The following is a 224,972-nucleotide window of genomic DNA, read 5'->3' on the forward strand; positions in this document are numbered from 1 at the left end:
GGGTCGGTGCCGGAACCGGCACCGACCCCCTCGTGGTCTGCCTGGGGCAGTGTCGCTCACGCCTCGCCGTAGTAGCGCATCAGCATGTCGGCGGCACACGCCGGACGGGCGAAGCCATCGCCCTCGACCACACACCGCCATACGGCGTCGACCGCGTCCGCCGTCGGCTCCCGCAGCTCCGCGAGGTCGACGACGAGGCGTAGCTTCGACCCGGACGGCACTGCCTCGGGGAAGCGGACCTTCTCGAAGCCGTAGGCGAGGATCAGTCGGGTCCGGTCCACCCGGAAGATCTGCTGCAGCAACCCGCCGATGATGGCCAGCGAGTGGCCCCCGTGAGCGATCGTGCTGCCGAACGGCGAGCTCGCCGCACGCTCGGGATCGGTGTGGACCCAGTTGTGGTCGTAGCTGAGGTCAGCGAAAGTGTTGATCGCAGCCTGGTCGATCGTGACCCAGGCACTCTCGCCGATTCGCTCCCCGACGAGGGAGCGCAGTCCATCAAGGCCGTCGATGTGTCGCATCCGTGTGTCCTTGTCAGAAGCGGGAGCGCTGGCTGACGGGTGCGGTCGGGCCCATCGGGGCACGGTCCAGCCACCTGCCGGCGCGCTCGTAATGCGGTGCGATGAGAGCGGCCATCCGCTGCTTGGTGCGGTTCCAGAGGCCGCGGCCTTCCATGTGGACCAGGGCGGCCGCGGCCGCATCGCGGTTGGCAAAGCCGGCGTCTCGTCGCTCGGTCGCGATGGCGTCGATGATCTCGGCGGACTTTGCCGTGTCGCCAGCCGCCAGGGCATCGGCGATCGCCTCGATCTCGAAGATGGCGTCCGGGATGCCCGAGTTCAGGCCCCGACCGCCGCCGAATGGCGGGAAGAGGTGCGCCGCTTCCCCCGCGAGCAGCACCCGCGAGTTGGCGTCGGTGAAGGCCGAGGCCACCGAGTGGTTGAAGCGGTAGGTCGAGGACCACATCTGGCCGTCGGCGTACCCGGGCCCGGCGACCGCGGTGATCCACTGACTCAAGCCCGGTTCGGACGAGAATGCCTCGACGTTGTCCCCGGGGTTGCACTCAAGATCAAAGCGCCAGCCACCGCCGAAGGGGACCACGAGGACGTTGCGTCCGCCGACTGCGGGGTGGCGGTAGTGGAAGGTGCGGGTCAGCGACATCGGGTTGTCCGGGACATCCCTGACGTCGACGATGATGAAGCTCGATTCCGAGCGTCCGCCGTCCATGGTGATGCCGAGTGCCTTGCGGACGGTCGATCGGGCTCCGTCCGCAGCCAGGACGTAGGAGGCGCGGACCAGCGATCCATCCGCGAGGGTCAGGGTGACGCCTTCGGTATCCGTGGCCAGATCCGTGAGGCCGTTGCCCCAGCGGAACTCGACGCCTTCGCGTCGGCAGCGGTCCAGGAGCACGACCTCCTGGTCCTTCTGCGAAAGGCTGATGCCGAAGCGTCCCGGTTTCGCCGCCGGGAAGCGGCGGTAATAAACCTCGCGACCGGCGTAGGTGGTCCGCAGGTCCAGCCATGAGCGGCTCTGCTGGATGAGGGGCTCGGTCACACCGGGCGCGATCTGCTCGAGCAGGTCCAGGGACTCACGGAAGATGAACGTGGCTCGGCTTCCGGGTCGGATGCGGTCCTCGGGCTCCGCTTCGACCACTACCACCGGGAGGTCGTGATGGCGGGCGGCGAGCGCGGCGACCAGGCCCACTGGGCCGGCTCCCACCACGACGAGCGGAAGGACCTCAGGTACAGCAGCGGGTGAGGTGGCGTCATTCATACCCCAACCTTGCGGCCTCGAGGCCCGACCGCACTATGTTCGATCCGACCGGCAAATGAGCCGATCCTCGTGTGTTTCGTCCGACGCCCAGTCGGTCAAACAGCGCGCGATTCCCCACTCGCGGCTACTGCCTCACCGAGCGCCTGCCCACGCCGAGCTGCATGTGGTCCCGCACGCCGGGCACCGGATCCAAGCCGCGAAGGCGGAGCGGTCCGCCGAGCTGGCGCCGGCGGTTCCCGGCCCAGTAGGCCAACACGGAGCAGGCATCCGGGATTCGGATCTCCCGCTTCGGTTGGTTCAGACCAAGGATCTGCACCTTGTCGTATTCTCCATACATGCCGACATCTGAGTTGTCCGCGGCCGATGTCCTCATCGCTGTACGCGATATCGCCGAGACGACGACCGCCCGGGAAGTGCCCGCGTCCGCTCTCGTTGCGGCTCGCTCCATGCTCGGCGTCGACGCTGCAGTCTGGATGGATGTCGAGGGCGACGAAGTCACCATCCAGGCCGTCTCCGGTTTCCTTCAGCCCGAGACCCACCGAAGTCTGCGGATGAGTGCCCACGAGGGACTCATCGGCATGGTGCTCACACAGGGCGAGCCCGTGGCCCTGCTGGACTACCTCCGCGAGACGTCCACTCCTCCTTCCCGGCGTGAGCTCCTCAGGCGCGAAGGCGTCGTCTCGGCAGCCGGCGTACCTATCCCCGGCGAGGGCAGCCGCGGTGTCGTGGTCCTCATTTCCCGCACGGCACGCGAGTTCGCGGAGGCGGAGTTGCGGATGGCCATCGGCGTTGCCGGCATCGCCCAGCAGCTCAGGGACCTGCGCGCCGAGGCTGAGCGAGCTGCGGCGGCAACTCGGTTCCACCGGGCGGTCGACGCACTCTCGTTGGCCCTCCTGCGCGGCCAGTCTGCTGACGTCGCATTGGAGGGTACTTCGGACATCCTCGGCCCGCGCGTGCGGGTGGCCGGGCTTCCGACACCCGGGCCGGCGAAACACGCTTCCGACATCTCCGAGGACGCCACGAAACCTCCCCTCCTGCATGTTCCCATCCCCGGCGCTGAACAGGCGCAGCTCGCCGCAGAAGGCGGGCTCCCCGAGTCGGCGCTGCGGACCCTTGCACAGGTCGTCGGTCTCGACTTCGCCCGTCAGCGCGCCTCGATGGAGACCGAGATCCGGCTCACCGACCAGTTCGTCCACAGCCTCCTCACCGCAGACACCGACGAGCTCAGCCGGCTTTGGAGCCGCTCCGCACTGTTGGGTATGGACATGAAGGTCCCTCGGGCGGTGATCAGCATCAGCGCCAAGGAGCCCATCGGTCGCCCCTTGCTGGACCGGATCGTGCGCGAGATGCGGTCGCGGACCTTCAGTGGGCAGGCGACGACGTACAAGGGCGCGGCGTTCCTGCTCTGGCCGGTGTCCGATCAGGACGCGGAAAGGAAGCTTCCTGCGCAGATCAACGAGTTGCTGGTCGCATGTCGACCCAACCAGGTGAAGGCAGGACTTGGTCCCGTCTGCCGGGGCGCGGACGACTACCCGGCGGCCGTGAAGGAGGCGATCTTCGCCCGGCAAGTGGCTGCGTTCTCGAGCAGCGGTCGCAACCTGGTCGCCAGCAAGGATCTGGGCATGTACCGCCTGTTCGCCCACATAGGCGGCGTCGAGGCACTTCGCGGCACGGTGCGCGAGACCCTCGGCCCGTTGCTCGAAGCCGATGCAGCCAGCGGGTCGGACCTGACCCACACCCTTCGCGTCTACCTGGAGCGTGACCGACGCATCGCCGATACCGCGCGGGCGCTCCAGGTCCACGTGAATACGCTGCGCTACCGCATCGAGCGGATCGGTAAGCTGCTCAAGGTCGACCTCGACGATCCCGAGGCGCGCTTCTTCGTCACTCTGGCCCTGCGGCTCTTCCCTGTCGTGGAGGAGGACGCAGCCCGCGCCCACCTCCTCGACAAGGGATGAACCAACGGAGGGACCGACGATGCCCGCGGCCTCAGACGGTGAACTTGACGTTGATCCGCTTGGTCTGGGTGAAGCCTTCGATGGCGCCCTCGATCGCGAACACCCGTCCGATGCCAGAGTCCTTGCACTCGCCCCAGGGCTGGCCAACGACCTGCCCGCCGCCCTGGGTGACCTGGACCCAACCGGACTCGACGCGGCGTGCGGTGGTGATGGCCTCGTGCTTCTCACGCCGCGGGATGACCGCAAGCACCGAAGCGAAGACCCCACGCGCAACGCGCCAGGAATTCTCCACGCCGGCGAGGATCGTGGGCGCCTGGAAGAAGCCCTCAAGGCCTCTGGTCCCACTCGTACACCTCGCCGAGGTGCGCACGAGACCGGCCGGTATGCCGACCTGCTCAAAGAACTCGAGCCAGTGCGCGGGCGGCGCTTCACGAAGCTTGGGCGTTGAGCAGCTTGATGATCTGGGCACGGTGAGTGACGCGGTCACAGTTGGTGACGAAGTGGGGATCCTGCGCGTCGGTCCCAACCACCTCGCACAGACAGTGCCACAGCGAGTCGTTGCCGCACGCGATCTGCAGCAGTGAGTCACCGTTCTCGAAGAGCCATAGGGCGCAATCGACGGATGGCGATTGCCCTCGCCTACCGGGACCTGCCCGGCCACGGTGTAATGAGCGCCTGGTAGGAGTGGACGCCGACGATGCTGGCCTGCAGGCTCGCGCGCACTGTCCGGGCCCGACCGTTCGAGCTCGTTCGAAGAGCGCGGCGAGGATGCCGAGGGCTCCGTTCATGTCGATGAACAGGTCGCTGATCGAGACGCGGAGCTTGGTCGGCTCACCGCGGGGGCCGGTGATGCTCACCAGCCCGGTCTCGTCCTGGGCGCTCTGGTCGTAGCCGACCCGCTGGCTCTCCGGACCGTCGTGCCCGAATCCGGTGAGCGAGCAGTCATCAGCTCGGGGTTGAGCGCACGCAACCGCTCCTCACTGAATCCGAGCTGAGGGAGGACCCCTGGACGGAAGTTCTCGATGAGAAGATCTGCGACGCGAACCAGCGCCTCCAGGAAATGTCTCCCGTCTTCGCTCTTGAGGTCGGCGGTGACCGACTCCTGTTGCGGTTGCACGACAGGTAGTGGGCGGCGATCGGGTCATCGGCGTTGCCGATGAAGGGTGGGCCTCAACGCCGGGAGTCGTCGCCCTCGGGGCGTTCGACCTTGATCACGCGTGCCCCGAGGTCGGCAAGTATCACCATCGCCTGCGGCCCGGCCAGGCCCGGCTCAGGTCGACGACGACCCCCTCAAGCGGCACCGCATGCGCGGTCACGTCATTCGTTGACCCACGTGACGACTTCGGAGAGGTCGGCGCGGTCGGTGCGGAACGAGTTGGCCGGATGGTCCCGGTCGGGGTAGCCGAACGAGATGCCGCAAACAACCTGGCGGGTGTCTGGGATGCCCAAGTGGTCGTGGATGAAGTCGGCGTATTCCCCCAACGCCCCCTGGGCGATCGACGCGACACCGAGGGAAGCCGCGGCGGTCATGAAGTTGGCGACATACCCTCCGCAGTCGACAGCACTGTAGGGACCGAGCGCTTCCTCGCAGGTAATGACCGCGAGGTGCGGAGCGTCGAAGAAGACGAAGTTGCGTCCGGTCTGACGGGCGTAGCCCACTTTGTCGCCGCGCTCTACGCCGACGGCGTTGTAGAGGCCGAAGCCGCAGGCGCGGCGACGCTCCAGATAGACACCGGCATACTCACGGGGGCCCGGGATGTCGCGGCGGTGCTCGGCGCCGGTGGCGGCGTGCTCCGATAGTGCTTTACGGAAGCGCTCGGTACCTTCGCCGGAGGTGAGATGTACCCCCCACGACTGCATGTTGTTCCACGAGGCGGTCTTCTGGGCGGTAGTCAGGATCTTCCGGATCGTCTCCTCGGGTACTGGCTGAGGCAGGAAAGCCCGGCAGCTGTACCGCTCCGACATGAGTCGATCGAGGGCCTGGTGGTCAAGGGTGTCCGCAATGACAGGGCTCTGGTTTGGCACCTCTCGACTATGCGATACCGATCACAACCGAAACGACGGCTGGAACGTACGAAACTCAATCGAACTGTTGGACAGGGCATCCAGGGTGGAGCGCTGCGGCATTGTCAGGTTGATTGCGGGCTTGCCGGTACGGTGATCTTCGGGTTGGCCCGCCGGGTCCGGGGAGGGGCCGTATGGAGGCCGCGCCGCCGTCGTACAAGGGCTTCCGGTACCCGGCGGAGATCATCGCGCACGCGGTGTGGCTGTACCACCGCTTCCCACTCTCCTTCCGCGAGGTCGAGGAGCTGCTGCTCGCCCGCGGCGTGATCGTCTCCCACGAGACGGTCCGGCAATGGTGCGCCCGGTTCGGGCCCGAGTACGCCGCCGGGCTGCGCTGCCGCCGGCCGCGGGCCGACGACGAGCGGCACCTCGACGAGGTCTTCGCGAAGATCAACGGGGTGCGGCACTACCTGTGGCGCGCGGTCGATCAGGACGGAAACGTGCTGGACATCCTCGTGCGGTTCCGGCGCGACGCGGCGGCCGCGAGGCGGTTCCCGGCCAAGCCGATGAAGAAGCAATGCCGGGGGATCAGGCGCAAATTCCGTGAGGACGCCTGTCAGGAGGGCGAGGGCTCAGAGTCGTCCCCTTTCCATCCGGTTTCGGGGAACTGCTCAAGCAGGGCAGAGAGGGAAGTTGCCTGGTGGATGGCGGACGACCAGTCCTGAGCGGAGACGTCGAGCAGGACCAGAAGCGGGGGTTCCTGCCGAAAGTCGTAGGTGAGCATTTCGCGGCTTCCGTCCCCGCCGACGACGACGCTCCCGGGGAAGCGTTTCTGGAAGTCGCCGGCCTCATTGACTTCGATGAGCTCCGCAATGGCATTGATCATCAGGAAGTCGTCCGCAGGGGGAACGAACCGGGCCATGCTCCCCTCCGTGGCCAGGAAGCGGCGGTAGTCCTCGGGAAATCGGACTCCGAAGCGGCGCTCCGCCTGCGCGATCTGGGCGTCGTTCGAACTCATGAGGCCGTTCTCTCAAGGCCGGTCATGCCTGGTGGCGGTGGCTGCCTCGAGCTGCGGTGCACAGGACCCGCTTCCGGGGGAGGGGAAGTTTCGCTCGTCCGAAAATCTGGCGTTTGATCATCTTGATGTGGTTGACCCGTCCTTCCACCGGACCGGAGTTCCAGCAAGTGGTCAGGCTCTGGACGACGGCCTCCCAGTCCTTTCCATTCGGTGAGGCACTCATCGGGGCCCGAGGACCATTCGCCAAGACGGACGACCGGCCTGGTCGAGGTAGGAGAATGATGCGGAGTATCGCCGGTTTGGCTGACCGGGGAACTCCGGCTATGTTCCGCGCCGCCTCGTGATGTGACATCTTCGACGGGGGGTGCTCGGGGGCCCCGTCGGACTTGGCTGTGAGCCCCTAGGGGCCTCCACTCCGAGCCGTGAGGGATGGGCTCGGTGTGACTCCTGTGGGGCGCTTCTTGCCTGGCGGGGCGTCAGGAAAGTCGGCAATGGGTCAGCATGAGTCCTGCCAGAGGCTCGAAGATCTGGCAAAACATGCAAGTGGTTGAATCGATCAACGATCGACGGTCGGCTCGGTAACGCACATGTTGCTTACGCAAAATTCTTCAGGTTTCTCTTGCGCTGCCCGGCTCCTGGTGTGTGGTCCTACCAGTCCCGTCGCGCCTGGCGGCCGAAGAGGATGCCGCCCGGTTCGGGCGGTGGGGGAGTGCCCGGCTTGAGGGGCCAGGCGAGCAGCATGCCCACGACGAAGCCGACCACGTGGGCCGCGTACGCCACCGCCCCGGCGCTGGAGACACCTCCGCCCGAGGAGTACACCGCCTGCAGCACGAACCACAGGCCCAGCACGGTCCAGGCCGGCAGCCGCAGCGGCAGGAAGATCAGGAAGGGGACGAGGACCCAGACCCGGGCCCTCGGGTAGAGGACCAGGTAGGCGCCGAGGACGCCGGCGATGGCGCCCGAGGCGCCGATCAGGGGAGTGGTGGCGTTGGGGTTCGTGAGTGCGAATCCGTATGCGGCCGCGTACCCGCAGACCAGGTAGAACAGCAGGTACCGCACATGTCCCATCCGGTCCTCGACGTTGTTGCCGAAGATCTAAAGGATGGACATCAGTGCAGGTCATGGGCATGATTGCTGAGCCCCAGGTCAGCAAATAGCCAGCAAGCGGCGAGCGGGAGACCCCGCCATGCCGACCGCGGGGCGCGTCAGCAGGACCAGGTCCGCTGGTCCACCCGTCCTCCGGAAGGCGTCACTCCTTGGCTCGTCAGCTCGCCCGCGGCATGGGCTCCTTCTCCAAGCCCTGTGACTGCCCCAAGCCCAGCCGTTGCCCGCACGCCTACACCATCCGGTTTCGCGACGCTCGGGGAAAACAGCGAGAGGAAACCGGGTACCGGACCCAGGACGCGGCGGTCGAAAGGCTGACGGAGCTGTACGCCGACCGGAAGAAGATGTCTCCCTCGGTGGCGGAGGCGCGACGGGAACTGGGGCATCAGACGATAGAGGAGTACGCCCGGACGTGGTTGCCCCGGCAGCGCCAGATGACCGAGTACTCGACCGCGAAAAACCTGGCGAGCCATTTCAAGGTACAGATCAACCCGGTGATCGGATCGCGGAAGCTGAATGCGGTGACACCGACCGTGGTGGAGGATTTTCTCGATCACTTGGAGGCGGAGGGGGTGGGCCGTGGACACCAGTTGAACGTCTACCGGGCCCTGTCGGCTCTCCTCCGGGATGCGTTTGAGAAGGGGGCCATTGCTGATAACCCTCTGCGCGGAGTGCAGAAACCCGAGTACGCCCCACAGCGGGTAGCCATCCCTGACGTCGAGTACATCGCCAGAGCGATCCAGGTGGCGGACTACAAGTTGGCGCTGGAGATAGTCCTGATGGTCGGCTGCGGGCTCCGCAACGGCGAGGCGCGTGCGGTGAACGCGAACAACATCGTCGCGGACGACGTGTACCGGGTGACCGAGCAGGTGCACTCCAGCACACACCAGTTGGCGAAGCTCAAACACCGCAAGGAAGGCGAGTTCCGGGAGGTGCCCCTGCCGCGTACGGTCAAGGACGCCATCGAACGATTCGCGGAAGAGCACGGGACCACGGAGGACGGTTACCTCTTGAGGGGGCCGAAAGGGCCCTTCAGCGAACCGAACGAGCGATACCGGGTGTCGAAGCTGTTCAAGGCCCTCCCGCCGGCGGAAGGCGTCGGAATGTACAGCTTCCGGCACTTCTTTGCGTCCAACTCGCTGAGCCACGGCATTCCCATCACGGACGTGGCGGAGTGGATGGGGCACACGTCGATCCAGGTCACCTACCGCACGTACAGGCACCTCATGCCCGGAAGCATCACCAAGGCGGCGACGATCTTGGACGAACAGTTGCGAGCTGTCGTGTGAGGGTTGGAAGCCGGCGCCCGAAGCGGTAGCGGGATACCGGCAGGACCGACGGCCCGCCCCCAGCCCCTCCCTGCCAGCCTTGGGTGAGATATCCCGTGTCGGCGGGGAGGGCGAGTGGGAAAGAGCCGCACCCTGATCCATCGGCGGAACACCCTGCGTCGGTGGGGAGGACCTCGCTCAGCTCCTCGACCTTGACGTCGAGGACGGATCACCCCCGCGTCGGCGGGGAGGACTTCGAAACGGGCGTGTCCAGCACCGGCGACTACGGAACACCCCGCGTCGGCGGGGAGGACAGCGCGGCGGCCAGGGGCACGAACGCGAACACCGGAACACCCCCGCGTCGGCGGGGAAGACCTCGCGCACACGGCGCCAACTTTTGTACGGTGCGGAACACCCCCGCGTCGGCGGGGAAGACGTCACGCCCGTACGACGCGGTACAGGTCGGGGACGGATCACCCCCGCGTCGGCGGGGAGGACGACGGCAGCGACTTCACGCTCACGATCAGCGACGGAACACCCCCGCGTCGGCCGGGAGGACCGGACGCCCGTCATGAAGCCGTCGACCATGGGCGGAACACCCCCGCGTCGGCGGGGAGGACCTGGCCGGGCTGGTGTCGAACGGGCAGGCCGACGGAACACTCCTGCGTCGGCGGGGAGGACGGGACGTCGAGCTGCATCCCCTTCATCATCATCGGAACACCCCCGCCTCGGCGGGGAGGACTGCTGCCACTGTTCAGCGAGCAGGGCGCGCAGCGGAGCACCCCCGCGTCGGCGGGGAAGACTCATCCGTCTCCGCCCCGAACAGCAGCCCCATCGGAACACCCCCGCGTCGGCGGGGAGGACAGAAGAAGGCATGGGCCTGTTTCCTCCGTGGGCGGAGCACCCCCGCGTCGGCGGGGAAGACGTCCTGGAGTGGACCCTGCCCCACCCGATCAACGGAACACCCCCGCGTCAGCGGGGAAGACCACAGCACCGCGGCGGTCACGGAGTGCTCGGGCGGAACACCCCCGCGTCGGCGGGGAAGACCACACCCTCACCCAGGCCGGCATCCAGATGAGCGGAACACCCCCGCGTCGGCGGGGAGGAGCTGTGGTTCCACCGCGACGGCGGACGCATCACCGGAATACCCCCGCGTCGGCGGGGAAGGCCTTCGTCAACACGATCGACCCGCAGGGCGCGCCCGGAACGCCCCCGCGTCGGCGGGGAAGACTCACGGCGTGTCCAAGGCGAGTTGGCCGGCCGCGGAACACCCCCGCGTCGGCGGGGAGGACGGCGGGCTCAGCCTGGACCCGAAGCGCACCGTCGGAACACCCCCGCATCGGCGGGGAGGACCCAAGAAGGGAGCTGGCGACCATCGTCTGCCCCGGAACACCCCCGCGTCGGCGGGGAGGACTTGATCACGACGGAACTCGGGTTACCGATCACCGGAACACCCCCGCATCGGCGGGGAGGACGATGCCTGGTACCTGCTCACCGACGACCCGGCCGGAACACCCCCGCGTCGGCGGGGAAGACGAGCGGACGCTGAACCTGGACCTGATCGGGGACGGAACACCCCCGCGTTGGCGGGGAGGACGTCGGCGGGGTGTACTTCGGCTTGGGCGCCGGCGGAACACCCCCGCGTCGGCGGGGAGGACGGCCTGTCGTTCTCCTCGGGCAGCAGGCCCGGCGGAGCACCCCCGCGTCGGCGGGGAGGACGCGGACGGCAGAGCCGGGAAGTAGGCGGCCCACGGAACACCCCCGCGTCGGTGGGGAAGACAAAGCCGAGGTGCTTCGCCGCGGTCGAGGACGTCGGAGCACCCCCGCGTCGGCGGGGAGGACCTGGCCGGGCTGGTGTCGAACGGGCAGGCCGACGGAGCACACCCGCGTCGGCGGGGAGGACTGCCGCCACGCCCGCTCCCACTCGGTGCGCTGCGGAGCACCCCCGCGTCGGCGGGGAGAACTGGACGAACCGGGAAGGGTGGGCGGTGAGCGTCGGAGCACCCCCGCGTCGGCGGAGAGGACACGCCCTCGACCATGCGGCCGTTGATGAACGTCGGAACACCCCCGCGTCGGCGGGGAAGACACCGAAACCCTCACCCGCTACATGGACTCAGGCGGAACACCCCCGCGTCGGCGGGGAGGACTCGACAAAGCCGCCCCGGTTCCGGCCACGTCACCGGAACACCCCCGCGTCGGCGAGGAGGACACGTTGTTGCTCCCGTCCCAGTCGTACTCGTTCGGAACACCCCCACGTCGGTGGGTAGGACGCGGCCGCCCCCGCCGCCGCGAGCTTGACGGCCGGAACACCCCCGCGTCGGCGGGGAGGACGTCGAGCACATGCTGACGACCGCTGAGCCGGGCGGAACATACCCGCGTCGGCGGGGAGAACCTCGAGGTCCGCCAGGTCGGCGGTGGTGCCGAGGGAACACCCCCACGTCGGCGGGGAGAACTCCGGCTTCACGATGCAGCCGCTGACCAAGGGCGGAACACCCCCGCGTCGGCGGGGAGGACGCTCACCCCCGCGGTTCGGGCAGCTGGCCGGGCGGAACACCCCCACGTCGGTGGGGAGGACCTGATGCTGGGCGGGATGGCGCGACAGGTCGGCGGAGCACCCCCACGTCGGTGGGGAGGACTGGAGCGCAAACACCCCGTCCGGCTTGGCGTTCGGAGCACCCCCGCATCGGCGGGGAGGACCTGACCGACACGGCGGAGAACCGGGTCCTCGACGGAGCACCCCCGCATCGGCGGGGAGGACTTCTGCGTCCTCGCCTACACCATCACCGGCCACGGAACACCCCCGCGTCGGCGGGAGGAAGCGGCCTGGTTGTTGTCGTAGGAGGCTAGGAGCTTGTAGGCGGCGAGGCGGCGAGGCGGCGAGGCGGCGTTCGTCCGAGGCCGGGACCCAGGAGGCTTTGGCCTCGGGGAAGGCGCGGCGGTGGCGCATGCCGCGGGGGTCGGCGTAGATCGGTTTGTAGTTGAGCCAGGACCACGCGTCGATGACCACGGCCTTGGCGCGGGACATGAGGCCCACCGGTCACACCCTTCACCCTCGACAGCCCCACGCCTGTGATCAGGGTACGGGCGTCGGAAGGGGTGGGTTCCCCCCCCGGCCTGGCGCTGAAGGTCGGCAGTATGCGCGGGAATTCACCCGTTGGGATGAGTCCGGACCGATCACGGAAGTCCCAATTGCCCTTATGTGAGGGGGGAGATGTGGTCCGGAGTACTCCCCCGGAGGCCGTAAACTCAGCAGTGGGTGTTCGTTCACTCGCTGTTGCTTCTCCGCCTCCGTGTTCCCGCGGGACGGAGGACGGCGGAACTCCGGTCCCTTCGGAACCGATCCGCTACACGAGGTGACATGTGAACAACAACGAACAGCCGGACTGGAGCTTCTGGTGCTTCGTCATCGCGGTCTTGGAGGTGGCTCTCCAGGTGATGTCGAAGCAGTAGCTCCGCGTCCGGCGCCCGTGTGAGAAACCAGGACCGCTCCCCTGACGAGGGGGGCGGTTCTGCGTTGTCCGCCAACTTTCACGGTCGGCTGTTGCCAGCATACCTAGAAAAGTCGGAGTACCGAAAATCTCCAAAGTGGCGAGACTGATTTCCTTCCTGCAACCTCCAACGCGTCTACGGGCCGTTCAGGCGTTTTCTCGGGCCTGGCAACTTTCCGGATCAGTGATTTCACTCGACTGGGCGGGGTGTCTCTGTGTAGGTCTGTCATGGTTCGTGAATCGCTGTGCAGCGCTGTGCGGCTACTTGATCACCGCAAGCGACGGCCCAGCGACGGCCTAGCGACGGCCCCTGAGTCGCTGATCGCTGTATTGCCCGACGCCTAGGCCGGACTGTGACGGGTTGGCGAGCTCGGTCAGCGCGTGCACTGCGGCATCCATTCGGTCGGGGCTGTCCATCCCTGGGAGCCAGGTGACCATCTGGCCCTCGAGTTCGGTGTGCTCGCCGACGTGATGGACCTTGCCCTGCTTGTACAGCTGGGCGATGGGCTCGGCGCGCAGGCGTTTGCCCTGCTTGGCGTGGACTTCGACGATGGCCGGTATGAGGAGGCCCTTCGTCTCGCCTTGCCGTTCGAACTCGGACCAGGCTTGGGTGACGATCTGGCGGGCCATGTCGCCGCCGAAGTTGTTCTCCACCAGGATCGCGTCCGCCTGCCGGTCGATGGCGAGCTGGCAAACCTCGGTGCCCCAGGTGTCGGCGCCCATGGTGCGGGAGCGGTCGTCGAGGGCGTACATGTATCCCTCGCTGTCACGAGCCGCGGAGGCAAGGCCGACTTCATCGTTGCGGAGGCTGTCGCCGCCGGCGTGGTCGGCGGCGACGACGACGCGGGTGGGGGTGATGCCGGGCCACGTGGCGGGGGTGATGCGGTTGCTGGTGATCCATGCCCACGGAGCACCCCCGCGTCGGCGGGGAGGATCCGGTCAGGTCGGTCGCGTCGAGCTGTCCGAACGGAACACCCCCACGTCGGCGGGGAGGACCTTGAGCAGGTACTCGTAGGCGGAGATCAGCGCGGAACACCCCCGCGCGTTGGCGGGGAGGACATCACCTGCGACGGCGACTTGATCCCGAGCGCCGGAACACCCCCGCGTCGGCGGGGAGGACGGCCTGACCGGCCCGAAGACCTGGCAGTACGCCGGAACACCCCCACGTCGGTGGGGAGGACAGCGCGGCGACGGTGAGCGGCTCCAGGACGTGCGGAACACCCCCACGTCGGTGGGGAGGACTGGGCACCGAGCTGCTGCTGAGTTCCACGAACCGGAACACCCCCGCGTCGGCGGGGAGGACGCTCGGTAGTCTCCTGCATGTGTCGTGCGCTCCGGAGCACCCCCACGTCGGCGGGGAGGACCCGTACTCCCAGCGGCAGTCGCGCCGGCTGTTCGGAGCACCCCCACGTCGGCGGGGAGGACCGAGGCGGGGGCTTTGTCGTCCCGTCAGGCGGCGGAACACCCCCACGTCGGTGGGGAGGACTACTGCGCGTCGGCCGTCCGGGGCAGTTTCAGCGGAACACCCCCACGTCGGTGGGGAGGACTGTGTGAAAGTGTCGGCATTGCAGTACCGAACCGGATCACCCCCGCGTCGGCGGGGAGGACGGCACCCTCGCGGTGCTGTGCATCGTCGGTGACGGATCACCCCCGCGTCGGCGGGGAGGACGATGAGTCGGAACAGGCCCACCAGTCGCTCCCCGGAACACCCCCGCATCGGCGGGGAGAACTCCCCCGCGTCCAGCGTGCAGTACCCGAACATCGGAACACCCCCACATCGGCGGGGAGGACGTCGTCGTCTTCGGGCCGGCCGTGGCCAGCAGCGGAACACCCCCGCGTCGGCGGGGAAGACGCCGCGTCTTGCCGTTCCTTGCTGCGCCCGGACGGAACACCCCCGCGTCGGCGGGGAAGACGAGGCCAGGGCCGTCTCCACACCGCCCACCCGCGGAACACCCCCGCGTCGGCGGGGAAGACACCAGCGGGGTGTCGGGGGTGAGGTCCATGACCGGAACACCCCCGCGTCGGCGGGGAGGACAGCCGGGACAGGATGCGGTCCGCGCGCTGCCGCGGAACACCCCCGCGTCGGCGGGGAGGACGGCCGCGCCGGTCAGCTCGACCTCCAAGTGATTGGAACACCCCCGCGTAGGCGGGGAGGGCAAGTCTCGGAGGGGCGGGCCACCTGGCCAGCTTGTTGAGGTAGGACACGAGCGTGCTGTTGGGGCCCTGCTGCACGCCCAGGCCCTCATACGTCGACACGCTCGAGGCGACGCGTGCCGTCCGGCGCAGCAGTGAGGGCGGGGTCACCTCCGCTCGCGTGGAGTCGGCATCATCCGCTTGTAGCCGGATATCTCGTCCTGCGGCGTAACCCGGCTGCGCAGAACGTGTTCGGCCAGCGGGGATCGTTTGCACACAAGAGGTGACGGACCCCTGGGGTCCGTCACCGTTGGCTCAGAAGAGCCAGCTGACGAGTTCGCTGATCAGAGCACGGATCACCGCGCTGACCACTACGCGTGAGGTACCGAGAAGTACCTCGCGGCGCAGGACGAACCTGTGCAGGAACCGGGACACTGCATCTCCAGAGCGCAGACTGGGCCGAGGTTGCGCCACATCCCTCGGGAGGGTCGTGCGTTCGTCTCGGCGTTGTCGTCGCCTGGAGAGTCAATGAGGTTCCGCGCACCTCCCAGGGAGGCGTGCAGCGGTATGTACTCTACGGCGGAGACACGTTGGTGTGGCAATGCTTGAGGGAATTTCCCCCCTCCGGTCTTCAAAGAGGTGCAGCAGGATGAAGGGGGAGTTGCGGTCGAGTCTTTCTGCCGCGACCTTTTGAGGCACACCTGCACTGCATCCGCGACAAGGAGCACCCCATGTCCCTGGACTCCCGCCTGTGGGGCAAGGCTGCCGGGCTGGGCAAGAACGCCCGCGGGGCTCACCGCACGCACCCTTTGATCTGTCATCTGCTGGATACGGCAGCCGTCGCGGAGGTCGTCTGGGATGAACTGCTGACCTCGCACCAGCGGAGCATGGTGGTCGGGGCACTGCAGGTTCCGGACGAGGAGGTGCGGGCGCTCGCGGCGTTCTGGGCGGGACTGCACGACATCGGGAAGATCAGCGTGCCGTTCCAACTCCACCGGAGCGGCCCGAAGAACGCGGATGGAGAGCTGCTGGCACAGGAGCTGGGCGGTGAGCAGGGGTACGGATTCGCGGCTGGCGCCACGCAGGACAGGCAGTCGCACGAGGCGGCAGCGCACTGGTGGCTGGCGGGGATCTTCGAGGAGATCGGCTATCCGTCGTCGAAGCGGCGTCCGCAGTCCCAGCTCAGTCACGCGGTGGCCCAGATGCTCGGTGGGCACGGCGGTCGCTACCACCCGGCCGTCCACGGCAAGGACTATAGGTGCCCTGTCGCCCGTCACCCCGGTCTGGGCACGGGTAGTTGGGAGGAGCAGCGGCGGGTCCACTTTGACGAGGTGCGCAGAGTGACAGGGGCGACCTCGGTTCCGCAAGGGCGGATGACGCCGGGAGCGGCTGTCGTTCTGACGGGGCTGGTGACCCTGTCGGACTGGCTGGCCAGCATCGAAGTAGAGATTCGGGCCAGACTCAAGGAGGAGGGATGGGCTGGGGCTCCTGAAGACCTGGACGCTTACTGGAAGATCACCCGCGAAGCGGCTCTCCGTCTGGTGCAGAAGACCGACCTGCTCGGGACGGGTTTCGCCCGGCCAGACCCGGTTCAATGTGCGGGTGAGACCAGCCTTCTGGCCAGCATGGAGGGCCAGCTGCCTGATTTGGTGACCGAACACGGGCCGGGCCTGGTGGTGGTGACGTCTTCGCCGTCGGAGGAGCGTACGGAAGCGGCTCTTCGCGCAGCGGCGGTCCTCGGGCATGCAGCGGACGCGCGCGGTCTTTTCTATGCGCTGCCGACCGGTTCATCGGCCGACAGCCACATGGCGCAGGTGCATGCTTTCGCTGAGCAGGCCCTGACGGGCCCCTGGCGGTCGCTCCTGCTCCACAGCTCTTCGCGGTTGAAGCCGGCGGAAGCCGCGAAGCAGTGGGCGCAAGCCCATGCGCCCGGTGATGTCAGCGCGGAGCCTGGTGAGGAGTGGGCCCCGGCAGCGAACAGCTGGCTCAACTCCCATCACCGCGCGCTGCTTGCTGCGCTGGGCACGGGGACGGTGGACGAACTTCTCCAGGCGGTCATGCCGGTGAAGTTCAACGTGATGCGACTCTTTGCTTTCTCCGGCAAGGTCGTCGTGGTGGACGAGGCCCATGCCCGCGGTGCCTGGGGGCAGAAGCTGATGCTCCGGTTTCTGGAGTGGGCCGCTGCGCTGCGGATTCCAGTTGTCCTGGCCGCGATGTCTGCGGACAAGTCGGTTGATGCGATGCTGGCGGCCTATCGCCGTGGCGCTGGAGGGGGCAAGGAGCCGATGGTGCAGCCTCGCCGGCTGCCGGCGTGGTCGTTCGTGGATGCTCAGTCCGGAGGCGGGCACCTGCCTCGGCAGCCTGCGGGAGCCGTCCGCGCCAGCACGCTCAGCATCAAGGTCCTTGATGGTGCACCGTACGACGAGATCCAGGCGGCTCTTGTACCCCTGGTCGAGGCCGGCAACGGCAGGGCCGTCGTCTACCGGTCGACGCCTGCGGAAGCCATCCGTACGTTCCGTCAGCTCTCGCAGGACCTGTCCGGCCTCGATGTGACCCTGGTTCATGAACAGATGCGCAACAAGGACCGATGGCGGCGTCTCGCGGCCTGCCGGAACACCTTCTCTCCCGACGGCGGCATCAGCGGCCCTTCCGCGCTGGTGACGACGCCAATGCTGGAACACGTCAGAGGTCTGCGATTCGACCTCGTCGTATCGGGGCCGGCGCCGCTCGCGGACCTGCTGGCCCGTGCGGCACAGGGCGCGGGTGACCAGCCGCGGCTCGTGGTGCTCCGAGCGGACAACAAGTCTGAACTGGACGACGTCGCGCTGGTGCGGCGTACTGACATAGTCCTGGGGGCCGGCAGGACGATTTCCATGCCGGAGGAAGTGCCCCTGCTGTTGGACGAGGTGTACGCCGACGAACTCGTCGACAGGATGGGGAAGGCTGCGGCGCGTGAGCTTCAGCAGCTGGACAACCGGCGGACGGTCCGAGAACGAAGAGCCACCGGTACTGCAGGTTGGCTGCAGGTGCCAGGGCCGCGCGAGCTTGATGGCGACCTCGGCCTACTGAGCCGCGACCACCCCGGTATGGAGCCCGAACTGCTCTCCTCCGTGCTCGGCGAGGAGATGGTGCATGTGGTGTGCCTGTACCCAGGGTCTCTCCTTGAGGACGGGGTCCTCAAGGAGAAGCTTGCACTCGATTCCAAGCGCAAGCGCAGACCGAAGCCGGGCCAGCTTGTCCCCTACCTGATCCCAGTACCGCAGCGACTCGTCGACGGCGTGGCGGGCGATGCAAACAGCGTCTGGCGCGACATGGCCGCCCTCAAGACTGTCCTCCGGCTGAACATGACCCGGGAAGACGGTACGTGGGTGCGAACCGGCGAGAGGCACCGATTCCGCTTAAGCGAACTGGGCTTGACTGTCGATCAGTTGCCGTAACGGCCCACATCCTCCCCGCTTGTCCTTCTAGTATTCCGTGACGTGCAACGATGCGGGGGGAGGGGGCGTGATCACGTCTGCGTCCAATCTGATCGACCAGCCATGGATCCCGGTCGCGTGGGGGAAGGGGCAGTCGGGTCCACCTGAAGTGGGGCTCAGGGACCTGTTTGTGCACGCCCGAGAGATCCGCACTCTGCTGATCCCGGAAGCTCCGGCTCACTCGGCGCTGCTGCGCTTGCTGTACGCGCTGACCGCCCGGATCACCGCTCTAGACGAGGCGGGGCCTGGAAGCTGGGGTGACCGGCGGGAACAGGTCAGGGAACAGGGGTTTCCCGAGCAGAGCATCGACCTGTCTGACGGCCGCAAGGCCGGCATCGAAGGCTATTTCGGTCAGTGGAGCCACCGCTTCGACCTGTTCGACGGTGATCGTCCGTGGCTCCAGGACCCCCGCCTCCCTGACCAGTGCGACAGGAACAACACGGCCGGTGTCCACAAGCTGGTCATGAGCCGGGCAGCGGGCAACAACCACTCCTGGTTCGAGCACTGGAGCCACGACAGTCCCGTACCTCTCGATCTTTCGCAGGCGGCATTATCGCTGCTGACCTGGCATTATTGGGGAGACCCCGGTGCCCTTTCGAGACGTGCGGTCGGGCAAGTGAGAAGCCACTATGCGAAAGCGTCACCCCTGCGGGCCGCGCTGTCGTACCACCCGCAGTGCGACAACCTGCTCCTGACGTTGCTGGCCGGTCTCACACCGCCGGACGGCGGCGTCAGCCGGCACACGGACCTGTGCCCGTGGGAGCGTGAAGACCTCCCGGACCCGCTCAAGCCGATGCCCGAGCCGCAGGGCCCCTGCTCACGGCTCACCGCCTGTTCACAGCACGCGCTCTGTCTCGTCCCCGCCCCGGACGGCGAGCATACGGCCGACGCGTACATCACCTGGGCTTATGACGCCGAGCGGATTCGGCCGGAAGACGACTACCTGATCTGGGACATCACCAAGGACGGGAAGACATCCCCCCGGCTCGCATACTCCTCCCGTTCTCTGTGGCGCGACATCGACGCCCTCCTGCTCAAGCAACTGGACGACGCACACCCCATCCAGCCGAAGGTCATGGATCATGCCTTCGACGTCAGTGAGTACTTACGGGTACGCGCCCTCGGCTTCGAACAGGACGCCAGCCAGGCAGCCAACCACCAGTACGTCGACTCCGTGACCCCGGTGCTCCTGTCCCGAGTGGAAGAGGATGCGGCGAGCACCGAGCGGCCCGTACGCCAGCTCCGCGAACTCGGCGAGCTCTTCGGGCACCGGCTGGAGCAGGCCACCAAGGAAGCCTGGCTGAAGTACACGGATGACAAGAAGAACGATCCGGGGGCCTGGCTGGACGCGGTCGCGGCACGGTACTGGCCGTCGGCGGAGGACGAGTTCTGGTCACGGTTTAGGCAGTTGACACGCTCTGACGGCGCCACGGACACCGGATTCGACTTCGAGGCCGCATGCCGAGCCTTCGGGCGGCACGCGCTCGACGCCTACGAGGCGGTGACCGACTCCGTGACGCGCACACCACGAGGCGCGAAGGCCGTCACCAAGGCGAAGGCCGTCATCCTCGCCGCCCTGAAAGACCCGTACAAGGCGATGGAGCAACCGGTGACGAAAAGCGCAGCCAAGAAGTCGTGACCGTCGCCCGCCGACCCGAGGACAAGCTGTGACCTTCCAAGCTTCTGAACCGAGCAAGCGGCAGAGAAACCGCGCCACGTACGCCGCATTCACCGCACACATCGAACATCTGTGCCGCACAGATCCCGGTGCCCGTGCGGCGCTGCGCGCGGGCCTGCGCCGCGATCTGGACCACCCGCGCACACGTCCCATGCATCGGCTGCTGACGCCGCGACTGCCGGAAGGGTGCGACGACAAGACAGCGCAGGCTTACTACACGGTGGCCTCGCTGATCGCGGCTCAGCCCCGACACGCCTTCTCACCCGACCAGGGAGACGACGAAGACACCGCAGCCGAATACGGGACGGCAAAGAAGCAGGCTCCTCGGGAGGAGGGACAACCGGACGAGAGGCAGACCCCGCCCGGGCCGATCCCGTATGGCTCCTCGTTCGGTGCCACCCTGGGCCAAGCCGTCACCGCAAAGGGCACCTCGATGCGGATGAGCGCCGCGGAGAGCCGTATCAACCTCCTGACGCGGCAGAGCCTGCGCGGTATCCACCTGCACCTTCCTGCTGCGGTGAATCAGGTACGCACCACCGACACCTCCATCGACTGGCAACAACTGCTGGCAGACCTGGTCGACTGGCAGTACCAGTCGGGGCGTATCAGCCGCCGCTGGCTGCAGGACTTCTACCGGATCACGGCCGGCGCCGACCAGGACTGACCCTCACCCACAGGAGATCCCCGATGAACCTCAAGCCACGCTTCATCGACATCCACGTCGTCCAACCCGTTCCCTACGCGAACCTGAACCGGGACGACACCAATTCGGTGAAAAGCATGCTCTACGGCGACGTCCTGCGTACCCGCATCTCCAGCCAGTCCTGGAAGCGGGCCACCCGCAAGCACTTCCAGGACACGCTCGGCGAGAACGCGCTGCGCACACGCCGTATCGGCGAGCGGGTCGCCGAGGTGCTTCGCGAGCGTGGGTGGGACAAGGCGCTTGCCGAACGCGCGGGCGCGCATGTCGCGGCAGGGAGCAGCATCAAGTGGGAGGTGGCCAAGGGTAAGGACAAGCAGCCCATCACGAACAAGGTCCTGACCAACGCGCTCGTCTATCTTCCCGAAGACGCTGTCGAGGACTTGGCCGACATCGCCGAAGCCAACAAGGACGCGCTCACGACAGACTTCACCGGCAAAGGAAAGAACAAGCCCGAAAGCGCCCTGAAAGGGAAGATCGACAAGATCCTTGTCAAAAAGAACGGGGTCATCAACCTCTTCGGTCGCATGCTCACCGAGGTCGACCAGGCCAATGTCGACGGTGCCGTCCAGGTCGCGCACGCCTTCACCACGCACACCACTGAGGTCGAACTCGACTACTTCGCAGCTGTCGACGATGTCACCGAGGCGAAGGGCGATGAAACGGGCAGTGGCCACATGGGCACTGCCGAGTTCAGCACCGGCACCTTCTACCGGTTCGCCACCGTCGATCTCAAGGAACTCATCAAGAATCTGAGCGATGACAGCGACATCGCACTCGATGCCGCCCGCGAGCTCGTCGGCCAGTTCCTGCTCTCCTTCATCGAGTCCCTGCCGCAGGCGAAGAAGAACTCCACCGCCCCGCACACCATCCCGCATCTGGTCCACGTGGCGGTCCGCTCCGACCGGCCGCTGTCGTTCGCCGCAGCCTTCGAGGAACCCGTACGATCAGCCGGACACGGCGGCTTCGTCGGGCGCTCCGTGGAAGGCATCGATGCGTACGCCAAGGCCGCGAACACTCTCCTCGGCCCCGACCGCGTTCTGCACGCGGCACATGCTTCCCTCCAGTTCGACAAGCTCGAGCACCTCGGCGAGCGTCACTCGTCCTTCGAGGCTCTCGTCACCGCCGCTGTCGACTTCGCTCTCGCCGAGGCCCCGCAGTGACCGACCGTCCCTCCCGAGGGCTGCTGTTGCGTCTGGCAGGCCCACTCCAGTCCTGGGGCACGCACAGCAAGTACGCGCGGCGTGACACAGCCCGATTCCCCACTCGGTCCGGCATCGTGGGCATGCTAGCCGCAGGACTCGGGCGAGTGCGCCAGGCGTCCTTGGACGACCTCACGGAGCTGTCGATGACGGTACGTGTCGACCGACCCGGTGTCGTGCTGTCCGACTTCCACACCGTTGGCGGTGGACTGCCCGCCGATGAGACGGTGATCACCGTCGATGGAAAACACCGCCCCGAGGGTAAGGGCACTCTGGTATCCAGGCGCCAGTACCTGGCCGACGCTGCTTTCACGCTCGCGCTGACGTCCGATGATGAAGCGCTGCTGCACGCGTGCGCCGCTGCCCTGCGTGACCCGTACTGGCCGCTCTTTCTCGGCCGCCGGTCATGCCCGCCGGAAGGCCCGATCCTGCTGGGCTGCGGGGAAGATCCGCTGCGCCACCTGGTACAGCTGCCCTTGGCGGCCAAGAGGCCGCGCAGCGGCCGGCAGCCGATTGAGTTCTACGGCGACAGACCGCTCGGTGCGCTCCCCGTGAACTCCGACGCCCCGGATAAGGGCGACGGGGATCACCACAGCGGCGAGGTCACCGACGAGCCGATGTCGTTCACACCACTGGCGCGCCAGTACCGGCCTCGGCCGCTGTACCGGCGTGCCGTGCACCTGCCGGACGCCGCCTACAAAGGCTTCGGCACCGGCTACCTGGAGACGCTCCAGAGCTACATCGACACCCACTTCGCGACGGCGGAAAGGAGCACCCGGTGACTGTATGGCCGGCCCCCATCGTGCCCTGCTCTCGCGAGGCCCGCCGAACTGAGCGGCAATGTGCAAGGCATCCGACTGTGCCAGCGCATGGTGCAGATGTTCCCCGACGCGCTCGAAGCGGCTTACGACTCCTGCTACACCCTCATCGACGCTGCCTGCTCCGCCAGGGCGCGGGCGTGAACGGGCTCGTGCTCCGGCTGGCCGGCCCGATGCAGTCCGGGGGCGAACGCTCGGCGTTCACCCCCGACGGGGACACCGTCCCGTTCCCCAGGCGCACCGCGCTGCTTGGCGCGCTTGCCGCGGCGCAGGGCATCACCCGCCAGGACACGGGCGCACTCGACCGGTACGCGGCTCTGGAGTTCACCGTCCGGGTGGACCGGCCCGGCGGCCGGCGAAGCAGACGTGCTCACTGTGTACGACATGCCCCTCTGCTTCGCCCTGCACGGCCGCAATTACGGACGACGCCAGCTCCACCGCACCGGGGAACGCTACTCCCTGCACCTGGTTACCGGCCCCACACCTTGCCCACGAAGCTGATCCACTACGCCATGAAGGAGGCCGCCGCATGAGCCCCAGCGCGGCCCTCGCCCGCATCCGCCTCAATCCCCACAGCCGCGCCGTCCAGCGCGACCTGCGCAACGCTACCGACATGCACCGCACCCTTATGCGTCTGGTACCCGACGGCCTGGGCGGCAGTCCCCGGCAGGCGGCCGGGCTCCTGTACCGCCTCGACGTAACCGACACCTTCAGCACGCTCCTGGTCCAGGCCACCGCCCTCGACCCGACACGCCTGCCCGACGACTACGGCCACGCCGACGTCAAAGACCTCACCCCGGTGTTCAACGCCCTTCAGAAGGGCCTCGCCGTCCGCTACCGCATCGTCGTCAACCCGGTCAAAACCGAACGCCTGTCACTGGAGAACAAGGGCCGACGTGGCAAACGCATCGCGCTCACCGGACCGGATGCCGACCAGTGGTGGGCACGCCGCGCCCACGAGGCCGGACTGCACCTGACCACAGCGCTGCCCACCCTGATCGCTGCCGTGCACGGCAGCAGCGACAGCGCCGCCGCCGTGCGGCATCACCTGGTGCGCTATGACGGCACCGCCACCGTCACCGACCCTGACGCCCTGGCCGAGGCCGTACTGGTCGGCATCGGACGGGCCAAGTCTTACGGCGCTGGCCTGCTCAGCCTTGCCCGCGCAGCCGCATGAGCCCACCTTCGACGGCGGCCAGGCCCATAAGCGCCTTGCCGTGACCGTCCTGGCCTTGCTCCCCCCGGCGTCGCCGACTCCCTGTACTTCTTGTACCTCGACGTCCTCCTCGCCGAAGGGAGGATGTCCGGACCCCGCGTATGGATCGCTCAGCCGGTTCGCCGTCCTCCCCGCCGACGCCGGGGGCGACCCGTGGGAAAGAGACACCCCCACGTCGGTGAGGAGGACCCCACGGCGCGAACGCGTACGAGTGGGACGCCGGAACACCCCGCGTCAGAGGGGAGGACCGCAGGGCCGAGGGGACGGCGTCGCCGGTCGGCAGAGCACCCCAGTGGGCGGGGAGGACTCGGCCCTCCAGCTCACGGACGAGCAGAACGACGGCACACCCCACGGCGGCGGGGAAGACATGGGCATTCGAACCGCAGTGCTGGAAGGAACCGGAACACCCTCGCGTCGGCGGGGAGGACGTCAGTTCCGCGATCCTCGCCTGCGCCTGGCGCAGCCACACCGGCCGCCGCCTCCACCGCACCCCGGTACCGGTGCTCCGCGCCCTGGCAGGCCCCCCACAGACCCTGATGCAGCGCCTGATCGACTACGCCCACCTCGAGGAAAGCGCATGAACGACCATCCGGTGATCGCACGCATCCGCCTCAACCCGCACAGCCGCGACGTGCAGCGGGACCTGCGCGACGCCACCCAGATGCACCGCACCGTCATGCGGATGGTCCCCGACGGCCTCGGCGACGCCCCCCGTCACCAGGCCGGGCTGCTGTACCGCCTGGACGAGACCGACACCTCCAGCACCCTCCTCGTCCAGGCCGCCAGGCTCGACCCGGCACACCTGCCCACCGGATACGGCCAGGCCGACGTCAAGAGCCTCGCCCCGATGTTCACCGCACTGCGCAAGGGAATCGGCGTCCGCTACCGCATCGTCCTCAACCCCGCCAAACGGGAGCGGCTCTCCCTGGAGGAGAAGGGGACGCGAGGACGGATCGTGCCGCTCTCCGGCACCGACGCCGACCAGTGGTGGCTCCGCCGGGCCGCCGAAGCTGGCCTCGACCTTCACGTCCTGACCCCCACCAGCATGGAGCCGGCCCGACCCCGCGGCCGAGAAGCCCCCCGCATGCGGCACAGCCTGCTCCGTTACGACGGTACCGCCGCCGTCACCGACCCCGACGCTCTCCGAGACGCCGTCATCCACGGCATCGGACGTGGCAAACCGTACGGCGCGGGACTGCTCAGCCTCGCACCCGTGAGAACCACGTGAGCGCGCCACGACGGGGCGGCGACGCGCGCAGACGCCTCGCCGCCCCCACCCTGGCCATGCTCCCCCGCGTCGCGGACTCCCTGTCCTTCCTCTACCTGGACATGGTCCGCGTGGTGCAGGACGACACCGGAGTGTGCGCGCAGATCCAGATCGACGAACACCGCACCGACCTCGTCTACATCCCCACCGCCGCCCTGTCCTGCCTGCTCCTCGGCCCGGGCGTATCCATCACCACCCCGGCCCTGACCACCCTCGCCCGGCACGGCACCAGCGTCGTCTGCGTCGGAGCGGGCGGCGTCCGTGCCTACGCGGGCGTCCTCCCGGACTCCCTCACCACCCACTGGCTCGAACAACAGGTCGCGACGTGGGCCGACCCGGCGCGGCGTCTTGAGGTCGCCGTTCGCATGTACCGGATGCGCTTCAAGGACGCCGACGTACCGGAATCCGTCACCCTGGACCAACTCCGCGGTATGGAAGGCCAGCGTATGAAGGCGTTCTACAAGATCCTCGCGCAGCAGCACGGCATCGGACGCTTCCGCCGCAACTACCGGCCCGACCAATGGGACACCCAGGACCCCGTCAACCTCGCCCTGTCCGCCGCCAACACCTGCCTGTACGGCGTCGTCCACGCCGCCCTGCTCGCTCTCGGACTCTCCCCGGCCCTCGGCTACGTCCACGCCGGCACCCAGCACGCCTTCATCTACGACATCGCCGACCTTTACAAAGCCGACATCACACTCCCCCTCGCCTTCGCCCTCCACAGCTCCGACAACCCCGAACAGGAAGCCCGCCGCCGCTTCCGCGAAGACCTCCGACTCCTGCGTCTCCTGCCCCGCATCGTCCAGGACGTCCAGTCCCTGCTGACCCCGCCCCACACCCACACGACCACAGCCGACGATGACATTGACGAGGAACGCTCCGAACGGCGTGACGTGCGGATGGTCCACCTCTGGGACCCCAAAGCCGGAGTCCTCCCAGCAGGCGTCAACTACGCCGAAGGAGGCGGCTGATGCCCTCCATGGTCGTCATCGCCACCACCGCGGTCCCCGACCACCTGCGCGGCGCCCTCAGCCGATGGACCAGCGAAGTAGTGCCCGGCATCTTCGTCGGCAGCGTCTCGGCCCGCGTCCGTGATGAACTCTGGAACGCCGTCACCGAAGTCGTGGGCAACGGCGCCGCCGTTCTTGTCCACCCCGCCGCCACGGAACAGGGCTACACCATCCGCACCGCAGGAACCCGCCGCCGGGTCCCTGTCGACTTCGACGGCCTTACTCTGATCCGCATGACCGCCGCACCAAAGGTAAAGGAAATGCAATCCCCCTCTTAAGGTGCAGGTCAGGAAGGGTCCTCCCCGCCGACGTGGGGGTGTTTCGGTCAGCTGCACGATCCCGGTCGTGTTGATGATGTCCTCCCCGCCGACGTGGGGGTGTTTCGAGCTCACGAACACGGTCCTGCATGATGCCGGTGTCCTCCCCGCCGACGTGGGGGTGTTTCGCGGGACCAACCCACGCCGTCCGCCAGCATCTCGTCCTCCCCGCCGACGTGGGGGTGTTTCGCGTTACAGGCCGGGGCGCGGCCGCGGGGGCGTGTCCTCCCCGCCGACGTGGGGGTGTTTCGCGGAACGAGGAACGCCCATGACACGGCAAGCCGTCCTCCCCGCCGACGTGGGGGTGTTTCGGCTTCTGCGAGCTCGGGTAGGCCGGTGACCTGGTCCTCCCCGCCGACGTGGGGGTGTTTCGCCGTGCAAGAGCCGCTCGCGCTCATCCCCACCGTCCTCCCCGCCGACGTGGGGGTGTTTCGTTCGCTGACCGGGGTGTGACGGGGTTCGTGGAGTCCTCCCCGCCGACGTGGGGGTGTTTCGCCCGAGCCGGCCCGTCTCGCCGCGGTCCCGGAGTCCTCCCCGCCGACGTGGGGGTGTTTCGATCACCGTCCGTGCGGACACGGTCGGCGGCTCGTCCTCCCCGCCGACGTGGGGGTGTTTCGGCGATGCCGGCGGCGAGAATGCCCGCGCTGATGTCCTCCCCGCCGACGTGGGGGTGTTTCGACACAGCGGCTCGGCACCGCGGGCGAGACCGGGTCCTCCCCGCCGACGTGGGGGTGTTTCGAAGTGGGTGACGATCAAGCGCGGTGACAACCTGTCCTCCCCGCCGACGTGGGGGTGTTTCGCTGTGCAAGGACCGCGTCGTCAACATCCGCGCGTCCTCCCCGCCGACGTGGGGGTGTTCCGGCGCGGGATGCCGTCGCCTCCGTCCACCCCGCGTCCTCCCCGCCGACGTGGGGGTGTTCCGATGAACCGCACCCGGGCCGCAACGTGGGGCCTGTCCTCCCCGCCGACGTGGGGGTGTTCCGGTCCCCAAGCGGGTGTGGGGGAGCGGGGCGTAGTCCTCCCCGCCGACGTGGGGGTGTTCCGCTCCCGAGCGCCCGCCGCGGCGCGACGACACCGTCCTCCCCGCCGACGTGGGGGTGTTCCACGCCGAACCGCAACGTGCGGGTGCCAGACGCCGTCCTCCCCGCCGACGTGGGGGTGTTCCGACCGCCGGGGAGTCGAGGCCGAAGCGGGCCGGGTCCTCCCCGCCGACGTGGGGGTGTTCCGGCCTGGCCGGTGGCCATGCGCCACATCCACTCGTCCTCCCCGCCGACGTGGGGGTGTTCCGATCATGCCGACCACCACCGGGTCGGCGTTGCCGTCCTCCCCGCCGACGTGGGGGTGTTCCGGTCGACGGCCTGTACGACGCGATCTTCGGGGCGTCCTCCCCGCCGACGTGGGGGTGTTCCGGACGGTCCGGCCGCGGCGCCGATCTGCCCCAGGTCCTCCCCGCCGACGTGGGGGTGTTCCGACCAGGCCGAGGTGCCAGCTACGGATGCGCTGGTCTTCCCCGCCGACGTGGGGGTGTTCCGGCGTACCCCGACGCGTACTTCGCCGCCGAGGCGTCCTCCCCGCCGACGCGGGGGTGGTCCGCTGGGCACGCCTTGTCCGCGAACTTCGAAAGGTTTTTCACCTACCTGGACCTATGCCTTCGGTCTACCGGACTGCCTGAAACAGCATGTCGACCTTCGGACATGCGGTGCAGGGACCGACGTGCGTTCGGGCTCGGGGGCGTACCTACGGCAGCGGTCGTCCGAGGGTGACGCTTCGCTTATGTCATGGCGCGGAAAGAGAGTTGAGTCGTCACAGGTTCCGGTTGGCGGCGTGCGGGGTGGTGGCCTGCGGGAGGCCGAGTGGAGTGGCCTTGAGCTGTGCGGGTTTGTGGGGCACTGTCGGCTTCGTGCGGGTGCCGGTGCCGTGGGCGAGTTCCTCGGTGAGACTGGCCAGGAGCGGGGCGGGTGTGTAGGAGGAGGCGTGGAGGGCCCAGGTGGGGCGGTCGATGCTGGGGCCTGCCCAGAGGGTCCAGGTTGGCAGGGTGCTGGGGTTCTGGGCGGCGAAGGCGTCGAACTGGACGCCAGCGTCGCCTGGGGTGGTCTCCCAGCGGATCCATCGGCCCTCGATGGTGTGCTTCCAGCCGGCGTCGGTGAGAGGGCGGGTGGCTTCGGTGACGGTCTTCTCGGTGGTGGGGCTGCCGATGGCGGTCTCCCAGGCGTCTCCTTCCGCGAGCCTGTTCAGGAGGGTCTTCAGCAGAGGGGCGGGGGTGGCGCCAGTCAGGGTGAGGTGCCACATGCGGTCGGAGACGGGTGTCTCGTAGGCGGCGACAGTCCAGGTGGTCTCGCGGGGATTCGTTTCGTGGACGAGTTCGGCCCGCAGGGTCTGTGTCTCGTGGATGAGGTGGGTGGTGTCGTCCGACCAGGTGCGCCATTTCTCCCAGTCGTCGTGTTCGGTGACGAACTCGTCGAGGGCGGCGTTGTGGTCCGCCGGGTCGGCGGCGTAGGCGGGAACCATCTCGGTCCGCTGGACGGCCGGTTCAGGTTTCAGCGGGTTTGGCGAGTGCAGTGTGCTGCGGGCTTCGGCGGCCTGGCGCTCGACGTCGGTCATGGGCGCGGGCCCGGGGCGCTTCGTGTCGCTGTGGAGGCGTTCGAAGGCGGCGAGAGCATCGGCAGGTGAATCGAAGGTTTCCGCGATCGTGCGCAGGTGGTTCTCGCCGTGGAGGGTGACGCTGCTGCCGTCGCGGTAGGAGCCGACGGCGACCATGGTCCATCCGTCGTCGGCGTGGGCGTGGATGGCGAGGCGACCGTGGCGGATGTCGTCGTAGATCTTCTGGGCTTCGTCGGAGACCTCACGGATCTCCTGGCGGGTGCACCAGGGCATGGGGTAGTTGGCCCAGGTCCACTCCTCGTCAATGGCTTCACGCAGCCCGGACGTGATCTCGGTGCTGATGCCTTCGGCGGTGAGCGCCTGGGCGGTCCGTTCCGCCCAGTAGGGCTCCTCGTGGTCGATGCGGGCCATGACCAGCGTGTGCTCGTCCACGCTCTCGAAGCCGCGGACGCTCAGGTGGGCGTGGGCGATGTGTCGTGCGGTGCCGGCGACGGTGGCGACGACGGCGCTGCGATGGGAGGGGTGGGTCTTGAGGCGGACGTGCGCGTCGATGGACGGTGTCGTCAAGGCGAGTTGCTCGATTCGGCCTGGGGTCGGGTCATGGGGAGCCGGGCCCTGGGCGGGTAGACGTCAGCGGGAGATGCGGGGGGAGGGCGGGGTCGTCACCGACGGGGGGCTCGCCCGTGGCGGGGGTGAGGTTCGGGAGTAGGCGGGCATGGTTGGTGGCGTGGGATGGTTGGCCCGCTCCCAGCGGGTGCGCAGCGAGGTGAGGTCTGCCAGTGCGCGACGGCTGCCGACGACGAGCTGGTACGGGGTGGTCGCCGGATCGTCGGTGAACGCTGCGATGCGCGCGCCTACGCGTTGTGCGGTCGCGAGGACGCCGCGTTTGAGGATGCGTTCGCCCCAGTAGGGGGGCGAGCCGCCGGGCGGCGTCTCGAGGAGGTCGAGCAGCTCCCGGGGCGTGATCTCCGCGGTGAGCAGGCCCTTGTGCTGGGCCTCCCACAGGACGGTGACCGGGTCGACGGGAGCACCGCGACGGGTCAGGGCGGTCAGGCACTGCCACAGGCCGGCGTGAAGCGGGTGGGTGATGTCCTGGGCGGTCAGCCAGCGCATCTGCTCGGCTTCCGCGGGGTGCGCGATCGCGGTCGCCAGCAGTGACCGCTCCTCGTCGAGTGCTTCCTCGTCGTGGCCGCTGAGCGTGCCGCCGGGTGGTGGCGCCGGCGTGCGGGGCAGGGAACCGGGGTGCGCCCGAAAGCGGGCCGCGAGGTCGTCGGCGCAGCGGGCGAGGGCATCGGCTTCGGCGAGGGCCGCGGAGACGGGCTGGGGGAGCGTGGTGTCTGTCGCGGTTTGCTTGAGGCGGTGGGCGAGCAAGCGCAGGGTGCGGCGGGCGTGGTCGGTCTCGACCATCCGCGCGTAGGCGGGTGCGTGCTTGGGCCATGGGCAGACCTGGACCAGCGTGTGCAGGTAGGAGGCGGTCAGTCCGCGGGTGTGCTTTCGGGCGGTGGTCAGGACCGCGGTCAGCCAGCTGGCGTCCTTGGCGTGTCGGCCGGGATCGGGGGTCGGCAGTGAGCGGATCGCGGCGAACAGGGCGCCATGGGCGTGCTGGGCGAAGGAGTCGGGTTCGACTCCGGTGATGTCGGGGAGACGGTGGGGTTCAAGGAGGAGGGCGCCGAGGAGGGCCTGCTCGGCGTAGTACACCGGCCGCGGTTCAGGCAGCGTGTCGAGGCCCTCGTCCTTGTCGGGAGCGTGGTCGGGGAGCATCAGGCGGCGAGGGTGAAGTCGTCGGGGTTGAGCGGCACTCGGAGGTGCGGGGCGAGGAGGTGGGCGGCGAGTAGCGGGGGCACGGCGTTACCGATCTGGGAGAACTGCTGGCCCTTGTTTCCTTGCCAGGGGTAGTCGGCGGGGAAGGTCTGCAGGACGCCGGCCTCCCGGGCAGTGATCCGGATCGGCTCCGGGGCCGCAGGGGGCTCGCCCTCGGACGGGACACCGACGGGCTCGGCGACCCAGGTGCACTCGTTCGCGCGGTGCCCGAAGAACAGGGTCCCGGCGGGCTCGTCCAGCGGCCGGACGGTGGCGTTGGCCTGGTTGTTGCTGCGCAGTGCCCACTTCCAGTGGGTGGCCTTGCTGGTGAACATGGGCGCCGGGCTTCCCGCGGGGGTAGCCGATCGGGTGCCGTGCCGCGCGGTCCAGCCTGCTCCGCGGGTCTGCGGTTCGAGCACCACCTCCGTGGGAGCCGCCTGCGGGCGCCACAGACCTCGCTTACGGGCGTTGGCGAGACTCTGGCGTGAGCCGGAAGGGAAGGGTTCGGGGCCGCCGCCCGGTCCGCCCCCGGCGCACACGGTGGGGACGGGCCGCTCGGTGGCGCCCCAGCCGAGGGCCTCCGCCATGCTGACCCACCGGGCGCGGCCCGGCCCGAACAGCGACTCGGGCTCGGCGGCCTGGGCGTGGGTGGGCGCGGGCGGCTCGGCTGTACGGATACGGGAGGCGAGCAGGATCGCCCGCCGCCGTGTCTGGGGGACGCCGTAGTCGGCGGCGTTGAGGATGCCCGTCCAGACGGAGAAGCCCCAACGGCGCAGAACGGTCGCGTACTGCCGCCACAAGGGCAGAACGTCAGGAACCTCCTCCATGGCGACCCACTCGGGTTCGCCGACCGCATTCAGGGCATGGAGGTAGCGCATCGGTTCGGCGGCCAGCATGCTGCGTTCGTCCCGGCAGGCGGCCAGCAGCTTCTCGCGGGTATCCCGCCCGGCAGCCAGGTCTGAGACGGCCTGGTGTACCAGCGGCTGGTCCACCAGACCCAGGCGCTTGCCGGCCATCGACCATGCCTGGCACGGCGGGCTCGCGATCAGCCCCCACGTTCGGCCGACCCACGGCCACGTCGGGTACAGCGCCACGTCCGTCCGGATGGTCAACTGGCCCGCGACGGCGCGGGTCTTGCAGGCCCACTTGTCCCACTCCAGGCCGACGTCCCGAGCACCCAGCACGGTCAGGGCGTGGCTCCAGCCGCCCGGACCCGCGAAGAGGTCAAGGATCAAGAGGCCAGCCCGAAGTCGTCCTGCGCCGGCGCGTCCGCATCTCCCCGGCATGCCCAGGGCGAGCACCCGTCGGCCACGCCGTGCTCCAGCTCGTACACGTCCGCCGGCTCGCTCTGGAGAGCTGCTCGTTCGGCGGCGGTGACGTGGTCGATCGGTGCCTCACTGAGGGGCACGCGCGAGCGGTGGAGGAACGCCTGGCCGAGCAGCTTGTTGCCGGCGGCGTTGGCCCGGGCGTTGCCCTTTCGGATCGCGGCGTCGAATGCGACGACGTCCTGCCATTCTTCGGGGCTCGTGTCGCGGATGCGGCGCCATTGCGCGTTGCCGTGGAAGGGGCATCCCAGGCACGACGATTTCGGTGTGTCCGCGAGGCCGAGCGACGCCAGGTAACGGACACAGTCGCTACGGGACAAACCCATCTCGATCAACGGATGGACGTTCTTCATGTAGCGGACGTCGGCGTCCTTGGCGCGATGGAATTCGTCCGTCGAAATGCCGATCCACTGCTCGACGAACACGTCCTTCGGGATGCGCTGCGGATAGGGGTATCCAAGGAGTTCGCGGACCTTCTTCTTGATCGGCTTGATTTTGTACTCACCAGTGCACTGGCGCCTGGTCATGCCCTGCTTCCCGTCCTGGTTCAGGATGTAGAGAGGCATGGAGGCGAATCGGTGATCCGGGTCGAGGGCGTCGTCGCGAATGCTTCCGGCGGAGACACGCAGCACCGGGATTCCGGCGGGCATGGCTATCTCTGTCTCCAGGCGGCCGAGGTGCTCATATACAGCAGCCGGTTCCCAACCTGTGTCGGCGAAGATGGCGTAATCGACCTTCGGGAGGACGCCTTCGGCAGAAAGAGCGAGCATGGCGCTGGACTGGACTCCCGCGCCGAGTGATATGGCGCGGAACTGCGGAATGGCGGAAATGGTAAGTCCTGACGGTGAGATGGCGGGGAGAGTGGGCCGGCGCTCAGCGCTGCGTATGGAGTGCGTGGGAGATGACGGCGACAAGAGCGCCCGCTTCATCCGGGCGCAGGCTGCTCATCGGCGCCTCCCGCTCGGCTTGCTGGGTGCGGGTGCCTTGCCCGGTGATGCTGAGGGCGTCGGTCCGGGCCGCTGGGTGTCCAGCACCAGCTTTCCGGCGGCCGTGACCGTGATGTCCTGGCCGGCGATGGCGGAGTGCTGTGTGTCGATCCGGATCAGGCGGTGCTTCTCCAGCACGGCGAAGGGTGTGGCGTGGATGCTGCTGCCGTCGCCGGCCATGACGCTTCTGCTTCCGCCTCGACGCTCGTAGCGGCGGGCGCCGCCTTGGGCGATCTTGTCGAGCGCCGTGTACTGGGCGTTGGTCAACTGCGGCAGTGACGAGCGGTGTTCTGGGTGGTCCTTCAGATCGCGGGCGATCCCGGCCGCCGTGTACTGGCAGCACGTCGCGCACAGGTCGAGGTGGTGGGCGGCCGTGGTCAGGCTCTCGGCCAGGAGGGGCCTGGCCTCGGCGTGCCGGGCTTGGTGCACGACAGCGTCGTCGATCGGTGGGCTTCCGGCGAAGGCAGCGGCTTCGAGCGGGTTGTCGGCCACGGCTCTCGCCAGCTGCGAAGCGGCGAGAGAGCCGGAGGCGATGACCTCACTGAGCGTCTCCAGGGAGGAACGACTGCCGGGCACGGCCGTGTACTGGCTGCCATCGAGCACGGACAGGCGGACCAAGGCGCGGCCGACGAGCTCGTGGATGGCGAGGATTTTGGGACCGACCTGCTGCAGTATCTCGCTGCCCGGTTGGGCGTTCAGGGCGGTGACGGTGGTGTGCAGGGCGGCGAAGTCGGCGCCGAGCTTGCGGAGATGGTCGATCTGCGCGGGCAGGTCAATTTGGCGCATGACGATGGTGGGGCTCCGGTGGAGTGGCGAGGCGCTGTGATCAGGTCGCAGGGCCGAAGTCGTCCTGTATGAGAGCGTGCTTGGCGACGGCGCGGGTGGTGATGGCCTTCGAAGCACGGGCGGAGGCGGCGGACAGTTCGTCGGCGCCGGGCTCCAGGTACCAGGGGCGCAGGTCGAGCATGGCGGCGCGCATGCCGGTGGCGAAGCACAGGGCGGTGCCCTTGGGCAGGGCGCGGATGGCGTCGGCGGGCAGGATCCGCTCCTGGCGCATCGACACCGAGGTGGACTTGCCGGACTCGGAATGGGAGGTGGAGGTGGTCTCGACGTCGTGGTCGCCGATCAGCCGGGATAGCTTGTCGGCGAAGTCCGGGTCGTCGATGCCGGAGCCGATGACCTTCACGGTGGAGGCGGACCACATGGCGTCCATGCCCGCGTCGCCCCAGACCTTCTGGCCCTGACGGTAGGACTGCAGGATCGTGATCGGGATGATCCCGCGGCTGCCAAGGTGGGAGTACAGGTCCGGCAAGTCAGAGATCTTGCAGACGTTGGCGGCCTCGTCGAGGGTCGCGAGCATCGGCGGGTCGAGGCGTCCGCCGGCGCGCTCGGCCTGCGCAGTCGCGGCCCGCATCACGGAGTCCGCGCACGCCGCGATCAGCGCACTCGCGCCGCCTCCGCCGTCCTTGCTCAGCAGGTAGAGCGTGTCGGTGGAGGTGACGAACTGCGACGGGCGGAACTCGGGGACGTCCCTCTGCGGGGTGACCCAGGCGGCGATCTCGGAGTTCAGTAGGGCGGCGGCGTACTGGCGGGCGGTCTCGTAGATGCCGTCGCGGGTCTCGGGCGGGCCTTCGACGGTGCCCTTGAGCTGGGCGGCGACGGCGGTGAAGCCGTGGTCGCGGAGGATGTCCAGCGGGGTGCGGTCGGCGGGGAAGGCGAGCCACTGCATGACGTCGGTGATCGGCCGCTCGTCGAGGGCGGCGGCGAGGAAGAGCTGCGACAAGATGTTGGACCCGGCCTTGGACCAGAAGTCGCCCTGCTGGGAGGCATCCACGCTCGCGGCGAGGAAGTGCCCGGCCAGGCGGCCGGCACCGTCCAGCGTCTTGGCGTCCGCGAGGGGGTTCCACCACATCTCGCGGGACACGTGGGCGATCTGCTGTGGGTCCATCGACCACACCCGCCCCACCGCGGCTCGGGCGTCGATGGTCGCGGTGTACGCGTCGCCCGCCGCCTTGTTTGAGGTCAGCAGGACCGGGCCGGGCGCGTTGAGGATCGAGGGGATTGCCAGCGACGTGGTCTTGCCGGAGCGCGGGGCCATGATCGCAACGGCGACGTCCTCGTACCCCATGCGGACCTCGTGCTTGGTGCCCTGCAGGTTGCCGAGGAGGATGCCGGTGTCCTTGGCATCGATGCGCTTGGCGGTCTTCAGGCTCGGCCGCAGGGAGCGGGCCTTGTCGGTGATGGCCTTGGCCATCAGGGGCTCGATGTCCTCGGGCTTGGCCATGCCGGCGATCTTCTTCTTCCGTCCCCCACTGGTCTTGTGGCGCGACCACAGGACGACGGCTGCGGTGGCGAGCGCGAGCAGCGCGGCGGCGGGGACGATGCGGGCCCCGATGAGCAGGGATGGTTCTCCGGTGTGGGGCCAGAGCTGGTCGGGGTGGAGCAGCGCAGTGGTGGGCGCGTATGTGGCCCAGGGCCGGCCGGCCAGCCAGGCGGTGATGTTGCCGGACAGCCAGACGAGGTGGGACAGGGGGACGACGATGGCGGCCACGCCCAGGAGGAGGCGGAAGGCGATGTCGTAGCCGTCGGAGGGCTTGCTGGTGGAAGGGGGCAAGGGCGATGTGCTTCCGGGCGGAGGGCAGAGGGCGGGAGGCGTGGGTGGGCAGGCGGGCATCGTGGGGCGCTCGGGGCCGCTGGAGGTACGCCACGGCGGGTGGCGAGTGTGCGGATGCGGTTCTCCAGGGCGAAGGCGATCAGGCCGACGGGCACGTTCGCCTCGGTCCGTGTGATGCGGTTCGGATCGACGGCCTCGGGAGGCGGGGGCACCACTACCTCCGTACCGGGGTGGTCCGGTCGGCCACGAGCGTCGGCTTCGCTGTCGGGGCCAGGGGCGACGGGGTGCTGCGGGCAGTGGTGGTGATGTCGATGACGGCGTGGCCGTGGGTGGCCCAGTCGTCGAGGTAGCTCCATGCCTCGGCGTCGTGGTCGGCGAGCGCGTCGTCGTACGTCGGCGTGCCGGGCAGGGCGGTGAGGGGGAGGTCGGCGCAGGTCTGCTGCCACTCCTGGTGCAGGGTGTCCAGGCGGTCGAGCGCGTCGCGCAGGGTGCCGAGCTGCCAGGCCCAGCGGGGCTGGAGCGCACGGGCGGGCAGTTGGGCGAGTTGTTCTTCTGCGGTGGCGAGGAGTTGCCGTGCGGTGGGGCGGACGGCCTCGAATGCTTCGGCGGTCTCGCGGTCGCGCTGGCGCTGTCGGAGGCCGTAGGCGTGCTCGTCGAACGGCCAGCCGTCGAGGTCGGTGTTCTCTTCGGAGTAGTAGTCCCAGTGGGCCAGGATGCAGGTGCTCTCGCGCAGGAAGGCGGAGAGCTGCTTCAGCGCGGCGCGGTGGGAGGCGGGGATGGCGGAAATGACGGGTCCTTGAGGGGCGGTGATGTTCGGAGTCCCGCGTTCGGTGGTCATCGCCGCAGGGAGGCAGGCGGGGATGGCGGTAGAGCGGGGGCCTTGGCCGTCTCGGGCTGGGGGCGCCGCCGGGCCGCACGGGTCCGGGCACGAAGGGCGCGGAGTCGCTCGGTGTGTGCGTCGACCACGTGCTGCGGGGACAGGGGGCTCGGCTCCTGCACGGCGCCGTGCGCGGTGCGGTCGAACATGCCGCGCTGGAGCGGGGCGGGGTCGGCGAGTGCGGTGACGAAGGCGTCCACCAGGCGGGTGGGCGTCCGGGCATCGAACCAGGCGTGCCACAGCCGGGGGCCGCGGGGACTGTGTTCGGGCTCGTGCGCCTCCACGTGCCAGGACACGGCGGCGTTCCGTTCGGGGCGCCGTTCGACGCGGCACGCAGCGTCCGGCGAACTGGCCGCACCGCGCGCACCGATGAGCCAGCCTGCGGCGGCCGCCGCGTCCAGGAGAGTTCGTGGCTCGGCGGTCGAGGGGGTGACGAGGGCATCGGTGACAGCGCCCAGGACCTCGGCGGGGACGAGTTCGCCGAACTCTGCGTACCAGCCGGGCTCGGTGTCGGTGGGATCGGCCCGCAGCCGCCACCGAGCGGCGGTGGCGGACTGCGGGTCGAACTGCAGGCTGTGCCGGTGATCCGGGCTCGTCAGCACGATCTCGGGACTCAGCGGCTCGGACGTGCGCTTCCATCCGGCCGCGGCCAGGCCGTGGGTGACGTGCCGGCCGTCGCCGGGGCCGGCCAGGTGGCGCGGACTGGTGTCGAACGGGATGCGCCAGGCGTGTGTGTCGGCGAAGGCGGCGAGCTGCCGTTCGCTCACGGGCACGGGCCGCACTCCGGCATGGTCTCGAGCGCCTTCCGGTACAGGCCGCGCAGGTCGTCCAAGACGTAGTGGAGGGTGTGCTGGTCGGCCTGCTCCCACGCGGCGGTGCGCAACTCCTGGATCAGGAGGTCGGTTTCGATGGTGTGAGGGATGGCGGGGTGCTCCTGAATGGCTCGGGCCAGGGCGCGCAGGGCGTCGGCGAGCTGGACGGGGACACCGGTGTATTCGTCCAGCAGCGGCTCGATGAGTCTGAGTGCCTCGGCGGGCTCGGGGTTCTCGCGCAGGTACTCGGTGAGCCGGGCCAGGGTCTGGGTGGCGGCGTGGATGTCGCCAGGGGCGGGTGCGGGCACGGGACTCCTTGGGGGTGAGGGGTGGAGGGATCAGCGGTGGGCGCGGGCGCCGCGCTGGGTGGCGCGGGGGCGCGCGGTGGTGGGGGGCCGGTTGGTCTGCCAGGAGGTGCGGGCCCAGGCGGTGGCGCGGGCGGCGGTGATGCGGGCTTGCTGCCAGGCGCTGAGCTGCGAGGGGAGGACCGAGACGGAGGTGGTGCGGATCTGGGCGCTGTGGGGGACGCGTCCGCGGGGGCGCATGACGGGCTCGGGGCTGGCGAGGGCGGCGGCGTAGCTCTGCACGAGGTGCATCGGGGTGGTGGCGGTGAACTGGGCTGTCCAGCCGTTGCCTTGGTGGTCCTGGGCTCCGGACCACCACATGGCGTGGCCGTCGGGGGCTTGGTGGAACTGCATCCAGGCCGAGCGGTCGGGGCTCACCGCGGTGATGTGGCCGTCGCCGGGTGGGATGTGCCAGCGCTGTTCCTGGAGCGGGGCCCAGACGTTGGGGGCGTGTGCGGAGCGGGGGCGCGTGAGCGTGTCGGTGAGTCCGGCGACGATTTCGGCCGGTGCTTGGCGGCCCAGGATCGCTGTCCATTCCTCCTGGTGGGCGGTGGCCTTGCCGTGGATGGTCCATCCGCCGGGTTGGACGAAGGGGTCGTACCCGATGCGGATGCCGCGGTCGGGGCTGTCCATGAGCAGGGGCCCGTCGGGTTTTGACCGGTCCCGCCACCCGCAGGCGCGCAGGAACTCGGAGACGTGGCGGATGTCTCCGCCGCCTGCGAGGGCACGGGGCTTGATCAGGTAGTGCTGCTCGGCCTGCTCGCCCGGACTCCAGCCTTGCCATTGCTTTTTCTTCACCGGCGGCGCCGGACGACGAGTGGTGCGGCGTTCGGGGGCGGTGCGGGAATGGGGGCAGGGCGGGTGGTCAGTTCGGTGAGCGCGTCGGTGTGCTCGTCGAGGTCGAGCGCGATGTCGTGCAGTTCGTTCGCGGCCCGGCCGAGGGCGAGCCAGGCCTCGGCCGGCAGGATGCCGCGTTCGGCCTGGTCCTTGGCGAAGTGGGAGCCGGTGACGACCAGGTGGGTGACGCGGCCGAGGACACCGTCCTGCGGTTCGAGGACCCGTGCGATGACCTGGGCGGCCTCAGGGGCGGGGAGTTGGGAGAGATGGTCGGTGAGCCGGCCGAGCTGGCGCGCGATCTCGTCGGCCAGCCGGATCGGGTAGGGGGCGGTGCGGGGCATGGTCCTCCCGAGCGAGGGGCGAGGTCAGTGGTGGTGGCGGTGGCAGATCCGCATGGGCCGGGGAGTCTCGTGCCGGGGTTCGGCCGGCGGACCGGTGTGCTCGCCGATGTTTTGCGTCACCGTCTCCTCCCGGTGGAGGCCCTGGTGGCAGCAGGGACTGGCGAAGGCGTCGGCGGGGTGGCGGTGGGCGGGATCCGGCCCGAGGGGTGCTGGAGCGCGACGGCGATGCCGTGCGCGTCGAGCTGCGGACCGATCGCCCGCACGGCGCGTGCCTGACTGGTGGTGTCGTCGCCGCTGAGACGGTAGGTGCCGCTCTCGTCACGGACGAACCCGTTGGCGTCCAGGACTTCGGCAGCCTTCTCGCTGACAGGGGCGGCGGCGAGGCTGCCGTCCGGCTGCCAGGTCAGGACGACCCGGTCCGGCTGGGACGGCTGGATGCCTGCCGCGTTGCAGCGGACCTGGGCGAGGGCCGTGTCGAAGCGGGCCAGTAGGTCGCCGGCGACCAGCTCCGCGCTGTGGAACGGGTCGTCCGTCAGGACGATCCCGTCCGGTTCACGCAGGCCCCGGAACGCCTCCGCGGGGAGGTTGCTGGGGGCGACGGCGGCGATGAGGAATCCGTCCCGTCCGGGCCGGTCGAGGACAACGAGCTGCGCACCGTCCTGGCGGGTGAGGACCGCCGCTTGCTGGAGCGGGTTCTTGACGAGGGTTTGGGCGACGAGGTCCATGTCCCAGATACGGTCGGTGAGATCGGCGAAGTCGTCCTTGTCCTCGGCCGGGTGGTGACTGCTGGTCCAGGCATCGGGCAGTTCACCGGCGAGGACATCGGCGAACGAGACAAGGCGTCCGAAGTCGTGGTCGTGCATGTCTTCCTTGAGTAGATGGGATGGCGTCAGCTGCGAAGTCCGACGACGGTGGGCGGAGGCGGTACTGGCACGGCACGTGGCGGGTCGGCAGGCGCAGACGGTGGAGTGTTCGCGCTCTGTGGCGGGGATCTCTTCCGCGTAGGTGCTGTGGCCGGGGTGCTGGGTGTGCCGGTCTGCGAGGTAGCGCAAGCGACATGAGGGTCGGCAGCCTCGTCCATGCCGTCGTGGAAGTCCGCAGTGGCCTGCAGGATTTCCTCAAGGGCGGTGAGGGTCCCGTCGTAAGAGGCGGTCAGCTCGGTGAGAACCTCGGCACCCTCGTCAGTGGTGGCCTTGCGGATGCACTCGGCGACCTGGGCGCCCAGCGGCAGATAGCGAGGCGGGACACCGGGCGGTGTGGAAGTCCTTGTCGCAGTCGACGTGGTAGCCGACGGCCCGCAGCCGGGCTACGGCTTTGGTGGCGAGGCGGGTCTCCTCGTCCACCGTGAGATCGATGGGTACGCGGTGACAGGTCTAGTGGAGCTGGACGACAGGGACGAACCCTGCGCGCTGAAGAATGCTGTGGGCCTCGGGGGCGCCGCCCCGGGCGAGGACCTCACGTCGGAGTGAGGGGCGCGGCGGACGGCCAGGAATCGGTCGGCCAGAGGCAACGGGACGAATCTTCTACGGTGATCGTCGTGGGGTATTTCGTACCGTGGGTGGGGCGGTGGCAACACCGGTTCTCCCCAGGGCCTCGCAGAGCGGGCCGTGCGGAGTGTGGGTGCGGGCGCTGACTCGGGGGATCACGTCGGTGTTACTCCGATGGCCTTGGCGACCTGGGTGGCGGAGGTCGCGGGCGGAGCGCGGTGATCAGGGAGTGCTCGCGCGCCGGGGCGGCGGACGGGCAGGCTCACTGGCCGCTCCTGATGTCGGCGATGTGCACAAGCTGGCCGAGGGCTGTGGTGGTGTACCAGCCGCAGTCGATCAGTGCGTCCTGCCCTGCGTACTTCGGCAGAAGGTGGTCTTCCATGGCGCGCAGGTGGATCAGGCAGTCCGGGCAGCGACGCGAGAGGTGCACGAGGTAGCGCGGGTGGCCGGTGATGTAGGTCTGGGCTCCGCCGGTGGCGTCGCGCAGCCGCCACCCGTCCTCGTCGGTCGGCGTGTGCCAGGAGGGGGCGACGACACGCATGGCGTCTCCCCACAGCTCTCCGCCGGCGATTCCCTTGAGGACGATGATCTGGTCGCCGGCCTCGAAGTGGGCGTGGGTGACGTCCCGGGAGGGGGTGAGCGGGTCGGGGGTGGGCGCGAAGGCCGGAGGGGGCGGGGGCGGGCAGGGCTCGGTCACGGAAGGTCCTATCCACGCAGGGGGGTGGCGGCGGGAGGATCAATGGTCCGGAGGATCGCCGGTTTGGCCAACCGGCGATCCTCGGCTACGTTCCGGGCCGTCCTTACCGGTAGGGGTTCTCGGTTCCGCGGTCCGACTCGGTGGCGGCGTCGAGGAGTTCGAGCAGGTCAGAGCCTTCCGCGTCGCGCTGGTCGATCCACCAGCCGGCCCTGGTGATCGCGCGGGCCCTCTCTTCCAGCTCCGCCCAGTCGGCCTCGTCCCAGGCGCCCTCGACGACCAGCGCGGTGTGCGCAGCAATCATCAACTGGTGGCGGGAGCGCTCACCCCAGTCGAGGGCTTTCTCGGGGCCTTCCAGCGGCAGCATGTCGAATCGTTCGGTCCACTCGGCGGCGGCCTGCCGTTCCTCGGCCCGCTTGGTGGCGAGCCACTGCTCCTTGGATTCGGTGTCGGCGTCGCGGGCGGCCTTCCAGCAGTCGGTGCAGTCCTTGGTCGCAAGCCAGCGGGCGAATCCGGCCCGCTTGTCGGCGGGCCGGTCGGACAGGTCGTGGACGACTTCGTGGCCGCAGTCGTGCATGATCGTCCACTGTGTGCGGACAGCCATGAAGAGATCTCCTAGGTTCGGGGGTGCTACGGGCCGCGTGCGGGCGCCGGGGCCCGGTGCGGCGGGGCCCAAGGGGGGAGTGGTATTCGAGGCAGGGTCTTCCTGGTGGTCGGTGTCAGCGGCGCGGCCGTCGCCCAGGCGGAGCCTGCGCCGTCATGGCCGGTGTGTGTGGCGTCGACGACTTGGGGGTGCCTGGACGCAGGTCGCGGGCGAGAAGTACGGGGTAGCGGGCGGCGGTGAGCATCTCCGCGGCCCAGGTCGCCTGCTGGTTCTCCCAGTCGCCTCCCATGTCGAAGGGGAGCCGGATCCAGTGGCCGTGCAGGGCTGGCTCGAAGAGAAAGCCGGCGTGGCGCAGGATTTCCGCGGCGAGGGAGTCGAAGCGGCCTTCGGCTTCGACTTCGCCCCCTGGCCCGCGGGTGATGCGGATCGGCTTGGTGTCGGGGGTCACCGGGACCGTCCGGGGACGGAAGCGGTCAGGTGAACGGTCGGCGCGTAGGCGGGCTTCGGCGGGATCGAACGTGCGGACGGCGGCGAGGTCGTCGGCACCGCACGGCGCTGCGATGACTGGCTGGCGGCGGCCCGGGCGATGCGGCTGCGACGTTCGGTGAGTCCGTTCGGCCGGAGCGGGCGTGGCGGGTCGGCCGATGCAAGGGCGACGTCGGCGTCGACGTGCACGGCGTAGCCGTGACGGCGCAGATCTTGGGCGGCCTGCCGGGTGCGGCGCGGCCCGTCACGCTCGGAGGCGGTGAGCCGGTACAGGCCCGGCGAGCCGGGTACGGGCTCGAACTGCTCCCGCACCAGGAACCAGTGGGCCAGATGGGCGGGCATCAAGGCGGTGGTGGAGACGACGAAACCATGATCTTTGTGGGTGCCGAAGACGAAGTGCGTGCCAGGATCCAAAGAGGAGATCTCCTTACGGTGGGCAGTGGGAGGAGTCAGCGGCCGGGCGCGTGTGGGCCGCGTGGGAGGGCTTGGTGGGGTAGGGCGGCGGCCGGGACTGTGTGCTGCCGAGGAGGAGTTGCCGCGCGAGCCTGGCGAAGGAACGGCTCGCTGTGGGTGAGCCAGGTGCCCAGGACAGCCCGGAGCCGGGCGTCCCGCTCCGTTCGTGTGAGCGACGCATCCCCGTCCAGGTCCTCGGCATCGGTGAGAGCGTCGACCAGCTCGGCGAGCACACGGGCGTCCCCGGGCCAGTTGGTGGCAGCAGGACGGCACCGGTCGAGGAGGACGGGAGCATGCTGAACGACGGCGAGGAACTCGGCCCAGGCCCGGTTCAGGAACGTCTCGGCCGCCTCGCCGAGTGCGGTGTCGCCAAGTGGGGACGCGTTCCTGTGCCGGCTCGAGGCAATGATGGCGGCCCAGGCGTCTTGCTCGGCGTGAATGCGGTCGAGGGCCTCGGCGACGGTTGCGATCCGGCGGGCGTGGACGGCGCGTTCGTAGGCGGGCAGGAAACGGTCCGCGATGCCTCGGGCCGCGCGGCCGGCGAACGGTGGCAGGGCGATGCTGTGCGGAGCGTGTGGGTCGCCGTACCCCTCCTCGAACGGTTCGGGTGCGAAGGCACCGACCAGGTAGCCGAGTTGGTGGTCGGGACGTTCGACGAGCAGCAGGGTCGTCTCGGATGTGTCGGTGAGGGTGGCGGCGTAGGGGATCCGTTGGGTTTGGACGGCGAGGACGAGTTCGCCGCTGTCCCACAGCCACGGCACCAGGTCCTGTTGCCATACGGGATGGGAGTAGAGCTCGATGCGTACGTCCCACTGGCCGGGCAGTAGGCGGGCGATATCTCGGGCGGTGTCGCCGATGAACCGCTGGCTGCTGGTCACCACTTCCGCCCCGTGCGCTGTGGCGTGGCGGACCAGATTGGCCACGGTGGCACGCGAGGCGTCCTCGTCCACGCCCGGCAGGTGGAACACCCAGTCGTCGCCACGGCGGAAGCCGGCTGCGGCGAGAGCCTCGTGCGCGGCCTTGTACCTCTCGCCGTGGCCGATGGCGACGATTCCGGTATCGCGGCCGTAGGCGAGAATGATCTGCGCGTCAGCCATGGTCCGGCACTCGGCGGTGGAGGGCGGAGTGCAGGGCACGCCGGTACTGCCAGGTGTGTGGCCGGGCCGCGGTCTCCAGCTGGTTGTCTCTGTGCTGGGCGGTCATCTGCTCGGAGTGCTTGCGGGAGCGGTGGGCCGGCAGCGGTCGCAGGACTTTGGGGGCGGGGCTGGTGATGGTGACGGCCGCCACCAAGTAGTCCTTGCCGTGGACGAGGCCGCCCATCGGGGCCGCGCGCACCAGCTCGGTGTGGGCGATGGACGATCGGGTCGACAGGGTGGGCCTCCCAGGGGGTCAAGCGGCTACCGGCCGGGCGCGGAGCCGGTGCGCGGTGTGGGCGGTGGATTCGGAGGCAGACCAGACGGCGCCTGGCGGCGGCCGGAGGCGGGTGCCTTCGGCGGCGCCGGTGCGGGGTCGTACTTGGCGCGCAGGACTGCCAGGTCGGCTTCGTCGGCGACGGCCAGTACGGACAGGCTGCGGCCGGCGGCTTCCAGCAGCAGCTTGGGCGGAGACCCCTGCTCCGCGAACCGGTGGCGGCCACCCCACCGAGCAATGGCCACGAGGAGGTCGCTCATCGCGCTCAGAGCGGGTTGGGCGATGTCCAGGAGGCGCTGGGTGACGGCGCTGACCTCGGCGGGGAGCGGGTGCTGGGTGAGGAACGGCTCGGCGTCCCGGCGTGCCCAGCGCAGCAGGTCGTCGCGGGTGGCGATGCCGAAGTGGGCGGCGGCGATCTGGTCGCCGTCGCGGCCCGCGTTGTCGTACAGCTCGAAGTCGGGATGCTGCATACGGTCCTACCTTTCTTGATGTGGGTCTGAACTGGTCATTCGTAAGATCGGTGGGGCCCAGGGGCTTTGGGTATGGCTGGCATGCGGCCGCCGTTGGATGGCTCAGGAGACTTGGCCGCCCAGAGCCCCGCGACGACTCGACCGCTAATTGGGAGACGCGACGCGATCGCTGTGTAGGACAACGTCGGCGAGGTCGTCTGCTGGGTTCATGTACGACGAGCTGGCGGAGGTGGCCGTGCCCGAGATCTGGGCCGGAGTGGACATCGGCAAGGAACATCACCACTGCGTGGTGATCGACGCCCAGGGCAAGCGACTGCTGTCGCGACGCGTGCTGAACGACGAGAGCGAACTGCTCAAGCTCGTGGCGAACGTCCTGGACCTGTCGCGCGACGTGCTGTGGGCGGTCGACATCAACCACGGCGGGGCCGCGTTGCTGCTCGGTCTGCTGGTCGGCCACGACCAGCACATCACCTACATCACCGGCCTGGCCGTCCACCGCGCATCGGCCGGCTACCGCAGCCAGGCCAAGACCGACGCGAAGGACGCCTTCGTCATCGCCGACCAGGCCCGCATGCGCACCGACCTCGGTGTCCTTCGGCCCGGCGACGAGATATCGGTCGACCTGCGCACCCTGGTCACCCGCCGCACCGATCTGGTCTGTGACCGAACCCGGCAGATCAATCGCCTTCGCGCTCAACTTCTGGAGATTTTCCCCGCGTTGGAACGCTCGCTGGATCTGACCAGGAAAGGGCCGGTCATGCTGCTGACCGGCTACCAGACTCCGGCTTCGATCCGCCGTGCCGGCACCTCGCGCATCACCACCTGGCTGAAGAACCGCAAGGTCTACGGCAGTGCGGCCCTGGCCAAGGCCGTCGTGGAGGCGGCCGAGGCCCAGATCACTGCCCTGCCCGGCGAGAAGCTCGCGGCCACCATGGTGGCCCGGCTGGCGAAGGGGGTGATGGCCCTCGATGAGGAGATCACCGAAGTGGAAGCCCTGATCGAGGCCCGGTTTCGCGAGCATCCCAGCGCCGAGGTGATCCAGAGCCTGCCGGGTATGGGCACCATGCTGAGCGCGGAGTTCCTTGCCGCGACCGGCGGTGACATGGCCGCTTTCGCTACCGCCGACCGCCTGGCCGGCTACGCCGGTCTCGCCCCCGTCCCCCGCGACTCCGGGCGCGTCAGCGGCAACCTTCACCGCCCGCGCCGCTACCACCGCGGCCTGCTCCGTGCCTTCTACCTCTCCGCCTTTGCCAGTCTCCGAAGCTGCCCTGCATCGAAACGGTTCTACGAGCGCAGGCGGGCCGAAGGCAAGGGGCACAAACAGGCGCTGCTGGCACTCGCCCGGCGCCGGGCCAACGTCCTGTGGGCCATGATCCGCGACGGAGCGCGCTACCAAGCCACACCACCAGTCACGGCAGCAGCTTGACAACGTCATTGGGAAGTCTCCTAGACGGCGGCGCCGGGTCCGCTCGCCTCGGCGTCCGTGCGGCGGCATCCGTAGCCCAGCAGGCTGGACGGCTCGGGCGCAGTCGGGACGGCGGCGACGTCCGAGCAGGTGAAGGTGTAGGTGAAGGCAGGGCGGGGTGTGGTGCCGAGCCAGGCGCGGTCCTGCTTCTCCGGCACGATCTCCAGACCCGGCGCGGCGACGGCGTCGTGCTGGGTGTGGTTGTGGGAGAAGACGACGAGCGCGCCCGTGGAGGTCTTCAACGCGTAGCCGGCGGGGAACTCCGCGGCCGCTGACGCGAACTGGGTGGTGCCTCGGGTCCCGAACTTGTGGATCGTGTCGTGGTGGACCTTGACCTGCCGTTTGGCAGCCTCGGTGGGGGCCAGCACTTTGCGTCCGGTGAGGTCGCCTCCGGTGGCGAAATTGTCGATCACGGCCGAGCGCAGCAGGTCGACGGGAGCGGCCAGGGACTTGGAAGCGGGGTCGACCGCCGTGGCGTAGCCGTCCTTGTCCAGCATGATCTTCGGGAGCTGGAAGGGGGTGTCCAGGTCGACGGTGGCGACCATCTCCCATCGCTTCGACTTCGCGTTCTCGGCCAGGACCAGGACGCGGGTGTACTGCTTCTTGCTGCCGGCCCGGGTGACGGCGGCGAACCACCGCTGCTGCCCATCCTTCAGGCGCGGGATGTAGAGGTCGGTTGCGGCGAGGTCGTACGACCACGGCCGGTACGGCTCTTGGTTTGCCTTCGGTAGGGCGTCGTCTTCCTTGAGGTCGGCCAGCGACATCGCATGCCGGGGGCCGCCCTCGACGGAGTCGAGGAGTGCGCGGTCACGCTTGATGTACGCGAGGTTGTTCGTCTTCGAGTAGGCGGCGATGGCGCTACGGGCCTTGGCCGGGGTGAGCGCGGGGGCCGGCTTCGGTGTGGCGCTGGGTGACTTCGTCTGGTCTGCGGCGGTCGGGGTGGTGCCGTCCGTGTCGCTGGAGCAGGCAGTCGTGGTGAGAGCGAGGCAGACAGCGGCGGTGACCAGGGGAAGAGTACGGCGGGCGGGGCGGATGGGGGCTCCTCTTTGCTGGGGATGGGAAAGGGCGCGGCGAGCGGTCGGCTCACCGGCGGTGGGCAGTCACCGAGGAGCTGGTCGGTACCGGGACGGCCGGACGCGTTGCGGCGATGGCGGGAGTGGGGGCGTGGCGAAGGTTCACGCCGATGCCCTTCCGGGCGAGCTGGTGAACCAGCGCTCGCAAGCGCAGGTCACGGCCGTCCTCGCCGTACGCGGCAGGGAGCAGGAACGCTGCCTGGTGGGGGTGGTACTGGAAGCCGAGCACATACAGGTCCGTGCGGGCGTCCTCGGGGACGCTCTTGAACGGCGTGCCGAGGGCGCCGTCCTCGTACCAGGTCAGGGTGACGACGCACGCCACCTGCGGCGGCTCAGGCCGGTGGGGAGGCTCGGGCTGAACGGTTGCGTTGTGCCGTACGGCTGCCAGGGCGATTCGGAGGCGGGGCAGGACCCGTCGGTTGACGGCGGCTGCGGCACGGACCGGATCGTCGGGGACCGCGATTCCGGTGGGCTCGTCGACGCCCCTGAAGTGGTGTGGCAAGAACCCTTCGGGCTGCAAGGGAGCCACCAGGTACTGACGGGGGTGGCGGGGGCGCTCCAGCACACAGAGCTCCTCGCCGTCTGGTCCTCCGACGAAGCCCGTACGGGTGTCGGGCCAGTCGAGCAGGGACGAATGGGTCGGGCCGCGGTCCCAGAGCTGGTCGGCTATATGAGGGTCGCTGGGGAGCCGGAACCCGATGTACTTGCGGCACCACCCTTCGGGCAGATGCGGTGCGAGTGCTGTGGCGAAGGCACTGGCGCGGCTCGGATACAGGTGGGCCTCCTGGATGTAGAGGGGGAGTGATTGGCCAGGGCAGGGACCGTCGGCGGTGATAGGCGGATGAGCGGCCGAGAGCGCGGATCGGTGTCCGTGAAAGCCCTGGCGTTTCAGTGCATGCGGGCGTCCGTGTCGAAGAGGGCCAGTTCGTGGGCATGGAGGAGGTGTTGGACGATGAAGCTCCTGCCGGCGACCTTCCACAGACCGCGCCCGCGGTTGAGGTGGGCGATGGCTTCGGATTCGACGGAGGTGAGGCCGAGGAGGGTGGCTGCGGCGTGGAGTTGGTCGGTCTCCTGGCGGTAGATGATCCGGGTGGAGCAGTCGGCGAGGAGTCCCTCCGCCAGGGCGCGGCCCTGTGATCCGGCGTCGCCGGCGGTGAGCAGGTCGGACAGCCGGTGGATGACCATCAGGTTGGCGATGCCGAGTCCGCGGGAGAGTTTCCACTGGGCCTGCATGCGCTGGAGGAGACCCGGGTGCCGCATCAGGCGCCAGGCTTCGTCGTAGACGATCCAGCGCCGGCCGCCGCGCGGGTCGGTGAGAGCGGATTCCATCCAGGCGGAGGCGCAGGTCATGGCGAGGACGAGGGCGGTGTCGTCGCCGGATCCGCCCAGCCGCGAGAGGTCGATGGTGAGCATCGGGCTGTCGGGGTCGAAGGCGACCGTACTGGGGGCGTCGAACATGCCCGCCAGGTCGCCGTGGACGAGTCGGCGCATGGCGTGGGCGAGGTCGCGTGCGGCGTCTCCGAGCCGTCCGGACATGAGGCCGGCGGCCTCGTCGAGTTGGTCGGGGTTGTTGAGGGTGGCGGCGACGTCGCCGAGGAGTGGCGTCCGGCCTGAGTCGGCAGCCCGGGTGACGACGGCGTCGAGGGCGATGTCGAGGGCGGTGTGCTCCATCGGGAGCAGGTCCCGGCCGAGGACGGTACGGGCCAGGGAAGCGAGCAGGAGCAGCCGGCGCTTGCGGGTCTCTCCTGCCCAGTCGGTCTCCGAGATGGAGGCGGGGCGGGGCGCGGCGTCCAGCGGGTTCAGCCTGCCGGGAAGTCCGGGGCCGAGCGCGACGGACGTGCCGCCGAGCGCGGCGGCCACGGGCGTCCACTCGCCCTTGGGATCGCAGGGCACGTAGACGCGGTAGCCGAAGGCGACGGAGCGGAGCGCGAAGCTCTTGGCCAGCGCGCTCTTGCCCTGTCCGATCACCCCGGCCAGCAGCACGTTCGGGTTGGTGAAGCCCTCGACCTTCCCGTACAGGGCGAACGGGTCGAAGACGAAGCTTGCTTCGGCGTGGACGTCGCGGCCGATGTAGAGGCCCTCGGCGCCGAGTCCGCCTTCGGCGAGGAAGGGGTACGCCCCGGCCGCGATGGCGGTGGTCATGCGGTGCGTGGGGAGCCTGAGCCGGTTTCCGCGGGCCGATGCGGGGCCGGGCCGTCCGCTGGGCGGGTAGAGGGGGGCGGGGATCTTGTGCTCGGTGGGGGCCGTGCCTGCCGCATGACCGGCGGCTTCGGAACGGGCCTTGGCGGCGGCCTCGGCGAGTTGGCGGCGGGCTGCCTTGCGGCCGGCCCGGTCAGTGCCGTGCGGGGTGAACAGGGGAGAGGCCGAGGCGCGCCGGGTTCGGTGGGCGGGCCGGAGGCTCATCAGGGGCTCTCGATTCGGCGGGTGAGTAGTGCTCATCGGATGCATGCGGTGGTGTGCGGCGGGTGGTTGAGGTCGGTGGGTGTGTTCTTGCGGCGGGCGATGTGTCCGGCGGCCAGGTGGCGCTGGCAGATGGTCAGCACCGGTGGTCCCTCGGGGAGCCGGTCGGGACGGCACTCGGTGGCCTGGGTGCTGGTCGGGAAGAGGGGCGCCGGCAGGAGGTGGAAGGCGGAGTGAACCTCTGCGGTGGCCTGCCAGAGCCGGGTTTGGGCGGTGGCGAGATGCCGGCCTGCGGTGGGGTGGGAGGGCCGGGCTGTGTCGGCGAGCTGGTCGAGGAGCTGGTGTACGGCGGTGAGGTGGGCGTGGAGCACGTCGAGGTGTGTGCGGTCGACCGCCGTGCGCTCGGCCTGTGCGATCTTTCGGTGGTGGCGGATTCCGGCGCTCGCAGCGCGGAGGTAGGGGTGTGCGTCGTCGGGAGAGGTGGTGGTGGTCAAAGAGGGCGGTCCTTCCTGCCACCGGCCGGTGGGCAGGGTGGGCGAATGGTCTCGGCGGGGGGGCGGCGTCGTTCAGAGGGCGGTGCGGGCGAGGGGGAGTGCGCCGAGGGTGAAGGCGTCGGGCTGCTGGTAGTTGAGGCGGCGCAGGTCGACGCCGGCGGTGACGGCGGCGGTCTCGATCTGTGCGCAAGCCGCGTCGAGCAGGGCGTCGGTCTCGGCGGTGACGGTGACCAGGCCGGTCAGGGCGACGTCGGCGTGCCCGGCGATGAGCTGCCGTTCACGGGCCTTGACGTCGGCGTATTCGACGGAGTCCTCCTCGCTGTCGACCTGGCCGCGGCGGGCGCGTTCGTTGGCGTCGGCGATGATCGCCGCCTTGCGGCGCTGTACGTCGCGGAGCGCGGACTCGAGCCCCTGCGGGGCGTAGATGAGGGAGAGGCTGCGGCGGACGCCTGTGGTGAACATCAGCCCGTGCAGGAACCCGGCATGCGACTCCGTCCGGGGCCAGTTCTCCACCCAGTACGTGGCGTGGCGCGCGGTGTCGGTGGCGAGCCGGTCGTATTCCTCGACTTGGACGACGGGGCCGGCGGCGGCCGGATCGGCCTCCGCCCGGCCGGTGTCCGACCACTGTTGCAGGGCGGCGAGGGCTTTGGGGTCGTAGGCGGTGCGGATGACGGCGGCGATCTCCCGGGCTGACAGCCAGCCGGTGACCATGAGGCCGGCGTTGCGGGCGGCCTGGGCGATGGAGGAGGTGGTCTGTTGCAGGACCGTGAAAGCGCCCGGCAGTCCGCCGCCCGCCTGCGAGATGAGCCGCTTGGCGGCCTTCAGATCGAGGGAGATGGCGAGGTAGGTCTCGTGCGGGGCGGCTGCCGGTCCGGCGGAAGCGACGAGCTCGGAGTAGATCTGTCCGGCGACCGGGGCCTCGGGCCGACCGTGTTGGGCCCAGTGCCGGGAGAGGGTGTCACCGGAGTCGGGGACGGTGCGTTCCAGGACCTGCACGGTGGCGACGTGTCCGGTGCGGGCGGTGCCGGCTAGTGCACGGCCCCAGCCGTTGACGTTCGCGTTCTGGGTGGCCGGGTCGAGCAGGGCGAACGCGCGGGAGGAGGCGCGGGCGACGGCGGTGAGGGTCTGCTGGTGCGGGTCGTGGACGGCTGCGGCGCCGTTGGCGGAGTCGCCGGGGGTGACGACCTTCAGGGAGGCGGCGGTGCCGGGCAGGTGCAGGATGCCGTCTCGCCGCGGGCGGGTGACCGGCCGGGCGAGCCAGAGGGTGTGCCCGGTGCGGCGACGGATCGCGTAGCGGGTGACGATCGGTGCCCAGTCGATCAGGGACCGGCCGTGGCGGCGGATCGTGGCCAGCGCGGCGACGGCTGCCCACAGCGGGGCCAGTGCCACGGCGCCGAGCAGCCCGGTGGAGATCACTGTCATCAGCAGCAGCGCCAGCGCGCAGGAGACGAGGACGAGTTGGGGGAGGGAAAGACCGAGGAGGATACCGCGGCGGGACCGGTGTGGGAACTTCACCGTGACCGGGGCGACGGACACATCAGACAAGGGGTTGGTCCAAGGGACGCTGGCGGGGCTCGGGGGCGGGGAGCGAAGTACCCGTCCCGCCCCCGGGCATGGCCAGGGCGATCAGAGGCTGGTCGGGGGAGGCGGAGGGAATGCCGCGCCGCTGCCGGCACTGGCCGCCTGGGAGCCGGAGGGCGGCGGGGCGCCCTGCGGCGGAGGCGTGGTGGTCGGTGGCGTGGAGATCCAGCCACCGACCTGACCGGACGCGGCACCGGAGCCGGATCCTGAGCCGCCACCGGCGGGGTCGCCGCCGACCTGGCCGTTCGTATCGTCGGTGACGCTGGTCGGCGCAGGCTGCACGGCCTTTTCCAGGCCGGACTTGACGGCGTCTCCGCCAGGTGGGGCGCTCGAGCCGCCGGACTGCCCGCTTTCCTGATCGGTGCCTCCGCCGCTCGGACTGGAGGCGATGTCGCCGGGAAACCCGCCACTCCCTGGGATCGAGTCCGGCCCTTGCGGAGCGGCCCCGGCTCCCGCGCCCGCTCCGGCTGCCGCGCCGCCGGTTCCGGCGGTGGCCGCCATCGCGGCCGCCTTTCTCCCGGCGCGCTCGGCGTGCTGCTTGGCGAGCTGCGCTCCGGCGCCACCGGCGCGGTGCAGGGTCTCGCCGTCGGAGCCTTCGGCTGCCCAGTGCACGAACTTGAAGGTCGCGTAGGGGCAGAGCAGTACCAGGATCATGATCACGATGCCCGCAAGAACGTCGGCGAGTGCGGCCAGGCCGTCTGTGGCCTCGGTCTTGCCCATGGCTGCGACGCCGAGGACGAAGATGATCGTCATCAGCAGCTTGGAGACGACAAGGGTGGCGGTGGCCTCGATCCAGCCCTTGCGCCAGCGGCGTGCGACTTCCCAGCCTCCGCCGGCCCCGGCGAACACGGCCAGTGTGACCATGACCAGGATGCCCACCTTGCGGACCATCATCACGCACCAGTAGAGAACGGCGCCGATGCCGGCTCCCAGACCGGCGAAGACGGCGACAAGCCATCCGAGCCCGGCGAGCGCGGGTATCTGATTGACCTTCACGATGCGGCGGACCGCGGAGGCGGTGTCCATGTTCGCGGCTCTGAACAGTCCGGCGGACAGGGCGTCGACGACTTCGATCGCTACGGTGGTCAGGGCGATGGCGGCGAACGCGAAGAACACTCCGGAGGCGGTGCCGGTGAACGCCTGCGTCAGGGCTTGCCCGTCGCGTCTGACCGCGGCGCGCACGAGCTGGGCGCAGAAGGTGGCCACGAGGACCACTAGGCCGATGGGCAGGATCGTCTCGTAATTGTCGCGGAACCAGCCCGCGTTGAGATCGACCTTGGTCGTGCTGTCGATGGCCTTGGACGCGAGGTCGGCGGCAGCGGCGGCGAGTTCGCCGGCGCTCTTGGCCATCCAGTCGCCGATCGCCTTGCCCGGGTTGGAGGCGAAATCCACGGCTTCGCCGACCGTGCAGAGCGTGTCCGCGAGGGGGAGATCACAAAACCCCATGGGGACTCCTTTCGGTCAGGGCGCGACGGTCGGGGCGATGGCGACGAGTGAGCAGCCGGCCGAGGGTCGGCACTGCACGGCGAGGGTGATGGACCGGTCCTCCGCCCCGCCGCCGCCCTTGGCCCAGGCGATGGTCTGCTTGCCGGTGACGGTCACGGCGTAGATGTATGCCTCGGTGATCGCGGAAGGGTCTTCGGCCAGGGCCTGCTTGAAGGCGGCCGGGTAGTGAGCTTCGGCGACGGCGACAGTGGCATGCTGCCTCTGGTCGGCCATACGCGACCACAGGGTCGGGTCGGGCATCTGCGCGGAGACCGAGGACCAGTCGCCGTACTCGCTCTCCTTCGTCATCCACGCCTCCATACCGGCAAGCTGCTGCTCGTGGCTGGTGTCGCGGGTGTCGTAGGACCACAGCATCTCGGCTGCGGCCCGAGCGAAGGCGAGGGGGTCGGATACCCGCGGAGGCCGGGGCACCGACCCCGCCTCGGCTCTTGGTTGCGTGGAAGCGGCGCTCGACGGCGCCGAGTTGGGCGGTGTTGACGGCGCCGGGCCGGCAGACGCGTCGTGCTGCCCGTGGCGGCCGGTGACATAGGCGGTGACGCCGGCCAGGGCCAGCAACGACGCCAGAACCACGGAGATCACGAGGATGCGGCGGTTCGCCGACCAGCCGACGCCGTAGGCCGACAGAGAGAATCGGTTTTTCATCACTGGACCTGCGACCCCAGCGCCGAGAAGAAGGCGACAATGCCGTTCGCGGCGCCAAGGCCGAGGGCGGCGCCCGCGGCTACAGTCGCCCCCTTCTTGCCGTTCGCCTCGGCCTGGTGGCCACCGGTGTGGTGGCCCCAGGCCCACACTGCCAGGCTGACGGCGAGCGCGCCGACGACGGCGATGATGCCGAACATGTTGATGGAGCTGACGACGCTCTTCAGGACGGAGAGCCCCGGCAGGCCACCGCCCTTGGGAGTGATCCCGGGGTCGAAGGCGAGATAGAGCCGGTCGGCGAGAGATGTCATGGGTGCGGCAAGGCTCCTTGCGTACGCAAGCCAGAGGGTAGAAGTGGGGAACGGAAAGGGTGGGCCGGGCGGAGGCCGGCGTCACAGGACGCGGCGCACGGCGAGGACATTCCAGTCCTTGAGCGGGGTGATGCGTACGGGCCTGCCCGTGCGCGGGGCCTCGATGACGAGCCCCTCGCCCAGGTACATGCCGACGTGCTCGGGGCGAGCGGCGCTGCCGCGGCTGAAGATCAGGTCACCGGGCTTCATGGCCTTGACAGAGGCTGCCTTGCCTTCGTTGACCTGCGTGTACGTGGTACGGGTGAGCTGGATGCCGGCCTGGGCGTACGCCTGCTGCATCAGCGAGCTGCAGTCACAGCGGCCCATCGGGTCGGGGCCGTGCGGCGCGGTACAGGTGCCGCCCCACTGGTACATCGTGCCGAGCTGATGCATCGCCCAGACGATCGCCTTGCGGGCACGTGGGTCGGCGTTCTTGGGGATCTTGTAACCCTTCGGGACGGCGCCTTCCGGGATCTTCCCGAAGGACGAGCCGTCTTCCGTGGTGCAGTCGGACAGCGAGGGTGCGTCGTCAGCCTCCTGGCCGGCATCGTCACCGGCGCCGGGGAAGGTGGCGGCGATGGCCTTCTGCAGCGCGGTCGCCAGCGGCTCCCACTGGGCATAGGCGTCCGGGTAGCCGGATTTCTGTACGGCTTGGGCGGCCTGTGTCACGGTCAGCTGCTGCCAGCCACTCACCTGCAGAAGCGCCTTGTAGAACCTCTCGGACGTGTAGACGGGATCGCGGATCTGCTCGGCTGTGCCCCAGCCCTGGCTGGGCCGCTGCTGAAACAGGCCGAGGGAGTCGCGGTCCCCGTAGGCAAGGTTGCGCAGCCGGGATTCCTGCATGGCGGTGGCGAGAGCGACGATCTGCCCGCGCTTGGGCACGTGGAGACTGATCCCGGCGGCAACGACGGTCTGTGCGTTCGGGATCTGCTCACCGGGCAGGTCCAGGCCCTCGATGGAGATACCGGAGGCGTCCGCGCCGTCGAGGATCTTGGTGACCTGTTCGGTGACCTTGTCGGTGTCCAGGTTGGGCAGACACTGAAGGGACGCGCTGCTCTGTGCGGCGGCTTCGCTGGACGTGGCCATCATCATGGCCGCCCCGCCAAGGAGAAAGGGGGAGAGGACGACGACGCCGCCGATGCCGGCGGCGAGCGCCTTCAACCTGCCCGGCTCCCTTGCACAGCGGAGGGCGCGGGCAGGGACGGGTAACGAGACGTCACGAAGGTCTCCTTCGGAGATGATGTCCGGCGTGCCGCGTATGCGTGGGGACGGGTGGAAGGGGCGCGGCGGCCGGGGTGGGCGATCGAGAGGCGCCGGCCTGCGGGTGAGTTGCCGCTCGGTCCGCGGGCCGGGGTAGCTACGTGTGCCGGGGCATGGGGTGCCTCCGCGAGGCGTGGTGGGAAGGCGCCGGCGGCGGTGTGTGTTGGGCGGTTCCAAAACAGTAGGCCCGGATCGGCGGTTGACCAAAAAGTCGTCCTGAGGGATCGGAATCCGTACCCCTGGCAGGGCACTTCTTGGTGAGCGGCCAATTCGCCCCTAAAGTTTTGGGACTTCCTTCGCTCTCCGGTTCGCGGGTTTCCGGGCTTCTGCATGCCCGATTTTCAGCCCGCCCGGATTCTCCTGAGCGAGGGGTGCCCTCTCGAATCCCTCACGTTCGAACCCGAATCGGGGTATCTCTTTGCCTTTTTCCCTTCATCAGGGCGACGCCCTGCGCGTGCTGTCCACGCTGCCGGACGACTGCGTCGACTCCGTGATCACCGATCCGCCGTACAACTCCGGCGGCAGGACCGCCAAGGAGCGAACGTCCCGCTCGGCGAAGCAGAAGTACACCTCCGCCGACGCCAAGCACACCCTGCCGGACTTCACCGGCGAGAACATGGACCAGCGCAGCTACGGATTCTGGCTGACCCAGATCATGACCGAAGCCCACCGGCTGACGAAGACTGGCGGAACGGCCCTGCTGTTCACCGACTGGCGCCAACTCCCCATCACCACGGACGCGATCCAGGCCGCCGGATGGCTGTGGCGCGGGGTGCTGGCCTGGCACAAGCCGCAGGCCAGGCCGCAAAAGGGCCGCTTCACCCAGAACTGCGAGTTCATCGTCTGGGCATCGAAGGGCCCGATCGACGGCTCCCACAACCCGGTCTACCTGCCCGGCCTGTACTCCGCTTCCCAGCCATCGGGCTCGAAGCGGCAGCACATCACGCAGAAGCCGGTCGAGGTGATGCGCGAACTGGTCAAGATCAGCCCCGAAGGCGGCACGGTGCTCGACTTCTGCGCCGGCTCCGGCTCCACAGGCGTCGCCGCCCTGATGGAGGGACGCGACTTCATCGGTGTGGAGAAGACCGAGCACTACGCCGGCATCGCGGCCGACCGGCTGACCGAGACCGTCCGTCAGACCCTGACCCAGGACGATGTCGTCCTGACCGTCTGACACCACCGCAGCCCACCAGCCGGTGCCGGTTCATTGGTGCCGCGTCCCCCGACAGCCACGGCGCAAGGAGGCCCTGCCTCGTCATGTCTGAACCCGTAAACCCGCCTGATGAGGGCGAGCTGGAGCCGGTGCGTATTCCCGATCCCCACCTCGAAGAGATCGAGGCCAGCGTCCGGAAACTGATGGAGCAGTCCGCCCAGCAGACCCAGCAGCTCGACCACCTTGCCTCCGCCCCCGCACCGCCCACGGGTGCCTCTCCGTTCGCCGCCTTCGGCATGCCGGGCCTCGGCGGACCACCGGCGGCGCCGCCGGAGCCTCGGCCGATCCTGGAGCTGGAGGGTGAGGAGTACGAGGACGAACTGGACGCCCTGTCGGACTGGGTGGACGATTTCCTGCTGCCCGTCTACGGGACCGAGGTCACCACGGCCGCCCCGTGGTGCCTGCGGTGGCAGGAACACAGCGACGTCGTGGCCTGGCTGCACGCGCTCTGGCTCGCCTACCAGCAGCACAAGGACCCCGAGGCCGGACTGAGCGGTCTGCTCGTGTGGCACCGCGACTTCCTCACCCACACCATGGTCGCCGTCAGAGGGCCGGGTGGTCCGTTGTCGGCGTGCATGACCTCACCGGACCGACCCGCGCACCGCCTCTTGCCCGGCCCACCGCCCTCGGCCCGCACGGAGAAGGCGAACGCGTCGGATGCCGGCGTGTCGGGCGAGTCGACGTCATGAGCGGCGGGCGGCAGCCGGCCTTCGGGCTCAGCTTCGACCCACGCGCTCTGACCGACCTCGTCCAGGCCCCCAGCGACATCCGCGACCTCACCCTCGTCTACCTGCAAGAGGTCGTGAACACCGAGCGCTTCGGGACGAGACTGACCGGCGACCTGGAGGGCTACCGGAAGCTGTTCGTGGACTCCCGCAAGGAGTGGCGCGTCGTCTACGGCATCCGCCCGGCACCCGAGACGTCCGCGCACCGACGGGAGATCCACGTCGTCGCGGTACGGCCCCGGGCCGACAACGACGTCTACGACACCGTCGGCAAGCGCCTGGGGATGAACCGCCGGCCGCTCAGCGCCCGGACTCACGCAGCCCGCTCCCGTTCTCCGCAGCTCACCACTCGCGGGCCCCTTGCGAAGCCCGGACCGCTGCCCTCCGCGATGCCTGGCCCTCCCCGTCCGGCTCAGGCGCCCACGTACCGCCAGGCCCGTTGACCTGAAGAGGTACCCCACGCAGCCCCACAGCCCCAGCCCCGCCCACCGAAAGGGCGCCTATGTACCCACCCGAACTCGACCTTCGTCTGGACGGCTTCGAAGCCGCCGACGAGCAGACCCAGGAAGCGTTCTGGCGTGCGATCCAGATCGAGCAGACCGAACTCACCCCGCTGGCCGAGCATCACACACCCGACGGCACGAGCTACCACGTCCTCCACAATGGTGCCGTCACCTGGGGCATCCCTGGGGAGCCGCAGCTCGTTGCCCTGCACCTGCAGCGCGACCTTGCAACGAAGACGTTCCGTTTCGCTCACGCGACACTGCCTCTGACGGCAATGGCACAGTCCTGGCTCATTCACCGAGGCTGCCCGCCCAAGGAGATCAGCCTGGCGCCCGGCACGGGAACCACCCCGGCGGACGAGACGACCCGTGCGCTGGAACAGCGGCTCATGAGCGACGGCGACCACTTCGCCCTCCTGCACAGCTACACCGATGACGACCCTGAGAACTCCGCAATCGTCGTGGTCCTGCGCTCCCTGGACGAGCTCAGTCCTTCTCCGTTTCGGGTGCTCCACGAGGACGTGGACACCGACTCCTGGACCCACACCCTGCGCGAGGGCGGCTTTGCCACCTATGCAGAAGCCCTGCAGTGGTGCGGCGACGCCCTCAGCGGCGAGGCTCCTCCTCTGCCACCGGTCCAGCTCACGGTCCGGTCCGCCCAGAAGCCGGCCAATTCCCTTCCGGCCCCCGCACAACGCTCCGCGGGCCGCAGCCGCTGAACTCAAGTCTGTGAAGCGGCCGGAAATATAGACGACGATCGCCGGTTAGCCAAACCGCCGAATCCATGGACTCTAGTAGCGGCCGAGAGGGCGAACGCCCGGTCCGCTTCCCTCTGCATTCCCCTTTTCCCGTACGAAGGTTACTTCCGCATGCGCTCATCGCGAATGGCGCTGTCCGCCGCAGTGTTCGGCGCGCTCGCCCTGCCGCTGGTGTCCGCGACGGCGGCCACGGCAGCTCCGGCTTCCGTGCCGAGCACGATGCCGGCCGTCCGGGCATGCGAGTGGCCCGGCCCCTGGGGCATCAGCACGCAGGCCGTCGACATCCGCTCCAAGGCATCGGTCAAGTCCACCCGGCTCGGCATTCTCCACCGCGGCCACCGCTTTACCGTCCACAAGACCAGCGGGAACTGGCACCACATCACGGGCACGACCACCGGCGTGAGGGGCTGGGTCTCTGGCCCCTATGTCTACCGCGACGTCCGTATGTGTCTCGGCTGACAGGGGGTTCGAACTCCGCCTACCTGTATCCCGTGTGCCTCCCAGGAAGGAAAGCCCTGTGTCCGACGACGCAGACGATGTCATGGGCGTGCTCACCGAGCAGATCGAGCAACGCTTCGGCATGAACATTGGAACGCTGAAGGCCGCCGTCACAGCCGCCCCGGACGCTAACCGACAGGCCACCGACATCGTGCGCTGGCACGGTCTGCTCACCGAATCCCAGACCGTACTGGAGCGCGCGGAGGACGACCTCCTACGCGCTCTGGAAACGCAGCCCAGCGAGGTCGACGACCCCACCATGGACCTCGCCCACCGCGTCAACGCCGCCGTCTCCACCCGCGACGGGCGTGCCATGGTCGTGCGGTGGCTGCTCGACCCTGACGCGCCAGGCAAACGGGGCCCCGCCGCAGACCGGCTGGCCCGCCTCAACCGCAGTCGGCGACAGGGCCCGGCCGTGCCCACCAGCGCACCGGCCCGGCCCGCGACGGCGCCGGTCATCGGCCAAGGAGCCCTGCGATGAGCGTCCGAGACAAGCCCTGCACCCAGGACACCCGACTCCACGAGGTCTTCGGCGTCCCGGTCACCGACCTGTACGCGCAGGCCGCTGACCCGAACGCCTCCGAGGCCGTCACCCGGGCCCTGGAACTGCGCAGCTTCCTTGCCCTGGCCGAGGAACAGGTTGCCCGGATCCGTGACCGCGTGCACGAGGCAATGGCGCCCGAGCGCGACATGGACGAGCTGTCCGCGGCCGATCTGCGGATGGACACGCAGTGGCTGGAGGCAGCGCTGTCAGCCCGTGACGGCTACCGCGCCGCGCTGGACGACCTGCTGCACACCATGCCCCCGCTCCACGCGCAGGCCCGCCCCGTCCGATTCGCCCAGCAGACGGTCACCACCACCCTGCCCCCGGCCTCCGCCGCCCCGGCACCCGCGCATGTCGGGGCGGCCCGCAGCCGACGACGATGAGAGGCCCTGCCGATTGCCCCATCCCACCGCCGCTGAGATCGCCGCACGGATCGAGGGCCTGTACGGCGCCGAACTGCCCGGCCTCGAAGCACACGCTCAGGGCCAGGCCCCCGGCATGCTGGCCGCTCTCCTCGGCAGCCACCACATTCTGGCGTTTGCCGAGCAGAGCATCACCGCGCACCGAGAGCGGCTGCAGCACCTGACCCAACCTGATCGGCAGATCGGCGCCCACGAGGTCTCCCACATCCTCGACTGCGCCCGCCGCCTCGCCGAAGCCGTGGCCGTCCGCGACACGCAGGCCGCAACCGCCGACGCGGTTCTGCGCAGCCTCGGTCGCGCGCCGGCACCGGAGCTGCCCACCACCTCTGCGGCAGCACCCGTTGCCGCTCTGCCCGTACCGGCCGCGAGCCCCGCCCCGAGCCGCTGACCCGACAACGTCCGGCCTTCCGCCTCCCAGGAGTTCACCCCCTTGGCCATCACCGGTCTGCCGCCCGCCGACGACGCCGACGTCGCCCGGGTCACCGAAGCCCTCCAGATGATCACCCCGCGTTGGAACGTGCGGATCCTCCTGGCCCTGAACCAGCCGCCCCAGCGCTACACGGAGATCGCGGCCAAGCTGCCGTACCTCCAGAGCGGCCAGCTGCATCCCAAGATCCGCTCGCTGTGCGACGCTGGCCTCGCCGAGCGCACCGAACACTCCACGCGTCACGTCACTTACGGCCTCACCACCCGGGGCCGACAACTCCTGCCGGTGCTCCCCGTGATGGCTGCCTGGGCCGAGGAACACCTGGAGAAGCCGGAGCAGCCGCTGTCCGTGATCGAACAGGTCGAGGACAGTCTCACCCTCCTCGCCCGCCGACAGGCTGCCGCGATCCTCTGGGTGCTCAAGTCACGGCAGGAGGTGACTGCTCGGGCCCTGGCCCGCATCGTCATCCCCGACGGCTACTGGACCAACATCTACCCGCCGCTTCGCCAACTCATCGATGACGGCCTGGTGATGACCGCGGGCAACGGGCAGCCCTACCGCCTCTCGCGGGCCGGTGACGCTCTGGGGCCCGTTTTCGGAGCCCTTTCCCTATGGTCCGCCGGACGACCACTCGACCACGCCGCCCGGCATCCGCTCTGGGGGCGACCCGCCCCCGGACCTGCGAGTCCTGCTCCCGCCTGGACCAGCCACCAGCCCACGATCCCCGCCCCCGCCGTACCGACGCAGCCCGCACGCCGCCCCGGCTGGCAGCCCAGCGAGTTGTTCTCCCATGCCATCCCCGCCCGAGTGAAGGCTGTCCTGCCGACCGGGGGAGCCCGCCGGTGATTCCCGCTCTCTCCCACCAGCAGCTCCACGACATGTGCACGGTGCTGTCCTCCGCGAGCCTGATTCGCCTGGTCAGCGAGATCGACGACCACGGAGCGATACCGGTGCGCGGCCTGGCACGCACCCTCGCGGACCTCTCCACCCGCCAGATCCGCCAAGCCATCGAGCAGGCAGATGCCCTCGGACTCCTCACCCGCACCCCCGGCAGCGTGGGCCTCTCGGCGGCCGGCCGGGATCTCGCCGACCTCTATGACGCGACCGCGCGGTGGGCCCGGCGGTACAACTACCCCGCTCCGCTGTGCGACTTCGCCGGACGGATCCAGCACACCTTCGCTCTTCTGGGAATGCCGACAGAAGGCACGCAGGATCCCGACGGTGAGCACGTTGCCGAACTCGGCCGCATCCACCGGCTGATGGCCGAGTGGGTCCACACCCATCAGCGAAACCGCAGCACCCATGGCGTCGCCGCGTGACGTCTACCCCCGGCCTCCTGCGCGGGATCTACCTGCCGCGCAGCGCCGACGGTGCCACCTTCGCGATGGCCACCTACGGCATCCCCCTTCTCGTCCTCGCCGCGACCGGCTCGGCCGCGCTGACCGGCCTCGCCTTCGCACTGGAATGGATTCCGCGCATCGCGGCCTTCACCGTGGTGGGCACCATCGTCGACCGTCACGGCACGGCCCGTGTCTTCCGGGCAGCCTGCCTCGCGCGGGCCCTGGCCGTGCTCGCCGCCGCCGGCGTCCTGACCGCGCTCGACGCCGGGTCACCGGCGATGACCGCCACGGTCATGCTGCTGGCCGCGTCCACCGGCATCCTCACCGAGTTCAGCTACGTGGCCGCCGAGACCGTCGGCGGCGCAGCGAGCCGGAGCGCGGGCGCTCAGGCCCACCGAGTGCAGTCCGTGCTGCTGGGCATCGACCAGACCGCCATGCTCGCCGGACCGCTGGTTGCCGGCCTGCTGCTGGAGCACGGCGGGCCGGCAACCATGCTCGGCACGCTCGCGGCCTTCTCCCTGCTCGCCGCCGCCCTCGGATCCGGGGAACGGAACACGCCGCCGAGCGCGGCATTGGCCAAGGGAGGACTGCGGACGGGATGGGCGACGCTGTGTTCGCTGCCTGCCCTGGCCTGGCTGGTCGGCGGCCTCGTGGTCTCCAACACGGCCATCGCCGTCCTGCAGGCGGCCATGCCGGTGATCGTGATCACCGAACTGCGGCGCTCCAGCGCGGACGCCGGACTCATCTGGTCTGCCGCCGCCGTTGCCGCCCTGCTCGCCATCACCGCCGGCCGCCGGGCGATCGACCGCTGGGGCCTGTGGCCGGTCGGCGCCGCAGCCGCCGTGCTCGCTGCCGGAGCAACCCTCGCCGTCTCCCAGGCCGATACCTACCGCAGCTACCTGCTGTTGATCGCCGTCCTGATGGCCGGCGAAGGCGGCCTCACCGTCGTCTTGCGCACCCTGCGCTCCCACCTGATCCCAGCCGACGTCTTCGGCAGCACCCTCAGCCTGACGATCCTGCTGCTCCTGCTGCCGTTCCCCGCCGCCGGACTGCTCGTCGCGGTCATCCCACCCTCCCAGCTCGGGCACGCCGTCACCGCCGCCGCGCTACTCCAAGCAGCCGGTCTCGCAACCGCCTTCATCCGGCTGCGCACCCTGCCAGCCCCACCGAAACCGGTGCCCTGACCCTCTGCACGGCAGGGTCCCTGTCCTCTCATGCCCACCATCAGCCAGGACGGGCCGCCCGACCTTCGCCTCCCCAGGGTGCCGACCATCACCGAGCAGTTCCACGCCTTCGACTCCCAGCACTCATGGGTCTACCGGGTCCTGAAACAGCTCGTCGAGCACAACTACACAGCCCTGTACGCACGCAGGCTGCTCGCCGCCCACCCCGAGTGGGCCTCCGCCATCCATCGAGGCCCGCCGCCGGCGCAGCCCGTGAACGGCAGCACGCAGCCATCTTCCACCCCTGAACTCTCAAGGAGCCTGTTCTTGTCCGACCGTCCCGTCGTCCTGGTCGTCGCTGCCGCCGACATGGAAGCCGAAGGCTACCGGGGCTACTGCCTCGAAAGCGTCGCTGCCGACTACGACGTCGTCCTCATCACCGACGAGGAGCCGTCGTGGGAGGTCCCGTACATCCGGGACTGCATGGTCGTGCCCGACCCGACCGATCAGGCGGCACTGTCCGCCGCAGGCCGATACCTGGCCGAACGCCACGATCTCACCGGGGTGTTCACGTGGACCGAGTGGTACCTCGTTCCCGTCGCCCGCCTCGCCCGCCAACTTGGCCTGCCGACCACCGCCCCGGAGGCGATGCAGGCATGCCGCAACAAGGCGACCGCGAGGAGCCTGTTCGCCCGTCACGGTGTCCCGTCGGCCGCATCGGTGGGCGTCCGCACTCTCCATGAGGCACGGGCCGCGGCCGAGCGGATCGGCTACCCGGTCGTCCTGAAGCCGGCCGCCCACGCGGCCAGCATCGGCGTGATCCGCGTCGACAACCCCGACGAGCTCACCGCCGCCTACCCGTTCGCCGACCGGGCCGCTGGCCTGGGCCTGGAGAGCACCGACGTGCTGGTCGAGGAGTACCTCGACGGGCCCGAGATCTCCGCCGAGTGTGTCACCTACCGCGGCGAGACCGCCGTCGTCGCCGTCACCCGCAAGACCGTCAGCGACCCGCCGTACTTCGAGGAACTCGCGCACTCCGTCGATGCCGCGGACCCACTCCTCGCCCAGGTCGCCCCCGCCGCGCGGGCCGCGATCCGTGCCCTGGGGATCACCGACGGCGTCAGCCACGTCGAGATGCGCCTCGTCGGCGGACAGCCCCGGCTCGTCGAGGTCAACGGCCGACTGGCCGGGGACATGATCGGCCACCTGGTCCGCATCGCCACCGGCATCGACCTGCCGCGCGCCGCAGCCGACATCGCCTGCGACCGTGCCCCCGACCTCACCCCGACCAGGTCCTCCGCCGCCGCGATCCGCCTGATCTACCCCGACACCTCGGGCATCCTCACCCGCCTCCGCCTCGACGGGCCCCGCCCGCAGTGGCTGGAGCGCGCCCACTTCCAGCACCGTCCGGGCGACGAGCTGGTCCTGCCCGGCGACGGCGGCGACATGTTCACCGCGCGCATCGGCTACGTGATCACCACAGCGCCCACGGCAGACCTCGCCCAGTCCCGTGCCGAACAGGCCGTTGGTGCCCTCGGCATCCAGATCTCTCCCCGCGCCGTGGGTGAGACCTCCCGCAGCGGTCCGAACGCATGACCCGGGCCACCGACTCCGTCCGCCGCAGCCGCGGCCTGCTGACGGGTTACTTCTTCGGCCTCGGGGCGATCATGGCCGTCTGGGGCGCCCGGATGCCGGCCGTCCAGCAGGCTGCCCACCTGAGCACCGCGCAACTGTCCCTGGTCCTGCTGGCCGCCGCGCTCGGCATGGTGGCAGGGCTGCAGGCCGGGGGCCGGCTCACCCGCCCCGATCGCTTGCCCGCGCTGCTCACCTGCGGCGCAGCCGGCCTCGCCGGCTGCCTGGCCCTCCTCGGCCGCTGCGACAACCTCCCCTCGCTGCTCGTGGCCGCGCTCGCCTTCGGGATCACCCATGGCGTGCTGGACGTCGCCGCCAACTCCGCAGCGGTGCGCTGCCAGAACGCCTACGGCAGACCGATCATGTCGTCCCTGCACGCCGCCTACTCCCTCGGCGCCCTCGCCGGTGCCGCCCTGGCCGCGATCACCGCCCACACCACACACCGCACCCTCTTCCTGACGACCGGCCTGATCCTGGCCGGTGCCGCGCTGGCCGCCGCCCCGGCAACCCGGACGCTGACAGGCACCGACCAACCACCGGCGCCCACGGGGCAGGGCGAGACCGGAGTGTCGCTGCCGTCCGCCAGGCTGTGGCTGCTGGGGGCGCTGGCTGCCGCCAGCCTGCTGGGCGAGGGAGCAGCCGCCGACTGGGCGGCCGTCCATCTGCACAGCCTGGATGCATCCGCCGCGGTGAGCGCCGCCGCCTTCGCCCTCTACAGCGCGGCCATGGCCATCGGACGGCTGACCGGCGACCGGCTCACCGCCACCTTCGGGCCCGCTGCCGTGGTGCGGGCCGGCGCCGTCCTCGCGGCGGCCGGGCTCACCACCGGCGTCCTCGCCTCCACCACCTCCGTGGCCCTGGCCGGCTGGGCCCTCTTCGGACTCGGCCTGTCCACCACGGTTCCCTGCCTGATCAGCGCCGCCGGCGTCGGCGGCCCGGGCGCCGTCGCCACGGTCGCCGTCACCGGCTACCTGGGCCTGCTCGCCGGGCCCGCCCTCATCGGCGCCATCGCCAGCATCACCACCCTGCCCACGGCACTGCTGCTGCCCGCCCTGCTCGCAGCCACCGTTGCCGCCCTCGCCCACCGAGCCCTGGAGAAACCCACCCCGTGATACCGGACACCGCCACCGCCCCCGACGCCGTCATCCTCGACTACAACGGCGTCATCGGCCTCCAGCCCACCCCCAGCCAGTGGCTCCGCCTCGCGCGCACCGCATCCTGGCCCGAGGACGACCTCACCGGCTTCCAGCGCGCCTTTTGGAGCGCACGCGAGCCCTACGACGCCGGTCAGCTCAGCGACACGGCGTACTGGACCAAGGTCCTCGGCGCCCACCCCGGCCCCCGCCTGCTGCGCGAACTGCGCACTGTGGACACCGACATGTGGACCACCACCGACGACCGCGTCCTGGACGTCCTGCACCGCGCCCATCAGACGGGGCTGCCGATGGTGCTCTTGTCCAACGCACCGCACTACCTCAGCGACGTCCTTGACACCACCGACTGGTGCCGCCACCTGATCACCCGTGCCTTCTACTCGGCCCGGCTTGAGATCTGCAAGCCCGCCCCGGACGCCTACCGGCACGCCCTGGCCGCCACCGGCGTCAGCAACCCGCAGCGCGTGCTGTTCATCGACGACCGCGCTGACAACTGCCATGCCGCCCGGCGCCTGGGGCTGCGCGCCCTGCACTACACCGGCCGGCCCGAGGCCCTCGAGGCAGCCCTGCTGCATACCACTGGCTGACCCATCGCCGTTCACCCTCAGGAGCCGCGTGCCACCCCACGACGACCTTCACCCCATCGACGGGGACGTCTACGTCTCCCCGCGCTACCTCGCTGGCAGCACCGTGATAGGTGACCCCGGCTTCGCCCCGCTCCGGGACCTCGGCTGGGAACTGGCAAACGACGACCTTGGCAACGCCTACCTGAACGCTCCCGACCGCAAGGTCCGCCTCGGCTACCTCCCGGAAGGCGAGGACGACGGTCTGTGGCGCATCAACGCCTACAAGGACCCGTTTGGACCGCCGGTCTGGGGCGTCTGCTTCAACGACTCCTGTCCGACGGAGTTCGTCACCGCCTTCACCACCGCGCTTGCCGCGGCGTACGAGCAGGGCCCCGACGCCTACCTCGCTGCCCCCGATGCCAGGAGCAAGGACCGCGACCCGTTCCTCGCGGTCGTACCGCTCATCAACCGCGGCTGGCAGATCGACCGCCCCCGCTGGGGAGTATTCGCCGTCCGGTCCGCCGACGGACTCGCCGGGCTGGAGTTCACCACCGGAGACCTCGACCCGGAAGCCGAGCTGACCACCCGCGACGCCCGCTGGCAACTGTGGGCCGGCACCTCACTCGCCCGCCCCGCCTGGTACGCCACCGCCAGCACCGACACCCCCGTCGCCCTCGTCCGGGCCGTCACCGAGTGCGTCTCCGATCCCGCCCCGCTGCCCCGATGGCGCGAGGACACCCACAGCTACGTCGAAGGCATGGCCCGCCTCACTCCGATCCTCCCGCCGCACGCACCGGCCCCGACGCCGCTCGACGTTCAGCGCGCTGTTTCATCCCGCCGCCCGGCCGCCCTCCCTACGGCCAGCGTCCCGCGCTGGAGCACCACCAGCCGACCGGCTCTACCGGGCCCCCGCCGGTAACGCCGGCACGACCTCGACCGGAGACCCCTCTTGTCCCTGCAGGCTCCCGAGTTTTTCGCCGAGCTGTGCCTCCCCTTCATCGACAGCACCGTCGTGGGCAACACCTACTACGCCACCCCCGTCGCGGGCGCACCGCTGCGGCTGCGCATCGGCTTCACCGGCACCATCCACGCGGACACCTACGGCGGCCTGCGCCTGGCGGTCGTCCACGCGGACCGGGGCGAGATCGATGCGGTGGCTCTCAGCTTCGTGGACCACGGCACCTTTCACCGCCGCGACGAAGCCCACCACACCTCCGCGAACAGCAAGCAGTACGGCACGTTCGACAAGTACCACCGCCCCGGCCGGCCGCCGTGGGAGGGCGTCGTCACCACCGGGCTGCGCGATGCCATCGAGCAGTACACCGCCGTCTGGTTCCCCGGCGCGTGGCAGGAGTCCGCGCCGAGCCGCGCTGCGGGCCGTACCGCTCACAAGAGCGTCCCGCCTCCTCCGGGGCCAGGTCCTGGCCGGACCCGATGACCTCCCACCACCTGATCAAGGAGCCCTTCTTCTCGTGCACGCTCGTATCGTCCGTGGCGCCGTCCGATCCGCTGCCCTCGCCACCGCGGTGACCGGCACCCTCACCTGGGCGCCAACCGCGACTGCTCAGTCGGCCGAGCCGACGCCCTCCACCTCCAGCGCCCCCACGAAGAGCCCCGCACCGGACGCTGGCAGCGTCGCCATCACCAAGACGGACCCGGCCGGCGATCCCCTCGCAGGGGCCTCGTTCCTTCTTTTGGACACCGCCGGTCAGGAAGTCGGACGTGGGAAGACCGACGCCCGGGGAAGCTGACCTTTTCCGACCTTGCCCCGGGCGTGTACCGGCTCAAGGAAACTTCCAGCGGCAGCCCGCTCCACGACGTCGTCGCCGACCAGGACGTCATCGTCACCCCGGCGCCACCGCCCACCTGACGATCACCGACCCGTTCAAGGCCGCGCAGGTCGTCCTGAAGGCCAAGGACGACAAGACAGGCAAGCTCCTGCCCGGTTCCTCCGTGAACATCGGCAGCGGCGACAAGACCCTGCTCACCCTCACGACCGGTCCCAAGGGAACGGCGTCCGGCGAACTCCCCGTCTCCAGCCGGAAGACGGAGTTCTGGGTCAAGCAGATCAAGGCCCCCGAGGGCTACGACCTCTACAAGCCGTCGAAGACGTTCACCGCTGGCCCCGGCGCCCCGGTCACCGTGACCGTCACCAACGCCAAGACCGCGACCACCCCGAAGCCCGACCCGTCGGGGACAGCGACGGACAAGCCCACCGCCACCCCCTCCGCCCCACATCGCGGGACGCCATCCGCTATCTGGGAGCAGATCACCGGCGTCACCGGCCGGCCTGCCGCGGCCGGCACCCGGCCCCACCACACCTCGACACACCGTCAGACACCCGCACACCCAGCAACGTGACAACGCTCTAGAGGGCCATCGGCCGGAGCTTCGGTTCCAGACCACAGATCCGGCGTTCTTGGCCGTCGTCACCGGCACTGCGGGCTGGTTTCAGGAATCCTCGGAGTTGATGCGCACCGCTCCAGCGGCTACGGCTTCGACGAGGCTGCGACGCAGTGACGCTGCGCCGTTCAGTGCCTGGTGGGCTGCGGCCTCCAGTTCCCGAACTTCTTTGAGCCGGGATACAAGAAGGGACTGCTCTGAGCGTGGCAGGAGCGGGATTTTCAGGTCGTCGGCTCGGACGCGTTTGACTGTGCTGCCTACTGCTGTGCCGACGTTCTGCTCCGTCGTCAGGAGTTCGGCGACGTAGTACGGGTCGAACATGTCGTTCAACGGGCGCAAGATCAAGAGGAGAGGGCTGAGCAGCACCCTTCCGCCTTCCTCGTCCACGCGAGCTGCCAGGTTCCCGGTGGTTTGCAGGACGATGTCGCCGGGCTGGGTGATGACCGGCTCACGCTCCAGAAGACTCAAGTCGAACTTCTGAGAGTCATCTCCACTGCGGATCCAGGCAGTGGTGACCACCGGGGTGCCCTCGCTGCCAAGGTCCTTCGTTTGAATCCGTTCGATGGCCCTGAGCAACCGGACACTGTCGGCCTTTGCCATGCCACTCACAGTGACCATGCGGACCGCTCCCCGGCCCCGCGCCAGTGAAGATGAGGTCAGATCGCTCACAGACCGGACTTGATCGGCCGCTTGACGGCAGGCCTCGACCTTGCTGAGGACTTCCTCGAGGTCTGGTGCGTCATTGATGAGGGTCAACCACCTGGCGGGGGAGAGATTTCCGTCCTGGGCGAGCAGTTGAGCTACAGAGACGGCATCCGCAGTGAGGTTCTTAGGAACGGTGCGATGCTCACGCCACTGCCGCAGTGCATCGCCGACGGCTTGGACGTCAATGTCCTTGGACTGGCTGTGGTCGATCAGGAGGACCTTGTCGGGATCGGCCGTCTCGCCCGGGCGGGCCAGGACCCACAGGGAAAGAGGGATCATGGTGTTCGACGCCAGACCTCCAGGCAGGGAGATGACGGCTTCGATCGTGCCGCGACGCAGCATCTCGATCCGTGCCTTGCCGGTGGCTCCGGAAGCGAACAGGGTGTGCGGCGGCTGGTACACGAACGCGCGCCCTTGAGGGGCGACGTGCCAGAGGGCGACCTGAAGCCATGCCACGTCCATACTGTTCTTGGGCGGCATGCCGTAGGGGAAACGCTGGTCCAGGTACAGGGCATCGTGGTGTGGGTACCGGAGGCTGTAGGCGGGATCCAGTACGACTACCTGTGCGTTTCCGCCATCGAAGGCGTCCTTGGTGAACACGTCACCACGGCGAATGATTACGTTATTGTGCCCGGTGACCAGGGCTCGCTGGTTCGCCTGGGCCCAGGCGCTGTAGTTGATCTCCTGTCCCGTGAGTGCGGTACGCGCTTCGCCACTGCGTCCGACGGCAAGCAACATGCGCCCGGATCCGGCCGCAGGGTCATGAACGGAGCCGGGCACGCTCGAGGCCACCGCTGCCATCAGCTCCACCAGGACGGCACTGCTTGCGTGCTCGTCATAGCCACGGCGAGCGGTGTTGGTCAGACGGTCCTGGAAGGCTTCGTAGGCCTCCCCCAACTGCAAGACCTCAAGCGAGCTCAGCGTCTCAACGAATAGGTGCAGAAGCCCTGCCTGCTCTGACAAGGCAGAGAGCAGGCGGTGAGAATACCCCGCGGTGAAGATCGGCCCTAGTTCCGGATGGGACTCCTCATAGATTTTCATCCCCCGACTGATGATTTCGGCGAGACGGCCGCCAGCTTCCGGATGCCGCAGACGGGGCCACTGAAGCTCTTCGGGCAGTGACCCGTCGAACCCGGATGATTCAGGATCAGAGACGTAACGCCAGGTGATCAAAGCGCTGGCGGTATCACCCAGCTCCTCAGGAGAGCCAAGCCCCCGCCAGGCGTCCAGCCCACTCCACAGGACCGCGTCAGCCGACAGGGCAGCGATCTCCTTACCCTTGGCTTTCAGCCACGCACGCACCTCAGCGGCATCGAAGCGGGGACTGGCCGCGCTCCCCGCCACAGGCTTGGGGAAGTCCTCATAACGACTGCGCCAGTTACTCACCGTGGACCGCCTCACCCCGGCCAGCTGGGCGATGTCACTGGCCGAGATCGTGAGGCTGGCGGTGGGGCTGCTCATACAGCGTCCTTGTCGTTTCGACGGAACAGGGAAATGACGTTATCGGGCATGGCCGGGCCGAGCCGGACAAGGCCGGGGCCGGCGACCAGACGCATCTGAGGCGAGAAGCCGGTGTCCGGGGGAATCACGATGACCTCGCACCCCGCGACCTTGAGACCGGCAACGGCATAAGCGAAAGCGTGATCGCCAGAGGCGATGACCACACGGGCATACCGGGCGGCGGTCCAAGCAGTGTCCTCGACGACCTCCAAAAGCGCAGCGTCAGCACCGTCCTTGCCGCTGCGCGCCAGCCGCTGCACCCCTCCCTTCCACCCGAAGAAGGCTGCCGAGGCGTTGTAATGGCTGGCTGCGATGACCGTGTGGTCGCCGGGCACGGGCTCGATGGCCGCGCGGATGCGAGCGCAGATCTGGGCCACCCGGGAGACGGTGAGGTCGCAGCTGCAGGCCATGTTCTCGATGTCGATCAGGTAGAGCGTCCGGTCGGGCACCTTGTCGGCCTTGGCCTTGCGCGAGATGTTCTGCCGCTTCATGTCTTGCCCCTCCTCAAGACAGGGCGGCCTTCCTCGCCGCCACCCTCAGTGTGCATCTCGATCATAGAGGTCACATCCCGCCCCGCACAAGATGCAATGTCAGTTCACAAAATTTCAGAAGGCGGTGTGACCAATCAGATCTTTCATCTCGTGAGCTCAAAACGTAGGAGCCGCTCAGCTGCGACCATGGGCCTCACCTCAGGTAATGAGCGAAGGGCTCGTGGTCGCGCAGAGTACGTACGCAGTCGGCTTAGCGGGTGGCCGGCCAGCACTCCATCCCTTCGCGCCACGTCACCAGTACGCGCTCACGCAGCGCAGTCAGTACGGGGTACGGAAGCTCGTCGTCCTACTGCGGCTGGGGAGCACCGCGGCTGCGGGGACAGGCCAACGAGATACAGCAGATCGCGTACGTGCAGAGACCATCCCCGCGGGTGCGGGAGCAGCGCACTCGCGCACGGAGACGGGATGGTTCCATCACCGGCACTCAGTGGGCCTGATCAACCTCTGCTCCCCGCACCGCGGGGATGGTCCGGTTCGCTGCGGCGGCTGGCGCCTCGGTCGTCCCTGCTCCCCGCACCCGCAGGGGTGTTCCGGCGTCGACCAGTTCGGTGTAGCGGGGATCGGTGTCCTCCCCGCCGACGCGGGGGTGTTCCGCTCCGCCCGCCGTCCCCACCGTTCCGGTCCCGGTCTCTCCCGGCACGGTGTGCGTCGACGGCTGGATCTCCGGCTCCACCGGGCGGGGCACCTGCTCCCACCATGGCGGCATCGCTCCCTGACCCCTCGGGCAGCGCCGGCAACCAGGAGCTGGCAAGCGCCCCAAGCACCAGGTGCTCTCCCTGGGAAACCGGGGTCCGCCCCGGAAGAATCTCCGCAATGCTCGTTTCCCCTGCCTTGACGTCCGGCCCGGCGGCACCGCGGCCTCGGGGGCGAGCGGGTCCGCGGCCCCGCAGCGACGGACGGGTCAGGTGATCTTGCGGGCGGACAGCGGGCTGGAGCCGGGGACGGCCCGGATGCCGGGAACGTTGTCGGTGTGGAGCCTGGCGGCCACCGCGCCGGCGCTGATTTCACCGGTCTCGTACTGGCTGGTGCGGGCTGCCACCATCTGCGCGACCGTCAGGACGCTCCCGGCCGGGAGACTCGCGAAGGCCTCGCGTATGTGGCGGGCGACGTCACGGCGGGCTCTGGGCACCTTGACCGTCGCCGGCCTGCCGACGGGCGTGATCTTCTGTGCCTCCAGCCCGGGGGCCGGGAGGTCTGCGACCGAGAGGGCCGGTGCCCCTCCCTCCGGGCGCTGCCAGCGTCGGCAGAACGCCTCCGCCAGATGGTCCGCCCGGGCCAGGACGGCCTCCTCGTCCCACTGCGCGGGCAGGGAACGGTTCAACGACAGCGCACTGTGCAAGAGGATTTCGGAGCGCTTGCGCTCCCAGGGGCCGTTGGAGACTGCCGGGTTGAGCCTGCGGGTGAGCAGGGTCAGGTTCCCCAGGGTATGGACGAGTACCTGCCGGCGCTGATGAGCTTCAACACTGCCGCGGTCCCCGTTATCGGGAAGCGGCCAGTGTTCCTCCCAGGCCTGGGGCAGCAGGTGCTCGATCGTCAGTTCCCCCTCGTGGACGATCCGCTCGGTCTTGCCCGAATACAGCGTGGCCTCCAACTCGGCCAGCAGCAGCCGCAACCGGGTGCGGGTGAGATGCTTGTACAACGGATGCGAACGGAAGACGTAGCGGATGTCGTGATCGCGGGGCCAGAAGCCAGAGTCGGCGTCCTGCCGGAGCAGGAAGTCGGTCACCACCGCCGGATCGTCCTTGGCCTTCAGCTCCTTGAGCAGTTCCAGAAAGAGCCGGTTGTAGTTCTTCGTCGTCAGACGGCAGACCGTGCGGCGCATCAGGTAGGAGTCCAGGGCCATCACCGCGCCGGCCCGGTCGTCCTCGTCGAAGCGGGTGACCAGCCACAGCAGCACGGGCACAACGGTGTTGGCGTCCAGGACACCGACGGTGTGCAGGAACCGGCCCCCCGGGGTGGCCGGCTGTTCCTCGGCCGTCAGCCGCCGGTAGGCGCCCGCCCGGTCCACCATGCGCCCCATCAAGTCGACCAGGGGCATCTCGGAGTCCGCGAGGTACCTGCGGAAGGTCAAGAAGAGCTCGGGAGCCAGTACCTCAGCGGCGAGTTCGCAGGTCAGGTACTGCGTGAGGAAGACGTCCAGCCGAGGGCGCTTCAGCCTTCCCTGCCGTATCTCCTTGCGCCAGTCCGGCGTCTCCAGCTGCGCCCACACGTCCCGGTAAAGCTCCTCCACCAACAGCCCCTGTTCCTCCGCCTTCTGGAAGACAAGGTTCTTGACGAGATCGGAGGCCTGCAGCGGGGTGCCGCGGTCGTTGAGCGCTTCGAAGATGACCTGGGCGTTGTCCTCGGGCTTGAGATCGATCACGACGAGCTCGAACTTGTCCCGCAGCACACGCACCAAGGCGTCGAAACCCTCGTCCACTGTGCTCTCGTACAGCAGCTCTTGTGCCCACTCGACGGTGCGGTCGCGGAAGAACCAGTACGCCTGAACGATCGCCGAGGCACCCGAAGCAGCAGGGGCGGCGACGTCGACGGCCCGCCGCAGCCCACCGTCCACGACTGCGCAGAAGGGCACCCGGTCGATGTTGGTGGGCCACACCTTGTAGACCGCGTGCGGGTCGTCCGTCATGTCGTCGTCGTTGGCGGTGAGCTTGGCAAGCGCGCGCACGTACCTGTCCTGGACGTCGAGCTCCCGTGCCACGTCGCGTACCGCCGCGAGGAGGACCTGCAGCGTCGTCAGCCGCTGCTGGCCGTCGATGACCTGCCGGGCAGGCATCGACCCCGTGGGGGTCGGCATCTGATCCAGCACCACGGCACCCAGGAAGTGCGGATGGACCTCCTCACCCGCCAGCCTCCGACGGACCAGAGCAGTGACGTCCTCCCACAGCGGACGCCAATTCCTGTCCTCGGTCCAGACGTACGGCCGCTGGAAGACCGGGACGACAAGACGCTGATCCGGTCCGAACAGCCCGTGTAGCGTCCTCGCTCTGGCTTCCACCGCTGCTCCTCGTCTTCCGTGTCCCCGCCTGCCTCGCCGACCGGGTTCAAGCCCTCACCGGCGACCGGCCGGATGCCGCCTCCGCCCGGCTTCAGCTACCCCATTCAAGGCTTGAGGCGCCGTCAAGATTTTACCGAGCGATGCCTTTTACCGTGGGGGTGTCCCCTTTCCGTCACGGTGTCTCCACGTTATGAGGGGAGGCTCACCGGCAGCCCTCGGCCGGAAACCCGAAGCTGGTCTTCGCCGATGACTTGGCTCGGCCTCCGGCGGGGCGCGGCGGAGTATCCAATGGGATGACGTGCTCGTCCTACGGCGTCCGCGCGATGCCGGGTCCGAGGGTCCGCCGGCCTTTCCGCTCGGCCACGTCCGGGCGCTCGCCGTCGTCCAGGAGTGCAGCGGGCTCGATCCGCTCGACGGGCAGAAGCCGCAGGGCCGTGTCCGTCGTCGGCGTGTTCCTGGTGGCGCTCGGGCCGGTGCCGAGAGGGCGTCGAAGGGTGCTCACCGGAGGAGCCTCCCACGCGCGCGTGGGAGGCGTCGCGACCGGTCCGCCAGTCGCATCCTGGGGCGCGCTCCGGGTCACTTCCTGAGTCGTGCCCTGGGTCACCTCGGGGTTCGTCGGCGCGGGCCGTGGAGGTATACCCCGACCCGGGAGACAAGGGATGCCCCGCCGGGCGGCCGGTACGCCGACTCCTTGTCCGGGGAGCCCTCAGTTCTCCGACGGGATGCGCGCGGCGATCTCCTTCGCCAGCCGGTCCGCCTCCGGCGACATCGGCCCCTCCTGCTGCGCCACCGTCAGCAGCAGCCGCAGCAGATCGTGTGCCTCCTCCAGGGGCAGCAGCGCCAGCCGCTGGGCCGTGTGATCCACCGGCGTGTACTCGCTCTCATCCGGGCCGAGGTGCTCGTCGTCATCCATGACCAGCGCAACGACTCCCCGGGCGCCACGGTCACGTCCGGGTTCTGGGGCGGCCCCACCGGGGCATGGAGCATGCGGGCCGCCCGGACGGGTGCGGCTCGGGCGGCGGCACAGTTCTGGTAGTAGACACTGCCCCCCGCTACTGCCGCTGCCTCCACTGCTGTTTCCTCCGCTGCCGGAGCCGGCGGCGGGCCTCGCGGTAACCGTCTCGTTTACCTCAACCTCCACGGTCTTGGTCACGGTCGGCACGGGCTCGGGCTTTGCGGTCGGCGTGGCGGTCATGGTCGCGGTGACGGTGGCCGCAGCTGTCTACACACCGGCCCACCAGCAAGATCACGATCTACAGCTGGAGTATTACTGATCTCGGCTCTTTGGGGTTATGGCGGTGGGAGTCCGGTCTCGGTCATGAAGCCGTCGAGCGCGGTGGGCCGGTACTGCAGGCTCTTGAGCCGGTTGCGGACCAGGGCCTCGAGCCGGCCGACCGTCCCGGCGGTGAGGTTGGCCAGAGTCCGCTTGCACTGCGACCAGACACCCTCCACCGGGTTCAACTCCGGCGCGTATGCCGGCAACAGGAAGACCGTCAGCCAGGAACGGGCGGCGACCAACTGCTGCATCGCCCGGGAGACATGGGTGCCCAGCCGATCCCAGACCAAGACGATCGGAGCCCTCAGCAACCGGTGGGCGCCGTCGATCAGGTGGATGTAGTCGACCTCCGACAGGCTGCGCCGCTCGCCCCGGCGACCGCGGTGGACCCGAATGCGGTAGCACAGCCGGGTCCGCGCACCGGGCCGCAGCGCGATCAGCCCCGCCATGGACACCCGGCCCGAGCCACGACCGCCGGACACTCTCACCAGCGGGGTGCGTCCGCGCCGGCCCCAGGTCCGTCCCCGGGGCGGCCGCAGGTGCTGGCCGGCCTCGTCCTCGAAGCACAGCCAGCCCCCGACGGCCGCCCGCGCCCTTTTACCTCCGGCCAGATGTTCTTCTTCCACGCGGCTACCGCCACCTCGTCGCGCTCGGCCGCCCGATGCGCGGGCATCTGCGGGGTGAACCCGAGCCGGCGCATCAGCCGGGTCGCGCCGGAGACGCTGTAGGAGACGTGGAAGCGGCGGCCGATCAAGGTGGCGACCCGGGCGCCGGTCCACACCTGGTCCTCATCCCAGCCGTGCGCGGCCGGTCCCTGCTCCAGCATCGCGGCCAGCTTCTCGCACAGTGCCGGGCGGAGCTTGCAGCGCTGCCCGCCCGGTCCCCGAGAGACCAGCGACGCGGTGCCGCCGGCGCTCCAGGACCGCCGCCACTGGTAGGCGGACTTCGGTGTCACTCGCAGCAGCTCGGCGACCTCCGGCGCGGTGCTCCCGGCCGCGAACAGCTCCGCGGCCCGCATCCGCAGTGCCTCACGTCGCGCGCGTTCCCTGGCGGTCATCCCGCCACCGTCTGCGTACCTCATACCTTCCGGTGTAGCGCGGCCACCGCACACCGCCACCCAGTCTGACCGTCAACAGTGAGACCCCAAAGAGCCGAGATCAGTAAGCCCATACCGCATGGCGGTACGCTGCTGCTGCCAGGGGCAGACCATGAGGTGAGCAGGGGGCCGAGGTTAGTGGAACGAGACGTGCAGGCAGGCCGGTTAGTTAGCTCGCGGTACCGGCTGCTCGACAAGCTCGGGTCCGGTGGTTTCGGACAGGTGTGGAAGGCGCACGACGAGAAACTGCAGGTCGACGTAGCGCTCAAGGAACTCCGGCTGCCACCTTTGGCCACCGACGCTGATCGGACCGAGTGGACGGTCCGTGCCAACCGGGAGGCCCGCAAGGCTGCTGCCTTGCGGGATCACCCGCACATCGTTGCGGTCCACGACGTGGTTGTCGAGGACGGAATTTCGTGGACCGTGATGCAGCTGATCGTCGGGCATTCGTTGCAGGACCACCTCCACACGCGGGGGGCGCTCTCAGTCACCGAGGCAGGGCACATTGCCACAGCAGTCCTCAAGGCTCTAGGTGCAGCGCATGACGCCGGGATTGTGCACCGGGACGTCAAACCCGCCAATGTGATGATTGCCGATAGCGGCCAGGTACTGCTCACCGACTTCGGCATTGCCGTCCACCCAAACGAGACCGCCCTGACGAGTCCGGGGGCGCTCGTCGGCTCACTCGACTACATTGCCCCAGAACGCATCAAGGGACAGGACGGCCAGCCAGCTGGTGACCTGTTCTCCCTCGGTGTGACCTTGTACCGAGCCATCGAGGGCGTCTCCCCATTCAATCGGGAGAATACGCAGACCACGTTGGCGGCCGTGCTGGCCTACGACCCACCGCCGGCTCAGCGTGCCGGGCGGCTAGCCCCGCTGATCACCCGGCTGCTGGAGAAGGACCCAGATCGGCGGCCGACCATCGCCGAGGCGCTGGCGCTCATCAGCAGGCCGTTCCCTGCTCCGGCACCACCCGCGCCTGCGCCATCACCATCGGTACCACGCGCGCCTGTGTCGCCCGTTTACGAGCCCACCGAGATCGTCGGCGCGCCCGCACAAGTCACGGCCGTCGCCCCACCCCCGGGACCGCACGCAGGAGTAAGCCTGTCCCGGGGACAGACGATCAAGCTCGTACGCCCCGACGGCCGCGCCCTCACCACGGTCCGAATCGGTTTCCGTTGGCAGGCCACCCCGCAAAGTTGGCCATACGGCAACCACACCCCGACGATCGACCTCGACGCGTTGGCGCTGCTGTTCGCCGACCGGCAGCCATGCGACCTCGTCTTCTTCCGCCATCAAACCAGCGACGACGGCTCGGTCCGGCATACTGGCGACAGCCTGGTGAACTCCCCTGAAGGAACCGACCACGAAGCCATCCTGGTCGACCTGTCCCGCGTCCCAAGGCACATCAACCAGATCATCTTCATTCTGAACTCCTTCATCGGGCAGACCTTCGAAGCTGTCCAGAGCACCTTCTGCCGGGTAATCGACGAGACCGTCGGCCATGAGCTTGTCCACTTTGCCGTCACCGACCACATGGGTCAACACACCGGCCAAATCGTGGCCAAAGTGAATCGGGATAGCGACAGCTGGCGGATGACCACCATCGGCGCCCCGGCTCACGGCCGCAACATCCAGGAATTGATGCCAGCGATCCTGCCGCACCTGTGACGCCCAAGCCGATCCAGCAGCAACGGTTCTCGGCAACCGTCATGGCTTCTTGCAGCGGCAGCACGCCCTACAGGCCTCGACCTACTTTGACAGGGAGGGATGACGCGAATCTGGTCTCGTGTGCCGGGCTGGTCCCGGTGATGCGGCTGGCCGAGCTGTGCGGGCTCGCCCGTCTGACGGCGGACAAGGTGAAGTTGGGCAGGGCGAAGAACGGTGCGGGTGCCGCGGCGGACGCCAAGGTCACCAGCATGGTGGCCGGGATGGTGGCGGGCGCCGACAGCATCGATAACCTGGACGTGCTGCGGCACGGCGCCATGCCGACCCTGTTCGGCGGATCCGCGCCCCGTCTACGCTCGGCACCTTCCTGCGCGCGTTCACCCACGGCCACGCCCTCCACTTCACGCCGCGCACCGGAAGTTCCTGGGCGTCCTGGCCCGGCACACTTCGCTGCTGCCCTGCTCGGGCGAGAAATCATTCATCGACGTCGACTCCACCCATAAACGGGTCTACGGCCACGCCAAGCAGGGCGCGGAGTACGGCCGGTTCAAGGGCCTCCGCACCCTGTCAATCCCCTCGGACTGTGGGCTTTGCTCAGTACCCTCTGAACGGAAAATCCCAGGTCAGCCGGGCAGGCGGCAGCGTCAGTTCGGCGTCAGCCGGGTGGACGGACTTGGAGCGGTTGTGGTGCTCAGACCGCAGTTTCCACGGGGGTGAGGGTGACCTGGTGGCCGAGGGCCTGGAGCTGGCGGACGAGAGCCTGGGGCTTGCGGACGGGGTTGACCAGGCGTTGGTGGTGGTCGGGCCCGAGGTCTTCGAAGCGGGCGGCGGGATCGTTGATGATGTGCCAGACGATCACCAGCATCGACCGGGCCACCGCGACGAGGGCCTTCTTGCGTCCCCGGTGTTTGACGAGTCTGCGGTAGCGGGCTCCGAGGAAGGTCTCGGTCCGGGCCGCGGCCATCGCCGCTTCCCCGATCATCCCCTTGAGCCACGGGTTGCCGTGCCCGGTGGGCCCCGAGGTGTTCTTACCGCCGGACTGGATCGTGCGAGGCGCGAGCCTGGCCCACGAGACCAGGTGGCCGGAGGTCGGGAAGACCCGCATGTCCGGGCCGAGTTCGGCAACGATCACCTCGGCAGCGGTCCGGCCGATCCCGGGGATCTCGTCCAGACGCTCGACCAGCGACAGCAGTCCCGCCTCGCCGGTCCCGCCCGGGGCGCCGCGCGGCCGGCCTGTGTCCCCCTCCGCCTCCGGCAGACGGATCCCGGCAAGCTGGGCGGTGATCCGCTGCGACAGTTCGTCCACCTGGACGGTCAGCGCCTCCACCAGCGCATCGCGCTTGGAGACCAGCCGGCCACGGGCCAGACCAGCCAGTGCCTGCGGACTTCGCTCCCCACCGATCAGCGCCTCCAGCATGGCGCGTCCCGAGACGTCGAAGAGGTTGGTGGCCACCGACGAGAGTTTGATCTGCGCGTCCTCCAGCACCTTCTCGATGCGCTGCCTGTTACGGCTGCGCTCGCCGATGAAGACCGAGCGGAGCCGGGTCAGGTCGCGCAGTTCCCGGATCGGCTTGGGCGGCACGAAGGAAGGCCGGAGCATGCCCCGTTCGGCGAGCTTGCACAGCCACACCGCGTCGAGCTTGTCGGTCTTGGGGCGGCCCGGGACGTTCTTGACGTCGCGGGCGTTGACCAGCCAGCACTCCAGACCTCGGGCTTCGAGGAGGTAGAACCACGGCTTCCAGTAGCTGCCCGTCGCCTCCATGACCACCCGGGTGACGCCCTGGCAGAGCAGGTGATCGCCCAGTTCCAGAATGGCGTTCGTGGTCGCCCCCACATTCCACACCCGCTGGGTGCGGCGTCCCTCGATCCTTTCGTGCGGCAGACGCAGGCACAGCATCCCGGATGCCTTGGCCACATCGATCGCGGCGACTCGCTCCACCAGTTCCGCTGTCTGGTCGACCGCCTCGGACTCATCCATCCACGTCCCCTCCCTCACACGGACCTGCCGGCCGGCAGCCACCCGCAGGGCCGTGAGGGGAAACGAGAATCTGAACGGCGTGCTCGAAGGCGATAGTGCGCGGCCCCTCCGGCCGGCCCCGGCGCCAGACTCTGTCCCGGGCTCACTGTCCCAAAGAGGGAGCGACGTCGACGGGCGGCTACCACGGCCCATTTTCACGCCTGTGAGGCGTCCCCGCAGGGGATATGGGGGACTCTGTCAAAGTGGGTCGAGTCAGGCATACTGGATGATTCATTGAGTCGAGGGCGGAGAAGGAGTAGTGCCCGGGTGGCCAGCAGGGATGACCACGGGACCCCTGATCCGCAGGCAGCAGCCCGTTCGACCGGTCCGCGCCGGTACACCGCGGAGTACAAGGAGAGGATCCTCGCCGAGCACGAGACGCTGGACAAGAAGGGCAAGGGTGCCCTGCTGCGGCGGGAGGGCCTGTACTCGTCGCTGATCACGACGTGGCGGCAGCAACGCGACAAGGGCGCCCAGACCGCTCTCGCCGCCCCGGCCGGACGCCCGAAGGCGGACCCGCGGGACCGGGAGATCGCGAAGCTGCAGGCGGAGAAGGCCCGCCTTCAGGCCGAGCCGGCCAGGGCCCGCACCGTCATCGCAGTCCAGGGAAAACTCTCCGCGCTGCTCGACCAGCTCGCCACGGACAGCGCCCCGAACCAGAACGGCGAGAAGAACCAGTGACCACGGCCCCGTTCCCGGCCGTGTTCGAGGCCGCCCGCGACCAGGCCCTGGAGAAACTCACCTCGGTCGTTGGACGGGTCCAGGCCTGTGCGGCACTCGGCGTGAGCCGGGCCACCTACTACCGCCACCACCGCCGCAGCCCCGCACCCGACCGGCCGCGACGCCAGCGCCGCCGGCACCCACGCGCCCTCACCCCCGAGGAGGAGAGACGGCTCCTCGACGTGTTCCATTCCCCAAAGTTCGCCGACATGGCGCCCGCCGAGATCTACGCCGTCCTTCTCGACCGGGGCGTCTACCTGTGCTCGAGCCGACGATGTACCGGATCCTGCGCAAGCACGGTGCGGCGAGAGAACGCCGCCGCCGGGCCGTCCACCCGCCCCGGACCGTCCCCGAGCTGGTCGCCGACGGCCCGAACCGGGTCCGGAGCTGGGACATCACGAAGCTGAAGGGGCCGGTCAAGGGCGTCTACTGCTGCCTCTACACGGTCATCGACCTCTTCAGCCGCTACACGGTGGGCTGGATGATCGCCGACCAGGAGAACCAGGACCTCGCCGAGCGGTTCCTGTCCGAGACCATCACCAAGTACGGCATCGCACCAGGCCGGTTGACCGTCCACTCGGACCGCGGGTCCCCGATGGTCGCGCAGAACGTCGCCCGGATGATGGCCCATCTCGGCGTCACCACGTCGCATTCGCGGCCGAAGACGTCCAACGACAACCCGTACAGCGAGAGCCGGTACAAGACCCTGAAATACCGGCACGACTTTCCCGAGCGTTTCGGCTCCCGCGAGGACGCCCGGGCGTGGTGCACCCGCTTCTTCACCTGGTACACCGAGGAGCACCGCCACTCCGGGATCGGCTTGCACACCCCCTGTGACGTGCACTTCGGCCTCGCCGGACAGCTCCGCGAGATGCGCGCCGACGTCCTTCGGGCGGTCTGTGCGAAGCACCCCGAGCGCTTCGTCTGCAAGCCGCCGGAGCCTCCGAAGGTCCCCGCAGCGGCCTGGATCAACAAGCCGGCACCGGACGGCCCACTGATCTCGGCACAGCGTTAGAACGATCTACCTGCCTTGATCGCTTTGACAGGTTCCGCCCAGTCTGGCCGTCAACGGTGAGACCCCAAAGAGCCAAGATCAGTAAAGGGCGCAAGCTCAGTGGGCGCGTCCGGTGGAAGGCTGGGTCGGCTTAGTGCGGGCAGGGGAGCTCAGTTCCTCGACCGTAGCCGCAAGTGCGGCCCTCCGCGGCTCGATCTCCGCGTACACCACCCGCCGGAGCCAACGCTGATGTCGGTAGAGCGTCTCCACAGTGGCCAACGCGACGAGTGGGCTCGTCAGCGTCGCGGCCAGCCCAAGCACGGTCACCGCGCCGGCTGGCCAGGCGAGGGCCAGCACTGTGTTCGCTGCGATCCACACCGCGTACACGCTGAAGGGCCCCGGCATGTCCTCGGTCAGCCAACGCAGCCGGGACCGTTCCGTCTCCCCCCTCAGCCTGTACAGCGCATGCTCGATCTCCTCAAGCTCCACACTCGCCTTGCCGCGCTGCTCTCGCGTGAGCCGGCTCGTCCACGCGGCAACCCGTTCTTCCAGCCGGGCCACCGTCCGGCGCAGCAGTCGGCGGGGCACTCGTCGAGGCAGCTTGGTCGGCCACCGGTTCCACTGTTCCCGCTCCCTCGCGTCTGCCTGAACGATGCGCATCGCCATCCAGAACAGGACGAAAGCAAATACCACTGCGAAGAGCACGGCCCCGGGCTCGACTTCTCCGGTCCACAGGCGAACGGCGATGGCCAACCCCAGGAGGAACAACACGATCAGAGGACCGGACGTCAGAAGGAGGTACGTCCGCTCAGACACACCGTGCAGCCAGTGCTCGAAACGATTGAAGACACCCCGCAGGGGGACGCACAAAGTGAAGACCAGGAGCAGACCGAAGGACATCGCCCCGATCGACACCGGGGCGAGCCAGGGCTCGCTGCGAGGGTCACCTGCGACGGCCCAGGCAAGGCCAGTGACCACCACCGCAGCCAGGATCGTCCGGACGGTCAGCCAACACCCGCTGACGGTGCTTCGATCCGGCTTCGAAGGCTGATAGATCTCCCACAACGGGGCTACGTGGTCTCTTTCGAGCAAGGCGACCAGCGCTTCCCGCCCGGGAACCCACATGTCGCTGGCCAAGGAGCTGAGGAAATGCGCGTTCTTGAGGGCGAACTCACTCAAGTTTTCCGGCAGTTCATCAGCCGACGGCGGTTCTGCTCCCGCCAGCACTACTGGGATGACGGCCTTGCCGGTTCGCAGCGCTGTTTCGATCTCCATCCGGACCCAGTCGTCCTCGCGGAACAGCCGGCGAACACCGTCCTCGTCCCTCTCGGCCGCCCAGCCCTCGTGGATCACCGCCAGCAGGACCTCAGCGTCGGCCAAGCGCTTGCGCAGCTCGTCCGGGTACCGCCGACCGGGAGAAATCGACTCCACGTCCAAAAACACCTGATCGGCACCGAAGTGCTCGGCGAGCCGGTCTCGCACCGCGCGGACCGTACCCCTGTGCTGCTCGCTTCTGCGGTAGTTGATGAAGATCCCACCCATGGCACGGTCCTATCAGAGAGGGCCGCGCGACACGCAAGGAATGATGACAGACCACCTGATGGAAACTTGCGCCTTCTGCGACATCGTCGCGAATCCCACTCGCGCGCGTGTCGTCCACGAAGACGACCACGCGGTCGCCTTCTTTCCGCTGACCCCGGCCACCTGGGGCCACACCCTCGTCGCACCGAGGGCCCATGCCGCGGACCTCTGGGAGATGACCGACGTGGAAGTGCAGCACCTGATGCGCACGGTAGTGGCGGTCGGCAGAGCGCTGCGCGCTGTTCTCGAACCCGCCGGCATGAATGTCATCCACTCGGCAGGACGGGCTGCCTCGCAGACCGTATTCCATGCGCACGTGCACTTGGTGCCACGTCTGCCGGGGGACGCCATGGGCGAGATCTGGCCCCCGCGAGAGCCGCCCCGGAACGAAACCGAGCTGGACGAACTGGCACGGCGGATCAGATCCAGAGGGCGATGAGCACGAGATCCGCCGCCACCAGAGCCCCGTAGAGGAGGACGAGGGTCTGCGACAGGACGGCACAGCGCTCGCGTCGACGAACAGATGAAGACCACAACTGCAAGCGAACGCAAAGAAGCTGGTTGAGCATATGGCAATGGCGGTTGCCGACAGCTGGGAACAGGCCGACACCCTCTCTCTCACAGAAAACTCTTCAACAGTCGCCTCAGCGGTAGAGCAGCCAGACAGCCACACCCAGCCCGGCCAGCAGCAAGGGGCCGTACACGGGAGCGACCGCCCACGAGCGCACATCTGGCCAATCAGGCCAATAGTTCATCCTGGTGCCCGCTGGTGACGCCAGAGCCGGGTTCATAGAGAATGCTGGGATGGGGCGGCCTGCTGCTACCTCGTCGTAAAGCTTACGAAAAGCACGCTCCTGCTTGAGGTAGTTGGCATCGAGAACACCGAAGACAAGTACCGCTAGACAGCCAAGAAGTGCCACCAAAATTGATTTATTGGTGACCGCGTAGCCGTAAGTCACGGTTACTATCGGAAGCAGCCATGCCTTGGAGGATGACGACGCCTGCGACATGCGGGTAATTACGGCTTGGATGAACGACAGGTGCTGCCGGCGATCCTCGGTCGAGACGGCGCCTGCCTCGTTGGGCAGTGCGGCCTGGATCGCGGCAAGGGTCTGGCTTTGAGCTCGGTCGTCTTCGGCCGCACCTGTCGGCCAGCGAAGGGTCATGCGGTCGTCGGACCAGCGAGGCACCAGGTGGAAATGCACATGGGGCACGGTTTGGGTGGCGGCCGCTCCAGTTGACTGGATCACGTTCAACCCGTCAGGCGATAGGGCTGCGCGGATCGCACGTGCTGTCCGGAGGAGCGCTTCGCTCAAGTCGCGACCCTCAACAGCAGTTAGGTCGGCGAGGTCCGAAACATGTCGGTTTGGCACAATCAGGGTGTGGCCGCGGGTGGCAGGTTCCAAAGGGAAGAACGCAGCGATCTCTTGACTGCGATACACCATCCTAGCGCTGGTGTCGTCCCCTGCGGCGATCGCACAGAACGGGCATGTGGAAGGGCTTACCACGATCGCTTAGTCACCCCTTGACTCGACCAAGTCTCAAGGTTGTCAAGCAGTTTGTTGTAGGTCGCCTTGCTATCGATCTTCCCAGACCAATCCCGAGTCGTGGGGTCAAAGATCGGCACCGAGCCCACACCATCGGCCTTTGCGAAGGGATCGGAGCCAGCGCCGTCGACACTTCCCAGGGACGAGAGCCCATGGATTCGGATTCCCAGCAGTGGCTTCTTGTCAGCCCACGCTTTCTCGATCTCGTAGGTCACCCACGGCCGACTCGCCGTGTACTTGCCGATCAGAACGATGACAGCCTTCTTGTAGGCCATCTGGTTGTGGATCCAGTTCTTGATTGCCTGTTCTCCGCCCCTGCGTATCTGCTCCCACTCCTGAGGGTTCAGCAGTGGTTGACCCGCAAGCGCGTTCATATTGCGTATCAGCTGTACGCGGTGGACGTCTTGTTCGTAGTGGAAGCTGTAGAAGACCGACTTGGCCATATGATCCCGATCTGAGAGTGCCGACGTAGTTGGCTGCGACTCTAGGGCGTGTATCGAAAGTGGATCAAGCCGTAGTGGCGAGTTCGACGAGGTGCCGGGCTGTGCCAGCGGGATCGATGATCTGATGGAGGTGCGCGCCGGGCAGGTGTGCCACGCGCCAGCCGCGTTCACGCGCCTTGGCGGCAAGGCCGTCATACGGAGGGCCGAACAGCAAGTAGGAACAGGGATGGTCGTCCCAGCCGCCGGGGGCCGGGATGTGCTGCTCGTAGTAGGACAGCGGCAGGGTGGGCTGCTCCTCGATGACGGTCCGCCGCACCAGCGGATCGGAGAACATGGGTGCGACGTCTGCCTCGTCCCACCAGTCGGTCCAGCGGGGCAGCCTGCCGTTCACAGCCATCGCGCGGAGGAACTCCAGCACCTCGGGTGAGGCGACAGGGGTCGGTCCGATCCGGGCCGGCAGGGCAGCATCGACGAAGATCGAGCTGGTCACCGGATGGTCGAGGCCCGAGCGAATCACCGGGAGAAACAGGCCTGCGTTGCTGTGTACCACCAACGTGACGGGACTGCCGACCGGGACCTGCCGCAGGTCGTCGCGGACGGCGTCCACAATGCGGGGCCAGAAGGGCGGAGCACCGGCGCCGATGTGCAGCAGGGACGGCACCCGCACCTGGTGTCCCGCCGCCGTCAGGTGTTCGGCCGCCGGGTGCCAGGTCGAGGGGCCCACGGACGGACTGTGCACGAGAACGAAGAGCGGCTGCATGTGACGATCCTGTCGCTCATGCCAGGGGAGGCGGGGCAGTATGGGCTGACAGCAGCACGCTTCGTTCCGAACAAGCCCGTGTCCCAGCACGGCCGTTCACGAGGCCCCCTCAGTCAGTGCGGAGGCCTCAGTTCAGTCCTGCGTGGGAGCGGCGGCATGGTGGACGTGAAAGGTGAGTGGACTTTCCCCGTGACGTTGGACACTCGATGCTTACGCCGCGAGGGCATGTCCTTGCTCGTGCCGCTGCCGGATCTCCAGCGGGGTCAGGTAGCCCCAGTGCGGGTGCTTCCGTAGCCGCTTGCGGTTGTAGAAGGTCTCGATAAAGGTGAAGATCTCGGCGCGGGCGGTGGCTCGGTCGGGCCAGCGGCGGGTGCCGATCTCTTCCTTCAGTACTGCGAAGAACGACTCGGCGACGGCATTATCGAAGCACGAGCCGGTCCGGCCCATGCTCTGCCGCAGCTTCAACCGGCCTATCTCCCGCCGGAGTTCCTCGGACGTGTACTCACTGCCGCGATCCGAGTGCACGATGCAGCCCGGCTGGAGCCGACCGCGGCCGGCGGCCATCGCCAGCGCGTCGACGACCAGGGACGCCCGGTGGTGGCCGGCCATCGAGTAGCCGACGATCTCGCGGGTCGCCAGGTCCAGCCAGGTCGCCAGGTAGAGCCAGCCCTCCTCGGTGGCGATGAAGGTGATGTCGCCGACCAGCTTCTCGCCCGGCGCGCTCGCCGTGAAGTCGCGGCCGATCAGATCCGCAGCGGGCACCGCCTTCTTCGCCGGGCGGGTCAGTGAACGGCGTTTGCGCCGGGTGATCCCGGCGATGTCGCGCTCACGCATGATCCGCTCCACGCGCTTGCGGTTGATCCGCCTGCCCGACCTGCGCAGTGCGGCGTGGATGCGCGGCACTCCGTATGCGTGTCTGGAGGCGATGTGCAGCACGGTGATCTCGTGGGCCAGGGCGTCGTCGGCGGCCTGGCGGGCGGCGCGGGCCTGCTCGCCGGCCCGCCAGGCGTAGAACGAGGACCGGGCAACCTTCAGCAGCCGGCACAAGAGAGCAACACCATGGGTGGTCTTCTCCGCTTCGATGAACACGTACACGTCGTTCACCGATCGCTCTCCTTCGCGAAGAAGACCGCCGCTTTTCGCAGCACCTCGATCGTCTCGGCCTGCTCACGGGCCAACTTGCGCAGCCGACGCAGCTCCTCCCGCTCGGCCGTCGTCAGCTCGCCCGGTGCCCCCTGGCCCTGGTCGACCTGGTCCTGCCTGACCCAGTTGCGCAGCCCCTCGGCGCTGACGCCGAGTTCCCGGGCCACCTCGGTGACGGTCCTGCCGGAGGAGCGGACCAGAGCGACCGCGTCCCGCTTGAACTCCTCCGTGTACCGCCTACTGCGGTTGCTCTTGTTTCCCACCTGGCACTACTTCCTCTGGAACCTCACGTCCCAGTCTCCAGGTGTCCAACATCAAGGGGAAGCTTCAGAGTCCGGCAATCCGACCCGATTGGATGACAGGACCATGCTGGACTCCGCCACTGATGTCGTTGCGCACGGTGCTCGGTTGCGGATCTGAGTTGTCCGCGATCCGCTGCAAGGAGGTGAGCAGGTCGCGCAGGTCGTCGCCAGTGGCAGAGCCTGCCTGCAGAAGGCGTTGCAGGCAGGCGTGCCACTGTTCCGTGATGTCACAGGCGGTTTGCGTGTCCTCTGCCGCCTCGGCGGCGAGCAGCTGGGTCCGGGCGGTGTCCAGGTCGGTGATCGCGGTGCCGTCTGCGCCGCTGCGTGAGAAGAATCGTCCGACGAGGTCATGGGCGTGTGTCCAGGAGTCGGTGACCATGAGCGAGACCAGGGTGGTTGCTCCGGATGCGGCGAGGGCGGCCAGCTCACTGTCCATTGTTCTTCTCCTCAGAAAGTTAGATCGCGGGCGTCTCATTGGTCGTATCGTCTGCGGAAGCCGGCGGCTCACCGTCATCCGGTGTGAAACTCGCCGGCGGGTCGAACCTGCGCAGTAGGTCCTCGGCTGTCTCGTGCTGGTCCTGTGTCCTGATGACGTCAGCGATCTGTTTGGCCAGCATCGTCCGCCGGACGTCTCCGTCCGTGAACCCCATGCTGTTGAGGAAGGTCTCGAAGTGGTCTGCGGCCGTCGGCTGTGGTTCGAAGGGAGCGGGTTGCCCCTGCAGGAGATCCGGGCCAGGGCGCTCGCCGTGCGGTCGGGGTATGAGATCACGCAGACGTTCGGGCACGTCGGTGTCGTTGGCGGCGGAGGTGAGCTGGGCCAGCAGACCGATGTCCGCCACGGTCTTTTCCACATGGTCGTCGTTCTTGGCGAGCCACCAGACGACCGCGCTGCCGGTGTCCTTGAGTACGTCTTCGCTCAGGTATTCGCGCTTGCTCTGTTCGTACTTGCGCTGGTGCTCCCAGACCGCCTTGTCCTTGCGCACCTGGGCGAGTCTGTCCAACCGCTCTTGATCGTGTTCGCGCAGGACGAGTGTGATGTCCTCCGCCATGACCTGAAGGCGCCCGGTGGGGTCCGGGCGCATCCTGCTGAGTGCACCGCTCAGTTCGTGCTGGACGAGCGTGGGCCGGCCGGGTTCCCGTTGTTCGGTGATCGCGCGGGCACGGTTCAGGACCGCTTCTACGGCAAGACCCGCTGGGTTGAGGATGGGATCGTCGCCGGGCGCTTCAAGGGGGTACCACCGTACGGTGGCCGAGAACAAGAAGTCGTAATCGGCCCAGTAGCTGGGCAGGGCTACGCGGCTGACGTGGTGTTCCCTGCGTTCGACGGGCGGCGCCGTGCGTTGTTCCTCGACGTCGACGGGCAAGGAGCCACGGCGCGCTGCGGCGATTTTGAAGGCTGCCGCGGGAACTGCGACGAGGAGGACGGTCAGTGTGGGCCATGCGTATGCGGGCCATTTTTGTGTCAGGCCGAGGATGGTCAGCAGCAGGCCGCACAGGATGGTGAGGAAGATGGTCGTCGTCTTGGAGCCGGTCGTCACGGTGTAATCCCCCCAGATGATGCCGTTGGCGGTGGCGCGGCGGGCTGGAGGCCCTGAGCCGCGGAGATTTCCTGCAGCAGCCGGTCCGTGGTTGCGGCAGCCTGAGCGGCCCCGTGAGGAGCTGTGCGCTCGGCGGCGCGGGCGCTTGCGTACAGCGCGGCGAAGGCCGTGCCGCGCTGGTCGTCACACCGGCCGGCCGCTGCGACGAGGAGGTCGAGCAGCAGGTCGCCGCGGTGTCCGGCGTCGGTCGCCGTGTGCAGCCAGCGTTCCGCGTACGGGTGCCACTCCGCATGGGGCAGCTCTTTGAGTACCGCCCGCCAGCCGCTGGTCAAGGACTCGCGTGCACCGTTCTCCTCGATCAAGGCGTGTCCGTTGTCGTGCGGGGCGCTCAGCGGCTCGGGATCGCAGACCGGGAAGAAGATGCGGAGTTCAGCGGGCGAGAGGGGGGAGCGTGCAAGGCGGTCGAGTAGGCGCCGGCGCAACCGGCCGCTCGTTGCCACCAGGTCGCACAGCGCTTGCAGGGCACGGGTGGTGCCCCGCTCACGGCGGGCCAGGTGGTAGAGCCGGAACAGGGCCTGGTCGGGGTGGCTGGCGGCGATGACATCCGCGCAGACCTGGACGAGGACCTGCGCGAACTCCCCCTTGAGCTGCCGATGAGCACACCACTGGTAGATCCATTGGCGAAAACTCCTGCCATGTGCAGGATCGTTGAGGCCGCAGGTGAGCGCGTGCACCGCGGCCTCCAGCCGGGCCCGGCTCGCGGTCGTGGTGCTCCAGTCCTCGGCCAGGGAGGCCAGGTCTTCCCTGCGCCCGGTCCGCAGATACTGCTCGGCCAGCCGTGCCACCAGGCTGGCACGGAGCTCCCGGGTGACGTACGGGTCGCTTGACTCCACGCTGCGCGCGACCCAGGTGCCCCAGGGTTGTCGCAGGTCGGGCATGTGGTCCCAGAAGTGGGCGCAGACCGCGGCGTCGTAGTCCAGCTCCGTGAAGCGTACGTGGCCGTCCGGTCCGGTGCTGGCGGATATCTCCGTCAGCCGCTCGGCGAGGTCTTTGCGCTGGAGCAAGGGTTGTTCATCGGGCGGGGACTTGAGCGTGTGCAGCAGGAGTTGGGCTGCCTGGTGGATGACGTCGGCGTGAGCGCCGTGCAGCATGGCCACGGTGATGAGCAGGGCCCGCTGCGGGCCCTCACGTAGTTTGGCGACGAGCGTGGCGATCTCTGCGCGGCGGTCGTCCCGCGCTTTGCGGGCCGTTGCGCACCACTGCGCGAAACCCTCATCGGTGCTGGCGACTTCGCGGGCCCGCCGCACCAGGTCGGCGAAGTCGGCGATCTCTCGCATCGGCCGGGACTCGGCCAGAAATGCTGTGACGGCCGGGGCGGGCTCGTAGGGCACCCCGTGCATACGGAGGTGTCGCCGGAAGACCTGCAAGCCGTCCGGGGAGTCGATCTTGATGCGGTAGTGCTGCAGGTCGGGGTCGAGGGGATGCCCATAGGGCATGACGACGACCAGGTGCGCGTGCTGTTCGTGTACGGCCTTGCGGAGGGCGGAGAGGTCCGTCCGGGCTGCGGCCCACTGGACGGCGGTGGCCGCCGACAGATCGAGCAGCAGCCGGTCGCCGGTCCCTACCAGAGCCGGGTTGCTGAGGGACAGCTCGTCTTCCTCGTCCGGCAGTAGTTCGTGGAAGACACCGGTGCCCAGGTCGTACTCGCGTAGGAGTACCCGGGCCACCGAGGTGCGGCCGCTGCCCGGAGGGCCGTCCAGGATCACGGTGCCGGTGTCGGTCAGCTTGTGGCGGGCCGCTCCCATGCCGGCCGGGTCGACCAGCACTTTTTTGAGCCAGGCAAGGTGGTCGTCGGCGAGGCGGCGGAAGGTGGGTCTGTCTGGGTCCTGCAGCTGAGTGCCGATGGTGACGTAGAGGTCGCCGCTGCCGGTGTGCATGGGGGCGTGTGGGTTTTCGACCCGCGTGCTGATGTGCTCGCTCACCGGTCGTCGTCCTCGCGTCGGTCCGGCCTGCCGAACCGGTGCCGGATGTCGCCGTGATGGTCGCCCTCGAAGTACGTCATCCCGTTGCCGGAGAAGTGCCGGCCGCCCGACACGTGACGTGAGTTTTGGTAGATGTTGCCCTGGCCCGTGTGCACAGGCCCGTGGGAGTCCTTGATGACGGTGCCGCCGACGTCTCCGGTGAAGTCCCGGCTCTGTACGGCCGTCCCGCTCACGTCCCTGATCGAGTTCCTCACCGCGGCGGGGGCGGGCGACGAAGCAGCATCCCGGTCCAGGTCGTGCAGCCCGGAAACTAGCTCGGCCACCAGGTCGCCGAGGCGTTTCAGGCCCGTCTCGGTGTCGTGCGTATCGAACGGTATGGACTGGAGGTCGGCCAGCTGCGCCAGCTCGTCCGGCAGGTCCGCCTTGTTCAGCCGGTCCGTCTTCCGGCCGTCCAGCACGGGAACAATCGGTATGCCACAGGCGAACGCCTCCAGGATCTCCTTGCGTACCCAGTCCTCTGGGTCGCGCAGCCGGGCCTGGAAGTTCGTCCAGTCCGGCCCGATGACAGCCAGCAGCACGGAGCTGCGCCGCACACCGGTCAGCAGGGCGTCGGGGTAGGCGTGGCCAGGGGCGATGGACTTTGAGGCGCGGAAGATGCGCTTTCGGCCGAAGCGGCGCGACAGCTCCTGGTCGATCAGAGCGGCGGTCTTGTCGCCGTCCCCGGTGCGGTAGTTGATGAATACATCGGTCATGACCAGGCCTTTCTTCTTCAGGACGTCGGGAAGCGCGTTAACGTGCCAAGCTGTGGGGCCAGTTGGCGTACTGAGGCGTGATCGGAGTGGCGGGCCAGGACGCGGGCGAGTCGCCGGAGATCGATCGTGACGGTCGCGGACCGGACCGCCGCCGCTCCGTCGAGGAGCGGCGCGGTCAGCGCACAGGCCTGGTCGATCTGGCCGTCCGACGCATGAGCGAGTGCGCGGCGTACGCCGTAGCGCACCTGCGTGCGTACCGCCTCGGGCGAGACCCGTGCCAGTTGCCGGTCCAGTTCCTTCGCCGCCTCCCGTGGTCGGCCGAGGTCGAGCAGGCACCAGCCGGTGACCATGCCGACCGAGTCGGGCAGGTGCATGCTGCCGATCACCGGTGCGTCGGCATCGCCGTCCTGGCGGGCCAGCAGTGCCCGGGCCCGGTCCAGGGCACGCAGGCATGCGTCGCGGTCGCCCGCGAGTGCGTGCCCCTGTGCCTCACGCTGTGCGGCCAGCCCGCGGATCCGCGGCGGGAGCGTGCCGCTCTGCGCGCGTTGCGCCAGGGCGACGGTCTGTTCCGCGTCGTCCTGGTACAGCGTGACCAGCGCCCGGCGGACCAGCGCATACCCGGCCAGTGCCCGGTCACCACCGGCGGCCGCGAGATCCACCGCGCGCTGCGTCCACCACAGCGCCGCCTGTTCGTCTCCGGTCTCCTGCATCAGCCAGCCGACGTACTCGGCGTACCGGGCGCCGAGCGCCAGCAGCTCCTGACGGGTATGGGAGTCGGTGTGCGCGGACAGCTCCCGCAGCGTGTGCGTCTGCGCGATCAAGCCCGGCAGCAGGAAGCCGGGCTCGACGCTCTGGCCGAGCCGCCGGTAGTGCGTGAACAGGGAGCGGGACGCTTCCAGCATGCCTCCCCCGGCAGCCGAGGAGACGGCTCCCTGACCCCCCGTGCTCCACCTCATCAGCGATGCGGCGCCGGCGCCTACGACCTGCCGCCGGCCCACGGGCTGGAACCAGCTCGGGCCGTCCGGTGACAACTGCATCATCCACTCCTCCTCGTCGATCCCGCCCGGCACCGGCCCGTCCGGCGCGTCAGCGGCGGGCGGGGCGACCAGGGCGATGAGTGCTCCGTCGGCCCGCAGGGCGGCGTCGCACAGTCGGGCAAGATCGCGGCTGGGCGCCTTGAGGCCCCGTTCGACCTTGCTCAGCTGCGCCTTGCTGTAGTGCACGGCGGCAGACAGTGCGGTGAGACTGAGACCAGCCTCCAACCGCCGCCTTCTCAGCTCCTCGCCGAACACGGTGGACGGCTGCGGCACGGAAACCTCCATAACCATCCATCCAGGTGGACGGGGTTGCCACACGAAAGACTGCGACAACCCCGGCCGGACGGACAAGACGAGCAGTGCTGTTTCCCGTTTCCTTCCCACGGACCGCCGCTCTGCTGCAGCGGCTGCCGCGAGATGTGCTGCGCAGGCTGCGGCTGCCGGTGCGGCCGGACGCGGAGACGGCCAGCATCTGCGGGGGCGGTCGTTCGCGAATGCTTCCGCTTTTCCTGCATCCACGCATTCGCCCCGGACCGCCAGGCGTTCGCCAGCGGCACACGTGGTCGATATCTGCGGCCTCACCGCCGGGAGCGGCTGCGGATGCAGAGGCGGCGAGCGACGCCTCAGCCTTGGACGACGCCTGGGCCGAGCAGATCATCGTTGCGCGCTGGCGGGGGCGGTGACGCTGCCATCCCGGCGCCGCGGCGTGGCATCACGACCGCATCCAGGTGGCGAAGGCATCGATGAGACCGGTGTAGAACTGCTCGCCTGGCACAGATCCGGGGTTCTTGCTGACGTCGTAGAAGGCGACGTTGGTGAAGGTGGCTGACGCGGAGGCGTTGAGGTTCTTGTAGAAGGCGAGCTTGCCGCGGCCGAATCCGACGAACAGCCAGAACACGCCGAGGGAGGCGGTGTTCTGCAGGAGGGAGCGGACTTCGGCTTTGTCCCAGGGCTCGTCACCGACCTGGGTCACGATGAAAGCCGGGTCAGTGGCACCTGATTCCTGGTAGTGGCCGACGGCGCGGCGCATCGCGTCGGCGACGTTGCCCCAGCCCCAGTCGACCTGGGTGTGCAGCTGCCCGATGCGGCCGCGGTAGTTGTCCAGACGGATCTCTTCCAGGAACGGCTCGTTGCCGCTGGAGAAGACCAGGGGCACGGTGCCGTCATCATCAAGGTTGGCCGACAGGGCCAGGACTCTTTCGGCGAAGGACTGGACCGCGAACGACTCGTACAGCTCCTCCATGTGCCAGTCATGGTCCAGGATCAGGTACACCGCAGCCCGTCGGCCGGAGATCCCTCGGCCCACGAGAGCCTGGCCGGCCTGTCGTGCGGGAGCCAGCAGGCCCGGGGCCTGCCGCTCCACCTTCGTCAGATCCACCACCGACCGCCCAGGACCATTACGCGTCTGTGCCGGTAGCGGTGCTGGGGGCACGGCAGCCGGTTCGGGGTCGACCTCGACGCCGTAGTCGGTGGCCAAGCCGGCCAGGCCGGAGGCGTATCCCTGTCCCACGGCGCGGACCTTCCAGCCCTCGCCGCGCCGGTACAGCTCCGCCAGGACCACGACCGTCTCCCCCGAAGCAAAGTCCGGTGCGGTGAACGACAATGGCGACGCGCTGTTCTGGCTGACCGTCAACTTGGGTGCACGAGCGAAGACTGCACCCGGCTGCAGCGGATCGACGCTAGCTACGACCACTACTCGGTCCACGCCCGCCGGCACGCGCACCAGATCGGCGGTGACCGCCGAGCCGGAGATCGTCACGCCGTCCTGGGTCGGATGGTTGTAGAAGACGAGGTCGTTGTCACCACGGACCTTGCCGTCCGGTCCGAGCAGCAACGCGGACACGTCCACCGCAGGGCCTTGCACTGCTACCGACAGGACCACCGGCGCCGCCAGCAGTGCCGTGTTCTCGCCCTTGCGCAGCGATGTCGTCTGCATTCCGCCTCCTTGATCGCCGAAGTAGGAAACGGTAGACCGCTCAGCACGAGTTGTGACCGCTTTTGGGCAGAAAACCTACCGCTGGTCCCGACCGCGCTTGCCTGACCGGCGGCGAAGACCAGGCGTGCCGGGCTGTGCGCCGCCGTAACCGCTGCCAGCCGGCTGTCTCTCTGCGGCGAGGCCTCACGGGGTGCATCACGACAAGGCGTGGAGGGTCCAGTGCAGGTCTTCCGAATCCGGGCAGACCTGCCAGGATTTCAGCAGCCCCGTTGCTGCCAGCTGGTCCAAGGTGCCGGTCAGTACAGCAGGCGGGATACCGCAGGCGCGTGCCATCTGGTGGGGGAGTGTCATGAATCAGGCTCTGTCCCGTAATCGGTGGTGACGAAGGGTGACGGCCGTCGTTGTTTCTGGTGTGCGTAATGTCAACGAGCTTGTGAGTGTGGTGTTTTCGGGGCTGTCAGCCCTCGCCATCGAGGGTGTACAGGACGAGGGCGAGGTCATCCGGGTGTCTGCGCGGACCCGGGACGATCCGGTGCCGTGCCCGGCATGCGGGGCGCCGACGGCCAAGGTGCACGGCCTGTACGGCCGGACGCTCGTGGACGTGCCGGTGGACGGGCGGCGGGTCGTGGTGTCGGTGCGGGTTCGGTGTCTGGTCTGCCCGGTGCCGGGATGTCCGCGGCAGACCTTCCGCGAACAGGTGCCGGGCCTGGTGGAGCGCTACCAGCGCCGTACCCCACGCCTGGCCCGCCGACTCGGCTTCGTGGTCAAGGAGTCAGTGGGCCGGGCGGGCGCCCGCCTGTCCCGTGCCTGGGGCTGCGGCATCTCTCCTTCGACGGCTCTGCGCCTGCTCACGCGCCTGCGGACACCACCGCCACGTGTGCCGCGGGTGATCGGCGTCGACGACTTCGCCCTCAAGCGCCGGCACCGCTACGCCACCGTGATCATCGACGCCGAGACCGGCGAGCGGATCGACGTCCTGCCCGACCGCACCGCCCCGACCCTGGTCACCTGGCTGCGCGAGCATCCCGGGGTCGAGTACGTGTGCCGGGACGGCTCCGCCACCTACGCCGAGGCGATCCGCCAGGCTCTGCCCGAAGCGGTGCAGGTCAGCGACCGGTGGCACCTCTGGTCCAACCTGTGCGGCAAGGTCCTGGCCGAAGTCCGCTCCCACGCGGCCTGCTGGGCAACCGCCGTGAACCCCGCCCGGCCCGGAGGCGTACGCGAACAGACCACCCGCGAGCGGTGGCAGCGCGTCCACGACCTGCTCGGCCAAGGCGTCGGCCTCCTCGAATGCGCACGCCGCCTCGATGTCGCCCTGAACACCGTCAAGCGGTACTCCCGCATGAAGGAGCCCACCGCCGAGCGCCGCGCACCCCGCTACAAGCCCACGCTCGTCGACCCCTACCGCGACCACCTGCGCACCCGCCGCACCGCGGACCCGGCCGTCCCCGTCCTCCAGCTCTTCCGGGAGATCAAGGAGTTGGGCTACACCGGCAGCCTCAACCTGCTCTACCGCTACATCACCCAGGGCCGCGCCGAGGGCGACAAGCCGGTCACCACCCCGCAGCGCTTCGCCCGTCTCCTGCTCACCCGCCCGGAGAACCTGCGCGACAAGGACACCGCGCTACTACGAGAACTCACCGGAACCTGCCCCGAAATGACCGAACTCGCCTCTCTCGCCGGCACGTTCGCCCAGCTACTGGCCCCGGCGGAGGGCAACGACGCCAAGCTCACCAATTGGATCACCACGGTTCGCACCGCTGACCTGCCCCACCTGCACTCCTTCGCGAACGGCCTCGAGCTCGACCGCGCCGCCGTCGACGCCGGCCTCACCCTCCCGTACCACAACGGCCGCACCGAGGGCGTCAACACACGAACCAAACGGATCATGAGGCAGATGCATGGCCGAGCCGGGTTCCCCCTGCTCCGCCACCGCATCCTCCTCCAGTGATCACTACACAGCGCTACCACCGATTACGGGACAGAGCCTAATTCCTGATAGACCCATGGAGGAGGGGTACGCGTCAGGCACTCCCAGCGATGTGTCAGGCGAGCCGGAGTGAGAGGGGCTGACGGAAGATGAGTACGCGGCGGCCGTCGGGGACGTACTGAAGGGTCACGTGGACGACATCATGGCCGACGCCGCCGACGAGGCCATGTACGACGAGGTGTGGGACACGTTGGACGTGGAGAACCAGCAGATGCTGTGTGACACGATGACCGACTCCAGTTCGGAGACGGTGGGCGCGCTGCTGGACTCAATGTTGGATGACTCGTCGATAGCTGCGGATGCTATGGCGCAGTACTACTACGACGAAAAGTGCTGACGTGACGTGAGGCGGCCCCATCTGGGAGTTCCGGACGGGGCCGTCGTCATGAAACTCAAACACCGCTGATAGGCCATCAGCGTCAGCGGGACCTTGTGAACCGTTCCGGGTCCGCTGAGTAAACGCCTCGATTGGATGAGAGCGGTCAGTTCGCCGGGGGCAGACAGGAAAGATCTTCGAAAGACTGGCCAACGCGAGCAGGGGCATGTCAACGTAGACGATCTTGCAGGAAACCCCAGGTCAGAGAGGTGATTGCTCGTGACCGTGGCTCCCCTCGGCCCCGGATTCTCTACCACTGTCGAAGCCCTGCGGCGGCGCGAGTGGCAACTCGGCCCGGGCCAGCCCACGCTCGTCATGGACCAGTTCTCTGCCGAGGACTTCAACCTGATTGTGGACGACCGGGCGGACGTGCACGTCAGCAGCAAGGACGGCCGCTTCTACCTCGGGTGGTTCCCGCTCGGGCGTCCCGGCACCGACGGCGAGGGGTGGAAGATCGCCGTCACCGGCACAGCCAAGGTACGCGGCTACCACATGTCCTTCGATACCGAGACGCCGGCCGATATCGTCGCCGCCGCCGTGGCGCGCGTGCTGGAGACCTCCCGGCGCCCGTAACACCGGAGGCTCGAGCCGGAAGTCCGACACCGGAGGTTACTCTCCGTACCCCGGCGGCATCACAGGCCGCCGCTCACCGCGTTCCCCCGCACAAGGAGACTGTCCGTGACTCAACCGGAGTTGACCGTCGGCGATCTCATCGACCTGTTGTCCGCCTGTGATCGGAGTGCTCCGGTGCGGCAGGCGATGAACCCGTTCTTCCCGATGGCGCACCGCCTCGTGCAGGTCGTCCAGGCTGTGGACGAGACCGGTCGGCCCGTCGTCTACCTCGCTGAAGGGCGGGACGCGGACACGCAGCTCGGTCATCTGCCGCCCGAGGTCGCCGTCGAGCTGGCCTGGCAGGCCCCCGTTCAGGCGCCCCCGCGCCGCCCCCGCCGTACTGCCGGCGGCAAGTAGAACCGCATCTCGCCTTTGGAGGCGCCCCTGCATCCCGAGTCTCCGTTCGACCCGTCCACCCCGAACGGCGCCCAGTCCGCGTACTGGGTCGGCCCCCGTCACCTGGCCGGTGACGACGGACGCCTCTACGACGCCGTCGCCGACACGCTCGCCGGCCTTGGCTGGACGAGCCTGACGATCGTCCACGGACGGCAGGAGCCGGACGAGGCGCCGCAGGACCGCCAGGTCCTGCGCAGCACCGTCCTGCACATCAGCCCCGACACCCTCCGCTGGGCCCAATGGGTGCTGGCGGACGAGCCGTTCCAGCTGGGGGAGCTGCCGATCGCCTGGCAGGTCTCCGCACGCGCGGACACGAGCAGCCCGCTTGCGCAGTGGTCCGCCTACTTCACCCCCGACGTCCCGGGGGAGGTCCTCGTCGACTTCCTCCTCGCGCTCGACGCCCGCGATCAGCCCGGTACCCCGTTGGGCGGCCCCGAGCTGGTCCTCGACGCGGTTACCGCGCACGGCTGGTTCCGCGACATCGACCAGCCCCACGCGGGAGCGATGGACCCGACCTTCACCTCGCACATCAGCCTCGGCGAGGTGCCACCCCTCATCCAGGACGCCGACCCGCGCGCCCTGACGGCTGAGACCGATGAGGTGGGACCGGGCGGGTGGCAGGCGTGGGCCGAACCAGCGCTGGGTTCACCATGTCTATGGGCAGCGTCCTTCGGTGCCGGCGTGCCGCACGACCTTGTCGCGTGCTTCGCCAACGCGCTCAGCTCCACCGCGCCGGTCCTGCGCCGGGTGCTGCCCGAGAGCACGCGGGAGCGGCTCCTGCGCGCTCCGGCCGACTGAGGGTCGAGGCCGGCCACTCCGTCCACCCGCCACACGTGAAGCTCGGCCAGCCCGATCCGGGGCGGCCGAGCTTCACGCGTTCTGGGCTGCTGTTCACCGTGAGAGGTGAACGTGCCTCTCCACACGGGGCGCGGAACCCCGAACACCAGCGTGGGCTGCTCCGGGGGCAGCACACTGGCACCGCAAATGCACGTCGCGTCGAAGGAGATGTCGCAGTGACCGAATCGACCACCGCACCTGATCTGCGGACGGGCCGTTGCCAGTGCGGTGATATCGCGTACGAGGTGGCAGGCGTTCCGGACGATCCGCACCTGTGTTCCTGTGGCCATTGCACTCTGTTGTCCGGTTCACCGGCGATGGCGTGGGTCGGGTTCCGTCGGGAGACGCTGATCTGGACCGGCCGCGGCGGGGAGCCGACGTGGTACTCGACCTGGTCGACCCTGCGCCGCGGCCACTGCGCGCGCTGCGGCACCCACCTCGTCTCCGTAGCCGACGGCTCGGACATGGTCATGGTGACGACGTTCAGCCTCACCGGGCAGAGCGGCAGCTTGGAGCCCCTGGGGCACAGCTTCCGTCAGTGCGCCGGGCCGTGGATGTCCGTCACCCTCGCTCCCGACCCGCTCCGTTCGTAGCAGCACCGGACCGGGCGCCGTGGAGCATCGCAGGGACCACCTGCGCCGGCGCTCCCGACCGTAACGGTCGGGAGCGCCGGTATCGTCATGTGGCTGGCTGTCAGCGGGTTGCTGTGGCCTTGGCGAGGGTCTTGTCGAGGTGCCGGTCCACCAGGGCCGGCGAACCGGAGATGATCAGCAGCATGCTGCCGTTGCGGACCGCGGTCTGCTTCACCACGGTGTCGTGCCCGCCTGCGGAGAAGGTCAGCAGCTGGCTCCATTGCTCGTCACCGAGCTGGGGCGTGGTCATCTTCTGCGTGGCCATGCCGATCGCCGTGCCGCCGACGAGGACCTGGTACTCCGGGCACCCGGTCATGGCGTCGAAGATCTGGCCGGTGCCGTCGGACAGCTTGCTGGCGGTGTCGCTGTACAGCTCCTCGGAGACCTCGGAGTTGCTGCCGCCATTGTAGGTGAAGGTGGCCTTTGCTTGGCGGGGGAAGTCGAGCGAGTCTCCCGTGGCCGCGGCGCCGCCGAGGTCGTTGAGGGCGGGGCAGCCGAGGACGGTGACGTCGTCGTGCTGGGCGGGGCGTTCGGGCTTGCGGGTGTAGCCGCTGCCGAGGTCGCTCACGTCGAGCAGGCGTTTCTCCAGCGCGGTCGAAGAAAGCGGAGCATCGTTCTGGTCGGCGGTGGCCGGCTTCTCGCTGTGCGGGGAGGACGTGGAGGCGGGCTTCGCTTCGGTGGTGTCGGTGGAGCAGGCGGGCAGGGCGAGGACGGTGATGGCGGTGAGGCTGAGGGCAGTGGCGACGCGAACGCGCATGGTGGAACTGACCCCTTGATGCTGGGCGACGGGTGGTCAGTACGGGCCCGTGGGCCCTGGGGTCGTAGAAGTGGGGGTCAGTGGCCGAGGTGGCGCAGGCAGTCCTCGAACGTGGCGTGGGTCGCGTCCGCAGGGCCGGTGTGCCGGTTGTACCAGGCGGTGTCGAGGCGCGTCTCCTGCTGCTGGTGGCCGGCCCGGCAGCGCAACCAGATCTGGTCCCGGGTGGAGAGGATGAGCCAGTCCCGGTACGCGCCGCACTTGGTACAGGCGACCATTTCGCCGTCGAGGACGACGGGCTGCTTCCAGGACGTCATCCGGCCGTCGAGCTGGTCGTGGCTGGGCACCCGCAGCTCCGGCGGAAGGAAGTCGTCCACCACGGTGGCCGGCTCGGCACGATCCAGTCCGGCCCGCACCCGCTCGACCTCCGGAGGCACCTGGCCCTCCAGCTGCGCCGACAGCTCGAAGAACCGGCGCTGCTCCTCACTGGGCTCTGCAGCCCTGCGGCGTATGCGGTGAAACACCCTGATGTCTCCTTCGTCTCGTCCTGCACGCGTCATGATCGTCTCCCGCGTCACGGGCAGCTTCAATTCACAAAGTTCACAGTCACGCTCAACGAGGATGGAAGATGGTCCCGCGCACGCCGCACCGAGCCTTCACGCCCCGCTCCGCGGCCATTTCGTACGCCCCATGTCGGTGGCCTTTGGTTAGCTGATGCCCATGATCGGACGCGCATTTTCTCTGCCGAGCACCGACCCCCAGGCGGTTCAGGAGCCCTCGCTGTGCGAGGTGCTGCTGTGGATAGCCGGCGACACGTTCCACTGGCTGCACAACGGCCATCACCGCTATCCCCCTGCACCCGGTGAGGAGAGCTTCACCGACATGAACATCCGGCACCTGCGTCAGTTCGTCGGAGACCGGGTCAAGGTGTTCCAGTTCACCAAGGGTCAGGAGGGTCAGAACGGCGCCGACTGGGAGATGTGGATTCACAACCGCACTTACGGAGTCGGTCTGCGGATTCAGGCCAAGAAGGCGTCGAAGCGGAAGGAGTACCCCTTCGATCACACGGTCGGGAAACAGAATGCGTACCAGTGCGACCTGCTCGTTCAGCACGCACTGGCCGTCGGGTGCGTGCCCGTCTACTTGCTGTACAACCACTTGGATTGGGAAGTCAGGGGCGAGGAGGAAGCGGTTCGGGCAGGACTTCTGTGCGGTCACGTCGCCGGTGACGGGTCACACCATGGATGCACGCTGTTGTCGGCGTTTCGCGTGCAGAGCGAGGTCGGCGGGAGGGCAGGGGGGCGCAATGTGCGTCACAAAGTTCTGCGAGAGGAATCGCTGCCCTGGAACAGGGTGCTGTGCGACCACCGCAGTTCCGCCAACGCGTCGTCCTCCCGTTCCAGCAGCAAGATCCTTAGCGAAGTGTTCACTGCCGTCAAAGGGCTGACGCTCGTGGGCATGGGCCTGTCACCGACGTACTCGTCGGTACCAACTCCCAGCGACGGCACCCAGGGGGATGCTGCGGATGCCTGCACCCTGGACGGCGAAGGTGACGATGATATTCCCGCCGTCCTGCGTGGAGGCCCTCACCGGTTGCCGCCCCATGTGCTCCGGCTCCTCGACGCCCATGAGGCGGAACCGCCGGCCCCGCCGGTGCCCACTGTGGCGACCGTGCTGGTGGATGTCAGCGACCACCGAGCGCTGACGCCCCCCAACTGGTTCGAGGGGTGTGTCCGCTACCGGTAGCTGTACAGCGCAGTATCCATCTCGCCAGCCAGTCTGGAGAGCGCGCTCATCGTGTGTTGCCTGCCGCCTCTTCGCCGCGGAACCGGTTAGGCGACTTGGGACGGGACGCTGCAGGGCGCATGGCGGACGGGCGCTTCACTGTGCCGTGCTCGAATGCTCCAGAGGTGTCGGCAGGCAGATCGGCTAGACGCCGCAGCCGCCACACCAGCACGTCGCTTATAGAGCCCGAGGTGTCGAGTTCGCGGCGCTCTACGGCGTCGGACAGAAGGATGGCCGGGTCGTGGCCTGCTGCTTCGACGTCTGCGAGGGTGGCGGCGAGCGCCCACCAGCCGGGCTCGGCGAGGATCTGCTCGGCCAGCTCCGGCACCGCTTCGCGCAGCACCGACGTCTGCCGCTGGACCATAGGGCGGCCCAGGCGCCGACCGCGCTGGTAGAGCGCGCCGAGGGGGTGTGCAGCGGCTACTTGGTAGGCGGAGCGCAGGTGTTCGGCGGCCTGGCGGGCGGCGGCGGCCTGCTGCGCGTGCCCTTTCCTCGCGTGCCAGTGGACGGCGGCGGTGATCAGGAAGAACAGCATGTCGATCGCCATCGCGGTCGTCGCGCCGTCTTCGCCCCGCCCGAGGACCGGGCCACTGTGGACGAGTTCGCGGGCGGCCTGCCGCAGTGCCCGGCCGTGTCTGCGCTCGGCCCGGACGTGGGAGCGGGAGGCACGTTCGAAGGCGAAGGCAGCGTCGCGCAGTTCGCGCCGGGTGTGGGCGGCGGAGGTCGCCGAGAGGGCGTCCAGGACCTCCCCGACTGCCGCGATGTACGCGGCGGCGACCGCATCGTCGCCGTGTTCGACGATCGTGATCGCGGTCCAGGCGGCTGATGCGGTCCGCCGGCGGGCGGCGGACGGGCTGTCCGGTGCTGTGCCGACGGGAACGTTTATCGAAGTGTCCTGGCCGCGGATACCGGTGGCCCAGCGCTCCCGGACTCGGGGCAGCGACAGGTCCGGGGCGAGGCGTGCGCCGGGGTAGAACACCGGCTCGTTGTCCTTGTTGCGGTCGTCGGGCAGGGCCACCTTGTAGCCGAGCAGGTCGCCGGAGGGGGCGACGCGCTTGCGGATCAGGAGACCGGCGGCGGCCAGCCGGTCGAAGAACTCGGTCTCACTCGTGGCGCCGGCCACCGCGCGGCGTACGGTCTCGCGCAGTTCCTCCCGCGCGGTGCGCTCGCGGCCCTGGCGTTCGGCCTTGTGGCGTTCGGCGCTGGTGGGGCGCTTCGCGGCGGTGCCGTCGCCTTTGTTGAGGCGGCGCAGGCCCAGCTCCGCTTCGAGGGCGCGGGCCTGGGCTTGGACGCGGGCGGCATCGTGGTCGAGGTCGGGCTTATAGCCGTCTTCGCGGACGAGGGTGGCGACGATATGGATGTGATCGTCGGCGTGCCGGACGGCCGCCCACCGGCACCCGGCATCCTGCTCGGGGTCATCGATGCCGGCGGCGGCGACCATGCGGCGGGCGATGTCACCCCATTCCTCGTCCGTCAGGATCCGGTCCTCGGCACCGTTGCGGACGGACAGGTGCCACACATGCTTCTTCGGCCGTTGCGCCCGGTCGATGTTCTCGACGGGCTGGTCCAGGAGCTGCTGGAGCTGCTGGAGGGTCGCGGCGGCGTCGCGGCCGGGGTCGGGAGCGTTGTGGTCCCAGGAGGCGACCAGGTGCGGGTCGGTGTGTTCCTCGAACTTGCCCGGCCCGTACAGGTAGTACAGGAGGCCGATGGTGCGCTGCCCGCGCTTCTGGATCCGGGGAATCATGGTGCTGTCCTCGACCGATTGATCAACTGGGATGGTCAGCGGGAAGGGTGCGTTCCAGGTCCGCGTGGTGGGAACCTGTCACGGGTGAACTGGGCAGCGCCGCTTGCTGACTGGTGGGAGTTCTGCTCGGTGCCGGCGCGATGGCGCTGGCCGGTCGGCGGCGGTGGCGCCGGGAGTCGGTCGCGCGTCTGCTGGAGCTGCGTACGGCGCTGTATGCCGAGTACCTGGTCGCGATGGAGGAGACGGGGGCCTCCTCCGCGTGCTGAGCACCACGGCGGCCCAGGAACGCGCAGGAGCCGTCGCGGCCTTTGCCGGCTGCAACCTCGGCGGAACCCGGCAGTGGATCCATGTCCTGGCCTCGACGGATGTGGTCCAGGCTGCTGGCGCAGTCTTCTACGGTCTGCGCCGTGCGCGCGACTGCGTGGCCACCGCGGACCAGCGGGACCTCCAGGGCCTGCGTGCCGTGAAGGACGAAGCCGGGACGTTGCGCCACCGGGTCCGGGAGGTCGTGCGACGCGACGTCCGCGACCTGCTGGCCGGCAGTGCCTCGGGGTCGGCGTGAGCTGCGCGATCACCTCTGTTCCAGCAGGCGGTCGGTGGCCGCCTGCACGCGGGTTACGGCGCGCTGGACCGCGGTGATGACCGCGTCGATCTCCGTCGGCCAGCCACCGGAGTTGATGGCACGGGCTACCTGGTTGAGGTTGTTGCCGACCTGCCCGAGGTGACGGCGGGCGGCGAACAGTTCGGCGACCAGCTCGCGATGGCCGGCGATGGCGGCGGCGGTGTTGTCGAGGTCGTGTGCGGCGGCGAGGCCGCTGTGAGCAAGGAAGGCCGGCAGGCTCGTACGGGTCGCGCTTGCGGCGGCGGCGAGCAGGCTCTTCTCGTCGCCGTTCAGGCGGACGCTGCACACGTAATCACGTTTGTGTGCAGGCGGCTTCGGCGAGCGCTTGCGTGAGGTCTTCTTAGCGTCGCGGTGCTTGCGTGGCGACGGCTTCCCCTCCGGCTGCGATCCGCCCTCGGTCGCTGCCTCGCGGACCAGCACCTCCCGGTGCTGGTCCGCCCCCGCCACCCCCGGGGCGGGCTCTGGCCAAGACACCTTCCCCGACGGGGAAGAGTGTCTTGGCCGATAACTTGCTCGCCCCGAGACCGAGTTTAGGTCCCGAGCAGGTTCCGGGGTGGTGCCGTTCTTGTTCAAATTCGTCATCGGGTACGGGCCCTGGTGGAGCGGATACGGTGCTGGATGGCGGCGGCCAGCTCGACAATGTCGGCCGGCCCCGCGAGGACGTGGACGGGGCCATCGGCCTCGGGTTGGACGAGCCACTGGCTGCTCGGGGCGAGGAGCACGGCGTGCAGGAGGCGTCGGCGGACCAGGACGTCGGCCCATGCGCAGGCTTCGATGGTCGTGTGCGCGGACGAGCGTGTGGGACGGGGAATCACGGGGGTGCCTCCTGGAGAGGGGCGGTGACCCGGCATCGAGCCGGGGCACCGCGGGTGATAGATGCAACGATCTGCAGCTTTGTGGGTCAGCCGCACTCGGGACAGCGTCCGACGTGGCCGCTGAGGGCCCTGGCCATCCGGGCCTTCGTCGAGGCGGCGTACTTCGCGCTGCACTTCGCCGCCGGCCTTCCGGCATGCCGCTCGGAGTGAGCGTTCAGGAAACCGATCTCCCGCTCGTACTCCTTACGAAGGGCCATGAACCGCGGGCAGGTCTTCATCGGGTGCTGCTCCTTGTCTTCGTGGTGGTGTCCTCGCTCCGCAGTTGCTGGAGGGCGAGGCCCAATCGGTCGTTCCGGCCGCCCTTGAGGCCCTCGCGCCGGATGATCTCCCTCAGCTGGACCCGGGTCACGGCTTCGTTGCCGTCCCGTTTGAGCAAGGCCGGTACGTGAGGGCGGACCTGCTCGACGAGGTGCTCCACGGACTGCTCCGGCTCGAGCGGCGGACGCTGCGTCTGCGGACTCCGGGGCCTGCTCCGCTTGTCTGCCCCGCTCTTGACCTCCGTGGTCGGCTTCCGCTTGAGGGGCACCTTGTGCTCCCGGTCCCCGGTGGTGTCGGTCCCCGTGTCGGGGGTGCTCGGTCCCCGGTCCCCGGTGGTGTCGGTCCCCGTGTCGGGGGTGCTCGGTCCCCGGTCCCGGTCAGGGCTCTGAGCAGGCCCTTTCGCCGCAGCGAGGCCGGTCCTCATGCAACTGACGCGGTCCTTCTTGGACTCTGGTTTGGCCGCCTCGGTCCCCGCGCTGTCACGGCCCCTGGTCCCCGCGTCACGGTTTCCGGTCCCCAGCTCGGTCCCCGCTCCACGATCCCCGGTCCCGTGGACCGGTCCCCTCTCCATGTACGGTCCCCGGTCCCCGGCAGGGTCGGAGGCGGTACGGGGACCGTCGACGGGGACCGCGGTGCTCCAGGCCGTCGGTGCGGGGACCGTGACGGTCGTCGTGTTGTCGTGGTGCGGGGACCAAGGGGAGGGCAGGGGGACCGTGGCGAGCGCGAGTGCGTGCCGACGGGCGGCGAGCTGGTCGAGCAGCTCGGTGCGCTGGGCAGGGTCCGTTCCGACTGAGGCCCGGCCGATCGCCTTCGACAGCCGTCGCGTGAGTCGCCGACCATGCCAGTTCTGCTGCTGTTTGGGGGTGCGTTCGGCGAGGCGTGCGGCGAGCGCGACCGCGCGGGCGGTGGCTCGGTCGCGGGTGATCTGTGCGGCGTCGCGGTCCCGTGCGGCGATACCGAGGCGGGACAGCAGCCGCTCGCGTGCCTCACGCCCGAGGATGGCGAACAGGCCGTGGGAGGCGGCGCCGGGGGTGCGCACGCGGAGTTCGATGCCCATGGCGAGGTGCCACAGCATCGCCGCCATGACCGGTCCGACGAAGGCGCGGACGGTGCCGCCGACGGGACCGCTCTCGGCGTAGGCAGGGATCACCTGCACTCCGGTGATGACCCACACCAGGGTGCCCGGCAGCCCAGGCGCTCCCTGGACGGCCAGGTTCTGCCGGGCCATCAGCGCGGTTGCAAAGAGGGCGAGTTCGGCGGCAGCGAACATGCCGACGCGCTCGGCGGTGCCAGCCATGTCGAGATAGGTGGCGGCGAACCGCCAGCTCGTGTCCGCGCTGTAGGCGGTGCAGCCGAGCGCGGCGAGCGCGGCTACCTTGACCGCCGGGCTGCCGAGACGTTTCTGCTGACGGGCGCTCCGGTAACGGATCGCCCAGGCGGTCAGGGCCAGCGCCAGGGCGGTGGCGGGAACGCCGATGGCGAGGAGGAGGGACAGGTCCGGGACGACACCGAGGGACAGAACGGTGGGGTGGGTCATGCGGCCTTTCCGGGAGAGGCGTGCGCCGAGGTGGGCTTCGCCGGCGGGCATGTCGGGGGCTTCGTGCTGGGCTTGGCGGACGCGGATCGACTGGTCGGCGGGGCGGTCTGCGTTCCCTTGTTCTTGTTCTTGTTCTTGCGCCTCGGTACGCCGAGGGTCCGGTCGCGGTCGAAGACCTTGTTGGCGGCCTGCCGCAGCAGGTCACGGGCGTGCTTGTGGCTGATCTGCAGGGCGGCTGCGAGCCGGTCGGGGCGCCAGCCCCGGACGTAGGCGTGGTCGATGACGACCTGGCGCTCGGTCCCGGTCAGGTGTACGTCGCGTCCGTTGAAGAAGGCGATCACGCGGCCGTAGTCGAGGCGCTGCGGCAGCCCGTCGTGCCAGGGGCGCCGCTCCGCCTCGGTCAGCCCGCCCCAGATCCCTTCCTTGAGGGCGTTCTCCAGGGCGTAGTTGAGGCAGTCGCGGCGGACCGGACACAGGCCGCACAGTTCCTTCGCCTCGGTGATGGCCTCGTGGTCCCGGGGGAGCGGGAAGAAGGTGGCGTCGGCGTCCTCGGGGTTCATGCCGTGGCACACGCCGCGGGTGTGCCAGCTGGTGTCGCCGATGCCTCGCAGGCCGCTGGTCGGCGAGGTGTGGGTGGTGATGTGGCGCAAGGTGGTCTCCGATGTGCTGCCGCGTCGGCTGGTTGGAGCCGGCGGAGGGCGGACGCGGCGTCGGGGGTCGGCTGCGGCGTGGGGCGGCGCCGCAGCCGGTGCGGGACGAGGTGGTGTTGCCGGGGCAGCGGGCAGGGAGTGCCGGTGGTGGGCCGGTCAGGCCATCGCCGACTGGGGGGTATCCCGCGCCTGTTTTGAGGCGGCGAGGTCCCGGCGGCAGTGGTGCGGGTCGGTCCGCGTGGCGTTGCCGCGTGCGAAGCCGTCGGGGGCGACCCGCCGGCGGCGGCATGGCTCGCCGACCGCGGCCTCGCACCATTCGCAGCGGACCGAGAGCGCGTCAGGCTCGCCCTGGGCGATGGCTGCCTCTCGTGCCGCACGGGCGGGCCGGAAGGGCGCCAGCGCGGCCCGGGCCTCTGGGGGGATGCAGGAGCCGACTTCCTTCAGCCGCGCTTCCAGCCTCGGGTCGATGCGGCGCCCGGCGAGCTGCCGGTGATGCACGGGTTGTGCGTGGCCGGTGGCGACGGCGCGGCGGGTGCCGACCAGCTCGGCTGTCCAGGCCGCCTGGTCGTCCGGGTCCACGGACGGGGTGGGGTCGGTGTGCCGCTGGAGGCGGTCGCGTCGGTAGCTCTCCCAAGGGCGGGCGATGTCCGCCGGGAGGATCTGGTACGGCGAGACCCGGATGTGTTGGCGGGCTGCGATGCGGGCGTCCCAGCCGTGCGGTGTGGCCAGGGGGACGTCGCCGAGCAGCTCGTGCCACTGGGCGAGCTGGTCGCGGGCCTCGCCCTGGTCGGTGCGGATGGTGCGGGGGTCGAGTCGGCTGATGTAGGCCAGCAGGGCGGCGATTTCGCGGCGGTCCATGGCTACTCCGCTTCGGTCGGCTCGTCGAGGGCGGCGAGGAGGGCGGCGGTGTGGGCTTCCGCCCGGGTCATGCCGCCTGCGGGGGCGGGGCCGCTGCCGGGCAGGGCGTAGAGGTTCGGGCGGCCGAGGGTGTGTTCCCGGGCGATCCAGGAGCGCCAGTCGGCAGCCCAGGCGCCCGCCGAGCGGGGCTTCCAGTCGGCCCGGTGGGCACGCCACTTCGCGTCGGCGGCGCGCAGGCCGTCCTCGCCGAGGCGGGCGAGGTGCCCCTGCTCGTGGGCCCAGGCTTCGGTGGCTGGGTCGACCCGCCACTCGCCGGCCGGGGTGAGGACAGCACCACTACTGTTGCCTTTACGGTTCACCTTCGGTTCTCTACGGTTCTGGGGGTTGGATTCCGTACCTTGCGGGGCGCGGGTTCCGGTACGTCGGGGGGTCGGATTCCGTCGCGAGGGGCCGGATTCCGCACCGGTCGAACTCCGGCGGGAGGGGGCGGATCCCTTGCCCTCCTTGGGCCAGATCCCGTGCCGCCGGAGCCGTACCTCGTCCAGCTCGGGCACCGGGTCCGACTCGGTCGGCGGCTCGACGTACGCGTCCGGGTCCTCCCGCGTGGCTGCCGCGACCTTGGCCAGCCACGCGGCGGCGCGCGGCAGGCGGTAGGCCGTGGTGCGCTGCGGGCCCTGCAGATGGTCCAGCACCTTCAGCTCGCCGCTCTGGACGAGCGACGTGAGCGCGTCGCGTACCGCGGTCCGGCTCGCGTTCGTGCGCTCGACCAGGCTGGAGAGTGAGGCCCAGGCGACGCACTGCTCGTCCGGTACGCGGTCGGCGATCGACAGCAGGACCAGGCGCGCGGTCCCACGGCTGGAGCTGTGCTCCCACACCCATTCGCGGGCGTCGACGCTCACCGGCCGCTCCCGATCATCGGGCGGAAGGGCTGTGTCGGCCCGGTGGCCGGGACGTGTTCCCGCCGACGGCGGGTGGAGTCGGGGAAGCTGGAGGCTACCGAGCAGGCCAGGCCATCGGGCCTTTTGCGCAGGACGGAGCGCATGCAAGAATCTCCTTTGGTATTGCCACGCTGAGACGCCCGGTGGAAGGGATCAGCGTGGTGATGGTGGCGATCTCCGCCCTTGCCGGGGCGGTCTGCCGTGAAGCGTTCGGTGTCCGGGAGTTGCCGCTCTCGGGCACCGTCGCTGTTTGTGGGCCTATGTGGCCCGGTGGGTGCGCATGCCGCTGCTCCTTATGGTTGTTGCGCCGGGCGGGCTGCCCAGGGGACGACGAACATACGCACGACGCCGCGTCAAGATCCAGACTTGGTTCTTAAACTCTCTACAACTCTCCGCCTCGTGTCGATTTGTCCGTTAGTGGGCTTACGTGCGGCCAGGTCCTCGCTTCTCGGTTGAGGTCGCCTCGCGCGGGGGCTGTTCACACCTGTTGACAGTCGAGCAAGATCGTAAGTCGCAGGCGGCATCATCTGTCAACTGAAGCGGACAACTTCGTTGGCTTTGCGGGTTCGGTGTGCGCCTGAGTTGACAGGTTTGGTTTGATGGGCCCCTGTGCGTGACGGAAAGGGGACAAGTGTGGGCGACGGGGTCAGCGAGGAGGGGCGCGCTCTGGCGGAAAAGGTCGACCGGCTGTTCCGGGTGATCCACCCCGAGGGGCGGGGACCTTACTCGCTGCGCGAGGTCGCCCGAGGCGTGGCGGACATGGGCGGCCCCAGCATGTCGGCGAGCTTCCTTCACCAGTTGCGCACGGGGCAACGGGACAACCCCGGTATCAAGTACCTGAAGGCGATTGCAGGCTTTTTTGGCGTTTCGCCGGCGTACTTCTTTGACGACGAGGAGGGGGCGCGCGCTCAGGCGGAGGTGACCCTGCTCGAGTCGATGCGCGACAACCAGGTCCGCTCCGTGGCCCTGCGCGCCTCCGGCCTTTCTCCCGAGACCCTCCGCACCGTGCAGGCGTTCATTGAGCGAGCTCGGGAGCTCGAGGGTCTCGACGAAGACGGCCAGTCGGAGCGAGACGTATGACTCTCGTCACTCATTGTGGGGGATAGGTCCTGTAAAAATCAGGACACTTCTGTCGGGCTGTCCTGAAAATGCCGGGGCCGTCGCGAAGGTTCTTTGGCCGAATCTGGATCACCACCCTCAGGTCACATAGAGTGACCGGTGATGCGCCGTCAGTGCGCCTGAAGCAAGCGGAAATGAAAGACCAGGGAGGGGCTCGTTGCGCTCACAGCGACGACTCCGGATACCGTCCTTCCGGCAGCGCCGGAAACTGGTGAATCCGGACCCACTGTCAGGAATCGAGATTCCTTCCCCCTTCGATCTGCAGAAATTCTGCGTCGCCGTAGCGGAGTACCGAGGCCGCCCTCTGCTTGTCGAGGAAGTCGAAGGAGTGAGCGGCGCGGACGACGAGTTGTGCGGCCTGTGGGTGGAACTCGATACCGCGGACTGCATCTTTTTCGAGGCGTCGACCTCCCCGCTGCACCGAGACCACATCGTCCTGCACGAGATCAGTCACATGCTTCTCGGACACAGCTCCTCGAGCGACACGAGTACGGGCGCCAACCTGGGCGAACTGTTCACCACCATCGATCCCCGCACTGTCCGCAGTGTGCTGGGGCGGGCGAACTTCAGCAGTCCCCAGGAACGCGAGGCCGAGCAACTCGCCACCCGAATAGCCAAACTGGCAAAACTGACGCCCCTTCCGAAAACTCGTGATCCCGAGCTCGATCGTCTTGACGCGGCGTTGCGCGGTGACGGCAGAAGGTGAACATCTTCACGTTCGTGGTCGCTGTACTCCTGTGGATCACCGTTGCATGGCGTGCCGTCAAGGTCTGGCGGAAAGGGCAGGACCGGTCTCTTTGGTGGGCGTTCTTCGGGCTGGCCATCATGATGACGTTGCGCATGCCGCCCGGAAGAGCGCTCGACCAATGGACAGGCGTTACCGACCTCTCCTACTTGCTGAAGCACCTCATCGGAGGGGTGCTTGCATCAGCTGCTCTGCTGGCCTTCCTGCGTAAGGTTTCCGGGGCTTCGGAGGAGCCGCGAACCAAGCGACGGCGCATCATGTTCGCCTGTGGGACGGCGCTCGCCATGGCGATTTTGTTCTTCGCGAAACTCCAGCCGTACGAGACGCCGTCGATATTCGCGGATCCCGTGGCCCGTTACGCGTTCCTCGCCTACACACTTCTCTTCCTCGGCTACCTCACCGCCTCACTGCTGGGAGGCATGAGGCTCTGTTGGCGCTGGGGAAACAACTCAAGTGGTCCCGCGCTCAGTTGGGGACTTCGAACCATCGGCATGGGCTTGGCTGCCGGCGTCGCGTATGCCGTCGTCAGAGCGACAACGATCACTACACGCATCCACGGTGACGGCCTCTTCCCCGGCGCCGTGGACGACTACATCAGCACCGCCCTGCTCATGGCGGCCCTCGTCCTCATCGTCGCAGGCACCAGCCTGCCCATGCTCAGCCTGCTCCACAGCTGGCGGGCCGAGCGGCACGCGCTACTGCGCCTGCGCCCCCTGTGGCGAGACCTCACACAGGTCACACCCTCCGTACGCCTCCACGCTCCACGCGGCACGGTGACCGAACACCTCAACCCGCTCAATGTGCACGACCGTTTGTACCGTCGAGGCGTCGAGATCCGTGACGCCGCACTGGCCCTCAACAACTACGCGTCGCCCGCCCTCCGGAAACGGGCCCAGCAGCACGCCGAAGCCCGGGGCCTCTTCGGCACGCAGGCCGCTATCGCGGCCGAAGCCTGCTGGCTTGCCGCCGCACGCCGCGCCAAGTTCCGGGGCGCAGCGCCCGGTTCCAGCGTCGAGCACCGCCCCGCGGGTGGCGGTCGAGATCTGCGCAGTGAGATCTCCGCGCTCACCCAGCTGTCCGACGCCTACCACTCCGACCTCGTCCGAGACTTCACGGACTCTGAAGACCGCCTGATGGAGCCACTGGCATGAGCACCTTCGTCGCACCCCCCACCCCCACCTACGCCGAAGCCACACCGCGCGTGAAAACGGCGAAGGTCCTCACCGACGTCTTCGCACCGGCCAACCTGGTCATCGCGCTGCTCCTGCTGATCGGCTGGCACAGCACCAGCAGTTTCAGCGGAGTCGGATGGGGCCTGTTCGCGGCCTTGTTCTGCGGCATCGTCCCCATGGGGATCATCCACTTCGGCGTCCGCCGCGGGAAACTCACCGACAAGCACATCCGCGTACGCAAGCAGCGCATCGCCCCCCTCACGGCCACCCTGGCCTCCGTGGTGACCGGCATCGTTCTCCTGAACGTCCTGGACGCGCCGCAGGAGGTCTTCGCGCTCGTCATCGCCATGCTCGTCGGCCTGGCCAGCGCGCTGACGGTGACGGTGTGGTGGCAGATATCCGTGCACAACGCCGTTGCCGGCGGCGCCGTGATGATCCTCGTCCTGGTCTTCGGCCAGACGCTGGTCCTTCCCGCGGTCCTTTTCGTAGTGGCCATGGGGTGGTCCCGTCGCGTCCTGAAGGCGCACACCCTGGCTCAGCTCGTCTGCGGCACCGCGTTGGGCTCCACCGCTGCCCTGGTGTTCACGCTTCTGCAGTAGCAGCTTCGGCGGGCGCGCCGTGTCGGGCGCGCCCTGTATCGGTGGAGCCGCCTGGTAGCCACGCGCAGCAGCGGCTGACGATCACCTTGTCCAGTCACGCTATCGGCCCTGGGTGGACGGTTTGGGATGCCCTAATGGAGGGCCGTGAAGGGGGTTAGGCGGGCGGTCGGGTTCGCTTCCGAAGGCTGTGGGGGGCTCCGTCGCCGACTGCGTACGGGGTGAACTGAGCGGGGGTGTGGTCGATGGGCAGGTCGGGCTGCCAGGCGGTGAGGATCTGAGCACTGCACACGAACAAACCGTCGGGAAGCTGATCGAGTGGGTACCAGTCCCAGTCGCCGACGTTCTCGTTCGGCTGCGTGGTCGGCTGTCCGTGCCAGGCATGCACGAGGGCACCGACAGTGACCCGAAGGACGCCTTCGACGTGGTCGACGAGCGTGCCCAGGAGCGTGACGGCGCTGGTGTGAGTGGTGAGACCGGTCTCTTCGCCGAGTTCGCGCACCACTGCGGCATCGAAGGACTCACCGGCCTCGACGGTTCCACCGGGCAGTTCGAGGGTGCCACGCTTATGGCGGCCCAGCAGGAGGCCCTGCTTGCTGACGAGGATGGCTCCGACGCCGACAGCCGCGTGCGGCACTGGCGGCCTGCTGCTGCGGGGGCGGCTGGAGACCAGTGCCGGCCGGTCGGGCAGGCGGCGGGCACGGATGAGCTGCTGGATGACCGCGGCGCTTTCGTCCGGGTGGTGCAGCAGGTTAATGGTCTCGACACGGAAGCCGTACTCGGTGAGTAGGTCCTCCCACAGTTGCGGCGCCAGGACCCACATCTGGGTGGCCAGCGGTGGATCGTCGCGCAGCAGGATCATCTGCTCGCGCGGTGTCACCTGCGTGGACGGACCGAGACCGTTCAGGTCGGTGTGCAGGAGCGAGAGGATCAGCGGTGCGCCGGGACGCAGCCCGTCGTGCAGGGCTGGCAGCGCCCGGTGTGGGTCGATGAAGGCCAGTGTGCCGATGGCGTACGCGGCGTCGAACGGCTCGACTTCGGCGAGGTATTCGGCCACATCTCCTTGTGTGAACTCCACGCCCGGGACATCCACGTGGGTGGAGGTGGCGCGTTCGTGCTGGGTCGGAGATAGTTCAATTCCGGTGACGCGAGCGCCGTGGGTGCGCGCGAGATGGACGGAGTGATGGCCTGCCCCGGACCCGATGTCCAGGACGCGGCGGCCGGTGATGTCGCCAAGGATTTCAGCACCTGGCCCGATCCCCTCCCATGGCGTCCAGGACATTCGGTCGGGAATGGGCGGCGTGTAGGAACGCGCGAGTTGGCGCTGGCCGTAGATCTTCCAAGCTCGAGTGTTGATGTCCTCGACGGGCACGGTGCCTCCTCGGTGGGCGGTATGCGGTCAGGTGCGCGTGATGAGGTAGGCGGGGCCTTCGCCGGTTCGGGCACGTTCGATGGCGTTGAGACGGGAGAAGTCACGAGGCGCCATCAACTCCTGCCAGCCAGCCATGTCGTGCACGGCCCACATGTCGTGTTCTGCGGGATCGAGGCGGATCTGTGCTAGCTGGTCTCTGGTCAGTTGGCCGCCGTCGAAGATGAACCCCACTTTGTTCAACGGCATGCGCGGCCCGGCGTGCAGAAAGTGCATGAGTAGCAATTTCGGCGCTGTCAGCCCGAGTTCGAGACCGGTCTCTTCGAGCCCTTCGCGCCGGGCGGTCTGGAGCGGGTCCTCTCCCTGTGCGTCGAGGTTGCCGCCCGGGAATTGCCAGAGCCGGGAGCCGTAGACCGAGCGCAGCTGTACCGGTCGGTCGTCCTCGTCGCGGACGTACAGGCAGCCGTACACGGTGTGGTGGGGAACGGTCTGTGCGTACTGCGTGGGTGTCATCGGCATGGGGCGGCCCGGTCGGGCGGGGCGGTGGTCGAATTCGAAGGCGAGAGCGCCGAGAGCTTCCTTGGCTGGCGGGTAGATGCTCCGGAGGTTGGCGAGCAGTTCCCCGAGCGGTCCGTCCGGGTCGATGCGCGCGGGGTCCTCCGAGCTGAGTAGATCCTCGAAGGAGGCGTAGCGGGTGATCCGCTGCACGATGACGTCGAGTTCCCGGTCGCTGTCCCGGTCGTGGAAGACAATGGGATCGCCGGCTGCGATGGCGCGCTTCTGCGGGGTGGCCACCCTGACCTCGATCGTTTTACGGCCTGCCTCCACTTGCCGGTAGTACCTCGGGAGCAGGCGCATGTGGTGCTCATGCCGTTCACCTCCTGTCGCCGGACCAGGGATGGCCGAGACTGCTTGCTGGACGTCGTCAGGCACGAGCGCCTCCGATCGATGCTTGCGGCTGGTCTGTTGCGGGGTGTGCGGGCTACTGGAAGACAAGCCAGGGCTTGTCCGGGGCGGAGCCTTCAGGGTGGCCGGTTCACTGGGGGTGATCTTGGGCTCGTAGGCGCGCCAGGGTGCGGTGCCCGCGGTCCTGTGTTTCCGCATCGCTGTGCGTGGTGCCGTACTGGATTCCGGATAGGGCGTCGAGAGCGGAGTCGATGACGAAGCGTTCTTCTTCGGCTGGGGTGAGTTCGCGGCCGTAGCCGGCCATGAACGCGTCGCAGAGGCGCGGCTGTGTGGCCCAGGCGTCCGCGAGGCGGACCAGGTCCCGGATGGCCGGGCCGGGCTCGCTGCGTTCGAAGTCGATCACCGCGAGGCTGCCGTCCTGGTCCAGCAGCAGGTTGCGCAGCTGGAAATCCCCGTGTGTCGGCACGCGGTCCAGGGGCGGAACGCCTTCGGCGCGCGCCACGGTGCTTCGGATGAACTTCTCGTCCCCCGGGTTCAGGTAGGGGCGTGCTGCTTCCAGGTGCCGTTCGACCTTCGCGAGCGCGGGCACTCCTTCGGCCGTGGGGAACGGCCCTGCTGCGCTGCGGTGAATGGCTGCGGCCAAGGCGCCGATCTGGTGGAAGAGGTGTTGTTGCTGCTCGGGCGGGTGCGCGAGGCCGTGTAGGGGCTGGCCGGGTACCGCGGTGATGACAACGGCGCGCAACGCGCTGTCGGCGGTCACGAGGGTGGGGGCAGCTGCTGGGAGGCGCGGGACCCAGCTGCGGTACGCGTCTACCTCCCGGTGGTGGAACCGAGTGTTCTGGTGGATCTTGACGTACCAGGTTCCGCCGTCTGCTCCGTGTGCCCGCCATACCCGGCTGCTCTCGCGGGCCCATGAGGTGTCCGTCCAGGTGGCGATGTGCCCCACGGCCTGTTCGGCGAGCCTGCGCACTTCCTCGGGCGGGAGGTCCGGGTGCGTGGACGTGGCTGTGCTCATGCCCATCCCGTTTCGGAGTAGAGGCGGCCGGCGCGGATGCCTTCGATGACCACCCGGGCGTAGGGGACAAGGTCGTCGGGGAGCGCGGCCGGGTCCCAGAATTTCCACTGGGTGCACTTGTTCGGCTCGCGCAGTTGCGGCTCGCCGGTCCAAGTACGGGCGCGGAAGAACAGGCCCATGCGAGGCCGGTCCCCGGCCCGGTCGATGTGGTGGACGACGTGGACGAGTTCGACGTCGTGCGGCTGGATCTGCAGGCCGGCCTCCTCCCGGGCCTCCCTGATCAGGCACGTGATGGCGCTCTCCTGCTCGCAGTGGCCGGCCAGGACGTGCCAGGTGGAGGGCGCGAACGCGGAGTCGGGGTGGCGCAGCCCGAGCAGCACCGTTCCGTCGGGCCGCTCCAGGTAGAGGTGGACGCCGATGACGTTGAGGACCGGGCCGTGCGGGGAGGCCGGTCGGCGCTCGTCGTTCGGTGAGGCCCCGCTCTGCGACGCGGCGCGGGATGTGCCGGCCGTGCGGCTGGCGGCGTGGCGGCGTACGAGGTCGCTGGTGGTGGGCGCGATGCGCAGGCGGTGGAGGTCTTCGGGGGCGAACCAGGCCAGCATCACCCCTTCCGTCAGGTGGAGGTCGCGGGGATCGCCGTTCCAGCGGCCGGCGTAGATGGCGATGGGCACGGTCGCGCCGGCGTCGTCGGTTGCTTCCTCGATGCCGAACGGGGTCAGGTCGGCGATGTGGAGGCCGGCTTCCTCGGCCAGTTCGCGCCGCACGGTGTGTTCCAGGGCGGCGTCCTGGGGCTCTCGGCCGCCGCCCAGCAGGGACCACATGCCCGGCTCCCAGATCTGGCCGGGGAAGTAGTCGCGCAGGTGGAGCAGGTACTCGTCGCGGTCGTTGTAGATCAGGGCGGAGGCGTTGGCGGTCTCCGGTTCGACGGTGGGCGTGAGCTTGAGCAGCTTCTCGCGCAGGGAGGGGGAGGTCACTCTGTCCACGGGTCGCCACTCGATGCCGGCGACTTCTTCTTTCTGGAGCACCACCGGCACCTCTGTCGCTGTGTGCAGGCGGAAGAGGAAGCGGAGGTCGAAGTGCGGGTGGCCGGGTTCGCCTTTGCCCGGGTGGGCGTCGATGTCGTGGATGTCGATGTCGAACGGCACGGCCTCGTAGCCGGCCCACGGTGCCACGGCCTGGGGTGGGATCCCGGTCTCCTCGTGCAGCTCCCGCAGGGCCGCCGCGGCCAGGGACTCGTCCTCGGGTTCGGTGTGTCCGCCGGGAGCGAGGATCTTCCCGCTTGCCCGGTGCAGCACGTGCAGGACGCGGCCGAGCTGGTCGACGACGATGGCGCCGCAGGTGACGTGTCCGGAGAAGGTGGAGCGACAGGCGATGTCGGTGGGCCGGTCGAGGGCGTCCAGGAGGCCGCCGAGTTGTGTTCGCTCGTGCGGGTGGCGAGCGAGGTAGGTCTCGACGGTGGTGCGGATGCGGTCGTGCGACAGCGGCATAGGTCTACCTCAGAGGGGCGCAGAACGGAACGAGTCGATGCGGGATGGTCCTTCGTGTCAGCTCAGCCGCATCCCCTCCGCAGGGACTTCCTCGATTGCGGTGGGGCGAGCGGTGGGCAGGCCCCAGCGCTCCCGGGCTGTCTCCGCGGCGAGTCGGGCTTGCCGCGCTCCTGGCGGGCCCCATCCCAGCAGGGCAGCTGCCTGGACGGGGGTGGCGAGCAGGCGTGCGAAGGGGTGGCCGGTGGCGGGGTCGACGGCCGCCGGCCCGATGGCGGTGACACGAGCGGCCAGGCGGAGCCGGGCGTTGGGTCCCACTCCGCCGTAGACCTCGCCGGTCTCGTCCAGCACCCAGCCCAGTCGCACCGGGTCGGTCAGGGTGAGCTGGGCTTCCTCGGCGGCTTCGCGGTGGAGGGTGTCCTCGGGAGTCGTGTCGGTCTTCTCCACGGTGCCGCCGGGCAGCATCGGCAGGGCGCCCCGGGGGCCGGGGTCGGCAACGAGGACGACGCGGCCGTCGGGAACGAAGCACCACGCCCAGGCTTGCTGCACGGGGAGCCGCTCGGGGACGGGGCCGCGATCGAGAGGGCTGTCCCACAGAGGCCGGTAGCGGACGTGGACGTCATGGCGATCCAGCGCCGGGACGTCGAGGATGTGCCGGCCGTCGGCGAGGTGGGCGGTGGCGGTGTTTCCGAGCCGGGCACGGTAGGCGGCGAGCATGATCTGCCCGTCCACGGGGCGTAGCCGCTCTACCGCGTCCCGGGTCTCTAGGAAGGCGAACTCGGACAGCTCCTCGTGAGGCAGGCGGATCGCCTCCACCTGGTCGGGGGTGAGGGTTCCGCCGTCGAAGACGTACCGGATCTCTCCGGGACAGGACGCACCGGGCTGGATGTCGGGGTGGTGCGGCGAGAGGGAGTGGACGGCGAGCACGCCCGACAGGGGCAGGTCCGCCAGGCCCAGTTCCTCGGTGATCTCGCGCCGGCAGGTGACGTGCGGGTGTTCGCCGGGTTCGACGACGCCTCCGGGTAGCAGCCACCGGTCGTCCTCGCGGTAGGTGGGGTGCACCAGCAGGACGCGGCCGACCTGGTTGGTGACGATCGCGGCAGCGCCGACCCACACTGTGTGCCGGGACGATGCATACGGCGCTGCAGCCAGGGCGGCACGCCGTGCGACGTGATCCGAAGGGGAGACGGGAGAGGTCACGTGGCTCTGCCTTTCAGGACGGCGGGCGGGCGTGTATACGGCGCGGACTGGGGAGTGGTGATCAGGCGGTGCCGCCGCTCATCCGGCGCTGTAGCTCCCACAAGGCCTGGAAGAGCCCCGGCTCCTGGGTGAGCTGGGCGTAGGTGCCTTCCTGCACGATCCGGCCCTCGTCCAGGACCACGATCCGGTCGGCGACGGCCACGTTGGTGAGCCGGTGCGTGATCAGCAGAATGGCGCGGTCCTTGGCCAGTTCGCGCAGGCCGGCGAAGATCCGGTGCTCAGCACGGGCGTCGAGGGCGGCCGTGGGTTCATCCATCACCAGGAGCGCCGCCTGCCGATGGAAGGCGCGGGTAAGAACAAGGCGCTGCCACTGCCCGCCGGAGAGCTGCTGCCCGCCGAACCACTCGCTGGTCAGGAGGGTATTCAGGCCGGAGCGGAGGCTCGGCAGCATCTCTGCGGCGCCGGACGCCTCGCACGCGGCGAGCAAGGCCGCGTCGCTGGTGTCGCCCTGCCCGAACGTGATGTTGTCGCGCATCGTCAGCGGCAGGTACGTGAACTTCTGCGGGACCAGCGCGACGTGCTCCCACGCCCCCCACGGGTCCAGGTCCGCCGTGGAGGCGTGATCCCAGGCCACGTCGCCCTCGGTGGGCAGCAGCAGTCCGCACAGCAGGCGCGAGAGGGTCGTCTTGCCGGAGCCGTTCTCCCCGACCAGCGCCACGATCTCGCCGCGCCGCACGTGGAGGGAGACGCCGCTCAAGCTGTCCTTGGGGGCGCCGTCGTAGCGGTAGGTGACGTCGCGGACCTCGAAGCGCTCCGGGGCCGCGGGCAGGGGCGCGGTGCCGCGGGAGTCGGTCATGGCCTGGCCGTGGGCGTTGTCGAGGAAGTTCTGCCAGTCCTGTACGTACCAGCCGGTGCGCACCAGGCGGGCTCCGCCGTTGATGATGCCGCGCACGGAGCCGGTGGCCGTCTGGAGGGCGAAGACGGCGCCGCCTCCGGCCGCCAGGCTCATGCGGCCGGAGGCCAGGAGCCACAGCAGCGCCGCCCACACGGCGGTCGACGCGATTCCGCCTGCGACGGCACCGGCCAGTCCCATCCAGGCGCCGGTGTTCGCGGCCTTGCGTTCGGCCGCGTTGACCGAGGCGGCCAGCTTCCGGTACCGGTCGATGAGGAAGGGGCCGGCCAGGCAGGCACGCATCTCCTCGCTGGACTCCTGATAGGCCGTGTGCCAGCGCAGCTTGCCCAGCATCCGGCGCCGCCCGGAGGTCTCCAGCCCGGCGAGGTAGATCACCCGCGCGGACCGGACGTAGGCGGCGGCCTGCGGCAGGCACGCGAGGAAGAGAAGGGGAAGGAGCAGCGGGTGCAGGACGGTCAGGACGGCTGCGCCGGCCGTGAGTGTCGCGGTCGCCGCGAGGACGTCCTGTGCCTCTTCGACGAGGTCGGGGGTGACTTGGGCTCCGCGGTCGGCGATGTCGTAGGCGTCGTTGTATCCGGGCTTGTTGTTGGCGGCCAGTTCCGCGCCGAGTGCGGCTTCGATCATCGTCAGCTCCGCTGCCCGGCCGAGAACGGGCCGCAGACGGCCGGTCAGCCAGACGACCGCGATGCCCAGCAGCGCGCGCAGGCCGGTGGCGGCGGCGATGACGGCCAGCTGCGGAGCGGCGTCCCACAGCCGCTCGGTGATAGCCCCCGAGGAGATCAGCGCGGTGATCGTGCCCGTGACGGCCAGAAGGCCAAGAGCCGCGAGGACGCCCGTACCGATCTGGCACACCAGCAGTCCGATGGTCGCGCCGCGGTCCACCCGCCAGGCCATCTGCACCGAGCGCCGTACGAGCGCGGGCAGGCGCCGCGCCATGGTGCGGGACGTCAGTAGGGAGCCGGCCTGGAGCCGCGACTTGTCGCGGTAGAGGTATTCCTCCTCTCGAACACCGGTCTGCTGCGGTTCGTCGTCCTGCGAGGTGCCCTTCGGTGGTTGCGGCGGCTGATCCTGCGTGATGGCCGAGGTCATCGTTCCCCCTAGGACGGTCGCTGTAGCGGAGTCGTGAGGTCTAACGACCCGGCTGCGATATCGAACACACCTCATTCGGTCGTGCCGGAGAGCCCTCTATTTCCTGAGTGAGGGAACCTCGCGGGCGCGGGATCCCTGGTCTGGCTTGGATCGGCTTCGGCCCGGAAATGGCCGAAACGCCGACGCCGCGAGCAGTAAGCCGTAGGCAGCCTCACCTCGACCTGTTGGGATCAGATGCCGGTCGAGGTTGACCATCGGTATCAGCGGCATGACGGCGACTGATCTGCTCAGTTGGATTGGCTCGGCCGGCGAAGTGGCGTTCCCAGACTTTGACGGAGACCGACGTAGCGTCCCGCAGGGCCAGCTCCAGAGGTGCAGGGATGTGCCCTATGCCGAGGCCGGCCGAGGCGACGGCGGCCGACAACGCACGGTGCTCGTCGAGGGTCATCTCTTTGCGGCAGACGGGATGAGCGAGGACATCACGCGCGACGTACCCGTCCCCGGACGTTGTTGCCTCACGGGTGAGGCGGCGCGACGCTTCGGCCTGACGGGTATGTGGGGAGAGGTCGAGCACGGCCAGTCCGACGCGAGTGCGGAAGACGGCAAGCTCGGGATCCGTATCGAAGGCCAGATAGTGCTTCACTATATTCTCGGCCGGGCCGACCGGGTCCTCGCCGGCTGCGCCGAGGCAGAGCGCGGCGAGGCACGCAGCGACCGCGTGCTCCCAGTCCTCCACCAGGGTGCTCTTGTTCAGGAACTTCAGTGCCTCGCCGGGGTGCCCGCCGAGGCAGCGGACGAGCACTTCCACCTGACGCCCGTCGAAGAGGCGCTGGCCCACGCCGCGGTGCTGCTCGCTGTGGGCCCGTGCGCGGTCCCACTGGCCGGCGGCGACGAGGGCACGGGTTCCATCGCCGAGGAGTACGGCCCACAACCACTGGCACACCGTCTGATGGTCGGCCGCCGACTTCGTGAGGCGCTGGAAGGACAGGGTGCGGCCGTCGATGACCGCTTCCGTCTTTGATCTCACCGCTCGGTTCAAGGAGTCGAGCAGCTGGTATGCGCCGCGCCCGTCGCCGTCGCGGATGCGTAGACGCGCCAGGTTGACCAGGGGCTCCAGGGCGTACCGGGCCTCCTGCGCGTTCAGGGGCTGAGCGCGCAGGAGGACCTCGGCGTGACGCCAGCACAGAACGCGCGCCAAGTCCGGCATGCCGCAGTCGCTCACGAACAGGGCCGCCTTGTTCAAGGCGACGGTCGCGGAGTTCACCGTGCCGTCGCGCTCAGCGGCGGCTGCGAGGTCGCTGATCTCGCGGACCCGAGCGGCGAGGGGCGGGCAGGCTGGACGTGGACGGGCAACAAGCGGGAACCGCTGCGCTATCTGGCCGACGTCCATGTCACTGCCATTCGATGACGATGCGGTTCAGCACGTTGTCGAAGGCGAAGCGGCCGGGCTTCGGGGCGAGCGGGGCCGCGTCGAGCTGTTGGATCTCGAATGCGACGTCGAGCGCCCGGAAGTCACGGTCCCAGGTGCGGATCTGATCCGCGACGTCTCCGGCGAGCACCTCACGATCGGGGCCGTGGCCGATGACGCCGAACTCGTACAAGGTGGCGCCGTCGGGGGCCTTCTTCGCGTACGGGCGCCGGGTGAGGTAGGTGAGCGTGCCGCCCTCGAAGACCGCGGTCGAGGACGGGTAGGGCGCGGTGACCAGTCCCTTCTCGATGGCCTCGTTCTTGGCGGGCATCCGGCTCAGGCCGTTCGGCATGGCGCAGGCGAGCCACAGCTCCAGGTACTCCGCCGACTCCGGGCCCCGGAAGGTGACGTCCGTCCACACCTCGGTGCGGGGCTGGCGGAAGATGTCGCTCAGGGCATCCGGGTCGACCTTCTGGTCTCCGTTGGTGACGAGGGTGACGGTGTTGTCGCGGTCCAGGGGCACGAGGACGCGGGGGTCGTCGGCGATGCCCTGGCGCAGCGGCATGAACGTGTTCATCTGGCTGCCGACGCTGCGCCAGGCTCCGCCGTGGTCCTCGAAGGCGATCGAGCGGGAGACGCTGCCGCGTAGGCGCAGCGGGGTGAGGAGGCGTCCGCCGGGGGCGAGCTGGTCGAGCCAGGCGTGGGGCACGGCGTGGGCGCCGACGGTGGCTTCGATGCGGTCGTACGGCGCGTTGGGGGCGTGGCCGACTGCTCCGTCTCCGAGGACCACCTTCACGTTGTGGATGTCGGCGGCGGCCAGTCCGGCACGCGCTCCGTCGACGATGTCCTCGTCCACGTCGATCGTGGTGACGTGCCCCTTTTCCCCGACGAGGTAGCCGAGGAGACCGGCGTTGAAGCCGGTGCCGGCCCCCAGCTCCAGGATCTTCTGGCCGGGCTCGACGTCGAGCTGCTCCAGCATCATGCCGACGATGTCGGGCTGGGAGGCGCAGCTGATAGAGACGCCGGACGCGTCGAGCTTGGTGTTCACGGGGGCGTTCCCGTACGCCTTCTCCAGGGGGGCGTCCGGGACGAAGAGGTGGCGGGGCACCGCCCGCATGGCCTCCTCCACGCGGGGTGTGCGCACGCATCCCTCTTCGACCAGATGGTCGATGAGCTGGGTACGCAGGCGGTCGGCTGAACTGGCTTCCATGGTGTGACTGTTCACCCCGTTGACCGTAGTGCTCGCTGCCCCCTCGGCTGGGGTGGACGCGGCGTTGTCGCTCGTTCCCATGACTACCTCTTTCGCGAGTGTTGACAAGGTGTGCTGGTCCTCCGCGGGTAGGCCCAGACGGTTCCAGTGGAAGATGCCGTGGTGGGCGATCACGGCCCGCAGTCCTCGTTCCAGGTGGCCCTGGCGGTTAAGGTCGGCGAGCTGCTGGCCGAGCCACTCGAACGTGGCTATCCACTCGGCCAGCGGCGCGAGTCGGCCGTCGGCGACGCTGCGGCTGGAGGTGCTGACGTCGACCGTCATCAGCCGGTGGACAGCAGCCCTGTGCCGTTGCGGATGGCGGATATCGTCGCCGGGGCGTTCGGCCGCGATCCTTGCCCAGACGTCGCCCTGCTCGTACCAGTCGAGTCCTGCTGCACGCATCGCCACGCTGAGCAGGAGGACTCCCAGCTCGCGGCGTCCGAGCCCGGGTCCGCTCGCGGTCTGCTCGCGGGCCACCTGGTCCAGCAGGTGACGGCTGTCGTCGTGGAACAGGGTGTGCGCGATCTCCGTGGCGGCCGAGCCGCCGAAGGCAGTCTCTTCCGGCTCGTAGATGCCCCGCGTCCAGGAGGCGAGGACGCCGGCATCGACCAGCTCGTCCAGTGCAGCGTCGAGGCCCTTCGCGGCGTCTGGGCCCGCGGGGCGGTACCGCAACCGCCACCAGGGGAACTTCCGCAGGAATGACCACTGGGCCAGTTCCTGCTTGTGGGCGGTCAGCACCGGGAGCAGATGCTCCACGGCGGTGGCCTCGGCGCTGCTCCAGTCGGTGAACCGGATGAGGCGTTGCGGCCATTCGTCCGCTGCCATGTTCCTCCTTCTCTCTGGCTAGTTGGTCAGGAAGCAGGTGTCCCACCCGGACGCGGACGGCGTGCCGGTGCGGAAGGAGTGGAGGGCGAGGGCGGTGCCTGCGGCACCTTCGAGGAGCCCGATGTCCCCGCCGCCGGGAGGGTCGATCAGTGAGCCCGCCAGCGTGCCGGGCGCGGTGTCGGTGATCGGCGCCAAGAGCCGGGGCAGGCACTCGGTGAGGCCGGGGGTGATGGCTTCGGCGGCAACGAGTTGCGTGATGTGTGCCAGGCCCGCGAAGCCGTGGCACAGGGAGAAGTCCACGGTCGCGCCCAGCTGGTCGGGGTCCGTCATCGCGCGGAGGAGGGCGGTCTCGGCCAGGCGTTGGCGTGCGGGGTGGTTGAGGGCGAGAGCGGCGAGCTGCTGAGCGCGGGCGAATCCTGCGGTCCCGTAGCACCAGGACGGGCGGGAGGGGCCGGGGCTGGGCGTACCGGATCGGAGCTGCTCGCGGGTGATCCAGTACGGCCACCACGGGCCGGTGGGGCCGTCCTGCTGCCAGTGGTCGAGCCAGGCCAGGATGCGGGTGATCGCGTCGAGGTGGCCGTCGACCGTGACACCGCGGCGCGTTGCGAGGGAGAGCATGGCAAGGGGGCCGCCGATGCCGTGGGCGACACCGTTGTTGGCGTGCCCCTCCGGATAGTCCGGCGAGGTCTTGCCGGAGGGGGCGAGGTGGCTCCACCAGCCGGGCAGGAGTTCACCGTCGTGCTTGACTGGCTCGGTCAGCCGGACCAGGTACGTCAGGATGTCCCGGAGTACGTCGGTGTGGACGTCGCGGTGCAGCAGGAGCGCGCCCATCCCGCTCAGGCCCCGGATCGCATCGAATTCGGCCAGCACGGGGGTCTCGCCACGGTCCATGCGCACGTGGGCGCCGGCGAGCCGGTCACGGATCGCCGTCGTGACGTACCTGTCGAGGGTGTTCAGGGCGCGGGCGTAGCGTCCGGGGCGGTCGGCCGCGGCGTGCAGGGCGAAGGCGAGCGCGGGCGCCCCGTAGTAGAGGTGGCTGTCCGTGCCCCCGACGGCGGGTTCTGCTGCGGCGCAGGCGAGCCAGTCGTGTGCGCGCTGCCAGGGCCCCTGGTCGGTGCGGGCCCGTTCGATGTGCAGCAGCGCGACACCGACGGCGCCGTGCGCGAGGGACTGCGGCCACCAGCCCTGGCGGTGGTGCAGCCCCTGTACGTCCTGGGGCGAGGCAAGGCGTTCCGCGATGGTGTCGGCGGCGATCCGTGCGCTCTCACGCAGGTCCATGGTGATCTCCTCGGTGGGTCCAGGCCATGGCGGCGGCATGGGCCAGCCGTACGCACATGCGCTCGTCGTCCTTGTCGATGCCGGCGGCGCGGATGTGGTGGGCGTGCAGCAACGAGTCGAGAACGAGGTCTGGGTCGATGCCGCCGGCCGCGTTCAGCGACTGCCGGTAGCGGGCCAGGGCTTCGTCGCGCTCGCTCCAGGCGGCAGCGATGGCCGCGCCGCCGGGGGCGGCGCGCAGGGCCGCCCAGTCGCCGGTTGGATCGGCCAGACGTACCGCCTCATCGAGCACCGTCCGGTTCAGGGGGCGCGGGTCGTTGAGGCGGCCGTGGGTGGTCAGCCAGTCCATGCCGCCCGCGGTGCTGCCGGTGAAGGCGGAGGCGAGGGCGACGAAGTTCGCTGCGGTGAGAACCTGTTGGTGGGGGCGCGCGCTCTGGGCGAACTGGACGGCCAAGGCGCGGGAGTCTGCGGCGAAGACGTCTTCGGCCAGGCTCATCAGCGGCCCCGCGCCCCACCGGCCGGTTTCCGGGTAGGAGGTGGCGAACTGCATGTCGGTGAGCAGTCCGGCACGGCGCAGTCCGGCCGCCCAGGCGCCCACGCGCTGTGCGGCGGGGGCGAAGTCCTGCGGGCTGGGGACCGCGATGCGCAGGCGCAGATGCCATCGGGGGTCGCGGTAGCGCATGTACCACCACGTGGGAGGCTCGTCCCACTGGGCGAGGAGTTCGGGAAGGTGGCGGGCCAGGATCTCGGGCTGTCGTTCGACGTGCCCGTACAGCTTGACCAGCAGCCACGGGGTGGTTCCCGGGAGGTGGCCGTGGTCGCGGGTGAGGAGCTGCCCTTCGGTCACGGGCGGGACGGCCGGCCACTGCGGGGGGCGAGCGGCCGTCATCGGGGCGATGATCTCGTGGGTCCGTCCGTCGAACCAGCCGACGTCGGATTCTGCTTCGGTCAAGACGGCTGACTCGTGGGTGTCCAGGTGGGCGCGCAGCAGCGCGAGGTGCGCACTTTCGGAGAGGTCCAGCGGGAGGAGCTGGTCGCCCTCGGTCAGCGCGACGCCGTCCGGAACGCGGCGGCGCGTGCGCCACTCGTCGGCGGCCTTGTGCCACTCCTCCCAGGAGGCCCGGCGGTCGGGCAACTCCGACCGGTCCAGCCGCCACCTGGCCGCAGAGAGGATCGTGCGGCCGTAGCGCACGCGCGGCAGGTACGGCAGGGCGGTGGCGGACGCCCACGGGAAGACCGTCAGGACGGCGGCCTGGGAACGGCTGATCTCGGCGAGGAAGCGCGCGAGCGGCGGCGTGTGGCCGCGCAGGTCCAGAGCATGCAGCGTCATGGGGTCCAGCAGGCGCCCGCGGGAGAGGGAGACTAGGTAGAGCCTGCGGCGGTCGCAGCCCACCGCGAGGTCATCGAGCGTGATGGTGCGCTCGTCCACCGGACGGTGCTCCGCCAGACTGATCACGGTCGGCAGGAGTTCGGCAACACGGGTGACGTTGGCGTCGCCACGGTCGAGCGGAGCGAAGGAGACCTGAACGGGCAGCGAGCCGGGCGCGTTGACTGGGAGCTCCTCCAGCATGGCTGCGACGCGGGCCTGATCTTCCGGTGTGAGCAGCCCCAGGCTTCGGCCGCTCGTCGTGCCGATCCCGCGGGAGGGCGCAACGCCTTGGAGGGTGAAGTCACCTGCTTCGAGGGCGGCTTGTGACGTTGCGCAGATCTGGAAGCGCAGCTCCGTGTGGGCCGGGAGCTGCGGGGTGTCCTGGTCTGCGACCGTCAGCGTGCGGACTAGTTCCTCGTCCAGGCAGATCTCGTCGCGGCCGTCGAGCACGGCCGCCTGGGCGAGGGAGAGCAACCGCTGCTCTCGGGAGGTCAGGGCCTCACGTCGTTCGGGCTCCGCGTCCCGGTATCCGGCCGGGAACCCGAGGCCGACGTCCGGGTCCACGAGGTCCCGGACCGGGACGAGCGAGTTGATGCCGTACCGCTCGAAGAACCGGTTGTGGAAGTCCTTCCACGCCGGCGTACCGAAGGGGTACGCGGACAGCCGGGCCAGCACGGTGGCGGCCTTCTCCACCTCGCGGGCAACCTGCAAGGGCAGAGTGAGGGAGCAGTCCATGCGCAGGTCCAGCGTGAGGGGCTGGGCCTTGGCGGGGCTCAAAGCCGTCATCTTCTGGCGCAAGGCGGTACGCAGGCGCCGGCCGTCGGCCGGGGCGAGGACCTGGTTGTGCTGGCGGATGGCGTCTCGGACCGCTCGCAGGTCTGCCACGAGGCCCGCGGTTGGCGACGCGTCGGCGGCCTGGGTCTGCTGGACCAGGTGGTCAAGGGCGTCCAGGGTGGCGGACGGCGCCTGCAGGCTGCTGATGAGCACACCACGCTGGACCAGGCTGGTGACGAGCCCTTCCACCCGGGAGGCAGGCACGTCGGGGAACTCGGTCTTCACCAATCTCACGACTGCGTCGAAGGGGACGGGCGAGGCAGCGGCCTCGACGGCGATCCGGACGGCGGCGGTGTAGCGCAGGGACACTTCTGCCGCGGGGCTGTCCGCGGTGCGGTGTGAGCGGGGCGGGTAGGGCACGATCAGCCGGTCGCCGCGTACGCAGGCCGTGTTGTTGCCCATCACGTCCAGGTGCTGCAGGAGTTCGGGTCTTGCTTCCAGGCGGGTGATCAGGTCAGCGATCCAGTCGCCGTCGGCGCGTGCGACGGCGCGGTGCCACTCGCCCCAGGTCCATCCCGGCTGCGCTCCGAAGGAGGCGGGTGCGATGCCGGCGAACAGGCCGTTGGGGGTGGCTCGGCCCGTCATCCGAATCACGTACTTCATGACGGACACCACAGTGCGGCGTAGCTGACGGGCCTCGGGTCGGGCTGCCGAGCACAGGGTGTTGATCTGCTGTGCGAGCAAGGGGCTGGCCTGCTCGATGGTGCCGACGACCTCGGTCATCGACCAGACGTCGCGCAGCCATGTCTGCCACCGAACCTGCCGGGCCGGCGTGTCGTCGGTGAGGTCTGGCCATGCGGGCAGCGGCAGCCTCGAGTAACGGGCGGCGCGCACGAGCGCCATGTCCGCACACCGGTACAGCGGTCCGCCCTTCCTGGAATCCATGCACCCTCCCTGGTTCGTGGTGTCGGGGTGCCAGCCCGCGCGGCGCAGGACCGCGCAGGCTGGCACATCGGCGTGCTGGAGGTCAGGCCACGTTGGTGGCGCATGACCCCTTGCAGGTGGGCTTGCAGCCGTCGTCCGTCAGGTTGATCAGCGAGGCGGAACCGTCACCGGACTCCACGATGCTGATGTCCAGGTCGAAGGCGTCACCGTCCGCCGTGGCGTTCGGGGACTGCACCTGGCCCTTGATCGTGTTGGCGTGCATGCCGGTCTCTCCCTTCTCGTCGTGCCGGGTGGAAGATGCTCAGGCCACGTTGGTGGCGCACGGGCTGGAGCAGGTGCTGCCGCAGCCGTCGTCGGTGAGGTTGATCAGCGTGGCCTGTCCGTCGCCGGACTCCAGGACGCTGATGTCGAGGTCGAACTCGTCGTGCTCCATGTGCTGTTCCTCCATTGGTGTGCGCGGCTCCCATCGAGCCGCGGGGTTGGTGCCGCGTGAGCGGCGCCGACACGGCAAGGGCGCTGTGCCGGTGGTCTGGTGTGGTCAGGAGCCGCTGGACACGTAGCTGCCGGTGCACGTCGAGCCGCAGCCGCCGTCGGAAGCGACACTCGCCACGGCAGTCCCGCCGGACTCGACGACGCTGATGTCGAGGTCGAACTCGTCGAACTCCATCTGCTGTTTCCTCCACAGGGTGTGCGGCTCAGGGAGAGCCGCTGAAGGGGTTGCCGCTGTACGCGGCGCCGGCACGAACGGAGCGCTGTGCCGGAAGACTGGGAGCGGTCAGGGACGTTCGGCTTCTGTCAGGCCGCTGTGGTCTGCGCTTGCGGGTGGCTCCTGGCGGCCTGGTCCAGCACCCTGGTGAAGTGCTCGGCGCGCTCGTTTCCCTCGGCCTCCTGGGCGCGGAGGTCGCCGAACCGGTTCCAGTACCGCCGGCAGACGTCGCTGCTCATGACCATTGAGGCGAAGAACGGCAGATCCCCGTCGCGGACGAAGCCGAGGCGGTCGCGCAGGCTGAGCGTGCAGATGAGCTGGTTGGCCTTCAGCAGCTGCATGTACTCCTCGACGTCCAGGCCTCGGGTGTCCAGAGCTTGGCTAGGTCGGCGTTGGTGGACATCTGTGCCAGCCAGTCGAGCTGATTCCGGGCGACGACCGCCTCGTTCCGCTTGGCCTGGTGCCGCGCGTCCTGCCTGAGCCGGGCCGCTCCGACCATGACGCTGGTGAGGGAGACAGCGGCACCGGCAGCGAGGACGGCGGTGGTGAGCTTCATACGTCAACAGTCTTTTCTTAGAGCGGGGTTGGGGATGAGCGTCCGGCTGGTGGAGAGCCCGGGTTCCGCTTCTTCATGCGGCCCCCGCGAGCACGACGGTCGGGGCGTCATCGGCAGAGCAGTCAGGGGTGTACCGGCGGCGCACCGTCTTCAGAGCGACGGCGATCGGTGGCAGTCCGACGGTGGCCCTTCGCTCGTCCAGTGATTCCGGCGCGCGCAGCGGGCACAGCTCGATGCCACCGGCGCGCAGGAAGAACTGGGTTCCGTACTCCTGGTCGTGCCCGTTGGTGATGAGGGCGCGGTCGTGCAGGTGCGCCCAGTGCTGGATGAGCGCATCGCCGGCCTGGACCGCCCGCTCCAGCAGAGTGGTGGCGGCGCGCTGGAAGTCGGGTTCGTCGTTGCTGTGCAGGGCGATGCTCCACGCGGCGCGGGCGGCGGCAGGGCCAACGAGGCGGTGGCCGGGCCAGTCGTGTTCGGCCAGGATGCGGCGCAGCACCTTGGTGTTGGCGTGGTCGGCGTGCCGGCCTTGGCCGAGTTGGACGGCGTCGAGCTGGTTGCGCACTCGTTGGGCCCGGTGCGCGGCCGATTCCGCGGCGCGGGCGATCAGCTCGTGGGCGAGGTCGGGCCGCTGCGGTTCGGCGGTCGTCACGCGCTGCCCCGATCGTCCGGGGCTGTCTGCGGCTTGTGGACCCGGCAGCCGATCAGCGCACTCAGCCCAGGCCGGTGCTCGGCCGTGAGTTCGAGGCGGGCGACTCGGTCGCCCTCTCGTCCGGGGACGGATCCGCGCACATCCCAGCCGATGCCGGTCAGTCGACGCAGAAGGGCGGCGATGGGCTCGGCTTCGAGGGGGTGGCGGACCAGGCTCTCGGCCCGTACGAGCGGGAGGTCGAGCCGGGCGGCGAAGTCGGAGGCCCACAGGGTGATCAGCCGGGTGATGTCGTCGGGCTGGCCGGGCAGGGTGTGGACGCAGCTCAGGAAGAGGCACGGGCCCTCGCCCCATCCGAGGTCGGGGTCGCGCTGCGGGATCATGCAGGCCAGCAGCTTCCCGTCCTCGAACAGCCCGGCGGGCTTCTCCTGCGGGTCGCGGAAAAGCGCCGGGAGGTCGGCTCGGGCGGGGACGGGCAGACCGTGCATGGTGAGCCAGCGCTGGCGGTCCTGAACGAGGGCGGCAGCTTCCTCGCGCTCGGCGTCCGTGCGCAGCGTGCGCATCTCATATACGGCGACCGGCGGCGCTGGCGTGATCGGGAGCTGAGCGGGTCGCTCCTCGCTGGCTGTGGAGGTCGTGGGCCGGGTCACTTGCTCGCTCCGCTTCGTGTCGCGTGGGACTGCTCGGCCGGCAGCAGCTGCCAGCTGTGCGCCAGGACCACCAACTGGGTGGTGTCCTGTGCTCCCGTGTCGGCGAGGAGCTGGTCGAGCGCGGCGCGCAGGTCGGCCGGGGCGAGGTTGGCGGCGCGGGCGATGTCGAGGGGCTGGCTGTGTTCGGTGACGGCCTTGAGCAGGCTGATCCGCTCGGCGCTGATGTCCGGAGCGGGCCGCTGTGGTGTCGGGGCGGTGATCTCTCCGGCGCCGAGGATGCGGTGTGCGACGACGGCGAGGGAACAGCGTTCGGGGCAGCGCAACTTCCAGCGCACGGTGCGCAGCGTGGAGTGGACAGTGCCCAGCTTGAGCTGGGTTGCGGCTGCGATCTCGCGAGCGTTCAGGCCCTCCACCACGTGCTGGGCGAGCCGCCGTTCAGACGGGGTGAGGCGCTGTGTTGGGGCGAGGGCGGTCATGGCAGGCTTCCTCGTTGATGTCGGTCAGCTGGTCGTCGTCGGGCGCAGGCGCACGGGGACGGTGGTGTGTCCGTTGCTGATCAGGCTCGGCAGCCTCCGCAGCTCCTCGTGTCCGGTGGCGAGCTGGGCGTCGGGGAAGCGCTCGAAGAGCAGGCGCAGGGCCGTGGCGACTTCGAGGCGGGCCAGCGGGGCGCCGAGGCAGAAGTGGACGCCGTGCCCGAAGGCGAGGTGCTCCTTGCTGGGGCGGATGGCGTCGAAGCGGTCGGCGTCCTGGTGCCAGTCGGGGTGGCGGTTGGCGGCGGCGTAGGAGGCGAGGATCGCCTCCCCGGCCTTGATCGTCTGTCCGTCGGGGAGCGTGATGTCGATCCGGGCGTAGCGCAGGGGAAGGTGCTTGACCGCGGGCTCGTGCCGCAGCGTCTCCTCGACGATGTCCTGCCAAGTGCACCGTCCGTCTCGGACGTGGGCGAGCTGCTGCGGATCGGACAGCAGGGTGGTGATGGCCTGGTCGATGACGTTGACGGTGGTCTCGTACCCGGCGCTGATCATCAGAAGGAGCGTGTCGCGCAGCTCGGCGTGGCTGAGGGCGGAACCGTCGCCCTCGTCGTCGCGGGTGGCGATCAGCAGCGAGGTCATGTCCTCGCCGGGCTCACTGCGCTTGGTCTCGATCAAGGCGTCCAAGAGGCCGTAGAGGGCGGCGGTGTTCGCGGCCTGCTCCTCGGCGGTGAGGTGGGTGGCGAACACGTTGTCCACCACGGTGCGGAACTCGGTGCGCCGGTCGGCGGGCACGCCCATCAGCTTGCCGATGACGGCGATCGGGAGCGGGTAGGCGAGGTGCTCGCGCAGGTCGACCGTCTCACCGGCCGGGAGGTCGTCGAGGTCGTCGAGGATGCCGGTCACGAGGGCCTCGATGTCCGGCTGGAGGGCGGCGGTGCGGCGGGCCGAGAGGGCGGGGGCGACCATGCGGCGCAGACGGCTGTGGTTGGCGCCGTAGGCGGTGAACATGTTCTCCACCGCCACCCACAGGGCCAGCGGCCAGGTGGGCACGGTCTCGGCGAAGGCCGGCCAGTGGGCGCGGCCGTCCTTGGAGATGTCCTTGCTGGTCAACAGTCGCTTGAGGAGGGCAGGGTCGGAGACGGACCAGGCACGCACGCCGAGGATGTCCACCAGGGTCGCCGGGCCGCGCTCGCGCAGGGCCTGGTGTTCGGCGTCTGGATCGGTGGCGGTGGGGTCGAGGACGAGTATCTGCTGTTCGGGCACGGTGGGCTCGCTTTCAGCTAAGGGGGAAGGTGATGGGCAGGGTGGTCAGGGAGCGGTGGAAGGGGCCGGGGCGCCAGGTGAGGTCGTCGCGGTGGCCGTCGAGGTCCATCTCGGGCAGCGCGTCGAGGATGTGGAGGATGGCGGCTTCGGCGATGAGGTAGGCGTGCGAGCTGGCCGGGCAGCGGTGCGGGCCGGCGCCCCAGGCGAGGTGGGCCCGGTTGCCCAGCGGCCGGTGAGTCCCCAGGGCGGGGTCGTTGTTGCAGGCCGCGTAGCTGATGACCACCGGCTGGTCGGCCGGCAGCAGGAATCCGCCGATGTCGGCCGGGCGGGGCGGGTAGGTCATCGCGAAGTTCGCGAGCGGGGGGTCACGGTAGAGGACGCTGTCCAGGGCCTCGCGGACGGAGGCGTCGCCGGCGTGCAGGTCCCCGGAGAACTCGGGGTTGGTGAGCATCTCCAGGAGGGTGTTCGTGATGAGGTTGGTCAGGGGTTCGATGCCGGCCCCGTAGAGGGTGATGAGCTGCTGGCCCATCTCGGTGTCGTCGAGCCGGGTGACGTGGGTGAGGAGTCTGCTGGTCACGTCGTTGCCGGGGTGCCGGCGGCGCAGGGCGACGAGGTCCGCGACGGCCTGGAGGAGGATCCGGTTGCCAATGGAGGCGTTGACCCCGTCGAAGATCTTCGCCATCCCGTCGGCGATCCGGTGGCCGACCTCGTCGGGGCAGCCGAGCAGGTGGCTGAGCATCTGGAACGCCAGGGGCCAGGCGTACTGCGACAGCAGATCGGCCCTGCCTGCGGCCTTGAAGGCGTTGATGGTCTGCTCGGCGACCAGTTCGACGTGGTCGCGCAGCGCGTGCTGGTCGACGGCCCCGAGGGCGGCGGTGTTCGCGGCCCGGTAGCGGGCGTGCTCGGCGCCGGCCGAGCGCAGGGCGTTGGGGCGCCACTCCATCATCGGCCGGATGGGGCAGGTGTCGGGGACGGACGTCTGCCACCGGCGCGGGTCGGCGGGGAAGCGCTGCGGGTCGCCGAGAATGCGGCGGGCCTCCTCGTACCCGACGACCAGCGTGGCGGGCACGCCGGGGGCCAGGTCCACGGGAACCAGGGGGCCGCACTGCTCGCGCATGCGCCGGTAGGCGGCGTGCGGGTTCTGGGCGAAGTCCGGCTCGTACAGAGGGATGCGGTGGGTCGCGGTGCTCACGGTCGGGGCTCCAGACGGTGCGCGAGACGGGCGAGGTATTCGGTGAGCTGGATCAGGGCCTGCATGCAGGACGCCCGCTCGCGGGCGTCGCACACGGTCAGCGGGGTATGGCCCTCCAGCGCGAGGGCCTCGTGGATTTCTTCGAGCGGGTGGCAGGGGGCGCCGTCGAACTGGTTGACCGCGACCGCGTACGGGACGCCGTTCTCTTCCAGGAGGCCGAGGATTTCGTGGGAGGCGTCCAGGTCGCGCGGGTCGACGAGGACCAGGGCGCCGAGGGCGCCGACGATCAACTCCTGCCACAGGAAGCTGAACCGGGCCTGGCCCGGGGTGCCGAACAGGTAGAGCACGAGGTCGTCGCCGAGGTGCTTGCGCCCGAAGTCCACGCCGACGGTGGTGGTGGACTTGGCCGGGGTGCGGGCCAGGTCGTCGACCAGGGCGCTCGCCCGGGTGATGGTCTCCTCCATGTGCACCGGGGGCACCTCGGAGACGCTGCCGACGAAGGTGGTCTTGCCCACGCCGAAGGCTCCGGCGACCACGATCTTCGCGGTCTCCGTCACCGTCGGCGCGACGAACCGGTCAGGCGTGAGCGCGAAGGCCATGGAGAACCCTTTCGAGAAGTGAGGCCGGGGGCCGGTCGTCGTCCTGGCGCTGGGCGAGGGTCATCAGTCCGTGCTCGATGAGGTCGGCCACGAGAATGCGGGTGGTCGAGGGCGGGAGGGCCAATGCGGAGGCGACCTCGGCGACGGCCAGCCCGCCGCCCTGCGCGGGTGCGAACAGGGCGAGCACGCGGCGTGCGTCGGTGTTCAGGCCGGGACGGGTGCCGGTCGCGGCGAAGACCACGCTCTCCAGACGCACGTCCGTGCTGGGGCGGGTCCGTCCGCCCGTGCGGACGTAGGGCCTGACCAGATCCGGGTCCTGCCGCGGCCTGCTCATGCCAGCGGGGCCTGCGCGCCGCCGGCGACGCGCGTCTCGACTCCCAGCTGGTCACCCACGCTCGCGGCCAGGCGCAGAGCGGCCTCGCTGATCACCCCGATGTCCGCGTGGGGGCTGTCGGTCCGTACGGCGAGCATCGTGTTCTCGCCGGCCGGGATGAGCAGGGAGATGTGGTCGACCGACTCCATGACGAACTGGCGGACGCCCCCGCCGCTCGTCTCCCGGTCGTAGGCCCGCGATGCTCCCCACAGCGTGGAGGCGATGGCCGAGATCTTCTCGGCACGTTCGCGTGGCAGCCGGTCGGTGTGGGCCGGGCTCATGCCGTCCGCGGCGACCAGTACGGCGTACTGCACGCCGACGGTGTCTTCCAGGCTTTCGAGGAGCCAGCCGATCTTCTTGTCGGTCATGCGTAGTGTCCTTGGTCGTTGTCGGCGGTGGGGTGGGGGGCGTCCTGCTCGACACGGGCGCGCTGGGTGCCGCGCGCCCAAGCGGCGATCACACTCGCCCGTCCCGGCTCGGCGTTGGCCGGTCGAGGAGCAGGCGGGGCGGCGGGCGTGGTGCGGCGGCTGCGGACCGTCAGCCCGCTGGCCGTCGTTCGGGCAGCCGGGGGCTCGTGGACGGGCTCCCCGGCCGTCGGGGGGACGGGGGCAAGCGAGGGCTGCGAAGGTGCAGGAACCGGGGTGAGCGCAGGGAGCCGACCGTCCGGGACGGGGGCGAGAGCGGCTGGAGGAGCGTCCTGTGCCGGCTGCGGTGCCTGTGGCACCGTGGTGAGAAGGTTCTGGGGGAGGGTGAGCAACGCGCGAGTGCCCAGCAGGGAGTTGGGCGCCTGGACATCGACCCGGAATCCGTAGGCACTCGCGAGGGCGGCGGCGACCCGGAACCCGGTCTGCGGGCGGGCACCGAGCTGCGTGATGTCATCCGTGCGTTGCCCGGTGAGGATGTCCCGGGCGGCGTCGAGCTGCTCCGGCGTCATCTGCAGACCGCTGTCGTCCACGAAGACGGTGACCCCATGGTGGCCCTGTTCGAAGGACACGTGCACTCTCGAGTGCGGTGGCGAGAAGCGCAGCGCGTTGTCCAGCAGGAGCGCGAGGGTGTGCACCACGGGCCCGACCACGCGGGTCCTCACCGCGAGGTTGAGTTCCTGGGGCTGCACGCGCTGGTAGTCCTCGACGGAGCCCATCGCGGCCCGCACCACGTCGGTCAGCGTCGTGGTGGGCCAGTGCCGGGTCAGCTTGCCGCCGGCCAGGATGGTCCAGCCCTGGGCGACCAGCAGCATCTGCTGGACGGTGTGGTCGATACCGGTCAGCGTCTCGAACGCGGCGTCGTCCTCGTGCGCGCGGACCCCCTCGCTGACCTTGCGACTGGTCTTGGCGGCCATGCCCACCAGCGCCGACGACACACTGCGCACCGCGGCCTCGGTCGACCGCACCGCAGTGGCCCGTACCTGAGTGATCTCCTCCTGCGCGGTGGTATGCGCATGCCGCAACTCCTCCGCGCCGCGCGTCTTCGCCTGCTCGATCTCCTGGTGCGCCGCGTACCGGGTCTCGCGGACCACGGCCTGGACGACGCCGGCGGTGCCCTTGACCACATTGGTCAGATGCTCACCGACCGCGGTGCCGGCCAGTTCCGGTGCAGCGGCCGGCACGGAGATCCGGCCGCCCGTCTGATGGACCTGGGGCAGCGTCTCGTGGACCAGCTTGTGCAGGGCACGCGCGGTGGCCTGTTGTTCGCGGGCCAGGAGGTGAGCCTGCTGCCGCGTCTTCTGCCAGCGGCGGTGGGCAACCCAGGCCGCTGCCCCGGCGACGATCGCCGCGGCGGCGAACAGGATGACCATGGTCGTGGCGGTTGCGTTCATCAGACACCTGCCACCAGGAGCACGTCGGGCAGGCTCGCGGGAGCACCCGCGTCGAGCTGCTGCAGCAGGAGCGCGGACCCGATCCCCCCGATGTGGCTGTACGCCTGCAGGAAGTTGCCCAGTTGCCGCCCGGTCGTAGGGTCGTACTGCTCGATGCGCGGTAGGCGTTTCATCGTGTAGATCTCCGTTAGGCCCCGCGAACGGGGTGGGCTTCAGGGCCGTTTGGGGCGGCCGGTGAACTGTCGGTGAGGCGGGGCACCGTCGCGGCGGCGACTCGATCTGCGCCGGTGAGGTCTCCTCGCCGACTTGCGGGGACTGAGGGCGCGGTCACCGCGGAGAACCAGCCAGGCTGTGGGACCGAGGATCAGGACGATCAGAACCGCTCCGGTGACGGTCATGTCCGGGGCACGGAGGCAGCCAGCACGAGACAGGCGAGTGCGAGGGCGAAGACCGCGCCGCGCAGGACGTTGATTCCAGGCGTCCAACGACGCCGTCCCCGCTGCTGCTTCGCACGGTGGCTGCCGCAGGTCTCCACTGTCGCGGCGAGCTCCTGGGTCGCCTTGGCCAGTTGGACCAGGTACACCCTGCTGGGCGCATAGCCGTCGGGGCCCCCGCCGAGCCGAGCTGTTGGGCGCGACGCAGTGCCGGTTCCTCGTTCGGCACCATGACGCCGAGTTGATTGATGTGACCCCGCAGACGCCTCGCGAGGTCTTCCACGTCGGCAGCGGTCTCCGGCAGCGGCGATCCCTCGTCCAACACGAACGCCGCCGTCTCCGCCGTGGCTGTTGCTTGATCGCGCTGCCGGACCAGCTCGTCAGTGACGCGAGCCTTCCTGCTGGGCGTGGCGCGTTGACCGTCCGCCTGCCGTGGAGCCAGCGAAAGACGCATGACACAACTCCTGTTCGAATCAAGCCAAGTTGATCGGGATTCGCCGTGCGGCGGCGTCGGTCGTCGTACAAAGTGAGTGATCTGGTCGCTACGTTGAGTGAACCGTGAATCGCCGCCGAAGGGTATGCCTGCGCGACCCCCGGGGCCGTCAAAGGCGTCAAAGATCATTTCGGAACCGAGGGACAGCCCATGGCCCGTGCGCGAAACGAAGCCCTCGCCGCACTTCTGCGCGAAGCCGGCTGGTCCCAGCCACAAGCAGCCGCAGCGGTCGCCCGGGTAGCCGCGGAGAGCGGGGTGTGTGAGCTGGAGGCCATCTCCCGTTCGCACATCGCCATGTGGGTGCAGGGCACACAACCGAGCGGTCAGGCACCTCATATCCTGCGCGAGACGCTGTCCCGCAGACTCGGCCGCCGCCTCACCCTGGCCGACCTCGGGCTGGAAGGTGAAGCCACAGGCCAAACCGACAGCGGTTCCGACTGGAGCGTCGACCCTCTGACCGTGCTGGCCGAGCTGGGAAGCGACGACCTCGAGATGCACCGACGCAAACTGCTGGCGACTGCCGCGTACTCGGCCGCCGGCCTCGCCCTGCCCACCGCCTCGTGGTGGGCAGCCGCCCCCGCCGCAGCGGCGAAGCGGCCAGCGGTCTCCCCGCGGCCGGCGACCCAGGCTGACATCGACGATGTCCGCGACCTGACGACTTTCTACTCCGCGCGAGACCAGCAGCGCGGCGGAGCCGCCGGCCGCTCGGCCCTGGCCGGCCACCTTCGCGACGAAGCGGTGCCCCTGCTCGGCAGCAGGTTCCGCACGGAACAGCTCCGCCGCGACACGTACTCGGCCGTGGCGGCGATGACCTACCTCACCGGCTGGATGGCCTTCGATGCCTCCGAACACCGCACCGCCCAGCGCTACCTCACCCTTGCCGCCCGCATCGCGGCCGAAGCCGGCGACGGACCGCTCGGCGGCCACATCCTGCGCGCCCTCGCCCACCAAGCCGTGGACCTCGGGCACCCGCGCAGGGCACTCGCCCTGGCTGACGCCTCCATGTCCCGCGACCGCTACGGCCAGGCGAGCCCCCGGGAGAAAGCCCTGCTCGCGATCGTCCACGCACGAGCCCTCGCGGCCGACAGCGACCGCCCCGGAACCCTCGCGGCCATCAGCCGCGCAGAGCGGGACCTCGCCCGAGCCGAGAACAGGGAGGCGCCGGGCCGCGTGGGCTTCTTCCAGGAAGCCTCCCTCGCCCACGAGACCGCTTGCGCCCTGCGCGACCTGGGCCGGCCGCTCGACGCGGAGATCCACTTCAAGCGCAGCGTCGCAACCCGACGCCGGCAGCAGTACGCCCGCACCCACAGCGTGACCCTCGGCTACCTCGGCGCAGTCCAGGTCCAGCAGGGACGCCTCGACGAGGCATGCGCCACCTGGAGCGAAGCCCTCGATGCGATGTCCGGCATCCACTCCGGCCGCGCCCGCGACGTCATCGTCCGCATGCAGAGCGACCTCTCGCCCGTACGGCACCGCGGCGGCCGACCCGTTGTGGAGCTGGACCGCCGCGCACGCGAAATGCTCCGCACCATAGGCTGAACACCGATCCGGGCGGCGGCGCCCCCACCCTCGGGATACCGCCCAACGCGCCCTGCCGAGCGAGAGGAACGAACGGTGGTCTCCACGTACGAGGTCAGGCCGATCGCCACGGTCGTGGGGGGACACACCCGCGTCCTGGACGACTATCAGGGAGGAGTCCGGTCGATCATCCGTCTCCATGACGAGTACCCGCTCGAAACCCTGCAAGGGATCGAGGAGTTCTCGCACCTGGTGGTGACGTGGCGCTTTCACCTGGCGCGTCCGGAGGAGGTGCAGCTTCATGCCCGCAGTCCTCGAGGGAACGGGCGTTGGCCGGCCACAGGGACCTTTGTGCACCGCAATCACCGCCGGCCGAACCAGCTCGCGATCAGCTACCCACGGCTGCTCGACGTGGCCGGTCGGGATCTTCTGGTCACCGACCTCGATGCCGTCGATGGGACGTCCGTGATCGACCTGGCGCCGTACTTCGAACAGATGGGGCCCCGGGGCCCTGTCCGTCAGCCGGCTTGGCCGGGCGAGATGCTCGACCCGAGCTACTGGGCGGACGCAAGCGAACGACCTGCGGAGCGCAGCGTGTAGTGGGAATGACTGAGCTGTTCTGTACGCCCTGCGCACTACGACTCCGTGGGCTCGGCGGTCTGCGGGGCATGATGTTCGGGATCGGCGATGAAGAACCACACGTCTTTCCCCTCGCCGGACATCGCCACCGAGAACTCGTCGACCAACGCCCGCACGAGAGCGAGGCCCCGGCCTCCGAGGTCGAGAGGCGCCGCTGTCTTCCGCACAATCGGCCGAGGGTCTTGATCGCGGACGACCGCGGTGACACCGCCCGGGACGTGCTGTACGAGCAGGTTCGCTGAGCGCCACCCGTTCTCATCCGGGCCGGTGTGCACCAGCACGTTCGTCAGCAGCTCGTTCACGGTGAGAAGGACGCTCTCGGCGACTTCACCGCTGACCCCCCACCAGGCGAGATGGTGACGCACCACACCGCGCACGAGACCCAGGTGCCTCTTCTCGAGCCGGAAGGTCATGTCGAGTTGGCCCCGGCTGCTTCTGGACGCGGCTCGGGTCGATGGGCCCGTGCCGGGGCTTTGAAGAAGTGTGCTCATCGATGCTCCGTCCGTTGCACCGGAAGCCCTACATCGGGGGCGGTTGCGGTGTGTACTGGGACCGAATCGGTCAGCAACCATTGAGGCAGAGCACGGGCTCGTCGTGCAGGCCCTGATGCCGAGAGCCGAAGAGTTCGGCATCGCGAGGATGGGGAACGGACATGCCGCAGCCAGAGAAGCCGCTCAACCCGGGAGCCTCTCCGCAGGATTGGTTCGGCAGTGAGCTGCGTTTCCGACGTAAGGCGGATGGCCTCTCGGCCAAGGCTCTGGGACGGTTAGCGCAGGTCAGCGATGACATGATCTTGTCGATCGAGAAGGGGCAGTACCCCTCGTGCCAGCTGGAGGTGGCCCAGCGCCTGGACAAGGTGCTGGAGACCGGCGGAGTCTTCGAGCGGGCATGGCCGATGGCCTTCAGCCTCCGCGATGCCGATAAAAAGCGCCCTGATGCCGATAAACGCTCTCGCAAGGGGCCGGAGACATCGGTTCAGGTGCATCGAGGCCGCATCCTGGGCAGTGACGAAGTACCTCCTCGCCTTGGGAGCCCCGAGCCCGTGGACCGACGCGCGTTCCTCCAAGTCAGCGGCCTGGCCGCCATTGCCCCCATAGACCTCACGCACGGTTTTGCCCCGTCCGAGCTGACGCTTCCCGATTCGATCAGCTCCCACAACGTCGACCAGGTTCAGGAAGTAGCCACCGCGATCAGCGGTTGGGACAACAAGTTCGGTGGCGGAGGCATGGTCGGCGATGTCGCCGGCCGTGTGATGCAGTGGGCGGCCGGACTCCTGGGCGCCAAGTGTCCGGAAACTTTGCGGTCCGACCTCCTGGCTGCCGTCTCCCGGCTGGGCATCGTCGTTGGCGCCTCGGCTTTCGATTCCTACAACCACACCTACGCCACAGCGACGTTCCTCTTCGCCGCCGATCGCGCCGAGGAAGCAGGGGACTGGCACCTGCGCGCGAAGGCATACTCGTTCCTCGCACGACAGGCCGTGTGGCTCGGTCAGCCCGATGACGGGCTCACGCATGCCGAGAAGGGCCTGGTGCGTTCCGACCGGCTTACCGCCACCGAGCGGGCCATGCTGCACACGGCACGGGCCAGGGCGTTCGGCAAGATGGGCAACGTCCGCGACTGCATGGCCGCTGTCGGCGAGGCCGACGAAGCGTTCTCCCACGCTCGCCCGTCCGAGGAGCCGCCGTGGATGGCCTACTACGACGAGGCCCAGCACAACGGCGACACCGCTCACGGGCTGTTCGACCTCGTCATCCTCGCGGACCAGGACCCGGGACGAGCGGCCCGCCGTCTTGACGCCGCCGTGAAGGGCCACTCGGACGCCTACAAACGCTCCCGGGCCATCTCCCGCACGAAACTCGCCGCACTCATCATGGCCAAGGGCGATCCCCGCCAGGCGGCTGCCATCGGCCACGATGCTCTGGACGAGGTGGGCCGGCTCACCTCCCGCCGCGCCGCCGACGACCTGCGACAGCTCGGGGCGTTCGCCACCAAGCATCCCAAGGTGGCGGAGGCCGTCGCCCTGCGGGAGCGCATTGTCGCTACGGTCTCCGCATGACCATCTCGGCAGCAGCCCCCGCCCGAGAGGCCCTCGAACAGGCATGCGCTGCCGTGGGGCTCGACCCCCGCGGGGCCGAGCCCGTACGGCTGGCAGAGAACCAGATATGGAGACTGCCCGGACAGCACGTGATGGTCCGAATCGCGCGGCGTGGCCAGACCACAGCCGCGCTCCGGGAAGTACGGGTTGCGCGATGGCTGGCCGAGAACCACATGCCGGCTGTCCGCCTCGCCGACGTCAGGCAACCGGTCGAGGCCGGTGGTCGGCCCGTCACCTTCTGGGAGGAACTCCCGCCGCACGAACACGGCAGTCACACGGAGGTCGCGCAGCTGCTCAAGCGCCTCCATGCGCTGCCCGCTCCTGATTTCGAACTCGGGTACCTGGACCCGTTCGTCCGCATCAGCGAGCGCTTGGAGGCAGCAACTACGTTGACTGGCGCGGACCGTCAGTGGCTGAAGGGGCTTCACCAAGAACTTGTGACAGCGTGGGCCGAGCGCCTGCACGGGCATCCGGACTGTGCTGTGCACGGCGACGCCTGGCCCGGCAACCTGATCCGCACTGCCGGGGGCCCGCTGATGATCGACCTGGAGCGCTTCTCGCTGGGCCCACCGGAATGGGACCTGATCTCAACAGCCGTACGAGCGCGGACGACAGGCGCGATCACGCTGGCGGAGTACGACGAGTTCTGTGCCGCGTATGGGTACGACGTAACCGCCTGGGCCGGTTACCCGACCTTGGCTGGCGCTCGGGAACTTCGCATGGTGACATACGCCGCCCAGCACGCCGCCAGCAATCCCGAGTGGGCAGGTCAGGCCCAGTACCGCGTTGACTGCCTGCGTGGCCGCCGCGGGCCGCGTCCGTGGAACTGGAAGGGAATCATGTAGTCCGCATCGACTGAGACGGTCGACGATCTCGCGCGTCCGCCCCAGAGCACGGATGTCGGTGCTGTATGCGGCAGTTTTGCTAGATGCCTTACTTGGCAAGCTTGCTGGCTTGCTGACGCCACGCTGTGCTTCTCGCGAACCATAGGGGCCACAGATGGCAGACACGACGCCGGACAGCACGGATCAGCCAGATGGGGAAGGTAGCGGCGACCAGTCGCAGGCCGGTCGTGCCAAGCGGATGAAGGCATGGGGGCCGCTGTCGTCGCTGCCGGCCTGGCAGGGGATGTGGCTGCTGAGACGCAGGGCGTCTTCTCGGCAATCGTGACTCAGTGGAAGCCCGTTGTGTCCAAGTGGGCTCCCGCTCTCCACCCGCCGACCGTCGAGGCCGTCAGGATCGCACCGACGGTCCGACCTGACGTAGTGACGGCCCGCGTCAGCCCGGAGACGGAGAAGGTCTCCGAGAGCCCGCAAAGGCCCTCGGCAGACCAGGTCGTCCGGCAGCTCTACGACCGGCTGGGAGGGAAGCGTCCTGGGACGAAGCACATCGTCAGCGCCTTGAGCGATGCGGGTCTGCCGCACTCCGAGGGCACGGCGAGGGAGGCCCGGAAGAGGGTGGAGATGCGGGAGCCGAAGCTGAAGGGGTTGCCGCCTGTCTGAGGGCCGTCATGACGGGAGCCCGGGACCGTTGGAGGATCACCTCCTGGCCCCGGGCTCCGTTACATGCGAGGGGTCAGAAACAGGACCCATCTTTCTCGACAGTGTCGGGCCGGATGCAGGGGGAGCCAGCGGCGTACTCGCCGCCACGGTCGAAGACCTGGAGGGTCGCCGTCTCATTGATCTCCCACCAGGCCGCGAAGGCCTCGGCGATGTAGCGGGTCTGCTTCTCCAAGTCCATCATCTTGCCCTCCTCCCCCCAGTCGCCGTCGTCTATGGCCTCGTAGTTGATGGTCGGGAAGTCGGAGCTGGCCTCCAGGACCGGGTAGACCTACTTGCGCTTGTAGCCCCGCCACCCCTTGAGGTGCTTGACCGCCTTCTTCTGCTTGGCGGTCCCGTGCTTGGCGACGAACTCCTTGAACTGCTCGAAGGTGCCGGGGGTGTTGGCGATCTCCGCGAGGGTCATCGTGACCTTCTTCGGTTCGAGGGTGACCGTCTCCTCCGGCTCCTGCGTGACGGGCTTCTCCGGCGAGGGGCTGACGGGCTTCGGCGAGCCGGCCGTGGCGCTCGCGGTAGCGCTGGGCTTGGTCGTTGACGAGGCGTCCGAGTATGGAGCGTCGCCACACCCCGTCAGCGTCCCGATGAGTGCACTCACCACGACGACGCCGCACACCAAGGTTGACTTGCTCTTCCTCATACTGATGCCCACGTACACAACCTCCATCAAGCGCTGGAGGGGTTACCGACAGGCGTCATCGCAGGTAGGAGCCCCTCATCCCGTGACGCGCGATCGTACATGTGGACGAGTTGTGAAGAGACTGCGCCCCTGGCGTGCGGGTAGGGCTCGAAGGGCCCTGACGGAATCAGCCCCGTCAACGCCCGCATCCCGGCAGGATGATCACCATGCAGGCGGAGATACTGGCGGGGTTGATCGGGTTCGGTGGTGCCATAGTGGGTGCCGGGGGTGCCCTGCTCGGTGGATGGCTCCAGCGACGCCACCAGGCTGCGACGGCCCGGGAGGAACGCCAGGACGCCCGTGGATACGTCGCAGGAGAGAAGGCCCTCGGGGAGCTGTATCAGCTCCGTCAGCACCTGATCATCTGCGGTACTGCGGGAGAGGTCCCCGAGGATCGCCAGCTCTGGCGGTTCATAGCCATCTGGCACTTGGACGACGCCGAGTTGGCGATCATGCTGATGCCCAACGCCTCTCAGATCCGCGAGCAGCTCACGAAGCCTCTGTACTGCGCCAGGCGGTACGAGGTGGCAGGGCAGCACCGTTACCAGCAGACCCCCTGGATGAAGGCATGCGTCACGAGCGCGATCGACATGCTCTCGTCTCACCTCCGAGGGAGCCGGGTACCGGACATCGGCTTGGAGAGGATCAGGGCCAGGGTCAGGGAGAACTATCGCGAGTGGGGCTCCGCCTGACGGCTATGGAGGAGCTGGACTTAGCTTGACTCTGTCGGGGATCTTGGAACTGGAGAGGTCAGCTGCCGAGAGTTCGCCAGGACTTGAGGCGGGGGATCGCGCGTTGATCAAGGTAGCTCTGGAAGGCGGTCGGCTGCCGGGGCGAGGGTCCTTCTCCGGTCGGTGGCAGTCCGCTGAGGCGCTCGATGTTGACGGCGATGGCGGTCAGGACGGGTGGGAGGTGGGCCTTGTTCCGCCCTCGGTAGCGGCAGCGGCGCAGGCCGTGGCCGTGGGCGAACTCGTTGACCGTGCCCTCGACCCCGGAGCGGACCGCATAGCGGGCCTTCCACTCGGCGGTCTGCTGCTGGGTTCGAACGCGAAGTTGCAGGTCGCGTAGTTCGCGCGGAGGAAAGCCCACGTTCCGGGCGCTTTCGCTGGAGGTGGTGCACTGGGTGCGGGCCGGGCAGGGGTGACACTGGCCCTTGGTGAACCGAGCCACAATCAGCGGGGCCGCGGTCGGCGAGGAGGTCGGGTAGGGGCCGTGCCAGCCCCGGCTCACCTGGCCCTGGGGGCAGGTGACCTGCCGGCGATCGTAGTCAATGTGGAAGTCGTCCCGGGCGAAGCCCTCGTTCCGACGGTATTGCCGGGTGGGGTTGCCCCGGAGTGGCCCGGAGACGGTGACCTGGTGATCACGCGCGGCCTGTTCCAGGTGAACCAGGGAGGTGTAGCCGCTGTCGACCAGATGCTCGGCGGGCAGCAGGCCACGACGGCGCAGACGGGTGTGGATGCCGGGCAGGACCTTGCTGTCGTGCGTGGTAGCCGCGGTGGTGGCCACGTCCGTGATCACGTTGGGGCCGTCGGGGGCACAGGTCTCGGTCAGATGAGCGGCGAACCCCTTCCAGCTGATGATGTGTCCGTGGCGCGCGTAGCGGGCCGACGTGTCGTAGGGAGAGACGATCGCCCGGGACGAGGGCGGCAGTCCGGGCCCGCTGTCCTCGTCGGTGCGCCAGAGCAAGCGGCCCGCAGCGTCGCGGTAGTAGTTCTGCATCACTACCTGGCGCAGAGCCTGGACGCGAGGGCCGAACGCCCGGTCCGTCCCGTGCCGGTAGAGGTGTTCCAGGAGCCGGACGGCGTCGTTGCCAGTGGCCAGGATCCTGGTCCTGGGCTTGGTGGGGTTCTTGCCCAGGCGGACCGGCCGGCCGTAGCGGCGCCCCCAGTCCTCATCGACCAGATCGTCTGGCAGATGACCGGCGGTGCCGGCGACTTCTTCCAGCGCGGCGCGGACCGTCTCGGTGATCAGCTCCAGGCGGGTCAGGTCGCGGACCGCGGCCAGGACATGGGTGGAGTCGGTGCGCTGCGTGGTGCGCTCGCGCACCAGCCCGGCCTCCTTGAGGCGGGCCAACGCGAGGTCGAGGAGGCGGTCGGCGCGGTCGCCCTCGGTGAGACGGTCACGGAAGTCGGCCGGCACGCTGTGGTGGAAGCCGGGGTCGTCCGGCTCCATGGCCAGGGCGTATGTGAAGTCGATGCGGCAGCGGACCGCCTCGGCGGCCTGCCGGTCCGACAGATTGAGCAGGAACTGCAGCACGCAGACGGTGGCCAGCTGGGCAGGCGAGAGGCCGGGGCGCCCGTCGCGCGGGTACCAGTCGGCGAAGTCCTCGTCGCGCCACAGCCCATCGAGCCGGTCTCTCACCCATATCGCCGTCGTGCCATCCGGGTTGCTCGCCCGCGCGATCTGCGCGGTCAGAGACGGGACTTGCTCACCGGAACGGGGACGGAGGGACAACGGGCACCTCGACAACTGCTTCGGTTATCGGAACCACCCGAGCATGCCCGTTGATCATGCTGTCGCGCCGCGAAACTCCAAGATCCCCGACAGAGTCAAGCTATAATCCCCGCCGCATCCAGAAACGACTCGGCTACCTCAGCCCCATCGAGTTCGAGGAGAAGCACTACGCCGAACAGGCAACGGCCGAACCGGTGAACCTGAAACCCCGCCAAACCGCCCTGACCAGCTAGTCAGTCACTCCCGCACAGCGGGGGAAGCTCACACCAGGGCGATGCGCCACGGCCCGCTCGGCAGGACCACCAGCGCGGTGAGGTGTGTGGCCCGGACCACCTAGCTCGTCGGCGGCGCCACGGGGGAAAGGGGTGTCCACGAGGTGGCCGGGGGTGTCCGCGAGCTGGTTGAGGGCCTCAGTACGGTCATGCGACTCATCCTGGCCGCCCTTATCCGTCCATTCATCAGCCTGTGCGATGGACCTCATGAGCCTCCGGTACCAGGTGTACGCGGCGAGGTCGGCCGGGCGGCGGAGGCACAGTCGTTCCCCGGGGGCCCGGACAGAAGCAGGCCCCTCCGCGGGAGTGCGGAGAGGCCTGACCTGGTGCACCGGGCGGGCTACGACGCGTCGCGGACCGTGCCCTCGAAGGGCGGGCCCAGCGGCGCACCCTCGTCGTCCGTCAGCTGGAAGCGGACGTACTCGGCCAGCTCCTTCACCGGGTCGCGGATGGTCGGGACGGTCAGGTCCGCGGATTTTTCGCCCGCCTCGATCGTCGTCCACAGCGTCCCGTACTCGACCTTCGAGAGCGGGACCGCCGGGTTCGGGATCGTCTCCACGAGCTGGGACAGCCACTCCTGGTCGACGTCGGCCGTGGACAGCTCCGGGCGGCCGCCGGTGACGGGGACCAGCTGGGCCACGGCCCAGACCTCGATGTCCGCCTTCTCCGAGAGGGAGATCCGCCACGTCAGCGGCGCGCCCTCGGTGACGTCGGCGGTCACCGGCTCGATGGTCACCTCCGGCATCGGGTCATCGTTCTCGGCGGTGACACCGCCGACGTCCGCTCCGATAACCGTGCCCTGAACGGCCTTGACCAGGATGTCGTGGGGCTTGTCCCAGCCGTAGCGCTTGTTGCCCTCGACCTTCACCTTGACCTTGATCCCGGCGGTGCCGGGGCCGACCTTGACCAGTCGGCCGGTCGACCTACCGGTGTCCGGGTCGATGACGTACAACCGGACCGCGCCCGCGTTCTTGCCGGTGATGCGGACGGGCACCTGGTACGTACGGAAGCCGGAGTCGCCCTCCTTGACCGTGAGGCGGCCGATGTCGACGCGGGCGAGCGGCGCGGCCTTCACCGCGGGCGTGCCCGGCTTCCACGACCAGGCGTCCATCAGCCACGCCTTGCCGGAGCGGGACTTGGGGGTCACTTCCAGAGAGGCGATCTTGCTGAGGTTCAGCTTGCCGCGGGTCGCGGCGGTGAGCGGGACGCGGACCTCCTGCGCCCAGTACGAGGCGGTACGGTCGGTGCCCGGCAGCCCGTCGATACCGACGCTGCCCAGCACAGCCCGCTTGCCCTTAGCGTCCCTGACGCTGACGTCGAAGCGGGTGCCGCTGGTGTTCGGGGGCACGGCGACGCGCAGCGCGAGGCTTCCCGCGCCCTTGACCGAGACCGGCTTCTTCGGGGTGAGGCGGGCGGCCGTGCCCGGCTTCTTCCAGTCCAGGGCGACCGCACGGCGGCCGGCCTCGTGCTCGGGACGCCACTGCGCGAAGTGCGGCGAGGAGCCGGGGTCCTTCTCGCCCATGCAGGCGGAGCGGCCAGGGGCAACGGCGTCGCACAGACGGGCGCCGCTGACCTTCAGCGGGCCCTGCGGGGCGTCGGGGAGGAAGCTGGCGCCACGATCGCCGCCGACCGCGTGGGTCAGCACCCGGGCGGGATCGGCGGAGGGAGCGCGGCGGCCGGTGCCGTCGACGAGCTGGCGTACGCGGTCGTCACCGCCGACGAACAGCCGTGCGGCGGCGGCAATGTAGGTCGCGCCCGCCTTGTGCTGCTGGTTGGCGGAGAGCCGCCCGGCGGCGCCGGGCGAGCAGAGCGGGTCCGGCGACTCGGGCTCGTGCCAGAAGTCGTCCTCGGCCGGGGCCTCGGCCTGGCCCGGGGTCCACTCGCTGTTGAAGTAGTTGTGGTTGGCGCCGATCATGTAGACCGAGCTGTGCAGGGCCTTGCCCCGGCTGACACCCCGGGTGCCGTCCGTGAACACCTGACCCTGGAGGTCGGAGACGTCACCGTCGCAGCCGGGCAGGATCGTGAGCGAGGGGACGTCGGGCACCGGGTTCTGGCCGAAGAGGGTGGGGCCGATGTGGACCGTGCCGCGGATGTTCCAACGGGCCCTGGACCGGTAGCCGTCCTGGGCGGCCGGCGGCTTGTACAGGCTGTCCATCACCGCGCGGTTGACGCCCTCGCCACCGCGCGAGTGCCCGACGAGGAGCACCCGGGACAGGTCGGTCTTCGGGCCCTTGCGCACCGCCGCGGGCGCGGAGGCGGGCTTGGCGGCCCAGTCGGCCCAGCGGCCGAGGTGATTGCGGATCAGAGAGGAGCGGGCCTGCGCGCCGCCGTCCTCGGCGTTCCAGTCCTGGCCGTTGATGCCGTTGGCGGAGATCGAGACGGTCACGTACCCCTGGGAGGCAAGGAGCTTCTGGTCGCGCAGATAGCCCCGGTGGCTGGGGATCGGCTTGCTGCCCTTGGTGCAGGGCCAGTTGCCGGAGGTCTCCTCGTCCTTGCCGGGAACGTAGCAGGTGGAGTGGCGACCGTGCAGGAACAGGGCGATCGGACGCTTGCCGGGGGCCTTCTTCGGGGCGACGACGACCCCGCGCATCTCGACCAGCGCGGGGAGACCCGGGAGCTTGACGGAGGAGAGGCTGTACTCACCAGTGGTGGTGGCGTACTTGCCGGCCTTGCCCGGGTCGACGGTCCCCGCAGGGAGTTTGGGCGGGAGCTTCGGGGCCGACGGCTTCACCTTGCGGCTCGCGCCCGCGCCTGGGGCTTCGTCGAGTCGGCGCCCGGCGGCCTGGACCTGCAGGTCGTCCAGGTCGGCGGTACGAACCTCGTCGAGGGGGATCCGGAAGGTCCGGCCATCGTCCTGCGGCTCAGGGACGCCCACGAGCGCGCCATTCGCGCGGAACTCCACGCGCGCATCGCCCATGGGGACCGGCTCGGGGGCGCGCCACTCCAGGTGGTTCCGCCCGTCCTCACCGGCGATGCCCCAGCCGGGCGGCAGCGTCTCCCCAGCGTCGGGTGTCGTTATAGCCCTGGGTATGTCCGGCGGCGCCGGGGCGGCGTACGCCCCCGCCGGCGCCACCCCTGCCACCGTCAGCACCGCTATCGCGGTAGCCCATGCTTTCCGGCCACGTATCAAAAGCTCTCTCCTCAACCCTGGTTAAGCGCGCGTCCGTTCCGGTGGTCTGTTCCGCATCAAACGCGCTCTCAGACATCGAGACGGGGAGTCGAACCTGCGGGTTGCCTCTGCGGAGGGAATGATCGGCGGGGCCTGTGCCGCAGGGGGTCGGCAGGGTCGTGCGACGGGAAGGTTCTGCGTGGCGGAGGGGTGGCGGGGTGAGGGTCGGGGCAATCGAACGTCGCCACCAGGACTTCCGCTGGGCAAGTTCGGGGCAGGACACCTTGAAGGCGGCGACAGCTCGTTCGTGAAGTCGTCACCGTGCCGAGGTCGGGGTCGACGGTGCAGCCGGAGTCGGAGTAGAACCCGAAGTCGGACCTGAACTTGAACTCGACGTCGGCGTCGGCGTCGGCGTCGGGACCTCGTCCGACACTGTCTTCGCCTCCGGAACTACCAGGAAGGCAAGAACCACCATCGCGGTCGCACCCGCCGTGATGGATCCGACGATGTCCCCGGACTTAGCCTCGCGCTTTCATGAAATGGGCTGTCCAGCAGACGGTCAGGCAAGCAGAAAGTGCCTCTGACCAGCAATGCCGGTGATTTAGGGCGTTTCCGCAGGTGAGGGTGGGTATCCCGGGTTCCGCGTGACTTTGAGTGAGTAGCTGACGCGGCTGGGCGGGCGGGGCTCGTCCCGACGTTTGGCTTCGAACGTGTTCCGCGGTGGTTTCTTCAGTCGCTGGCAGCGGCGGTCGCGGCGTGGGGGCAGGCGGTCGTTGAGGAGTTCCTGGACGACTTCGAGGCGGGCGACGTGCAGGGCTTGCGGGTTCGCTGCGGTCTGTCCGGCGGTGGTGAGCCGGGCGAGCCGCACGGTCGTGGTGAAGGAGATCCGGTCAGGATCGATCTTGCCCTGTTCGGCTGCGTGGACCTTGAGCGCGCACAGTGCCTGGTAGACGGTGAGCAGTGCGTAGATTTCCTGGCAGATGAGCTCGGGGGTTTTGGAACGCAGGATGAAGCCGGCGCCGCGCAGGCGGTTTTTGAGTTCGGCGAAGCCGTTCTCGATCTCCCAGCGCTGGTGGTAGAGCTGGGCCAACTGCCGTGCGGGTGCTTGCCGGTGGTCGAGCAGGCTGGTCGCGAGGCGGAACTTCTCCACCTGCACCGGCCCGTGCCGGGGCCGGACGGTGACGGTGTAGTCGATGATGCGCACGAGGTGTCCGTCGGGCAGCCCTGTCGGGGTGCGGCCCTGGAAGCGGGCGTTGCCCAGGCGCTGGCCCTCGGCGGGGGTGGGCATGACGGACACGTACGAGCCGTCGGGCAGGACCCACAGCGGCGGCAGGACGAGGTTCTTCTTGATCCGCCAGGCGAGGTGGCAGCCGGTCGCCTCGACCAGGCCCCACAGCTCGTGGCCGGCGAAGTTGCGGTCGGCCAGCAGCAGTATGCCGGGCCGCAGGGAGGCGAGCAGGCGGCGGGCGAGCTTGTGCTCGCTGAACCTGGCGATCGAGTCGAAGGCCGCGTCGATGACGGCGTGGGTGCCGCACTCGATCAGGGCCATCAGTCTGACCTGTGGGTTTCCGCTCTTGTTGGTGCCGTCGCGGCCGGTGAATCCGAACGTGGCGGCGTTCTCGGGGCTGTCCGGCACGTCCAGCGCGGTGCCGTCCCAGGCGACCAGCCGCAAACCGAAGGCGAATGCTCCCGGGGTCGTGGGTGTCGCCTGTGCGCCGCACCGGCGTTCGAAGAGGGCCTGCAACGGCTTGTCTCCCAGGCGCTGGCGGGCTCGGGTGAGGGCCGAACTGGTGGGCAGGCGCTGCACGAGCCCGCCCGGCAGGTGCCGCAGTTTCTCGGTCAGGGTCCGCAGGACCGCCCGGTATCCCGGCGGCCCGGCGCTGTCGGAGCTGCTGAACAGGCACAGGGCCAGGACGAAGTAGACCACCGCGCGGGCCGGGAGAAGCCTGCGGCGGCGCTCGGTCCTTCCGGTCAACTCCAGTACTTCGTCGACTACTTCGGGTGTGATCTCCTCGGTGAGTACACCGAGCCGGATCCGGTCGCCGAACTGCGGCTCCGACCGCCTTCGGGGACTTCGGGATGGCACCGGACGGACCGCCGTGGTGACGGCTGGGGCAACAGCGATGGCAGACTGAGCGCCCAACGGGGCTCCCTCGCAGGCAGTCGGATCTTGGTCGATCTCCTGTCCTACCGGGAGCCCCGTTGCCCTGTCCCGAGATCACCTGGCGCATCATCAGTCCGTGGTGGACCGCCTGTGCATCCCAGGGTTCTACTCACCCTGAACACTCGTCATCGCGCGCTCTACCTGCACTGATGCCCTAAATCACCGGCATTGCTCTGACCAGCGAGAATGGGGATTGTCTAGGTCCTTGTTCCCGCTGAAACCAGAGGCACTTTCCAGGTGAAGAAGCCTACCGGGTCCTATCCCCGTCTCCGTGTCCAGGGGGACGGCCGGGCGGTGGTCTCACAGGCCGGCTCGGTCCTGCTGGTCGAGACCGTCCGCAAGGCCGGTCTCGACCAGGCAATATCGGCGGCTCTGGCTCCGTGGCGGAAGCCGCGGGCCGTCCATGATCCCGGCAAGATCCTCACGGACGCCGCCCTGGCGGTCGCACTCGGCGGGGACTGCCTGGCCGACATCGCGGCTCTGCGGTCGGAGCCGGCCGTGTTCGGACCGGTCGCCTCCGACCCGACGGTCTCCCGCCTGATCGACACCCTCGCCGCCTCGGACGGGAAGGCACTGGCGGCGATCCGCGCCGCACGTTCCGAAGTGCGGCAATACGTCTGGCAGTTGGCCGCGGGCCGGGCTCCGGACGCCGGCGGGCAGGTGACCGTCGATCTGGACGGAGTGCTGGTCCTGGCCCACTCGGACAAGCAGGACGCCGCCCCGACCTGGAAGAAAACCTACGGACACCACCCGCTCATGGCGTTCGCCGACCACGGCCCGGGCGGAACGGGCGAGCCCGTCGCCGCCCTCCTGCGTCCCGGGAACGCGGGCTCGAACACGGCCGCCGACCACATCACCACCACCCGCCTGGCCCTGGCCCAGCTGCCGAAGAAGCACCGGCGCGGGCGGCAGACCCTCGTGCGCTGCGATTCCGCGGGCGGCACCCACGAGTTCGTGGGCTGGCTGGCCCGGCGCGGCCGCTGGCTCTCCTACTCCGTCGGCATGGTCATCACCGAAACGATCCACCAGCACGTCCTCAAAATTCCGGCGTCGGCCTGGACGCCGGCCGTCGAGCCGGACGGCGAGGTGAGGGACGGAGCCTGGGTCGCCGAACTCACCGGCAGCCTCCTCGACGGATGGCCGACGGGCATGCGGCTGATCGTCCGCAAGGAACGGCCCCACCCTGGGGCTCAGTTGAGGCTCACGGATGCGGACGGCATGCGCCTGACCTGCTTCGCCACCAACACCACCGGTCGGCCAATCACCGAACTCGAGCTCCGTCACCGGCTGCGGGCCCGCGCGGAGGACCGGATCCGGGCCGCCCGGGCCACGGGCCTGCGGAACCTGCCCCTGCACACCACCGCGCAGAACCAGGTCTGGCTGGAGATCGTCCAGATCGCCTTGGATCTGCTGGCCTGGATGCCCATGCTCGCCCTGACCGGCCAAGCAAGGCTCTGGGAACCGCGTCGCCTGCGGTTCCGCCTGTTCACCGCCGCCGGCCACCTCGTCACCACCGGCCGGCGCCGCATCCTCCGCCTCGCCCGCCACTGGCCCTGGACCAACGAGATCACAGGCGCGATCGAACGGCTCGCACTCCTGCCAAACCCCGGCTGACCAGCGGGTTCATCCATCCCCGCGAGAGAAGCTTCCAGCCCGGAGCAGTGGAACCCGGCGTCCACCCGAGACGACACCCGGGCCCCCAACCTGCCCGGCCGCCGCCATCGGCAACGAAATGGGCCGCCGACTTCGTCGGCGGCCCATCACGAAAGATCGAGGCTAGCGGGGCCGGGGTGGGACCGGCGTGTGTATTTGAAGACGAAATACATCACCACGCAGCCAGCAACGAAGATCAGCCCCTTCGTCGAGTCGATCTGCAGCGTCATGAGCGTGCCTCTCGGCTCAGGGGTCGGCTCGCCCGCCCCCAAGAACCGGTGAGCCGGACCCTCCATCGGATTCCATCAAGACGCCTTCGAGCGGCGCCTGCATCCATGCTCGCCCGGCCCCTGAGCCGATCTGTGGTACTTCTGCTCGCCTTCCGTACTGCCTGCGTTACCGCATGCGGGGTTCGGTTGGGGAGCACAACTGAGTTTTTCGTGTCGGGGTGCGTTGCTCCTGTCATAGCGTCAGGACGAGGCCGGTCTCGGCGATGAAGCCGTCCAGGAGGCTTGGGCGGTACTGCATCCGCTTGAGCCGGGTCCGTATCAGCGCGGCGAGTTGGTCGGTGGTGCAGGCAGCCAGGTTGGCCAGCGTCTTCTTCAGGTGCGCCCACACGCCCTCGTCAGGGTTCAAATCCGGTGTATAGGGCGGGAAGTGGAACACCGTCAGCCAGGAACGTGCGGCGAGCAGGGCACGCATCGCGCGGTCGGTGTGCTGGGTGGAGTTGTCCCACAGCAGCACGACCGGCCGGCACCCGAGTTCCTGGTGCACTGCGTCCAGGAAGGCCGCCAGGTCCGGCTCCCGGAAGCCCTTCTTCTCACCCCTGCGGCCGGGGTGGCGCACCAGCATCCGGTACACGAGCCGGGTGCGCTCTTCGGGGCGGCAGCACACCGCGCTGACCAGGGACACCCGCCCGCCGCCCCTGCCGCTGACCTTCACCACCGGAGTGGTGCCCCGCACCGCCCAGGTGCGAGCCTTGGACGGGCGCAGGCCCTGGCCGGACTCGTCCGCGAAGCACAGCCAGGCGTCCTGCTCCCTCACCGTCGTTCCACCACCGGCCAGACTTCCTCGACCCAGGTGGCCACCGCCTGCTCGTCGCGTTCGGCCGCCCGGTGCACCGGAACCTGCGCCGTGAAGCCCATCTGCCGCAGCAGCCGCCAGGTCTGCGGCACGCTGAGCGAGATGTGCCAGCGGCGGCCGATGACGGTGGCCACCCGGGCCAACGTCCAGCGTTGGTCCTCCACCCAGCCGTGCGCCGCCGGGCCCTGCTCCAGCAGGGCGGCCAGCTCCGTGCGCCACTGCGGCCTGAACCGGCTGGACGGCCCGCTGGGCCCCCTCGAGCGCAGCGCCCCGGTCCCGCCCGCGCGCCACTGGGCGTGCCAGGCCCGGGCCGACTTCTGCGAGACACGCAACCGCTCGGCGACCTGCGGCGGCCGCGCCCCCTGCGCGAACATCTCGGCAGCCTGGAAACGGACCTGCTCTCGCTGGTCACGCTGGGGCGCGGTCAGGCCGCCACCATCGGGATACCTCATACCTTCCGGCCTACACCCGACCGCGAACCCCCGCACCCCGACACGAAAAACTCAGAAGTGACACTCTTAGCTTGTTCTTTATGGTCCGGGCTCGAACACCGGGTAGGACATCGCCACTCACCTGGGCATTCGCCGGACAGACTGACGGCCTCCGCTTGAGCATGCGTTCTGTCACCGAACCGCACTCAACCGAAGGCCGCAGGGGTGAGTCTGCTGCATCACGATGCCCGGCACGAGGCGCTCGACTTCACATCACACTTCCGGGAGGACTTCTACGCCTGTCTGACCGCGCGCGGGGACACCCTGTTCGAACTCGCGGACGCGATGCTCTGCGAGAGCGGGCCGGTGACCTCGCCGGTGGACCTGACCTTGGTGGCCGAGCATCGCCGCGGGCACGGCGCGCTCTACGACGCGCTGAACTGTGGCCGCATCGACGCCGCACGGCTGCGGCGGGCGCTGGCGGTGCTGCCGCAGCCCAAGGCCGCCGACAACCGGCTCGTCCTCGCCGTCGACGTCAGCCACTGGCTGCGTCCCGACGCCCCGTGCAGCCCGGACCGCCTGTTCTGCCACGTCTACGGACGCAGCGGACGCTCCAGCGACCAGCTCGTCCCCGGCTGGCCGTACTCGTTCGTCGCGGCGCTGGAGACCGGCCGCACCTCGTGGTGCCAGCTGCTGGACGCACTCCGCCTCGGCCCCGACGACGATGTCGCCGCGGTGACCGCCCGCCAGGTCCGCCGCGTGGTCACCGACCTGATCGACGGCGGCCAGTGGGAGGACGGCGACCCCGACATCCTGATCGTCTTCGACGCCGGCTACGACGCCCCGCGCATGGCCTACCTCCTGGCCGGCCTGCCGGTGGAGGTGCTGGGACGGATGCGCGCGGACCGGGTGATGCGCAGGCCCGTCCCTGCCACCTGGACACAGCCGGGGCAGGGCGGACGGCCACCGAGACACGGAGGAGAGTTCCGCTTCGCCAAGCCCGCCACCTGGGGCGAGCCCGACCGGGCGACAGTGCAGGTCACCGCCCGCTACGGCACCGCCCGCGCGACGGCCTTCGACCGCCTCCACCCGAAGCTGACCACCCGCAGCGCGTGGATCGACCACGACGGCGAACTGCCCGTCATCGAGGGCACCGTTATCTGGCTCGAAGTGGACCGCCTGCCCGGCGGTCAGGACCCGCTGCCCGTCTGGCTGTGGTCCTCGAAGACCGGCATGACCAGCCAGGATGTCGACCTGCGCTGGCAGGCGTACTTGCGCAGATTCGATCTGGAGCACACCTTCAGAATGATCAAGCAGACGCTCGGCTGGACCCGCCCGAAGCTGCGGTCTCCCCAGGCCGCGGACCGCTGGACCTGGCTGATCGTCGCCGCCCATACCCAGCTCCGCCTCACCCGCGACGCCGCCGCCGACCTCCGCCACCCCTGGGAGAAGCCGGCCGAGCCCGGCCGGCTCACCCCCGCCCGTGTCCGCCGGGGGTTTAGGAACATCCGCCCGCACCTGCACTGCCCGGCTCGTGCACCGAAACCCTCAATGCCCGGACCAGGCAGGCCACTTGGATCGAAGAACCGCCGCCCGGCGACCCGCTACGACGTCGGCAAAACGACCAGACGACCCGAAAGCATCACCGAACGCAATCAACGCAAAGCCCGCAAAGGTTAAATAACAAGCTTAAAGGACCTGACGGAATCAGCCCCGTCACAATCCACCTCCGGGCAGGATGATCGCCATGCAGGCAGAGACGTTGGCAGGGCTGATGGGTCTCGCGGGTGCTGTGGTGGGTGCGGGGGTCTCCACGGGGGCCGTGATCTGGCAGCAGCGGAAGGCAACTCATGCCGCTGAGCGGGCCTACCGGCTCGGCCTCGCCGAAAGCGCGGCCAACGAGATCATCCGGCTGAGCTTCGAGGTGGAAGACCTCCTGGAGGTGAGAGATCCCACGGAGGAGGGCTGGAGCGCTGAGCTTCAGCAGAAGTGCCGGGGCGTTGAGGAGCAGTCCCTCCGGTTCTCGGACGAGGATGTACGCACGTTCATGGCGCCCGTCAACGCTGAGCTGTTCGTCCTCTACAACAGGAGAGGCGTGCCCAGCCCCTCGGACGCCAGCCCTCTGTTGATCGACATCCGCCACGCTATGGGCTTCGTACTGCGCCGTGAACCTCTTCCCCAGAGATATCTGCGCGCCCACCTGGAGCGACGCCGACGCCCCCGTGCAGACCCATCATGACGCCCACCAGACAAAGTACTTGCTTTCCCTAACGAACGACCGTATAATCGAACACATCAGGACACGTACGTCCTCGTGCAGGCCCCGACGCCATTGGCGGACCGGGGCCTTTCGCATGTCGGGAGGGCTTCAGTGGAGGACGAAATCTGGCTGACGACCCGAGAGGCCGCGGAGCTGACTGGCGTCAGCGTCGTGACGATCTACTCGTGGGTCCGCCGAGGCCACCTGAAAGTCGAAGGCCTCGATCACCGGGGCCAGAAGCTCTTCCGCCATCTCGACGTCGCGAGGGCCGAGAAGGCCACCCGGGCTAAGGCCAAGCGCGTGCTGGTTCCTGCCGCCTGACCCCAAGCCGGCTACTTCGGCATGACCATGCCCTGGTCCGTCACGTGATAGCTCCCCATGCAGGTCGGGAACGCCGAACTATCCCCAGGCCCTCCGCGCATCTGCGACGAGGTGCAGAACTTGAACAGGATCTGCTGCTTCTCCTGGTAGGACAGCCCGGCAGGTTGATCGTCCTGCTGCTGGCCTTCCTGCGACTGGTCGTCCATCTGATCCTGCACCCACGGGCTGGGCGAAGAGGGGTCCGAGCTGTCACCCGTTCCCAGGACCGCACCGCCTAGGAAGAACGAACCCACGGCAACGGCGACAACGCTGCCCCACAAGGTCAACGGCCGCTTCCACCAAGGGCTCTCCATCGCCGCCAGGATGCGCTGGGACTCCGGATCGACCTCATACTCGTCCCGCCAGCCGTACGGCTCCCCTGTCGGGCCAGCCGTCGCCGGAGCGCTGGACGGCCGCGGAGGGACGTTCGGGGGAAGTGGCGACGTGTTCTCCACCGCAAGCTCCTCAAGCCCTGACCGGCAGCCACATCGCGCACGGAGAGTCGGGCGGCAAAGGCTAACCACCAGGCATCCATGGTTTCTACACGAACGGCTCAACTGTTCTGCACTTGAGCACCTGGCGACCTTCTGATCAGGCCCGCTTCACATCCAGGAGGATGCGCTCCGGCGGCATCCCGGTGTAGAAGACGATCCGTTCACGCGCGATGTCTTCGACCTCGCCGAGGTGCCTGCACGTCGCACGACCGCCGCTATCCATCTTCAGGTCCCAGCCGTCCCGCGTGGGCGTAACCCACACCGTGTACGTCGTCGTGGCGACCATGGCGGGGTCGAGAGGAGCAGCGGGCTTCCGCGACTCCTGGCGATTGAGTCTCAACACCCGTCCCAGCCATTCGAGACGGGCATTCCGTCTCCGGATCTGCTGAGGGGTCAGCCTGCGCCTCCTGCGGCTGCCGCCCAGACGTCCTGACACCCTGACGGGCCCCACCCCGATCGAGATACGCATCCGGTGAGCATACGAGCGCTGCCTGAACGAGGGCGGGACTTCGAGGAAGCCTAGGAGACCGCCCAGGCCCACTACAACGAATCACGACGCTGAGCCTGACGCCCCGCTCGTCCAGCGGGGCGTCAAGCGCTGACTCACAGGTGGTTGCGGTCCTTGCAGCTCATCCAGCCAGGTGCTGGTAACCGAGAGCCACATATTCCTGCTTGCAGGCAGCCAAGTACTCCTGGCTCTGTTCAGCGGAGTAGAAGAGGATGAACCCCATTCCCTTCTCCGCCACATCGCAGGGGAGATCCGGCGAGCCACCGATAATCGACACGTCCCCACCCTCAAGGTGGTTTTGATACATCGCTTGGGCGTCAGCTTTCCCCTGCTCAGCAGGGGAAAGACGGTCCGGCTCTCCGCTGCTGCTGGACGTGAAGCTGCTGCTGCCGGAGATGAAGCCCAGAAGGAACAAGACGACAGCGAAAGCAACGACGCCTCCCACCAAGGCCACCGGGTGGCTCCACCAAGGCCGTTTCGGCCTGGGCAGCGACGGAGGGACCGTCGGGTACTGGGGCACGTGCTGGTGGTACTCCACGACAGCCTCCTTGGAGCCCTGACCGGCAACTACGTCGTGCGCAAGGAGTCGGGCGGCACAGGTTAACCACGAGACATACATGTGATCTACACATGAACCTCGGTCGTGATCTAGCTGTGAGCTTCAGCTGACGCCCGTCAACGCCTGATGGCTCTCCCGTCGCCTCGACGTTCAGAGGGCCGAGAAGGCCACCCAGGCCCCGCTCCCCGGCGGAGCTTCCAGATCGCCGCCTGAGCACGAGAGAATGCGGATCCCGTCCTCTCGTGAAAGCCCAGGAGGCCATGATGAGCACCGCTGGTCCTAACCTCTGCCTCTGCGGCTGCGACACCGAGATCGGTGAGGACAGCACTTTCGCGTCCGGACACGACAGCGCGTACATGTGGCGGGTCCTCAAGGAGGACTTCGGCGAGGGCAAGGGCGTCAGCGAGCGCTTCCTCGATTGGTACCTGAAGAACCGCCCTCGGAGGTCATGACGCGGGACTCTCCGACTGCTGCTGCGACAGTGCCCCGTTGGCGCCGGGCACCGACACAGGGTCGACCGACTTCAGCACGCCGTCCAGTTCGGGCAACTTGGCGGCGGAGAGCTTCAGGACCAACGCAGCTCGCAGATGCGCCTTGATGGTGGCGTCTTCCTCTTGACTCAACAGCTCGATCACCTTGTCCAGATAGCTCTGGGCCTTCATGTCTTCGCGAAGCCCCCTGGCTGTGTCACGGGGACGACCAGGAACTTTTCTCCTGCCACGCCCGCGGAGGCGGCTACGGCGGCGGGTGGCGGGTTTCCAACGGCCGGTGGTGCCATGCAGGGTGTTGGTGGTGCGGGTGTCGGCGTGCAGGGCTGCTCGAAGCGGCTCTTCGGGCGTCGGACCGGGACGCGGATGCCGATTCAGGCGCCGAGGCAGCCCTTGTCCGCGAGGGTGGGCAGGTCGTCGGCGGCCGCCTGGTACAGGGCCGGGAGGACGTGAATGCGGGCTGATGTCGGGGACGCTGCCGGGCTCGGCCTCGGAGCCCCACAGTGGCGCGCTGTCGGGGGCGGCCGGGAACTACACATTCCCGCCGGGCTGAACCACCGGTCGCTGCCGTTCTCGCGCACGGCGACGACCCGGTCCGACTCGATCGGCTTGCTGTCGAGGACCACATAGGTTGTGCCCCGCGGCAGCAGCGTTCCAGGTCCTCATATAGGTCGGGGCCTGGTCGGCTCGTGCCGGTGACTGCCAGTACGTCAGTGCAGCTTTTGCTGTTCCAGCCATCTGAAGACATCGGACCTCTTGTACTGGACCTTCGCATTTCTGCCCCGCCCAAGCTTGTAGCCCTTGAGCCCCAGCTTTCGGGCTTCTCTGTATACCCAGCTCTCGGACATGTTGATCATGGCTGCGAGCTCGGAAGTATCCATGAGTATGGGCTCCACAGTGGAGCTGCTGCCCCCAGCAGAATGAGGCCGAGGGGTCTTCTCGGAGCGGTTCCGTCTCGTGTGCATCGGCATCTCTTCTCCATTCGGTGAGGTACTCATCGGGGCCCGAGGAACATTCGCCAAGACGGATGACCGGCCTGGTCGAGGTAGGAGAATGATGCGGAGTATCGCCGGTTTGGCTAACCGGGGAACTCCGGCTATGTTCCGCGCCGCCTCGTGATGCGGCACCTTCGACGGGGGCGCTTGGGGGCCCTGTCGGACTCGGCTGTGAGCCCCTGGGGGCCTCCACTCCGAGCCGTGATGGATGGGCTCGGCGTGATCCCTGTGGGGCGCTTCCTGCCTGACGGGACGTCAGGAAAGTCAGCAATGGGTCAGCATGAGTCCTGCCAGAGGCTCAAAAATTTGGCAAAGCATGCAGGTGATTGAATCATTCAACAATCGTCGGCCGACCCGGAAATGCAAACGTCTCTTATGCAAAGCGGTTCCGGGTCTCCTTGTGCTGCCCGGCCCCGGGCGTGCGGCCCTACCAGTCCCCTCGGGTCTGCCGTCCGAAAAGGACGCCACCCGGTTCGGGCGGTGGGGGAGTGCCCGGTTTGAGGGGCCAGGCGATCAACATGCCGACGACGAAACCGACCACGTGGGCCACGTACGCCACCGTTCCGGCGCCGGTGACGCCCCCGCCCGACGAGTACACCGCCTGCAGGACGAACCACAAGCCCAGGACGATCCAGGCGGGCAGGCGCAGCGGCAGGAAGATCAGGAAGGGGACGAGGACCCAGACGCGTGCCTTCGGGTAGAGCACCAGGTAGGCGCCGAGGACGCCGGCGACGGCTCCCGAGGCGCCGATCAGGGGAGTGGTGGCGTCGGGGTTCGTGAGTGCGAATCCGTATGCAGCCGCGTACCCGCAGACGAGGTAGAACAGCAGGTACCGCACGTGCCCCATCCGGTCCTCGACGTTGTTGCCGAAGATCCACAGGAAGAGCATGTTGCCCAGCAGGTGCAGCCAGCCGCCGTGCAGGAACATCGCCGTGAACACGCTCAGCTCGGGCGACTTGTCGTAGGCGGGCGGTCCCGCCACGCATCCCGGCCCCTGCGGGCCCACCCCCGTCTCGCCCGTGGGCACCAGGCGCGGCATCCGGTGGTGGACCAGTTCCTGCGGCACGGCCGCGTACCGGTCCAGGAACGCCTGGAGATCGCACAGCTCCGCGAGACTGCTCCCGCTGCCCGTCAGCGAGCCGACGACACCGGGCGTGAAGAACACGAAGACGACGAAGTTCGCGGCGAGCAGCGCGTAGGTGACCCACGGGGTGCGCCGTGCCGGATTCACGTCATGAACGGGGATGACCACGTCCCACTTGTGCCCTTGCCGCCGCCGGTGAATCCGCCGCTCCGCTGAACACCGCCGTCCGGCCCCGCGTATCCCTTCCCAACTGCCTGCGGCGCGGGGAAGGGGCCGCGGGGCCGACGTGAGGAACGGGCCATGAACGACCGAGTGACCACTGCGATGCAGGCGCTGCCCGACGGAGAGGCGGAACTCACGCTCGTGGTGCGCCTCTCCTGGGAGGACGTCGCCCGGCTCGGCCAGGAGGCGGGGCGGCTCGCTTCCCGGATGCAGCGGCCGGTGACGCTGGACGAGGCGGTGAGCCACCGCCTGCGCTCGGCGCGGGCCACCGCCGCGCACGCGAAGCCGACGGGGGAGCAACCGCCGGCTGCCGTGAGCGCGGGAGGTACCGGGGCGGCCGGTCTCGCCGGCACCGGCGGCACCAGTGTCTCCGCCGGCACCAGTGCCTCCGTCGGTACCGGCGGCACCAGTGCCTCCGTGTCGTCCCTGCCGCCCCGGCCCGCGACGGACCATGCGCGGCCTCCGGCGGAGCAGGCGCGGCAGGCGATCGAACGGATCAACGGGACCGCGTAGACCGGACGGCTGTCAGGACGTACGCGGCGACGGCAGTCCCGCCGTGGCGCGGATCTTCGTGGTGGCCTTGCGGGCCGCCACCAGGACCGGGTCCCAGGTGGGGGAGAACGGCGGGGCGTAGCCCAGGTCCAGCATCGTCATCTGCTCCACCGTCATCCCCGCGGTGAGGGCGACCGCCGCGATGTCGACGCGTTTGCCCGCGCCCTCCCGGCCGACGATCTGGACCCCGAGCAGGCGGCCCGTGCGCAGTTCGGCGAGCATCTTCACCGTCATGGGGGAGGCGTTCGGGTAGTAGCCCGCGCGGCTGGTCGACTCGATGGTGACCGTCTCGAACCGCAGCCCCGCGCGGTGGGCGTCCTTCTCCCGCAGACCGGTGCGCGCGATCTCCAGGTCGCAGACCTTGCTGACCGCGGTACCGACCACGCCCGGGAAGGTGGCGTAGTCGCCGCCGACGTTCGCGCCGATGATCTGGCCGTGCTTGTTGGCGTGCGTGCCGAGCGCGATGTGCCGCTCCTGGCCGGAGATCAGGTCGAGCACCTCCACGCAGTCGCCGCCGGCCCAGATGTTCCCGTACCCGCGGACCCGCATCGACCGGTCGGTGAGCAGGCCGCCGTGCTCCCCCAGGGGCAGCCCCGCCGCCCGCGCCAGGCCCGTCTCCGGCCGGACCCCGATGCCGAGCACCACCACGTCCGCCGGATACTCGGCGTCCGCGGTGGCCACGGCCCGCACCCTGCCGTCGTCCCCGGTGAGCAGTCCGGTGACCTCGGTGTCGTTCACCATGGTGATGCCCAGGCCCTCCATCGCCCTGTGCACCAGACGTCCCATGTCGGGGTCGAGGGTCGCCATGGGCTCCCGGCCGCGGTTGACGACGGTCACCTCGTAGCCGCGTTTGATCATCGCCTCGGCCATCTCCACGCCGATGTACCCCGCGCCGACGACCACCGCGCGGCGGCCGGTCGTGCGCTCCAGGGTGTCGAGCAGGGCCTGGCCGTCGTCCAGGGTCTGCACCCCGTGCACACCGGGGGCGTCCATGCCGGGCAGCTCCGGGCGGACCGGCCGCGCGCCGGTCGCGATCACGAGCTTGTCGTACGACGTCCAGGACTCGGCGCCGGAATCGAGGTCCCGCGCACGCACCCGCCCCCGGCCGGGGTCGATCTCCGTCACCTCGGTGCGCATCCGCAGGTCGATGTGGCGCGCGCGGTGCTCCTCGGGTGTGCGGGCGATCAGCTTGTCGCGTTCGGCGACGTCCCCGGCCACCCAGTAGGGGATGCCGCAGGCCGAGAAGGACGTGAAGCGTCCGCGCTCGAACGCCACGATCTCCAGCTCGTCCGGCCCCTTCAGCCGGCGCGCCTGCGACGCCGCGGACATCCCCGCGGCGTCGCCGCCGATCACCACCAGGCGTTCCGGGCCCTTCGCGGCCGGACCTGCGCCGCTGCCCGTACCCGTTCCCGTGCCTGTACCCGTACCCGTGCTCGTCCCTGTGCTCGTGGTCATACGACCACGCTACGGGGGCCGGTCACTTCACATCCGGCTCCGGGGTCTCGTCCGGGGTCCGGGCCGGCGTACGCGCGGACGAGGGCCGGGACGCGGGGACGGACGAGGAAGCGGGAACGGGAGGGGAAGCGGGAGCGGGCCGCGTACGGGGGGACAGCCTGGGGCGTACGGCCTTCAGCCACAGCAGTGCGAGCAGGGCCGCCAGGGCCGCGAACGGCAGCGCCGCGCCGATCGCCACCGCGAGCCAGCGCAGCATGGTCACGAACGCGTCCCAGCCGCCCGCGAGCGCGTCCAGGAACCCGGGGTCGTCGTCCTCGGCGCTCTGCTTCACCTCCGTCTCGGACAGGGTCAGGGTGATGGTGGCCAGGCTGGTGCGGTCCTTCAGGGACGCCTGCCGGGCGAGCAGCGCCTCCAGGTCGGCCTGACGGGTGCTGAGCTCGCCCTCCAGGGTGACCACGTCACTGAGCCGGGTGGCCTGGTCCATCAGCTCGCGGATCCGGACCACGCTGGCGCGCTGCGTCTTGATCCGGCTCTCGACGTCGACGACCTGGTCGGTGACGTCCTCCGCCTTCGCGCTGCGTGCGACGAGTTTGCCGGAGCCCTCGAGGTCCGCGAGGACTTTGTCGTACTTCTCGGCGGGGACGCGCAGCACCACGCGTGTGAGCTTGTGCCCCTCCTCGTCCTGGCGGGTGGTCTCGTCGCCGACGTAGCCGCCCGCGTTCTCGGTGGTCGTGCGCGCCTCGGCCAGTGCCGTCGGCGCGTCCTTCACCCGGACGGTCAGGGAGGCGGTGCGGATGATGTGGCTCGTGGCGGTGCTTCTGGCCGCGGGCGGCGCCGTCGCGGCCGAGCCGCCCGCCGAGCCGTCCGCCGAGCTGCCGGGGGCCCCTTCCCGCGCCGCTCCTTCCTTCGCCCCTGCCCCGGCGTCCGCCCGGGCGTCGGCCTGCGAGAGGGCGGCCTTGTCGTCGGACCCGCCGGAGTCGGAGCTCGCGCCGCTGCATCCGGCCAGGGCGAGGGCGGCGGCCAGCAGCAGGCCCGTCATGGCGTGTGCCGGCCGTGCGGATCGTCGTGTGCGCATGTGGGTTCCCCCCGGGTTCGTGACCACTGACGTTCCTTCGACGCCGGAGGGCGGTGGAACGATGACGCGGAACGGTCCCGAAGCGGTCACGGTAGGGACTCGGGAGGGCCGTACGGCCCTGGTGGGGTTGCCGGCGGCATCTGAGAGGGTGGAGCCATGAGCGGATCACACACGGGTGCGGAGCAGCGGGTCGTCGTCGTGGGAGCCGGCATCGCCGGGCTGGCCGCCGCGCACCGGCTGCTCGGGCGCGGGGCACGGGTGACCGTGCTGGAGGCCTCGGAGCGGGTCGGCGGCAAGCTGCTGCCCGGCGAGATCGCGGGCGCGCGCGTGGATCTGGGCGCCGAGTCGATGCTGGCCCGCCGCCCGGAGGCGGTGGCCCTCGCCCGTGAGGTGGGCCTCACCGACCGGCTCCGGCCTCCGGCCACCGCGACCGCGTCGCTGTGGACCCGCGACGCCCTGCGCCCCATGCCCAAGGGCCACGTCATGGGCGTCCCCGGCACCGCCGCCGCCCTGGCCGGGGTGCTCTCCGACGAGGGCCTCGCCCGGATCGGACAGGACGCCGAGCTGCCCCGCACCGAGGTCGGCGACGACGTCGCCGTCGGCGCGTACGTGGCGGCCCGGCTCGGCCGCGAGGTCGTCGACCGGCTGGTCGAGCCCCTGCTGGGCGGGGTGTACGCGGGCGACGCGTACCGCATCTCGATGCGCTCCGCCGTCCCCCAGCTGTTCCAGGCCGCGCGGACGCACACCTCCCTGACCGAGGGCGTCCGCGAGATCCAGGCCAGGGCCGCCACCGCGCAGCAGACCGGACCGGTGTTCATGGGCATCGAGGGCGGCGTGGGCACCCTTCCGCTCGCCGTCGCCGAGTCGGTGCGGGCCCGCGGCGGGGAGATCCGCACCGGTACCCCGGTCACCGAACTGCGCCGGGAGCCGGCCGGCGGCTGGCGGATCGTCACCGGGGAGCGGGAGCTGCGCGCCGACGCGGTCGTCGTCGCCGTGCCCGCGCCGGCCGCCGCCCGGCTGCTGCGCGCCGAGGCGCCCGGCGCCGCCGCCGAGCTGGCCGGCGTCGAGTACGCCTCCATGGCGCTCATCACGCTCGCCTACCGCCGCGCGGAGACCGGTCTTCCCGCGGGCAGCGGATTCCTGGTGCCGCCGGTCGACGGCCGCACCATCAAGGCGTCCACCTTCGCCTCGCACAAATGGGGCTGGATCGACGAGGAGAACCCGGACCTCACGGTCCTGCGCACCTCCGTCGGCCGGCACGGCGAGACGGAGATCCTCGGCCGTGACGACGCCGGCCTCGTGGAGGTCTCCCGGCACGACCTGAAGGCCGCCACAGGCCTGGACGCCACCCCGGTCGCCACCCGCGTCACCCGCTGGCAGGACGGCCTGCCCCAGTACCCCGTCGGCCACCACGCGCGCGTGTCCCGGGTCCGCGAGCACCTCGCCGCCCTCCCGGGGCTGGCCGTGTGCGGCGCGGCCTACGACGGCGTCGGCATCCCCGCGTGCATCGCGAGCGCGTACGACGCCGCCGACCAGATCCACGGTGACGTCCCGCACGTCGTGCGGGACGTCACCGCCACCCGGTGAAAACCCTCCACGGAGGAGCAGGAGAATAAGGGACATGACCGACGACGCCACCACCCCCGCACCCGACCGGATCCCGAACAAGGGCAAGCTGGCCAAGGACCTGAACGAGGTCATCCGCTACACCCTCTGGTCCGTCTTCAAGCTGAAGGACGTGCTGCCCGAGGACCGCGCCGGGTACGCCGACGAGGTCCAGGAGTTGTTCGACCAGCTCGCCGCCAAGGACGTCACCGTGCGCGGCACGTACGACGTCTCCGGTCTGCGCGCCGACGCCGACCTGATGATCTGGTGGCACGCCGAGAGCAGCGACCAGCTCCAGGAGGCGTACAACCTCTTCCGCCGCACCAGGCTGGGCCGGGCCCTCGAGCCGGTGTGGTCGAACATGGCGCTGCACCGGCCCGCCGAGTTCAACCGCTCGCACATCCCGGCGTTCCTCGCCGACGAGGAGCCCCGCGCGTACGTGAGCGTGTACCCCTTCGTGCGCTCCTACGACTGGTACCTGCTGCCCGACGAGGACCGCCGCCGCATGCTCGCCGACCACGGCAAGATGGCCCGCGGCTTCCCCGACGTGCGCGCCAACACGGTTCCCTCGTTCTCCCTCGGCGACTACGAGTGGGTCCTCGCCTTCGAGGCCGACGAGCTGTACCGCATCGTCGACCTCATGCGGCACCTGCGCGGCTCCGAGGCCCGGATGCACGTCCGTGAGGAGATCCCGTTCTACACGGGCCGCCGCAAGGACGTCGCGGAACTCGTCGCGGGCCTCGCCTGAGCAACGGAGCCCCAGCCTGCGGCCTGATCAGGCCGCAGGCCGGGGCTCCGTCTTCGCGGACGGCTCCGGCTCCGCCCGTGGTGCCGGTTCCGGGGCGGTGCGCAGGACGCGCGCCGCCCCGGGACCCGGCCGGTGAGCAGATACGCCTCCAAGTGGCCGTTCCACAGGAGTTGGACCCGCCGGCGACACCATGTGCACCGGTGTCCCGCTCGGTCACCGGCGCCGACCCCGCGAGCCGCCGGTGCGGCTCCGGGCGCGACGGCCGGCGCGGTGAGCGGCAGAGACCCGGCGGCCGTGTGGACGACGGCAGTTCTCGTCGTGTTCCCTCCGGTGCACGGCTACCGGGGCGATCGACCCGAGGGACGCTTCGTCCGGCGGGCGGGGCAGGGCAGGCACCGTCGGCGGGTGTCGCCGTCAGTGCTCCCGTGCGCCACCGAAACCGGAGCCGGAACCGGGGTCGTCCTCCGTGCGGTGACGGCCGAAGGCGTCGCCCGGACGGTGCCCCGGAGCGTGGCCCGGGTGGTGCTCGCGATGTGCGAAGGCCGCCCGCAGATCCGGTTCGCCGACCGCGCGGATGCCGTGCACGGCTACCGACGTGAGGTACGTACGCTCGTCGCCGGCGGCGGTGGCGGGTGCTCCGGCCCTGGGCAGGGGGCCCAGCAGACGCCGGCCGGCCGGGGAGGCCCACAGCGCGTACGGGGGGACCTCGATCCGCGCGATGACCAGGCAGCTCAGGGTCAGGGTCAGCGGCAGGGCGAACCACAGGGCGACCAGATGACGCGGCAGGTACGACGCGGCCGGCAGCAGCAGCGCGACGGCGCCCAGTCCGGCCACGGCCAGCGCGGCGAGCCGTACCCGCCGTATGCCGTCGACGATCGTCGTGGCCGTGCCGTCGGGCACGGCCAGCCCGGCCCGCTCCAGCCGGCCGGCGAGGCCGCGCACCGCGTCCGTCGTCGCCGCGGCGGCCCGCACCGGGGCGATGAGGGACTGCCCCTCCGGCCCGATGACCCCTATCACCGACCGCTCCATGTCGTCCCGTCCGAGCGGATCGACCACGGTCGCCCAGCCGGTGCGGGCCAGCAGCAGCCGGCGCTGACGCGCCATCGCGACCAGGGTGACGTCGGCGACCCGCCGAGGGCCGCCGGACAGGAACGCCGTCTCGTACAGCGTCAGATCACGTCCCCCGCCCCCGGCCGTACCCACGTCGTGGACGGCCGCAGCGCGGACGGCGGCCAGGCACAATCGTGTGCAGGCGACGCCGGCGACGGCCCAGGAGACGAGCAGGAGGAGTACCCAGAGCATGACTTGTTTGTAGACGACACGGTCCCGGAAGCACCATGCCCTGTTCATCATCCGGACGGAGTGTTGTCCGCGCGTGACGTTCCGTTCGGCCGGCCGGGTCCCGGAAACGGACCCCGCTCCGGCTCGCGTGCCCCGTCCTCAACGCCGCAGCAGCACCCGCCGCGTGGCGCGCGCCAGCCGCACCGCGGGCCGGCGCGACCGCGGCACCGGCCCGGACCGCTCGAGCCACCACTCGCGCAACTCCCGCAGGGGCACCTGCTCGTCCTGCCGCTCCCGCCGTCCAAAGGAGAGCAGCAACTGCTCGACGAAGTCCAGGGCGTCCTGCCGATAACCTCCGGTCATCGGCCGCTTCTGCGCATGGGCGAGGAAGACCTCCCGATACCGCTCACCGAGCATCACCGGCAGCTCGGGCGCCACCTTGGCGACGACATCCGCCCGCTTCGCGGCGAGCGCCCGCGCCTGCACGGCCATCCGCACCCGGTCGAACCCCTCGGGCACGGGCGTCCCGGCGACCAGCGAGGACAGCACCGCCGCCTGGGCGAGCGCGACCCGCTGCCGCGCGGGTTCGCCGGAGCCGGATTCCCATACGGAGCCGGAGCCGGAGCCGGCTCCGGAGCTCTTCGCCTGTGCCGTGCTCCGTGCGGTCGCCCCCTTCTCCACCGCCTCCCGAATGGCCGTCAGCTCCCGCTCCAGCTCGCCCGGTTCAGGGAAGTTCTCGTCCCGTTCCAGGAGCACGCCGGGAGGGGAGACCCGGGAGGCGAGGTCGGTGAGGATGTCCAGTACCGGCCGGGGCACGGGGTGGGCGTGGCTGTCGTGCCAGACACCGCCCCGCTCGACGCCGCCCGCGACATGGACGTACGCGATGGCCTCCAGGGGAAGTTCGGCGAGCGCCTTCGCCGGATCCTCACCGCGGTTGACGTGGTTGGTGTGCAGATTGGCCACGTCGATGAGCAACCGCACGCCGGTGCGGTCGGCCAGGTCGTACAGGAACTGGCCCTCGGACATCTCCTCACCGGGCCAGGAGAACAGCGCCGCGATGTTCTCCACGGCGAGCGGTACGGGCAGGGCGTCCTGGGCGATCCGGACGTTCTCGCACAGTACGTCGAGCGCGTCCCTGGTACGCGGCACCGGCAGCAGGTGACCGGCCTCGAGCCGAGGGGAGGCGCTGAGCGGCCCACCCGCCCGCACGAACGCGATGTGCTCGGTGACCAGCGGCGACCGGAGCGCCGTGGCCCGCTCGGCGAGCGCCTCCAGCCGTCCCGCGTCCGGCCGCTCGGCCCCGCCGAGCCCGAGCGCAACCCCGTGCGGCACGACGGTCACCCCACGTTCGCGCAGCCGCAGCAGCGACTCGGGGACATGCCCGGGACACACGTTCTCGGCCACCACCTCCACCCAGTCGATCCCCGGCATCCGCTCGACGTCCCCGGCGATCTCCGGCCGCCACCCGATCCCCGTCCCGAGTCGCTCCATGTCACTGTCCCCCTTGTCCACCGGCCCCCGCCGGACGTGCCGTGGGTATGACCCCGATCCGCACGGCCGAACCCCGGACCACCCGTCTTCAGAGCAACTTTTGAGCTTTCGGGCAGGAGCTGCTGGAAGAGCCCCCGGAAAGGACACGCGGCGGGACACCGTTGCGGCCCGGCCCCGCACCCCTGGAGGAGTAACCGGCCTCCCTGTGCGGAACGGCCGGACGAGCCCTCCGTCCACAACGCCCCGCCGGTGGTCGCAGGAACGCCGACCGTCGGTCAAGCCACCGTCCCGTCGTGCCGGCGGCGGACCATCTCGGTGATCCAGGTGGGCGCGTACGGAGACGTGCACCCCGGGGAAGTGGGGTAGTCCTTGAGCACCTCCAGGCGCTCACCGATGCCGAGGGCACGAGCGCGGTGCTCGGCATGTTCGATGCCGATCTGCGCCAGGCAGTGGTTCATCGCCCACTGCAGGCGTTCCGGGGCGTCCCTCATGTCCGCCTCGATGACGTCGAGCAGTCCTTCGAGGTCGAGGCCCTCGGGCTTCTTCGCCACGCGGTCGGTGGTCAGTGCCCAGCCGGCGCTCGCGACCGCCGGATCCGGATCGGCGGACCACGTCAGGCGCAGCTCTTCCGCGTGCGGGCTCTTCTTCACCACGTAGTTCACGAGCCAGCCGTGCACCTTGGGTGCGCGCGCCCCGCGCACCATGACGTCCAACTCGTCACGTTCGAACGCCTTCGGGCGGCAGATCAGGATCGCCAGCAGTCTCGCCGCGGTGTCGTCCGTCTCCCAGAGCTCGCGGGCGAGTTCCTGCTGCGTCTTCAGCCGCTTCGCGAGCGCACGCAGCTTGCCGAGGTTCACACCGTGATCGTCACCGTGTCTCTCGTTCACCACGCGTGCCTTCGGGTCCTCGAGCTCGGCCAGTTCGGCCGTCACCTCGGCCACCGTCGTCCCGGCCACCGTCGTCCCGGTCGGCTTCGTCCCGGCCACCTGGGCCTCCTGTTCGTCGCGTGCGGGATTCAGCCTACGGCGGAGGCCGTCAACGGAGGGCGGGGTGGTCCGCGACGACCGTGCTGGAGCCCGGGGCGATTTCCGTGAAGCCCGCGTCACGGACCAGGGGGAGGCCGCTGGTGACCAGGGCGGTCCAGTGGGACGGGGCGGCGGGACGGACGGAGAGGGGGAAGCCGGCGTCGCGCCAGGCGCCGCGGTCCTTGTCGGTCAGCTCCCACCACGCCAGTTGGGCCGCGTGGCCCGCCTGGGCCATCGCTTTGCCGGCCGACATGCCGAGGTCGGGGTTCAGCCAGAGGACGGGGGCCGTGGGGTCCGCCGGAGGCGGGGGTTCAGGGTCGTCCAGGTCGGTGCCGGAGACCTGGAGACGGGCCAGGTCCTTGGGCCAGCCGTCCAGCGGGACGGGCGGGAAGACGCGGACCTCCGCCGACTTGCCGGTGACCGTGATGCCGGGCAGGGCCTCCGCGCGGCGCCACTCCGCGCCGCGGGCCCTGCGGACCACCTTGCGGATGCGGGCGTCCTGCCAGTCGCGCATCGCCTGCGCCCACTCGCCCTCGCCCGCCGACCGCTCGTCCGCCAGCACCGTCAGCACCGCGCGGGCCGCCGTCTCCAGGGCGTCCGTGCGGGCCGGGGGCGCCGACTTCTCGATGCGCGCCACCAGGGGCAGTACGAACTGGGGGGCCTCGTCGCGGACGGTGGGCTCGGAATGGAAGGGACTCGCGGCGGCAGGCGTCCGGTCATGGGTCTGATCGCTGTTCACCCCGCCAGTCTGCCAAGCCGTGCCGCGCTTTCGTCAGCCCGGGCAGGCCGTGCGCTGTGCTTCCTGCCTCCCCCAAGTCCTCGACTTCGCTCGGACAGGGGGGACCCCCATGCACGCCGGACACATGGTGATCCCCTTGTACGACTCCGGGTGCTCCGTGGGCTCCCGGCACAGCACGCACTCCGCGTACGGAGGCCCTTCGGCCTCGGGCGGCCTGGTCGCGTCGATCAGGCAGTAGTCGGTGTCGGTCCCCGTGTCGGTCTCGGCCTCGACCTCGGTCATGCCTCCAGCGTAGGACCGCGTCCTGCCGAGTGCCGGGGCCCGGTTCCGTCAGCCCGGCAGCGCTGCCGTCGGCACGGTCGCGATCAGGTCGGAGACCTTCACGAAGCGGTAGTCCCGGCGGCGCAGCTCCGGGACGATCGTCCGTACCGCACGCTCGGTCGCCGGGGCCGCGCTGCGGGTGCAGTGCAGGACGACGACGGAACCCGGGCGCACTCCGTCCAGGACCTGCCGGGCCACCGCGTCGGCGTCCGTGGCGAAGGCGTCACCGCCGACCACGTCCCACTGCACGGCGGTGACACCGGCCGGGACGAGTGCCTTCAGTGCCTCGCGGTCGTAGCAGCCGCCGGGGAAGCGGAAGTACGGCATCGGGTGTGCCACCCCCACCTCGCGGAAGGCCGTGTACGCCCGTTCCACGTCCGCGCGTATCCGGTCCCGGCCGACGGTCGGCAGGCCGTAGCAGTCGTCCGTGAACGCGTAGTGGCTGTACGAGTGGTTGGCGACCTCGAAGAGCGGGTCCCGGCCGATGGAACGGGCCTGGTCCGGGTACTCCTCGGCCCAGCGCCCCGTCATGAACACGGTGGACGGCACCTTCAGCGCGCGCAGGGTGGCGATCAGCCGGGGGTGGTCGAAGCGTTCGCCCGCCGCCGCACGCGGACCCTGGTCGGCGGTCATGTCGGCGTCGAAGGTGAGGGCGACGGTCTTCCCGGTGCTTCGGGGGGCGTTCTCGAAGACCGGGGTCAGGCCCGCCGGTCCCGGGGCCAGGGTGGGCAGGCGCGGGGCCGGTGTCGCGGGGGTGGTGGAGGGGGAGGGGCGTGGCCGCTGCGCGGGGCGGGGGGCCGCGCAGGCGGCGCAGGCGGCGAGCGCGGTGATGAGGGCGCAGACGACTGCTGCCCGGCGTACCGATGTGATCACTGTATGAAGATATGAGTGATGTCATGGCGTTTCTCCGTATTCGTGGTGAGTGTGCCGTGGTGCCACTCGGGTGGCTGAGGCCCGGTGCGGCGCTTTCCCGCCCTCCGCTTGCGGCGCGGGGCGGGCGGGGTTAACGTACAACCAAATGGTTGTAGATGGATTGACCGACGAGGCCGTGGACCGGCTGTTCCACGCCCTGGCCGACGCGACGCGCCGCGACATACTCCGTCGTTGTGTGCGGGGTGAGCTGTCCGTGTCACGTCTGGCAGAGGCGTACCCGATGAGCTTCGCCGCGGTGCAGAAACACGTCACGGTGCTGGAGCGGGCCGGTCTGGTCACCAAGCAGCGCCGCGGCCGGGAGCAGCTCGTGCGGACCGACCCCGACGCGGTGGACAGGGCCCGGCAGGCCCTCGACGAGCTGGAGACGGCCTGGCGGTCGCGCGTGGACCGGATGTCCGGTCTGCTGGCGGACGACGCCGGAAGCGATGCCGGAAGCGATGCCGGAACCGCGGCAGGGTCCGGCGACGACAGGGAACCGACGGAAGGACAGGACCGATGACCGTCACGAACGTGGACAAGGATGTCGACCGGCTGACCCTCACCGTGATCGCGGACTTCACCGCACCGGTCGAGAGGGTGTGGCAGCTGTGGGCCGACCCGCGGCAGCTGGAGCGCTGGTGGGGGCCGCCGACCTACCCGGCGACCGTGCAGGAGCACGACCTCACCCCGGGCGGAGAGGTCAGGTACTTCATGACCGGTCCGGAGGGTGAGAAGTTCGGCGGCTGGTGGCGGGTCGCGACGGTCACGCCGCCCACCGCCCTCGAGTTCACCGACGGCTTCTCCGGCCCGGACGGCACACCAAACCCCGAGATGCCGACCACCTCGGTACGGATGACCCTCAGCGAGCGCGAGGGCGGGACCAGGATGGAACTGCGCTCGGTCTTCGACACCCGGGAGCAGATGGAGCGGCTGGCCGAGATGGGCATGGTCGAGGGGCTGCGGCAGTCGATCGGGCAGATGGACGACCTGCTGGTGGCCGCCTGAGCCGTGTACGGACCGCCGGGGCCGGCCGGGGCACCCTGTCCCGGCCGGCCCCGTGCCGTCATCGCCGCCAGGGCCCCGTGACCGCGAACGTCGTGCCCGGGGAGTAGCAGTTGACGTACATCGTCCGGCCGTCGGGGGAGAAGGCGACGCCCGCGAACTCGCCCCACTCCGGCTTCTCGGGCGTTCCTAAGTTCTGCCGATTGCGGGCCAGCGCGTACACCTCGCCGTGCCGGGTGACGCCGTAGACGTGCTGCGCGCCGCCGCCGTCCTCGCAGACCATCAGGCCGCCGCTGGGGGCGAGGCAGATGTTGTCCGGTGACTCGCCGGGGAGCCGTACGTCGGTGTCCGGCCCGAAGACGATCACCAGCGTCAGCCGGCGCCGGTCCGGGTCGTAGCGCCAGATCTGCCCGTAGTGGTCGCCGGCCGAACCCTCCGCGCTGCGGGCGAAGGACGACACGAAGTACGCCGACCGCCCGCCCCAGTAGCAGCCCTCCAGCTTCTGCGCGTGCGTGATGCCGCCGGTGCCGAAGTCCTGGAAGCGAAGGGGTGTCTCGGCGGCCAGCGGGTCCGGTACGTCCACCCACTCGATGCCGTCGAACCGGGCGCCCGTCTCCTGGACCGAGGACAGGTCCGGCACCCCGGGCACCCGCATCGCCTGGAGCCGGCCGCCCGCGCGCAGCGAGCCGGTGCCGCCCAGCGGCTTGTCGGGCAGGAACCGGTAGAAGAGGCCGAAGGGCCGTTCGAAGGCGTCCTCCGTCTCGTAGACGACGCCCCGCTTCGGGTCGACCGCGACCGCCTCGTGCTGGAAGCGGCCCATCGCGGTCAGCGGCACGGCGCCCGTGCGGCGCGGATCGGCGCCGTCGACCTCGAAAATGAACCCGTGGTCCTTGGTGTAGCCGTTGGTGCCCGCCTTGTCCTCGGTCTCCTCGCAGGTCAGCCAGGTGTTCCAAGGAGTCGGCCCGCCCGCGCAGTTGACGGCCGTACCGGCGATCGCGACCCGCTCCGAGTGCACCTGGCCGCGGGAGTCCAGGGTCAGCGACGTACAGCCGCCCTTGCCCTCCGGGTCGTAGGTCAGGCTTTTGACCACCGGGACCGGAATTCTGCCGTTGGCGCGGTTCTCGTGGTTGCGGACCAGGTGGACGCGGCCCTGCCCGCCCGCGAAGGCGGCCATGCCGTCGTGGTTGGAGGGGACGGGACCCTCTCCGGAGCGCAGGGGGTCGCCCTCGCGGGAGAGCACCCGGTAGCGGAAACCTTTTGGCAGGTCGAGGAGTCCGTCGGGGTCGGGGGCGAGCGGGCCGTAGCCGTGATGGCCGAGGTTCTGTGCGGCGGCGGCAGCGGGGGTGAACAGCTCGGAGAGGGCGCCGGAGAACGCGATGCCGATGCCCAGGGCGCCGGAACGGGCGAGCAGCTGACGTCGTGTCGAGGGCAGGAATCCGGTGTCGGACCCTGTTTCCGGCATGCCTGTTTCTGACATGGAGGAACCTTCCTGCTGGCGGACAGGAACTACGGTCCCGCCGTGTCTATCACCTGCCGTGAGTCACGGGAACCACGCGCGGAGCACGTGTCACGCGTCTGTCCGTGGGCGGTCACGCGTCACGCGTCACGCGTCCGGGGCGAGGCCGGGGTGGGTGCGGGCACGGGGCCGGAGCCCGTACCGAGGCCCGTGTCCGTGGCCAGGCGCCCGAAGTCCGGGACCGGGCGATCGGTGTCCGGGGGCCGGTTCCCGCCCTTGTCCCCGTCCGCGGTTTCGGCGAGGTCCCCGTCCCGGCCGGCCGGCGGTCCGGGTTCCTCGAGGGCGTGTTCCTGTTGCGCCGCCGGCTGGGCGGCCCGTTCCAGGAAGCGCAGCAGTTCGACGGGGAAGGGCAGTACCAGCGTGGAGTTCTTCTCGGCCGCGACCGCCACGATGGTCTGCAGCAACCGCAGTTGCAGCGCCGAGGGCGTGTCCGCCATCTGCTGCGCCGCCTCGGCCAGTTTCTTCGACGCCTGGAGTTCGGCGTCGGCGTTGATGACCCGGGCGCGGCGCTCGCGGTCGGCCTCCGCCTGGCGGGCCATGGACCGCTTCATGGTGTCGGGCAGCGAGACGTCCTTGATCTCGACGCGGTCGATCTGCACACCCCAGCCGACCGCCGGGCTGTCGATCATCAGCTCCAGGCCCTGGTTCAGCATCTCCCGGTTGGACAGCAGGTCGTCGAGATCGCTCTTGCCGATGATCGAACGCAGCGAGGTCTGCGCCATCTGGGAGACCGCGAACCGGTAGTCCTCCACGTTGACCAGCGCCGCGGACGCGTCCACGACCTTGAAGTACACCACCGCGTCCACCCGCACCGTCACGTTGTCCCGGGTGATGCCCTCCTGCGCGGGCACCGGCATCGTGACGATCTGCAGATTCACCTTGTGCAGCCGGTCCACGAAGGGAACGATCACCGTGAACCCGGGCGGACGCGCCTTGCCCTGCAGCCGGCCGAGGCGGAAGACGACTCCGCGCTCGTACTGCTTGACCACCCGCGCCGCCGCGGCGAGATAGGTGAGGCCCGCGGCACCGGTTATGGCGGCCGCGGCGAGCAGCTCTTCGACCATGACGACCTCCCGTCAGAGGTCTGCTTCACGTGCTTACGGTCACTCCTGCCACGATATGCCCGCCGCCCCGGCCGGGGCCATGGGTGAGGTCATGCAGCCGGCGGGCGAGGAAGCGGCTACGGGGTTCCCGTGAGCCGGCCGGCGTCCCGGGCCAGGGCGGTGAGGCGGGAGATGGCCCGGAAGTACTTCTTGCGGTAGCCGCCCTTCAGCATCTCCTCGCTGAACAGCTGGTCGAACGGCAGCCCCGAGGCGAGCACGGGCACCTCGCGGTCGTAGAGCCGGTCGGCGAGGACGACGAGACGCAGCGCCGTCGACTGGTCCGGTACCGGCCGGACACCGGTGAGGCACACGGCGGCGAGTCCGTCGGTCAGGGCGCCGTACCGGCTGGGGTGCACCTTCGCGAGGTGGTCCAGCAGGTCCGCGAAGCCGTCCAGGGAGGCGCCCTCGGTGGCGTACGCCGTCTTGGACACCAGTTCGTCGGTGTACGGCGGCGGCGCCTTCGGCAGGCCGCGGTGACGGTAGTCCTCGCCGTCGATGCGCAGGGCGCGGAAGTGGGCCGACAGGCCCTGGATCTCGCGCAGGAAGTCGGCCGAGGCGAACCGGCCCTCGCCGAGCTTGCCCGGCAGTGTGTTGGAGGTGGCGGCGAGCGCGACGCCCGCCTCGACCAGCTTGCCGAGCAGGGTGGAGACGAGCACGGTGTCGCCGGGGTCGTCCAGCTCGAACTCGTCGATGCACAGGAGCCGGTGGCCCGAGAGGGTCCGCACCGTCTGCTGGAAGCCGAGGGCGCCGACCAGGTTGGTCAGCTCCACGAAGGTGCCGAACGCCTTGAGCGCGGGCTCGGCCGGGGTGGCATGCCAGAGGGAGGCCAGCAGATGGGTCTTGCCGACGCCGTACCCGCCGTCGAGGTAGACGCCGCGGGGGCCGGCCGGGGCGGGCTTCGCCGCCTTGCCGAAGCCGAACAGCCGACGCTTGCCGGAGCCGCCGGCTCCGGGTTCGCCGAGACCCGCCGCGAAGCCTTCGAGGACGCGCACGGCCTCGGTCTGGCTGGGCTGGTTCGGGTCCGGTATGTACGTGCCGAAGCGGACCGCGTCGAACCGCGGCGGCGGCACCATCTCGGCGACGAGCCGGTCCGCGGGGACGTGCGGCTCACGGGCGCACAGGGACAGCGGGACCGCTTCGGCCGTGGCACCGGGCCGGGAGGCGGGGGAGGAGGACGACACGCTTCCTCATACTACGGGGCGTGGAACACTGCACGTCATGCGACGCCTGTTCCCTGTGACCGACGAAACAGCAGCTCCCGGCGGGAGGTCCGGTACGTCCGGAGGCGGCCGTGGCGGCCCCGGAGGCGGTGGAGGCGAGGACGGAGCCGGCCGGGAGTGGAGCCTGGCCGAACTGGCGGCCGTGTACGCCTACCCGGAGGCGGAGGCGGAGGCGGGCTCGGGGCCCGGCGGGGGCCGGGAGCCGTGGCTGCGGGCCAACATGGTGTCCACGCTCGACGGTGCGGCCCAGCACGAGGGCCGCTCGCAGCCCATCTCCTGCCCCGCCGACATGCGGATCTTCGGCACGCTGCGGGCGCTGGCGGACGTCGTGCTCGTGGGTGCGGAAACCGTTCGGCAGGAGGGCTATCGTCCGGCACGCGCGCGTGCCGAGTTCGCGGCGGCGCGGGAGGCGGCCGGGCAGGGGCCGGCGGCGGCGGTCGCGGTCGTGTCCGCGAGCCTGGACCTGGACTTCTCCCTGCCGCTGTTCGCCTCCCCGCTGGTGCCCACCCTGATCCTGACCGGCTCCGCCGCGCCCCCGGACCGGGTCGCGGCCGCCGAGGCGGCCGGGGTCCGGGTCGTGACCGCGGGAGAGGGGGCGGGCGTGGACCCGGGGCGTGCGGTCCGGGCCCTCGCGGAGCGGGGGTACACCCGGCTGCTGACCGAGGGCGGCCCGCGACTGCTGGGGCAGCTGGTGGCGGCCGGGGTGCTGGACGAACTCTGTCTGACCGTCGCCCCGATGCTCACCGCGGGTGATGCCCAGCGCATCGCCGGGGGGCCCGCTGTGACACTTCCGCGGCGTTTCACGCTGAAGTCGATGCTGGAGGAGGACGGCTTCCTGTTCACGCGGTACGCACGGCCCTGATCCCGGCGTGGCCGGAGGGGTCCGGACGCGGCCGGGTGTGGCCGGAAGTCGCCGGGTTCCGCGGCCGGAAATATGCGGAAACGGGTTCGACGGTTACCGCTGGTCCGGTAATCGGCGGAATGTTCCGTTCCGCTTGATACCGCGACGGGCAGACTGAATCCGGCAGTGCCCGTGCGAACACGGGGCAGGATGGTTTCCGCAGGGCCTGGCTCGGCCCACGAGAAAGAGGGCCCGCAGCCCTCCGAGGAGAAGGGGCGCCTGGTGTTCACAAGCGTACTGATGATCGAGAAGGCTCTGACGTCCGCCGACGTGGACTTCGTCACCACCTTGCACGGCGACGAGGGGGTCACCTTCCAGGTGCTGCTCCAGCCGCGCGGAGAGCAGGCGGACCGGCTGCTGCGGGCCATCGACGACGTGGCCCTCGGCGAGCTCGACGACGCCGTCCGCGAGGGGGAGACCCCCGAGGGCGAGGAGGCCAAGACCACGGGGGAGCGGGCCCTGGAGGTGTCCCTGCAGGCGCTGCGCGCCGCCGGCCACGTGGCCGAGGGCCGGCTGATCGAGAACCACCCGCTGGACGCCCTGAGAGCGATGGTCCAGGAGGCCGGGGCCGACGAGGTGATCGTGCTCACCGATCCGCACTACGTGGAGGAGTTCTTCCACCGCGACTGGGCCTCCCGGGCCCGGCACAAGGTGGGGGTGCCGGTGCTGAAACTGTTCTCGCACAGCAAGGCATAGGCTGGGGCGGCGCCTTCGCACGAGGGCGCCCGGACCCTCGTCCCGCTCGTCGCACCACTCGTACGACCCGCACACTCGTCACCACTGGGGAGAAACACGCATGGCACCCGGCCTTCCTACCGCCATGGACCGACCGCACTTCATCGGCATCGGCGGCGCCGGGATGTCGGGCATCGCGAAGATCCTCGCCCAGCGCGGCGCCGAGGTGGCGGGCAGCGACGCCAAGGAGTCCGCCACCGCCGAGGCGCTGCGCGCGCTGGGTGCCACCGTGCACATCGGGCACGCCGCCGGGCACCTGGCCGACGACGCGAGCTGCGTGGTCGTGTCGTCGGCGATCCGCGAGGACAACCCGGAGCTGGTCCGCGCGGCCGAACTGGGCGTGCCCGTGGTCCACCGCTCCGACGCGCTGGCCGCCCTCATGGAGGGCCTGCGCCCGATCGCGGTGGCCGGCACCCACGGCAAGACCACGACCACCTCCATGCTGGCCGTCTCCCTGGCCGAGCTGGGCCGCCGGCCGTCGTACGCCATCGGCGGCGACCTGGACGTACCCGGTTCCAACGCGCTGCACGGCGACGGCGAGATCTTCGTCGCCGAGGCGGACGAGTCCGACCGCAGCTTCCACAAGTACGCGCCCGAGGTCGCGATCATCCTCAACGTGGAGCTGGACCACCATGCCAACTACGCGTCCATGGAGGAGATCCACGAGTCCTTCGAGACCTTCGTCGCCCGGATCGTGCCCGGCGGCACACTGGTGATCTCGTCGGACCACGAGGGCGCGCGGGAACTGACCCGGCGCCTGCGCGACGCGGCGGGCTCCGCCGAGGCCGCCGGTTCCGTGCGGACGGTGACGTACGGGGAGTCGCCGGACGCCGACGTGCGGGTGACGTCGGTCGTCCCGCAGGGGCTGAAGAGCGAGGTGACCGTCGAGTTCGAGGGCACCCCGCTCACCTTCACGGTGTCCGTCCCGGGCCGCCACTACGCGCACAACGCCGTGGCCGCGCTCGCCGCGGGCGCCGCGCTCGGCATCCCGGCCGCGGAACTGGCCCCGGCGCTGGCCGCGTACACCGGCGTGAACCGGCGCCTCCAGCTCAAGGGCGAGGCGGCGGGCGTCCAGGTCATCGACTCCTACGCGCACCACCCGACCGAGATGACGGCCGACCTGGAGGCGATGCGCGCCGCGGCGGGCGACGCCCGCATCCTGGTCGTCTTCCAGCCGCACCTCTTCTCCCGCACCCGGGAACTGGGCAAGGAGATGGGCCAGGCCCTGGCCCTGGCCGACTCCTCGGTCGTCCTCGACATCTACCCGGCCCGCGAGGATCCGATCCCCGGCGTCACCAGCGAGCTGATCATCGACGCGGCGCGGGCGGCCGGCGCGGACGTGACGCCGGTGCACGACAGGACGGAGATCCCGGAGGCCGTCGCGGGAATGGCGAAGCCCGGTGATCTGGTTCTCACCATGGGAGCGGGCGACGTCACCGACCTCGGCCCGCTGATCCTGGACCGTCTGTCGAAGTAAGCGCGTCGAAGCAGGAATGCCGGCGTAAGAGGAGAAGGGCTGGAGGCTCATGTCGTACGACGTGGAGAAGCCGGACGAGCAGTGGCGCGCGGAACTGTCGCCGTCCGAGTACGCCGTGCTGCGCCAGGCGGCCACGGAACCGGCCTTCACCGGTGAGTACACCGACACCAAGACCGAGGGCGTGTACGCGTGCCGCGCCTGCGGCGCCGAGCTGTTCACCTCGAAGACCAAGTTCGAGTCGCACTGCGGCTGGCCCTCGTTCTACGACCCGCGGGACTCCGAAGCGGTCGAACTGATCGAGGACCGGTCGCACGGCATGGTGCGCACCGAGGTGCGCTGCTCCCGCTGCGGCTCGCACCTCGGGCACGTGTTCGAGGGTGAAGGGTATGCGACGCCCACGGACCAGCGGTACTGCATCAACAGCATCTCGCTGAAGCTGCGGCCCGCCGAGGACTGATCCGCACACCGCGCACCGCACTGATACCGAAGGGCCGCCGGGATTCCCGGCGGCCCTTCGGCGGTCGGCGAAAGCCCCGCCCTACCAGCCGGTGCGCAGCAGATGGTTGAGGAGCAGGGCGAGGACCGCCTGCCCGGCGAGCCAGGCGCGCGGGGCGGGCAGCAGGGCACCGGTGGGGAGCAGCCAGAACACGAACGGCAGCCAGATGCGTTCCGTCTCGGCCTTGCTCATCCCGGACAGATCGGCGATCAGCAGCGCGAGCAGCGCCGACAGCACCAGCAGGGCGAGGCGGAGAACCGGACCGCCGGTGAGCGGGGCGGGCCACCGCCGGGCCGGCAGGCCGCCCACGCACCGGCGCAGTCCCGCCACCGTCGCCGGGCCGGCGATCAGCACCGTGCAGGCGAGGTTCGCCCAGATCCAGTACCCGTAGGGCCGGACCCCGCCCGCTCCCTGGTGGTAGCGGGTCACCAGCAGCCGGTACGCCTCCCACCAGTCGAAGCCCAGGACGGCGAACGCCACCGGTACCACCAGGAACCCGGCGACCAGCGGAGGCAGCAGCCGGGGCAGGAACCGGGGCCGCCGGCGCCACTCGCCCAGCAGCAGGACCGCCGCGCCGATCACCGCGAACAGCGTCAGCCCGTAGGACAGGTACACGGTCAGTCCGAACAGCAGTCCCGAACCCAGGCCGCTCCAGGCCGGCCGGTGCCCGGTCACGGCGAGGGCGAGCAGGGCGACCGCCCAGGCGGCGACCGCCGTGAAGTAGCCGTCGGCGGACGTGCCCACCCACACCGCGGCCGGGGCGAGCACCAGGAACGGCGCGGCACGGCGGGCCAGGGACTCCTCGGTGAGCGCACGTACGGCGACCAGGACCGCCACCGCCGCCGTGGTGCCGACGGTGATGCAGAACGCGCCGGCCCAGCCTCCGCCGCCCAGACCGATCCGGTCGAGCAGGACGAAGGTGAGGGTCGCGCCCGGAGGATGCCCGGCCACATGGGCGGGCCAGTTGTCCGGGGCGTCGAGCAGGATGTGCCCGCTGAAGCCGCGCAGGGCACCGGGGACGTCCTGGAAGCGGTCGACGGCCCGCAGATACTCATGCTGTGTCGTCAGCTGCTCGGCGACGCCGCGGAACCAGCCGTCGACGAGGGCGAGCGACCACGTCCAGGTCAGCGACATCCCCCACACGGTGAGGAGCAGTGGTCGCCAGGACAGACGGGCCGCCAGGAACGGGCCGTACACCACCGCGGCGGCCGCCACGACCAGCGCCGCCGGCGTGCCCGGCCCGACGTGCGGCGACCAGTGGGCCAGCAGTGGCGGCCAAGGGACCTGCAGCGTGCCGTCGCGGCGCTGGACGGCGCCGCCGATCAGCACGGCGGCCAGGACGAGCAGCGCGGCCGCCACGACCACGGCGAGATCCCGGACGAGGCCACGCCGGTCGAGGGGAGGAGCGAAGGGCCGGACGGCCGGGGGATGATCACAGGTCACGCCGTCACGCTAGGCCGGACGCCCTTCGCCGGGCGGCTGACGAGCGGGGACGTCAGAGTTTCGTCATCGTTCGCCGGCCCTTTCCGGGGTGCTCCGGTCCTACGGTCGGGGCATGGCACGTTCGTCACGGCCCTCCCTCCCCGAAGACCTCCCCGCCGGTCCTTCCGCCGCTCTGCGGCGCGGCGGCACCCCGCACGGCCCGTTCTCGCCGGGCTTCTGGCGCAGCCCGGTGCGCGGCACCCCGTTCACCTCGGTGCTCGGGCTGGTGCTCCTCGTGGGCCTCACGGTCCTGTTCCTGACGGGACTCCTGTCGTACGCCGCGTACAACCCGGGCCTGTCGCCGGTGAACGACAAGACCCCCGACAAGGGGATCCTCGGCTTCTACCTCTTCGCCTGGCCGACCGACCCGCCCTGGCTCTACCGGCTCACCCAGGGCGTCCACGTCACGCTCGGGCTCACCCTCGTCCCGGTGCTGCTGGCCAAGCTGTGGTCGGTGGCGCCCAGGCTGTTCACCCTCCCGCCGGTCCGCTCGGTCGCCCACGCCCTGGAGCGGATCTCGCTGCTCCTCCTCGTCGGCGGGGCGCTGTTCGAGTTCGTCACGGGCATCCTCAACGTCCAGCTCGACTACCTCTTCCCCGGCTCCTTCTACCCGCTGCACTTCTACGGCGCCTGGGTGTTCTTCGGCGCGTTCGTCGTCCACGCGGTGCTGAAGACGCCGGTGGCGCTGCGTAACCTGCGGCGGCTGCGGGAGGAGCGGAAAGGCGCGGGGGAGAGCGGCGAGGAAGAGCGCGACGTGGGCGGGGACGAGGGCGAGGGCAGGGACGACCTGGCGGCCCCCGAGCCGGATCCGCCGACGGTTTCGCGGCGCGGGGCGCTGGGGCTGGTCGGCGGCGGTTCACTGCTGCTGTTCGCGACCTCCGCCGGACGCAGCTTCGACGGGCCGCTGCGCGAGACCGCCGTCCTCACCCCGCACGGCGGCCCCGAGCCCGGCACCGGACCCAACGCCTTCCAGATCAACAAGACGGCCGCGTACGCAGGTATCCACCCGGCCGAGACGAGCGAGGACGCGTGGCGGCTGGTGGTCGCCGGGCGGACGGGCACCGTCCGGCTGGACCGCGCCGGCCTGCTCGCCCTGCCGCAGCACAGTGCGGCACTGCCCATCGCCTGCGTGGAGGGCTGGTCCACCTCCGACCAGTGGTGGCGGGGCGTACGGCTGCGGGACCTCGCCGCACTCGTCGGCCACGACGACCCGGTCGACGTCTTCGTGGAGTCGTTGCAGCGCCGTGGCGCCTTCCGGCGCGCAGCGCTGCGCGCCAACCAGGTGGCCGACCCGCGCTCCCTCCTCGCCCTGTCCGTCAACGGCGAGGAGCTGTCCCCCGACCACGGCCACCCGGCGCGGATCATCGTCCCCGGCGCGCCCGGCGTGCTCAACACCAAATGGGTCGCCCGGCTGACCTTCGGCGATCTGTGAGGAGCCTGCCCGATGACACGGTTCGTTCGGTCCACGCGGTACTCGCGGCCCGGGCCGCGGTGTGCGGCAGTGCTCGGCAGTCCTCCCCGAACCCTCCTGCTGCTCTGCTCGTTCGCCCTGTGCGGGTATGCGGGGGTGCGGCTGCTCGACGGCGACCGGCTCCTGATCGCCCTGTGGTTCGTGGGCGCGGCCGTGCTCCACGACCTGGTCCTGCTGCCCCTGTACGCGGCGGCCGACCGCGCGCTGGTGAAGAGCGCCGGCCGGCGCCGGGGGCGGATCAACCACGTACGGGTTCCGGCCGCCCTGTCCGGACTCCTTCTGCTCGTGTGGTTCCCGCTGATCACGGGCAGGGTGTCGGAACGTTACCCCGGCGCCACGGGGCTGTCCGCCGACAGCTACGCGACCCGCTGGCTGATCCTCACGGCCGTCCTGTTCGCAGGCTCGGCGGTCCTGTTCGCGGTGCGGTCCCGGGGACGGCACCGGCGGTGTGAACGCGTGGGGGACGGGCGCCCGCCGGTCGACGACTGACAGCGCGCCGGAGGGGACAAGGGGCGGGCGGCCGAGGTGCGGAGCCTCGGCCGCCCGCCCTTCTCCGTACGAGGATCAGTGCGCAGGCCGGGCCGCCGGCCGGCCGGTGCGCAGCGCCACGAAACAGCGGTCGCCCGTCGACCACCGGGCGTCGGTGTGCCAGCCCGCGCGGTCCGCGTGCCGCAGCAGGGCCGGGGTACCGAGGCGGGCCCAGCGGAAGGGCGGGCCGGGGGTGCCCCGGGCGTCGGTGACCTGGACCAGGACGTGCTCGTCGACGTCCGGCTGCGGTGCCGTCTCGGCGATCAGCAGACCGCCCGGTGCGAGCAGGCGGGCCAGCCGGTCGAGCAGGGCGGGTGGATCGCCGCCGATGCCGATGTTGCCGTCCATGAGCAGGACGGTGCCCCAGCGGCCGGTGCCGGGCAACGGGTCGAAGACGGAACGGCGCAGCGCCTGCCCGCCGCAGCGGACGGTCCGTGCGACCGCGGCCTCGCTGACGTCGATGCCCAGTCCCCGCCTGCCCTGGGCGGCCAGCGCCGCGACCAGACGGCCGGGCCCGCAACCCACGTCCAGCACCGTGCCCTCGCAGTGCTCGAGCACCTCCAAGTCGGCGGCGTCGGCCGGCGCGCACCACCGCTCGACGTCCAGGGGCAGCAGCCACCCGTCCGTACGGCGCAGGAACAGCGGTCCCCGGCCGGTGCGCAGGGCGTCGGAGTAGGGGTCGGCGGACCAGGAGCGCTCGGGAGAGGCCTCCGGCGGACCGGGCGTCCGCTGACGGCCGACGGGCACGACCGTCGCCGGTACGGAACGCACCGGTACCGCGCTCACCGGTGCGTCGCCGTCAGCCGTGCCAGCCGGGCGGCGAACCGTCCGCCCGGTGCCGCGCCGGCGACCGCCTCGGCGTCGTACGCCGTGTCCACGTCCCGCAGCCGCGGCAGTTCCCGCACCCTCAGGTGCGCGAGCCGCCGCCGCTGCACAGCGCCCGTGTCCGGCGCCGACATGGGGACCCCGCGCAGCAGGCCGGGGTCGGGCGCGGCCAGGCCGAGCGCCCAGAAGCCGCCGTCCTCGGCGGGACCGAAGTACGCGTCGCAGTCCGCGAAATCCACGGTGAGCAGCTCCGGAGTCACCTGGGGCGTGTCCATCCCGATGAGGAGGGCGGGCCCGTCACACCGCGCGAAGGCCGCGGCAAGCCGTTCGTCGAGGCCGCCCGCGCACTGCGGTACGACCTCGATGCCGGTCGGCAGCCAGGGCCCCGGGGCGCCGTCCAGCACCAGCACCCGCCGCCGCGCGGGCGTGCGCACCACGACGTCCAGGGTGTCCGCCAGCGCGGCCTCGGCGAGCCACGCCGCCTCCTCGGGCGTGAACGGCGGCGTCAGCCGGGTCTTGACCCGGCCCGGACGGGGTTCCTTCGCGATGACGAGCAGGGTCATGGAGCCGAAGGAGGCGCCGGGCGTCACGGAGGAGCGCTCGGAGGACTCGCACGGCTCGGACGAACCGGTCGGCTCGGTCGGCCTGATCGGACCGATCGGCTCGGTCACGAGGCCACCCCCGTACGCTCCGGCACCTCACGCAGCACCCGGCTCATGTCCCGTACGGCCTGGAACGTACCGCGCCAGGTGCCCGTCACCTTCGAGGCGCCGGAACGGGGCAGGTACGGGACATCGTGCTCGGTGACCTTCCAGCCCGCGTCGGCGGCCCGCACCACCATCTGGAGCGGATAGCCGCTGCGCCGGTCCGTCAGACCGAGGGCGAGCAGGTCCGTGCGCCGGGCCGCACGCAGCGGACCGAGGTCGTGCAGCCGCAGCCCGGTGCGGCGGCGCAGTAACCGGGCGAGCGCGAGATTGCCCGCGCGGGCATGGGCCGGCCAGGCGCCCCGCGCCTTCGGCCGGCGCCTGCCGAGCACCAGGTCGGCCTCGCCGGCCCGGATCTCCCGGACGAACGGCACCAGTTCGGCCGGGTGCAGAGAGGCGTCGCAGTCGCAGAAGCACACGATGTCGGCGGTGGCCGCGGTCAGCCCCGCGTGGCAGGCAGCTCCGAAGCCCCGCCGCTTCTCGCGGACGACGGTCGCGCCGAACTCGCGGGCGATCCGGTCCGAGCCGTCCGTCGAACCGTTGTCCACGACGAGCGCGCGCCAGCCGGGCGGGACGCGTTCCAGCACCCACGGCAGGGCCTCGGCCTCGTCGAGACAGGGCAGGACGAGGTCCACGCCCGCCGACGGCTCCTGCGGCGATCCGGATGAGGGTGAGGCGGAGGAGGAGAAAGGGGAGGTGGTCACGGGCTTCACCCTACGAACGCGAACCCGGCATACCGGACATCGTCTCCTTACGAAACGCGGACGTCGGCGGCCGGCGGCCGACGTCCGCACGCGCGTGGTGCGAGGCTGGCCGCATGGAGCAGCAGCAGTCACCCGCGAAGCCCGGCGCCCGGGTCCTCGTCGTCGACGACGACCCCACCGTCGCCGAGGTCGTCTCGGGCTACCTCGACCGCGCCGGATACGTCGTCGACCGGGCCGGCGACGGTCCCGACGCGCTCACCAGGGCGGCTGACCACTGGCCGGACCTCGTCGTGCTCGACCTGATGCTGCCCGGCATGGACGGCCTGGAGGTGTGCCGCCGGATGCGCGGCCGGGGGCCCGTGCCGGTCATCATGCTCACCGCGCGCGGCGACGAGGACGACCGCATCCTCGGCCTGGAGGTGGGCGCCGACGACTACGTGACCAAGCCCTTCAGCCCGCGCGAACTGGTGCTGCGCGTCGAGTCCGTACTGCGCCGCGCCCGCCCGGCGGCCCCTCCCGTGTCCGGTGTTCTGCGCGCCGCCGGGCTCCAGGTCGCCCCCGCCGCCCGCCGCGCCACCAAGCACGGCACCGAACTGGCACTGACTGTCCGCGAGTTCGACCTCCTCGCGTTCCTGCTGCGCAACCCCGGGCGGGCCTGCACCCGGGAGGAGCTGATGCGGGAGGTATGGGGCTGGGACTTCGGCGACCTGTCCACCGTCACCGTCCATGTGCGGCGGCTGCGCGGCAAGGTCGAGGACGATCCGGCGCGGCCCCGTCTCATCCAGACGGTGTGGGGCGTCGGCTACCGCTTCGACCCGGCGGCCGGGGGAGAGTGACCGTGCGCGACACACTGCTCATCGCCCTGTTCGCCTTCCTCGGCGCCGCCGCGGCCGGGGTGCTCGGCGCGTGCGTCCTGCTGCTGATCCGGCGGTGGACGCTGACCGCGCATCTCGCGGTGGTCGCGGCCGTTGCGGTCACGGCGATGCTCGCGGGCACGCTGGCCGTCGCCCGGGCGATGTTCCTCTCGGCGCACGACCTGACCGTGGTGACGACCGTCGTCGCGATGGCCGCCGTGGTCTCCATGGCGACCGCGCTGCTCCTGGGCCGCTGGGTCGTCGCCCGCAGCCGGGACCTGGCGCTCGCCGCCCGTTCCTTCGGCGAGGGCGGGGAATTCGCCGCCCCCGCCGGCCCGGCCACCGCCGAACTCGTCGCGGTCAGCAGGGAGTTGCAGGCCACCAGCCGCAAGCTCGCCGAGTCCCGGGACCGTGAGCGTGCCCTGGAGTCCTCCCGGCGTGAACTCGTCGCCTGGATCTCCCACGATCTGCGCACCCCGCTCGCCGGACTCCGCGCGATGGCCGAGGCGCTGGAGGACGGCGTCGCCGCCGATCCCGAGCGTTACCTCGGCCAGATCCGCACCGAGGTGGAACGGCTCAACGACATGGTCGGCGACCTCTTCGAACTCTCCCGCATCCACGCGGGCGCCCTCACCCTGTCCCTCTCCCGGATGTCCCTGTACGACCTGGTCGGCGACGCCCTCGCTGGCGCGGACCCGCTCGCCCGCGAACACGGTGTACGGCTCGTCGACGACCGCGTCGAGTCGGTACCGGTGGAGGTGGACGGCCGGGAGATGAGCAGGGTCCTGGGCAACCTGCTGGTCAACGCGATCCGCCGGACACCGGCCGACGGCACCGTCGCCGTCGCGGCCGAACGCTCGGCCGAGGGCGTGGTCCTGTCCGTGACGGACGGCTGCGGCGGTATCCCCGAGGAGGACCTGCCCCGTGTCTTCGACACCGGCTGGCGCGGCACCCACGCCCGCACCCCACCCGCCGGCGCGGGCCTCGGCCTCGCCATCGTCCGCGGCCTCGTGGAGGCCCACCGGGGCACTGCCACCGTCCGCAACGTCACCGGCGGCTGCCGCTTCGAGGTGACCCTTCCGACCGCGGAGGCCTGACCCGGCCGCAGCGACTCGTCGTCCGCCCGCCGCCCGCCGCGCGCGGTCGCGCGATGCGCCTGACGCGCGCAGGCCGCCTACTGCGACTGCCGCCGGCTGCCGTCGTTGCCAGGGCTTCAGTCCCCCCTCAACCCCGCCGCCGCGAACTCGCGCATCCCGTCCTCGAAGGTGACCTCCGGCTTCCAGGACAGGTCGGTGCGCAGGCGGGAGGAGTCGGCTGTGATGTGGCGGACGTCGCCCAGGCGGTATTCGCCCGTGACGACCGGTTCCGGTCCGCCGTACGCCGAGGCCAGGGCGCGGGCCATCGCGCCGACCGTGTGGGGCGTGCCGCTGCCCGTGTTGTACGCGGTGAGCGCGCCCCGCGCCGTATCGGCCTCCAGCGCCGCGACATTGGCCGACGCCACGTCCCGTACGTGGACGAAGTCCCGGCGCTGACGGCCGTCCTCGAAGACGCGGGGCGTCTCACCGCGGGCCAGCGCCGAGCGGAAGAAGGAGGCCACACCCGCGTAGGGGGTGTCACGGGGCATCCGGGGACCGTAGACGTTGTGGTAGCGCAGGGACACCGCGGTCCCGCCCGTCGAGCGGGCCCACGCGGCGGCCAGGTGTTCCTGCGTCAGTTTGGTCGTGGCGTACACGTTGCGCGGGTCGACGGGAGCGTCCTCGCCGACCAGGCCGGGGGAGAGGGCCGCCCCGCAGACGGGGCAGAGGGGTTCGAACCGTCCGGCCGCGAGGTCGGCGACCGCGCGCGGGCCCGGACGCACCACCCCGTGCCGGGCACAGGAGTAGCGGCCCTCGCCGTACACCACCATCGACCCCGCCAGGACGAGGCGGCCCACGCCGGTCTCCTCCATGGCGGCCAGCAGCACCGCGGTGCCCAGATCGTTGTGGGAGACGTAGTCGGGGGCGTCGGCGAAACCGGTCCCGAGGCCGACCATCGCCGCCTGATGGCAGACGGCGTCGACACCGGACAGGGCGTCGCGCACGGCACCGGCGACGCGGACGTCCGCCGCCGGATCGGTGCGGACGTCGTACACCACGGGCTCGTGCCCGCGCGCCCGCAGCGCCTCCACGACGTGGGACCCGATGAACCCGGCACCGCCGGTGACCATGACACGCATACGCCCACGCTAGGCCCGCGCCCCCACCCCGGAGCAGCTCCGGGGCCCGCATGTCACCGGTCCGTAAGACCCGTCCGGCATCAACGGCCCGTGGGACCGGGACCGTCGAACGGCAGCCGTACGGTGAAGACCGTCGGCCCCGGTCCGCCGGTGCTCAGCTCGATGTCGCCGCCGTGCGCCCTGGCGGGCGGTGAGGAACACCACCGGCAGCATCGCCCGGGAACCGCGCAGCCGGTCCAGTACGCCGGAGCCGTCGAGTCGGGCAGCATCACGTCGAGCACCACGAGGTCCGGCCGGAACGCGGCGGCCCGACGCAGCGCCTCCTCACCGGAGTGGGCGGTGACGCCCTCCCCGCCCTCGTACCGGGCAACGGTCGCCACCAGGTCGGCTGTCGGCGGATCGTCGTCCACGACGAGCAGTCGTACTTTCCCCACCCGCCCATACGGGGGTACCCGGCCCCGGAGGGGGTTCGAACAGCGGGTTCGAAGAGGGTTTCCCGTGGTGGGCGCTGGGCAGGTGGCGGCGTGGGGCGGCCCCGACCGGCGGTCGGGGCCGCCCGTCCGGCGGCCGGTCGTGCCGGAGACGAGGGGCGCGGGGACACGGGAGGCGCGGACAACGCGCTCTCCGGGTGATGTCGGAGGCGCCGTCTACACTCGACCGGCGGCAGACCGTGCGGCCGTCTCGGCCAGAAGTTTCCAGCCACCCGAAGGGCATTCGGCGTCTTGATACGGATCGAATCAGTCACGAAGCGCTATCCGGACGGCACGGTGGCGGTCGACCGGCTCTCCCTGGAGATTCCCGACCGCTCGATCACCGTCCTCGTCGGACCGTCGGGCTGCGGCAAGACGACCACCCTGCGCATGATCAACCGCATGGTCGAACTCACCGAGGGAACGATCCTGCTCGACGGTGCGGACATCCAGCGGCAACCGGTCACCACCCTGCGCCGGTCCATGGGATACGTCATCCAGAACGCCGGACTGTTCCAGCACCGCACCGTCGTCGACAACATCGCCACCGTGCCCCGCATGCTCGGCTGGGGCAAGCAGCGGGCCCGGGAGCGGGCGGCGGAGCTGATGGAGCGGGTGGGCCTCGACACCGCCATGGCCAAGCGGTACCCGTACCAGCTCTCCGGCGGCCAGCAGCAGCGCGTCGGAGTGGCGCGGGCGCTCGCCGCAGACCCGCCGGTGCTGCTGATGGACGAACCGTTCTCGGCCGTCGACCCGGTGGTCCGCAAGGGCCTCCAGGACGAACTCCTGCGGATCCAGGAGGAGCTGGGCAAGACCATCGTCTTCGTCACCCACGACATCGACGAGGCGGTCAAACTCGGCACGATGGTCGCCGTCCTGCGCGAGGGCGGCCGGCTCGCCCAGTACGCGCCGCCCGCCGAGCTGCTCTCCGACCCCGCGGACGCGTTCGTCGAGGACTTCCTCGGCGCCGACCGGGGCATCCGGCGGCTCTCCTTCCTCACCACCACCGCGCTGGAACTGGCCACCGACACCGTGATCCCGCCGGACGCCACCGCGGAGCGGATCGGCGCGGCCGACGCCGCCCACCTCCTGGTGACCGACGGCGAGGGGCGCCCCCTCGGCTGGTCCGAGCCGCGCCGGCTGACCGCCGGGGACATCCGGCCCGACCAGCTCCTGCCGTACGGCCGGCCGTTCGTACCCGGCGTGGACTCGCTGCGCGTCGCGCTCGACTGCGCCGTGCTCTCCCCGACCGGCTGGGCCGTCGCCGTGGACGACACCGGCCGGGTGCGGGGAGTCGTCTCCCAGCAGACCATCGGCGACGCCATCCGCACCGCGCACCAGGACGGCCGCACCGCGCACCGAGGCGGCCGCGCCGGCGACGAGAAGGTCGCCGGATGAGCGGCTTCTTCACCATCCCCAGCGACCTCCAGCACAGCTGGGCCGGCCTGATCGGACTGCACCTGAGGGAGGCGCTGATCCCGGTCGCGGCCGGGCTGCTGCTCGCGCTGCCCGTCGCCCAGCTGTGCGGCCGCTTCCGCTGGCTGTACCCGCCGGTGCTCGGCCTGACGACCGTGCTGTACGCCATCCCGTCCCTGGCGTTCTTCGTCGTCCTCATCGACTACACCGGCCAGACCGAACTCACCGTGATGATCCCGCTGGCCCTGTACAGCCTGGTGGTGCTGATCCCGGCGATCGTCGACGGCGTGCGCTCGGTACCGGACGAGACCCTGGCCGCCGCCACCGCCATGGGTTTCGGCCCCGTACGGCGCTACACCCAGGTGCAGCTGCCGATCGCCGCGCCCGCCATCATCGCCGGCCTGCGGGTCGCCACCGCGTCCAGCATCTCCCTGGTCAGCGTCGGCGCCCTGATCGGCAACCAGGGCGCCCTCGGCAACCTGCTCGCGGCCGCGCAGAAGTACGACCGGCCCGAACTCGCGGTCAACGCCGTGATCACCATGGCCGTCCTGGCGATCCTGTGCGACGCCCTGCTGGTCCTGCTCCGGGTCCTGCTCACGCCCTGGATGCCCCGCGGCACACAGCCCGGGACCAGGTCCGCCGTGGGTCCGGGGAAGTTCCGGGAAGCCGAGGCCGAGGCCCTGTGAACATCTTCGACTTCGCCCACGCGTTCTTCGGCGACAGCGCCCACTGGCAGGGTTACGACGGCATTCCGCAGCGCTTCCTCGAACACCTCCAGTACTCGCTGCTGGCGCTCGCCGTCGCCGCCGCGATCGGCCTGCCCGTCGGCCTGCTGACCGGACACACCGGCCGTGGCGGGAACGCGCTCGCCTTCGTCGCCAACGCCGCTCGCGCCCTGCCCAGTTTCGGCCTGCTGGTGCTGGTGGTCCTGCTGATCGGCTTCGGCCTGCTGCCCGTGATGATCCCGCTGGTCGTCCTGGCCGTCCCGCCGATCCTGGTGACCACCTACGAGGCCGTCCGCACCGTGGACCCCTCCCCGGTGGACGCGGCCCGGGGCATGGGCATGCGCGAGTCGCGGATCCTCTTCCAGGTCGAGGTGCCGGTGGCGCTGCCGCTCATCCTCAGCGGTCTGCGCTCGGCGGCCATCCAGATCGTGTCGACGGCCACCATCGCCGCGTACGTCAGCCTCGGCGGCATCGGCCGGTACATCATCGACGGGCTCTACCAGCGCGACTACGAGAAGGTGGTCGGCGGCGCCACGCTGGTGGCGTTCCTGGCCCTCGTCACGCTCGTGCTGTTCTGGGCGGCGGGACGATGCGTGGTGTCCCCGGGGGTGCGCAGGCGAGAGGGCCGCGCGAAGGATTCCCGCGCACGGACCGCCGAGTGACAACTGTGATCCGGCCGCGCTTGACGGAGAGTGAAGCGGCTGGATTGGATCGGTGGATGACTTCTACCGCGAAGAGCAGCTGGTCCAGGACGAGGCACACCGGTGCGGCGGCCGTCGCGCTCACCGCCGCGACGGCCCTGCTCGCGGGTTGTTCGTCCGGCGGCACCTCCGACAACCCCCTCGAGGAGGAGAAGGCGGAAGCCGGCACCGTCGTCGTCGGTTCCAACAACTTCGCCGAGAGCACCCTGCTCGCCGACATCTACGGCGAAGCACTCAAGGCCAAGGGCCTCAAGGTCACCTACAAACACAACATCGGCAGCCGGGAGACGACCTACGGTCTGATGAAGAACGGCTCCATCACCGTTCTGCCCGAATACAACGGCTCCCTGCTCGCCTACCTCGACCCCGAGGCCGAGCAGGAGTCCCCCGACGCCGTCAACACCGCCGTCAAGGCCAAGCTCGACAAGAAGCTGACGCTGCTGGACCCGTCGCCGGCCGAGGACAAGGACTCCGTCAGCGTCAACGCCGAGACGGCGAAGAAGTACAAGCTCACCGCGTCGTCCACCCTCGCCGACCTCAAGGACGTCGCACCGGAGCTGGTGATCGGCGGCTCGCCCGAGTTCCAGACCCGGCGCCAGGGCCTGGAGGGACTGAAGTCCGTCTACGGGCTGGAGTTCAAGTCGTTCAAGGCGCTGGACGCGGGCGGCCCGCTCACTCAGGCGGCGCTCGCCCAGAACGAGGTGCAGGCGGCGGACATCTTCACCACGGACCCGACGATCGTGAAGGAGAAGTTCGTCGTCCTGGGGGATCCGGAGAACCTCTTCGGTTTCGCCAACGTGACCCCGCTGGTCCACAAGGACGCACTCTCCCAGGAGGGTGTCGACGCGCTCGACGAGGTCTCCGCCAAGCTGGACACCGAGACCCTGCTCGGCCTGGACGCCCAGGTCCAGCTGGACAAGAAGGACCCGCTGGACGTGGCGAAGGCCTGGCTGGAGTCGGCCGGGCTGGTCTGACGGGCCGTCCCCGGACGCTCCGTCGGCCGAAGGTTCCTCCGGGGTGACGATTCCTCCCCGAGGGGGTGGGGCGGGGCCCGCGGAGGGCCGCGCCCCACCTGCGTTCCCCCCACGCCTCACCCCGTCGGCGCGGCGGTGGCGATCAGCCGGTCCAGCAGGGCGATCAGCACGTCCCTGGACGATGTCCGGTCCCGTGCGTCGCACAGCAGCACCGGCACGCCCTCGGGCAGCGTCAGCGACTCCCGGATGTCCTCGACCGGGTACGGGTGCTCCCCGTGGAAGCCGTTCACGGCGATGACGAACGGGATGCCCCGGCGCTCGAAGAAGTCGATCGCGGCGAAGCTGGACTCGGGCCTGCGCACGTCGATCAGGACCACCGCGCCCAGCGCGCCGAGGGACAGGTCGTTCCACATGAACCAGAACCGCTGCTGGCCCGGCGTGCCGAACAGATACAGCACGAGGTCGTCGGAGACGGTGATCCGGCCGAAGTCCAGCGCCACGGTGGTGGCACGTTTCTCCTCGATGCCCTCGAGGTCGTCGACGCCGAGGCCCGCCATGGTCAGCGGTTCCTCGGTGCGCAGTGGGGCGATCTCGCTGACCGAGCCGACCATGGTGGTCTTGCCCACGCCGAAGCCCCCGGCGATCAGGATCTTGACCGTGTCGGGTGCCGGACGCTCGGTGGGCGCCGGAGCGGTGATGTCAGAGCCGGCCAAGGCCGTCCCTCACTTTCTGCAGCAGATCCAGGTCCGGTTTGGTGCGGGTGACGTGGTGCGGCGGGCGGACGGTGATCCGGCCCGCCTCCAGCAGATCGCAGAGCATGATCACGACCACGCTCATCGGGAGGTCGAGACGCGCCGCGAGCTCCGCCACCGCGAGGGGCTCCGCGCACAGCCGCAGGATGCGTGTGTGCTCGGGCTGGGGCCGGGCGGCCTCCACGGGCTGGGGCTCGACCGTCGTCACCATCGTGATGAGCGTGAAGTCGGCGCGGCTCGGCCGCGTCCGGCCACCGGTCAGGGTGAACGGTCGGACGAGCCGGCCCGCGAAATCGCCTTCGGCCACCTCATGCGCCGGAGTCGGAGGGGCCTGTCGTACCCCGGGGCGCCGCGCTGAGGTGCTCGCCGATCTTCTTCACCAGCATGTTCATCTGGTACGCGACCACGCCGACGTCCGCACCCGGGCCGGTGAGCACCACGAGATGGGCACCGGGCCCGGCCGAGGTGAGGATCAGATAGCTGTTGGCCATCTCGATGAGCGCCTGGCGCACCGGGCCGCCGCGGAAGTCCATGCTGACGCCCTTGCTGAGACTCATCAGCCCGGACGCGGTGGCCGCCAGACGTTCCGCGTCGTCGCGCAGGAACCCGGTGGACTTGCTGACCACCAGCCCGTCCTCGGACAGGACCACGGCCTGGTTCACGTCGGCGACCCGCTCCACGAGTCCGGTCAGCAGCTGATCGAGCTGAGTGTGAGTGGCGGGTACGGGGCGTGTCATGACTGTGTTCCTTCTTCGGCGTTCGGTGTTCGGCGTTCGGTGTTCAGCGGTCGGCGGGCGGTGTCGAGAGCTCTCGGGAGGGGGCCGTCACCTCTGCGGGTACTCCGGAGGATTCCGTCGCGTCGTCGTCCGCGGCGGGTGGCGCGGCATCGGCACGGGCGTCTCCGTCGTCGTCGCGTGCCTCGGACGTGCCGCGCTGGAAGCCGGCGAGGGATGAGGCGGCGTGTTCCGCCGTGAAGCTCGCGGCGTCGTCCTCGACGGGCGGCATCACCGCCTCCTCGCGGAGTTCGGCGGCCAGGCTGGTCTGCGGCACCCTGCGGGGGAGAGGCGTGAGCCCGTTCGCCCGGGGCGCGGACGAGGGAGCGGCGGCCGGGCGGGCGGAGATCCGTTGGGAGGCCCCGGACCGGGACGGGAGCGCCGGCACTTCCCCGGGAGCCCGTGTGTTCCCGGTGTCCGCGATGGTCGTGTCGGGTGCCGGGTCGGTGCCGTCGGTCCCGTGCGTCGGGTTCGCCGCGTCCGTGGCTTCCCTGACGCCGGTGGCGGTGTCGCCGAGGGCCCCCGGGGCCGTGCTGTCCGTGCCGTCCGCCCGGCGGTGCCCGTTCGTCGCGCCGGCGAGGGCGGGTGCGGCCTCCCGGGGTGTGCCCGGGGCGTCCCGCACCACGATGGCGTGCGGGATCAGCACGATGGCGGTCGTCCCGCCGTACGGCGACGGGCGCAGGGTGACGGTGATGTCGTGCCGGTGGGCCAGCTGGGAGATCACGAACATGCCGAGCCGGAGGTCGTCGGCGAGCGCCACCACGTCGAACTGCGGAGGGCTGGCCAACTGGGTGTTGATCGAGGCGTAGTCGTCCTCCGACAGGCCCAGGCCGCGGTCCTCGATCTCGACGGCGAGGCCCTTGGCCACCAGCGCGGCGCGCACTTCGACCGGGCTCGGCGCGGGTGAGTACACCGTCGCGTTGTCGATCAGCTCGGCCAGCAGGTGGATGACGTCGGCCACCGCGGGCGGAGCAAGCGCGACCTCCTCGTCGGTGTGCACCTCCACCCGCTGGTACTCGGCGACTTCACCGACGGCGCTGCGCAGGATGTCGATCAGCGCGACCGGCTCGCTCCACGAACGGCCGGGCCGCTCACCGCTGATGATGACCAGGTTCTCCTCGTACCGTCGCAACTGACTGGCCGTGGAGTCGAGTTCGTACAGTCCCTTGAGGACCTCGGGGTCGGTGTGCGTGCGTTCCAGCAGATCGAGCTTGCTGAGCTGGAGGTTGACCAGGTTCTGGCTCTGGCGGGCGATGCCCAGGATGACCTTCTGGAAACCGCGCCGGGTGTCGGCGAGTTCGACCGCCGTGTGCACGGCGGTGCGCTGCGCCGTGTTGAACGCCTGGGCGACCTGGCCGAGTTCGTCGTGGCCGTAGTTGAGGGGCGTGATCGCCGACTCGGCGTCGACCTTCTCGCCCCGTTCCAGCCGCGCCACCACGTCGGGCAGTCGCTCCTCGGCCAGGCTGAGGGTGGCCATGCGCAGCCCGCGCAGTCTGAGGGACAGGGAGCGGGTGATCCGCCACGACATGCCGACGCTGAGCAGCAGGGCGACCAGTCCGCCGGCGCTGAGCGAGGCCGCGGTCAGCAGCATGCTGCGGGCCTCGTCGGCGCTGCGGGTGAGCAGCGCGCCGGTCTGTTCCTCGATCAGGGCGGCGTACTGGGGTGCGACCTTGTCCAGAGCGGCGTCCCACCGCTTCTGTGCGTCCGGCAGGCTGATCCTCCGGTCCTCGGCCGTGGGACGGGAGTCGCGTACCTCGTCCTCGACCTCCTGCAGGGTCTGCCACTCGGGGCTCTGCAGGATCTGCTCGGCCTGTGTCTTGGTGCTGCCGCGCAGGAACGGCACGATCTGGGCCTCGACCAGCCAGCGGCGGGTGGTGACCAGCTCCGTGAAGGTGGCCCAGGACTCGTCCTCGAGCTCTCCGGACGGCCAGGCCAGGGTGAGGTGCGCGTTCTCCTGTGAGAGCACCTCCGCCGCCTGCTCCAGCGAGACCAGCGGTCCGGCCTGGGAGGTCAGGTCGCCGTCGTCGACCTGCGACAGCTGCTGGAAGGCGTGGATCTGGTCCTGGATGATCGAGGAGTAGTGGTCGAGCGCCTGCTCGGCGGTGATGTCGCTCGGCTTGTCCACCTGGTTCCGGTAGTACTCCAGGCTGCCCACCGAACCCAGCACCGAGTACAGCGGGTCCGACACGCGGGCCGGCGCCTCGGCGATCGCGTCGGCCTGTCCGACCAGTCTCGCCACCGCGGCGTCGGTCTTCTCGCGCTGCGCGTCGAGGGCGGCCCGGGAGTCCTTCGGCGAGGCCAGCCAGGTGGCGGTCAGCCCGCGCTCCCGCTGCAACGCCAGGGTCGCGTCGGTGCCCATCGCGCCGGTCGACCGGCTCAGCTCCGTCTGGGAGCGGAGCCGCAGCCCCTCCGAGAACATCTGGATCGTCGTCACGCCCCACATGGCGGTGAGGGTGACGGTGGGAACCAGTGCCAGGAGGACCAGCGAGAGACGTATGGAGCCGAGACGGCGCCGGGCACCTGTCCGTGGAGACATCGTCGTCCTAGAGCGGTCGGATCATCGGAAAAGCGGGCAGGGGGCAGGAGGGGGACGGGCTGCGGACGCGCGCGGAGGGCGTACGTCCGGTACGTCACAGGTGATGCGCAGGATGCTATCCGCACAAGTGACCGTACGGTCTGTTCGTAACCGAATCTTTGGGTACGTCCTCACCGGATGTGTCCGTCACCGGGTGCCGTTGGCGGCGAACTCCGCGACCGAGGCCGCGTTGTTCTTCGTGACGAACGCCGGCCCGGTGAGCACGGGCGACACCCCGCCGCCGCTGATGTTGCCGTTGGTTCGGTACAACCACAGCGCGTCCACGGAGAGATAGCCCTGGAGGTAGGGCTGCTGGTCGACGGCGAACTGGATGTCACCGCCGCGGACGGCGTCCACCAGCTCCTCGGTGAGGTCGAAGGAGGCGACCCGCGCCCCGGTGTCCGCCTTCTTGGCGGCCTCGGCCACGAGGAGGCCGTACTGCGCGCCGTTGGCGACGACCTCGTCGATGGTCGGGTCCTGCCGCAGCGTCGCGGTGACGATGCCGGAGACGGCGCGCTCGTCGGAGCCGTCCACGTAGAGGTTCTCGAACTTGCCGTCGAACGTCTTCCGCATGCCGGCGCAGCGCGCCTCCAGTCCGACATTGCCCCGCTCGTGGATGACGCAGAGGGCGTTCTTGGCCTTCAGCTCGTTGAGCTTGTTGCCCACGGCCTGGCCCGCGACGCCGTCGTCCTGACCGAAGTACTCCAGCAGCCCCGACGACTTCCAGGCGTCGATACCGGAGTTGAGCCCGACGACGGGGATGCCCGCCTTGCGCGCCTCCTCCACCGGCCCCTTCATCGCCTGCGGCTTGGCCAGCGTCAGGGCGATGCCGTCCACCTTGTCGCGGACGGCGTTGCGCACGAGCTCGGCCTGCCCCTCCGGGTCCGCGTCGCTCACATACGTCAGGTTGATGCCGTCCTTCGCGGCGGCGGCCTCGGCGCCCTTCTTCACCCGGTCCCAGAAGATGTCCCCCTCACCGCCGTGCGTGACCATCACGACGCTCATCCCGTCGCCGGCCGCACCCGCGCTCTTCGCATCCGAGGGGTCGTCGGCCGTGTCGAAGACGGAACAGCCGGTCGCCATCAGGACGACGGCTGCCGCCAGGGCCGCGAGGCGGACGGGCCGTCTCGGGAAACCATGGGCCGGGGGACGAGTGTTCATGAGGGAGCGGACCTCGCTGTACGCCGAGCTGGAGGAGAGGGGAGGGACGAGAAAAGGGGACGTGAGCAGGGGCGGAACCGCAGCGTGTACGCCGATTGGATGACTCCCGCTGGGACGGGAGCCAATCGCGTCTTGCTACTGGTAGTCAAGTGAACAGCCACGTGAAGTGAGACGATGCTGCCGCATTGTGATGAACGGTGAGTTCTGAGGTGACAGGGGCGGAAGGCACCCTTACGCATCGAACCACGTGGACGGTACGGAACCGGCTCCGCGGTGTCCGGACGGCCGGGCGCTGATCAACATCCCCCGGATTCCAGGGTGTTCACGGGTGCACGCGGCGGCATGCGGCGCCCGGACGGCCAGGCCTCCTCGCGCGGGACGCCAGGCGGCTCCGCGCCTTCCCGCTCGCCCCGGCCCACCGGACGCCCGGCCATGAGCAACAGCCCTTCCGGTTGCGACGAGTTCCCCTCGGGACCGCTCGTCGTTCTCTTTCGCCCGCACACCTGCCACACTCAGATACCGGACGCGCTGTTTTCTTTCCGCGCCCGTAGTCGATGTGCCGGATGTATGCCGCGTCACGGGGCGAACCGGTGTGATGAGCGCAGCCGCAGGGTGAGTTATTGTGTACGCGCAGTAAAAACAAACGGCATGACCCGTTCCTTTTCGGCCCAGGAGTTCAGCCCATGGCGAGGCAGGTACGCGCCGAGCAGACCCGCGCGACGATCATCACGGCCGCAGCCGATCTGTTCGACCGACAGGGCTATGAATCGACCAGTCTCAGCGACATCGTCGAGCACGCCCACGTCACCAAGGGAGCCCTGTACTTCCACTTCGCGGCGAAGGAGGACCTGGCCCACGCGATCCTGGAGCTCCAGTCCGCCACCTGCCGCAAACTGGCCAGGGACACCGAGGTCCGGGGCCACACCTCCCTGGAGGCGCTGATGCGCCTCACCTTCGGCATAGCCCGCCAGTCGGCCGAGGACCCCGTCCTGCGGGCCGGACTCCGCCTCGCCACCGGCGGCACCCGGCCGCGCCCCCCGCTCAGCCATCCGTTCACCGAGTGGATGGACCTCGTCACCGCCCGACTCGCCGGCGCGGTCAAGGAGTCCGACGTCCACCCCGAGGTCGACATCGACGTCGTGGCCCACTCCCTCGTCTGCTTCTTCATCGGCACCCGCGTCGTGGGCCGTTCCCGGGAGCCCGTCGCCCGGCAGCCCCGTCGCACCGCCGAGATGTGGCAGATCCTCATCCGTGGCCTGGTCCCGGTGACCCGCAGGGCCCGCTATCTCAGTCTGGCCGCCCGGCTGGAGCGGGAGATCGTCCCCGTCTGACACCCGGCTGCCGCTTCCGCCGGCCCGCCGGCGCCCCCGGCCGGGGCGGTTTCCCCGGCCCTCCGTCCCGTCGGCGGGGCCGATGCCGCCGCCCGGCGCCGCGCGTTACGGTGAGCCGCATGCCCGACACCCCCACCGCTCCCGTGATCCTCGGCAACCGGCCCGGTTCGTTCCCGCACAGCGTGCTCGCCGAGCGGCACCCCGCGATCATCCGGCAGGTGCGCGACGCCTTCCCGTACGAACCCGAGCAGCGGCGCGCGCTCGACGCCCTGCTGGCCGACTGCACCGAGGGCACGATCGAACCCCTCCCCGTCGACGCCCACGACCGGGAGCGCTGGACGGCCTGGGGGATGGACGCGTACGCCGGACAGTCCTGGTACGACGTGCCCTGGTTGTGGTCCGAGAGCTGGTTCTACCGTCAACTGCTGCAAGCCGTAGGCTACTTCGGCCCCGGCCCCTGGCAGGGCATCGACCCCTTCCGCCCCTCCAAACACGCCGAACTCGACTCATCCGTGACGGACGACGAACTCGCCGCGCTCGACGGCCTGGCCGGCCGGTCCGCGGACGAACAGGGGCAGGCCCTGCTGCACGGCTCCCTGTGGGGCAACCGCGCCGACCTCGGCTTCCGGCTCTCCGCCGAGGGAACCGAACTCGCGGCAGCCGTCCCCGCGCTGGTCGCCGACGACAGCGAGCGGCTGTGGTCGCTGCTGGACGCCTCCCGCGCGGGCACCCTCGTCCTGGTCGCCGACAACGCCGGACGCGAACTCGTCCCCGATCTCCTGCTCATCGCCCACCTGCTGGACCACGGCACCATCGGCCGGGCGGTGCTGCACGTCAAGCCGTACCCGTACTACGTCTCCGACGCCACGACCGCCGACATCGTCGACGCGCTGCGCCGACTGGTCAAGGCCCAGGGAGCGGCGGCCGGTTACGGGCGCAGGCTCTGGGACGCCCTGTCCGACGGCCGGCTCGTCCTCCGCGCCCACCCGTTCTCCTGCTCACCGCTGCCGTACGAGGAGATGCCCGACGACCTCCACGCCGACTTCGCCCGGGCCGCGCTCACCGTCGTCAAGGGCGACCTCAACTACCGCCGCCTGGTGGGCGACCGGACCTGGCCGCCCACCACACCCTTCACCGACGTCACCGGCTATTTCCCCGGCCCGGTCGCCGCCCTGCGCACCCTGAAGTCCGACGTCGTCACCGGACTGGCTCCCGCAACGGAGAAGGCGCTGGTCGCGGCCGAGGAGCAGCGCTGGCGCACCGGCGGCACCCACGCCCTGATCCAGGTGAGGGCGTAGCGATCCGCACGTCCGTACCGGAGTGGCGGCGTCGAGCAGTCGGCACTCCCGCACCGGCACTCCCGCATTCCGGCATTTCAGCATTTCAGGGAGGGTTCACGCGATGGTGTGATCATGTCCGGGCCGGTGGATGCCGTCCCGGGCCCACGGGTAGTGCCGGGCCATGACCCAGCCGTTCGTACTTCCGCACTTCTACCTGCCGCACCCCGCGCGGCTGAACCCGCATCTCGAGGAGGCCCGCGCCCACTCGTCGGTGTGGGCGCGCGAGATGGGCATGCTGGAGGGATCCGGAGTCTGGGAGCAGGCCGATCTCGACGCGCACGACTACGGCCTGCTCTGCGCCTACACCCACCCCGACTGCGACGGGCCCGCCCTCTCCCTGATCACCGACTGGTACGTGTGGGTCTTCTTCTTCGACGACCACTTCCTGGAACTGTTCAAACGCAGCCAGGACCGGGAGGGCGGCAAGGCCCACCTGGACCGGCTGCCGCTGTTCATGCCGCTGGACCCGGCGACCCCGGTGCCCGAGCCGCAGAACCCGGTCGAGGCGGGCCTCGCCGACCTGTGGGCGCGCACCGTGCCCGCGATGTCCGAGGACTGGCGCGCCCGGTTCGCCGTCGCCACGGAGCACCTTCTCAACGAGTCGTTGTGGGAGCTGTCCAACATCAACGAGGGGCGGATCGCCAACCCCGTCGAGTACATCGAGATGCGCCGCAAGGTGGGCGGCGCCCCGTGGTCGGCGGGGCTCGTCGAGTACGCGACCGCCGAAGTGCCCGCAGCCGTCGCCGGAACCAGGCCGCTCAGGGTGCTGATGGAGACGTTCTCCGACGCCGTGCACCTGCGCAACGACCTGTTCTCCTACCAGCGCGAGGTCGAGGACGAGGGCGAAAACAGCAACGGCGTCCTCGTCCTGGAGACCTTCTTCGGCTGCACCACCCAGCAGGCCGCCGACACCGTCAACGACATCCTCACCTCGCGGCTGCACCAGTTCGAGCACACCGCGTTCACCGAAGTGCCCGCGGCCGCCCTGGAGAAGGGCCTCGCCCCGCACGAGGTCGTGGCCGTCGCGGCGTACGCGAAAGGGCTGCAGGACTGGCAGTCCGGCGGCCACGAATGGCACATGCGCTCCAGCCGGTACATGAACGAGGGCGCCCGGCGGACCACCCCGTGGGCGGGCCTGTCCGGAGCGGGCACCTCGGCCGCCGACGTGCCCGGACTGCTCGCCGCCGCGGGCGCGACGGGGGCACCTCCCACGCCGTCCGGGCAGTGGGGGAGACTGCGGGCGCACACCCATGTGCCGTACCAGAAGGTCGGCCCGTCCCTGATCCCCGACATCCGCATGCCGTTCCCGCTCACGCTCAGCCCGCACCTCGACGCCTCCCGGAGCGCCCTCGTCGACTGGTGCCACCGGACGGGCATCCTGAGCGAAGGCGTGTGGGACGAGGACAAGCTCGAGGCCTACGACCTCGCCCTGTGCTCCGCCGGACTCGACCCGGACGCCACTCCCGAGGCCCTCGACATCAGCGCGCAGTGGCTCGCCTTCGGCACCTACGGCGACGACTACTACCCGCTCGTCTACGGCCATCGCCGCGACCTGGCCACCGCCCGGCTGACCACGGCCCGCCTGTCCGACTGCATGCCCGTCGACGCCGAACCGGTGCCCCCGGCGGCCAATGCCATGGAACGGGCCCTGGCCGACCTGTGGGCCCGCACCACCGCGGGCATGACACCCAAGGCGCGGGTCCCGCTGAAGAACGCCGTGAACGTCATGACCGAGAGCTGGCTGTGGGAACTGGGCAACCAGATCGTGCACCGCGTGCCCGACCCGGTCGACTACCTGGAGATGCGCCGGCAGACCTTCGGCTCCGACCTCACTCTCGGCCTGTGCCGGGCGGGCCACGGCCCCGCCGTCCCGCCCGAGGTCTACCGCAGCGGCCCGGTCCGTTCCCTGGAGAACGCGGCGATCGACTACGCCTGCCTCCTCAACGACGTCTTCTCGTACCAGAAGGAGATCGAGTTCGAGGGCGAGGTCCACAACGCGATCCTCGTCGTGCAGAACTTCTTCGGCTGCGACTACCCGAAGGCGCTCGGCATCGTCCACGACCTGATGAGCCGGCGCATGGAGCAGTTCGAGCACGTCGTGGCACATGAACTACCCGTGCTGTACGAGGACTTCGGGCTGTCCCGGGAGGCGCGCGCGATCATGCGGGACTACGTGCTGGACCTGCAGAACTGGATGGCGGGCATCCTGCACTGGCACCGCAGCGTGAACCGCTACAAGGACGCGTGGCTCTCGGGCCGGGTCCACGGCTTCCTGCCGGAGCGCACACCCGCGGTGCCCATGGCCACCCGCACCTGAGGGGAAGTCAGTCTCACTCTTTCGTGGCTCGTCGGCCCCCGTCGATCCGGGTAGCACTCCGGCGGAGGCGATCCATGGAACAGACTGCGTTGCGACCCAAGCCGATGCCTGGCCGTGGGGCGGCCGGCGCCGGCACCGGAGACACGGGCGGGGGCGCGGGCCGGGACGGGAGCGGGGGAGGGAATGGGGGCGGGCCCGGGGCCCGGTGCGGTTCCGGCCGGCCGCGTTCGCATGCCGCGCGGCGGCGGGGGCGGCGGCTGAGGGCCACACTGCTCGCGATGCTCCTCGGCACCGTCCTGGTGCTGTCCGGAGTGGGTGTCGGGGCGACGGGGGCCACGGTCGTCGGCGCGGACGGACTGGCCGGGGTGCAGCGCCGGGCGGGATTCGCGGGCGCTGACGTGCCGTCCGGATCGCCCGGGGCGCCCGGGTCGTCCAGGGCGCCCGGGCTGTCGGTGGCGTCGGGGGAGGGGGTCGCCCCCGCCCCGGCGTCCGCGCCCGTCGTCGCCAGGCTCGGCGTGGAGGTCGTGGACGACCACGGGCCGGGGGCCCTGGTGGCCGGCGTGCAGGTGCCGGGTCCGGGGTTCTCGGCGGGCCTGGTGCGGGGCGACGTGCTCCTCGCCTTCGGCGAGACCCGGACCGACACGGCCGCCGACCTGGCGCGCGCGGCCCTCCGGGCGAGACCGGGTGCCGAGGTTACCCTCACGGTGCGCCACCGAAGCGGCGGCTTCCAGCAGCTCACGGCCGTCCCCGGCTTCGTCGCCCGAACACCGGGGAGTGGCACCGCCGGAGTCGGCACGACCTGAAGTGCCTCATCCGGACGAACACGGCCCATCGGCTCGCGCCGCCCCCGCCCGCCGGGCAGGATGCTGCACACAACCCCTGTACCTGCCCCGGGAGGCCCGGATGACCGGCAGTACGTCCGCGTCCCGCACCACACCCGGTGCCGCGTCCCGCACCGCCGCCCACGACGCGGCTCGCCCCCGTACGGAGCGTACGGAGCGTGCGGCGGGGGAGACGGTCATAGTGGACTGAAAGGCCCCGACGTCCCCTCCCCGCCCACCGAACGACAGCGGCGCGACCATGACCCAGGCACCGACACCCACCGCGGACATCGTCCGCCGGCTGGTCCGTACCCTCCTCAAGGACGAGAGGGACGGCGAGACCGACGACGGACCGAAGGTGCGGCCCGTCGGCGAGGACGCCGGACCCGCCACCTGGTGGGTCGGCACCCGGCAGGTGCTGCGCCTCGCGCTCGACCGGGAGACGAGCATCCGACGGCGCCGCGAGCTGCGGCTGCGGGAACTCGTCCGCCCGCACATCCCGGTCGCGGTGCCGTCGAGCGTGGCGCACGGCGAGTGGGCGCCGGGCCTGATCTGCACCCTGGACACCAGGCTGGCCGGCGGGTCGGCGGAGGAGCACCGGGTCTCCGCCGTCGGTGAGACCGATCTGGCCGGGCTGCTCACCGGGCTGCGCGAGGTACCGGTGCGGCAGGCGGAGACGCTCGGCGTGCCGCGTGTCCCCCCGCGTTCCCTGGAGTCCCTGCGCCGGGCCGCCGCAGAGGCCGCCGAACGGCTGGCCGACGCCGACGAGTTCGCCTCCCACCGCATGCGGCAGCTCACCCCCTCCGCCGCCGTTCAGCTCACCGCCCAGTCCGGCTCGCCGGTCCTCGTCCATCACGACCTCACGGGCGCGCATCTCGTGGTCAGCGCCGACGGCCGGGTGCGCGGGGTCCTCGGCTGGGCCGGGGCGGTGGTCGGCGACCCCGCCGAGGACATCGCGGGCCTGGCGCTCGCCGTGGGCTCCCCGGCCGCCGTACGCGCCGCCACCCTCGCCGGCTACGGCGCCCGCCCCTGCCTGCGCGGCCTGTGGCTGGCCCGCTGCGACGCGATCCTGCACCTCGCCGAGGCGCTGGGCGGCGGGGTCACCGGCCCGCTGCCGCCACTGCTGCGCGTCCGGCTGCGCCGGGCCTGGGAGGCGATCCTGCTGGAGCGGGTGACGGACCTCCGCGGCGCGGACGACATGCCATAGCCACACGTCCGAGCCGTGTGCCCCGGGCGCTCACTGCTGCAGCAGCACCACCGCGGACTCGCCGGGCAGGTGCAGCACTCCGTCCGGGCCCGGCGTCCCGACGGGCTCCCAGGCGGCGAGTACGCGCGCGTGCGGGGCGCCCAGCGCGATCGCGGCCGGTTCACCGGCCAGGTTCACGGCCACCAGCACGTCCCCGCGCCGGAAGGCGAGCCAGCGCCGGTCCTCGTCGAAGACCACCCTGGTGTCGGCGAGGTCGGGGTCGGGGAGGTCCGGCTGCGCGTGACGCAGCGCGACGAGCTGCCGGTACCAGGCCAGCACGCGCGCGTGGGGCTCGCGTTCCGGCTCCGACCAGTCCAGACAGGAGCGGTCGCGGGTGGCGGGGTCCTGCGGGTCGGGCACGTCCCCCGCGGCCCAGCCGTGCGCCGTGAACTCCCGTCGTCTGCCGTCGCGCACGGCCTCGGCGAGTTCGGGGTCGGTGTGGTCGGTGAAGAACTGCCAGGGGGTGCCCGCCGCCCACTCCTCGCCCATGAACAGCATCGGCGTGAACGGAGCGGTCAGGGTGAGGGTCGCGGCGCAGGCCAGCAGGCCGGGGGAGACCAGCGCGGCCAGCCGGTCGCCCCGGGCCCGGTTGCCGATCTGGTCGTGGGTCTGGCTGTAGCCGAGGAGGCGGTGCCCGGCGATCCGCGTACGGTCCAGGGGCCGCCCGTGCCGCCGGCCGCGGAACGAGGAGTACGTGCCGTCGTGGAAGAAGCCGCCGGAGAGCGTCTTGGCGACCGCCGCGAGCGGGGCACGCGCGAAGTCGGCGTAGTAACCCTGCGACTCACCGGTCAGCGCGGCGTGCAGGGCGTGGTGGAAGTCGTCGTTCCACTGTGCGTGCAGTCCGTGACCGCCGTCCGCGCGGGGCGTGACGTACCGGGGGTCGTTCCGGTCCGACTCGGCGATCAGGAACAGCGGCCGGCCGGTGTCGGCCGACAGGGCGTCCACGGCCGCCGCAAGCTCCTCCAGGAAGGGGTAGGCGCGCGTGTCCGCCAGCGCGTGCACCGCGTCCAGACGCAGCCCGTCGATCCGGTAGTCCCGCAGCCACGCCAGCGCACTCTCCACGAGGTACGTCCGCACCTCGTCCGAGCCGGGGGCGTCCAGGTTGACGGCGGCGCCCCACGGAGTGTGGTGGGTGTCGGTGAAGTACGGGCCGAACCGCGGAAGGTGATTCCCGGAGGGCCCCAGGTGGTTGTGCACCACGTCGAGGACGACGCCCAGCCCCAGGGAGTGCGCCCGGTCGACGAACCGTTTCAGTGCCTCGGGTCCCCCGTACGGCTCGTGCACCGCCCACAGGGAGACCCCCTCGTACCCCCACCCGTGGCGGCCGGGGAAGGGACACACCGGCATCAGCTCCACATGGGTGACGCCCAGCCCGGCGAGATGCTCCAGCCGCTCGGCGGCGGCGTCGAACGTGCCCTCGCGCGTGTACGTGCCCACGTGCAGTTCGTACAGGACGGCGCCGGGCAGCGGGCGCCCGTCCCAGGCCGCGCGCCAGGCGAACGCGTCGTGGTCGACGACGGCGCTCCGCCCGTCGGGCCCGTCCGGTTGCCGGCGCGAGCGCGGATCGGGCAGTACCGGCCCGCCGTCCAGCGCGAAGCCGTACCGGGAGCCGTCCCGCGCGTCCGCCTCACCCCGCCACCACCCCTCCCGTTCCGGATCGCGCGCCAAAGGGCGCGTGACGCCGTCGCACTGGAGCGTCACGTCGTCGGCCTGCGGTGCCCACACCTCGAACTGCACGGACGGTTCCCCTTCGTCTGCTCACCGTGATGTAGCTCGTCCATCGTGCGGCATCGGAGAGCGATCCGCCGGTGAATGTTCCCTTTGCGGCGGGTGTCCCCGCGTCGGGAGCGGGGACGGCCGTGCGGTGCTTCGGCCGTCTCCTGGACAGTCCGGCCCGTACTGGCCGACAATCAGCAGCGTGACGTCGTCATTCGAGTTCAACACGTACCCCGCGCGGCTCTCCGACGTGGAGCGCGACAAGGCGCTGAAGGTACTGCGGGACGGCGCCGCGGTGGGGCGGCTGTCCCACGACACGTTCATCCGGCGCATGGAGCTGGCGCTCGCGGCGCGGTGCCCCGAGGAGCTCGTCCCGCTCACCGCCGACCTGCCCACCGAGGGCCGCTTCTCGCGCCTGCTGTTCTCCTCCGTGGAGGCTGTCTCCGGGTTCACGGTACGGCTGCGCGGGGCATGGCGGGCCGAGCGGCTGCCGAAGCTGATGCTGCCCCATCCGGCGACCGCCCACCCGTTGCGCATCGGGCGCGACCCCGCCAACGGGCTGAGGCTCCACCACGAAACGGTCTCCCGCGTGCACGCGGAACTCCGTAGACAGGGCGGCCTGTGGGTGCTGCGGGACCTCGGTTCCACCAACGGCACGACGGTGAACGGGCGTCGGGTGGTCGGCGCGGCCGTCGTCCGGGAGGGCGACCAGATCGGCTTCGGACGGATGACGTACCGGCTCACGGCGAACTGACCGTCCGCACACGGCCGGACGGACCGCGGCGTCCACGGGCGCGCTGGAAGATCGTCGAACTGCCTTTGTTCTCCATGGTGTTGACGTGCCCCCGAAGCGGTGACTCACTGCAGGCGTCCGGCGCACTCCCCGTGAAGGGTGAGGTGGCGAGCCGACGGCGCCACTTCGTGGAGGTGTGCCCTGACGTCCTTCCTGCGCCGTCCGACCGCCGACGAGCCGGGCGCGCGGGCCGCCGCCCTCGTGACCGGGAACCCCCGGCGCGGCTGCTCGCCCCGGTCGACGACCATGTGCCGATCTGCCCCGGACTCACCGACGCCTGGGACCCCGGCACCAGGGCCCGCGGCGCCGGGCTCTCCGGCCCCGGGCACGGCACAGGGGACCCCGGCACCGGCGACGGGGGCGGCCGCCCGTTCCCGCCCATGAAGACCGCCCGGCCGACCGCGCTCACCGTCGTCGGCCGTCGGCCGGCGCTGCGCACCGCGGGACCGCTGCACCGACCGGTCACCACCGACGGCCGTGTTCCGGCGGGGGTGCTGCCGGAACCGGACCGGCTCATCGGCGCGCGGTGCGCCGACCACCGGGACGTCTGCGAGACACGCCGGATCCCGGTCGCACGTCAGGTCGAGTACCGGACACGGGTCGTGGTCGCCGTGTTCGAGCCGGCCGTGCGGCACCCGGGCACATCTTCCCGTTCGGGTGAGCCGGGCTGGGGTTCCGGCACCGTCGTGCCGATGCATCCGGAATGACGTACACCTCACTGAAAGCGGTACGGGGCGCGCTGCTGGCGGCGACCGCCTTCCTCGCCTGCCTCGCCCCCACTCCCGCACAGGCGGACCCCGGCCCCCGGGGCGCCGACACCTCCGACACCTGGCTCGTCCTCGGCGTCGACCGGGGCGAGACCCGGACCGGAACGGCATCCGGCCACCTGCTCCTCTGCGACCCGCCCCAGGGCCATCCGCGCGCGGCCGACGCCTGCGCGGAACTCGCCGCGGTGAACGGGCGCATCACCGGCATTCCGGCCCGGGACACGTACTGTCCGATGGTCTACGCCCCGGTGACCGCACACGCGCACGGGCAGTGGCGGGGACAGCCGGTCGAGTACACGGAGACCTTCTCGAACCGGTGCATGATGGAGGCCCGGACCGGTTCCGTGTTCGCCCTGGACGGGACGCAGCCCTCCTGAGGTCGTGGGAGCGGGCGATTCAGCCCGTTCCCGTCCCCGTACCCGCGCGGGCGTGCAGCGCCGCCGCCACGACCGTGCGGACCTGATGCTCCACCTGGTGCGCCACGGGCACCCGGCGGGCCCGGAAGCGCACGGCGAACGAGTCGCTCCACAAGGCGACCAGGCGCTCCAGCCGCGCCGCCGCGTGCGGCTCGCTCTCCCGCAGCTCCCGCCGCAGCATCGCCGCCGCCCGCAGCGGCACCCGGCGCGTGAACGCGTCCACGCTGCTCACGTACGCCCTGGTGCCGTCGGGCGGCCGGGTGCGGACCAGGTCTCCGGCCAGTCCCGGCACCAGCTCCAGCCCCCAGGTGGTCGCCCGCAGCAGCGGGCCGCCGGCGGTACCGGCGCCCTCCATGGCCCCGGGCCGGACCTCCTCCAGCACCTGCCGCACCTCGCGAGCGTCCCGCAGCAGCCGGTCCGCGAGATGCCGCAGCGCCTCGGCCGGAGCCGGATGCGGCTCAGGATCGTCCACCAGGCCGCCGGCCCACATCGGTACCTCGACGACCGCCGTCAGACCGCCGTACCGGTGCGGGCGGTACCAGGTGCTGTGCCGCGCGTCGTCCGGCAGGCTCGGATACACCGGACCGGCCTCCGCCGCGGGCATCACCCGCACCCCGGGACCGGACACCGGCCAGCCCGCCGCGTCCGAGGCGCCCGTCTCCACCGGGATGTGCAGCTCCGCGGCGGACTTGCCGAACGGCTCGGCGAGCCCCGGCACGTCCCTCGTCAACTGGACCCAGCTGCCGCCCAGATCGGTCCCGTGCAGCGACACCTGGAGGTAGGGCCGCAGCTCGTCGATGACCCCGGTCAGGGCCAGGGTCTCGGGCGGCAGCCGGTCGGGCGGCAGGACCGACGGGGCCCACTCCGGCTGTTCCCGGCCGGCGGGACGGAAGAATCCCAAGTGATAGTCGTACAGGCTGTCCGGGTCCGTCGCCGTATGGAGGCTCGCTCCGTCGGGGTCCGCGCACAGCAGGAAGTGCCAGGACGTCTCGTCCCGCAGCTCCCGCTCCGCCACGACCCGCCGGGCCAGCGCGAGCAGGGTGCCCCCGCCGGCCGGCTCGTTGGCATGGGCACCCGCGACCACCAGCACGGCGCGCCGGGCGTGGCCCACGGACAGCAGGTGCAGCGGCCGCCCCGCGCGGGAGAGTCCCACCTCCCGCAGGACGCACAGGTCGGGCCGCCGGGCCGTCAGCGCGCGGGAGGAGGAAACGAGTTCGGCCACCGTCGGGTGGCGCAGCTCCGGCAGGAGACCCACCCCCCGTCAATCCCCGTCGTCGCACACCGCAGTACCCCACGGCCGCGGACCGGTGTCAAGGGTGCGACGGGGGAGGCCGAAGGGGGTGCACACGGCGCATAGGACCGGCACCTCCACGGCCGTGTCCCACCCGGGGCACGGTCCTACGCCACGCCCGGCTCCCCGACCTGTTCCAGCAGTGCCACCGGTGACCGCTCGAACAGCTCCGCCACGCGCGCGTGCCCGGTGAACCCCCGTCCGGGCTCCAGCACGTCGGCCCACCGGCCCGGTGGCAGCGCCAGCCGGGTCTCCCGCCAGCCACCCGCCTCCGTCAGCCGCAGCGACAGCCGGGTCACGGCGGTCAGCACCGCACCGGACCGCACGAACGCCACGCAGTGCGCCGCCCCGGGGCCCTCGGCGGCCAGCGGCTCGTACGACGCCGTGTCGCCGAACACCTCCGGCCGCCGCGCCCGCAACCGCAACGCGGCCCGTGTCACCGCCGCCTTGCCGCTGCTGCTGCTGCTGCCGCTGCCGTCGCCGTCGTCGGCATCGTCCGCGCCGTCCCTGCCGTCCCTGCCGTCCCTGCCGTCCCTGCCGTCCCTGCCGTCCGTCTCTCCGGCCGGGAAGTCCACCGCGCGCCGGTTGTCCGGGTCCACCAGGGCCCGGTACTCGGACTCGGTGCCCTGGTAGACGTCGGGCACGCCCGGCATCGTCAGATGGACCAGGGCGGCGCCCAGCACGTTCGCGCGGATGTACGGCTCCAGCGAGGCCCGGAACCGCGCGACCCGTTCGCCCGTGGCCCCGCACGGCCCCGCCGCCACGAACCGGGCCACCGCCTCCTCGTACGCCGGTTCCCGCTCCGTCCAGCTCGTGTGCATGCCCGCCTCGCGCACGTGCTTGAGCAGGGCGCCCGTCACCCGCTCCGGATCGGCCGGGCCCAGTCCGAACACCGTCTGCCAGGCCGCCCACGCCAGCTGCGGGTCCGGTACGCCCTCGCCGACGTGGGTCACCTCCGCCAGGACGTCCGCCCACGGTCCGGGGCACTCGGTGAGCACATGGAGCGCGGCCCGCACATCGGCGCTGCGCTTGGTGTCGTGCGTGGAGACGACGGTGCCGGTCGCCGGCCAGTCGCGCTGCACGCGCGCGCAGTGCGCGTGGAACCGCTCCGGGGACAGCGCCGGAGCGCCGGGGTTGTGGCCCACCTCCGTCGCCGACAGCAGCGGCACGTAGCGGTAGAACGCCGTGTCCTCCACCGACTTGGCCCGCAGCGCCGACGCGGTCTGCGCGAACCGCGTACGGAACTCCACCTGCCCCGGCCCGTCGCCGTACCGCCCGAGCACCAGATCCCGTACGACGTCCACCGCCCCGGCCTCCTCGGGGACGGCGAAGGCGCGCCGGGCGGCGGCCGCGGCCTCCTCGGTGACCACACCGGCCGGGTCCACGGACGCGTAGGGCCGGTACACCTCGAGCCGGACCAGCAGTTCCTCGAGCGCGGTGCGCAGGGCCCAGGGCGCGCGGTCGCGCAGCGCGGGCTCGGGGGAGGCCGTGCACAGGCAGTGGGCCACCCGGGTCAGCCGGTCGACCTCGGTGGCCAGCTCGTGCGTGAGCACCTTGTACGCGGCCCGCCGCACCGTCGCCTTCCACTCGCCGCCCCGGTCCGGCTGCGGCGCCGTGAACCGCCGGTACTGACCGAGCAGTTCCCCGGCCCCCGCCGGATCCGTGAACAGGCCGTCCACGTGCCGCAGGGCGTCGTAACCGGTGGTGCCCGCGACCGGCCAGGAGGCGGGAAGCGGCTCGCCGTCAGCGAGGATCTTCTCCACCACGGTCCAGCGGCCCCCGGTCGACTCGTGCAGCCGCCGCAGATACCCGTCCGGGTCGGCGAGCCCGTCCGGGTGATCGACCCGCAGCCCGTCGACGACCCCCTCGCGCAGCAGCTGGAGGATCTTGGCGTGGGTGGCCTCGAACACCTCGGGGTCCTCCACGCGCACGCCGATCAGCTCGGAGATGCTGAAGAACCGGCGGTAGTTGAGCTCGGTGCGGGCCAGCCGCCACCACACGGGGCGGTACCACTGGGCGTCCAGAAGCTGGGGCAGCGGCAGGTGGGCGGTGTCCTCGCGCAGCGGGAACGCGTGGTCGTGGTAGCGCAGCACATCGCCGTCCACCTTCAGACGGTCGAGCTCGGCGCCGAGCGGTCCGCCCAGCACCGGCAGCAGCACCTGACCGCTCTGCGCCTCCCAGTCGATGTCGAACCACCGCGCGTGGCGCGACGAGGGCCCCTCGCGCAGTACCTCCCACAGGGCCCGGTTGTGGCGCGGGGACATCGCCATGTGGTTCGGGACGATGTCCACGACCAGGCCGAGACCGTGTTCCCGCGCGGTGCGCGACAGGTCCCGCAGCGCCTGCTCGCCGCCCAGTTCCTCGCGTACGCGCGCGGGGTCCACCACGTCGTAGCCGTGCCGCGAGCCCGGCACCGCCTCCAGGACCGGCGACAGGTGCAGATGGGACACGCCGAGCGAGGCCAGGTACGGCACGGCGGTCGCCGCGGCGGCGAACGGGAAGTCGGGCTGCAACTGCAGCCGGTACGTGGCGGTGGGCACCGAGGGCTCGGATCGCTCAGGTCGCTCAGAGGTCATGCAGACCTACGTACCCGCCCTGCCGCCCTTCCTGTCAACAGTCCCTCCGCTGCCGCGGCACCGTCCGCGCCACCCCTCCACGCCGCTGTCCGTCACACCGGCCGCTGGAGCACCGTCAGGCTCCGGTCGGTCAGCGTCAGCCGGGTGCCGGCCCGTACCTTCGGACCGGTGCCCGGCGGTACGCCGTCCTCGCGGGCGGTGTCGACGACCACCTGCCACTGCCGGCCGTGGTCGACGGGCACCACGAACTCCAGCGGGCCGGGGGAGGCGTTGAACATCAGCAGGAACGAGTCGTCCGTGATCCGCTCCCCGCGCCGGCCGGGCTCCGAGATCGCGTTGCCGTTGAGGAACACCGTCAGCGCCGAGGCGCGCGCCTGGTCCCAGTCCCGCTGGGTCATCTCCGTCCCCTCGGGGGTGAACCAGGCGATGTCGGACAGGTCGTCGTGGGTGCCCTCGACCGGCCGTCCGTGGAAGAAGCGGCGCCTGCGGAACACCGGGTGGTTCTTGCGCAGCCACACCATCGCGCGCGTGAAGGCCAGCATCCGCAGACGGGCGTCGTCACCGTCGTCCGCGCCGTCGTCCCCGCCGGTGTCGCCGTCGGGCGTCTCCCGCCGGCCCCGGCGCCGCTGCTCCTCCCGCTCCGAGGGCCAGTCGAGCCAGGCCAGCTCGTTGTCCTGGCAGTAGGCGTTGTTGTTGCCGCGCTGGGTGCGGGCCACCTCGTCGCCGTGACTGATCATCGGCACGCCCTGGGAGAGCATCAGCGTCGCGATGAAGTTCCGCATCTGCCGGGCCCGCAGCCGCAGCACGTCCGGGTCGTCGGTGTCGCCCTCGACACCGCTGTTCCAGGAGCGGTTGTGGCTCTCGCCGTCCCGGTTGTCCTCGCCGTTGGCGGTGTTGTGCTTGTCGTTGTACGAGACCAGGTCGTGCAGGGTGAAGCCGTCGTGGCAGGTCACGAAGTTGATCGAGGCCAGCGGGCGGCGCCCGTCGTCCTGGTACAGGTCGGACGAGCCGGTCAGCCGGGAGGCGAACTCGGCGAGCGCGCGCGGCTCGCCCCGCCACAGGTCCCGCACGGTGTCCCGGTACTTGCCGTTCCACTCGGTCCACAGCGGCGGGAAGTTGCCCACCTGGTAGCCGCCCTCGCCCACGTCCCACGGTTCGGCGATCAGCTTCACCTGGGAGACCACCGGGTCCTGCTGCACCAGGTCGAAGAACGACGACAGCCGGTCCACCTCGTGGAACTGCCGCGCCAGGGTCGCCGCGAGGTCGAAGCGGAACCCGTCGACGTGCATCTCGGTGACCCAGTACCGCAGTGAGTCCATGATCATCTGGAGGACGTGCGGGGACCGCATGAGCAGGGAGTTCCCGGTGCCCGTCGTGTCCATGTAGTAGCGGGGGTCGTCGGTCAGCCGGTAGTACGAGGGGTTGTCGATGCCCTTGAAGGACAGCGTCGGGCCCAGGTGGTTGCCCTCGGCGGTGTGGTTGTAGACGACGTCGAGGATGACCTCGATCCCGGCCTCGTGCAGGGCCTTCACCGCCGACTTGAACTCCAGCACCTGCTGACCGCGGTCGCCCCAGGACGCGTAGGCGTTGTGCGGGGCGAAGAATCCGATGGTGTTGTAGCCCCAGTAGTTGTTCAGGCCCATGTCCACCAGGCGGTGGTCGTTGACGAACTGGTGAACCGGCATCAGCTCCAGTGCCGTCACGCCGAGTTCCGTCAGGTGCTCGATCAGCGCCGGGTGCGCGAGGCCCGCGTAGGTGCCGCGCAGTTCCTCGGGCAGCCCCGGGTGGCGCATGGTGAGGCCCTTGACGTGCGCCTCGTAGAGCACGGTGTGGTGGTATTCCGTCCGGGGCAGCCGGTCGTCGCCCCAGTCGAAGTACGGGTTGACCACGACCGACGTCATCGTGTGCGGGGCGGAGTCCAGGTCGTTGCGCCGGTCGGGCGCGTCGAAGTGGTAGCCGTACACCTCCTCGCCCCACCGGACCGAACCGCTGATCGCACGCGCGTACGGGTCGAGCAGCAGCTTCGCCGAGTTGCAGCGCAGCCCCCGTTCGGGGGCGTACGGCCCGTGGGCACGGAAGCCGTACCGCTGTCCCGGCATGATGCCGGGGAGGTACACGTGCCGTACGAACGCGTCGCTCTCGCGCAGTTCGACCGCCGTCTCGGAGCCGTCGTCGTGCAACAGACACAGCTCCACTCGGTCCGCGGCCTCCGTGAAGACCGCGAAATTCGTGCCGGCGCCGTCGTACGTGGCACCGAGGGGATACGCCTCGCCAGGCCAGACCTGCATGGACACGACTCTTTCAGGTGTACGGCTCCGGTGGGGGCGCCTTGGCCCGGAGTGGTGGCGTGTCGTCCTGTCGCGGTGCTCTTGTCGTACCGCTTGTCGGGTCGGCGGCCGTGCCGTCGTCGCGCCGCCGCCGCCGCGTCCTTCCTGCGTGGTCTTCCGGTTCTCCGCGACCGCGTCAGAGCCGCAACATCTGTGCACACCCTGTGACTTCGTCCACTTCCGGCGGACGGGCATACCAGAACAGTGGTGTGGAAGAAGGAAGTTGAGAAACGACACTGTCATCGGGCTGCACCGCACGCCGCAAGCGGAGTACTCTCCTTGATCGTTGGGGCTGGGAGTGCTCGGGGGAGTGGAAGGCGGTGCGCGGGTGGGCTCGGGAGGGCTGGAGCTGCCCCCTGGTGGCGAGGGTCACGAGGGGAACTCCACGGACGTCCCGCCCGGTGCGGTGTCCCTGGCGCGGCCGATGGACGCGGGCTCGATCGGGCCGGACCTGGACTGGGGCGTGGACGCCTGGCGCGAGGTGCGGACCCGTGCCCAGCGGGCCGGCCGCGCCTACATATGGCTGAACCTCGTCGAACAGCGGCTGCGCTCGGTCGTGGCCGCCGTGCTGCGGCCCGTCTACGAACCCGTCCACGGCGACGACTGGGTGGTCGCCGCCGCCGGACCCGCCGGGCAGGAGTGGGTGCAGCGCGCGGTCGCGGTGCGCGAGGTCAGCCGCCGCAAGGGCTATCTGCTCGACCCGGCCGACGACAACGTCCTCTCCTTCCTCACGCTTCCGCAGCTGCGCGAGCTGATGGTCCAGCACTGGCCCTGTTTCGAGCCGTACTTCGACGACCGCCGGGACGTCGAGCTCGCCCTGGACGAGCTCGAGGTGACCCGCAACGTCGTCTCCCGCAACCGGGCACTGTCCGAGGCGGTGCTGAACCAGGCCGAGCGGGCCTCCGCGCGGCTGCTGGAGATGCTCGGCGCGGACGGGGACGTGCCGTCCGCCCGCCGGCTGCCCGTCGACGCGGTGGAGGACCTGGTCGGCGACCGGTACGCGGACGTGGTCGCCGTCCACCCCGACCGGGTGCGGCTGCTGCGCCAGTTCCCGGCCGAGGACATCTTCGGCGGTGCCCGCCGCCTGGACGCCATCGGCATAGGCCTCAACCTGCTGGTGCAGAACTTCTCCGGGCGCCGCCTGGTGCGGCTCGCCGAGGCCGGCTGCCGGGTGCGGCTGCTGTTCCTGAACCCGGCCTCCAGCGCGGTCAAGCGTCGCGAGCGCGAGCTCGGTCTCAAACGCGGGGAGCTGGGCCGCGCGGTCGAGATGAACATCCTCCACATGCGCCGGGTGCGGTCCCGGCTGCGCGACCCGGGTGCCTTCGAGATCCACGTGTACGACGAGACGCCCCGCTGTACGGCGTACCTCGTCGACGGGGACGGCGCCGACGGCGTCGGCGTGGTGCAGAACCATCTGCGCCGGGCCCGGGGGATGGAGGCGCCGGTGCTGGTGCTGCGCAACGGCGGCAAGGTGGTCAAACCGGGCGAGATCGAAGAAGGCGGACTGTTTCCCACGTACCGCGAGGAGTTCGAGCAGATGTGGGTGGATTCGCGACCGGTGTCGTGAAGTGTCCGTGCTCGCGAACGGAACGCGACCCTCGGGTTGTCAGTGGTGCGTGCGAAGGTAAGAGCCACTGGGGGAACGCACCGCACAGAAGGGGGGCCACCCATGGGATGGCACCGGGAGCCGCTGATCGGCTTCGGCCCGGAGACGACGGGCACCGACCCGCGCGAGGCACGCATCGTCACGGGGGCCGTGTGATGAGCTGGATCACCGGCCCCTTGGCGGCCTTCGACCTGGAGACCACGGGTACGGACATCGAGACCGATCGCATCGTCACCGCGGCGGTCGTGCGACTGGAGCCGGACGGGGCCGTTTCGGCGGAGCGGACCTGGCTGCTCGATCCCGGGGTGGCGATACCCGAGCAGGCTTCGGCGATCCACGGCATCTCGACGGACCATGCCCGCGAGCACGGAGTCCCGCCGTCGTCCGCGGTCGAGGACATCACCCGGGCCGTCGCCGAGGTCCTGCGCTCAGGGACGCCCCTGGTCGTGATGAACGCGCGCTACGACCTGTCCTTGCTGGACCGTGAGTGCCGGCGGTACGGGCTGGAGTCGATCACCGAGCGGCTGGGCGGCGTGCCCTCGCCGGTCATCGACCCTCTGGTGCTCGACAAGCACGTCGACAAGTACCGGAGGGGAAAGCGCGCCCTGCACGCGTTGTGCGCGCACTATGGAGTGTCGCTCGACGACGCACACGACGCGAGGGCGGACGCGGTGGCTGCCGCCCGGGTGGTGCGACGCATGGGCGAGAAGTACCAGCGCGTCGGGACGATGCCCTTGACGGACCTGCATGAGCTCCAGGTGCGCGCGGCGGCCGAGCAGGCGGCCTCTCTGCAGGCGTACCTGCGGCGGACCACGGACCCGACGGCAGTCGTCGAGCCGGCTTGGCCGGCCGTCCCGCGGAACCGGCGATCCGGGCCGGCCGAGGCACCCCGTGAGCGGGAGCCCGGCGGCCGGGCGGCTGCGCCGCTGTCCAGGACCGCCCCCGGGCAAGTGTCTTAGAGCCCCGAACACAATGGGCGCCCGGCTCGCGGCGTCCGGCACGCACGCTCGCCGCGTTGCCAAAAGGCCCTGGTAGCTCCGCTACGAGGACCTTCCGGCGCCTTGCGATCGCACGCACCGGACGCCGCGAGCCGATCGGACTCCCATTGTGTTCGGGGCTCTAAAGGCCTGTCCGGCGGACAGGCCCTGAGGCAGAGCGCGGAGCCGTCTTGGCCGGTGGCTTCCTCCGCCGCGTGGGTGCCGAGGAGGGGCGCCCGCCGGCCGGATTCCGCGTGCCGCACCGATCAGAAGGGGTACCAGCGGACCGTCGGGTCGCCGTCGCGCAGGGACGCCACGCGGCGCTCGAACTCGGCCAGCGCCCTCGGGTTGCTCGGGGCGTGCTGGGCGACCCAGGCGCAGCTGGCCGTCTCCCGTGCGCCGCGCAGCGCCGCGCAGCCCTCCCACTCGCGCACGTCCCAGCCGTAGGTCTCGGTGAAGGACGCGTACGCCTGCGCCGCCAGCCCGTAGCGGTCGTGGGAGAGGGCCATGACCACCAGGTCGTGCTCGCGCAGATCCGCGGAGAAGGTCTCCAGGTCGACCAGGACCGGCCCGTCCGGCCCGACGTGCACGTTCCGGGGCAGCGCGTCCCCGTGGATCGGGCCCCGCGGCAGGTGGGGCGTCAGGGCCGCGGCGGCGGCCGCGAAACCGTCCCGCCGCTCCCGCAGATACGCCGCGTCCTTCGGGGCGATCACCTCGCCCGCGAGCCGCAGCCAGCGTTCCACGCCGCCCAGCAGCTCCCGGGGCGGCAGCCCGAAGGCGGGAGCGGGAAGGGCGTGGACCACCCGCAGCAGCGCGGCCAGGTCCCGGGGTTCGGCGGGCCGCACCGGTTCGGGCAGCCGGTGCCAGACCGTCACCGGGTGGCCGTCGACGAGCAGGGCCCGCGGTTCGGCCGCCCGCACCGCCGGCACGCCCTCCTCGGCGAGCCACAGCGCGATCGACAGCTCCCGGCGGGCGCGTTCCAGCAGACCGCTGTCGCGGCCGACCTTGACGACCAGGTCGCCGGCCGCGAACACCGCGTTCTCGCCCAGGGCGAGCAGCCGCGCGTCCCCGGCCGCGCGTCCCGGCAGCACGTCCGCCGCCACCAGGACGTCCCGCGCCCGTGCCTCGTCCATCCGCCCGCCTCCATGGCTGTGCCTGTGCTCCTGTGTGCCGTCGGCCAGTGTCCCATTCGCACAGGTCGGCGATGTGCGCGGTGCCCGCCGGTGGTGGGCCGCGGGCGGGGCGGCTGCCTCGGGAACCGTCGTGCACCCCCAACCGATTGCACGAGACGTATCGTCTCGCCTAGGGTTCGGGCATGACCAGTCCCGCTCACATCGCCATGTTCTCCATCGCCGCCCACGGCCACGTGAACCCGAGCCTCGAAGTGATCCGCGAGCTCGTGGCGCGCGGCCACCGGGTGACGTACGCGATCCCCCCGGTCTTCGCGGACAAGGTCGCCGGGACCGGCGCCGAGGTGAAGCTCTGGAACTCCACCCTCCCCGGGCCCGAGGACGACCCGGAGGCCTGGGGCACCACCCTGCTGGACAACGTCGAACCGTTCCTCGACGACGCCGTCCAGGCCCTCCCGCAGCTGACGAAGGCCTACGAGGGGGACACTCCCGACCTGGTGCTGCACGACATCACCTCGTACCCGGCACGCGTGCTCGGCCACCGCTGGGGCGTGCCCGTGGTCTCCCTCTCGCCGAACCTCGTCGCCTGGGAGGGGTAACCAACTGCTGGTTCTCGGGGGTGGTTGAGTGTGCGTAACCATGTATGGGTGAGTGTCGTTGTCAGGGCGTGAATCTGACGGAGTGGGCGAAGACGCAGGGCGTACATCCGCAGACCGCGTATCGCTGGTTCCGTGAGGGGACGTTGCCGGTACCGGCTCAGCGGGTCGGGCCACGCACGATCCTGGTGAACATCGAGGCCAACACCGCGTTGGAAGCTGTGGGTGGCCTCGGGCTGTATGCCCGTGTCTCCTCCCACGATCAGAAGGCTGATCTGGAGCGCCAGGTCGCTCGGCTGTCGGCGTGGGCGGCGAAGACTGGCAGCAAGGTGGTGCGGGTCGAGTCCGAGATCGCATCTGGCATGAACGGCGCCCGCTCCAAGGCCCGTCGCATGCTTGCCGATCCGGCGGTGACCACCATGGTGGTCGAGCACAAGGACCGGTTGGGCCGTACGAACGTCGAACTCGTCGAAGCCGCGCTGTCCGCGTCGGGGCGCCGTCTGCTGGTCCTCGACGTAGGTGAAGTCGAAGACGACCTCGTGCGCGACATGGTGGAGGTGCTGACGTCGTTCTGCGCTCGCCTGTACGGCCGCAGGTCGGCGACGAACCGGGCGCGAAAGGCGTTGGAGGCCGCCGAGCATGGCTGACCTCCGCCCGATCGACGTCCCGTTCGTCGCGCTGGGCCCCACCGGTGTGGCGATCCGCGACCGGCTGGGGCACCTCACCACCGAGGACGAGCAGGTGCTGCGCCTGGTCGGCGCGCATCTCGGGTCGCTGGCCGCGAGGGATCTCGCGGCCCGCTGCCGTGATGGGCTCGGCCACTCCACGGACACCTGGGCGGCGCGGAAGCGGGAGCTGACCGCCGCCTCGTCGTCCCGGTGGGGCGGGGCGATCACGAAGGCCACGCATGACCAGTGGGCCTTGTCGCGTCGCTGCCAACTCGCCCACATCCAAAGCCTTGAGGCCGGTATCAAGACGATTCGGCACCGCCTGTCCCAGCCGATCGGCCAGAAGGGCACCAAGCGCGCTCCGGGCGGCTACCGTTCGAAGAGGGAGTGGTTCCAGAAGACCCGGCGTCTGCATGTCCTCGAGGAGCGTCTGGAGCGAGAGCGGGCCGACCGTGAGGCCGGCGTCGTCCACGTCGTGCGCGGCGGCAAGCGCCTGGCCCGTAATCGGCACAACCTCGGCGCCGCGCAACTCACCGAGAGTGAATGGCGCGAGCGGTGGGAAGCCGAGCGCTGGTTCCTCGCTGCGGACGGCGAGTCCGGGAAGCGGTACGGGAACGAGACGATCCGCGTCACCCCGGACGGGGAGGTGAGTATCAAGCTCCCTGCCCCGCTCGCCGAACTGGCGAACACCAAGCACAGCCGGTACGTACTCGCCGCAAAGGTCTCATTCCCGCACCGCGGCGAAGAATGGGCGGACCGGGTGGAGGCGAACCGGGCGGTTGCCTACCACATCCACCTGGACGTGGAACGCGGACACTGGTACCTGACCGCCTCGTGGCAGATCCCGCCCACCAGGACCATCCCGATCGACGCCGCCCTCGCCGAAGGTGTGATCGGCGTGGACACCAACGCCGACCACCTTGCGGCCTGGCGCCTGGACGCTCACGGCAACCCGATCGGGCGGCCCCGCCACTTCTCCTACCAGCTCAGCGGGTCGGCCGATCACCGTGACGCCCAGGTACGGCACGCGCTGTCCCGGCTGCTGAAATGGGCGAAGTCCTGCGAAGTGGCCGCTGTCGCCATCGAAGACCTGGACTTCGCGGCGGACAAGACCCGCGAGAAGCACGGCCGAAAGAAGCGGTTCAAGCAGCTCATCTCCGGCATGCCCACCGGCAAACTCCGCGCGCGCCTCACCTCGATGGCGGATCAGACCGGCATCAGCATCATCGCTGTCGACCCGGCATACACCTCGAAATGGGGCGCCCAGTACTGGCAGAAGCCCCTCACCGGCAAGAACCGCAAGGCGACCCGTCACGATGCGGCGAGCATCGCGATCGGGCGACGCGCCCAAGGGCACCCGATCCGGCGACGGACGACACCGCCCCCTGCTCACCAGAGTGATGAGCAAGGGCATCGGACCGTCCAGGCCCGACCGGATGCCCTCGGGCGCGAGGGACCCCGCCCCCGCACTCCCGGACCACGGACACGATCCGTGCCGCCGGACGCGGCGAGCACGCGGGCGACCAGGACACCCAAAACCGTTCGGGATGTCCGCAGCGACCAGGTATGGGTACAAGACTCACTCCTGCTCACTGGCTAGGAACGGTACGAGAAGGAGGTCGGCGAGCCGATGTGGGAGGAGCCGCTCAGGACCGAGCGCGGCCAGGCCTACTACGCCCGCTTCCACGCCTGGCTGGAGGAGAAC

At 70.1% G+C, this 224,972-nt stretch carries 217 protein-coding genes, 10 pseudogenes and 1 CRISPR repeat array (1 of these 228 cut by a window edge); of the genes and pseudogenes, 91 read left to right on the forward strand and 136 right to left on the reverse strand.

What is annotated here, in order from left to right:
- Nucleotides 1–56 precede the first annotated feature (56 nt).
- Both OHB56_RS32825 and OHB56_RS32830 read right to left on the reverse strand, forming a co-directional pair.
- The gene (locus tag OHB56_RS32825; RefSeq protein ID WP_326755493.1) at nt 57–518 is read right to left on the reverse strand and encodes a MaoC family dehydratase; all 462 of its coding nucleotides are present in this window, start codon (nt 516–518) and stop codon (nt 57–59) included.
- A 13-nt stretch (nt 519–531) separates the two neighbouring features.
- A complete protein-coding gene (locus OHB56_RS32830; protein ID WP_055626780.1) occupies nt 532–1,767 on the reverse strand; it encodes an NAD(P)/FAD-dependent oxidoreductase in 1,236 nt (411 codons plus the stop codon).
- A 335-nt stretch (nt 1,768–2,102) separates the two neighbouring features.
- Here OHB56_RS32830 and OHB56_RS32835 point away from each other — a divergent pair, with 335 nt between their 5' ends.
- The gene (locus OHB56_RS32835; RefSeq protein WP_406357211.1) at nt 2,103–3,725 is read left to right on the forward strand and encodes a helix-turn-helix domain-containing protein; all 1,623 of its coding nucleotides are present in this window, start codon (nt 2,103–2,105) and stop codon (nt 3,723–3,725) included.
- A gap of 31 nt (nt 3,726–3,756) precedes the next feature.
- On the opposite strand, the gene OHB56_RS32840 is transcribed toward OHB56_RS32835, so the two are convergent.
- The 4 genes and pseudogenes from OHB56_RS32840 to OHB56_RS32855 all read right to left on the reverse strand — a co-directional run bounded on the left by OHB56_RS32840 (nt 3,757) and on the right by OHB56_RS32855 (nt 5,750).
- Nucleotides 3,757–4,017, reverse strand: a complete 261-nt coding sequence (locus tag OHB56_RS32840; protein WP_406357213.1) for a hypothetical protein — start codon at nt 4,015–4,017, stop codon at nt 3,757–3,759.
- 136 nt (nt 4,018–4,153) lie between these two features.
- Nucleotides 4,154–4,842: pseudogene (locus OHB56_RS32845) on the reverse strand (CoA transferase).
- A gap of 53 nt (nt 4,843–4,895) precedes the next feature.
- Nucleotides 4,896–4,988 (reverse strand): CoA transferase, encoded by a 93-nt coding sequence (locus OHB56_RS32850; RefSeq protein WP_406359256.1) that lies wholly within the window; start codon nt 4,986–4,988, stop codon nt 4,896–4,898.
- A gap of 54 nt (nt 4,989–5,042) precedes the next feature.
- Nucleotides 5,043–5,750 (reverse strand): nitroreductase, encoded by a 708-nt coding sequence (locus tag OHB56_RS32855; protein ID WP_406357214.1) that lies wholly within the window; start codon nt 5,748–5,750, stop codon nt 5,043–5,045.
- Nucleotides 5,751–5,923: 173 nt separating this feature from the next.
- Between OHB56_RS32855 and OHB56_RS32860 the strand changes: the two are divergent.
- Nucleotides 5,924–6,322: pseudogene (locus OHB56_RS32860) on the forward strand (IS6 family transposase); the annotation flags it as partial.
- A gap of 23 nt (nt 6,323–6,345) precedes the next feature.
- Here OHB56_RS32860 and OHB56_RS32865 read toward each other — a convergent pair.
- Nucleotides 6,346–6,747 carry an SMI1/KNR4 family protein gene (locus OHB56_RS32865; RefSeq protein WP_406357216.1) on the reverse strand — a complete coding sequence of 134 codons (402 nt, stop codon included), beginning with the start codon at nt 6,745–6,747 and terminating at the stop codon, nt 6,346–6,348.
- Nucleotides 6,748–7,395: 648 nt separating this feature from the next.
- Nucleotides 7,396–7,842 (reverse strand): annotated as a pseudogene (locus OHB56_RS32870) (rhomboid family intramembrane serine protease); the annotation flags it as partial.
- 161 nt (nt 7,843–8,003) lie between these two features.
- On the opposite strand from OHB56_RS32870, the gene OHB56_RS32875 reads away from it, so the two are divergent.
- Nucleotides 8,004–9,140 (forward strand): tyrosine-type recombinase/integrase, encoded by a 1,137-nt coding sequence (locus tag OHB56_RS32875; RefSeq protein ID WP_406357218.1) that lies wholly within the window; start codon nt 8,004–8,006, stop codon nt 9,138–9,140.
- A gap of 3,764 nt (nt 9,141–12,904) precedes the next feature.
- On the opposite strand, the gene OHB56_RS32880 is transcribed toward OHB56_RS32875, so the two are convergent.
- A complete protein-coding gene (locus tag OHB56_RS32880) occupies nt 12,905–13,360 on the reverse strand; it encodes a hypothetical protein (RefSeq protein WP_406357220.1) in 456 nt (151 codons plus the stop codon).
- Between the two features lie 2,111 nt (nt 13,361–15,471).
- Here OHB56_RS32880 and OHB56_RS32885 point away from each other — a divergent pair.
- The 10 genes from OHB56_RS32885 (at nt 15,472) to cas2e (ending at nt 26,385) form a co-directional block, all read left to right on the forward strand.
- Nucleotides 15,472–18,177 carry a CRISPR-associated endonuclease Cas3'' gene (locus OHB56_RS32885; RefSeq protein ID WP_406357222.1) on the forward strand — a complete coding sequence of 902 codons (2,706 nt, stop codon included), beginning with the start codon at nt 15,472–15,474 and terminating at the stop codon, nt 18,175–18,177.
- A gap of 67 nt (nt 18,178–18,244) precedes the next feature.
- Nucleotides 18,245–19,855, forward strand: a complete 1,611-nt coding sequence (casA, locus tag OHB56_RS32890) for a type I-E CRISPR-associated protein Cse1/CasA (protein WP_406357224.1) — start codon at nt 18,245–18,247, stop codon at nt 19,853–19,855.
- A gap of 28 nt (nt 19,856–19,883) precedes the next feature.
- The gene (gene casB, locus OHB56_RS32895) at nt 19,884–20,558 is read left to right on the forward strand and encodes a type I-E CRISPR-associated protein Cse2/CasB (RefSeq protein ID WP_406357226.1); all 675 of its coding nucleotides are present in this window, start codon (nt 19,884–19,886) and stop codon (nt 20,556–20,558) included.
- Nucleotides 20,559–20,581: 23 nt separating this feature from the next.
- Nucleotides 20,582–21,757 (forward strand): type I-E CRISPR-associated protein Cas7/Cse4/CasC, encoded by a 1,176-nt coding sequence (gene cas7e / locus OHB56_RS32900; RefSeq protein ID WP_406357228.1) that lies wholly within the window; start codon nt 20,582–20,584, stop codon nt 21,755–21,757.
- Nucleotides 21,754–22,578 (forward strand): type I-E CRISPR-associated protein Cas5/CasD, encoded by an 825-nt coding sequence (gene cas5e, locus OHB56_RS32905; protein ID WP_406357230.1) that lies wholly within the window; start codon nt 21,754–21,756, stop codon nt 22,576–22,578. Before cas7e ends, cas5e begins: the two co-directional genes overlap by 4 nt.
- 209 nt (nt 22,579–22,787) lie before the next feature.
- Nucleotides 22,788–23,147, forward strand: a complete 360-nt coding sequence (locus OHB56_RS32910; protein WP_406359257.1) for a type I-E CRISPR-associated protein Cas5/CasD — start codon at nt 22,788–22,790, stop codon at nt 23,145–23,147.
- On the forward strand, nt 23,144–23,791 hold the full coding sequence (cas6e, locus tag OHB56_RS32915; RefSeq protein WP_406357232.1) for a type I-E CRISPR-associated protein Cas6/Cse3/CasE: 648 nt from the start codon (nt 23,144–23,146) through the stop codon (nt 23,789–23,791). Before OHB56_RS32910 ends, cas6e (OHB56_RS32915) begins: the two co-directional genes overlap by 4 nt.
- 616 nt (nt 23,792–24,407) lie before the next feature.
- The gene (cas6e, locus tag OHB56_RS32920) at nt 24,408–25,058 is read left to right on the forward strand and encodes a type I-E CRISPR-associated protein Cas6/Cse3/CasE (RefSeq protein ID WP_406357234.1); all 651 of its coding nucleotides are present in this window, start codon (nt 24,408–24,410) and stop codon (nt 25,056–25,058) included.
- Between the two features lie 56 nt (nt 25,059–25,114).
- On the forward strand, nt 25,115–26,068 hold the full coding sequence (gene cas1e, locus OHB56_RS32925; RefSeq protein WP_406359258.1) for a type I-E CRISPR-associated endonuclease Cas1e: 954 nt from the start codon (nt 25,115–25,117) through the stop codon (nt 26,066–26,068).
- On the forward strand, nt 26,068–26,385 hold the full coding sequence (cas2e, locus tag OHB56_RS32930; protein ID WP_406357236.1) for a type I-E CRISPR-associated endoribonuclease Cas2e: 318 nt from the start codon (nt 26,068–26,070) through the stop codon (nt 26,383–26,385). The genes cas1e and cas2e overlap by 1 nt, the downstream gene beginning before the upstream one ends.
- A gap of 17 nt (nt 26,386–26,402) precedes the next feature.
- A CRISPR array of direct repeats spans nt 26,403–28,017; the repeat unit is 29 nt; unit sequence GTCCTCCCCGCCGACGTGGGGGTGTTTCG.
- A 210-nt stretch (nt 28,018–28,227) separates the two neighbouring features.
- On the opposite strand, the gene OHB56_RS32935 is transcribed toward cas2e, so the two are convergent.
- The 12 genes from OHB56_RS32935 to OHB56_RS32990 form a co-directional block, all read right to left on the reverse strand.
- The gene (locus tag OHB56_RS32935; RefSeq protein WP_406357238.1) at nt 28,228–29,592 is read right to left on the reverse strand and encodes a DUF317 domain-containing protein; all 1,365 of its coding nucleotides are present in this window, start codon (nt 29,590–29,592) and stop codon (nt 28,228–28,230) included.
- A gap of 63 nt (nt 29,593–29,655) precedes the next feature.
- On the reverse strand, nt 29,656–30,786 hold the full coding sequence (locus tag OHB56_RS32940; protein WP_406357240.1) for a DnaB-like helicase N-terminal domain-containing protein: 1,131 nt from the start codon (nt 30,784–30,786) through the stop codon (nt 29,656–29,658).
- Nucleotides 30,786–32,060, reverse strand: coding sequence for a DNA cytosine methyltransferase (locus tag OHB56_RS32945; RefSeq protein WP_406357242.1), 1,275 nt, complete (start codon nt 32,058–32,060; stop codon nt 30,786–30,788). Before OHB56_RS32945 ends, OHB56_RS32940 begins: the two co-directional genes overlap by 1 nt.
- Nucleotides 32,057–32,920 (reverse strand): hypothetical protein, encoded by an 864-nt coding sequence (locus tag OHB56_RS32950; protein ID WP_406357244.1) that lies wholly within the window; start codon nt 32,918–32,920, stop codon nt 32,057–32,059. The genes OHB56_RS32945 and OHB56_RS32950 overlap by 4 nt, the downstream gene beginning before the upstream one ends.
- A gap of 174 nt (nt 32,921–33,094) precedes the next feature.
- Nucleotides 33,095–33,922, reverse strand: a complete 828-nt coding sequence (locus OHB56_RS32955) for a hypothetical protein (RefSeq protein ID WP_406357245.1) — start codon at nt 33,920–33,922, stop codon at nt 33,095–33,097.
- Nucleotides 33,923–33,962: 40 nt separating this feature from the next.
- Entirely contained in the window at nt 33,963–35,750 is a 1,788-nt protein-coding gene (locus OHB56_RS32960) for a type IV secretory system conjugative DNA transfer family protein (RefSeq protein ID WP_406357246.1), read from the reverse strand.
- 214 nt (nt 35,751–35,964) lie between these two features.
- A complete protein-coding gene (locus OHB56_RS32965) occupies nt 35,965–36,588 on the reverse strand; it encodes a hypothetical protein (RefSeq protein WP_406357248.1) in 624 nt (207 codons plus the stop codon).
- Complete coding sequence (locus tag OHB56_RS32970) at nt 36,585–37,400, reverse strand: DUF317 domain-containing protein (RefSeq protein WP_406357250.1); 816 nt, start codon at nt 37,398–37,400, stop codon at nt 36,585–36,587. The genes OHB56_RS32965 and OHB56_RS32970 overlap by 4 nt, the downstream gene beginning before the upstream one ends.
- A complete protein-coding gene (locus OHB56_RS32975) occupies nt 37,391–37,747 on the reverse strand; it encodes a hypothetical protein (protein WP_406357252.1) in 357 nt (118 codons plus the stop codon). Before OHB56_RS32975 ends, OHB56_RS32970 begins: the two co-directional genes overlap by 10 nt.
- 30 nt (nt 37,748–37,777) lie before the next feature.
- A complete protein-coding gene (locus OHB56_RS32980; protein ID WP_406357254.1) occupies nt 37,778–38,581 on the reverse strand; it encodes a DUF317 domain-containing protein in 804 nt (267 codons plus the stop codon).
- The gene (locus tag OHB56_RS32985; protein WP_406357256.1) at nt 38,578–38,961 is read right to left on the reverse strand and encodes a hypothetical protein; all 384 of its coding nucleotides are present in this window, start codon (nt 38,959–38,961) and stop codon (nt 38,578–38,580) included. The genes OHB56_RS32980 and OHB56_RS32985 overlap by 4 nt, the downstream gene beginning before the upstream one ends.
- A 116-nt stretch (nt 38,962–39,077) precedes the next feature.
- Entirely contained in the window at nt 39,078–39,824 is a 747-nt protein-coding gene (locus tag OHB56_RS32990; RefSeq protein ID WP_406357258.1) for a hypothetical protein, read from the reverse strand.
- Nucleotides 39,825–40,217: 393 nt separating this feature from the next.
- On the opposite strand from OHB56_RS32990, the gene OHB56_RS32995 reads away from it, so the two are divergent.
- Nucleotides 40,218–40,430: a hypothetical protein gene (locus OHB56_RS32995; protein ID WP_406357259.1), complete on the forward strand. Its 213-nt coding sequence runs from the start codon at nt 40,218–40,220 to the stop codon at nt 40,428–40,430.
- Between the two features lie 280 nt (nt 40,431–40,710).
- Here the strand turns inward: OHB56_RS32995 and OHB56_RS33000 are convergent, their stop codons facing one another.
- From OHB56_RS33000 to OHB56_RS33030, 7 genes are all read right to left on the reverse strand, one after another.
- On the reverse strand, nt 40,711–41,145 hold the full coding sequence (locus tag OHB56_RS33000; protein ID WP_406357261.1) for a hypothetical protein: 435 nt from the start codon (nt 41,143–41,145) through the stop codon (nt 40,711–40,713).
- Nucleotides 41,146–41,248: 103 nt separating this feature from the next.
- Nucleotides 41,249–41,746, reverse strand: a complete 498-nt coding sequence (locus OHB56_RS33005; RefSeq protein WP_406357263.1) for a hypothetical protein — start codon at nt 41,744–41,746, stop codon at nt 41,249–41,251.
- A gap of 115 nt (nt 41,747–41,861) precedes the next feature.
- On the reverse strand, nt 41,862–42,194 hold the full coding sequence (locus OHB56_RS33010) for a hypothetical protein (protein ID WP_406357265.1): 333 nt from the start codon (nt 42,192–42,194) through the stop codon (nt 41,862–41,864).
- Nucleotides 42,191–42,646, reverse strand: coding sequence for a hypothetical protein (locus tag OHB56_RS33015; protein WP_406357267.1), 456 nt, complete (start codon nt 42,644–42,646; stop codon nt 42,191–42,193). The genes OHB56_RS33010 and OHB56_RS33015 overlap by 4 nt, the downstream gene beginning before the upstream one ends.
- A gap of 35 nt (nt 42,647–42,681) precedes the next feature.
- Nucleotides 42,682–43,782 carry a hypothetical protein gene (locus OHB56_RS33020; RefSeq protein ID WP_406357268.1) on the reverse strand — a complete coding sequence of 367 codons (1,101 nt, stop codon included), beginning with the start codon at nt 43,780–43,782 and terminating at the stop codon, nt 42,682–42,684.
- Nucleotides 43,775–44,020 carry a hypothetical protein gene (locus OHB56_RS33025; RefSeq protein ID WP_406357270.1) on the reverse strand — a complete coding sequence of 82 codons (246 nt, stop codon included), beginning with the start codon at nt 44,018–44,020 and terminating at the stop codon, nt 43,775–43,777. Before OHB56_RS33025 ends, OHB56_RS33020 begins: the two co-directional genes overlap by 8 nt.
- 62 nt (nt 44,021–44,082) lie before the next feature.
- A complete protein-coding gene (locus OHB56_RS33030) occupies nt 44,083–44,565 on the reverse strand; it encodes a hypothetical protein (RefSeq protein ID WP_406357272.1) in 483 nt (160 codons plus the stop codon).
- 229 nt (nt 44,566–44,794) lie between these two features.
- On the opposite strand from OHB56_RS33030, the gene OHB56_RS33035 reads away from it, so the two are divergent.
- Nucleotides 44,795–45,991: an IS110 family transposase gene (locus OHB56_RS33035; protein ID WP_406359259.1), complete on the forward strand. Its 1,197-nt coding sequence runs from the start codon at nt 44,795–44,797 to the stop codon at nt 45,989–45,991.
- A gap of 20 nt (nt 45,992–46,011) precedes the next feature.
- Here OHB56_RS33035 and OHB56_RS33040 read toward each other — a convergent pair whose 3' ends face one another.
- The 9 genes from OHB56_RS33040 to OHB56_RS33080 form a co-directional block, all read right to left on the reverse strand.
- Nucleotides 46,012–46,794: a hypothetical protein gene (locus OHB56_RS33040; RefSeq protein ID WP_406357274.1), complete on the reverse strand. Its 783-nt coding sequence runs from the start codon at nt 46,792–46,794 to the stop codon at nt 46,012–46,014.
- A gap of 319 nt (nt 46,795–47,113) precedes the next feature.
- Nucleotides 47,114–47,668, reverse strand: a complete 555-nt coding sequence (locus OHB56_RS33045; protein ID WP_406357276.1) for a hypothetical protein — start codon at nt 47,666–47,668, stop codon at nt 47,114–47,116.
- A gap of 323 nt (nt 47,669–47,991) precedes the next feature.
- Nucleotides 47,992–49,506, reverse strand: coding sequence for a VirB4 family type IV secretion system protein (locus tag OHB56_RS33050; RefSeq protein ID WP_406357278.1), 1,515 nt, complete (start codon nt 49,504–49,506; stop codon nt 47,992–47,994).
- A 32-nt stretch (nt 49,507–49,538) separates the two neighbouring features.
- Nucleotides 49,539–49,997, reverse strand: coding sequence for a DUF6238 family protein (locus tag OHB56_RS33055; RefSeq protein WP_406357280.1), 459 nt, complete (start codon nt 49,995–49,997; stop codon nt 49,539–49,541).
- A gap of 72 nt (nt 49,998–50,069) precedes the next feature.
- Nucleotides 50,070–51,542 (reverse strand): SCO6880 family protein, encoded by a 1,473-nt coding sequence (locus OHB56_RS33060; RefSeq protein ID WP_406357282.1) that lies wholly within the window; start codon nt 51,540–51,542, stop codon nt 50,070–50,072.
- A gap of 81 nt (nt 51,543–51,623) precedes the next feature.
- A complete protein-coding gene (locus OHB56_RS33065; RefSeq protein ID WP_406357284.1) occupies nt 51,624–53,024 on the reverse strand; it encodes an ATP-binding protein in 1,401 nt (466 codons plus the stop codon).
- A gap of 15 nt (nt 53,025–53,039) precedes the next feature.
- Entirely contained in the window at nt 53,040–53,726 is a 687-nt protein-coding gene (locus tag OHB56_RS33070; protein WP_406357286.1) for a hypothetical protein, read from the reverse strand.
- A complete protein-coding gene (locus OHB56_RS33075) occupies nt 53,726–54,034 on the reverse strand; it encodes a DUF6112 family protein (protein WP_055607579.1) in 309 nt (102 codons plus the stop codon). Before OHB56_RS33075 ends, OHB56_RS33070 begins: the two co-directional genes overlap by 1 nt.
- A gap of 81 nt (nt 54,035–54,115) precedes the next feature.
- Entirely contained in the window at nt 54,116–55,234 is a 1,119-nt protein-coding gene (locus OHB56_RS33080; RefSeq protein ID WP_406357288.1) for a C40 family peptidase, read from the reverse strand.
- 517 nt (nt 55,235–55,751) lie between these two features.
- On the opposite strand from OHB56_RS33080, the gene OHB56_RS33085 reads away from it, so the two are divergent.
- From OHB56_RS33085 to OHB56_RS33165, 17 genes and pseudogenes are all read left to right on the forward strand, one after another.
- A complete protein-coding gene (locus OHB56_RS33085; protein WP_406357290.1) occupies nt 55,752–56,507 on the forward strand; it encodes a DNA-methyltransferase in 756 nt (251 codons plus the stop codon).
- Nucleotides 56,508–56,689: 182 nt separating this feature from the next.
- A complete protein-coding gene (locus OHB56_RS33090; RefSeq protein WP_406359260.1) occupies nt 56,690–57,235 on the forward strand; it encodes a DUF4913 domain-containing protein in 546 nt (181 codons plus the stop codon).
- Nucleotides 57,232–57,714: a hypothetical protein gene (locus OHB56_RS33095; RefSeq protein WP_406357292.1), complete on the forward strand. Its 483-nt coding sequence runs from the start codon at nt 57,232–57,234 to the stop codon at nt 57,712–57,714. Before OHB56_RS33090 ends, OHB56_RS33095 begins: the two co-directional genes overlap by 4 nt.
- A gap of 59 nt (nt 57,715–57,773) precedes the next feature.
- Nucleotides 57,774–58,493, forward strand: a complete 720-nt coding sequence (locus OHB56_RS33100; RefSeq protein ID WP_406357293.1) for a hypothetical protein — start codon at nt 57,774–57,776, stop codon at nt 58,491–58,493.
- A gap of 150 nt (nt 58,494–58,643) precedes the next feature.
- Entirely contained in the window at nt 58,644–58,991 is a 348-nt protein-coding gene (locus OHB56_RS33105) for an SH3 domain-containing protein (protein WP_406357295.1), read from the forward strand.
- A gap of 82 nt (nt 58,992–59,073) precedes the next feature.
- Nucleotides 59,074–59,511, forward strand: coding sequence for a hypothetical protein (locus tag OHB56_RS33110; RefSeq protein WP_406359261.1), 438 nt, complete (start codon nt 59,074–59,076; stop codon nt 59,509–59,511).
- Nucleotides 59,508–59,957 (forward strand): hypothetical protein, encoded by a 450-nt coding sequence (locus tag OHB56_RS33115; RefSeq protein ID WP_406357297.1) that lies wholly within the window; start codon nt 59,508–59,510, stop codon nt 59,955–59,957. Before OHB56_RS33110 ends, OHB56_RS33115 begins: the two co-directional genes overlap by 4 nt.
- Before the next feature lie 13 nt (nt 59,958–59,970).
- Nucleotides 59,971–60,384, forward strand: coding sequence for a hypothetical protein (locus tag OHB56_RS33120; protein WP_406357298.1), 414 nt, complete (start codon nt 59,971–59,973; stop codon nt 60,382–60,384).
- Nucleotides 60,385–60,426: 42 nt separating this feature from the next.
- On the forward strand, nt 60,427–61,269 hold the full coding sequence (locus tag OHB56_RS33125) for a winged helix-turn-helix transcriptional regulator (RefSeq protein WP_406357300.1): 843 nt from the start codon (nt 60,427–60,429) through the stop codon (nt 61,267–61,269).
- On the forward strand, nt 61,266–61,742 hold the full coding sequence (locus OHB56_RS33130) for a hypothetical protein (protein ID WP_406357302.1): 477 nt from the start codon (nt 61,266–61,268) through the stop codon (nt 61,740–61,742). The genes OHB56_RS33125 and OHB56_RS33130 overlap by 4 nt, the downstream gene beginning before the upstream one ends.
- 65 nt (nt 61,743–61,807) lie before the next feature.
- On the forward strand, nt 61,808–62,947 hold the full coding sequence (locus OHB56_RS33135; RefSeq protein ID WP_406359262.1) for an MFS transporter: 1,140 nt from the start codon (nt 61,808–61,810) through the stop codon (nt 62,945–62,947).
- 348 nt (nt 62,948–63,295) lie between these two features.
- Nucleotides 63,296–64,522: an ATP-grasp domain-containing protein gene (locus tag OHB56_RS33140; RefSeq protein ID WP_406359263.1), complete on the forward strand. Its 1,227-nt coding sequence runs from the start codon at nt 63,296–63,298 to the stop codon at nt 64,520–64,522.
- Complete coding sequence (locus tag OHB56_RS33145) at nt 64,519–65,670, forward strand: MFS transporter (protein ID WP_406357304.1); 1,152 nt, start codon at nt 64,519–64,521, stop codon at nt 65,668–65,670. The genes OHB56_RS33140 and OHB56_RS33145 overlap by 4 nt, the downstream gene beginning before the upstream one ends.
- Nucleotides 65,667–66,299 (forward strand): HAD-IA family hydrolase, encoded by a 633-nt coding sequence (locus OHB56_RS33150; RefSeq protein ID WP_406357305.1) that lies wholly within the window; start codon nt 65,667–65,669, stop codon nt 66,297–66,299. Before OHB56_RS33145 ends, OHB56_RS33150 begins: the two co-directional genes overlap by 4 nt.
- A gap of 28 nt (nt 66,300–66,327) precedes the next feature.
- Entirely contained in the window at nt 66,328–67,197 is an 870-nt protein-coding gene (locus tag OHB56_RS33155; RefSeq protein WP_406357307.1) for a DUF317 domain-containing protein, read from the forward strand.
- 30 nt (nt 67,198–67,227) lie between these two features.
- Nucleotides 67,228–67,716 (forward strand): hypothetical protein, encoded by a 489-nt coding sequence (locus tag OHB56_RS33160; protein ID WP_406357309.1) that lies wholly within the window; start codon nt 67,228–67,230, stop codon nt 67,714–67,716.
- A 34-nt stretch (nt 67,717–67,750) separates the two neighbouring features.
- Nucleotides 67,751–68,534: pseudogene (locus OHB56_RS33165) on the forward strand (collagen binding domain-containing protein); the annotation flags it as partial.
- Nucleotides 68,535–68,729: 195 nt separating this feature from the next.
- Here the strand turns inward: OHB56_RS33165 and OHB56_RS33170 are convergent.
- The 7 genes from OHB56_RS33170 to OHB56_RS33200 form a co-directional block, all read right to left on the reverse strand.
- Nucleotides 68,730–70,847, reverse strand: a complete 2,118-nt coding sequence (locus tag OHB56_RS33170; RefSeq protein WP_406357311.1) for an N-6 DNA methylase — start codon at nt 70,845–70,847, stop codon at nt 68,730–68,732.
- On the reverse strand, nt 70,844–71,377 hold the full coding sequence (locus OHB56_RS33175; protein WP_406357313.1) for a hypothetical protein: 534 nt from the start codon (nt 71,375–71,377) through the stop codon (nt 70,844–70,846). The genes OHB56_RS33170 and OHB56_RS33175 overlap by 4 nt, the downstream gene beginning before the upstream one ends.
- Nucleotides 71,378–72,338: 961 nt before the next feature.
- The gene (locus tag OHB56_RS33180) at nt 72,339–74,432 is read right to left on the reverse strand and encodes a DUF262 domain-containing protein (protein WP_406357315.1); all 2,094 of its coding nucleotides are present in this window, start codon (nt 74,430–74,432) and stop codon (nt 72,339–72,341) included.
- A gap of 307 nt (nt 74,433–74,739) precedes the next feature.
- Nucleotides 74,740–74,934: a hypothetical protein gene (locus tag OHB56_RS33185; protein WP_406357317.1), complete on the reverse strand. Its 195-nt coding sequence runs from the start codon at nt 74,932–74,934 to the stop codon at nt 74,740–74,742.
- A gap of 204 nt (nt 74,935–75,138) precedes the next feature.
- Nucleotides 75,139–75,345 (reverse strand): DUF6417 family protein, encoded by a 207-nt coding sequence (locus tag OHB56_RS33190; RefSeq protein ID WP_406357318.1) that lies wholly within the window; start codon nt 75,343–75,345, stop codon nt 75,139–75,141.
- A 377-nt stretch (nt 75,346–75,722) separates the two neighbouring features.
- Nucleotides 75,723–76,247: a transposase gene (locus OHB56_RS33195; protein WP_406359264.1), complete on the reverse strand. Its 525-nt coding sequence runs from the start codon at nt 76,245–76,247 to the stop codon at nt 75,723–75,725.
- Nucleotides 76,193–76,789: a winged helix-turn-helix domain-containing protein gene (locus tag OHB56_RS33200; protein WP_406357320.1), complete on the reverse strand. Its 597-nt coding sequence runs from the start codon at nt 76,787–76,789 to the stop codon at nt 76,193–76,195. The genes OHB56_RS33195 and OHB56_RS33200 overlap by 55 nt, the downstream gene beginning before the upstream one ends.
- 153 nt (nt 76,790–76,942) lie before the next feature.
- Between OHB56_RS33200 and OHB56_RS33205 the strand changes: the two genes are divergently transcribed.
- A complete protein-coding gene (locus OHB56_RS33205) occupies nt 76,943–78,478 on the forward strand; it encodes a protein kinase domain-containing protein (RefSeq protein WP_406357322.1) in 1,536 nt (511 codons plus the stop codon).
- A gap of 688 nt (nt 78,479–79,166) precedes the next feature.
- Here OHB56_RS33205 and OHB56_RS33210 read toward each other — a convergent pair.
- Nucleotides 79,167–80,453 (reverse strand): IS110 family transposase, encoded by a 1,287-nt coding sequence (locus OHB56_RS33210; protein WP_406357324.1) that lies wholly within the window; start codon nt 80,451–80,453, stop codon nt 79,167–79,169.
- Nucleotides 80,454–80,759: 306 nt separating this feature from the next.
- On the opposite strand from OHB56_RS33210, the pseudogene OHB56_RS33215 reads away from it, so the two are divergent.
- Nucleotides 80,760–82,227: pseudogene (locus tag OHB56_RS33215) on the forward strand (IS3 family transposase).
- Nucleotides 82,228–82,323: 96 nt separating this feature from the next.
- On the opposite strand, the gene OHB56_RS33220 reads toward OHB56_RS33215, so the two are convergent.
- Complete coding sequence (locus OHB56_RS33220; RefSeq protein ID WP_406357326.1) at nt 82,324–83,748, reverse strand: toll/interleukin-1 receptor domain-containing protein; 1,425 nt, start codon at nt 83,746–83,748, stop codon at nt 82,324–82,326.
- Between OHB56_RS33220 and OHB56_RS33225 the strand changes: the two genes are divergently transcribed.
- Nucleotides 83,747–84,226 carry an HIT family protein gene (locus tag OHB56_RS33225; RefSeq protein WP_406357328.1) on the forward strand — a complete coding sequence of 160 codons (480 nt, stop codon included), beginning with the start codon at nt 83,747–83,749 and terminating at the stop codon, nt 84,224–84,226. The two genes, OHB56_RS33220 and OHB56_RS33225, sit on opposite strands and share 2 nt — an antisense overlap.
- A gap of 205 nt (nt 84,227–84,431) precedes the next feature.
- Here OHB56_RS33225 and OHB56_RS33230 read toward each other — a convergent pair whose 3' ends face one another.
- From OHB56_RS33230 to OHB56_RS33280, 11 genes are all read right to left on the reverse strand, one after another.
- On the reverse strand, nt 84,432–85,295 hold the full coding sequence (locus OHB56_RS33230; RefSeq protein WP_406357329.1) for an HIT family protein: 864 nt from the start codon (nt 85,293–85,295) through the stop codon (nt 84,432–84,434).
- Nucleotides 85,289–85,777 (reverse strand): TIR domain-containing protein, encoded by a 489-nt coding sequence (locus OHB56_RS33235; RefSeq protein WP_406357331.1) that lies wholly within the window; start codon nt 85,775–85,777, stop codon nt 85,289–85,291. The genes OHB56_RS33230 and OHB56_RS33235 overlap by 7 nt, the downstream gene beginning before the upstream one ends.
- A gap of 64 nt (nt 85,778–85,841) precedes the next feature.
- A complete protein-coding gene (locus OHB56_RS33240) occupies nt 85,842–86,537 on the reverse strand; it encodes an alpha/beta hydrolase (protein WP_406357332.1) in 696 nt (231 codons plus the stop codon).
- Between the two features lie 210 nt (nt 86,538–86,747).
- The gene (locus OHB56_RS33245) at nt 86,748–87,641 is read right to left on the reverse strand and encodes an IS3 family transposase (RefSeq protein ID WP_055593155.1); all 894 of its coding nucleotides are present in this window, start codon (nt 87,639–87,641) and stop codon (nt 86,748–86,750) included.
- Entirely contained in the window at nt 87,638–87,943 is a 306-nt protein-coding gene (locus tag OHB56_RS33250; RefSeq protein ID WP_381677622.1) for a transposase, read from the reverse strand. The genes OHB56_RS33245 and OHB56_RS33250 overlap by 4 nt, the downstream gene beginning before the upstream one ends.
- A 64-nt stretch (nt 87,944–88,007) precedes the next feature.
- On the reverse strand, nt 88,008–88,418 hold the full coding sequence (locus OHB56_RS33255) for a hypothetical protein (protein ID WP_406357333.1): 411 nt from the start codon (nt 88,416–88,418) through the stop codon (nt 88,008–88,010).
- 19 nt (nt 88,419–88,437) lie between these two features.
- Nucleotides 88,438–89,520, reverse strand: coding sequence for a hypothetical protein (locus OHB56_RS33260; protein WP_406357334.1), 1,083 nt, complete (start codon nt 89,518–89,520; stop codon nt 88,438–88,440).
- The gene (locus tag OHB56_RS33265) at nt 89,517–91,502 is read right to left on the reverse strand and encodes a hypothetical protein (protein ID WP_406357336.1); all 1,986 of its coding nucleotides are present in this window, start codon (nt 91,500–91,502) and stop codon (nt 89,517–89,519) included. The genes OHB56_RS33260 and OHB56_RS33265 overlap by 4 nt, the downstream gene beginning before the upstream one ends.
- Nucleotides 91,499–92,254, reverse strand: coding sequence for a toll/interleukin-1 receptor domain-containing protein (locus tag OHB56_RS33270; RefSeq protein ID WP_406357337.1), 756 nt, complete (start codon nt 92,252–92,254; stop codon nt 91,499–91,501). The genes OHB56_RS33265 and OHB56_RS33270 overlap by 4 nt, the downstream gene beginning before the upstream one ends.
- A gap of 17 nt (nt 92,255–92,271) precedes the next feature.
- A complete protein-coding gene (locus tag OHB56_RS33275; protein WP_406357339.1) occupies nt 92,272–93,564 on the reverse strand; it encodes a helix-turn-helix domain-containing protein in 1,293 nt (430 codons plus the stop codon).
- 439 nt (nt 93,565–94,003) lie between these two features.
- On the reverse strand, nt 94,004–95,227 hold the full coding sequence (locus OHB56_RS33280) for a VWA domain-containing protein (RefSeq protein WP_406357341.1): 1,224 nt from the start codon (nt 95,225–95,227) through the stop codon (nt 94,004–94,006).
- Nucleotides 95,228–95,669: 442 nt separating this feature from the next.
- Between OHB56_RS33280 and OHB56_RS33285 the strand changes: the two genes are divergently transcribed.
- The 6 genes from OHB56_RS33285 (at nt 95,670) to OHB56_RS33310 (ending at nt 100,031) form a co-directional block, all read left to right on the forward strand.
- Complete coding sequence (locus OHB56_RS33285; protein WP_406359265.1) at nt 95,670–97,178, forward strand: ISL3 family transposase; 1,509 nt, start codon at nt 95,670–95,672, stop codon at nt 97,176–97,178.
- 169 nt (nt 97,179–97,347) lie between these two features.
- Nucleotides 97,348–97,554, forward strand: a complete 207-nt coding sequence (locus OHB56_RS33290; protein WP_406357342.1) for a hypothetical protein — start codon at nt 97,348–97,350, stop codon at nt 97,552–97,554.
- A gap of 258 nt (nt 97,555–97,812) precedes the next feature.
- The gene (locus OHB56_RS33295) at nt 97,813–98,166 is read left to right on the forward strand and encodes a DUF317 domain-containing protein (RefSeq protein ID WP_055596696.1); all 354 of its coding nucleotides are present in this window, start codon (nt 97,813–97,815) and stop codon (nt 98,164–98,166) included.
- Nucleotides 98,167–98,271: 105 nt separating this feature from the next.
- Entirely contained in the window at nt 98,272–98,562 is a 291-nt protein-coding gene (locus OHB56_RS33300) for a hypothetical protein (RefSeq protein ID WP_406357344.1), read from the forward strand.
- A 15-nt stretch (nt 98,563–98,577) separates the two neighbouring features.
- Nucleotides 98,578–99,399, forward strand: a complete 822-nt coding sequence (locus OHB56_RS33305) for a DUF317 domain-containing protein (RefSeq protein WP_406357346.1) — start codon at nt 98,578–98,580, stop codon at nt 99,397–99,399.
- A 284-nt stretch (nt 99,400–99,683) separates the two neighbouring features.
- Nucleotides 99,684–100,031, forward strand: a complete 348-nt coding sequence (locus tag OHB56_RS33310; protein WP_406359266.1) for a GFA family protein — start codon at nt 99,684–99,686, stop codon at nt 100,029–100,031.
- 100 nt (nt 100,032–100,131) lie between these two features.
- Here the strand turns inward: OHB56_RS33310 and OHB56_RS33315 are convergent, their stop codons facing one another.
- Both OHB56_RS33315 and OHB56_RS33320 read right to left on the reverse strand, forming a co-directional pair.
- A complete protein-coding gene (locus tag OHB56_RS33315; protein ID WP_406357348.1) occupies nt 100,132–100,827 on the reverse strand; it encodes a hypothetical protein in 696 nt (231 codons plus the stop codon).
- Nucleotides 100,828–100,904: 77 nt separating this feature from the next.
- Nucleotides 100,905–101,348, reverse strand: a complete 444-nt coding sequence (locus OHB56_RS33320; protein WP_406357350.1) for a hypothetical protein — start codon at nt 101,346–101,348, stop codon at nt 100,905–100,907.
- A gap of 196 nt (nt 101,349–101,544) precedes the next feature.
- On the opposite strand from OHB56_RS33320, the gene OHB56_RS33325 reads away from it, so the two are divergent.
- Entirely contained in the window at nt 101,545–102,570 is a 1,026-nt protein-coding gene (locus OHB56_RS33325) for a DUF6615 family protein (RefSeq protein ID WP_406357352.1), read from the forward strand.
- A 46-nt stretch (nt 102,571–102,616) separates the two neighbouring features.
- Here the strand turns inward: OHB56_RS33325 and OHB56_RS33330 are convergent, their stop codons facing one another.
- Nucleotides 102,617–104,353: a relaxase/mobilization nuclease domain-containing protein gene (locus OHB56_RS33330; protein ID WP_406357354.1), complete on the reverse strand. Its 1,737-nt coding sequence runs from the start codon at nt 104,351–104,353 to the stop codon at nt 102,617–102,619.
- 113 nt (nt 104,354–104,466) lie between these two features.
- On the opposite strand from OHB56_RS33330, the gene OHB56_RS33335 reads away from it, so the two are divergent.
- Nucleotides 104,467–104,619, forward strand: a complete 153-nt coding sequence (locus tag OHB56_RS33335; RefSeq protein ID WP_406357356.1) for a hypothetical protein — start codon at nt 104,467–104,469, stop codon at nt 104,617–104,619.
- Entirely contained in the window at nt 104,613–104,915 is a 303-nt protein-coding gene (locus OHB56_RS33340) for a hypothetical protein (RefSeq protein ID WP_406357358.1), read from the forward strand. The genes OHB56_RS33335 and OHB56_RS33340 overlap by 7 nt, the downstream gene beginning before the upstream one ends.
- A gap of 9 nt (nt 104,916–104,924) precedes the next feature.
- Here OHB56_RS33340 and mobC read toward each other — a convergent pair whose 3' ends face one another.
- From mobC to OHB56_RS33375, 7 genes are all read right to left on the reverse strand, one after another.
- The gene (mobC, locus tag OHB56_RS33345; RefSeq protein ID WP_406357360.1) at nt 104,925–105,395 is read right to left on the reverse strand and encodes a plasmid mobilization relaxosome protein MobC; all 471 of its coding nucleotides are present in this window, start codon (nt 105,393–105,395) and stop codon (nt 104,925–104,927) included.
- Between the two features lie 158 nt (nt 105,396–105,553).
- Complete coding sequence (locus OHB56_RS33350; protein ID WP_406357362.1) at nt 105,554–105,790, reverse strand: hypothetical protein; 237 nt, start codon at nt 105,788–105,790, stop codon at nt 105,554–105,556.
- A gap of 86 nt (nt 105,791–105,876) precedes the next feature.
- Nucleotides 105,877–106,068 carry a hypothetical protein gene (locus OHB56_RS33355; protein ID WP_406357364.1) on the reverse strand — a complete coding sequence of 64 codons (192 nt, stop codon included), beginning with the start codon at nt 106,066–106,068 and terminating at the stop codon, nt 105,877–105,879.
- A complete protein-coding gene (locus OHB56_RS33360; RefSeq protein ID WP_406357366.1) occupies nt 106,065–107,645 on the reverse strand; it encodes a hypothetical protein in 1,581 nt (526 codons plus the stop codon). The genes OHB56_RS33355 and OHB56_RS33360 overlap by 4 nt, the downstream gene beginning before the upstream one ends.
- On the reverse strand, nt 107,642–108,295 hold the full coding sequence (locus tag OHB56_RS33365; RefSeq protein ID WP_406357368.1) for a WhiB family transcriptional regulator: 654 nt from the start codon (nt 108,293–108,295) through the stop codon (nt 107,642–107,644). The genes OHB56_RS33360 and OHB56_RS33365 overlap by 4 nt, the downstream gene beginning before the upstream one ends.
- 156 nt (nt 108,296–108,451) lie before the next feature.
- On the reverse strand, nt 108,452–109,153 hold the full coding sequence (locus OHB56_RS33370; RefSeq protein ID WP_406357370.1) for a hypothetical protein: 702 nt from the start codon (nt 109,151–109,153) through the stop codon (nt 108,452–108,454).
- Between the two features lie 2 nt (nt 109,154–109,155).
- Nucleotides 109,156–110,052, reverse strand: coding sequence for a helix-turn-helix domain-containing protein (locus OHB56_RS33375; RefSeq protein WP_406357372.1), 897 nt, complete (start codon nt 110,050–110,052; stop codon nt 109,156–109,158).
- Between the two features lie 672 nt (nt 110,053–110,724).
- On the opposite strand from OHB56_RS33375, the gene OHB56_RS33380 reads away from it, so the two are divergent.
- From OHB56_RS33380 to OHB56_RS33395, 4 genes are all read left to right on the forward strand, one after another.
- Entirely contained in the window at nt 110,725–111,171 is a 447-nt protein-coding gene (locus tag OHB56_RS33380) for an XRE family transcriptional regulator (protein ID WP_406357374.1), read from the forward strand.
- A 367-nt stretch (nt 111,172–111,538) separates the two neighbouring features.
- Nucleotides 111,539–111,916 (forward strand): hypothetical protein, encoded by a 378-nt coding sequence (locus OHB56_RS33385; protein WP_406357375.1) that lies wholly within the window; start codon nt 111,539–111,541, stop codon nt 111,914–111,916.
- Nucleotides 111,913–113,106, forward strand: coding sequence for an MAB_1171c family putative transporter (locus tag OHB56_RS33390; protein WP_406357377.1), 1,194 nt, complete (start codon nt 111,913–111,915; stop codon nt 113,104–113,106). Before OHB56_RS33385 ends, OHB56_RS33390 begins: the two co-directional genes overlap by 4 nt.
- A complete protein-coding gene (locus OHB56_RS33395) occupies nt 113,103–113,726 on the forward strand; it encodes a hypothetical protein (protein ID WP_406357378.1) in 624 nt (207 codons plus the stop codon). The genes OHB56_RS33390 and OHB56_RS33395 overlap by 4 nt, the downstream gene beginning before the upstream one ends.
- Before the next feature lie 154 nt (nt 113,727–113,880).
- Here the strand turns inward: OHB56_RS33395 and OHB56_RS33400 are convergent, their stop codons facing one another.
- The 26 genes from OHB56_RS33400 to OHB56_RS33525 form a co-directional block, all read right to left on the reverse strand.
- Nucleotides 113,881–115,095, reverse strand: a complete 1,215-nt coding sequence (locus OHB56_RS33400; protein WP_406357380.1) for a bifunctional class I SAM-dependent methyltransferase/NUDIX hydrolase — start codon at nt 115,093–115,095, stop codon at nt 113,881–113,883.
- Between the two features lie 27 nt (nt 115,096–115,122).
- Entirely contained in the window at nt 115,123–115,887 is a 765-nt protein-coding gene (locus tag OHB56_RS33405; protein ID WP_244330209.1) for an NUDIX domain-containing protein, read from the reverse strand.
- 241 nt (nt 115,888–116,128) lie between these two features.
- On the reverse strand, nt 116,129–117,013 hold the full coding sequence (locus OHB56_RS33410) for a phosphotransferase enzyme family protein (protein WP_406357382.1): 885 nt from the start codon (nt 117,011–117,013) through the stop codon (nt 116,129–116,131).
- Entirely contained in the window at nt 117,010–118,500 is a 1,491-nt protein-coding gene (locus OHB56_RS33415) for an NUDIX domain-containing protein (RefSeq protein WP_406357384.1), read from the reverse strand. The genes OHB56_RS33410 and OHB56_RS33415 overlap by 4 nt, the downstream gene beginning before the upstream one ends.
- A 57-nt stretch (nt 118,501–118,557) precedes the next feature.
- Nucleotides 118,558–119,613 carry an NUDIX hydrolase gene (locus tag OHB56_RS33420; protein ID WP_244330206.1) on the reverse strand — a complete coding sequence of 352 codons (1,056 nt, stop codon included), beginning with the start codon at nt 119,611–119,613 and terminating at the stop codon, nt 118,558–118,560.
- A gap of 145 nt (nt 119,614–119,758) precedes the next feature.
- Nucleotides 119,759–121,699: an ATP-binding cassette domain-containing protein gene (locus tag OHB56_RS33425; RefSeq protein ID WP_406357386.1), complete on the reverse strand. Its 1,941-nt coding sequence runs from the start codon at nt 121,697–121,699 to the stop codon at nt 119,759–119,761.
- Between the two features lie 211 nt (nt 121,700–121,910).
- Nucleotides 121,911–123,089: a hypothetical protein gene (locus OHB56_RS33430; protein ID WP_244330205.1), complete on the reverse strand. Its 1,179-nt coding sequence runs from the start codon at nt 123,087–123,089 to the stop codon at nt 121,911–121,913.
- A gap of 1 nt (nt 123,090) precedes the next feature.
- The gene (fxlM, locus tag OHB56_RS33435; RefSeq protein WP_406357388.1) at nt 123,091–125,181 is read right to left on the reverse strand and encodes a methyltransferase, FxLD system; all 2,091 of its coding nucleotides are present in this window, start codon (nt 125,179–125,181) and stop codon (nt 123,091–123,093) included.
- Between the two features lie 18 nt (nt 125,182–125,199).
- On the reverse strand, nt 125,200–126,459 hold the full coding sequence (locus OHB56_RS33440) for a lanthionine synthetase C family protein (protein WP_055605537.1): 1,260 nt from the start codon (nt 126,457–126,459) through the stop codon (nt 125,200–125,202).
- A complete protein-coding gene (locus OHB56_RS33445) occupies nt 126,446–129,544 on the reverse strand; it encodes a lantibiotic dehydratase (RefSeq protein WP_406357390.1) in 3,099 nt (1,032 codons plus the stop codon). The genes OHB56_RS33440 and OHB56_RS33445 overlap by 14 nt, the downstream gene beginning before the upstream one ends.
- Before the next feature lie 82 nt (nt 129,545–129,626).
- Nucleotides 129,627–129,806 (reverse strand): FxLD family lanthipeptide, encoded by a 180-nt coding sequence (locus OHB56_RS33450; RefSeq protein ID WP_406357392.1) that lies wholly within the window; start codon nt 129,804–129,806, stop codon nt 129,627–129,629.
- 39 nt (nt 129,807–129,845) lie between these two features.
- A complete protein-coding gene (locus OHB56_RS33455) occupies nt 129,846–129,977 on the reverse strand; it encodes an FxLD family lanthipeptide (protein ID WP_079060774.1) in 132 nt (43 codons plus the stop codon).
- 105 nt (nt 129,978–130,082) lie between these two features.
- Nucleotides 130,083–130,211, reverse strand: a complete 129-nt coding sequence (gene fxlA / locus OHB56_RS33460; RefSeq protein ID WP_406357393.1) for an FxLD family lanthipeptide — start codon at nt 130,209–130,211, stop codon at nt 130,083–130,085.
- A 128-nt stretch (nt 130,212–130,339) separates the two neighbouring features.
- On the reverse strand, nt 130,340–130,591 hold the full coding sequence (locus OHB56_RS33465) for a DUF6082 family protein (RefSeq protein ID WP_406357395.1): 252 nt from the start codon (nt 130,589–130,591) through the stop codon (nt 130,340–130,342).
- A complete protein-coding gene (locus OHB56_RS33470; protein WP_406357396.1) occupies nt 130,579–130,806 on the reverse strand; it encodes a hypothetical protein in 228 nt (75 codons plus the stop codon). The genes OHB56_RS33465 and OHB56_RS33470 overlap by 13 nt, the downstream gene beginning before the upstream one ends.
- A 73-nt stretch (nt 130,807–130,879) precedes the next feature.
- Nucleotides 130,880–131,455 carry a DUF6624 domain-containing protein gene (locus OHB56_RS33475; RefSeq protein ID WP_381171965.1) on the reverse strand — a complete coding sequence of 192 codons (576 nt, stop codon included), beginning with the start codon at nt 131,453–131,455 and terminating at the stop codon, nt 130,880–130,882.
- Nucleotides 131,452–132,015 (reverse strand): hypothetical protein, encoded by a 564-nt coding sequence (locus tag OHB56_RS33480; protein WP_406357398.1) that lies wholly within the window; start codon nt 132,013–132,015, stop codon nt 131,452–131,454. Before OHB56_RS33480 ends, OHB56_RS33475 begins: the two co-directional genes overlap by 4 nt.
- Before the next feature lie 83 nt (nt 132,016–132,098).
- Nucleotides 132,099–132,578 carry a LuxR C-terminal-related transcriptional regulator gene (locus tag OHB56_RS33485; RefSeq protein ID WP_406357400.1) on the reverse strand — a complete coding sequence of 160 codons (480 nt, stop codon included), beginning with the start codon at nt 132,576–132,578 and terminating at the stop codon, nt 132,099–132,101.
- A gap of 24 nt (nt 132,579–132,602) precedes the next feature.
- Nucleotides 132,603–133,835, reverse strand: a complete 1,233-nt coding sequence (locus tag OHB56_RS33490) for a cytochrome P450 (RefSeq protein WP_406357402.1) — start codon at nt 133,833–133,835, stop codon at nt 132,603–132,605.
- A gap of 13 nt (nt 133,836–133,848) precedes the next feature.
- Entirely contained in the window at nt 133,849–135,027 is a 1,179-nt protein-coding gene (locus OHB56_RS33495; protein WP_406357404.1) for a cytochrome P450, read from the reverse strand.
- Nucleotides 135,024–135,626 carry a GTP-binding protein gene (locus OHB56_RS33500; protein ID WP_406357406.1) on the reverse strand — a complete coding sequence of 201 codons (603 nt, stop codon included), beginning with the start codon at nt 135,624–135,626 and terminating at the stop codon, nt 135,024–135,026. Before OHB56_RS33500 ends, OHB56_RS33495 begins: the two co-directional genes overlap by 4 nt.
- Nucleotides 135,604–135,960 (reverse strand): DUF742 domain-containing protein, encoded by a 357-nt coding sequence (locus OHB56_RS33505; protein ID WP_326751221.1) that lies wholly within the window; start codon nt 135,958–135,960, stop codon nt 135,604–135,606. Before OHB56_RS33505 ends, OHB56_RS33500 begins: the two co-directional genes overlap by 23 nt.
- Nucleotides 135,957–136,367 carry a roadblock/LC7 domain-containing protein gene (locus tag OHB56_RS33510; protein ID WP_406357408.1) on the reverse strand — a complete coding sequence of 137 codons (411 nt, stop codon included), beginning with the start codon at nt 136,365–136,367 and terminating at the stop codon, nt 135,957–135,959. Before OHB56_RS33510 ends, OHB56_RS33505 begins: the two co-directional genes overlap by 4 nt.
- On the reverse strand, nt 136,364–137,815 hold the full coding sequence (locus OHB56_RS33515; protein WP_406357410.1) for an ATP-binding protein: 1,452 nt from the start codon (nt 137,813–137,815) through the stop codon (nt 136,364–136,366). Before OHB56_RS33515 ends, OHB56_RS33510 begins: the two co-directional genes overlap by 4 nt.
- Nucleotides 137,815–137,988, reverse strand: coding sequence for a hypothetical protein (locus tag OHB56_RS33520; protein ID WP_406359328.1), 174 nt, complete (start codon nt 137,986–137,988; stop codon nt 137,815–137,817). The genes OHB56_RS33515 and OHB56_RS33520 overlap by 1 nt, the downstream gene beginning before the upstream one ends.
- A 221-nt stretch (nt 137,989–138,209) precedes the next feature.
- On the reverse strand, nt 138,210–138,398 hold the full coding sequence (locus OHB56_RS33525) for a hypothetical protein (RefSeq protein ID WP_406357412.1): 189 nt from the start codon (nt 138,396–138,398) through the stop codon (nt 138,210–138,212).
- 494 nt (nt 138,399–138,892) lie between these two features.
- On the opposite strand from OHB56_RS33525, the gene OHB56_RS33530 reads away from it, so the two are divergent.
- Nucleotides 138,893–140,281, forward strand: coding sequence for a Tat pathway signal protein (locus tag OHB56_RS33530; RefSeq protein ID WP_406357413.1), 1,389 nt, complete (start codon nt 138,893–138,895; stop codon nt 140,279–140,281).
- Nucleotides 140,282–140,356: 75 nt separating this feature from the next.
- Nucleotides 140,357–140,860 (forward strand): SAM-dependent methyltransferase, encoded by a 504-nt coding sequence (locus OHB56_RS33535; protein WP_406357415.1) that lies wholly within the window; start codon nt 140,357–140,359, stop codon nt 140,858–140,860.
- Nucleotides 140,861–140,895: 35 nt separating this feature from the next.
- On the opposite strand, the gene OHB56_RS33540 is transcribed toward OHB56_RS33535, so the two are convergent.
- Nucleotides 140,896–141,312 (reverse strand): ATP-binding protein, encoded by a 417-nt coding sequence (locus tag OHB56_RS33540; protein WP_406357417.1) that lies wholly within the window; start codon nt 141,310–141,312, stop codon nt 140,896–140,898.
- Between the two features lie 239 nt (nt 141,313–141,551).
- On the opposite strand from OHB56_RS33540, the gene OHB56_RS33545 reads away from it, so the two are divergent.
- The 3 genes from OHB56_RS33545 (at nt 141,552) to OHB56_RS33555 (ending at nt 144,496) form a co-directional block, all read left to right on the forward strand.
- The gene (locus OHB56_RS33545; RefSeq protein WP_406357419.1) at nt 141,552–142,955 is read left to right on the forward strand and encodes a helix-turn-helix domain-containing protein; all 1,404 of its coding nucleotides are present in this window, start codon (nt 141,552–141,554) and stop codon (nt 142,953–142,955) included.
- Complete coding sequence (locus tag OHB56_RS33550) at nt 142,952–143,839, forward strand: phosphotransferase family protein (protein ID WP_406357421.1); 888 nt, start codon at nt 142,952–142,954, stop codon at nt 143,837–143,839. Before OHB56_RS33545 ends, OHB56_RS33550 begins: the two co-directional genes overlap by 4 nt.
- 246 nt (nt 143,840–144,085) lie before the next feature.
- Nucleotides 144,086–144,496 (forward strand): hypothetical protein, encoded by a 411-nt coding sequence (locus OHB56_RS33555; RefSeq protein ID WP_406357423.1) that lies wholly within the window; start codon nt 144,086–144,088, stop codon nt 144,494–144,496.
- 73 nt (nt 144,497–144,569) lie between these two features.
- Here the strand turns inward: OHB56_RS33555 and OHB56_RS33560 are convergent, their stop codons facing one another.
- Both OHB56_RS33560 and OHB56_RS33565 read right to left on the reverse strand, forming a co-directional pair.
- Entirely contained in the window at nt 144,570–144,737 is a 168-nt protein-coding gene (locus tag OHB56_RS33560; protein WP_406357425.1) for a hypothetical protein, read from the reverse strand.
- 87 nt (nt 144,738–144,824) lie between these two features.
- A complete protein-coding gene (locus tag OHB56_RS33565) occupies nt 144,825–145,148 on the reverse strand; it encodes a hypothetical protein (RefSeq protein ID WP_406357427.1) in 324 nt (107 codons plus the stop codon).
- A gap of 239 nt (nt 145,149–145,387) precedes the next feature.
- Between OHB56_RS33565 and OHB56_RS33570 the strand changes: the two genes are divergently transcribed.
- The gene (locus OHB56_RS33570; RefSeq protein ID WP_406357429.1) at nt 145,388–145,921 is read left to right on the forward strand and encodes a hypothetical protein; all 534 of its coding nucleotides are present in this window, start codon (nt 145,388–145,390) and stop codon (nt 145,919–145,921) included.
- A gap of 58 nt (nt 145,922–145,979) precedes the next feature.
- Here the strand turns inward: OHB56_RS33570 and OHB56_RS33575 are convergent, their stop codons facing one another.
- The 3 genes from OHB56_RS33575 to OHB56_RS33585 all read right to left on the reverse strand — a co-directional run bounded on the left by OHB56_RS33575 (nt 145,980) and on the right by OHB56_RS33585 (nt 153,150).
- Nucleotides 145,980–147,590: an IS1182 family transposase gene (locus OHB56_RS33575; RefSeq protein WP_406357431.1), complete on the reverse strand. Its 1,611-nt coding sequence runs from the start codon at nt 147,588–147,590 to the stop codon at nt 145,980–145,982.
- 705 nt (nt 147,591–148,295) lie between these two features.
- Nucleotides 148,296–151,085, reverse strand: coding sequence for a hypothetical protein (locus tag OHB56_RS33580; protein ID WP_406357432.1), 2,790 nt, complete (start codon nt 151,083–151,085; stop codon nt 148,296–148,298).
- 580 nt (nt 151,086–151,665) lie between these two features.
- Nucleotides 151,666–153,150, reverse strand: coding sequence for an IS4 family transposase (locus OHB56_RS33585; protein WP_406357434.1), 1,485 nt, complete (start codon nt 153,148–153,150; stop codon nt 151,666–151,668).
- Nucleotides 153,151–153,465: 315 nt separating this feature from the next.
- On the opposite strand from OHB56_RS33585, the gene OHB56_RS33590 reads away from it, so the two are divergent.
- Nucleotides 153,466–154,842: an IS1380 family transposase gene (locus tag OHB56_RS33590; RefSeq protein ID WP_406357435.1), complete on the forward strand. Its 1,377-nt coding sequence runs from the start codon at nt 153,466–153,468 to the stop codon at nt 154,840–154,842.
- Nucleotides 154,843–154,988: 146 nt separating this feature from the next.
- Here OHB56_RS33590 and OHB56_RS33595 read toward each other — a convergent pair whose 3' ends face one another.
- From OHB56_RS33595 to OHB56_RS33605, 3 genes are all read right to left on the reverse strand, one after another.
- Nucleotides 154,989–155,111 carry a hypothetical protein gene (locus tag OHB56_RS33595; RefSeq protein WP_406357437.1) on the reverse strand — a complete coding sequence of 41 codons (123 nt, stop codon included), beginning with the start codon at nt 155,109–155,111 and terminating at the stop codon, nt 154,989–154,991.
- A 232-nt stretch (nt 155,112–155,343) separates the two neighbouring features.
- Complete coding sequence (locus OHB56_RS33600) at nt 155,344–155,925, reverse strand: transposase (protein WP_406357439.1); 582 nt, start codon at nt 155,923–155,925, stop codon at nt 155,344–155,346.
- A complete protein-coding gene (locus OHB56_RS33605) occupies nt 155,922–156,416 on the reverse strand; it encodes a winged helix-turn-helix domain-containing protein (protein WP_406357441.1) in 495 nt (164 codons plus the stop codon). Before OHB56_RS33605 ends, OHB56_RS33600 begins: the two co-directional genes overlap by 4 nt.
- A 210-nt stretch (nt 156,417–156,626) precedes the next feature.
- On the opposite strand from OHB56_RS33605, the gene OHB56_RS33610 reads away from it, so the two are divergent.
- From OHB56_RS33610 to OHB56_RS33620, 3 genes are all read left to right on the forward strand, one after another.
- Entirely contained in the window at nt 156,627–158,075 is a 1,449-nt protein-coding gene (locus tag OHB56_RS33610; protein WP_406359267.1) for an NF041680 family putative transposase, read from the forward strand.
- A 67-nt stretch (nt 158,076–158,142) separates the two neighbouring features.
- On the forward strand, nt 158,143–158,634 hold the full coding sequence (locus OHB56_RS33615) for a hypothetical protein (RefSeq protein ID WP_406357442.1): 492 nt from the start codon (nt 158,143–158,145) through the stop codon (nt 158,632–158,634).
- A gap of 132 nt (nt 158,635–158,766) precedes the next feature.
- Complete coding sequence (locus OHB56_RS33620) at nt 158,767–158,976, forward strand: helix-turn-helix domain-containing protein (protein ID WP_406357444.1); 210 nt, start codon at nt 158,767–158,769, stop codon at nt 158,974–158,976.
- A gap of 11 nt (nt 158,977–158,987) precedes the next feature.
- Here OHB56_RS33620 and OHB56_RS33625 read toward each other — a convergent pair whose 3' ends face one another.
- The 3 genes from OHB56_RS33625 to OHB56_RS33635 form a co-directional block, all read right to left on the reverse strand.
- Entirely contained in the window at nt 158,988–159,470 is a 483-nt protein-coding gene (locus OHB56_RS33625) for a hypothetical protein (protein WP_406357446.1), read from the reverse strand.
- Between the two features lie 136 nt (nt 159,471–159,606).
- Nucleotides 159,607–159,795 (reverse strand): hypothetical protein, encoded by a 189-nt coding sequence (locus OHB56_RS33630; protein WP_406357447.1) that lies wholly within the window; start codon nt 159,793–159,795, stop codon nt 159,607–159,609.
- A 343-nt stretch (nt 159,796–160,138) separates the two neighbouring features.
- Nucleotides 160,139–160,555, reverse strand: a complete 417-nt coding sequence (locus tag OHB56_RS33635; protein ID WP_406357449.1) for a hypothetical protein — start codon at nt 160,553–160,555, stop codon at nt 160,139–160,141.
- A 281-nt stretch (nt 160,556–160,836) separates the two neighbouring features.
- Here OHB56_RS33635 and OHB56_RS33640 point away from each other — a divergent pair, with 281 nt between their 5' ends.
- On the forward strand, nt 160,837–161,028 hold the full coding sequence (locus tag OHB56_RS33640; protein WP_406357451.1) for a hypothetical protein: 192 nt from the start codon (nt 160,837–160,839) through the stop codon (nt 161,026–161,028).
- Here OHB56_RS33640 and OHB56_RS33645 read toward each other — a convergent pair.
- The 3 genes from OHB56_RS33645 to OHB56_RS33655 all read right to left on the reverse strand — a co-directional run bounded on the left by OHB56_RS33645 (nt 161,023) and on the right by OHB56_RS33655 (nt 163,311).
- Nucleotides 161,023–161,238, reverse strand: coding sequence for a hypothetical protein (locus OHB56_RS33645; protein WP_406357453.1), 216 nt, complete (start codon nt 161,236–161,238; stop codon nt 161,023–161,025). The genes OHB56_RS33640 and OHB56_RS33645 overlap by 6 nt on opposite strands.
- A gap of 536 nt (nt 161,239–161,774) precedes the next feature.
- A complete protein-coding gene (locus OHB56_RS33650; RefSeq protein ID WP_406357455.1) occupies nt 161,775–162,062 on the reverse strand; it encodes a helix-turn-helix domain-containing protein in 288 nt (95 codons plus the stop codon).
- Nucleotides 162,063–162,486: 424 nt separating this feature from the next.
- Entirely contained in the window at nt 162,487–163,311 is an 825-nt protein-coding gene (locus tag OHB56_RS33655; RefSeq protein ID WP_406357457.1) for a rhomboid family intramembrane serine protease, read from the reverse strand.
- 132 nt (nt 163,312–163,443) lie between these two features.
- Here OHB56_RS33655 and OHB56_RS33660 point away from each other — a divergent pair, with 132 nt between their 5' ends.
- Nucleotides 163,444–163,878, forward strand: coding sequence for a hypothetical protein (locus OHB56_RS33660; RefSeq protein ID WP_326755497.1), 435 nt, complete (start codon nt 163,444–163,446; stop codon nt 163,876–163,878).
- Between the two features lie 12 nt (nt 163,879–163,890).
- On the opposite strand, the gene OHB56_RS33665 is transcribed toward OHB56_RS33660, so the two are convergent.
- Nucleotides 163,891–165,372: an FAD-dependent oxidoreductase gene (locus OHB56_RS33665; protein WP_326755498.1), complete on the reverse strand. Its 1,482-nt coding sequence runs from the start codon at nt 165,370–165,372 to the stop codon at nt 163,891–163,893.
- 22 nt (nt 165,373–165,394) lie between these two features.
- Complete coding sequence (locus OHB56_RS33670; RefSeq protein ID WP_326755499.1) at nt 165,395–166,447, reverse strand: DUF4349 domain-containing protein; 1,053 nt, start codon at nt 166,445–166,447, stop codon at nt 165,395–165,397.
- Nucleotides 166,448–166,603: 156 nt separating this feature from the next.
- Between OHB56_RS33670 and hemG the strand changes: the two are divergent.
- Both hemG and hemQ read left to right on the forward strand, forming a co-directional pair.
- Nucleotides 166,604–168,063: pseudogene (gene hemG / locus OHB56_RS33675) on the forward strand (protoporphyrinogen oxidase).
- A gap of 5 nt (nt 168,064–168,068) precedes the next feature.
- Nucleotides 168,069–168,800, forward strand: coding sequence for a hydrogen peroxide-dependent heme synthase (gene hemQ / locus OHB56_RS33680; RefSeq protein WP_326755500.1), 732 nt, complete (start codon nt 168,069–168,071; stop codon nt 168,798–168,800).
- Between the two features lie 27 nt (nt 168,801–168,827).
- Here the strand turns inward: hemQ and OHB56_RS33685 are convergent.
- The 7 genes and pseudogenes from OHB56_RS33685 to OHB56_RS33715 form a co-directional block, all read right to left on the reverse strand.
- A pseudogene (locus OHB56_RS33685) lies at nt 168,828–169,050 on the reverse strand (alpha/beta hydrolase); the annotation flags it as partial.
- 164 nt (nt 169,051–169,214) lie between these two features.
- A complete protein-coding gene (locus OHB56_RS33690; RefSeq protein WP_326755501.1) occupies nt 169,215–170,102 on the reverse strand; it encodes a TIGR04222 domain-containing membrane protein in 888 nt (295 codons plus the stop codon).
- A gap of 138 nt (nt 170,103–170,240) precedes the next feature.
- Nucleotides 170,241–171,572, reverse strand: a complete 1,332-nt coding sequence (locus OHB56_RS33695; protein ID WP_326755502.1) for a DUF692 domain-containing protein — start codon at nt 171,570–171,572, stop codon at nt 170,241–170,243.
- Between the two features lie 275 nt (nt 171,573–171,847).
- Nucleotides 171,848–172,558, reverse strand: a complete 711-nt coding sequence (locus OHB56_RS33700) for a DNA alkylation repair protein (RefSeq protein WP_406357460.1) — start codon at nt 172,556–172,558, stop codon at nt 171,848–171,850.
- Between the two features lie 49 nt (nt 172,559–172,607).
- Entirely contained in the window at nt 172,608–173,336 is a 729-nt protein-coding gene (locus OHB56_RS33705) for an aminoacyl-tRNA hydrolase (RefSeq protein ID WP_326755504.1), read from the reverse strand.
- A 33-nt stretch (nt 173,337–173,369) separates the two neighbouring features.
- Entirely contained in the window at nt 173,370–173,618 is a 249-nt protein-coding gene (locus tag OHB56_RS33710) for a hypothetical protein (RefSeq protein ID WP_326755505.1), read from the reverse strand.
- A gap of 48 nt (nt 173,619–173,666) precedes the next feature.
- Nucleotides 173,667–174,530, reverse strand: a complete 864-nt coding sequence (locus OHB56_RS33715; protein ID WP_406357462.1) for a polysaccharide deacetylase family protein — start codon at nt 174,528–174,530, stop codon at nt 173,667–173,669.
- 145 nt (nt 174,531–174,675) lie between these two features.
- Between OHB56_RS33715 and OHB56_RS33720 the strand changes: the two genes are divergently transcribed.
- Together OHB56_RS33720 and OHB56_RS33725 are read left to right on the forward strand one after the other, a co-directional pair.
- Nucleotides 174,676–175,089: an ArsR/SmtB family transcription factor gene (locus OHB56_RS33720; protein ID WP_406357464.1), complete on the forward strand. Its 414-nt coding sequence runs from the start codon at nt 174,676–174,678 to the stop codon at nt 175,087–175,089.
- Nucleotides 175,086–175,574, forward strand: coding sequence for an SRPBCC domain-containing protein (locus tag OHB56_RS33725; RefSeq protein ID WP_406357466.1), 489 nt, complete (start codon nt 175,086–175,088; stop codon nt 175,572–175,574). Before OHB56_RS33720 ends, OHB56_RS33725 begins: the two co-directional genes overlap by 4 nt.
- Before the next feature lie 58 nt (nt 175,575–175,632).
- Here the strand turns inward: OHB56_RS33725 and OHB56_RS33730 are convergent, their stop codons facing one another.
- The 3 genes from OHB56_RS33730 to zapE form a co-directional block, all read right to left on the reverse strand.
- Nucleotides 175,633–177,033 carry an alkaline phosphatase PhoX gene (locus OHB56_RS33730; RefSeq protein ID WP_406359268.1) on the reverse strand — a complete coding sequence of 467 codons (1,401 nt, stop codon included), beginning with the start codon at nt 177,031–177,033 and terminating at the stop codon, nt 175,633–175,635.
- A gap of 134 nt (nt 177,034–177,167) precedes the next feature.
- A complete protein-coding gene (locus OHB56_RS33735; protein WP_406357468.1) occupies nt 177,168–178,151 on the reverse strand; it encodes a slipin family protein in 984 nt (327 codons plus the stop codon).
- 116 nt (nt 178,152–178,267) lie between these two features.
- Nucleotides 178,268–179,371, reverse strand: coding sequence for a cell division protein ZapE (gene zapE, locus OHB56_RS33740; protein ID WP_406357470.1), 1,104 nt, complete (start codon nt 179,369–179,371; stop codon nt 178,268–178,270).
- Between the two features lie 37 nt (nt 179,372–179,408).
- Here zapE and OHB56_RS33745 point away from each other — a divergent pair, with 37 nt between their 5' ends.
- From OHB56_RS33745 to msrB, 4 genes are all read left to right on the forward strand, one after another.
- Entirely contained in the window at nt 179,409–180,272 is an 864-nt protein-coding gene (locus OHB56_RS33745; protein WP_406357472.1) for a pyrimidine reductase family protein, read from the forward strand.
- A gap of 261 nt (nt 180,273–180,533) precedes the next feature.
- Nucleotides 180,534–181,007 (forward strand): indole-3-glycerol phosphate synthase, encoded by a 474-nt coding sequence (locus OHB56_RS33750; RefSeq protein ID WP_326755512.1) that lies wholly within the window; start codon nt 180,534–180,536, stop codon nt 181,005–181,007.
- A gap of 100 nt (nt 181,008–181,107) precedes the next feature.
- Nucleotides 181,108–182,523 (forward strand): UDP-N-acetylmuramate--L-alanine ligase, encoded by a 1,416-nt coding sequence (gene murC / locus OHB56_RS33755; RefSeq protein WP_326755513.1) that lies wholly within the window; start codon nt 181,108–181,110, stop codon nt 182,521–182,523.
- Between the two features lie 49 nt (nt 182,524–182,572).
- Nucleotides 182,573–182,980 (forward strand): peptide-methionine (R)-S-oxide reductase MsrB, encoded by a 408-nt coding sequence (gene msrB / locus OHB56_RS33760; protein WP_326755514.1) that lies wholly within the window; start codon nt 182,573–182,575, stop codon nt 182,978–182,980.
- A gap of 81 nt (nt 182,981–183,061) precedes the next feature.
- On the opposite strand, the gene OHB56_RS33765 is transcribed toward msrB, so the two are convergent.
- Entirely contained in the window at nt 183,062–184,462 is a 1,401-nt protein-coding gene (locus tag OHB56_RS33765) for a hypothetical protein (RefSeq protein WP_406357475.1), read from the reverse strand.
- Nucleotides 184,463–184,574: 112 nt separating this feature from the next.
- On the opposite strand from OHB56_RS33765, the gene OHB56_RS33770 reads away from it, so the two are divergent.
- Both OHB56_RS33770 and OHB56_RS33775 read left to right on the forward strand, forming a co-directional pair.
- Nucleotides 184,575–185,933 carry a molybdopterin-dependent oxidoreductase gene (locus tag OHB56_RS33770; protein ID WP_326755515.1) on the forward strand — a complete coding sequence of 453 codons (1,359 nt, stop codon included), beginning with the start codon at nt 184,575–184,577 and terminating at the stop codon, nt 185,931–185,933.
- A gap of 12 nt (nt 185,934–185,945) precedes the next feature.
- Nucleotides 185,946–186,461, forward strand: a complete 516-nt coding sequence (locus OHB56_RS33775) for a hypothetical protein (protein ID WP_326755516.1) — start codon at nt 185,946–185,948, stop codon at nt 186,459–186,461.
- A gap of 75 nt (nt 186,462–186,536) precedes the next feature.
- Here OHB56_RS33775 and OHB56_RS33780 read toward each other — a convergent pair whose 3' ends face one another.
- The 3 genes from OHB56_RS33780 to OHB56_RS33790 form a co-directional block, all read right to left on the reverse strand.
- Nucleotides 186,537–187,286 carry a class I SAM-dependent methyltransferase gene (locus tag OHB56_RS33780; RefSeq protein ID WP_406357477.1) on the reverse strand — a complete coding sequence of 250 codons (750 nt, stop codon included), beginning with the start codon at nt 187,284–187,286 and terminating at the stop codon, nt 186,537–186,539.
- Complete coding sequence (locus tag OHB56_RS33785; protein WP_055596998.1) at nt 187,283–187,888, reverse strand: DUF2064 domain-containing protein; 606 nt, start codon at nt 187,886–187,888, stop codon at nt 187,283–187,285. The genes OHB56_RS33780 and OHB56_RS33785 overlap by 4 nt, the downstream gene beginning before the upstream one ends.
- A 104-nt stretch (nt 187,889–187,992) precedes the next feature.
- Nucleotides 187,993–188,742, reverse strand: a complete 750-nt coding sequence (locus tag OHB56_RS33790; protein WP_406357479.1) for a glycosyltransferase family 2 protein — start codon at nt 188,740–188,742, stop codon at nt 187,993–187,995.
- A gap of 104 nt (nt 188,743–188,846) precedes the next feature.
- Between OHB56_RS33790 and OHB56_RS33795 the strand changes: the two genes are divergently transcribed.
- Both OHB56_RS33795 and OHB56_RS33800 read left to right on the forward strand, forming a co-directional pair.
- The gene (locus tag OHB56_RS33795; protein ID WP_065000995.1) at nt 188,847–189,569 is read left to right on the forward strand and encodes a response regulator transcription factor; all 723 of its coding nucleotides are present in this window, start codon (nt 188,847–188,849) and stop codon (nt 189,567–189,569) included.
- Between the two features lie 2 nt (nt 189,570–189,571).
- The gene (locus tag OHB56_RS33800) at nt 189,572–190,684 is read left to right on the forward strand and encodes a sensor histidine kinase KdpD (protein WP_055596994.1); all 1,113 of its coding nucleotides are present in this window, start codon (nt 189,572–189,574) and stop codon (nt 190,682–190,684) included.
- Nucleotides 190,685–190,800: 116 nt separating this feature from the next.
- Here OHB56_RS33800 and OHB56_RS33805 read toward each other — a convergent pair whose 3' ends face one another.
- Nucleotides 190,801–191,802, reverse strand: coding sequence for an NAD(P)-dependent oxidoreductase (locus tag OHB56_RS33805; protein WP_065000994.1), 1,002 nt, complete (start codon nt 191,800–191,802; stop codon nt 190,801–190,803).
- A gap of 108 nt (nt 191,803–191,910) precedes the next feature.
- A pseudogene (locus tag OHB56_RS33810) lies at nt 191,911–192,236 on the reverse strand (response regulator); the annotation flags it as partial.
- 288 nt (nt 192,237–192,524) lie between these two features.
- On the opposite strand from OHB56_RS33810, the gene OHB56_RS33815 reads away from it, so the two are divergent.
- From OHB56_RS33815 to OHB56_RS33830, 4 genes are read left to right on the forward strand one after another with little or no spacing between them, the layout of a single operon-like run.
- Nucleotides 192,525–193,670: an ABC transporter ATP-binding protein gene (locus tag OHB56_RS33815; protein WP_406357482.1), complete on the forward strand. Its 1,146-nt coding sequence runs from the start codon at nt 192,525–192,527 to the stop codon at nt 193,668–193,670.
- Nucleotides 193,667–194,374, forward strand: a complete 708-nt coding sequence (locus OHB56_RS33820) for an ABC transporter permease subunit (RefSeq protein WP_326755519.1) — start codon at nt 193,667–193,669, stop codon at nt 194,372–194,374. Before OHB56_RS33815 ends, OHB56_RS33820 begins: the two co-directional genes overlap by 4 nt.
- Complete coding sequence (locus OHB56_RS33825) at nt 194,371–195,075, forward strand: ABC transporter permease (RefSeq protein ID WP_326755520.1); 705 nt, start codon at nt 194,371–194,373, stop codon at nt 195,073–195,075. Before OHB56_RS33820 ends, OHB56_RS33825 begins: the two co-directional genes overlap by 4 nt.
- Before the next feature lie 56 nt (nt 195,076–195,131).
- Nucleotides 195,132–196,088 (forward strand): ABC transporter substrate-binding protein, encoded by a 957-nt coding sequence (locus OHB56_RS33830; protein WP_406357485.1) that lies wholly within the window; start codon nt 195,132–195,134, stop codon nt 196,086–196,088.
- A gap of 116 nt (nt 196,089–196,204) precedes the next feature.
- Here OHB56_RS33830 and OHB56_RS33835 read toward each other — a convergent pair whose 3' ends face one another.
- The 5 genes from OHB56_RS33835 to OHB56_RS33855 form a co-directional block, all read right to left on the reverse strand.
- Nucleotides 196,205–196,801, reverse strand: a complete 597-nt coding sequence (locus OHB56_RS33835) for an ATP/GTP-binding protein (RefSeq protein WP_055596936.1) — start codon at nt 196,799–196,801, stop codon at nt 196,205–196,207.
- Nucleotides 196,788–197,147, reverse strand: coding sequence for a DUF742 domain-containing protein (locus OHB56_RS33840; protein WP_055626696.1), 360 nt, complete (start codon nt 197,145–197,147; stop codon nt 196,788–196,790). The genes OHB56_RS33835 and OHB56_RS33840 overlap by 14 nt, the downstream gene beginning before the upstream one ends.
- A 1-nt stretch (nt 197,148) precedes the next feature.
- On the reverse strand, nt 197,149–197,577 hold the full coding sequence (locus OHB56_RS33845) for a roadblock/LC7 domain-containing protein (protein ID WP_055596934.1): 429 nt from the start codon (nt 197,575–197,577) through the stop codon (nt 197,149–197,151).
- Nucleotides 197,578–197,620: 43 nt separating this feature from the next.
- Entirely contained in the window at nt 197,621–200,149 is a 2,529-nt protein-coding gene (locus OHB56_RS33850; RefSeq protein WP_406357488.1) for a nitrate- and nitrite sensing domain-containing protein, read from the reverse strand.
- A gap of 186 nt (nt 200,150–200,335) precedes the next feature.
- Nucleotides 200,336–201,349 carry a substrate-binding domain-containing protein gene (locus OHB56_RS33855; RefSeq protein ID WP_406357490.1) on the reverse strand — a complete coding sequence of 338 codons (1,014 nt, stop codon included), beginning with the start codon at nt 201,347–201,349 and terminating at the stop codon, nt 200,336–200,338.
- A 683-nt stretch (nt 201,350–202,032) separates the two neighbouring features.
- On the opposite strand from OHB56_RS33855, the gene OHB56_RS33860 reads away from it, so the two are divergent.
- The 6 genes from OHB56_RS33860 (at nt 202,033) to OHB56_RS33885 (ending at nt 208,365) form a co-directional block, all read left to right on the forward strand.
- A complete protein-coding gene (locus tag OHB56_RS33860; protein WP_326755527.1) occupies nt 202,033–202,680 on the forward strand; it encodes a ScbR family autoregulator-binding transcription factor in 648 nt (215 codons plus the stop codon).
- A 119-nt stretch (nt 202,681–202,799) separates the two neighbouring features.
- On the forward strand, nt 202,800–203,978 hold the full coding sequence (locus OHB56_RS33865; RefSeq protein WP_406357492.1) for a damage-control phosphatase ARMT1 family protein: 1,179 nt from the start codon (nt 202,800–202,802) through the stop codon (nt 203,976–203,978).
- A 163-nt stretch (nt 203,979–204,141) separates the two neighbouring features.
- On the forward strand, nt 204,142–206,337 hold the full coding sequence (gene cyc2 / locus OHB56_RS33870) for a germacradienol/geosmin synthase Cyc2 (RefSeq protein WP_326755529.1): 2,196 nt from the start codon (nt 204,142–204,144) through the stop codon (nt 206,335–206,337).
- Between the two features lie 278 nt (nt 206,338–206,615).
- Nucleotides 206,616–207,140 carry a PDZ domain-containing protein gene (locus OHB56_RS33875; RefSeq protein WP_326755530.1) on the forward strand — a complete coding sequence of 175 codons (525 nt, stop codon included), beginning with the start codon at nt 206,616–206,618 and terminating at the stop codon, nt 207,138–207,140.
- A gap of 100 nt (nt 207,141–207,240) precedes the next feature.
- Nucleotides 207,241–207,369 (forward strand): hypothetical protein, encoded by a 129-nt coding sequence (locus tag OHB56_RS33880; protein WP_326755531.1) that lies wholly within the window; start codon nt 207,241–207,243, stop codon nt 207,367–207,369.
- Between the two features lie 48 nt (nt 207,370–207,417).
- A complete protein-coding gene (locus OHB56_RS33885; protein WP_406357495.1) occupies nt 207,418–208,365 on the forward strand; it encodes an aminoglycoside phosphotransferase family protein in 948 nt (315 codons plus the stop codon).
- Between the two features lie 30 nt (nt 208,366–208,395).
- Here OHB56_RS33885 and treZ read toward each other — a convergent pair whose 3' ends face one another.
- Nucleotides 208,396–210,141 carry a malto-oligosyltrehalose trehalohydrolase gene (gene treZ, locus OHB56_RS33890; RefSeq protein ID WP_406357497.1) on the reverse strand — a complete coding sequence of 582 codons (1,746 nt, stop codon included), beginning with the start codon at nt 210,139–210,141 and terminating at the stop codon, nt 208,396–208,398.
- Between the two features lie 181 nt (nt 210,142–210,322).
- On the opposite strand from treZ, the gene OHB56_RS33895 reads away from it, so the two are divergent.
- The 3 genes from OHB56_RS33895 (at nt 210,323) to OHB56_RS33905 (ending at nt 212,057) form a co-directional block, all read left to right on the forward strand.
- Nucleotides 210,323–210,874, forward strand: coding sequence for a DUF1707 and FHA domain-containing protein (locus OHB56_RS33895; RefSeq protein WP_326755534.1), 552 nt, complete (start codon nt 210,323–210,325; stop codon nt 210,872–210,874).
- A gap of 143 nt (nt 210,875–211,017) precedes the next feature.
- Complete coding sequence (locus OHB56_RS33900; RefSeq protein ID WP_406357500.1) at nt 211,018–211,620, forward strand: hypothetical protein; 603 nt, start codon at nt 211,018–211,020, stop codon at nt 211,618–211,620.
- On the forward strand, nt 211,617–212,057 hold the full coding sequence (locus OHB56_RS33905) for an SSI family serine proteinase inhibitor (RefSeq protein ID WP_326755536.1): 441 nt from the start codon (nt 211,617–211,619) through the stop codon (nt 212,055–212,057). The genes OHB56_RS33900 and OHB56_RS33905 overlap by 4 nt, the downstream gene beginning before the upstream one ends.
- Before the next feature lie 19 nt (nt 212,058–212,076).
- On the opposite strand, the gene OHB56_RS33910 is transcribed toward OHB56_RS33905, so the two are convergent.
- The 3 genes from OHB56_RS33910 to glgX form a co-directional block, all read right to left on the reverse strand.
- Nucleotides 212,077–213,351, reverse strand: a complete 1,275-nt coding sequence (locus tag OHB56_RS33910) for a M14 family zinc carboxypeptidase (RefSeq protein WP_326755537.1) — start codon at nt 213,349–213,351, stop codon at nt 212,077–212,079.
- A gap of 143 nt (nt 213,352–213,494) precedes the next feature.
- A complete protein-coding gene (gene treY, locus OHB56_RS33915) occupies nt 213,495–215,963 on the reverse strand; it encodes a malto-oligosyltrehalose synthase (RefSeq protein WP_406357502.1) in 2,469 nt (822 codons plus the stop codon).
- Nucleotides 215,964–216,055: 92 nt separating this feature from the next.
- Nucleotides 216,056–218,251 carry a glycogen debranching protein GlgX gene (glgX, locus tag OHB56_RS33920; RefSeq protein ID WP_406357504.1) on the reverse strand — a complete coding sequence of 732 codons (2,196 nt, stop codon included), beginning with the start codon at nt 218,249–218,251 and terminating at the stop codon, nt 216,056–216,058.
- 337 nt (nt 218,252–218,588) lie between these two features.
- On the opposite strand from glgX, the gene OHB56_RS33925 reads away from it, so the two are divergent.
- Entirely contained in the window at nt 218,589–219,857 is a 1,269-nt protein-coding gene (locus tag OHB56_RS33925) for an SAV2148 family HEPN domain-containing protein (protein ID WP_326757206.1), read from the forward strand.
- Between the two features lie 194 nt (nt 219,858–220,051).
- Nucleotides 220,052–220,855, forward strand: coding sequence for a 3'-5' exonuclease (locus OHB56_RS33930; protein ID WP_406357506.1), 804 nt, complete (start codon nt 220,052–220,054; stop codon nt 220,853–220,855).
- Between the two features lie 284 nt (nt 220,856–221,139).
- Here the strand turns inward: OHB56_RS33930 and OHB56_RS33935 are convergent, their stop codons facing one another.
- Complete coding sequence (locus tag OHB56_RS33935; protein ID WP_406357508.1) at nt 221,140–222,006, reverse strand: phosphotransferase enzyme family protein; 867 nt, start codon at nt 222,004–222,006, stop codon at nt 221,140–221,142.
- A gap of 182 nt (nt 222,007–222,188) precedes the next feature.
- Between OHB56_RS33935 and OHB56_RS33940 the strand changes: the two are divergent.
- The 4 genes and pseudogenes from OHB56_RS33940 to OHB56_RS33955 all read left to right on the forward strand — a co-directional run.
- Nucleotides 222,189–222,599, forward strand: a pseudogene (locus tag OHB56_RS33940) (glycosyl transferase); the annotation flags it as partial.
- Nucleotides 222,600–222,670: 71 nt separating this feature from the next.
- Nucleotides 222,671–223,246, forward strand: coding sequence for an IS607 family transposase (locus OHB56_RS33945; protein WP_406357510.1), 576 nt, complete (start codon nt 222,671–222,673; stop codon nt 223,244–223,246).
- Nucleotides 223,239–224,867: an IS200/IS605 family accessory protein TnpB-related protein gene (locus OHB56_RS33950; RefSeq protein ID WP_406357512.1), complete on the forward strand. Its 1,629-nt coding sequence runs from the start codon at nt 223,239–223,241 to the stop codon at nt 224,865–224,867. The genes OHB56_RS33945 and OHB56_RS33950 overlap by 8 nt, the downstream gene beginning before the upstream one ends.
- Nucleotides 224,868–224,972, forward strand: a pseudogene (locus tag OHB56_RS33955) (macrolide family glycosyltransferase); its annotated part runs 690 nt beyond the window's last position; the annotation flags it as partial.

It is taken from the genome of Streptomyces sp. NBC_01635 (assembly GCF_045209715.1).
GTDB classification, from domain to species: Bacteria; Actinomycetota; Actinomycetes; order Streptomycetales; family Streptomycetaceae; genus Streptomyces; species Streptomyces hirsutus.

What these genes read in the sequence shown, in the direction of transcription:
- OHB56_RS33210 (WP_406357324.1), bottom strand. Translation starts at nt 80,453, where the DNA reads ATGGATGAGTCCGAGGCGGTCGACCAGACAGCGGAACTGGTGGAGCGA.
- OHB56_RS33115 (WP_406357297.1), top strand. Translation starts at nt 59,508, where the DNA reads ATGAGCGTCCGAGACAAGCCCTGCACCCAGGACACCCGACTCCACGAG.
- OHB56_RS33665 (WP_326755498.1), bottom strand. Translation starts at nt 165,372, where the DNA reads ATGACCACGAGCACAGGGACGAGCACGGGTACGGGTACAGGCACGGGA.
- OHB56_RS33020 (WP_406357268.1), bottom strand. Translation starts at nt 43,782, where the DNA reads ATGGCTGACGCGCAGATCATTCTCGCCTACGGCCGCGATACCGGAATC.
- OHB56_RS32990 (WP_406357258.1), bottom strand. Translation starts at nt 39,824, where the DNA reads ATGCACGACCACGACTTCGGACGCCTTGTCTCGTTCGCCGATGTCCTC.
- cyc2 (WP_326755529.1), top strand. Translation starts at nt 204,142, where the DNA reads ATGACCCAGCCGTTCGTACTTCCGCACTTCTACCTGCCGCACCCCGCG.
- OHB56_RS32985 (WP_406357256.1), bottom strand. Translation starts at nt 38,961, where the DNA reads ATGCCCCGCACCGCCCCCTACCCGATCCGGCTGGCCGACGAGATCGCG.
- OHB56_RS33950 (WP_406357512.1), top strand. Translation starts at nt 223,239, where the DNA reads ATGGCTGACCTCCGCCCGATCGACGTCCCGTTCGTCGCGCTGGGCCCC.
- OHB56_RS33040 (WP_406357274.1), bottom strand. Translation starts at nt 46,794, where the DNA reads ATGTCGCTGGCCGACCTCAAGGAAGACGACGCCCTACCGAAGGCAAAC.
- murC (WP_326755513.1), top strand. Translation starts at nt 181,108, where the DNA reads ATGGCACCCGGCCTTCCTACCGCCATGGACCGACCGCACTTCATCGGC.
- OHB56_RS33850 (WP_406357488.1), bottom strand. Translation starts at nt 200,149, where the DNA reads ATGTCTCCACGGACAGGTGCCCGGCGCCGTCTCGGCTCCATACGTCTC.
- fxlM (WP_406357388.1), bottom strand. Translation starts at nt 125,181, where the DNA reads ATGGCAGCGGACGAATGGCCGCAACGCCTCATCCGGTTCACCGACTGG.
- OHB56_RS33505 (WP_326751221.1), bottom strand. Translation starts at nt 135,960, where the DNA reads ATGAGCAGGCCGCGGCAGGACCCGGATCTGGTCAGGCCCTACGTCCGC.
- cas6e (WP_406357234.1), top strand. Translation starts at nt 24,408, where the DNA reads ATGAACGACCATCCGGTGATCGCACGCATCCGCCTCAACCCGCACAGC.
- OHB56_RS33370 (WP_406357370.1), bottom strand. Translation starts at nt 109,153, where the DNA reads ATGGACCGCCGCGAAATCGCCGCCCTGCTGGCCTACATCAGCCGACTC.
- OHB56_RS33905 (WP_326755536.1), top strand. Translation starts at nt 211,617, where the DNA reads ATGACGTACACCTCACTGAAAGCGGTACGGGGCGCGCTGCTGGCGGCG.
- OHB56_RS33140 (WP_406359263.1), top strand. Translation starts at nt 63,296, where the DNA reads ATGGAAGCCGAAGGCTACCGGGGCTACTGCCTCGAAAGCGTCGCTGCC.
- OHB56_RS33050 (WP_406357278.1), bottom strand. Translation starts at nt 49,506, where the DNA reads ATGAGCCTCCGGCCCGCCCACCGAACCCGGCGCGCCTCGGCCTCTCCC.
- OHB56_RS33720 (WP_406357464.1), top strand. Translation starts at nt 174,676, where the DNA reads ATGGTTGTAGATGGATTGACCGACGAGGCCGTGGACCGGCTGTTCCAC.
- OHB56_RS33270 (WP_406357337.1), bottom strand. Translation starts at nt 92,254, where the DNA reads ATGACCGATGTATTCATCAACTACCGCACCGGGGACGGCGACAAGACC.
- OHB56_RS33005 (WP_406357263.1), bottom strand. Translation starts at nt 41,746, where the DNA reads ATGGCTGTCCGCACACAGTGGACGATCATGCACGACTGCGGCCACGAA.
- OHB56_RS33530 (WP_406357413.1), top strand. Translation starts at nt 138,893, where the DNA reads ATGGCCCGTGCGCGAAACGAAGCCCTCGCCGCACTTCTGCGCGAAGCC.
- OHB56_RS33170 (WP_406357311.1), bottom strand. Translation starts at nt 70,847, where the DNA reads ATGAGCAGCCCCACCGCCAGCCTCACGATCTCGGCCAGTGACATCGCC.
- OHB56_RS33630 (WP_406357447.1), bottom strand. Translation starts at nt 159,795, where the DNA reads ATGGTCGCCACGACGACGTACACGGTGTGGGTTACGCCCACGCGGGAC.
- OHB56_RS33485 (WP_406357400.1), bottom strand. Translation starts at nt 132,578, where the DNA reads ATGACCGCCCTCGCCCCAACACAGCGCCTCACCCCGTCTGAACGGCGG.
- OHB56_RS33110 (WP_406359261.1), top strand. Translation starts at nt 59,074, where the DNA reads ATGGGCGTGCTCACCGAGCAGATCGAGCAACGCTTCGGCATGAACATT.
- OHB56_RS33735 (WP_406357468.1), bottom strand. Translation starts at nt 178,151, where the DNA reads ATGGTCGAAGAGCTGCTCGCCGCGGCCGCCATAACCGGTGCCGCGGGC.
- OHB56_RS33935 (WP_406357508.1), bottom strand. Translation starts at nt 222,006, where the DNA reads ATGGACGAGGCACGGGCGCGGGACGTCCTGGTGGCGGCGGACGTGCTG.
- OHB56_RS33695 (WP_326755502.1), bottom strand. Translation starts at nt 171,572, where the DNA reads ATGGAGCGACTCGGGACGGGGATCGGGTGGCGGCCGGAGATCGCCGGG.
- cas6e (WP_406357232.1), top strand. Translation starts at nt 23,144, where the DNA reads ATGAGCCCCAGCGCGGCCCTCGCCCGCATCCGCCTCAATCCCCACAGC.
- OHB56_RS33660 (WP_326755497.1), top strand. Translation starts at nt 163,444, where the DNA reads ATGAACGACCGAGTGACCACTGCGATGCAGGCGCTGCCCGACGGAGAG.
- OHB56_RS33360 (WP_406357366.1), bottom strand. Translation starts at nt 107,645, where the DNA reads ATGACCCACCCCACCGTTCTGTCCCTCGGTGTCGTCCCGGACCTGTCC.
- OHB56_RS33830 (WP_406357485.1), top strand. Translation starts at nt 195,132, where the DNA reads ATGACTTCTACCGCGAAGAGCAGCTGGTCCAGGACGAGGCACACCGGT.
- OHB56_RS33095 (WP_406357292.1), top strand. Translation starts at nt 57,232, where the DNA reads ATGAGCGGCGGGCGGCAGCCGGCCTTCGGGCTCAGCTTCGACCCACGC.
- OHB56_RS33090 (WP_406359260.1), top strand. Translation starts at nt 56,690, where the DNA reads ATGGAGCAGTCCGCCCAGCAGACCCAGCAGCTCGACCACCTTGCCTCC.
- OHB56_RS32825 (WP_326755493.1), bottom strand. Translation starts at nt 518, where the DNA reads ATGCGACACATCGACGGCCTTGATGGACTGCGCTCCCTCGTCGGGGAG.
- OHB56_RS33175 (WP_406357313.1), bottom strand. Translation starts at nt 71,377, where the DNA reads ATGAAGCGGCAGAACATCTCGCGCAAGGCCAAGGCCGACAAGGTGCCC.
- msrB (WP_326755514.1), top strand. Translation starts at nt 182,573, where the DNA reads ATGTCGTACGACGTGGAGAAGCCGGACGAGCAGTGGCGCGCGGAACTG.
- OHB56_RS33540 (WP_406357417.1), bottom strand. Translation starts at nt 141,312, where the DNA reads ATGACCTTCCGGCTCGAGAAGAGGCACCTGGGTCTCGTGCGCGGTGTG.
- OHB56_RS32880 (WP_406357220.1), bottom strand. Translation starts at nt 13,360, where the DNA reads ATGTACGCCCTCGACGACCGCTCCCGCACCATGGGCGCCGACACCTGG.
- fxlA (WP_406357393.1), bottom strand. Translation starts at nt 130,211, where the DNA reads ATGGAGTTCGACGAGTTCGACCTCGACATCAGCGTCGTCGAGTCCGGC.
- OHB56_RS33930 (WP_406357506.1), top strand. Translation starts at nt 220,052, where the DNA reads ATGAGCTGGATCACCGGCCCCTTGGCGGCCTTCGACCTGGAGACCACG.
- OHB56_RS32950 (WP_406357244.1), bottom strand. Translation starts at nt 32,920, where the DNA reads ATGCTCGCTCTTTCTGCCGAAGGCGTCCTCCCGAAGGTCGATTACGCC.
- OHB56_RS33520 (WP_406359328.1), bottom strand. Translation starts at nt 137,988, where the DNA reads ATGAAACGCCTACCGCGCATCGAGCAGTACGACCCTACGACCGGGCGG.
- OHB56_RS33640 (WP_406357451.1), top strand. Translation starts at nt 160,837, where the DNA reads ATGATGAGCACCGCTGGTCCTAACCTCTGCCTCTGCGGCTGCGACACC.
- OHB56_RS32865 (WP_406357216.1), bottom strand. Translation starts at nt 6,747, where the DNA reads ATGAGTTCGAACGACGCCCAGATCGCGCAGGCGGAGCGCCGCTTCGGA.
- OHB56_RS33785 (WP_055596998.1), bottom strand. Translation starts at nt 187,888, where the DNA reads ATGACCCTGCTCGTCATCGCGAAGGAACCCCGTCCGGGCCGGGTCAAG.
- OHB56_RS32940 (WP_406357240.1), bottom strand. Translation starts at nt 30,786, where the DNA reads ATGCTCCCCGACCACGCTCCCGACAAGGACGAGGGCCTCGACACGCTG.
- OHB56_RS33605 (WP_406357441.1), bottom strand. Translation starts at nt 156,416, where the DNA reads ATGAGGTATCCCGATGGTGGCGGCCTGACCGCGCCCCAGCGTGACCAG.
- OHB56_RS33470 (WP_406357396.1), bottom strand. Translation starts at nt 130,806, where the DNA reads ATGAAGCTCACCACCGCCGTCCTCGCTGCCGGTGCCGCTGTCTCCCTC.
- OHB56_RS33235 (WP_406357331.1), bottom strand. Translation starts at nt 85,777, where the DNA reads ATGGCCAAGTCGGTCTTCTACAGCTTCCACTACGAACAAGACGTCCAC.
- glgX (WP_406357504.1), bottom strand. Translation starts at nt 218,251, where the DNA reads ATGCAGGTCTGGCCTGGCGAGGCGTATCCCCTCGGTGCCACGTACGAC.
- OHB56_RS33730 (WP_406359268.1), bottom strand. Translation starts at nt 177,033, where the DNA reads ATGCCGGAAACAGGGTCCGACACCGGATTCCTGCCCTCGACACGACGT.
- OHB56_RS33280 (WP_406357341.1), bottom strand. Translation starts at nt 95,227, where the DNA reads ATGCAGACGACATCGCTGCGCAAGGGCGAGAACACGGCACTGCTGGCG.
- OHB56_RS33075 (WP_055607579.1), bottom strand. Translation starts at nt 54,034, where the DNA reads ATGACATCTCTCGCCGACCGGCTCTATCTCGCCTTCGACCCCGGGATC.
- OHB56_RS33795 (WP_065000995.1), top strand. Translation starts at nt 188,847, where the DNA reads ATGGAGCAGCAGCAGTCACCCGCGAAGCCCGGCGCCCGGGTCCTCGTC.
- OHB56_RS33545 (WP_406357419.1), top strand. Translation starts at nt 141,552, where the DNA reads ATGCCGCAGCCAGAGAAGCCGCTCAACCCGGGAGCCTCTCCGCAGGAT.
- OHB56_RS33030 (WP_406357272.1), bottom strand. Translation starts at nt 44,565, where the DNA reads ATGCAGCATCCCGACTTCGAGCTGTACGACAACGCGGGCCGCGACGGC.
- OHB56_RS32885 (WP_406357222.1), top strand. Translation starts at nt 15,472, where the DNA reads ATGTCCCTGGACTCCCGCCTGTGGGGCAAGGCTGCCGGGCTGGGCAAG.
- OHB56_RS33885 (WP_406357495.1), top strand. Translation starts at nt 207,418, where the DNA reads ATGACCCAGGCACCGACACCCACCGCGGACATCGTCCGCCGGCTGGTC.
- OHB56_RS33650 (WP_406357455.1), bottom strand. Translation starts at nt 162,062, where the DNA reads ATGAGTACCTCACCGAATGGAGAAGAGATGCCGATGCACACGAGACGG.
- treY (WP_406357502.1), bottom strand. Translation starts at nt 215,963, where the DNA reads ATGACCTCTGAGCGACCTGAGCGATCCGAGCCCTCGGTGCCCACCGCC.
- OHB56_RS33510 (WP_406357408.1), bottom strand. Translation starts at nt 136,367, where the DNA reads ATGACCGACAAGAAGATCGGCTGGCTCCTCGAAAGCCTGGAAGACACC.
- OHB56_RS33190 (WP_406357318.1), bottom strand. Translation starts at nt 75,345, where the DNA reads ATGGATGACGACGAGCACCTCGGCCCGGATGAGAGCGAGTACACGCCG.
- OHB56_RS33690 (WP_326755501.1), bottom strand. Translation starts at nt 170,102, where the DNA reads ATGCTCTGGGTACTCCTCCTGCTCGTCTCCTGGGCCGTCGCCGGCGTC.
- OHB56_RS33515 (WP_406357410.1), bottom strand. Translation starts at nt 137,815, where the DNA reads ATGAACGCAACCGCCACGACCATGGTCATCCTGTTCGCCGCCGCGGCG.
- hemQ (WP_326755500.1), top strand. Translation starts at nt 168,069, where the DNA reads ATGACCGACGACGCCACCACCCCCGCACCCGACCGGATCCCGAACAAG.
- OHB56_RS33105 (WP_406357295.1), top strand. Translation starts at nt 58,644, where the DNA reads ATGCGCTCATCGCGAATGGCGCTGTCCGCCGCAGTGTTCGGCGCGCTC.
- OHB56_RS33315 (WP_406357348.1), bottom strand. Translation starts at nt 100,827, where the DNA reads ATGCGCGTTCGCGTCGCCACTGCCCTCAGCCTCACCGCCATCACCGTC.
- OHB56_RS33330 (WP_406357354.1), bottom strand. Translation starts at nt 104,353, where the DNA reads ATGATTCCCCGGATCCAGAAGCGCGGGCAGCGCACCATCGGCCTCCTG.
- OHB56_RS33440 (WP_055605537.1), bottom strand. Translation starts at nt 126,459, where the DNA reads ATGGACCTGCGTGAGAGCGCACGGATCGCCGCCGACACCATCGCGGAA.
- OHB56_RS33240 (WP_406357332.1), bottom strand. Translation starts at nt 86,537, where the DNA reads ATGCAGCCGCTCTTCGTTCTCGTGCACAGTCCGTCCGTGGGCCCCTCG.
- OHB56_RS33325 (WP_406357352.1), top strand. Translation starts at nt 101,545, where the DNA reads ATGATCGGACGCGCATTTTCTCTGCCGAGCACCGACCCCCAGGCGGTT.
- OHB56_RS33555 (WP_406357423.1), top strand. Translation starts at nt 144,086, where the DNA reads ATGGGGGCCGCTGTCGTCGCTGCCGGCCTGGCAGGGGATGTGGCTGCT.
- OHB56_RS33670 (WP_326755499.1), bottom strand. Translation starts at nt 166,447, where the DNA reads ATGCGCACACGACGATCCGCACGGCCGGCACACGCCATGACGGGCCTG.
- OHB56_RS33645 (WP_406357453.1), bottom strand. Translation starts at nt 161,238, where the DNA reads ATGAAGGCCCAGAGCTATCTGGACAAGGTGATCGAGCTGTTGAGTCAA.
- OHB56_RS33395 (WP_406357378.1), top strand. Translation starts at nt 113,103, where the DNA reads ATGAGCACCTTCGTCGCACCCCCCACCCCCACCTACGCCGAAGCCACA.
- OHB56_RS33745 (WP_406357472.1), top strand. Translation starts at nt 179,409, where the DNA reads ATGCGACGCCTGTTCCCTGTGACCGACGAAACAGCAGCTCCCGGCGGG.
- OHB56_RS32955 (WP_406357245.1), bottom strand. Translation starts at nt 33,922, where the DNA reads ATGCGCCAAATTGACCTGCCCGCGCAGATCGACCATCTCCGCAAGCTC.
- OHB56_RS33065 (WP_406357284.1), bottom strand. Translation starts at nt 53,024, where the DNA reads ATGGGGTTTTGTGATCTCCCCCTCGCGGACACGCTCTGCACGGTCGGC.
- OHB56_RS33770 (WP_326755515.1), top strand. Translation starts at nt 184,575, where the DNA reads ATGGCACGTTCGTCACGGCCCTCCCTCCCCGAAGACCTCCCCGCCGGT.
- OHB56_RS33145 (WP_406357304.1), top strand. Translation starts at nt 64,519, where the DNA reads ATGACCCGGGCCACCGACTCCGTCCGCCGCAGCCGCGGCCTGCTGACG.
- OHB56_RS33805 (WP_065000994.1), bottom strand. Translation starts at nt 191,802, where the DNA reads ATGCGTGTCATGGTCACCGGCGGTGCCGGGTTCATCGGGTCCCACGTC.
- OHB56_RS33775 (WP_326755516.1), top strand. Translation starts at nt 185,946, where the DNA reads ATGACACGGTTCGTTCGGTCCACGCGGTACTCGCGGCCCGGGCCGCGG.
- OHB56_RS33070 (WP_406357286.1), bottom strand. Translation starts at nt 53,726, where the DNA reads ATGAAAAACCGATTCTCTCTGTCGGCCTACGGCGTCGGCTGGTCGGCG.
- OHB56_RS33880 (WP_326755531.1), top strand. Translation starts at nt 207,241, where the DNA reads ATGACCGGCAGTACGTCCGCGTCCCGCACCACACCCGGTGCCGCGTCC.
- OHB56_RS33845 (WP_055596934.1), bottom strand. Translation starts at nt 197,577, where the DNA reads ATGACACGCCCCGTACCCGCCACTCACACTCAGCTCGATCAGCTGCTG.
- OHB56_RS33220 (WP_406357326.1), bottom strand. Translation starts at nt 83,748, where the DNA reads ATGGGTGGGATCTTCATCAACTACCGCAGAAGCGAGCAGCACAGGGGT.
- OHB56_RS33430 (WP_244330205.1), bottom strand. Translation starts at nt 123,089, where the DNA reads ATGGACGTCGGCCAGATAGCGCAGCGGTTCCCGCTTGTTGCCCGTCCA.
- OHB56_RS33875 (WP_326755530.1), top strand. Translation starts at nt 206,616, where the DNA reads ATGCTCCTCGGCACCGTCCTGGTGCTGTCCGGAGTGGGTGTCGGGGCG.
- OHB56_RS33560 (WP_406357425.1), bottom strand. Translation starts at nt 144,737, where the DNA reads ATGATGGACTTGGAGAAGCAGACCCGCTACATCGCCGAGGCCTTCGCG.
- OHB56_RS33455 (WP_079060774.1), bottom strand. Translation starts at nt 129,977, where the DNA reads ATGGAGCACGACGAGTTCGACCTCGACATCAGCGTCCTGGAGTCCGGC.
- OHB56_RS33450 (WP_406357392.1), bottom strand. Translation starts at nt 129,806, where the DNA reads ATGCACGCCAACACGATCAAGGGCCAGGTGCAGTCCCCGAACGCCACG.
- OHB56_RS33480 (WP_406357398.1), bottom strand. Translation starts at nt 132,015, where the DNA reads ATGCGCACGCTGCGCACGGACGCCGAGCGCGAGGAAGCTGCCGCCCTC.
- OHB56_RS33615 (WP_406357442.1), top strand. Translation starts at nt 158,143, where the DNA reads ATGCAGGCAGAGACGTTGGCAGGGCTGATGGGTCTCGCGGGTGCTGTG.
- OHB56_RS33200 (WP_406357320.1), bottom strand. Translation starts at nt 76,789, where the DNA reads ATGAGGTACGCAGACGGTGGCGGGATGACCGCCAGGGAACGCGCGCGA.
- OHB56_RS33865 (WP_406357492.1), top strand. Translation starts at nt 202,800, where the DNA reads ATGCCCGACACCCCCACCGCTCCCGTGATCCTCGGCAACCGGCCCGGT.
- cas7e (WP_406357228.1), top strand. Translation starts at nt 20,582, where the DNA reads ATGAACCTCAAGCCACGCTTCATCGACATCCACGTCGTCCAACCCGTT.
- OHB56_RS33135 (WP_406359262.1), top strand. Translation starts at nt 61,808, where the DNA reads ATGGCCACCTACGGCATCCCCCTTCTCGTCCTCGCCGCGACCGGCTCG.
- OHB56_RS32830 (WP_055626780.1), bottom strand. Translation starts at nt 1,767, where the DNA reads ATGAATGACGCCACCTCACCCGCTGCTGTACCTGAGGTCCTTCCGCTC.
- OHB56_RS32910 (WP_406359257.1), top strand. Translation starts at nt 22,788, where the DNA reads ATGCAGTCCGGGGGCGAACGCTCGGCGTTCACCCCCGACGGGGACACC.
- OHB56_RS33570 (WP_406357429.1), top strand. Translation starts at nt 145,388, where the DNA reads ATGATCACCATGCAGGCGGAGATACTGGCGGGGTTGATCGGGTTCGGT.
- OHB56_RS32965 (WP_406357248.1), bottom strand. Translation starts at nt 36,588, where the DNA reads ATGACCACCGAACGCGGGACTCCGAACATCACCGCCCCTCAAGGACCC.
- OHB56_RS33500 (WP_406357406.1), bottom strand. Translation starts at nt 135,626, where the DNA reads ATGGCCTTCGCGCTCACGCCTGACCGGTTCGTCGCGCCGACGGTGACG.
- OHB56_RS32835 (WP_406357211.1), top strand. Translation starts at nt 2,103, where the DNA reads ATGCCGACATCTGAGTTGTCCGCGGCCGATGTCCTCATCGCTGTACGC.
- OHB56_RS33725 (WP_406357466.1), top strand. Translation starts at nt 175,086, where the DNA reads ATGACCGTCACGAACGTGGACAAGGATGTCGACCGGCTGACCCTCACC.
- cas1e (WP_406359258.1), top strand. Translation starts at nt 25,115, where the DNA reads ATGCTCCCCCGCGTCGCGGACTCCCTGTCCTTCCTCTACCTGGACATG.
- OHB56_RS33860 (WP_326755527.1), top strand. Translation starts at nt 202,033, where the DNA reads ATGGCGAGGCAGGTACGCGCCGAGCAGACCCGCGCGACGATCATCACG.
- OHB56_RS33465 (WP_406357395.1), bottom strand. Translation starts at nt 130,591, where the DNA reads ATGCAGCTGCTGAAGGCCAACCAGCTCATCTGCACGCTCAGCCTGCGC.
- OHB56_RS33445 (WP_406357390.1), bottom strand. Translation starts at nt 129,544, where the DNA reads ATGGATTCCAGGAAGGGCGGACCGCTGTACCGGTGTGCGGACATGGCG.
- OHB56_RS33855 (WP_406357490.1), bottom strand. Translation starts at nt 201,349, where the DNA reads ATGAACACTCGTCCCCCGGCCCATGGTTTCCCGAGACGGCCCGTCCGC.
- OHB56_RS33820 (WP_326755519.1), top strand. Translation starts at nt 193,667, where the DNA reads ATGAGCGGCTTCTTCACCATCCCCAGCGACCTCCAGCACAGCTGGGCC.
- OHB56_RS33595 (WP_406357437.1), bottom strand. Translation starts at nt 155,111, where the DNA reads ATGACGCTGCAGATCGACTCGACGAAGGGGCTGATCTTCGTTGCTGGC.
- OHB56_RS33415 (WP_406357384.1), bottom strand. Translation starts at nt 118,500, where the DNA reads ATGCCGCTGTCGCACGACCGCATCCGCACCACCGTCGAGACCTACCTC.
- OHB56_RS33100 (WP_406357293.1), top strand. Translation starts at nt 57,774, where the DNA reads ATGTACCCACCCGAACTCGACCTTCGTCTGGACGGCTTCGAAGCCGCC.
- OHB56_RS33425 (WP_406357386.1), bottom strand. Translation starts at nt 121,699, where the DNA reads ATGACCTCGGCCATCACGCAGGATCAGCCGCCGCAACCACCGAAGGGC.
- OHB56_RS33355 (WP_406357364.1), bottom strand. Translation starts at nt 106,068, where the DNA reads ATGAAGACCTGCCCGCGGTTCATGGCCCTTCGTAAGGAGTACGAGCGG.
- OHB56_RS33550 (WP_406357421.1), top strand. Translation starts at nt 142,952, where the DNA reads ATGACCATCTCGGCAGCAGCCCCCGCCCGAGAGGCCCTCGAACAGGCA.
- OHB56_RS33255 (WP_406357333.1), bottom strand. Translation starts at nt 88,418, where the DNA reads ATGGACAGTGAGCTGGCCGCCCTCGCCGCATCCGGAGCAACCACCCTG.
- OHB56_RS33410 (WP_406357382.1), bottom strand. Translation starts at nt 117,013, where the DNA reads ATGAGCACAGCCACGTCCACGCACCCGGACCTCCCGCCCGAGGAAGTG.
- OHB56_RS33710 (WP_326755505.1), bottom strand. Translation starts at nt 173,618, where the DNA reads ATGACCGAGGTCGAGGCCGAGACCGACACGGGGACCGACACCGACTAC.
- OHB56_RS33225 (WP_406357328.1), top strand. Translation starts at nt 83,747, where the DNA reads ATGGCACGGTCCTATCAGAGAGGGCCGCGCGACACGCAAGGAATGATG.
- cas2e (WP_406357236.1), top strand. Translation starts at nt 26,068, where the DNA reads ATGCCCTCCATGGTCGTCATCGCCACCACCGCGGTCCCCGACCACCTG.